At 37.0% G+C, this 230,686-nt stretch carries 222 protein-coding genes, 7 tRNA genes and 1 rRNA gene (1 of these 230 cut by a window edge); 119 read left to right on the forward strand and 111 right to left on the reverse strand.

The genetic code is table 11. The annotated features are described in order from the left end of the window. Window positions 1-11 precede the first annotated feature (11 nt). From rrf to LB450_RS04345, 5 genes are all read left to right on the forward strand, one after another. Window positions 12-120 (forward strand): 5S ribosomal RNA (gene rrf, locus LB450_RS04325). Between the two features lie 708 nt (window positions 121-828). Continuing rightward, a complete protein-coding gene (gene mutS, locus LB450_RS04330; protein WP_224486637.1) occupies window positions 829-3,411 on the forward strand; it encodes a DNA mismatch repair protein MutS in 2,583 nt (860 codons plus the stop codon). A gap of 148 nt (window positions 3,412-3,559) precedes the next feature. Continuing rightward, window positions 3,560-3,631 (forward strand) — tRNA-Gly (locus LB450_RS04335). Window positions 3,632-3,637: 6 nt separating this feature from the next. Further along, window positions 3,638-3,722: transfer RNA gene (locus LB450_RS04340), tRNA-Leu, on the forward strand. 44 nt (window positions 3,723-3,766) lie between these two features. Further along, a complete protein-coding gene (locus LB450_RS04345; protein ID WP_224486638.1) occupies window positions 3,767-4,306 on the forward strand; it encodes an RNA methyltransferase in 540 nt (179 codons plus the stop codon). On the opposite strand, the gene uvrB is transcribed toward LB450_RS04345, so the two are convergent. From uvrB to LB450_RS04370, 5 genes are all read right to left on the reverse strand, one after another. Continuing rightward, the gene (gene uvrB / locus LB450_RS04350) at window positions 4,303-6,309 is read right to left on the reverse strand and encodes an excinuclease ABC subunit UvrB (protein WP_224486639.1); all 2,007 of its coding nucleotides are present in this window, start codon (window positions 6,307-6,309) and stop codon (window positions 4,303-4,305) included. The two genes, LB450_RS04345 and uvrB, sit on opposite strands and share 4 nt — an antisense overlap. Before the next feature lie 113 nt (window positions 6,310-6,422). Beyond that, complete coding sequence (locus LB450_RS04355) at window positions 6,423-7,121, reverse strand: SIMPL domain-containing protein (RefSeq protein ID WP_224486640.1); 699 nt, start codon at window positions 7,119-7,121, stop codon at window positions 6,423-6,425. A gap of 23 nt (window positions 7,122-7,144) precedes the next feature. Beyond that, window positions 7,145-9,733 carry a T9SS type B sorting domain-containing protein gene (locus tag LB450_RS04360; protein ID WP_224486641.1) on the reverse strand — a complete coding sequence of 863 codons (2,589 nt, stop codon included), beginning with the start codon at window positions 9,731-9,733 and terminating at the stop codon, window positions 7,145-7,147. A gap of 26 nt (window positions 9,734-9,759) precedes the next feature. Further along, window positions 9,760-10,584: an ABC transporter permease gene (locus LB450_RS04365; RefSeq protein ID WP_224486642.1), complete on the reverse strand. Its 825-nt coding sequence runs from the start codon at window positions 10,582-10,584 to the stop codon at window positions 9,760-9,762. 9 nt (window positions 10,585-10,593) lie between these two features. Further along, window positions 10,594-11,493 (reverse strand): ABC transporter ATP-binding protein, encoded by a 900-nt coding sequence (locus tag LB450_RS04370; protein ID WP_224487047.1) that lies wholly within the window; start codon window positions 11,491-11,493, stop codon window positions 10,594-10,596. Window positions 11,494-11,582: 89 nt separating this feature from the next. On the opposite strand from LB450_RS04370, the gene LB450_RS04375 reads away from it, so the two are divergent. Continuing rightward, window positions 11,583-12,629: a hypothetical protein gene (locus tag LB450_RS04375; protein ID WP_224486643.1), complete on the forward strand. Its 1,047-nt coding sequence runs from the start codon at window positions 11,583-11,585 to the stop codon at window positions 12,627-12,629. 69 nt (window positions 12,630-12,698) lie between these two features. Continuing rightward, entirely contained in the window at window positions 12,699-14,639 is a 1,941-nt protein-coding gene (locus LB450_RS04380) for a M1 family metallopeptidase (RefSeq protein ID WP_224486644.1), read from the forward strand. A 73-nt stretch (window positions 14,640-14,712) separates the two neighbouring features. On the opposite strand, the gene fabD is transcribed toward LB450_RS04380, so the two are convergent. Beyond that, window positions 14,713-15,597: an ACP S-malonyltransferase gene (gene fabD, locus LB450_RS04385; protein WP_224486645.1), complete on the reverse strand. Its 885-nt coding sequence runs from the start codon at window positions 15,595-15,597 to the stop codon at window positions 14,713-14,715. Window positions 15,598-16,183: 586 nt separating this feature from the next. Here fabD and LB450_RS04390 point away from each other — a divergent pair. From LB450_RS04390 to lysS, 8 genes are all read left to right on the forward strand, one after another. Next, window positions 16,184-17,566 carry an anthranilate synthase component I family protein gene (locus tag LB450_RS04390; RefSeq protein ID WP_224486646.1) on the forward strand — a complete coding sequence of 461 codons (1,383 nt, stop codon included), beginning with the start codon at window positions 16,184-16,186 and terminating at the stop codon, window positions 17,564-17,566. A gap of 9 nt (window positions 17,567-17,575) precedes the next feature. Next, window positions 17,576-18,142 (forward strand): anthranilate synthase component II, encoded by a 567-nt coding sequence (locus LB450_RS04395; protein WP_224486647.1) that lies wholly within the window; start codon window positions 17,576-17,578, stop codon window positions 18,140-18,142. A gap of 25 nt (window positions 18,143-18,167) precedes the next feature. Continuing rightward, window positions 18,168-19,163, forward strand: coding sequence for an anthranilate phosphoribosyltransferase (gene trpD / locus LB450_RS04400; protein ID WP_224486648.1), 996 nt, complete (start codon window positions 18,168-18,170; stop codon window positions 19,161-19,163). Beyond that, window positions 19,160-19,930, forward strand: a complete 771-nt coding sequence (trpC, locus tag LB450_RS04405; RefSeq protein ID WP_224486649.1) for an indole-3-glycerol phosphate synthase TrpC — start codon at window positions 19,160-19,162, stop codon at window positions 19,928-19,930. Before trpD ends, trpC begins: the two co-directional genes overlap by 4 nt. Beyond that, entirely contained in the window at window positions 19,927-20,562 is a 636-nt protein-coding gene (locus LB450_RS04410) for a phosphoribosylanthranilate isomerase (RefSeq protein ID WP_224486650.1), read from the forward strand. The genes trpC and LB450_RS04410 overlap by 4 nt, the downstream gene beginning before the upstream one ends. Continuing rightward, window positions 20,555-21,739 (forward strand): tryptophan synthase subunit beta, encoded by a 1,185-nt coding sequence (gene trpB / locus LB450_RS04415; RefSeq protein ID WP_224486651.1) that lies wholly within the window; start codon window positions 20,555-20,557, stop codon window positions 21,737-21,739. The genes LB450_RS04410 and trpB overlap by 8 nt, the downstream gene beginning before the upstream one ends. A 408-nt stretch (window positions 21,740-22,147) precedes the next feature. Further along, entirely contained in the window at window positions 22,148-22,909 is a 762-nt protein-coding gene (trpA, locus tag LB450_RS04420) for a tryptophan synthase subunit alpha (RefSeq protein ID WP_224486652.1), read from the forward strand. Between the two features lie 932 nt (window positions 22,910-23,841). Beyond that, entirely contained in the window at window positions 23,842-25,533 is a 1,692-nt protein-coding gene (gene lysS, locus LB450_RS04425) for a lysine--tRNA ligase (protein WP_224486653.1), read from the forward strand. A gap of 82 nt (window positions 25,534-25,615) precedes the next feature. Here lysS and LB450_RS04430 read toward each other — a convergent pair whose 3' ends face one another. The 3 genes from LB450_RS04430 to LB450_RS04440 form a co-directional block, all read right to left on the reverse strand. Next, window positions 25,616-25,783 carry a hypothetical protein gene (locus LB450_RS04430; protein ID WP_224486654.1) on the reverse strand — a complete coding sequence of 56 codons (168 nt, stop codon included), beginning with the start codon at window positions 25,781-25,783 and terminating at the stop codon, window positions 25,616-25,618. A gap of 192 nt (window positions 25,784-25,975) precedes the next feature. Next, entirely contained in the window at window positions 25,976-26,593 is a 618-nt protein-coding gene (locus LB450_RS04435; protein ID WP_224486655.1) for a polysaccharide deacetylase family protein, read from the reverse strand. A gap of 6 nt (window positions 26,594-26,599) precedes the next feature. Further along, complete coding sequence (locus tag LB450_RS04440; protein WP_224486656.1) at window positions 26,600-29,920, reverse strand: glycosyltransferase family 117 protein; 3,321 nt, start codon at window positions 29,918-29,920, stop codon at window positions 26,600-26,602. Between the two features lie 177 nt (window positions 29,921-30,097). Between LB450_RS04440 and LB450_RS04445 the strand changes: the two genes are divergently transcribed. Beyond that, a tRNA-Gln gene (locus LB450_RS04445) sits at window positions 30,098-30,170 on the forward strand. A 497-nt stretch (window positions 30,171-30,667) separates the two neighbouring features. On the opposite strand, the gene LB450_RS04450 is transcribed toward LB450_RS04445, so the two are convergent. The 9 genes from LB450_RS04450 to LB450_RS04490 form a co-directional block, all read right to left on the reverse strand. Next, window positions 30,668-31,585, reverse strand: coding sequence for an endonuclease/exonuclease/phosphatase family protein (locus tag LB450_RS04450; RefSeq protein WP_224486657.1), 918 nt, complete (start codon window positions 31,583-31,585; stop codon window positions 30,668-30,670). Window positions 31,586-31,862: 277 nt separating this feature from the next. Then, a complete protein-coding gene (gene infB, locus LB450_RS04455; RefSeq protein ID WP_224486658.1) occupies window positions 31,863-34,643 on the reverse strand; it encodes a translation initiation factor IF-2 in 2,781 nt (926 codons plus the stop codon). Window positions 34,644-34,698: 55 nt separating this feature from the next. Beyond that, window positions 34,699-35,934 carry a transcription termination factor NusA gene (gene nusA, locus LB450_RS04460; RefSeq protein WP_224486659.1) on the reverse strand — a complete coding sequence of 412 codons (1,236 nt, stop codon included), beginning with the start codon at window positions 35,932-35,934 and terminating at the stop codon, window positions 34,699-34,701. A 7-nt stretch (window positions 35,935-35,941) separates the two neighbouring features. Continuing rightward, complete coding sequence (rimP, locus tag LB450_RS04465; protein ID WP_224486660.1) at window positions 35,942-36,415, reverse strand: ribosome assembly cofactor RimP; 474 nt, start codon at window positions 36,413-36,415, stop codon at window positions 35,942-35,944. A gap of 432 nt (window positions 36,416-36,847) precedes the next feature. Then, window positions 36,848-38,299 carry an AsmA family protein gene (locus tag LB450_RS04470; RefSeq protein ID WP_224486661.1) on the reverse strand — a complete coding sequence of 484 codons (1,452 nt, stop codon included), beginning with the start codon at window positions 38,297-38,299 and terminating at the stop codon, window positions 36,848-36,850. A gap of 56 nt (window positions 38,300-38,355) precedes the next feature. Continuing rightward, window positions 38,356-39,147, reverse strand: coding sequence for a universal stress protein (locus tag LB450_RS04475; protein WP_224486662.1), 792 nt, complete (start codon window positions 39,145-39,147; stop codon window positions 38,356-38,358). Window positions 39,148-39,240: 93 nt separating this feature from the next. Further along, entirely contained in the window at window positions 39,241-40,278 is a 1,038-nt protein-coding gene (locus LB450_RS04480; protein WP_224486663.1) for a response regulator, read from the reverse strand. Then, entirely contained in the window at window positions 40,271-41,527 is a 1,257-nt protein-coding gene (locus tag LB450_RS04485) for a PAS domain-containing sensor histidine kinase (protein ID WP_224486664.1), read from the reverse strand. The genes LB450_RS04480 and LB450_RS04485 overlap by 8 nt, the downstream gene beginning before the upstream one ends. Window positions 41,528-41,543: 16 nt before the next feature. Continuing rightward, the gene (locus tag LB450_RS04490) at window positions 41,544-42,071 is read right to left on the reverse strand and encodes a hypothetical protein (RefSeq protein WP_224486665.1); all 528 of its coding nucleotides are present in this window, start codon (window positions 42,069-42,071) and stop codon (window positions 41,544-41,546) included. A 59-nt stretch (window positions 42,072-42,130) separates the two neighbouring features. Here LB450_RS04490 and era point away from each other — a divergent pair, with 59 nt between their 5' ends. Then, window positions 42,131-43,063 carry a GTPase Era gene (era, locus tag LB450_RS04495; RefSeq protein ID WP_224486666.1) on the forward strand — a complete coding sequence of 311 codons (933 nt, stop codon included), beginning with the start codon at window positions 42,131-42,133 and terminating at the stop codon, window positions 43,061-43,063. Here the strand turns inward: era and LB450_RS04500 are convergent. After that, the gene (locus LB450_RS04500; protein ID WP_224486667.1) at window positions 43,060-43,569 is read right to left on the reverse strand and encodes a hypothetical protein; all 510 of its coding nucleotides are present in this window, start codon (window positions 43,567-43,569) and stop codon (window positions 43,060-43,062) included. The genes era and LB450_RS04500 overlap by 4 nt on opposite strands. A 291-nt stretch (window positions 43,570-43,860) precedes the next feature. Between LB450_RS04500 and der the strand changes: the two genes are divergently transcribed. After that, entirely contained in the window at window positions 43,861-45,165 is a 1,305-nt protein-coding gene (gene der, locus LB450_RS04505) for a ribosome biogenesis GTPase Der (protein ID WP_224486668.1), read from the forward strand. Window positions 45,166-45,252: 87 nt separating this feature from the next. Further along, complete coding sequence (locus tag LB450_RS04510) at window positions 45,253-48,015, forward strand: outer membrane beta-barrel protein (protein ID WP_224486669.1); 2,763 nt, start codon at window positions 45,253-45,255, stop codon at window positions 48,013-48,015. Window positions 48,016-48,158: 143 nt separating this feature from the next. Here the strand turns inward: LB450_RS04510 and LB450_RS04515 are convergent, their stop codons facing one another. Genes LB450_RS04515 through LB450_RS04535 form a run of 5 tightly spaced genes read right to left on the reverse strand, consistent with a single transcriptional unit; the run spans window position 48,159 to window position 51,329 of the window. Next, window positions 48,159-48,962: a TPM domain-containing protein gene (locus LB450_RS04515; protein ID WP_224486670.1), complete on the reverse strand. Its 804-nt coding sequence runs from the start codon at window positions 48,960-48,962 to the stop codon at window positions 48,159-48,161. Between the two features lie 3 nt (window positions 48,963-48,965). Continuing rightward, the gene (locus tag LB450_RS04520; RefSeq protein WP_224486671.1) at window positions 48,966-49,400 is read right to left on the reverse strand and encodes a TPM domain-containing protein; all 435 of its coding nucleotides are present in this window, start codon (window positions 49,398-49,400) and stop codon (window positions 48,966-48,968) included. A gap of 11 nt (window positions 49,401-49,411) precedes the next feature. Beyond that, window positions 49,412-50,011 (reverse strand): LemA family protein, encoded by a 600-nt coding sequence (locus LB450_RS04525; protein ID WP_224486672.1) that lies wholly within the window; start codon window positions 50,009-50,011, stop codon window positions 49,412-49,414. Window positions 50,012-50,025: 14 nt separating this feature from the next. Next, the gene (locus tag LB450_RS04530) at window positions 50,026-50,355 is read right to left on the reverse strand and encodes a MerR family transcriptional regulator (RefSeq protein ID WP_224486673.1); all 330 of its coding nucleotides are present in this window, start codon (window positions 50,353-50,355) and stop codon (window positions 50,026-50,028) included. After that, window positions 50,355-51,329 (reverse strand): M23 family metallopeptidase, encoded by a 975-nt coding sequence (locus LB450_RS04535; protein WP_224486674.1) that lies wholly within the window; start codon window positions 51,327-51,329, stop codon window positions 50,355-50,357. The genes LB450_RS04530 and LB450_RS04535 overlap by 1 nt, the downstream gene beginning before the upstream one ends. 110 nt (window positions 51,330-51,439) lie before the next feature. Between LB450_RS04535 and alaS the strand changes: the two genes are divergently transcribed. From alaS to paaZ, 22 genes are all read left to right on the forward strand, one after another. Beyond that, complete coding sequence (alaS, locus tag LB450_RS04540) at window positions 51,440-54,070, forward strand: alanine--tRNA ligase (protein ID WP_224486675.1); 2,631 nt, start codon at window positions 51,440-51,442, stop codon at window positions 54,068-54,070. A 1-nt stretch (window position 54,071) separates the two neighbouring features. Further along, window positions 54,072-55,022 carry a GSCFA domain-containing protein gene (locus LB450_RS04545; protein ID WP_224486676.1) on the forward strand — a complete coding sequence of 317 codons (951 nt, stop codon included), beginning with the start codon at window positions 54,072-54,074 and terminating at the stop codon, window positions 55,020-55,022. Between the two features lie 5 nt (window positions 55,023-55,027). Then, on the forward strand, window positions 55,028-55,603 hold the full coding sequence (locus LB450_RS04550; RefSeq protein WP_224486677.1) for a TetR/AcrR family transcriptional regulator: 576 nt from the start codon (window positions 55,028-55,030) through the stop codon (window positions 55,601-55,603). A 56-nt stretch (window positions 55,604-55,659) separates the two neighbouring features. Next, window positions 55,660-56,226: a sugar transferase gene (locus tag LB450_RS04555; protein WP_224486678.1), complete on the forward strand. Its 567-nt coding sequence runs from the start codon at window positions 55,660-55,662 to the stop codon at window positions 56,224-56,226. 9 nt (window positions 56,227-56,235) lie between these two features. Continuing rightward, entirely contained in the window at window positions 56,236-57,384 is a 1,149-nt protein-coding gene (locus LB450_RS04560) for a DegT/DnrJ/EryC1/StrS family aminotransferase (protein WP_224486679.1), read from the forward strand. A 3-nt stretch (window positions 57,385-57,387) separates the two neighbouring features. Further along, window positions 57,388-57,951, forward strand: coding sequence for a nitroreductase family protein (locus LB450_RS04565; protein WP_224486680.1), 564 nt, complete (start codon window positions 57,388-57,390; stop codon window positions 57,949-57,951). 172 nt (window positions 57,952-58,123) lie between these two features. Then, window positions 58,124-59,083: a Fic family protein gene (locus tag LB450_RS04570; protein WP_224487048.1), complete on the forward strand. Its 960-nt coding sequence runs from the start codon at window positions 58,124-58,126 to the stop codon at window positions 59,081-59,083. Between the two features lie 295 nt (window positions 59,084-59,378). Then, window positions 59,379-60,452 carry a 2Fe-2S iron-sulfur cluster-binding protein gene (locus LB450_RS04575; RefSeq protein ID WP_224486681.1) on the forward strand — a complete coding sequence of 358 codons (1,074 nt, stop codon included), beginning with the start codon at window positions 59,379-59,381 and terminating at the stop codon, window positions 60,450-60,452. Between the two features lie 131 nt (window positions 60,453-60,583). Next, complete coding sequence (gene paaA / locus LB450_RS04580; RefSeq protein WP_224487049.1) at window positions 60,584-61,549, forward strand: 1,2-phenylacetyl-CoA epoxidase subunit PaaA; 966 nt, start codon at window positions 60,584-60,586, stop codon at window positions 61,547-61,549. A gap of 43 nt (window positions 61,550-61,592) precedes the next feature. Continuing rightward, window positions 61,593-61,940 carry a four helix bundle protein gene (locus LB450_RS04585; RefSeq protein WP_224486682.1) on the forward strand — a complete coding sequence of 116 codons (348 nt, stop codon included), beginning with the start codon at window positions 61,593-61,595 and terminating at the stop codon, window positions 61,938-61,940. 42 nt (window positions 61,941-61,982) lie between these two features. Then, entirely contained in the window at window positions 61,983-62,324 is a 342-nt protein-coding gene (gene paaB, locus LB450_RS04590) for a 1,2-phenylacetyl-CoA epoxidase subunit PaaB (RefSeq protein WP_224486683.1), read from the forward strand. Window positions 62,325-62,363: 39 nt separating this feature from the next. Further along, window positions 62,364-63,119 (forward strand): 1,2-phenylacetyl-CoA epoxidase subunit PaaC, encoded by a 756-nt coding sequence (gene paaC, locus LB450_RS04595; protein WP_224486684.1) that lies wholly within the window; start codon window positions 62,364-62,366, stop codon window positions 63,117-63,119. Window positions 63,120-63,243: 124 nt separating this feature from the next. Continuing rightward, entirely contained in the window at window positions 63,244-63,744 is a 501-nt protein-coding gene (gene paaD / locus LB450_RS04600; RefSeq protein ID WP_224486685.1) for a 1,2-phenylacetyl-CoA epoxidase subunit PaaD, read from the forward strand. A gap of 257 nt (window positions 63,745-64,001) precedes the next feature. Next, window positions 64,002-64,784 (forward strand): enoyl-CoA hydratase-related protein, encoded by a 783-nt coding sequence (locus LB450_RS04605; protein WP_224486686.1) that lies wholly within the window; start codon window positions 64,002-64,004, stop codon window positions 64,782-64,784. Between the two features lie 51 nt (window positions 64,785-64,835). After that, entirely contained in the window at window positions 64,836-65,201 is a 366-nt protein-coding gene (locus LB450_RS04610) for a four helix bundle protein (protein WP_224486687.1), read from the forward strand. 65 nt (window positions 65,202-65,266) lie between these two features. Then, window positions 65,267-66,439: a 3-hydroxyacyl-CoA dehydrogenase NAD-binding domain-containing protein gene (locus LB450_RS04615; RefSeq protein WP_224486688.1), complete on the forward strand. Its 1,173-nt coding sequence runs from the start codon at window positions 65,267-65,269 to the stop codon at window positions 66,437-66,439. 66 nt (window positions 66,440-66,505) lie between these two features. Continuing rightward, a complete protein-coding gene (locus LB450_RS04620) occupies window positions 66,506-66,889 on the forward strand; it encodes a four helix bundle protein (RefSeq protein WP_224486689.1) in 384 nt (127 codons plus the stop codon). Between the two features lie 21 nt (window positions 66,890-66,910). Continuing rightward, the gene (locus LB450_RS04625) at window positions 66,911-67,327 is read left to right on the forward strand and encodes a PaaI family thioesterase (RefSeq protein WP_224486690.1); all 417 of its coding nucleotides are present in this window, start codon (window positions 66,911-66,913) and stop codon (window positions 67,325-67,327) included. A gap of 149 nt (window positions 67,328-67,476) precedes the next feature. Continuing rightward, the gene (gene pcaF / locus LB450_RS04630; RefSeq protein ID WP_224486691.1) at window positions 67,477-68,679 is read left to right on the forward strand and encodes a 3-oxoadipyl-CoA thiolase; all 1,203 of its coding nucleotides are present in this window, start codon (window positions 67,477-67,479) and stop codon (window positions 68,677-68,679) included. A 366-nt stretch (window positions 68,680-69,045) separates the two neighbouring features. Further along, window positions 69,046-69,306 carry a ribbon-helix-helix domain-containing protein gene (locus tag LB450_RS04635; RefSeq protein ID WP_224486692.1) on the forward strand — a complete coding sequence of 87 codons (261 nt, stop codon included), beginning with the start codon at window positions 69,046-69,048 and terminating at the stop codon, window positions 69,304-69,306. Continuing rightward, entirely contained in the window at window positions 69,293-69,649 is a 357-nt protein-coding gene (locus LB450_RS04640; RefSeq protein ID WP_224486693.1) for a type II toxin-antitoxin system PemK/MazF family toxin, read from the forward strand. Before LB450_RS04635 ends, LB450_RS04640 begins: the two co-directional genes overlap by 14 nt. 2 nt (window positions 69,650-69,651) lie before the next feature. Continuing rightward, complete coding sequence (gene paaZ, locus LB450_RS04645; RefSeq protein WP_224486694.1) at window positions 69,652-72,162, forward strand: phenylacetic acid degradation bifunctional protein PaaZ; 2,511 nt, start codon at window positions 69,652-69,654, stop codon at window positions 72,160-72,162. 13 nt (window positions 72,163-72,175) lie between these two features. Here the strand turns inward: paaZ and LB450_RS04650 are convergent, their stop codons facing one another. Then, window positions 72,176-72,670 (reverse strand): hypothetical protein, encoded by a 495-nt coding sequence (locus LB450_RS04650; RefSeq protein ID WP_224486695.1) that lies wholly within the window; start codon window positions 72,668-72,670, stop codon window positions 72,176-72,178. Between the two features lie 449 nt (window positions 72,671-73,119). On the opposite strand from LB450_RS04650, the gene LB450_RS04655 reads away from it, so the two are divergent. The 6 genes from LB450_RS04655 (at window position 73,120) to LB450_RS04680 (ending at window position 79,424) form a co-directional block, all read left to right on the forward strand. After that, on the forward strand, window positions 73,120-73,875 hold the full coding sequence (locus LB450_RS04655; protein WP_224486696.1) for an enoyl-CoA hydratase/isomerase family protein: 756 nt from the start codon (window positions 73,120-73,122) through the stop codon (window positions 73,873-73,875). 52 nt (window positions 73,876-73,927) lie between these two features. Continuing rightward, on the forward strand, window positions 73,928-74,242 hold the full coding sequence (locus tag LB450_RS04660; protein ID WP_224486697.1) for a four helix bundle protein: 315 nt from the start codon (window positions 73,928-73,930) through the stop codon (window positions 74,240-74,242). A gap of 97 nt (window positions 74,243-74,339) precedes the next feature. After that, window positions 74,340-74,942, forward strand: a complete 603-nt coding sequence (locus LB450_RS04665) for an acyltransferase (protein ID WP_224486698.1) — start codon at window positions 74,340-74,342, stop codon at window positions 74,940-74,942. A 321-nt stretch (window positions 74,943-75,263) separates the two neighbouring features. Next, window positions 75,264-76,688 carry a dihydrolipoamide acetyltransferase family protein gene (locus tag LB450_RS04670; RefSeq protein ID WP_407692571.1) on the forward strand — a complete coding sequence of 475 codons (1,425 nt, stop codon included), beginning with the start codon at window positions 75,264-75,266 and terminating at the stop codon, window positions 76,686-76,688. Window positions 76,689-76,841: 153 nt separating this feature from the next. Beyond that, the gene (locus LB450_RS04675; protein WP_224486700.1) at window positions 76,842-77,225 is read left to right on the forward strand and encodes a GxxExxY protein; all 384 of its coding nucleotides are present in this window, start codon (window positions 76,842-76,844) and stop codon (window positions 77,223-77,225) included. A 102-nt stretch (window positions 77,226-77,327) separates the two neighbouring features. Then, a complete protein-coding gene (locus LB450_RS04680; RefSeq protein WP_224486701.1) occupies window positions 77,328-79,424 on the forward strand; it encodes an alpha-ketoacid dehydrogenase subunit alpha/beta in 2,097 nt (698 codons plus the stop codon). Between the two features lie 130 nt (window positions 79,425-79,554). On the opposite strand, the gene LB450_RS04685 is transcribed toward LB450_RS04680, so the two are convergent. Continuing rightward, on the reverse strand, window positions 79,555-80,397 hold the full coding sequence (locus tag LB450_RS04685; RefSeq protein WP_224486702.1) for a sterol desaturase family protein: 843 nt from the start codon (window positions 80,395-80,397) through the stop codon (window positions 79,555-79,557). 106 nt (window positions 80,398-80,503) lie between these two features. Between LB450_RS04685 and LB450_RS04690 the strand changes: the two genes are divergently transcribed. Beyond that, the gene (locus tag LB450_RS04690) at window positions 80,504-80,941 is read left to right on the forward strand and encodes a hypothetical protein (RefSeq protein WP_224486703.1); all 438 of its coding nucleotides are present in this window, start codon (window positions 80,504-80,506) and stop codon (window positions 80,939-80,941) included. After that, the gene (locus LB450_RS04695) at window positions 80,928-81,335 is read left to right on the forward strand and encodes a hypothetical protein (RefSeq protein ID WP_224486704.1); all 408 of its coding nucleotides are present in this window, start codon (window positions 80,928-80,930) and stop codon (window positions 81,333-81,335) included. Before LB450_RS04690 ends, LB450_RS04695 begins: the two co-directional genes overlap by 14 nt. An 82-nt stretch (window positions 81,336-81,417) precedes the next feature. Here LB450_RS04695 and LB450_RS04700 read toward each other — a convergent pair whose 3' ends face one another. Next, on the reverse strand, window positions 81,418-82,080 hold the full coding sequence (locus LB450_RS04700; RefSeq protein ID WP_224486705.1) for a ferredoxin reductase domain-containing protein: 663 nt from the start codon (window positions 82,078-82,080) through the stop codon (window positions 81,418-81,420). A gap of 145 nt (window positions 82,081-82,225) precedes the next feature. Here LB450_RS04700 and LB450_RS04705 point away from each other — a divergent pair, with 145 nt between their 5' ends. After that, window positions 82,226-83,083: a mechanosensitive ion channel family protein gene (locus LB450_RS04705; protein WP_224486706.1), complete on the forward strand. Its 858-nt coding sequence runs from the start codon at window positions 82,226-82,228 to the stop codon at window positions 83,081-83,083. Between the two features lies 1 nt (window position 83,084). On the opposite strand, the gene LB450_RS04710 is transcribed toward LB450_RS04705, so the two are convergent. Both LB450_RS04710 and LB450_RS04715 read right to left on the reverse strand, forming a co-directional pair. After that, a complete protein-coding gene (locus LB450_RS04710) occupies window positions 83,085-84,269 on the reverse strand; it encodes a pyridoxal phosphate-dependent aminotransferase (RefSeq protein WP_224486707.1) in 1,185 nt (394 codons plus the stop codon). Window positions 84,270-84,279: 10 nt separating this feature from the next. After that, window positions 84,280-85,374 carry a fatty acid desaturase family protein gene (locus LB450_RS04715; protein ID WP_224486708.1) on the reverse strand — a complete coding sequence of 365 codons (1,095 nt, stop codon included), beginning with the start codon at window positions 85,372-85,374 and terminating at the stop codon, window positions 84,280-84,282. 189 nt (window positions 85,375-85,563) lie between these two features. Here LB450_RS04715 and rsmG point away from each other — a divergent pair, with 189 nt between their 5' ends. Continuing rightward, a complete protein-coding gene (rsmG, locus tag LB450_RS04720; protein WP_224486709.1) occupies window positions 85,564-86,193 on the forward strand; it encodes a 16S rRNA (guanine(527)-N(7))-methyltransferase RsmG in 630 nt (209 codons plus the stop codon). 89 nt (window positions 86,194-86,282) lie between these two features. On the opposite strand, the gene pruA is transcribed toward rsmG, so the two are convergent. Both pruA and LB450_RS04730 read right to left on the reverse strand, forming a co-directional pair. Next, window positions 86,283-87,908 (reverse strand): L-glutamate gamma-semialdehyde dehydrogenase, encoded by a 1,626-nt coding sequence (pruA, locus tag LB450_RS04725; protein ID WP_224486710.1) that lies wholly within the window; start codon window positions 87,906-87,908, stop codon window positions 86,283-86,285. Between the two features lie 111 nt (window positions 87,909-88,019). Beyond that, window positions 88,020-89,309: a type IX secretion system plug protein gene (locus LB450_RS04730; RefSeq protein WP_224486711.1), complete on the reverse strand. Its 1,290-nt coding sequence runs from the start codon at window positions 89,307-89,309 to the stop codon at window positions 88,020-88,022. A gap of 106 nt (window positions 89,310-89,415) precedes the next feature. Here LB450_RS04730 and LB450_RS04735 point away from each other — a divergent pair, with 106 nt between their 5' ends. From LB450_RS04735 to LB450_RS04770, 8 genes are all read left to right on the forward strand, one after another. Then, window positions 89,416-90,759 (forward strand): Na(+)-translocating NADH-quinone reductase subunit A, encoded by a 1,344-nt coding sequence (locus tag LB450_RS04735; protein ID WP_224486712.1) that lies wholly within the window; start codon window positions 89,416-89,418, stop codon window positions 90,757-90,759. 18 nt (window positions 90,760-90,777) lie between these two features. After that, a complete protein-coding gene (locus tag LB450_RS04740; protein WP_224486713.1) occupies window positions 90,778-91,950 on the forward strand; it encodes an NADH:ubiquinone reductase (Na(+)-transporting) subunit B in 1,173 nt (390 codons plus the stop codon). 2 nt (window positions 91,951-91,952) lie between these two features. Beyond that, window positions 91,953-92,678: an NADH:ubiquinone reductase (Na(+)-transporting) subunit C gene (gene nqrC, locus LB450_RS04745; protein WP_224486714.1), complete on the forward strand. Its 726-nt coding sequence runs from the start codon at window positions 91,953-91,955 to the stop codon at window positions 92,676-92,678. A 2-nt stretch (window positions 92,679-92,680) separates the two neighbouring features. After that, window positions 92,681-93,430 carry an NADH:ubiquinone reductase (Na(+)-transporting) subunit D gene (locus LB450_RS04750; protein WP_224486715.1) on the forward strand — a complete coding sequence of 250 codons (750 nt, stop codon included), beginning with the start codon at window positions 92,681-92,683 and terminating at the stop codon, window positions 93,428-93,430. 14 nt (window positions 93,431-93,444) lie between these two features. Then, window positions 93,445-94,059, forward strand: a complete 615-nt coding sequence (gene nqrE / locus LB450_RS04755; protein WP_224486716.1) for an NADH:ubiquinone reductase (Na(+)-transporting) subunit E — start codon at window positions 93,445-93,447, stop codon at window positions 94,057-94,059. Window positions 94,060-94,071: 12 nt separating this feature from the next. Then, complete coding sequence (nqrF, locus tag LB450_RS04760; RefSeq protein ID WP_224486717.1) at window positions 94,072-95,361, forward strand: NADH:ubiquinone reductase (Na(+)-transporting) subunit F; 1,290 nt, start codon at window positions 94,072-94,074, stop codon at window positions 95,359-95,361. Window positions 95,362-95,422: 61 nt separating this feature from the next. Continuing rightward, a complete protein-coding gene (locus LB450_RS04765; RefSeq protein WP_224486718.1) occupies window positions 95,423-95,782 on the forward strand; it encodes a Na(+)-translocating NADH-quinone reductase subunit F in 360 nt (119 codons plus the stop codon). Next, complete coding sequence (locus LB450_RS04770; protein WP_224486719.1) at window positions 95,779-96,780, forward strand: FAD:protein FMN transferase; 1,002 nt, start codon at window positions 95,779-95,781, stop codon at window positions 96,778-96,780. Before LB450_RS04765 ends, LB450_RS04770 begins: the two co-directional genes overlap by 4 nt. Here the strand turns inward: LB450_RS04770 and LB450_RS04775 are convergent. The 3 genes from LB450_RS04775 to LB450_RS04785 form a co-directional block, all read right to left on the reverse strand. Beyond that, the gene (locus LB450_RS04775; RefSeq protein ID WP_224486720.1) at window positions 96,777-97,547 is read right to left on the reverse strand and encodes a class I SAM-dependent methyltransferase; all 771 of its coding nucleotides are present in this window, start codon (window positions 97,545-97,547) and stop codon (window positions 96,777-96,779) included. The two genes, LB450_RS04770 and LB450_RS04775, sit on opposite strands and share 4 nt — an antisense overlap. Window positions 97,548-97,653: 106 nt before the next feature. Next, window positions 97,654-97,875: a PLD nuclease N-terminal domain-containing protein gene (locus LB450_RS04780; RefSeq protein ID WP_224486721.1), complete on the reverse strand. Its 222-nt coding sequence runs from the start codon at window positions 97,873-97,875 to the stop codon at window positions 97,654-97,656. 81 nt (window positions 97,876-97,956) lie between these two features. Continuing rightward, on the reverse strand, window positions 97,957-98,640 hold the full coding sequence (locus tag LB450_RS04785; protein WP_224486722.1) for an SDR family NAD(P)-dependent oxidoreductase: 684 nt from the start codon (window positions 98,638-98,640) through the stop codon (window positions 97,957-97,959). A 735-nt stretch (window positions 98,641-99,375) separates the two neighbouring features. Between LB450_RS04785 and LB450_RS04790 the strand changes: the two genes are divergently transcribed. Together LB450_RS04790 and LB450_RS04795 are read left to right on the forward strand one after the other, a co-directional pair. Then, complete coding sequence (locus LB450_RS04790; RefSeq protein ID WP_224486723.1) at window positions 99,376-100,182, forward strand: alpha/beta fold hydrolase; 807 nt, start codon at window positions 99,376-99,378, stop codon at window positions 100,180-100,182. Next, window positions 100,179-101,297: a sensor histidine kinase gene (locus tag LB450_RS04795; RefSeq protein WP_224486724.1), complete on the forward strand. Its 1,119-nt coding sequence runs from the start codon at window positions 100,179-100,181 to the stop codon at window positions 101,295-101,297. The genes LB450_RS04790 and LB450_RS04795 overlap by 4 nt, the downstream gene beginning before the upstream one ends. A gap of 199 nt (window positions 101,298-101,496) precedes the next feature. On the opposite strand, the gene LB450_RS04800 is transcribed toward LB450_RS04795, so the two are convergent. The 3 genes from LB450_RS04800 to LB450_RS04810 form a co-directional block, all read right to left on the reverse strand. Next, window positions 101,497-101,580: transfer RNA gene (locus LB450_RS04800), tRNA-Leu, on the reverse strand. 212 nt (window positions 101,581-101,792) lie between these two features. Continuing rightward, a tRNA-Lys gene (locus LB450_RS04805) sits at window positions 101,793-101,865 on the reverse strand. A gap of 59 nt (window positions 101,866-101,924) precedes the next feature. Next, a tRNA-Lys gene (locus LB450_RS04810) sits at window positions 101,925-101,997 on the reverse strand. Between the two features lie 104 nt (window positions 101,998-102,101). On the opposite strand from LB450_RS04810, the gene LB450_RS04815 reads away from it, so the two are divergent. Beyond that, entirely contained in the window at window positions 102,102-102,632 is a 531-nt protein-coding gene (locus LB450_RS04815) for a shikimate kinase (protein WP_224486725.1), read from the forward strand. Here the strand turns inward: LB450_RS04815 and LB450_RS04820 are convergent. Beyond that, a complete protein-coding gene (locus LB450_RS04820) occupies window positions 102,629-103,129 on the reverse strand; it encodes a phosphoribosyltransferase family protein (protein ID WP_224486726.1) in 501 nt (166 codons plus the stop codon). The genes LB450_RS04815 and LB450_RS04820 overlap by 4 nt on opposite strands. Window position 103,130: 1 nt before the next feature. Further along, window positions 103,131-103,517: an RNA-binding S4 domain-containing protein gene (locus LB450_RS04825; protein ID WP_224486727.1), complete on the reverse strand. Its 387-nt coding sequence runs from the start codon at window positions 103,515-103,517 to the stop codon at window positions 103,131-103,133. Between the two features lie 74 nt (window positions 103,518-103,591). Here LB450_RS04825 and LB450_RS04830 point away from each other — a divergent pair, with 74 nt between their 5' ends. Then, entirely contained in the window at window positions 103,592-104,497 is a 906-nt protein-coding gene (locus LB450_RS04830; RefSeq protein ID WP_224486728.1) for an FKBP-type peptidyl-prolyl cis-trans isomerase, read from the forward strand. A gap of 78 nt (window positions 104,498-104,575) precedes the next feature. Here LB450_RS04830 and LB450_RS04835 read toward each other — a convergent pair whose 3' ends face one another. The 3 genes from LB450_RS04835 to recR form a co-directional block, all read right to left on the reverse strand. After that, on the reverse strand, window positions 104,576-105,928 hold the full coding sequence (locus LB450_RS04835) for a dihydrolipoamide acetyltransferase family protein (RefSeq protein ID WP_224486729.1): 1,353 nt from the start codon (window positions 105,926-105,928) through the stop codon (window positions 104,576-104,578). Between the two features lie 84 nt (window positions 105,929-106,012). Next, complete coding sequence (locus LB450_RS04840; RefSeq protein WP_224486730.1) at window positions 106,013-107,128, reverse strand: glycosyltransferase family 2 protein; 1,116 nt, start codon at window positions 107,126-107,128, stop codon at window positions 106,013-106,015. 5 nt (window positions 107,129-107,133) lie between these two features. Continuing rightward, a complete protein-coding gene (gene recR, locus LB450_RS04845) occupies window positions 107,134-107,757 on the reverse strand; it encodes a recombination mediator RecR (RefSeq protein WP_224486731.1) in 624 nt (207 codons plus the stop codon). 83 nt (window positions 107,758-107,840) lie between these two features. On the opposite strand from recR, the gene LB450_RS04850 reads away from it, so the two are divergent. Next, window positions 107,841-109,295: a sodium:solute symporter gene (locus LB450_RS04850; protein ID WP_224486732.1), complete on the forward strand. Its 1,455-nt coding sequence runs from the start codon at window positions 107,841-107,843 to the stop codon at window positions 109,293-109,295. Here LB450_RS04850 and LB450_RS04855 read toward each other — a convergent pair. From LB450_RS04855 to LB450_RS04885, 7 genes are all read right to left on the reverse strand, one after another. Next, a complete protein-coding gene (locus tag LB450_RS04855; protein WP_224486733.1) occupies window positions 109,251-109,613 on the reverse strand; it encodes a CoA-binding protein in 363 nt (120 codons plus the stop codon). The two genes, LB450_RS04850 and LB450_RS04855, sit on opposite strands and share 45 nt — an antisense overlap. A 175-nt stretch (window positions 109,614-109,788) precedes the next feature. Beyond that, the gene (locus tag LB450_RS04860; RefSeq protein ID WP_224486734.1) at window positions 109,789-110,223 is read right to left on the reverse strand and encodes a DUF192 domain-containing protein; all 435 of its coding nucleotides are present in this window, start codon (window positions 110,221-110,223) and stop codon (window positions 109,789-109,791) included. Between the two features lie 34 nt (window positions 110,224-110,257). After that, on the reverse strand, window positions 110,258-111,088 hold the full coding sequence (gene lgt / locus LB450_RS04865) for a prolipoprotein diacylglyceryl transferase (RefSeq protein ID WP_224486735.1): 831 nt from the start codon (window positions 111,086-111,088) through the stop codon (window positions 110,258-110,260). Between the two features lie 42 nt (window positions 111,089-111,130). Next, the gene (gene yidD, locus LB450_RS13800; RefSeq protein WP_224487050.1) at window positions 111,131-111,382 is read right to left on the reverse strand and encodes a membrane protein insertion efficiency factor YidD; all 252 of its coding nucleotides are present in this window, start codon (window positions 111,380-111,382) and stop codon (window positions 111,131-111,133) included. Window positions 111,383-111,385: 3 nt separating this feature from the next. After that, window positions 111,386-112,879, reverse strand: a complete 1,494-nt coding sequence (gene cysS / locus LB450_RS04875; RefSeq protein ID WP_224486736.1) for a cysteine--tRNA ligase — start codon at window positions 112,877-112,879, stop codon at window positions 111,386-111,388. Window positions 112,880-112,882: 3 nt separating this feature from the next. After that, complete coding sequence (folE, locus tag LB450_RS04880) at window positions 112,883-113,560, reverse strand: GTP cyclohydrolase I FolE (protein WP_224486737.1); 678 nt, start codon at window positions 113,558-113,560, stop codon at window positions 112,883-112,885. A 127-nt stretch (window positions 113,561-113,687) separates the two neighbouring features. Next, window positions 113,688-114,200 (reverse strand): adenine phosphoribosyltransferase, encoded by a 513-nt coding sequence (locus tag LB450_RS04885; protein ID WP_224486738.1) that lies wholly within the window; start codon window positions 114,198-114,200, stop codon window positions 113,688-113,690. A gap of 535 nt (window positions 114,201-114,735) precedes the next feature. Here LB450_RS04885 and LB450_RS04890 point away from each other — a divergent pair. The 3 genes from LB450_RS04890 (at window position 114,736) to LB450_RS04900 (ending at window position 115,412) form a co-directional block, all read left to right on the forward strand. Then, window positions 114,736-114,993, forward strand: a complete 258-nt coding sequence (locus LB450_RS04890) for a GIY-YIG nuclease family protein (protein WP_224486739.1) — start codon at window positions 114,736-114,738, stop codon at window positions 114,991-114,993. 110 nt (window positions 114,994-115,103) lie between these two features. Beyond that, complete coding sequence (locus LB450_RS04895; protein WP_224486740.1) at window positions 115,104-115,361, forward strand: GIY-YIG nuclease family protein; 258 nt, start codon at window positions 115,104-115,106, stop codon at window positions 115,359-115,361. Further along, window positions 115,339-115,412, forward strand: a tRNA-Arg gene (locus LB450_RS04900). Before LB450_RS04895 ends, LB450_RS04900 begins: the two co-directional genes overlap by 23 nt. Window positions 115,413-115,533: 121 nt before the next feature. Here LB450_RS04900 and LB450_RS04905 read toward each other — a convergent pair. The 12 genes from LB450_RS04905 to LB450_RS04960 form a co-directional block, all read right to left on the reverse strand. Next, window positions 115,534-116,478 carry a DUF6371 domain-containing protein gene (locus tag LB450_RS04905; RefSeq protein WP_224486741.1) on the reverse strand — a complete coding sequence of 315 codons (945 nt, stop codon included), beginning with the start codon at window positions 116,476-116,478 and terminating at the stop codon, window positions 115,534-115,536. A 79-nt stretch (window positions 116,479-116,557) separates the two neighbouring features. After that, window positions 116,558-118,009: a DNA primase family protein gene (locus tag LB450_RS04910; RefSeq protein ID WP_224486742.1), complete on the reverse strand. Its 1,452-nt coding sequence runs from the start codon at window positions 118,007-118,009 to the stop codon at window positions 116,558-116,560. Between the two features lie 5 nt (window positions 118,010-118,014). Further along, window positions 118,015-118,284 carry a helix-turn-helix domain-containing protein gene (locus LB450_RS04915; RefSeq protein WP_224486743.1) on the reverse strand — a complete coding sequence of 90 codons (270 nt, stop codon included), beginning with the start codon at window positions 118,282-118,284 and terminating at the stop codon, window positions 118,015-118,017. A gap of 72 nt (window positions 118,285-118,356) precedes the next feature. Beyond that, the gene (locus LB450_RS04920) at window positions 118,357-119,370 is read right to left on the reverse strand and encodes a hypothetical protein (protein ID WP_224486744.1); all 1,014 of its coding nucleotides are present in this window, start codon (window positions 119,368-119,370) and stop codon (window positions 118,357-118,359) included. Then, entirely contained in the window at window positions 119,354-120,292 is a 939-nt protein-coding gene (locus LB450_RS04925) for a hypothetical protein (protein WP_224486745.1), read from the reverse strand. The genes LB450_RS04920 and LB450_RS04925 overlap by 17 nt, the downstream gene beginning before the upstream one ends. Window positions 120,293-120,352: 60 nt before the next feature. Beyond that, entirely contained in the window at window positions 120,353-121,486 is a 1,134-nt protein-coding gene (locus LB450_RS04930; protein WP_224486746.1) for a hypothetical protein, read from the reverse strand. A 24-nt stretch (window positions 121,487-121,510) separates the two neighbouring features. Further along, the gene (locus tag LB450_RS04935; RefSeq protein WP_224486747.1) at window positions 121,511-124,363 is read right to left on the reverse strand and encodes a type I restriction endonuclease subunit R; all 2,853 of its coding nucleotides are present in this window, start codon (window positions 124,361-124,363) and stop codon (window positions 121,511-121,513) included. A 254-nt stretch (window positions 124,364-124,617) separates the two neighbouring features. Next, window positions 124,618-124,959 carry a helix-turn-helix transcriptional regulator gene (locus LB450_RS04940; protein WP_224486748.1) on the reverse strand — a complete coding sequence of 114 codons (342 nt, stop codon included), beginning with the start codon at window positions 124,957-124,959 and terminating at the stop codon, window positions 124,618-124,620. Continuing rightward, complete coding sequence (locus LB450_RS04945) at window positions 124,949-125,503, reverse strand: hypothetical protein (protein WP_224486749.1); 555 nt, start codon at window positions 125,501-125,503, stop codon at window positions 124,949-124,951. The genes LB450_RS04940 and LB450_RS04945 overlap by 11 nt, the downstream gene beginning before the upstream one ends. Before the next feature lie 61 nt (window positions 125,504-125,564). Further along, the gene (locus LB450_RS04950; protein WP_224486750.1) at window positions 125,565-126,731 is read right to left on the reverse strand and encodes a hypothetical protein; all 1,167 of its coding nucleotides are present in this window, start codon (window positions 126,729-126,731) and stop codon (window positions 125,565-125,567) included. A 10-nt stretch (window positions 126,732-126,741) separates the two neighbouring features. Then, window positions 126,742-127,905 (reverse strand): restriction endonuclease subunit S, encoded by a 1,164-nt coding sequence (locus tag LB450_RS04955; RefSeq protein ID WP_224486751.1) that lies wholly within the window; start codon window positions 127,903-127,905, stop codon window positions 126,742-126,744. Window position 127,906: 1 nt separating this feature from the next. Next, complete coding sequence (locus tag LB450_RS04960) at window positions 127,907-129,526, reverse strand: type I restriction-modification system subunit M (protein ID WP_224486752.1); 1,620 nt, start codon at window positions 129,524-129,526, stop codon at window positions 127,907-127,909. Window positions 129,527-129,995: 469 nt separating this feature from the next. Between LB450_RS04960 and LB450_RS04965 the strand changes: the two genes are divergently transcribed. The 6 genes from LB450_RS04965 to LB450_RS13965 all read left to right on the forward strand — a co-directional run bounded on the left by LB450_RS04965 (window position 129,996) and on the right by LB450_RS13965 (window position 133,764). Next, window positions 129,996-130,202, forward strand: a complete 207-nt coding sequence (locus LB450_RS04965) for a hypothetical protein (protein WP_224486753.1) — start codon at window positions 129,996-129,998, stop codon at window positions 130,200-130,202. 113 nt (window positions 130,203-130,315) lie between these two features. After that, window positions 130,316-131,053: an SOS response-associated peptidase gene (locus LB450_RS04970; protein WP_224486754.1), complete on the forward strand. Its 738-nt coding sequence runs from the start codon at window positions 130,316-130,318 to the stop codon at window positions 131,051-131,053. A gap of 643 nt (window positions 131,054-131,696) precedes the next feature. Further along, window positions 131,697-132,575: an ATP-binding protein gene (locus LB450_RS04975; RefSeq protein WP_224486755.1), complete on the forward strand. Its 879-nt coding sequence runs from the start codon at window positions 131,697-131,699 to the stop codon at window positions 132,573-132,575. A 68-nt stretch (window positions 132,576-132,643) separates the two neighbouring features. Beyond that, window positions 132,644-132,934 carry an STAS-like domain-containing protein gene (locus LB450_RS04980; protein WP_224486756.1) on the forward strand — a complete coding sequence of 97 codons (291 nt, stop codon included), beginning with the start codon at window positions 132,644-132,646 and terminating at the stop codon, window positions 132,932-132,934. Between the two features lie 228 nt (window positions 132,935-133,162). Further along, complete coding sequence (locus tag LB450_RS13750) at window positions 133,163-133,456, forward strand: hypothetical protein (protein ID WP_322962747.1); 294 nt, start codon at window positions 133,163-133,165, stop codon at window positions 133,454-133,456. Window positions 133,457-133,494: 38 nt separating this feature from the next. Further along, window positions 133,495-133,764 carry a hypothetical protein gene (locus tag LB450_RS13965; protein ID WP_456095402.1) on the forward strand — a complete coding sequence of 90 codons (270 nt, stop codon included), beginning with the start codon at window positions 133,495-133,497 and terminating at the stop codon, window positions 133,762-133,764. Window positions 133,765-134,411: 647 nt separating this feature from the next. Here the strand turns inward: LB450_RS13965 and LB450_RS04995 are convergent. Beyond that, window positions 134,412-135,029 carry a hypothetical protein gene (locus LB450_RS04995; protein WP_224486758.1) on the reverse strand — a complete coding sequence of 206 codons (618 nt, stop codon included), beginning with the start codon at window positions 135,027-135,029 and terminating at the stop codon, window positions 134,412-134,414. After that, window positions 135,030-137,030 carry a DEAD/DEAH box helicase gene (locus tag LB450_RS05000; protein ID WP_224486759.1) on the reverse strand — a complete coding sequence of 667 codons (2,001 nt, stop codon included), beginning with the start codon at window positions 137,028-137,030 and terminating at the stop codon, window positions 135,030-135,032. It abuts the gene before it with no gap. Between the two features lie 443 nt (window positions 137,031-137,473). Between LB450_RS05000 and LB450_RS05005 the strand changes: the two genes are divergently transcribed. Then, window positions 137,474-137,641 carry a hypothetical protein gene (locus LB450_RS05005; protein WP_224486760.1) on the forward strand — a complete coding sequence of 56 codons (168 nt, stop codon included), beginning with the start codon at window positions 137,474-137,476 and terminating at the stop codon, window positions 137,639-137,641. 215 nt (window positions 137,642-137,856) lie between these two features. Here LB450_RS05005 and LB450_RS05010 read toward each other — a convergent pair whose 3' ends face one another. From LB450_RS05010 to LB450_RS05040, 8 genes are all read right to left on the reverse strand, one after another. After that, window positions 137,857-138,963, reverse strand: a complete 1,107-nt coding sequence (locus tag LB450_RS05010) for a TIGR02391 family protein (protein ID WP_224486761.1) — start codon at window positions 138,961-138,963, stop codon at window positions 137,857-137,859. 135 nt (window positions 138,964-139,098) lie between these two features. Further along, complete coding sequence (locus LB450_RS05015; protein WP_224486762.1) at window positions 139,099-140,445, reverse strand: tyrosine-type recombinase/integrase; 1,347 nt, start codon at window positions 140,443-140,445, stop codon at window positions 139,099-139,101. A gap of 408 nt (window positions 140,446-140,853) precedes the next feature. Further along, on the reverse strand, window positions 140,854-141,921 hold the full coding sequence (locus tag LB450_RS05020; protein ID WP_224486763.1) for a tetratricopeptide repeat protein: 1,068 nt from the start codon (window positions 141,919-141,921) through the stop codon (window positions 140,854-140,856). Beyond that, complete coding sequence (locus LB450_RS05025) at window positions 141,908-142,141, reverse strand: hypothetical protein (protein WP_224486764.1); 234 nt, start codon at window positions 142,139-142,141, stop codon at window positions 141,908-141,910. Before LB450_RS05025 ends, LB450_RS05020 begins: the two co-directional genes overlap by 14 nt. Window positions 142,142-142,202: 61 nt before the next feature. Further along, window positions 142,203-142,799, reverse strand: a complete 597-nt coding sequence (locus LB450_RS13695) for a DUF4331 family protein (RefSeq protein ID WP_322962743.1) — start codon at window positions 142,797-142,799, stop codon at window positions 142,203-142,205. A 110-nt stretch (window positions 142,800-142,909) separates the two neighbouring features. Next, window positions 142,910-143,587, reverse strand: a complete 678-nt coding sequence (locus tag LB450_RS13700) for a DUF4331 domain-containing protein (protein WP_262902901.1) — start codon at window positions 143,585-143,587, stop codon at window positions 142,910-142,912. A 773-nt stretch (window positions 143,588-144,360) separates the two neighbouring features. After that, window positions 144,361-147,393 carry a TonB-dependent receptor gene (locus LB450_RS05035; RefSeq protein ID WP_224486765.1) on the reverse strand — a complete coding sequence of 1,011 codons (3,033 nt, stop codon included), beginning with the start codon at window positions 147,391-147,393 and terminating at the stop codon, window positions 144,361-144,363. A 54-nt stretch (window positions 147,394-147,447) separates the two neighbouring features. After that, window positions 147,448-148,614, reverse strand: a complete 1,167-nt coding sequence (locus tag LB450_RS05040) for a FecR family protein (RefSeq protein ID WP_224486766.1) — start codon at window positions 148,612-148,614, stop codon at window positions 147,448-147,450. Between the two features lie 107 nt (window positions 148,615-148,721). Here LB450_RS05040 and LB450_RS05045 point away from each other — a divergent pair, with 107 nt between their 5' ends. The 4 genes from LB450_RS05045 to LB450_RS05060 all read left to right on the forward strand — a co-directional run bounded on the left by LB450_RS05045 (window position 148,722) and on the right by LB450_RS05060 (window position 154,472). Continuing rightward, window positions 148,722-149,258, forward strand: a complete 537-nt coding sequence (locus LB450_RS05045) for an RNA polymerase sigma factor (RefSeq protein ID WP_224486767.1) — start codon at window positions 148,722-148,724, stop codon at window positions 149,256-149,258. A gap of 611 nt (window positions 149,259-149,869) precedes the next feature. Further along, window positions 149,870-151,516 carry an amidase family protein gene (locus LB450_RS05050; RefSeq protein WP_224486768.1) on the forward strand — a complete coding sequence of 549 codons (1,647 nt, stop codon included), beginning with the start codon at window positions 149,870-149,872 and terminating at the stop codon, window positions 151,514-151,516. 10 nt (window positions 151,517-151,526) lie between these two features. Next, on the forward strand, window positions 151,527-153,566 hold the full coding sequence (locus LB450_RS05055; protein WP_224486769.1) for a S9 family peptidase: 2,040 nt from the start codon (window positions 151,527-151,529) through the stop codon (window positions 153,564-153,566). Window positions 153,567-153,788: 222 nt separating this feature from the next. Continuing rightward, window positions 153,789-154,472 (forward strand): DUF3291 domain-containing protein, encoded by a 684-nt coding sequence (locus LB450_RS05060; RefSeq protein ID WP_224486770.1) that lies wholly within the window; start codon window positions 153,789-153,791, stop codon window positions 154,470-154,472. On the opposite strand, the gene LB450_RS05065 is transcribed toward LB450_RS05060, so the two are convergent. From LB450_RS05065 to msrB (LB450_RS05145), 17 genes are all read right to left on the reverse strand, one after another. Next, window positions 154,473-155,633, reverse strand: coding sequence for a lycopene cyclase family protein (locus tag LB450_RS05065; protein WP_224486771.1), 1,161 nt, complete (start codon window positions 155,631-155,633; stop codon window positions 154,473-154,475). After that, complete coding sequence (locus LB450_RS05070; RefSeq protein WP_224486772.1) at window positions 155,620-156,264, reverse strand: carotenoid biosynthesis protein; 645 nt, start codon at window positions 156,262-156,264, stop codon at window positions 155,620-155,622. Before LB450_RS05070 ends, LB450_RS05065 begins: the two co-directional genes overlap by 14 nt. A gap of 9 nt (window positions 156,265-156,273) precedes the next feature. Further along, on the reverse strand, window positions 156,274-157,743 hold the full coding sequence (crtD, locus tag LB450_RS05075) for a 1-hydroxycarotenoid 3,4-desaturase CrtD (RefSeq protein WP_224486773.1): 1,470 nt from the start codon (window positions 157,741-157,743) through the stop codon (window positions 156,274-156,276). Then, complete coding sequence (locus LB450_RS05080; protein WP_224486774.1) at window positions 157,744-158,190, reverse strand: sterol desaturase family protein; 447 nt, start codon at window positions 158,188-158,190, stop codon at window positions 157,744-157,746. It abuts the gene before it with no gap. A gap of 4 nt (window positions 158,191-158,194) precedes the next feature. Next, the gene (locus tag LB450_RS05085; protein ID WP_224486775.1) at window positions 158,195-159,034 is read right to left on the reverse strand and encodes a phytoene/squalene synthase family protein; all 840 of its coding nucleotides are present in this window, start codon (window positions 159,032-159,034) and stop codon (window positions 158,195-158,197) included. 4 nt (window positions 159,035-159,038) lie between these two features. Continuing rightward, window positions 159,039-160,496 carry a phytoene desaturase family protein gene (locus LB450_RS05090; protein ID WP_224486776.1) on the reverse strand — a complete coding sequence of 486 codons (1,458 nt, stop codon included), beginning with the start codon at window positions 160,494-160,496 and terminating at the stop codon, window positions 159,039-159,041. A 1-nt stretch (window position 160,497) separates the two neighbouring features. Then, window positions 160,498-161,397, reverse strand: coding sequence for a MerR family transcriptional regulator (locus LB450_RS05095; protein WP_224486777.1), 900 nt, complete (start codon window positions 161,395-161,397; stop codon window positions 160,498-160,500). 273 nt (window positions 161,398-161,670) lie between these two features. Then, complete coding sequence (map, locus tag LB450_RS05100) at window positions 161,671-162,489, reverse strand: type I methionyl aminopeptidase (protein WP_224486778.1); 819 nt, start codon at window positions 162,487-162,489, stop codon at window positions 161,671-161,673. Beyond that, window positions 162,490-162,912, reverse strand: a complete 423-nt coding sequence (locus LB450_RS05105) for a BT0820 family HAD-type phosphatase (RefSeq protein WP_224486779.1) — start codon at window positions 162,910-162,912, stop codon at window positions 162,490-162,492. It abuts the gene before it with no gap. Between the two features lie 8 nt (window positions 162,913-162,920). After that, on the reverse strand, window positions 162,921-163,484 hold the full coding sequence (locus tag LB450_RS05110) for a TlpA family protein disulfide reductase (protein ID WP_224486780.1): 564 nt from the start codon (window positions 163,482-163,484) through the stop codon (window positions 162,921-162,923). After that, window positions 163,481-165,001 carry a 2,3-bisphosphoglycerate-independent phosphoglycerate mutase gene (gene gpmI, locus LB450_RS05115; protein WP_224486781.1) on the reverse strand — a complete coding sequence of 507 codons (1,521 nt, stop codon included), beginning with the start codon at window positions 164,999-165,001 and terminating at the stop codon, window positions 163,481-163,483. Before gpmI ends, LB450_RS05110 begins: the two co-directional genes overlap by 4 nt. Before the next feature lie 51 nt (window positions 165,002-165,052). Further along, complete coding sequence (locus LB450_RS05120) at window positions 165,053-165,799, reverse strand: M15 family metallopeptidase (RefSeq protein WP_224486782.1); 747 nt, start codon at window positions 165,797-165,799, stop codon at window positions 165,053-165,055. Window positions 165,800-165,801: 2 nt separating this feature from the next. Beyond that, window positions 165,802-166,245, reverse strand: coding sequence for a GNAT family N-acetyltransferase (locus tag LB450_RS05125; RefSeq protein ID WP_224486783.1), 444 nt, complete (start codon window positions 166,243-166,245; stop codon window positions 165,802-165,804). Between the two features lie 2 nt (window positions 166,246-166,247). Then, window positions 166,248-166,796: a ClpP family protease gene (locus LB450_RS05130; RefSeq protein WP_224486784.1), complete on the reverse strand. Its 549-nt coding sequence runs from the start codon at window positions 166,794-166,796 to the stop codon at window positions 166,248-166,250. A 144-nt stretch (window positions 166,797-166,940) separates the two neighbouring features. After that, window positions 166,941-167,483: a hypothetical protein gene (locus tag LB450_RS05135; protein WP_224486785.1), complete on the reverse strand. Its 543-nt coding sequence runs from the start codon at window positions 167,481-167,483 to the stop codon at window positions 166,941-166,943. Beyond that, the gene (msrB, locus tag LB450_RS05140; RefSeq protein WP_224486786.1) at window positions 167,480-167,878 is read right to left on the reverse strand and encodes a peptide-methionine (R)-S-oxide reductase MsrB; all 399 of its coding nucleotides are present in this window, start codon (window positions 167,876-167,878) and stop codon (window positions 167,480-167,482) included. Before msrB (LB450_RS05140) ends, LB450_RS05135 begins: the two co-directional genes overlap by 4 nt. Window position 167,879: 1 nt before the next feature. Beyond that, the gene (gene msrB / locus LB450_RS05145) at window positions 167,880-168,362 is read right to left on the reverse strand and encodes a peptide-methionine (R)-S-oxide reductase MsrB (protein ID WP_224486787.1); all 483 of its coding nucleotides are present in this window, start codon (window positions 168,360-168,362) and stop codon (window positions 167,880-167,882) included. A 117-nt stretch (window positions 168,363-168,479) separates the two neighbouring features. Here msrB (LB450_RS05145) and LB450_RS05150 point away from each other — a divergent pair, with 117 nt between their 5' ends. Genes LB450_RS05150 through LB450_RS05165 form a run of 4 tightly spaced genes read left to right on the forward strand, consistent with a single transcriptional unit; the run spans window position 168,480 to window position 172,441 of the window. Then, window positions 168,480-169,301: a M48 family metallopeptidase gene (locus LB450_RS05150; protein WP_224486788.1), complete on the forward strand. Its 822-nt coding sequence runs from the start codon at window positions 168,480-168,482 to the stop codon at window positions 169,299-169,301. A gap of 3 nt (window positions 169,302-169,304) precedes the next feature. Next, the gene (locus tag LB450_RS05155) at window positions 169,305-170,636 is read left to right on the forward strand and encodes an MFS transporter (protein ID WP_224486789.1); all 1,332 of its coding nucleotides are present in this window, start codon (window positions 169,305-169,307) and stop codon (window positions 170,634-170,636) included. A 3-nt stretch (window positions 170,637-170,639) separates the two neighbouring features. Beyond that, the gene (locus tag LB450_RS05160; protein ID WP_224486790.1) at window positions 170,640-171,572 is read left to right on the forward strand and encodes a phosphatase domain-containing protein; all 933 of its coding nucleotides are present in this window, start codon (window positions 170,640-170,642) and stop codon (window positions 171,570-171,572) included. Beyond that, window positions 171,572-172,441, forward strand: coding sequence for a diacylglycerol/lipid kinase family protein (locus tag LB450_RS05165; protein ID WP_224486791.1), 870 nt, complete (start codon window positions 171,572-171,574; stop codon window positions 172,439-172,441). The genes LB450_RS05160 and LB450_RS05165 overlap by 1 nt, the downstream gene beginning before the upstream one ends. Window positions 172,442-173,187: 746 nt before the next feature. Here LB450_RS05165 and LB450_RS05170 read toward each other — a convergent pair. From LB450_RS05170 to LB450_RS05185, 4 genes are read right to left on the reverse strand one after another with little or no spacing between them, the layout of a single operon-like run. Then, window positions 173,188-175,512: a M1 family metallopeptidase gene (locus tag LB450_RS05170; RefSeq protein WP_224486792.1), complete on the reverse strand. Its 2,325-nt coding sequence runs from the start codon at window positions 175,510-175,512 to the stop codon at window positions 173,188-173,190. A gap of 12 nt (window positions 175,513-175,524) precedes the next feature. Continuing rightward, window positions 175,525-176,037 (reverse strand): DUF6702 family protein, encoded by a 513-nt coding sequence (locus tag LB450_RS05175; protein ID WP_224486793.1) that lies wholly within the window; start codon window positions 176,035-176,037, stop codon window positions 175,525-175,527. Between the two features lie 23 nt (window positions 176,038-176,060). Continuing rightward, complete coding sequence (locus LB450_RS05180) at window positions 176,061-176,747, reverse strand: hypothetical protein (protein ID WP_224486794.1); 687 nt, start codon at window positions 176,745-176,747, stop codon at window positions 176,061-176,063. A gap of 43 nt (window positions 176,748-176,790) precedes the next feature. After that, window positions 176,791-177,570 (reverse strand): carboxypeptidase-like regulatory domain-containing protein, encoded by a 780-nt coding sequence (locus LB450_RS05185; RefSeq protein WP_224486795.1) that lies wholly within the window; start codon window positions 177,568-177,570, stop codon window positions 176,791-176,793. A gap of 103 nt (window positions 177,571-177,673) precedes the next feature. On the opposite strand from LB450_RS05185, the gene pepE reads away from it, so the two are divergent. From pepE to LB450_RS05205, 4 genes are all read left to right on the forward strand, one after another. Next, a complete protein-coding gene (gene pepE, locus LB450_RS05190) occupies window positions 177,674-178,372 on the forward strand; it encodes a dipeptidase PepE (RefSeq protein ID WP_224486796.1) in 699 nt (232 codons plus the stop codon). Between the two features lie 3 nt (window positions 178,373-178,375). Beyond that, window positions 178,376-179,290 carry a glutaminase gene (locus LB450_RS05195; RefSeq protein WP_224486797.1) on the forward strand — a complete coding sequence of 305 codons (915 nt, stop codon included), beginning with the start codon at window positions 178,376-178,378 and terminating at the stop codon, window positions 179,288-179,290. 66 nt (window positions 179,291-179,356) lie between these two features. Beyond that, on the forward strand, window positions 179,357-179,659 hold the full coding sequence (locus tag LB450_RS05200) for a Sec-independent protein translocase subunit TatA/TatB (protein ID WP_224486798.1): 303 nt from the start codon (window positions 179,357-179,359) through the stop codon (window positions 179,657-179,659). Next, window positions 179,659-180,249, forward strand: a complete 591-nt coding sequence (locus LB450_RS05205; protein WP_224486799.1) for a phosphatase PAP2 family protein — start codon at window positions 179,659-179,661, stop codon at window positions 180,247-180,249. Before LB450_RS05200 ends, LB450_RS05205 begins: the two co-directional genes overlap by 1 nt. A 167-nt stretch (window positions 180,250-180,416) precedes the next feature. On the opposite strand, the gene LB450_RS05210 is transcribed toward LB450_RS05205, so the two are convergent. The 3 genes from LB450_RS05210 to ribD are packed head-to-tail and all read right to left on the reverse strand — an operon-like array spanning window position 180,417 to window position 182,933. Further along, window positions 180,417-181,292, reverse strand: coding sequence for an EamA family transporter (locus LB450_RS05210; RefSeq protein WP_224486800.1), 876 nt, complete (start codon window positions 181,290-181,292; stop codon window positions 180,417-180,419). Further along, a complete protein-coding gene (locus LB450_RS05215; protein ID WP_224486801.1) occupies window positions 181,289-181,897 on the reverse strand; it encodes an HAD family hydrolase in 609 nt (202 codons plus the stop codon). The genes LB450_RS05210 and LB450_RS05215 overlap by 4 nt, the downstream gene beginning before the upstream one ends. Next, complete coding sequence (gene ribD, locus LB450_RS05220) at window positions 181,890-182,933, reverse strand: bifunctional diaminohydroxyphosphoribosylaminopyrimidine deaminase/5-amino-6-(5-phosphoribosylamino)uracil reductase RibD (RefSeq protein WP_224486802.1); 1,044 nt, start codon at window positions 182,931-182,933, stop codon at window positions 181,890-181,892. The genes LB450_RS05215 and ribD overlap by 8 nt, the downstream gene beginning before the upstream one ends. A gap of 222 nt (window positions 182,934-183,155) precedes the next feature. Between ribD and LB450_RS05225 the strand changes: the two genes are divergently transcribed. Both LB450_RS05225 and LB450_RS05230 read left to right on the forward strand, forming a co-directional pair. Further along, complete coding sequence (locus LB450_RS05225; RefSeq protein WP_224486803.1) at window positions 183,156-183,647, forward strand: GNAT family N-acetyltransferase; 492 nt, start codon at window positions 183,156-183,158, stop codon at window positions 183,645-183,647. A gap of 5 nt (window positions 183,648-183,652) precedes the next feature. Then, a complete protein-coding gene (locus LB450_RS05230; protein WP_224486804.1) occupies window positions 183,653-184,015 on the forward strand; it encodes a methylglyoxal synthase in 363 nt (120 codons plus the stop codon). 3 nt (window positions 184,016-184,018) lie between these two features. Here the strand turns inward: LB450_RS05230 and LB450_RS05235 are convergent, their stop codons facing one another. Then, on the reverse strand, window positions 184,019-184,459 hold the full coding sequence (locus LB450_RS05235) for an acyl-CoA thioesterase (RefSeq protein ID WP_224486805.1): 441 nt from the start codon (window positions 184,457-184,459) through the stop codon (window positions 184,019-184,021). 161 nt (window positions 184,460-184,620) lie between these two features. On the opposite strand from LB450_RS05235, the gene dnaA reads away from it, so the two are divergent. The 6 genes from dnaA (at window position 184,621) to ligA (ending at window position 190,866) form a co-directional block, all read left to right on the forward strand. After that, window positions 184,621-186,051 carry a chromosomal replication initiator protein DnaA gene (gene dnaA / locus LB450_RS05240; RefSeq protein WP_224486806.1) on the forward strand — a complete coding sequence of 477 codons (1,431 nt, stop codon included), beginning with the start codon at window positions 184,621-184,623 and terminating at the stop codon, window positions 186,049-186,051. Continuing rightward, window positions 186,048-186,506 carry a low molecular weight protein-tyrosine-phosphatase gene (locus LB450_RS05245; RefSeq protein ID WP_224486807.1) on the forward strand — a complete coding sequence of 153 codons (459 nt, stop codon included), beginning with the start codon at window positions 186,048-186,050 and terminating at the stop codon, window positions 186,504-186,506. Before dnaA ends, LB450_RS05245 begins: the two co-directional genes overlap by 4 nt. Before the next feature lie 27 nt (window positions 186,507-186,533). Then, on the forward strand, window positions 186,534-187,253 hold the full coding sequence (locus LB450_RS05250) for an SAM-dependent methyltransferase (RefSeq protein WP_224486808.1): 720 nt from the start codon (window positions 186,534-186,536) through the stop codon (window positions 187,251-187,253). Window positions 187,254-187,285: 32 nt separating this feature from the next. Beyond that, entirely contained in the window at window positions 187,286-187,909 is a 624-nt protein-coding gene (locus tag LB450_RS05255; RefSeq protein ID WP_224486809.1) for an IMPACT family protein, read from the forward strand. Further along, window positions 187,906-188,775, forward strand: a complete 870-nt coding sequence (gene prmC, locus LB450_RS05260) for a peptide chain release factor N(5)-glutamine methyltransferase (protein WP_224486810.1) — start codon at window positions 187,906-187,908, stop codon at window positions 188,773-188,775. The genes LB450_RS05255 and prmC overlap by 4 nt, the downstream gene beginning before the upstream one ends. Window positions 188,776-188,865: 90 nt before the next feature. After that, a complete protein-coding gene (gene ligA / locus LB450_RS05265; RefSeq protein WP_224486811.1) occupies window positions 188,866-190,866 on the forward strand; it encodes an NAD-dependent DNA ligase LigA in 2,001 nt (666 codons plus the stop codon). A 147-nt stretch (window positions 190,867-191,013) separates the two neighbouring features. Here the strand turns inward: ligA and LB450_RS05270 are convergent, their stop codons facing one another. Beyond that, entirely contained in the window at window positions 191,014-191,928 is a 915-nt protein-coding gene (locus LB450_RS05270; RefSeq protein ID WP_224486812.1) for a bifunctional metallophosphatase/5'-nucleotidase, read from the reverse strand. A gap of 4 nt (window positions 191,929-191,932) precedes the next feature. After that, entirely contained in the window at window positions 191,933-192,712 is a 780-nt protein-coding gene (locus LB450_RS05275) for a 5'-nucleotidase C-terminal domain-containing protein (protein ID WP_224486813.1), read from the reverse strand. A gap of 166 nt (window positions 192,713-192,878) precedes the next feature. Here LB450_RS05275 and LB450_RS05280 point away from each other — a divergent pair, with 166 nt between their 5' ends. The 15 genes from LB450_RS05280 (at window position 192,879) to LB450_RS05350 (ending at window position 209,139) form a co-directional block, all read left to right on the forward strand. Then, on the forward strand, window positions 192,879-194,882 hold the full coding sequence (locus tag LB450_RS05280) for a cation:proton antiporter domain-containing protein (protein ID WP_224486814.1): 2,004 nt from the start codon (window positions 192,879-192,881) through the stop codon (window positions 194,880-194,882). 101 nt (window positions 194,883-194,983) lie between these two features. Beyond that, window positions 194,984-196,843 (forward strand): M61 family metallopeptidase, encoded by a 1,860-nt coding sequence (locus tag LB450_RS05285; RefSeq protein ID WP_224486815.1) that lies wholly within the window; start codon window positions 194,984-194,986, stop codon window positions 196,841-196,843. A 54-nt stretch (window positions 196,844-196,897) separates the two neighbouring features. After that, a complete protein-coding gene (locus LB450_RS05290; RefSeq protein ID WP_407692570.1) occupies window positions 196,898-197,392 on the forward strand; it encodes a DUF6913 domain-containing protein in 495 nt (164 codons plus the stop codon). Window positions 197,393-197,399: 7 nt separating this feature from the next. Continuing rightward, entirely contained in the window at window positions 197,400-198,278 is an 879-nt protein-coding gene (dapA, locus tag LB450_RS05295) for a 4-hydroxy-tetrahydrodipicolinate synthase (protein WP_224486817.1), read from the forward strand. 64 nt (window positions 198,279-198,342) lie between these two features. After that, a complete protein-coding gene (locus LB450_RS05300; RefSeq protein ID WP_224486818.1) occupies window positions 198,343-199,167 on the forward strand; it encodes an outer membrane protein assembly factor BamD in 825 nt (274 codons plus the stop codon). Further along, the gene (locus tag LB450_RS05305) at window positions 199,164-199,499 is read left to right on the forward strand and encodes a DNA-directed RNA polymerase subunit omega (protein WP_224486819.1); all 336 of its coding nucleotides are present in this window, start codon (window positions 199,164-199,166) and stop codon (window positions 199,497-199,499) included. The genes LB450_RS05300 and LB450_RS05305 overlap by 4 nt, the downstream gene beginning before the upstream one ends. A 12-nt stretch (window positions 199,500-199,511) precedes the next feature. Continuing rightward, window positions 199,512-200,708 carry a bifunctional phosphopantothenoylcysteine decarboxylase/phosphopantothenate--cysteine ligase CoaBC gene (gene coaBC, locus LB450_RS05310; protein WP_224486820.1) on the forward strand — a complete coding sequence of 399 codons (1,197 nt, stop codon included), beginning with the start codon at window positions 199,512-199,514 and terminating at the stop codon, window positions 200,706-200,708. Beyond that, complete coding sequence (porD, locus tag LB450_RS05315; protein WP_224486821.1) at window positions 200,708-201,595, forward strand: type IX secretion system protein PorD; 888 nt, start codon at window positions 200,708-200,710, stop codon at window positions 201,593-201,595. The genes coaBC and porD overlap by 1 nt, the downstream gene beginning before the upstream one ends. A 65-nt stretch (window positions 201,596-201,660) precedes the next feature. After that, window positions 201,661-203,313 (forward strand): DNA repair protein RecN, encoded by a 1,653-nt coding sequence (gene recN, locus LB450_RS05320; RefSeq protein ID WP_224486822.1) that lies wholly within the window; start codon window positions 201,661-201,663, stop codon window positions 203,311-203,313. 33 nt (window positions 203,314-203,346) lie between these two features. Further along, window positions 203,347-204,159: an enoyl-ACP reductase FabI gene (locus tag LB450_RS05325; protein ID WP_224486823.1), complete on the forward strand. Its 813-nt coding sequence runs from the start codon at window positions 203,347-203,349 to the stop codon at window positions 204,157-204,159. 79 nt (window positions 204,160-204,238) lie between these two features. Beyond that, on the forward strand, window positions 204,239-205,246 hold the full coding sequence (locus tag LB450_RS05330) for a glycosyltransferase (RefSeq protein WP_224486824.1): 1,008 nt from the start codon (window positions 204,239-204,241) through the stop codon (window positions 205,244-205,246). After that, entirely contained in the window at window positions 205,243-206,193 is a 951-nt protein-coding gene (locus LB450_RS05335; RefSeq protein ID WP_224486825.1) for a YbbR-like domain-containing protein, read from the forward strand. The genes LB450_RS05330 and LB450_RS05335 overlap by 4 nt, the downstream gene beginning before the upstream one ends. Further along, window positions 206,190-206,777 carry a dephospho-CoA kinase gene (gene coaE, locus LB450_RS05340; RefSeq protein ID WP_224486826.1) on the forward strand — a complete coding sequence of 196 codons (588 nt, stop codon included), beginning with the start codon at window positions 206,190-206,192 and terminating at the stop codon, window positions 206,775-206,777. The genes LB450_RS05335 and coaE overlap by 4 nt, the downstream gene beginning before the upstream one ends. A 69-nt stretch (window positions 206,778-206,846) precedes the next feature. Continuing rightward, a complete protein-coding gene (locus LB450_RS05345; protein ID WP_224486827.1) occupies window positions 206,847-208,412 on the forward strand; it encodes a sensor histidine kinase in 1,566 nt (521 codons plus the stop codon). Between the two features lie 4 nt (window positions 208,413-208,416). After that, window positions 208,417-209,139 carry a response regulator transcription factor gene (locus tag LB450_RS05350; protein WP_224486828.1) on the forward strand — a complete coding sequence of 241 codons (723 nt, stop codon included), beginning with the start codon at window positions 208,417-208,419 and terminating at the stop codon, window positions 209,137-209,139. A gap of 64 nt (window positions 209,140-209,203) precedes the next feature. On the opposite strand, the gene miaA is transcribed toward LB450_RS05350, so the two are convergent. Genes miaA through LB450_RS05375 form a run of 5 tightly spaced genes read right to left on the reverse strand, consistent with a single transcriptional unit; the run spans window position 209,204 to window position 214,790 of the window. Then, entirely contained in the window at window positions 209,204-210,109 is a 906-nt protein-coding gene (gene miaA / locus LB450_RS05355) for a tRNA (adenosine(37)-N6)-dimethylallyltransferase MiaA (RefSeq protein WP_224486829.1), read from the reverse strand. Next, window positions 210,106-210,936, reverse strand: a complete 831-nt coding sequence (locus LB450_RS05360; protein ID WP_224487052.1) for an ion transporter — start codon at window positions 210,934-210,936, stop codon at window positions 210,106-210,108. Before LB450_RS05360 ends, miaA begins: the two co-directional genes overlap by 4 nt. Window positions 210,937-210,962: 26 nt before the next feature. Then, entirely contained in the window at window positions 210,963-211,685 is a 723-nt protein-coding gene (locus LB450_RS05365; protein WP_224486830.1) for a potassium channel family protein, read from the reverse strand. Window positions 211,686-211,687: 2 nt separating this feature from the next. Further along, complete coding sequence (locus LB450_RS05370) at window positions 211,688-213,424, reverse strand: TrkH family potassium uptake protein (RefSeq protein ID WP_224486831.1); 1,737 nt, start codon at window positions 213,422-213,424, stop codon at window positions 211,688-211,690. A gap of 1 nt (window position 213,425) precedes the next feature. Further along, entirely contained in the window at window positions 213,426-214,790 is a 1,365-nt protein-coding gene (locus LB450_RS05375) for an exonuclease domain-containing protein (RefSeq protein WP_224486832.1), read from the reverse strand. A 329-nt stretch (window positions 214,791-215,119) separates the two neighbouring features. Between LB450_RS05375 and LB450_RS05380 the strand changes: the two genes are divergently transcribed. Beyond that, entirely contained in the window at window positions 215,120-215,548 is a 429-nt protein-coding gene (locus LB450_RS05380) for an Hsp20/alpha crystallin family protein (RefSeq protein WP_224486833.1), read from the forward strand. A gap of 210 nt (window positions 215,549-215,758) precedes the next feature. Here LB450_RS05380 and LB450_RS05385 read toward each other — a convergent pair whose 3' ends face one another. The 4 genes from LB450_RS05385 to LB450_RS05400 are packed head-to-tail and all read right to left on the reverse strand — an operon-like array spanning window position 215,759 to window position 219,548. After that, window positions 215,759-216,418, reverse strand: coding sequence for a YggS family pyridoxal phosphate-dependent enzyme (locus tag LB450_RS05385; protein ID WP_224486834.1), 660 nt, complete (start codon window positions 216,416-216,418; stop codon window positions 215,759-215,761). Window positions 216,419-216,429: 11 nt separating this feature from the next. After that, window positions 216,430-217,668, reverse strand: coding sequence for a DUF1015 domain-containing protein (locus tag LB450_RS05390; RefSeq protein WP_224486835.1), 1,239 nt, complete (start codon window positions 217,666-217,668; stop codon window positions 216,430-216,432). Window positions 217,669-217,670: 2 nt separating this feature from the next. Then, on the reverse strand, window positions 217,671-218,561 hold the full coding sequence (locus LB450_RS05395; protein ID WP_224486836.1) for a 3-hydroxybutyryl-CoA dehydrogenase: 891 nt from the start codon (window positions 218,559-218,561) through the stop codon (window positions 217,671-217,673). Between the two features lie 21 nt (window positions 218,562-218,582). Then, on the reverse strand, window positions 218,583-219,548 hold the full coding sequence (locus LB450_RS05400) for a Gfo/Idh/MocA family protein (protein ID WP_224486837.1): 966 nt from the start codon (window positions 219,546-219,548) through the stop codon (window positions 218,583-218,585). Between the two features lie 433 nt (window positions 219,549-219,981). On the opposite strand from LB450_RS05400, the gene tnpA reads away from it, so the two are divergent. The 8 genes from tnpA to LB450_RS05440 all read left to right on the forward strand — a co-directional run bounded on the left by tnpA (window position 219,982) and on the right by LB450_RS05440 (window position 225,896). Beyond that, on the forward strand, window positions 219,982-220,482 hold the full coding sequence (gene tnpA / locus LB450_RS05405) for an IS200/IS605 family transposase (protein WP_456095403.1): 501 nt from the start codon (window positions 219,982-219,984) through the stop codon (window positions 220,480-220,482). 954 nt (window positions 220,483-221,436) lie between these two features. Next, window positions 221,437-221,802, forward strand: a complete 366-nt coding sequence (locus LB450_RS05410; RefSeq protein ID WP_224486839.1) for a cupin domain-containing protein — start codon at window positions 221,437-221,439, stop codon at window positions 221,800-221,802. A gap of 167 nt (window positions 221,803-221,969) precedes the next feature. Continuing rightward, window positions 221,970-222,200 (forward strand): hypothetical protein, encoded by a 231-nt coding sequence (locus LB450_RS05415; RefSeq protein WP_224486840.1) that lies wholly within the window; start codon window positions 221,970-221,972, stop codon window positions 222,198-222,200. A 193-nt stretch (window positions 222,201-222,393) separates the two neighbouring features. Then, window positions 222,394-222,726 (forward strand): antibiotic biosynthesis monooxygenase, encoded by a 333-nt coding sequence (locus LB450_RS05420; protein WP_224486841.1) that lies wholly within the window; start codon window positions 222,394-222,396, stop codon window positions 222,724-222,726. Between the two features lie 355 nt (window positions 222,727-223,081). Beyond that, entirely contained in the window at window positions 223,082-223,471 is a 390-nt protein-coding gene (locus LB450_RS05425; RefSeq protein WP_224486842.1) for a DUF302 domain-containing protein, read from the forward strand. Window positions 223,472-223,480: 9 nt separating this feature from the next. Beyond that, window positions 223,481-224,275, forward strand: coding sequence for a cation transporter (locus tag LB450_RS05430; protein WP_224486843.1), 795 nt, complete (start codon window positions 223,481-223,483; stop codon window positions 224,273-224,275). A gap of 1 nt (window position 224,276) precedes the next feature. Further along, window positions 224,277-225,164 (forward strand): cation diffusion facilitator family transporter, encoded by an 888-nt coding sequence (locus LB450_RS05435; protein ID WP_224486844.1) that lies wholly within the window; start codon window positions 224,277-224,279, stop codon window positions 225,162-225,164. Between the two features lie 90 nt (window positions 225,165-225,254). After that, window positions 225,255-225,896: a protein-L-isoaspartate(D-aspartate) O-methyltransferase gene (locus tag LB450_RS05440; protein ID WP_224486845.1), complete on the forward strand. Its 642-nt coding sequence runs from the start codon at window positions 225,255-225,257 to the stop codon at window positions 225,894-225,896. A gap of 6 nt (window positions 225,897-225,902) precedes the next feature. Here LB450_RS05440 and LB450_RS05445 read toward each other — a convergent pair whose 3' ends face one another. Further along, complete coding sequence (locus LB450_RS05445) at window positions 225,903-228,377, reverse strand: DUF5686 and carboxypeptidase regulatory-like domain-containing protein (RefSeq protein ID WP_224486846.1); 2,475 nt, start codon at window positions 228,375-228,377, stop codon at window positions 225,903-225,905. A gap of 18 nt (window positions 228,378-228,395) precedes the next feature. After that, entirely contained in the window at window positions 228,396-228,860 is a 465-nt protein-coding gene (gene smpB / locus LB450_RS05450; RefSeq protein WP_224486847.1) for an SsrA-binding protein SmpB, read from the reverse strand. Between the two features lie 85 nt (window positions 228,861-228,945). On the opposite strand from smpB, the gene LB450_RS05455 reads away from it, so the two are divergent. Next, the gene (locus LB450_RS05455; protein ID WP_224486848.1) at window positions 228,946-229,695 is read left to right on the forward strand and encodes a DUF6503 family protein; all 750 of its coding nucleotides are present in this window, start codon (window positions 228,946-228,948) and stop codon (window positions 229,693-229,695) included. On the opposite strand, the gene LB450_RS05460 is transcribed toward LB450_RS05455, so the two are convergent. Both LB450_RS05460 and LB450_RS05465 read right to left on the reverse strand, forming a co-directional pair. Continuing rightward, a complete protein-coding gene (locus tag LB450_RS05460) occupies window positions 229,682-230,260 on the reverse strand; it encodes a SixA phosphatase family protein (protein WP_224486849.1) in 579 nt (192 codons plus the stop codon). The two genes, LB450_RS05455 and LB450_RS05460, sit on opposite strands and share 14 nt — an antisense overlap. Continuing rightward, window positions 230,261-230,686, reverse strand: partial view of an esterase-like activity of phytase family protein gene (locus LB450_RS05465; RefSeq protein ID WP_224486850.1) — the 3' end only. The gene runs 606 nt beyond the window's last position; only the last 426 of its 1,032 coding nucleotides appear in the window; the start codon falls outside the window, past its right edge; it ends in the stop codon at window positions 230,261-230,263.

A 230,686-nucleotide genomic window follows, 5' to 3' on the forward strand; every position in this document is an offset into this window, starting at 1 on the left:
GCACTAAGATTTAAGGTGGTTATAGCAACGGGGCTCACCTCTTCCCATTCCGAACAGAGCAGTTAAGCCCGTTAGCGCCGATGGTACTACATACCGTGGAAGAGTAGGTCGCCGCCTTCTTTATAGAGAAAACCCTGACTTTTTAGTCAGGGTTTTTTTTTGTTTAAAAAAAATGCCCTTGGCTTAGTGAATGAGCTAAGATGACCCTCATATAAACGATCATCAGCGTGGAAGAGCCTGCCCGAACGCCAGCCTGTTTCAATTCTGTCAGGTTACCTTCAGCTGCGGGCGTGTAGGTCGCCGCCTTCTTTATAGAGAAAACCCTGACTTTTTAGTCGGGGTTTTTTTTGTTTAAAAAATGTTCTTGGCTTAGTGAATGAGCTAAGATGATCTCTCTATAAACTATCATCAGCGTGGAAGAGCCTGCCCGAACGCCGACCTGTTTCAATTTTGTCAGGTCACCTTCAGCTGCGGGCGGGTAGGTCGCCGCCTTCTTTATAGAAAAACCCTGACTTTTTAGTCAGGGTTTTTTTTGTTTAAAAAAATGCCCTTGGCTTAGTAAATGAGCCAAGATGACTCTCATATAAACGATCATCAGCGTGGAAGAGCCTGCCCGAACGCCGACCTGTTTCAATTCTGTCAGGTCACCTTCAGCTGCGGGCGGTTTGGTCGCCGCCTTCTTTATAGAAAAACCCTTCATTACACATGTAATGAAGGGTTTTTTATTTTTACTGCATTTTGACTTTCTTATCTGATTTCCTTCTACAATTTAGTATTTTAGCTTAAAAAATTGTGGCCAAATCTAAGTCTCCTAAGTCAACCCCTTTAATGAAACAGTACAATACTATCAAGGATAAATATCCTGATGCGATGTTGTTATTTAGAGTCGGGGATTTCTACGAAACCTTTGGAGAAGATGCCGTTGCCGCCTCCCGCATACTCAATATTGTACTTACCAATCGGAATAATGGCGGAGAGCGTTCAGAACTTGCCGGTTTTCCTCATCATTCCCTTAATACCTATCTTCCGAAACTGGTAAAAGCAGGGCTGAGAGTGGCTATCTGTGATCAGCTCGAAGATCCAAAGCAAACCAAAACCATCGTTAAACGCGGTGTTACCGAATTAATTACGCCCGGCGTATCCTTTAATGACGATGTCTTGTCACGAAATGACAATAATTTTCTGTGTTCCATTGTCCTCGGCCCAAAAGATAACTATGGAATATCCTTTCTTGATGTTTCCACAGGTGAGTTTTTAGTATCTGAAGGCAGTCTTGAAGATGTAAATAAACTCATTCAGAATTTTTCACCAAGCGAGATTTTGATTTCAAAAAAACAAAAGACTTTACTGGCCGAACAGCTGGGAAGCCAGCAACCTTATTTCTACCTCGAAGACTGGGTGTTCAAATTTGATTTTTCCAATAACCTTATCAATTCCCATTTCAAAACCACATCAGTTAAAGGTTTTGGAATACAGGATTATAATGAAGGTCTGATTGCTTCCGGAGCTATTCTTCATTATTTGTCTGAAACCAATCACGCACAGCTTCAGCATATCAATAACTTATCCCGAATTCCTAAAGAAGACTATGTCTGGATGGATAAGTTCACCATTCGAAATCTCGAATTATACCAGTCCACGACTTCAGAAGGCGTTTCGCTTATCGACATCATAGATAAGACGATTTCGGCCATGGGCAGCCGACTCTTAAAACGCTGGCTTGCCTTTCCGCTCAAGAATCAGTATAAAATTAATCAACGCCTTGAAACGGTTAGCTTTTTAAAAAAGAATCAAAGCCTTCAACATGAAATCAGATCTTATTTAAAAGAGATCAATGACCTGGAACGCCTGGTATCCAAGGTGTCGACTCAAAAAATTAACCCGCGTGAGCTTTTACAGTTAAAAAATTCCCTGGATATTATCGCTTCATGTCAGAAGACTTTAGAAAAATCCGGACATGAGTCTTTGGTGACCATCGCCGATCATCTCAATCCCTGCGATGTGTTAAGATCCAAAATTGAGTCGTCGATTTCAGAAGAGCCTCCAGTCAATATTCTAAAAGGAAATGCGATTAAATCAGGTTACTCTGATGAGCTGGACGAATACCGAAAAATCGCTTTTTCCGGGCACGACTACCTCGATGAAATGCTTGACGCCGAATCCAAAAATACTGGGATTCCAAGTTTAAAGATTGGCAGTAATAATGTTTATGGCTATTATTTCGAAGTCAGACATGCCCATAAAGATAAAGTGCCGACCGACTGGACGAGAAAACAAACCTTGGTCAATGCCGAACGCTACATAACCGAAGAATTAAAAGTTTACGAGGAGAAAATTTTATCTGCGGAAGAGAAAATTTCAGGTTTGGAGCAAAAATTATTTCAGGAGCTTGTCATTTGGACTCAGGATTATATGAAAGTGATTCAGCAAAATGCCTTTCAGATCGCACAGCTGGATTGCCTTTCCGGATTTGCTCAGCTTGCTCTTGAACACAATTATGCCAAACCCCTTATTGATGAAGGCTTCGAATTATCTATTAAAGAGGGAAGACATCCAGTCATTGAAATGCAGCTCAAAGCTGAGGAAGAGTACATCAGTAATGACCTTTTCCTGGATCAGGAAAGCAACCAGATCATCATGATCACCGGACCGAACATGAGTGGTAAGTCGGCTCTGTTAAGGCAAACCGCTCTTATTGTTTTACTGGCACAAATGGGAAGTTTTGTACCGGCTACTTCCGCAGAAATCGGTCTGGTAGATAAGATATTTACTCGCGTTGGCGCCAGTGATAATATTTCGATGGGCGAATCTACATTCATGGTAGAGATGAACGAATCGGCGAGTATATTGAATAACTTGTCTAGCAGAAGTCTTGTTCTTTTGGATGAAATCGGACGCGGAACCAGTACTTACGACGGGATTTCGATTGCCTGGGCCATAGCTGAGTTTCTGCATGAACATCCCAGTAAGGCTAAAACATTATTTGCAACGCATTACCACGAGCTTAATGAAATGTCCAAGCAATTTGACAGGATCAAAAATTTCAACGTTTCTGTCAAGGAATTAAAGGATAAAGTTTTGTTTCTGAGAAAGCTCGTTCCTGGAGGAAGCGAGCATAGTTTTGGGATTCATGTGGCTAAAATGGCGGGTATGCCACAGTATGTGATTCAAAAAGCAAATACTATTTTAAAGAAACTGGAATCCCTTAGGGATACCAATGACGACTCTTCCTCTCTAAAACAAGCCGTTCAGCCTGAGCCACAATTGAGTTTTTATAATATGGATGATCCTCTGCTTGAGCAGATTAAGGATGAGATTTTGAGACTTGATATCGATACACTGACTCCGGTTGAAGCCTTAATGAAACTTAATGAAATCAAACGCTTGATAACGCCAAAAGCCAGGAAGTAATTTTATTATATTTTAGCGAAAAGGTTTTGACAAATCAATTAAAATATTAAATTTGCACTCGCAATAATTACTGTGAAAGTAGCTCATAGTTGGAGCATCATGCGCCCGAGGCATATGAGTGTCGCTTTTGAGATTGAAATATAGTAATGCGAAAGTAGCTCAGGGGTAGAGCATCACCTTGCCAAGGTGAGGGTCGCGGGTTCAAATCCCGTCTTTCGCTCTTTCCGCTCGGATGGTGGAATTGGTAGACACGTTGGACTTAAAATCCAATGACCATTGCGGTCGTGCGGGTTCAAGTCCCGCTCCGAGTACAAACCCTTTGAGAAATCAAAGGGTTTTTTTATTAAAACAAGTTATGCCTAGAAAATTAAAAAATAGCGAACTCGTCCGTAAAACCGATGATGAGTTTAAAGCCTCGTCTAAGACACCTTTGATTTTAATTTTGGACAACATCAGAAGTCTTAATAATATTGGTTCTGTGTTTCGAACCGCCGATGCGTTTTTGATAGAGAAGATTTATTTGTGTGGTATTACGGCATCACCACCTCATAAAGATATTCAAAAAACAGCTTTGGGAGCCACTCAAACAGTAGACTGGTCTCATAGAGAAAGTACGCTGGCACTCATTCAGGAATTAAAAGAAAGCGGTGTTCAGGTCATGTCCGTTGAACAAGCTGAAGATTCAGTTTCTCTGGAGGAATTTCAACCAGACCAAAATTTAACCTATGCTTTTGTTTTCGGAAATGAAGTGAAAGGTGTGCAGCAAGCTGTTGTTGATGCGTCTGATGCCGTTCTGGAAATCCCTCAGCTTGGCACCAAACATTCTTTGAATATTTCAGTTACTGCAGGGGTGTGCGTATGGGACTTCATGTCGAAAACTCAGTTTAAGCCCTAAGCTTTCTCCTTTTCAAGCTTTTCCTGAAGCATTTTCAACTCGTCTCTGAACCTTGCAGCTTCCATAAAATCCAAGTCTTTTGCAGCTTTTTCCATAGACTTTCTCACCAGCGTCATTCTCTTTTTCAAGTCTGTTGCATTGTAATTTTCTGCAGCTTCTTCAGCAGCTTGTAAAGTTGGAGTTTCAATGACTTCATAAGGCTTTTCTTTTTTGCCACTTAAAGCTGAATTGTGCGCTTTTTTAAGAGCCTGAGGCGTAATGTCATGTTTCGTATTGTGCTCGATTTGTTTGGATCTTCTGTATTCGGTTTGATCTATGGTTTTTTGCATGCTGTCTGTGATTTTATCAGCGTAAAGAATCGCCTTTCCCTCAAGATGACGAGCAGCACGACCTATAGTCTGGGTCAAAGTTCTATTACTTCTCAAAAAGCCTTCTTTATCAGCATCTAAAATAGCTACTAATGATACTTCTGGTAAGTCCAAACCTTCCCTCAATAAATTCACTCCTACCAACACATCAAAAACACCTTTTCGTAAATCAGACATGATCTCCACACGTTCTAGTGTGTCTATATCACTATGTATGTAGCGTGTTCTGATTTTCACCCTTGTCAGGTATTTGGTGAGTTCTTCAGCCATTCGTTTGGTCAAAGTGGTTACCATTATCCGCTGGTCTTTCTCGACTCTTTTATTGATTTCTTCAATTAAATCATCAATCTGATTTTGACTTGGTTTCACTTCAATGACCGGATCCAGTAAGCCTGTTGGTCGTATGACTTGCTCGACATACACGCCATCGCATTTTTGGAGTTCATAATCTGCAGGAGTGGCACTCACATAGACTACCTGGTTTTGCAAAGCCTCGTATTCTTCAAGTCTCAAAGGCCGATTATCCATGGCTGCTGGTAATCTGAATCCGTAATCGACAAGATTTTCTTTTCTGGATCGATCCCCTCCGTACATCGCTCCAACTTGCGGAACGGTCACATGACTTTCATCTACAATCATCAGATAATCATCTGGAAAGTAATCCAATAAACAGAAGGGTCTTGTGCCAGGCTGTCTTCCATCGAGATATCTGGAGTAATTTTCGATACCCGAACAGTAGCCTAATTCTTTAATCATTTCCAAATCAAAATTGGTTCGCTCTTCAATACGTTTGGCTTCTAGGGGCTTGCCTAAGTCTTTGAAATATTCTATTTGCTTACCCAGATCAATCGCGATTTGGTCTATGGCTGAGTTCAATACATCGGGCGAAGTAACGAATATATTGGCAGGATAAATATTCAGCTTATCATACTTTGCGATGATTTCGTTGGATTCTACGTTAAACGCCTCAATTTCTTCGATTTCATCTCCAAAAAAGTGAATGCGATAGGCATGGTCGGCATAACCAGGAAAAATATCCAGGGTGTCTCCTTTTATTCTGAAATTGCCACGGTTAAACTGAACTTCAGTTCTGGAATATAAACTTTGAACCAAACGCTGAAGCAATTTTGTTCTTGGAATTTGCTGATCCACTTCAACTGAAATCACATTTTTCTGAAATTCAACCGGGTTTCCAATACCGTAAAGACAACTCACAGATGCCACCACCAGAACATCTCGGCGTCCTGAAAGCAAGGAAGATGTAGTACTTAACCTGAGTTTTTCGATTTCATCATTGATCGACAAATCTTTTTCAATATAGGTTCCACTCGAAGGAATAAAGGCTTCAGGTTGATAATAGTCGTAGTAAGATACAAAATATTCAATAGCGTTTTCCGGAAAAAAAGCCTTGAACTCTGAATATAACTGAGCGGCAAGCGTCTTATTATGAGCCAGGACCAAAGTAGGCTTCTGGACACTTTCAACAACATTGGCCATCGTAAACGTTTTTCCAGAACCTGTGACTCCAAGCAAAGTCTGATAGCGTTCATCACTGTTGAGCCCTTTGATCAACTTATCAATGGCCTGAGGCTGATCTCCGGTAGGTTTAAAGTCTGACTTTAAATTGAATTTCATTCAAATTTATTTTTGCTAAGATACCTCGCTTCTAAATCAACACAAAGTCAAAGCACTTCCTTTGGCATTAATTTCACATGTATGAAATTCAGAAAAGAACTCAAAAAAGCATCTTATTTTAAAACAAATCTCACCAGGACTTCGCTGCTGATTTTAAACTGATCGAAAGAAAGATTAGTTGTTGCTTCTTCTTGGTTACCGGTCGTATTACTTCTTACCTGCATGCCTTCAGCCTGACCCTGCATAGCATAAAAGTAGGAATTGGTTTCTGAAATAAAAAGGGCCTTACCGAGCTCCTGACTGATTGCCCCTGCCATTGCCTGAGCATTTTTCATAGCATTCGCCACGGCTTTAGCCTTCATCGATGTTTGAAATTCTTTGATTTTGGAATGTTCCGTTTTATTCACATTGACGTTGGCGATGCCTATGTTTTGCAGGCTTCTTAAAGCATTTCCTAGGGTAGATGCCTGATAAACCAAAAGGGTGTAGTGTTTGGTTTTTATAACTTTTTGGCCAGCAAAAAAGTAAGATTTAAAATCGCTGCTCGCATTGGCTACGAAAAGCTGTTTATCAATATCTATAGCGAGTTTTTTAAATTCTGAGATCATCTGTTGTTCCAGTTCTTCAAGGCTTGAATTACCGCTTATTTCTTCTTCAGAAATAAGGATATCAAGATAAATTCGGTCTGGAGTCACTAAGGTATCTGCCGTTCCTTTTACCTCAATAAAAGGCTGATCGATAAAGTTTTTTTGCTGAGAATAGAAGCTAGAGAACGCAAGTATAACAAGAAAAAGGCTTAAAAAGAGTCTCATACGATTGGGTTTTGTTTATAAAGTTAGCGTTTTAAGGTGAAACTCCCCGTTTTTATAATTCCTTCGGTTAAACGAACGCGATACCAATAATCATCACTAGGCATATTCCTGCCATTATAGGTCCCATTCCAGCCCTTGTCTTTATTTGTAAAAGAGGTCATAAGTTTCCCGTATCTATCATAAACCTGCAGCAGGATATCTTCTTCTTTATTTTCAAGCTGGCCGTTCATTTGCCAAAAGTCGTTGATGCCATCTCCGTTAGGGGTGAAAAACTCCATGATGCCAAGAACCCCAATGGTTTTTTCTGATATTCCACATCCGAATTTATCTCGTACAAAAACATCATAAATTCCCGGGTTTAGATTTTCAAATGTATTGGACTCTTGAAAATTAGCAGGTTCCTCAATAGCATATTCATAATCCCCCAGACTTGAAGGGTCAACATTTATCTGAATGGACTTGTAGTTGGTTTTGTCTTCGACTTCAACAGAAAATGAAGCTATTTCAGACTCATTGATTATGAAGGTTTTTCTCAGACTACAATTAATACCTTTAATATTTACATCAACACTATATTGTCCTGCTGCATTAACTGATATTTGAGAGGAAGTATCCCCTGTAGACCATAAATAGTCATACACTAGAGGGTCGTCCCCTGAATTTAAAGGACTGATTTCGATGGTATTAGGAAACTCTTCAAGACAATAGATAAGCGTTTCATCACCCGTATTTATGTCAGGTAAAGCTTTTGCGATAAGTTCGAATTCTATAAGATTATGACAGACTCCAAAAGTAGAGACATCGACAAATAGAGAGGTGAGGTTTTGATTATTCACAAAGTTGGACGTAACTTGAATAGGATTGGTTTCTGATGCGGCATCAGCCATAGACCTGTAAAGCTTCACATCAATTTCATCTGTATTTATCTGAACCTGCTTACTCAGTTTTTCACGAATTTTGGTTAAATCAAAAACAGCGTCGCTCCCCTCTTCTTTACAGGTGAATAGTTCATCGTCTTCAAAAGCTGGGCTTTGGTTAAAGGTCACTGTGGCAATACCAAATGAAGGGCAATCCCCAGTGTTTAAGTCAACTTCCAGACGGTAATTTTGCTCAACTGGAAAATCGGCAGTCGGGTTTTGACTGATATTTAAAATGTGACCGGTTTCGCCTGGCAGAACTATTCCATCTTTAGACCATGTATAAGTCGCTCCGGGTATATCCTCGTAGCTTAGTTGATAACTATAGGTGTCGCAAAGGGAGACCTGCTCAATGACTTCTTCATTATCGGCTTCAACGATGGGAATTCTTTTGCTGAAAAGTGACTGGATAAAAGGCGGTAAGCCAAATGTTGCTATTCTTCCATTTAAAGCTATAGCGCCTTCAGATATATTTTGTGTGTAATTTGTGGCTGCTCCTATTTTATTTGGATTATTAATCACACCTAATTTAAAAGAACCAATAAGTGAATGATAAATTTTACCATCTGGACCTAGTTGCAAGGCTGTGTTGTATTGACCTGTATTTGCAATTGTCTCAATCGAATTAGGGATGTCACTGGAATCTATATTCCATTGATAAATTTTAGCTGCTGTATCGCTAACTGTAGCGTAAGCTTTGGTTCCATCCTGAGAAAACTCAGCCCCATAGGCATTGACATCATCTATTAATTGAATTGGATTAGACACTTGTCCGGTCAGATTATCGAAATCATATAAATAAACATTCCCTTCTCCAAAATCCTGATTACCATTTATAGGGTTATAATTGGTTGTATTATGAGCAATCAATAACTTATCTCCCTGTGGTGAAGCTTTTAAATAGCCTAATGCAGCTCTTCTGTAGTTGGTAATTTCTATTAAGGGTTGTACTGTTGATTCTACAGGAGTTTTATCGATACCAAATTGATCTATCAGAAACGCATAAAATTTATTTCTAAATTGAGTAATCACCCAAACAGAATTGCAGTCACGCCCTCTTACGGCTGTGATTTTCTCGGAAGCTTTGTATTTTATTTCTTCGGAATCTGTAAGATCGTAGGTAATAAGTTCATTATTTCTTTCACCAGGAATAACATCGCCCAGGTCCGCATTTAGAGACATATCAACAATGGAATAGTTTAAGCCATTATTATAACCATCATCATCTTGAGGTACGCTGTGCGATGTGACATCTGTATAAAAAGGGATGGAATTTCCATTTGCATCCGCAGGGCCTTGATTAGGGTAAGCATTAGCATTTTCGTGATGAGGCTCGTCGACCGTAAATACAAAATAAAGATTGGGATTTGTAGGGTGGGGAACGATTAAGCCACTGGAAGTACTCGAGGGATCGCCGTTTAATCCCGTGCCCCCAAAGTAGTTAGCATTTGGCATGATCTGGTGATTTCTGTTCCAAATCGTCCTGCCATCGGTGTACATTAGCAGATTGCCATTAACGTCTGAAATAGAGGAACAACCTTCGTTAGTGCTCAATTGTCCATTGATTAGTGCAGAGGGAGGATTCGTGTTGAAAGTTATACCTGCATTATTTCCAAAATACCAGTTATCAGCTTGTCCCTGAGCGTAAAGAGAAACACTAAATATGCAAATTAAAAACGCCAGGATTTTATTCAAGGGTAAAATGTTTCTTCAAATATAATTTAAAGATCTCTTTTTTGTAAGAGTTTCCAGGAGGAATAAATGAAGATAAAACTCCAGGCCAAGACAATGAGTAAGGTCGACCATTCCACATCGTAGGATTTTGTAAATTCTGAATTTAGTTGCGTTGCTGCCGATTTTACAATACCTAATCTGGTGAAAGGTTCTATGATTAAATTGCTCATCGATTGCAGGGGTAAAACGTTCAGGATAAAGTCTAAAGATTCCGCTTGAAATTTGATAAATAATTGAACAATCCCTTCAAAAATCCATAGCAGGAAAAGAAATCCTAAAGCAAAGGCTGAACGCTTTAGTAATATTCCAAAAAACAAACACATGGAGAAGAATCCCACTAACTTTAAAAAATAGGCAAAGATGTATTCAAGATCAGAAAAAATGATACTGAATTCATCATAATCAGAAAAAATCAATCCTAAAACCAAACTGACGATAAACAGCAGTAAAGTAGAAGCTATGGCAAAGCCTAGAACGCCATAAAACTTCGATAAGATGAATTCTTTTTTACTCAAACCGTCAATCAGGTTTTGCTTTAAAGTTCGGTTGGTGTATTCACTGGAAACCATGGATACGATGACTACGGCAAGGAATAATTTTAAAAAGGCGACAAAGTAGGCGTTGAAATGCCAGATGAAAGGGAAATTGAAAATTCCCTGATCTGCTAATCTGAAATCGATGGATCCAAAGTTGAACTTGATAGAGGCAAACAAGGCGATGGCGCTGAAAAGGATAAAATAAATAAGGCTGAGAATTTTTGCAGCTCTGTTATTCCTGAGTTTGTGAAATTCTATGAGAAAAAGTCTTTTCATTGTTTAGGCTTATTGATTCTTGGTTAATTTTAAAAACTGCTCTTCCAAAGTTTCTTTACGTTTGACAAGATGTGTGAGTAAAATTCCTTTGTCGAAGCATTCCTTATTGAGAAATTTTGCTTCGTAAGGCTGGGCTAAGATCGCTTTGATTAAGCCGCTGTCTTCTTCATCATAACGTTCGATAGCTGAGTGCGTGTCGAGGAATGATTTTAATTCGTCTTTATGTTCGCTTTTTAATTCAAAAAAACCATGTGTAGCATTCAATTCGTCTACAGGTCCGGCATATAATTTCACTCCCTTACGAATGACAACGACGTGGGAACACACTTTTTCAACTTCATCGAGTAGGTGAGAAGCCAGTAAAATCGTCATGCCGTCAGCAGCAATTTTCTTAATGATTTCTCGAATCTGATGAATGCCCTGAGGATCCAATCCGTTGGTAGGTTCATCCAAAATAAGAATTTCGGGATCATTTAGCAAGGCTGAAGCGATAGCCAGCCGTTGTTTCATCCCCAATGAATAACTTTTGAAGTGATCTTTCTTTCTGTCGTGAAGATTTACAATTTCCAAAACATCATCAATTCTGGAATAGTCAACTCCTTTAATTTTACAAACCAATTTGAGATTATCTTCAGCACTCATGCTTGGATAAAAGTTGGGGCTTTCAATTATGGCGCCTACTTTTTTCAATGCTTCATGTGTATTCATCTCCCCTCCAAACCATTCAAATGAACCAGAGGAAGGGTTAACTACATTGAGGACCATGCCCAAAGTAGTAGATTTTCCACTGCCGTTTGGACCCAGTATCCCATAAACATTTCCTTTTTGAATATTGAAAGTCAAAGCATCTACTGCTGTGAGACTCCCGAATTTTTTAGTAAGCTCTTTTAATTTTAAAATAGTTTTCAAGGCTAAGTGGTTTCCTGTAAGACGAAAAGCTCTGGCCAATGTTACATTTTAAGCTAGCAAATTTGCTACCTTTGAGGAAAAAGCAGTTTATGGAAAAGAAACTCATGTCTAAAAAAAAGCCCACGTTTGCTATAAATGAGAATCTCAATAAATACCTGCAGACTTACAATAGAAACACCAAAATTCCAGTTTCTTATGATGATTTATTGAGGTTTTCGGGTTCCATAGTCGTTTATGATAGACATGATGAAGACACCTTGTGGGTGAGGTGTTATTATTCTGATTTTGATCGCGAAGAAATCGATAATAGCCTAAAGCGGGTCTATCTCATTCTCCATTCAGACGGACGAAGCGAACACATGGATTTTCTCAATGTGGATGCGATAGATTACTGCACTTTTGGGAATTCCAAACCTTTCAGAATAAAAATAAGAAATGTTCTGAATGATAACTTCACCTACTTCTATGTGAAAAAGGCAGATGCCTCCAGAATTTATGGGTTAGACTTTGAGCATATTCTGTCTCCGAACCGTATCAATTTTTTAGTGTATAAAGATACTTTGATAGAAGAGCATATTGCAGGAATTCCGGGGGATGTTTTTATTAAAGAACATCTGCCAGAATGCACCGAAAGGGCAAGGAATGAAATTGCCAAGCAGTTTGTGAAGTTCGATGAGCGATGTACGCTAAGACTTCTAGGCGATATGCGTTCTTATAATTATGTGGTTATTCCAACTCATGATTTCGATCATGTGGATTATAAAATCAGAGCTATAGATTTTGACCAACAAAATTATGAAGGGAATCTGAAAGTTTACCAGCCTCATTTTTTCAAAGAAAACCGACCCTTGGTAAACATGGTCTCAGAATTACTGCAGGATACTTCAGTGGAGCAATACCGAAAAGAAGAGCGTTCTCAAGTGGCGAAACGCCTTATCACTTCAGAAAAAAGATTTAGAATGTTGATACGCTGCATGATCAAAGACAGAGTATCCACAGATGAAAATGTAAAAATGCTCAAAAAACAGCTGGTAGATTATACCAGAGACATTCGATTCAAACGCTGCAGAACCATGGGGCATATTTTAAAAACAGCTTTGGATTTTGTGAAGAGAAATTACCTGGAGATAGAATAATTCAAACTCTCAGCATCGCTTATATTCTTGTTTTTTCTATTTTAGAGACCGAATTCAAAACATATAATTATGAATAAAATAAATTTTCTATTTCTAGCTTTTGGTTTAAGCATTTTTACTCTGCCTTCGGCTTTTGCTCAGTTAGACAATAATCAATCTGAATTTAATGAATTTATGGATAGGTCTGGAAATGTCTATAGGTCAGCCTCAGGAAAACCAGGTCCAGAATACTTTCAAAATGAAGCAGACTATACCATAAAAGCTAATTTGGATCCTGAAACACACACCATTACAGGGCGAATCATCATGGAATACACCAATAACAGTCCGGAAGATTTGGACTACATCTGGATGTATTTGGAACAAAATAGATTTACCCAGGATTCCAGAGGAACTTTAACGACTCCAGTACAAGGCAATCGTTACAATGGAGATCCTTTAGATGGTGTCAAAATTTCAAACCTTCAAGCTAAAGTTAAGCGTTCTACTTCTACCAAACATCTCATCACAGATACGAGAATGCAGGTGTTTTTTGATGAGCCTTTAAAAGGCAGTGGTGGAAAAGCTGAGGTTTCTATGAATTTCGAATTTGAAATTCCCGTTAATGGAATGGATAGAATGGGTCGTCTTAGTACTCAAAATGGAGAAATCTATGCTATCGCTCAGTGGTTTCCACAGGTTGCCGTTTTTGACGATATTGAAGGATGGAATGTGGAGCCTTACTTAGGTGCAGGTGAATTTTATTACGATTATGGCGATTTTGATGTTGAAATCACTGTTCCTCATAATTACTTAGTTGTGGCATCAGGAGAGCTTCAAAATCCAAAAGATGTCTTGTCATCTAAAGTTTATGATCGCTATGAAAAAGCACTGGAAAGCCAGGAAACGGTCACCTTAATTTCTTCTGACGAAATTGGGGATTCCTCTATGTTTGCGAATCAAACCGGTACTCAAACCTGGCATTATGAAATTGAAAACTCAAGAGATTTTGCCTTTGCCGCTTCCAAAGCTTTTATCTGGGATGGTGCCCAATTCAATTTGCCTAGTGGTAAAACTGGTTTAGCACATTCTGCATATCCTGTAGAAAGCAACGGGGAAAATGCCTGGTCCAGATCTACAGAATACAGCAAAGCATCCATAGAATACTATTCCAAAAAATGGTACGAATATCCTTATCCTTCAGCGGTCAATGTAGCCGCAGATATCGGAGGAATGGAATACCCGGGACTTAACTTTTGCAGCTGGAAAAGCACAGGTGGAAGTTTATGGGGAGTGACCGACCACGAATTTGGTCACAACTGGTTTCCTATGATTGTAGGGAGTAATGAAAGACGTTATGCATGGATGGATGAAGGGTTTAATACCTTTATCAACTACTATTCTACTCAAGCTTTTAACGATGGGGAATACCCTACACGACTGAATCAGCCAAGAACACTTACAGGTTGGTTTTTAAGCGAAGAGCGAGAAGGGATCAATACCTATCCGGATGTAGCTAATTTGAGAAACCTTGGCATGATTGCCTATTACAAGCCTGCATTAGGCCTGGTCACTTTAAGAGAATACATTCTTGGAGAAGAGCGCTTTGACTATGCCTTTAAATCCTATATCGAGACCTGGGCATTTAAGCATCCCCAGCCCAAAGATTTCTTTAATCACATGGAAAATGCCGCAGGTGAAAATCTATCCTGGTTTTTTGATGCCTGGTTTTACGGTACAGGAAATATTGACTTAGCCATAGACTCCTTAATAGAGCGGGATGGGGCTTATTTCTTGACAGTTTCAAACAATGGAGATATTCCGATGCCGGTCCACATGCAAATCACTTTTGAAGATGGAACGACAGAAAAGAAAAGTCTTCCTGTGGAAATCTGGCAGAGAGGGGATACCTGGACCCATAAATTTGAAACCAAAAAAGAAATAAAATCTATTGAAATCGATCCTGAAAAAATCCTGATGGACGTCAATTTTTCTAATGACTCATGGCCAGTGAATCTTTACAAGGACTAATGTATAATCTTAAACCAAAAAGCCTCGCTTCAATTCGATGAAGCGAGGCTTTTTTAGTTTAAACAAATATAGGTTATAACCCAGAAATGCTGTCTGCATTTATTTGTCTGTCCACTTTTCTCAATAAGCCCTGAAGAACTTTTCCAGGACCCACTTCGGTAAAGTCAGTGGCACCGTCGGCAAGCATTTGCTTCATGGTTTGTGTCCATTTGACGGGGGCTGTCAATTGCTTCATCAAATTGGTCTTGATTTCTTTAGGATCTGAAACCGCTGTCGTGGTCACATTTTGATAGATTGGACATTCTGGCGTGCTGAACTTGGTAGATTCAATTGCTTTTGCCAATTCTTCTCTTGCGGGTTCCATCAGCGGTGAGTGAAAGGCTCCTCCTACAGGGAGTAATAAGGCGCGTTTTGCTCCCTTTTCTTTCAATGCTTCGCAAGCCTTTTCTACAGCCTCATGAGATCCTGAAATCACTAACTGGCCGGGACAGTTGTAATTGGCGGGAACCACAACACCGTCGATGCTTTTACAAACCTCTTCCACCACGTCATCCTCAAGGCCCAAAACTGCAGCCATGGTAGATGGGTTGATTTCGCAGGCTTCCTGCATTGCCAAGGCGCGTTTATGAACCAGCCTTAAGCCATCTTCAAACTCCAGAGTGCCATTGGCTACCAGGGCAGAAAATTCACCTAAAGAATGCCCGGCTACCATATCAGGCTGAAAAGAATCGCCCAGGACTTTGCTTAAAATCACAGAATGTAAAAAGATAGCGGGTTGAGTGACTTTGGTTTCCTTCAGGTCTTCCGCAGTGCCTTCAAACATGACTTTGGCAATATTAAACCCAAGGATATCATTGGCCTGATGAAACAGAGTTCTTGCTTCTTCCGAAGAATTGTACAAATCCTGACCCATTCCTATGAACTGAGCCCCTTGTCCGGGAAATATGTATGCTTTCATAAGTGTTTATTTAATTTAGATGCCAAAGATACCATTTTGAAGAATTTTAAAAGCAAAGGGTGGAGTTCTCGATGTAGTTTATCCTGAGCGATACTCGAAGGGCTCGAACATAAAACATAAAAGAGATGCATGAATATAAACAAGTAGTGTTGTTATTGAAACCTGTTTTGGGCTAACACATTAAGTTCCAACATAAATTTAATTTCAAACAAACACCTTAGAGGAAAATTGGAATGAAGTTTTTATATTTAGAATTGATAAACGATATCCATCTTTACTATTTTGATTTAAGTGTAGTTATTTTGTCTAGGTCCAAGTCTGAGCGTTTTTGTTTAGGTTCGAGCTGCCTGTGCTGAGCGAAGACGAAGTAGAGTCGAGAACAAACAAAATTTTAACATCTGTGGATTTAGAAATAAAAGAATATTATTCCTATGTTTGTAACATGTTTAATAACAAAAACAATTCTTGGTGGTGGTCTTTATTACGTCAAACGTCGTGATGTAGATCCTGCTATGTATATATTTCATAAAGGCTTGTCTATCACGACAGGCCTTTTTTAATTTTTAAAAACGTTGAGTCTTAAACTATGAGTTATTCTTTAAAAACCACCTATCAGAAGTTACTTGCAGATACGTTTACCCCGGTAAGTGCTTATCTTAAAATCAGAGATAAATATCCGAATTCTTTACTACTGGAAAGTAGTGATTACCATGCCAATGACAACAGTTTCAGTTATATCTGCTGCAATCCCATCGCTCATTTTAAAGTAGAACAGGAGGAAATCGAATTTAAATACCCTGACGGCACTTTCAAGAACATCGATATTGATAAAAGCATTAATGTAGCTAATGAATTAAAAAAGTACCTGGCCGAATTTGAAGTGGAAGATCATAACTTTAAATTTCTAACTCAGGGGCTTTTTGGATTTACCACTTACGATGCGGTTCGGTATTTTGAAAACCTGACCATCGATAAAAGCAAGTCCAAATTAGGTTTGCCCGACATGCTGTACAACGTGTTTCAAAATGTGATTGTCATCAATCACTTTAATGATGAAGCTTATGTCTTTAATCATGCTTATGATGGAACAGATCGTATCCCTGAACTGAAATCCCTTTTGAAAAACCAGAATTATACCGAGTATGATTTTGAATTGGATGGAAAGGAAGAATCGCCGATCACCGATGAAGAATTTATGGAATACGTAACCAAGGCAAAAGCGCACTGTCAGCGTGGAGATGTCTTTCAGATGGTAATGTCCAGACGATTCTCTCAGGGTTTTAAGGGTGATGAATTCAATGTGTATCGAAAATTGAGAAGCATCAATCCGAGTCCGTATTTATTTTACTTCGATTTTGGAAATTATAAAATATTTGGAAGTTCACCAGAAGCGCATTTAGTGGTTCAGGATGGTAAAGCTGAAATTCATCCGATTGCCGGCACCTTCAAGCGAACCGGAAACGATCAGGAAGATGCGGCAATGGCTTTAAAATTATCGGAAGATATCAAGGAGAATTCAGAGCACGTGATGCTGGTAGATTTAGCCAGGAATGACCTGAGCCGCCACGGCAAAAACGTAAACGTGGAGACCTACAAAGAAGTTCAGTACTTCTCGCATGTCATTCACTTGGTGAGTAAAGTCACTGCCGTAGTCCAGCCCGAAGACAGTTTGAAGTTGCTGGGAGATACCTTTCCGGCAGGAACTTTAAGCGGCGCCCCAAAACATATGGCGATGTCTTTGATAGAAAAGTATGAAAACATCAGTCGGGAGGCCTATGGCGGTGCGATAGGTGTTATCGATTTCAAAGGAAATATGAACCAGGCCATTATCATCAGGAGTTTTGTAAGTAAAGATTTAAAATTGCACTTTCAGGCGGGTGCAGGGGTGGTCAGCGACAGTACCGAAGAAAACGAACTGCAGGAAGTCATCAATAAACTTGGAGCTTTACGTAAAGCTTTAGATCAATAAAACGAAATCATGAAGAAAATATTAGTCATAGATAATTACGATTCCTTTGTGTACAATCTGGTGCATTATCTGGAAGAATTTGATGCCGAAGTCACGGTTAAAAGAAACGATGAGGTCGATCTCGATGAGGTGGCCCAGTACGATAAGATATTGCTTTCGCCGGGACCTGGTATTCCCGACGAAGCGGGACAGCTAAAAGCCATTATTAAAGCTTTTGCTCACGAAAAACCAATGCTTGGGGTGTGTCTCGGTCAACAGGCCATCATGGAAGTTTTTGGCGGCGAACTGTTGAATTTGGACAAGGTTCACCACGGTGTAGCAACAGAAATAAAAACGCTGGTAGACGATGAACTCCTGTACAAAGATTTACCCACTACCATGATGGTTGGGCGTTACCATTCATGGGTAGTGAAGCAGGAATTACCAGATTGTTTGGTAGCCACCTCCGTCGATGAACAAGGTCAAATCATGTCCCTTCGCCACAGAGAATACGATGTAAGAGGAGTTCAGTTTCATCCGGAATCAGTGTTGACACCTGAAGGCAAACAAATGATTAAAAACTGGATAGAAAGTTAACTAACCTCTCAAACGCAATTTTACTATGAAAGATATACTTAATCGCCTTATACAGCAGGAACAACTTTCCAAGGAAGAAGCCAGGGGGGTGTTGCTTCAAATCTCAAATGGGGAGTTTAGTGACCTTCAAATCGCCTCTTTTTTGACCGTGTTTATGATGCGTAGCATCAGCGTAGAAGAGCTGGAAGGCTTTCGGGATGCGCTTTTAGAGCTTTGCATTCCTGTTGATTTCAAAGGTGAAACCGTTATGGATTTATGCGGAACAGGCGGTGATGGTCAGAACACGTTCAACGTCTCCACGGCGGCTTCTTTTGTAGTGGCAGCTATGGGTGTAAAAGTCGCCAAGCACGGGAACTACGGCGTGTCTTCTGTGAGTGGAAGTTCTAATGTCTTGGAAGCGATGGGTGTTAAATTCTCGAGTGAACAAGGCTTTTTAGATCGTTGTCTCGATCAGGCTAATATTGCAATTTTACACGCACCATTATTTCATCCGGCGATGAAAAATGTAGCACCCATTCGGAAGTCTTTAGCTTTAAAAACCTTTTTCAATATGCTCGGGCCTATGGTCAATCCAGCTAAACCCGACTTACAACTGGTAGGTGTTTACGATCTGGAGCTCTTGAGAAAATACCATTATTTGTATCAGAAAACCGATAAGACTTACTGCATTCTGCATGACCTCAATCGGTATGATGAGGTTTCTCTGACTGCCAAAACCAAGTGCGTGACCAAATCAAAAGAAATGTTTTTGTCTGCACGAGATTTCGGCGTTTTGCCAGTTACCAAAGAAGAGATTTATGGAGGTAACACCGTAGAAAGTGCCGCCGATATTTTTTATCAAATTTTAAGAGGTAAAGGAACTGAAGCCCAAAACAATGTGGTGTGTGCCAATGCGGCCACGGCTTTTTCCACAGCAAAATCTATTGGGGTAGAAGAGGCTTTCAAGGAAGCAAAAAGTATTTTGAAAGGCGGAAAAGCCTTAGAAGTATTAAATCAACTAAAAACCATAAGTCAGTCATGAAAAGGATTTTAGAAGAAATTATAGGTTACCAACAATTGGTCGTCAACCTCAAAAAACAGAAAATGCCAGTCGAGGTCTTGACGTCTTTTCCTGAGTTTTCAAGCCCAACACGCAGCTTAAAGCAGGCAGTGGCAAAATCAGAACAAGGAATTATCGCTGAATTCAAAAGACGTTCGCCCAGTAAAGAAACGATAAACCTGAGGGCTGATGTGATGGAAATCGCGCAAAGCTATGAACAAATGGGGGCAGCCGGAATGTCGGTGTTGACCAATCAGCGCTATTTTGGAGGAAGCTTGGAGGATCTGCAACTGGCTAAGTCGGTGTGTAACTTACCTATACTTCGTAAAGACTTTACGGTGGATGCCTATCAAATTTATGAAGCCAAAGCTTATGGTGCAGATGCGATTTTGCTCATCGCTAACGCTTTACCTTCAGAAAAACTGGAGGAGCTGTCAGTTTTAGCGCATGACTTAGGTTTGGAAATTCTGTTTGAAATTCACGAAGCTGAAGAAATTGAAAAACTAGCTCCAAAGCATATCGATCTCATCGGGGTCAATAACCGGAACTTAAGAACTTTTGAAGTGGATATTCAGCAGGGACTGGATATGTTGCCACATCTGCCTTCAGAATTGTTGAAAATCTCAGAGAGCGGGATTCAGGACACGGCAACGATCGAGAAATTGATTCAGCAGGGCTTTAACGGCGTTCTGGTAGGAGAGTTTTTTATGAAACAAAACGCCTCAGAACACAATACAAATAATTTATGAAAGTAAAAGTCTGTGGGATGAAGCATCCCGAAAATATTAAGGCGCTTGCCGAGTCGGACATCGATTATATGGGTTTTATTTTCTATAAAAAGTCTCCGCGTTTTGCAGAAACTCCTGAAGAGCTTCCCGGCCGAATTCAGAAAGTAGGGGTGTTTGTGAATGAGGACATTGCTCTCATTGTGGAGAAGGTAAATCAATTCGGATTACAGGTGATTCAGTTACACGGGGATGAAACCCCCGATTTTTGTCTGGAGCTCAAAACGGCACTAGAAAATACAGGGCAGGCTGAGATTGATTTATGGAAGGTGTTTTCGATAAAATCTGCTTCAGATTTTAAAGGCGTTGAAGCCTATTGCTCTGCTGTTGACGGCTATTTGCTGGATACCAAAGGTCAGTATCGCGGAGGCACAGGTCAGAAATTTGACTGGCAGTTGCTGAAGCAGCAGAATTTTTCAAAACCCGTGATGCTCAGCGGGGGCATTGGGCCGGTAGATGCGGAACAAGTGAGTCAGTTATATAAAGACGGCCTGATTGCGGGCGTTGATGTCAATTCAGGGTTTGAAGATGAACCCGGTCTTAAAAATACAAATTTAATACACGAATTTTTACAAAACCTTAGAACCTATGAGTAAGTATAGTGTGAGTGAAAAGGGATTTTATGGAGATTTTGGCGGGGCCTATATCCCGGAACTACTGTATCCCAATGTCGAAGAATTAAGACAAAACTATAAGCAAATTATAGGGACGGATGATTTTCAGAAGCAGTTCAAAAGCCTTTTGAAGGACTATGTTGGCCGACCTACGCCACTATATCTGGCTGAAAATTTGAGCGAAAAGTATAAGACTAAAATCTATCTGAAGCGAGAAGACTTGTGTCACACGGGTGCTCACAAAATCAACAATACGGTAGGCCAAATTCTTCTGGCCAAAGCGCTAGGAAAGCACCGCATCATCGCCGAAACAGGTGCAGGACAGCATGGCGTTGCGACAGCAACGGTTTGTGCACTGATGGGTCTGGAATGTATTGTGTACATGGGGGCCGTCGATATCGAGCGCCAGGCGCCAAACGTAGCCCGCATGAAAATGCTGGGTGCCAAAGTAGTTCCAGCTGAATCTGGAAGTAAAACGCTAAAGGATGCGACGAATGAAGCGATTCGCGACTGGATCAACCATCCGAAGGACACGCATTACATCATCGGTTCTGTGGTAGGCCCGCATCCTTATCCGGATATGGTCACGGAGTTGCAGAGTGTGATTTCCAAAGAAGTCAAAGCTCAGATGCTGGAAAAAGAAGGTCGTGAACTGCCAGATTATGTGATCGCCTGTGTAGGTGGTGGGAGTAATGCCGCTGGTCTTTTTGCAGATTTCATGGATCACGAAGAAGTAGGCATCATCGGTGTGGAAGCTTCAGGTAAAGGAGTTGAAACAAATGAATCTGCCGCCACTACAATTTTGGGACGCGAAGGGATTATTCATGGCAGTAAAACGCTGCTGATGCAAAACACCGACGGGCAAATCACCGAGCCGTATTCCATTTCCGCAGGATTGGATTATCCGGGTATTGGACCTTTGCATGCGCACTTATTCAAAACAGGTCGTGGTAAATTTGTATCGATCACCGATGCCGAAGCTATGGCAGCTGGTCTGGAACTGAGCCGAATGGAAGGTATTATTCCGGCTATAGAAACGGCTCACGCCTTTGCGATTTTCAAATATCTGGATTTCAAGGAAGACGATGTGCTGGTGTTTAACTGCTCGGGACGTGGAGATAAAGATCTGGAGACGTATAGGAAGTATTTTGGGTATTAAGGTTTTGTCTATGTTACCTGATAGTGATAAAAATAGAACAAAGACTATAGAACAAAGAGTAAAGAACATAGAAAAAAGATAGCTTAAACCTTAGTGTTCTCCGTGACCCTGTGATAAGAAAAGAACACAGAACATGGAGCAAAGAACAAGATGTCAGTTCGAGTAATCCCGACCGTTTTGTTGGGATTGTATCGAGAACTAGAGATGATTTCAAATACAATAGTTGTTGATCTGTAAAAAGTCAAGAGCAAGAAACAAAGAACAAAGAAAAAAGATAAGATAGTTTAAACCTTAGTGTCCTCCGTGACTCCGTGGTAAGAATACACTTTAAAAGGTGACAAAAAAACGATAATTAATAAGTGATTTTTACTTCTAATATAATTACCTAGCGATACAAAACTAAAACCTATGAACAGAATAAATAAAGCCTTAGCTCAAGATAAAAAACTGATTTCCATTTACTTCACGGCGGGTTACCCGCAGCTGGAAGACACCACTGAAGTCATTAAACGCCTTGCAGAGGCAGGAACCGATGTGATCGAAATCGGTTTGCCTTACAGCGATCCCTTGGCGGATGGGCCTGTGATTCAAAAAAGCTCAGAACAGGCTTTGCGAAACGGCATGAGTACTCAGAAATTATTTAAGCAGTTACAGGGTATTCGCGATGAGGTAGATATTCCTTTGATTGTGATGGGCTATTTCAATGCCATGCTACAATTTGGGGTGGAGGACTTTTGTAAGGAATGTGAAGCTATCGGTGTTGATGGCATCATCATGCCCGATTTGCCTATCGATATTTTTGAAAGAGATTACAAAGCCCTTTTTGAGACCCACGGACTCAAATTTGTGCCGCTTATCACTCCAGAAACTACAGTAGAGCGCATCAAAACCATCGACGATTTGGGCGATAGTTTTGTGTATATGGTCAGTTCTTCCAGTACCACAGGGGGTGAGCAGGGGTTTGGCGAAGAGGCCATGTCTTATTTCAAACGTATCTCCGACATGAATCTGAACAACAACTTAATGGTTGGTTTTGGCATTAAAGATGCGTTTAGCTTTGAGCAGGCCAGCCGACATACCAGCGGTTGCATCATCGGCTCTGAGTTTATCCGCCGACTGACTAATGAAGGGATGGAGGGCATAGCTCCTTTTATTAAGTCGCTGAAATAAGAAGTTTTCCTGCTTTAAAAGGCCGGATTGTGTTTTTTATTTTTTTTGAATTTGCTTTCGTTTGCTGTACAGCTTAGCGATATCCAGCTTCTAGGTTTTGAGAAGGCCTATACCTCCGTCCGTTGAGCGTGAAGACTGGAGTTTAAATATGATAATTGATGATGAGAGCAAGACTGAAGGTTTTGATGAAAAAGTAATAAGAAGACTAAAAGGAAATCCTCTTGCAATTATTTTATTCGATGACTGACTTTACTGTTGGTATACAGATAGTTTTAGCTTTTTTAGTGAAAAGTATAATTCATTTCTTGAAAAGGGGCGTAGCTCTGGTATCTCCATGGAAAATGGGCATCATAAAATTCGAAGGGCGTAGCCCTGACATTTTGTTTATGGGCAGATATGAGATTCCAGAGTGCTGCCCCTTCATTTATTCCCATGTATTGAGTTATAAAGAGGAGTGGGCGCTGCCTCAAAATCTTCTTGCTTTAATTCTCTTTGAGGCTTTTGTGTTTTAATTTTCAAAACATTTTTCAAATAGGAGCGTTAGTCCTGATATCTTCATAGAAAACAGGCATTACAGAATTCGAAGAGCGTAGCCCTGACATTCTGTTTTTGGACAGATTGAGATTTTCAGGGCACCGCCACCAAAATCAATTAAATAGAAAATAAATCTAATGATTGATTTCAATTAATCTCTTAAGCCACTTCAAATCCTTCAGACCAATCTCCTCACCAAGTACGTTTCATTAAAGTGTGCTGAAAACATAGAGCTGGAGATCTAAAAGCGTCAAGTTGACGTTCATCAAATTCAGAAGAAATAAAAAAAATAGAAAACTAAGAACATTTCTTAAAATCTTAGGGGTTTAATCTTAGGATTATAAAAGATATTGTTGGATTGTCGCTATCTTTGCGGCTTTAGAAAAAATTACAGACTCATGCAATTATCAGAACAAGAACGCGTAAGGCGAGATAAACTGGCTACTCTTAGGGAAATGGGCATCGATCCTTATCCCGCAGCTCAATTTGATTATTCCCACACATCTAAACAGATAAGGGAAAAGTTTGAAGATGGCGAAAAGGTGGTGGTTGCTGGTCGTTTGGTCTCGCGAAGAATCCAGGGAAAAGCCTCTTTTGCTGAGTTGCAGGATGGGGAAGGTCGCATTCAGGTGTACTTTAACCGCGATGAGATTTGTACGGGGGAAGACAAAACTCTGTACAATGAGGTCTATAAAAAATTGCTGGATATCGGTGATTTTATTGGGATAGAAGGAGAGTTGTTTACAACTCAGGTCGGTGAGAAAACCATAAAAGTGTTGGATTTTCAACTGTTGAGTAAAGCTTTAAAACCGCTACCGCTTCCTAAAAAAGATAGAGAAGGCAACGAATATGATGGGTTTCATGATGCTGAGCAGCGCTATAGACAGCGTTATGCCGATTTGGCTGTGAATCCTGATGTAAAAGAAATTTTCAAAAAACGATCGGCTTTGTTTACAGCGATGCGGAATTTCTTTAATGCTGAAGGTTATATGGAGGTGGAAACGCCAATTCTGCAGTCCATTCCTGGTGGTGCAGCGGCCCGTCCGTTTATCACCCATCACAATGCTCTGGATATTCCGTTGTATTTGAGAATCGCGAATGAACTATATCTAAAACGCTTGATCGTCGGTGGCTTTGACGGGGTGTATGAGTTTTCTAAAAACTTCAGAAATGAAGGCATGGACAGAACGCACAATCCCGAGTTTACAGCGATGGAAATTTATGTGTCTTACAAGGATTATAACTGGATGATGAAGTTTACCGAGAATTTGCTGGAGCATTGTGCACTGCAGGTGAATGGAACAACCAAAGCCAAGTTTAAAGAGCATCACGTGGACTTTAAAGCACCTTACAAACGTGTGACCATGACCGATGCCATTATAGAATATACAGGGTTTGATATTACCGGCAAGTCTGAAGCTGAGCTAAGAACAGCAGCTTTGGACATGGGCTTGGAAGTGGATGAAACCATGGGAAAAGGGAAGTTAATCGATGAGATTTTTGGTGAGAAATGTGAGGGTAATTTTATAGAACCAACGTTTATCATCGACTATCCCAAGGAAATGAGTCCGTTGTGTAAAGAACACAGAAATAATCCAGACTTGACCGAGCGATTTGAACTGATGGTCTGTGGTAAGGAAATCGCCAATGCCTATTCAGAGTTAAATGATCCTATTGACCAGCGTGAACGTTTTGAAGATCAGTTGAAGCTGGCTAAAAAAGGCGACGACGAAGCCACTGAGTTTATCGATTATGATTTCTTAAGAGCTTTGGAATACGGAATGCCGCCAACCTCTGGTTTAGGTATTGGTATGGACAGATTGATCATGTTCCTGACGGATAATCCGTCTATTCAGGAAGTCTTGTTCTTCCCGCAAATGCGACCAGAGAAGAAAAAAGTTGAGCTCACCGAGGAGGAAAAAGTAGTTTTGGAATTACTAAAACAGGAATCGCCACAAGAATTGGAGAGTCTAAAATCCAAATCTGAGTTGAGTAACAAAAAATGGGATAAAGCTGTAAAAGGCCTTAGAAGTAAAGATCAGGCTACCGTTGATAAAACAGACGAAGGTTTGTTTGTTAGATTGTTGTAAAAATTGCTTGAAAACTTAATGTTTGGTTCGAGCGAGACGCCTGCCTTTGCTAGCAACGCAAGCAGGCTCGCACCAGAGGTGTTTACCAGTTTGCAGAAATTTTTTCTAATTCTTTTTGACTTTTAAATTTACCGTTTTTAAAATTTAATTCTGACTGTTCTATTCGGTTTACTAATTCTTCAATTGTAAATGGGTTTAATTCAGGTTGACGTTTTTCTTGAATTTCTGTTATGTAGCTTTTTAAATCCATGGCTTATTTTTTTGTATTAAATATATAATATACCGAAGCTAGCGCGAGCGTCTCGCTCGTGAACTATAGCTTGTTGGTCTATATAATACATACTAAATTGATTTAAAGATAGATTTAATTTTAAGATTTTGTGAATGGTGTTTGGTACGAGCGAGAAGCTCGCACCAGTACAAAGAGTTTAATTAAAATTTTTTAAAGTTCAATCGTTTTAAACTTATAATCACTAAACGTCTCCAGGGTTTTCTCTAAAGCGTATTTCATGTTGGTTTCCGCTTTTAAACTGTCGTGAAAGACAATGATGCTGCCCGGTTTTACTCGATTTTGGATTCGACTAAAACAGTGTTCTTTGGAGACTTTTTCAGAATAATCTTTGCTGATGATATCCCACATGACGATGTGCTGATGATCTTTTAAAATGCCCCGGGCCTGCGAAGAGGTGCACTTGCCGTAAGGTGGCCGAAAGAGGTTGGATTGAGCTGAATTTGATCGCATTTCATCCTGACACAACTTTATATCTTTTAAATACTCCATAGCCGAGGTCTTCCAACCGTTGCTATGATAAAAGGTGTGATTACCTACAGCATGGCCTTCAGAAAGGATTTGTTTGAATAGTTCAGGATGTTTTCTAATGTTATCTCCAATGCAAAAGAAGGTGGCTTTTGCCTTATATTTTTTTAAGGTTTCTAAAACCCAGGGCGTAATTTCGGGGATGGGCCCATCATCAAACGTGAGGAACATCTCTTTTTCCTGAGTAGAGATGCTCCAAACGCGTTTTGGAAATAGTGGTTTCAGAAAGTCAGTGGAGTTCACATCTATCTATTCATTTGGAATTTGATCTGGTGATAATAAACTAGTGCTATCGCTTTCCTTTTTAACCTGTTCCATATCTTTCTGATTGAGTTCATCTAATAAGTCCTGGTCTACATCTTCAGACTCTGAATCCTGATAAAAATGACTGAATTTTTCTAAGTAGGAGTTAAATTCAGCTGCTTTTTCTTTCACCATTTCAGTGTCTTGCTGAATGATTAGGATATCGACTAAGCTTCTATATTTCTCGATTTCAGTAAAAATCTCATCTGCATTGGCAATTTGATTTTCATAAGTCATGCCTGCGTAATAGTCAAGCCATTCCTGGTAATTGGTTGCGACTTGCTTCCACACTTCCCTGGCTTTTTCAGGTTTATTAATTTGATAATACCCTGTGATAAATGGTTCAACCAATTGGTAATATTGGTAGTATTTGACAGGAATGTGTTTCATGCCCAAGTCAAGAATATCTTCTGCCTTGTCATACTTGTTTTCTTTAATCAGTTTTTCTACCAAACGAGCGAGATTGCTTCTATAGGTAATGGCATTTTTACGGGTTTCCGGATCGTGATAAATGTCACCGCTACCGCTATTTCCCCATTCCCAATCCATAACGATATCGTACATTTTATCTTCGTCGATACGCCCCATGTCAAAAGGGTTGTTAGGGTTAACAGGAGTTTTGATAGGGACGAGCTTATACGTCACTCCTTCCAGTTGAAGGTAATCCTTCATCCAGAGGTAATCTTCATCTCTAAAACTTCCTCCTGTGAAGTAAATAGGTCTTTCCCAATCGTTATTGGCAAGTAAATCCAGCATCATCAGGTTGGGCTTGTAGATCAAATTATCCTCAAGATTGATATCGATATAAGGGACAATCAAATCAGCATTTTCCGGTTTTACAATTCCATTTTGTAATATTTTCTGTTTATCAACAGGAACTCTGATGTTTTTGGTTGGAAAGGTGTTGATGACCTGTCCGCTTTGCAGTTCGGCTTTAGTGGTTTCGTTATCACTTTTGATATACTGAATGAATTTATCTATCACCAGTGTATCACTTATCCGTGGGTCTGCTTGATACCAAACCGCATCGTTGGTTCCGTATTTATAGTCATCGTGTTTTAAAGTAGTTTCAATGGGTTCGCTTTCATAAGCTTTTTTTCTCATCTGGTCAATATACCAATCGGTTGCAAAAAGACTGGTGTTAATCGTTCTGACGTCGGTTCTATAGCCTTCAATTTCCTGAGCATACCATAACGCAAAGGTATCGTTATCACCAATGGTGAAGAGAATGGCATCTTCATCTACAGAATCCAGATACTTTTTGGCCATAGATAAAGTCGTGTATTTTCCTGAACGGTCATGATCATCCCAGTTTTCGGAAGCCATCAAAACAGGAACGCAAAGTAGACATACCAATCCTACGAGCGGTGCTACTAATTTTGGAGTGATGTACCTTTTTAGATAATGGAAAATGGCATAAACGCCCAATCCAATCCAAATCGCAAATACATAGAATGAGCCTACAAGGGCATAATCTCTTTCCCTGGGTTCAAAGGGGCGTTCGTTGAGGTAAATCTTCAGTGCTATTCCTGTGAATAAGAAAAAGACGGTAAGCACCCAAAAGCGTTTTACATCTTTGGACGCATGAAAGAACAGACCTATCAATCCTAAGATTAATGGTAAGAAATAATAGGTATTTCGTGCTTTATTCTCAGCTAAATCAGAAGGAAGGTTTTCCTGACTACCCAATCTGTTTTCGTCAATAAAATCAATTCCACTCAGCCAATTTCCATCAAAATTGGTGTACTTTCCTTGATTATCGTTTTGTCTTCCTGCAAAATTCCACATGAAATACCTCCAATACATATACCCCATTTGAAACTCTAAGAGGTAATTGAAATTGGAAGCAGTCGACGGTTTTTGAATATCTAAGTATTGGTTGAACTGCTTTAAAAAGCTGATATAACCATCTGAAGACACCTCACCTTTTCTGAAATCTTCTCTAAACGTATTGACTATGGAATTCAATTCCTGTTCTCCTCGGTACTCTGGTTTTATTGAAAACTCCAAAGGCCCTGTAAACATCATATAATTGGACGCATGTTGCGTACTCCACATTCTTGGTAAAAACGTTTTATGCTTAGCGTCGGAGTTTTGCTTTGCATTTTTAAAATCGTTGATGATCACATATTCGCCTTTCGCTTCATCCTTTTCATAGATAGCATCGTCGTCCAGATAAGGATTGTCTGGATCTAAACCAGCAAAAATTTCAGTAAACTGAGGTCCGTAGAATAAGTGTGTTTCTGGATATTGGTCACGATTATAGTAGGCTAGAAGTTGCTGAGCACTACTGGGATCGTTTTCATTGATGACTGTTCCTGCATTGGCGCGGATAGGAAGCATGATCCAGCTCGAAAAGCCTATAAACACAAACAAAATGCAAAGCAAAACTGTATTGATATGGATATAATTTTTTCGCCTTGTGTATTTCAAACCAAAATAGAATCCAGCGATAACGATTAATCCAGCGATGATGGTTCCAGAGTTGAAGGGCAGTCCAATGCTATTGACAAAAAACACCTCCATCTTGGCGAAAAAGGTGAGTGAATAGGGCAGGAGGAGTTTAAAGATAAACAGTAAAATACCTATCACAACCAAGTTGGCAATTACAAAGTTCTTGACAGTGATTGTTTTATAATTCTTGAAGTAATATAAAAAACCGATGGCCGGAATGGTAAGTAGCCCCATAAAATGCACGCCAAAAGACAAGCCGATAATCAGGCAAATTAAAATCAACCAGCGATTTCCTCTGGGCTTATGCATGTCTCTTTCCCATAGCAATCCGACGTAGAACATCGCGGCCATAAGACAAGCGGCCATGGCATAAACTTCTGCTTCTACAGCGCTAAACCAAAAACTATCTGTAAAGGTGAAAGTAAGAGCGCCAACTAAACTGCTGGCTAAGATGGCCATATCTGAAGCCTGAGATCTGACTTCAATGGTTTTTGTCAGTTTTTTTAGTAATAAAGTGATGGACCAAAACATGAACAGTATTGCAAAAGCACTTGCTACACCAGACATGAGATTGACCATAAAGGCAATCTGACTTTCATCTGAAGCAAACATGGAAAAGAAAGCGCCGAAAATTTGATAAAAAGGAGCGCCCGGAGGGTGTCCTACCTGTAGTTTTGCAGAGGTGGATATATACTCACCTGCATCCCAAAAGCTAGCGGTAGGTTCTGCAGTAAGATAATATGTAATGAAGGCTACTAAAAAGGCAAACCAACCTAATAGTTTGTTCCAAAGTGAGAAGGCGTGCTTTGTCATTGAACTAAAAATTTTGGACGAAAATAAACAATTATGAAATCTTACAAACGCCTGGTTTTGATTATTATTTGCTAAGTCAAATAAGGCTTTAGATTAAACTTACTTTTTTCATGAATAATTTTTAAAAAGGGCTTGGTCATATAAAAGTAAGTTTTATATTTGCACTCCAATAATTATTGGCCTATGGTGTAACTGGCAACACATCTGGTTTTGGTCCAGAAGAGTCTAGGTTCGAGCCCTAGTAGGCCAACACAAAACAAACCGATTTCTTAATTGAGGTCGGTTTTTTTGTTTTTGAATGAAAAGTTTTAAGGGCGATTCCTGAAGTTTCGAGATGTCCCAAGCTTAGTCGAGTGGAGCCCTACCTGTCAGACCAATTTTATGGGCTGGGTAGGCCAACACAAAACAAACCGATTTCTTAATTGAGGTCGGTTTTTTTGTTTTTGAATGAAAAGTTTTAAGGGCGATTCCTGAAGTTTCGAGATGTCCCAAGCTTAGTCGAGTGGAGCCCTACCTGTCAGACCAATTTTATGGGCTTGGGTAGGCCAACACAAAACAAACCGATTTCTTAATTGAGGTCGGTCTTTTTTGTTTTTGATATTATGGTTATAAACTTATAAGTTTGAGGATTTGATTACTCCATTTAGATAAATATACAAACCTCTTAAAACTAGTTTTAAGAGGTTTGTAATTTGCTGTTATGCCTACCAGAAGATGATCAAAAATTAATGCTGAATCCTAATTTGATTATTGATCCTCTTTTTGAAATTCAATGACCAGTGGTAGATGATCGCTTAGTGTTCTCATTTTTTCATCATCTAACAGTTCTGGTATGCCAGCCGAACCTTTTAAGTATTCCTGTTGCATATTGCCATTAAATAAGACGTAATCTAATCTTCGAGAATGATTATCTGATGGATGCGTAAGAACATCTTCAGGCAAGGGATCGTAGAATTTTTTGGCTTCAGTTTCTCCTCGTTTTAAAGCTTCAATTTCCTTACTTCCTAAAGTAGAGTTTAAGTCTCCTGCAATTAATAGGTTTTGAGATGCATTCATTTTGATGAAACGCGAAAATTGGTTTTTTAAGAAATTAATTTGCCCCAACCTCATGGATTCGTTTCGATCTCCACGTCCGGCTTTTAGATGAAGACCGGTTAAGATAAAGTTGTAATCTCCTGAAGGGTAAACCTCTAAAGACCACATTCTCGTGTTCAGATTATTTTGTGTTTCAGAAAGCCCTTCTTCGTTGGTATAGTCAACTACTGGTGTAGTGACATTCCCATAAGCATAAAGAACACCTAAAGGAACCTTACTCATCAACACAACATTCATATACCAGCCATCACTGGGAGCGCTTGCGAAAAATTTATATCCCATTCCCTTCAAGTGCTCTTCAGCTATTTCTCGCAAAAACTTCGTGCTTTCAAACTCCTGTAGCACTACAATATCAGCATCAGTTTTTTTTAGTGCTTCAACCAAATAAGCGACTTTATTGTCCATTTGTGGGTAAGGGTTGTTTTCTCTAAAAGAATCAATATAAGGATCGTCATACCCGTCCACAAAATGCTCTACATTCCAGGACAAGATCTTAAATGTCCCTTTGTCTGAATACTCATAATCTGCCGGGATAACCCGAGAATCTTCGGAAGAGTCAATCCTGCTCATATTTTGAGAAGACTGACAGCTTTGCAGCAGAGCTATTAAACAAATAGTTATTAGAAGTTTAAACTTTGAAGTATTAGTTTTAACTAACTTCATATTGTTGAGATTTGAATTCATCAATGATTCAGTTTATTTTTTGGTGAAGCGAATATAGATAAGTAAAACCAGAAATAAATTCATTTTTATTTTCTCATTGGTAACTTAACCTTAATTTAAATTATTAAAATCGAAAAAGCTCTACAATTTTAATTGTAGAGCTTTTTAATATAAGTGATATAATCTATTTAAGTTTTTTCTTAACTTCCACTTCCTGGTATGCCTCAAGAATATCTCCTTCCTGAATGTCGTTGTAGTTTTTCAACTGCATACCACAATCGTATCCTTTGGAAACCTCCTTCACATCGTCTTTGAAACGTTTTAGAGAAGTCAGTGTTCCTGTGTGAATGACGATACCGTCACGGATGAGTCGAATTCCAGAGTTTCTGTAAATTTTACCTGTCAATACCATACAACCAGCGATTGTTCCAATTTTAGAAATCTTGAAAGTTTCTCTGATTTCTGCTGTACCCGTAATTTCTTCTTTCAGTTCTGGAGACAGCATGCCTTCCATCGCATCTTTGATGTCGTTGATAGCATCATAGATGATAGAATACATTCTGATGTCGATTTCTTCATTATCGGCAAGTGTTCTTGCATTTCCTGCAGGCCTTACGTTAAATCCGATTATGACTGCTTCAGAAGCTGAGGCGAGAAGGACATCACTTTCAGTAATGGCTCCTACACCTCTGTGGATAATATTCACCTGAATTTCTTCAGTAGAAAGTTTTTGTAAACTGTCGGTTAAGGCTTCTACAGAACCATCCACATCTGCTTTCAGGATTATGTTCAATTCTTTAAAGTCTCCAAGAGCGATACGTCTACCAATCTCATCAAGCGTAATATGCTTTTGAGTTCGTACACTTTGTTCTCTTTGAAGTTGATTTCGCTTAGACGCTATATCTTTTGCTTCACGTTCGTCCTGCATGACCTGGAAGGTATCACCAGCTTGTGGTGCACCGTCAAGTCCAAGTATGGAGACAGGAGTAGAAGGGCCTGCTTCTTTCACTTTATTACCTCTCTCATCCTGCATGGCTTTTATCTTACCACTGGTAGTTCCGGCTAAGACGTAATCACCAATCTTTAAAGTACCCGCCTGTACCAAAATTGTGGACACATAGCCCCTACCTTTATCTAAGAACGCTTCCACCACACTACCTTTTGCAAGACGGTCTGGGTTTGCCTTCAGATCTAGTAATTCAGCTTCTAGCAATACTTTTTCCAATAATTCTGGAATTCCAGTACCTTCTTTTGCTGAAATCTCTTGGGATTGAATTTTACCACCCCAATCTTCCACTAGAAGATTCATGCTGGCTAAAGATTGTTTAACCCTTTCAACATTAGCAGTAGGTAAATCTACTTTATTAATTGCAAATACAATTGGCACTCCTGCCGCTTGTGCGTGAGAAATAGCTTCTTTTGTTTGAGGCATCACATCATCATCTGCAGCAATCACAATAATTGCAATATCGGTGACTTGTGCACCCCTTGCTCTCATCGCTGTAAACGCTTCGTGTCCAGGTGTGTCAAGGAACGAAATAGTTTCTCCGGTTGCAATTTGAACACCGTAGGCACCGATGTGTTGAGTTATGCCACCCGACTCACCTGCAATCACATTTTCTTGTCTTATGTAATCCAATAAAGACGTTTTACCATGGTCAACGTGTCCCATCACTGTTACGATAGGGGCGCGTGGTTTAAGGTCTTCCGGATTTTCTTCGATAACTTCTGTATTGTCTTCAACTTCTGCACTTACGAATTCAACATCAAAACCAAATTCTTCTGCAACTACACTTAAGGTTTCTGCATCCAAACGTTGGTTCATAGTCACCATCATGCCCAAAGACATACAGGCCGATATAATTTTAGTCACAGGTACATCCATCATGGTGGCAATTTCATTGACACTTACAAATTCTGTAACCTTTAAGACTTTACTTTCTTTTTCTTGTTGATCGAGATCATCTTGAGAACGTTGTTTGTGTTGATCTCTTTTGTCTCGTCTATATTTTGCTCCTTTTTTACCAGAAGATCTGCCTTGAAGTTTTTCTAAGGTTTCTCTTACTTGTTTTTGGACTTCTTCGGGAGTAGGGTCTTCTTTTGGAGCTGCTTTAGCACCTCTTCTGGAAGAAGGTTTTGCACCACCTTTTTTGAAGTTAGGTTTATTTGCGCCAGGAGAAGTGTTAGTTTTAGAAATGCGTCTGCGTTTTCTTCGCTTGGACGCTGCTTCTTTTTCTTTTTCCTTCTCTTTTTCTTTTTTGGTTGGTGTTTTCTTGAATTGATTTAAATCAATTTTTTCACCGGTAAAGTTTGGTCCAGAAAGTTTGGTGTACTGAGTTTGGTGCTTAACTTCTTCTGGAGTTTTTTCTTCTTCTGTTTTCTTCGTTTCAGGTTTTTCTTCAACCTTTTTTGGAGTTTCTTTTGAAGTTGGCTTAGCAGGTTTTGAAGACTTTTCAGGTTTATCTGATGATTTTTTGCTATCGGATTTGTTTTTCCTATCATCTTGAAGTTCAATTTTTCCCACTTGTTTCAAACCGGAAATCTTGGACTTAGACCTAATAGTTTCTTCTTGTTGCTGCTTTGCTTTCTTGGATTCTTCAGCTTTAGACTTTTCCTCTTCTTCCTTGGCTTTTGCAGCTTCTTGAGCCTTCTTTTTATTTTCTTCTGCTTCTCGCTCTCTTCTGGCTTCGTCTTCTTTTTTCTTTTCAAGTTCCTGTTCTCTGGCAAGACGCAACTCCTCCTTCTCTTTTTTGCGCTCTTCGCTCACTTCTTTGGAAGCTACTTTCTTGCTTTTATCAGTTTCAAATTTGTCTGATAAAACCCCATAAACTTCCGAAGAAATTTTAGTGGTAGGTCTTGCTTCAATTTCGTAACCTTGAGTATTCAAATATTCCACAGCACGATCCAGTGAAATATTAAATTCTCTCAGTACTTTATTTAATCTTGTTTGTTTTGATTCAGCCATAAATTGCCTCTAATATTACCTCTTATATAATGTTACAAAGATGAGTTTAAATAATCTATTCTTCAAACTCTTCTTTTAAAATTTTGATCACGTTCTGAACCGTTTCTTCTTCCAAATCAGTTCTTCTTACGAGATCGCTTACTTCTAATTCTAAGATACTTTTGGCAGTATCCAAACCTATTCTGCTAAATTCTTTGATGACCCAGTCTTCGATTTCATCTTTGAATTCTGTTAATTCGACATCTTCTTCCTCAATACCATCTCTAAAGACTTCAATGTTGAAACCAGTTAACTGACCGGCGAGTCTGATGTTATGTCCTCCTCGGCCAATAGCCTTGGATACTTCTTCAGGTTTTAAAGTGACTTCAGCATATTTCTTTTCTTCGTCAAGTTTTATGTTGACAATTTTGGCTGGACTTAAAGCTCGCTGAATGTAAAGTTGTGGGTTGTTGGTATAGTTGATGACATCTATGTTTTCATTCCCCAATTCTCTTACGATACTATGAATACGAGATCCTTTCATCCCAACACAGGCGCCTACAGGATCTATCCTGTCATCATAGGTGTCTACTGCTACCTTAGCCTTTTCTCCAGGAATTCTCACAGCATTTTTAACCGTAATCAATCCATCAAAAACCTCTGGGATTTCTTGTTCAAACAGTTTCTCCAGAAAAATTGGTGATGTTCTAGATAGTATGATAACAGGCTTATTGCCTTTTAGCTCTACCTTATCGATAACACCTCTCACGCTATCTCCTTTTCTGTAGAAGTCTGCAGGGATTTGATGTTCTTTAGGGATGATAAGCTCATTACCATCATCGTCAAGCAAGATCACTACATTGTGTCTTACGTGATGAACTTCTGCGGTATATATTTCTCCTATTAAATCTTGAAAGTATTTAAAGGTATTGGTACTATCATGTTCATGGATTTTAGAAATCAGATTTTGTCTTAAAGCTAAAATCGCTCTTCGACCCAATTGAAAAAGTTTTACTTCTTCAGATACGTCTTCTCCAACTTCAAAATCGGGTTCAATCTTCCTAGCATCAGCAAGTGAGATTTCTTTATTTTCATCTTCTACTTCACCATCATTTACAACAATTCTGTTCCTCCAGATTTCTAAATCACCTTTATCCGGGTTGATGATAATATCAAAATTGTCATCTTGTCCAAATTTCTTTTTTAAGGCATTTCTGAAGACGTCTTCAAGGATTGCCATTAAAGTTACCCGATCAATTAATTTGTCATCCTTAAATTCCGAAAATGAGTTGATCAAATCGATATTTTCCATAATATCTTTATTTGTTAAAATTTATTATAACTTGAGCTTTCTCGATATCTTCGAAAGCTATTTTTGTCTCTTTTTGTACTTTATGCTTGCCTTTGCCAACTGGCTTTGGCTCTTTCGCAGTCCATTTCAGGTGTATTTTGCCTTCTTCAACCCCAACTAAATCTGCCTCAATCTTTTCTTCTTTAGTGACTACAGCTAATTTCCTCCCTACATTTTTCTGATATTGTCTAGGGTAGATTAAAGGTTCCGTAGCCCCACACGATGCAACTTCCAATGAGAAATCTTCAATTTCTCTATCCAGATTGTGTTCGATAGCTCTGCTTATATTCACACAATCTGAAATGGATAAATCTCTGTCACCATCAATTATTACTTTGATATTATTACCGCCAGAAATTTGTAAATCGATAAGAAATAGACTTTTATCTTCTTCCAGACCTTCTCTTACCAAGGTCAAAATTTGCTCTTTCTCTAAAGCCATCCTATACTTATAAAAAGAGGGGACTAATTTGTCCCCTCATATTCAAAACTTTGCAAATGTAATAATAATTTATCAGTTATAAAAGAGCCTGTTTTTTTATAATACCAAGTTATCTAGTTAAAGTTTAAATTTATAACCATGAAAAGGATGCTTGTTTCATTATTTTTTTCTCAACGAGCGGGTGACTCTCATTAAATTACTGCTCAAACTACCATGACATTCGACAGTAAAATTTACTGTTGACCTGCTCAAACCTCACTCTCAACTTATAAATCACTAAAATATGGGAATAAGCGGTGATCATCCTCAAGGCTTGGTTAATCATGAAGATATTTCACTGAAAAATTTCCAAAATATTTAATAAAATGCCTGTTTCTATAGAAGGTAGAACTGTTTATAAAACTTTAGAGTATGAAAAAGCTTTTGCAGAAACTATAGCAAAGACTTTTTAAGTCCTTGTAAGTGAAATGTCCAAAGGTAATTCCAAAATGATTTTGTAGTATCTCTTTCAATATTTTCTAATTGGTATGTTTCATCAACATCATTATTCTTCAGTAAGGCATTGCTAAGTAAGCTTGCAAAATTATTTTTTGAACCATCTCTTTTAAGAATGTTCAATTTTAATTTTTCATAGGCAATGCTAAAGTCTCCATTCATTTCAGTATTGTTGCCATAAACAGAGGTTTTTATTTCGTCGATTTTTCCATCCATTTCCATTCTCATTGCTGCTGCAAAAAAGCCATTAATAGATTTATCCTCAACTTGTTTTAAGCGGGTTGACAGGTAAAATTGTTCATGATCTGGAACGAAATTTAACTTGAAGACAATTTCAGAAGCTTTAGAAAACTCTGCTTTAGCTGAAACTTTTATATCTGATTGTTTAGCATCAAGCGAGTTGTGAATGTTTAAAACCTCCCCATGTATAGCGTTAAATTTGATTTCTGCAGGTTCTCTGTTTTGTTTTATTAATTCCTGGTAAGTGATGTCAAGTTCTGAAATCAGTAAAGAATCTACTGCAAGCTGCAAACTAAGTTCTCTCAAGGCTTGGCTATATAGTGGTTTGTAGGTGTTGTCATCTGCAACTGTTTTATCCCTGTAAATAGAAAAATCTGTAGAGTCAATTTCAATTTTATTTGATGAAACATGAAGTAAACTATCCTTCTTTTGAAGTTTAAATCTGGAAATTTTGATGGATTTAGATTTTAAATCCACCAAATCTTTTTCAGTTTGAATGTGGTTTACGTAGCTGTTTCTTGTGAATTTTGGTTCAATAGAAAAATTTGTAAATGACAACGACTGGTTTGTAAAGGCAAAAGATTCAGATGTTAAATCATGTAAGGTATCCATAGTATACCTCAAATCTTTTGCATCGATCTGCAGAGTCTCATTGCCTAGCCATTCATAATTTTCATCCAGTGGCCAATTGACATTTTCGGCCTTTAGATTTAACTTAGATGCTTTAAAAATAGTTTTATTTTCATCTACAAAACTTATACTTGCATCGTTAAGGTTAATTTTTTCGATAGCTGAAATTTCAAAAGACATTCGTTCATTCGTTTTTGGTTCTGAAGACAGCATCAGTTTTATTTCCAGTTCTTTAGCGTCAAAATCTCCGACTTTTATTTCCTTATTAAGTAGGTAATGAATCAGGTCAATGGTAAGGTAGATTTCTTTGATCTTGACTTCTTTATCTGCATCCTTAAACTTGATTTGCTCAAAATCAAAGCTCCCTGTCAATAGATTCAAATTGAGATTTGAGTAGGATAGGGAAGGTTCTTCCGCTAAGAGAGTTTTAATTTTTTCTGAAACAAAGAAATTGGCAACAAAAAAACCAATTATTACTAATAAAAGAATTGTAAAAATGTATCGAAAGAAAGTTTTCATTCCAGAGTGATTAGAAAATTGAAATTACATAAAATAGTCTAAACTAATCCTAAATTTTAAAGCTTCTTTGAGTCATGCAAAAAGAGAACAGGTGCTTCTAAGCTATTCAAAAAGGGGCGAGAGGTGCTGAATAAATCTTGAAAAATGCTCAGGTTTTTAGCCATGACCATGATTATGTCAAATTCTTTGATACCAATGACTTTAGACCCGTAATTAATCTCTTCTATGTTTTTAAACTCTAAAGAGTTGATGGCTCTGTAAATCAAATCTTTAGACTGCTTTCTGTTGGGGCCTAGTGTTTTGTTGTGGCCTGTTGATAGAAGGGAAAGATTTGTTTGCTTTACGAAAGGTAAAAGATTTAAAATATTGAAAATACTATATTCAGAAGTGATTGAAAAATCTGTAGGTAATAAGGCGGTCTTTGGTAGTTCCAGATGAGCCTGTTCAGGAACCAAGACTACAGAGCATTTCACCTTAGTAATAATTTCCAAGGTTTTTTTATCAAAAAACAATCCTGTACTGAAGATTTCTTTGCTAGAATTACCAAGCATGATCAGGCTTATTTGCTCCTTAATGATAACGTGCCGAATGCTTTCTATATATGGCCCCACTATCAATTTTGTCTGAATATTTTTCTTATCAAAACCCTTTGATTCAAGAAACTTTCGATCTTTTTTTAGCTTCTGATTAAAAATAATACTGTGATTTTTATTCAAGCTCTCTTTTTGGCAGGACGACTCTAAGTGTAAAATTGTGAAGTTAACGTCTTGATTTTTGAATAGCATCGCAGCATAATCCAACATATGCGTGGATAATGATGAAAAATCAGATAGCAATACTACATTCATAGATAAAGTCCTATGACTGCAAAAGTATATGCAGAATCAAATTTAAAATATGATAAAAATCAGATTCTCTTTTATTGTATTTATTACTTAAATTTAAACGATTCGCTCTAGAGCTTCAAAATCATTTATCTTGATGTTTCTGCCCTCCACATCGATAATTCCCTCTTTTTTGAAGGTCGAAAGTGTTCTGATTAAACTTTCAGAAGCAATGCCAGCGACAGCAGCAAGATCTGCTCTGGAAATACGGATTTGACTGAGTTTATTTTTTTTCAAACGTTCAGAGAATAACAAAATGCTCTGGGCTGTTTTTTTTCTTACAGAACTGTATGCCATGTCCATGAGTTGAGATTTGCTCTCGCTCAAGTGTTCTCCAAGCTGGTCTATAAATTCAAACATCACCTGTGGATGCTCATTAAAGAGAGCTTTTACTCTGTCAATAGAAACTTCATAGAGAGAAGTATCTTCAAGGGCTGATGCAAATTCTGAATTACTAGATTGCTTTGTGAAGCTCACGTCACCAAAAATGTCATCTACTTTGTGTATCGCTGTGATTAATTCTTTACCATTCTCCTCCAGCTTATAAGTCTTGACTACACCTTTATCGATAAGGTAAATTGAATTTGAAGCTTGACCGCTTTTAAAAATATGTTCACCAGCTTCAAAGGTTTTCAACATTTCTTTTCTAAAAACATCTTTCAAAGCTTTAAAAGATTGAAGTCTGGATATTGGTTTTTGATTGTTTTCGCTGGAACTTAAAATATCTGATTTTGCCAATCTGCTTTCTATGGCATCTATCAATTCATCTTCTTCGAAAGGTTTGGTGAGATAATCATCAGCCCCAAGATTCATCCCTTTTCTTACATCTTTATGATCGGTTTTTGCAGATAAAAAAATGAAAGGAATTTTTTTTAGAGTTTCATTTTTAGACAATCTATCTAAAACTTCATAGCCATCCATTTCTGGCATCATAATATCACAAACAATGACATCCGGAAAAAAGACCGGAGCTTTTTTCACCCCAATTTTACCGTTAGAAGCTGTTTCTACCTGATAATTTGACAATTCAAGAAGTTCAGCCGTATTTTCTCTTACAGTTTTATCATCTTCAATTAATAAAATCTTTTTACTCATGGACTTTTGGTATTTCTATATAAAACGTTGTGCCTTTTCCTTCTATCGACTCAAAACAAATATAGCCATTTAAGTTTTCAAGATGAACTTTAGCGATGTTCAATCCAATACCAGTTCCTTGATTATTCAAAGCATTTTCTGCTCTAAAATACCTTTCAAAAATATGCTTTTGATCTTCTTTTGGAATGCCTATGCCTTCATCTTTTATTCTGAATTTAATCAAGTTGGCTTCAGAGGAATCCACTTCAAAATAAATAGAGGTGTCTTCTGATGAATATTTGATGGCATTATTCAATAAATTGGATAAAATCAATTCTAAAACATGCTTGTCTTGTCTTAAGCTGATGTCTTGAAGGTTTTGCGGGTAAACGATTTCCTGTCCATCTTTTAAAGTAACATTGGCGTTGTAAATGACTTCGTTTACAAGAGTAATCAGGCTGAATTGTTCGTATTTATAAGTGACTTTACCAGACTCTAAACGCTCGATAGATAGAAAATCATTTAGAATTCCAGTGAGGTAATGCACTTTATTTTTTATGGTGTTTAGGTGTTTCTCTCTTTTGTCTTGCTGATCAGTTTCTGTGTACTTTTTGGCCAAAGTAGAGGAGGTCAATATGCCGCTTAGAGGGGTTTTAAACTCATGTGATACCAAGGATAAAAACTTGGTCTTAAGTTCGTTGAGTTCAATTTCTTTCTGTAATGCTTTTTTGGTTTTGGTTTCTGCTTGTTTTCTTTTATGCACTTCACTCTCCAGCTTAGAATTGAGATTTTGTAATTTTTGGATGGTTGTTTTTAATTCTTCGGTACGCTGTTCAATTTTGCGTTCCAGGTCTTTATTGAGTTCTTCTATCTGACGTTTTTGAGTTTCCCTTTGTGAGATATTACTTATCAAAGACATAACGTATCGCCTGCCTTCATATTGAAAAGGATTTAGCCCTGCTTCCACAGGAAAAATCTCACCGCTCTTCTTTAGACCGTGGAGATTTCTGCCATGACCCATCTGGCGTTTTTCTGAATTTTCTATAAACTTATCCACGTGATGCTGGTGGTTAGGTCTGTAGTTTTTTGGAATCAAGACATCAAGGTGTTGCTGTATAAGCTCACCTTTTTCATACCCAAACATAGCTTCTGTAGCAGAATTCACTTCAACAATATGTTGGGTTTCGTCTACTACTATTATTCCTTCTGAAATTCCTTCAAAAAGAAGATTAAAGATTTTAGAATTTTTTTGAAAATCGGTTTGGCTCAAGTTTTATCAGTTTAAATTAAAATCTGTATCCGACGTTTAGACCAGCTCTCAAAACGAAATCAAAATCACGTTCAGAATTATATTCGCTAAACAAGTTTCGTCCACCACCAAGAAATACTTCTAAAACAACACCGCCGTCAGAAACTAATTTATAGCCACCGCTTAATCCCAAAGCAAGATCAGTGATGTCTTCATCTCTGCTTCCACCATCCAGTTCAATCGTGTCTTGTACACTATTGAGGTTGGCAAAAACTTCACCAAAAAATCCATCGGCGTAATGCTCTCCGAAGTAAAATCTATAGTAACCAGTAAGATTATAGTTGATGTTCCAGTCTATATAATCATCAAAAGGGACCATGAGATTAACGCCAATACCAGATTCTTCGCTAAGCAGATGTTCGTAAGTCACGTCAAAGTTTCCTAATATAAGGTATCCAAGGTTAAGTTTCGGCTCGTGAAATTTTGTGTAAGAGAATGAAGATTCAGTTTGAGAATATGCATTTATAGAACAAAATAGCACTATGGCAATACATAGCTTTTTCATAGTTTCTGGTTTTAAGCAAATATAAGATTTCAAGCTAAGTTTGGAGACCTTTGGTTGAAATGAATTTCTTATTTTTGTATAAATTTAAATCAATAACTATCGAAACTAAAACACATAAAGCAGGATTTGTTAATATTATAGGGAATCCAAACGTTGGTAAATCTACGCTGATGAATTCTTTTGTTGGAGAAAAACTTTCCATTATAACCAACAAAGCGCAGACCACTCGCCATAGAATACTTGGCATTGTAAATGGTGAAGATTTTCAAATGGTATTTAGCGACACTCCCGGAATATTAAAACCTGCTTATGAATTACAGAATTCTATGATGGATTTTGTAAAATCTGCTTTTCAGGATGCAGATGTTCTTCTTTATCTGGTAGAACTTGGAGAAAAGGCATTGAAAGATGAAGCTTTTTTTCAAAAACTTCAACATGCAGAAATGCCTGTCTTATTACTTCTGAATAAAATAGACAAAGGAAACGAAGATTTGCTTTTAGAACAACAAAAACACTGGGAGGAACAACTTCCGGATGCTGAAATTTTCGCAATCTCAGCATTAGAAAACTTTGGAGTAGCAGAGGTTTTTAATCGTATTTTGGAGCTTCTGCCAGAATCGCCTCCCTTTTATCCGAAGGATCAACTCACCGATAAGCCTGAGCGATTTTTCGTCAATGAAAAAATCAGAGAAAAAATACTGATGCACTACAAGAAGGAAATTCCTTACAGTGTTGAGGTGGAAACCGAAAGCTTTGAAGAATCCGATTCAATTATTCATATAAGAAGTGTAATTATGGTAGAACGCGAATCTCAAAAAGCCATTATTTTAGGTCATAAAGGATCAGCGATAAAACGCGTTGGAACCGAAGCCAGGAAAGATCTTGAGAAGTTTTTTGACAAGAAAATTCACCTGGAAACTTTCGTAAAAGTAAATAAAAACTGGCGTAGCAATCCAAATCAGCTTAAGCGGTTTGGTTATGATAATAGCTAACGAATCAGTTTGGAAAAAGCTTTGAGTAACTGTTTGGATTGTGGAGCTGCTTTTTGCCGGTTTTGTCGAGCGAAAATATAAAGGAATATCCAGGATAAAGCAATTAGAGACATTAAAATGTAAACGATAGTATTGGTGTTATCTAATGTTATATTTGTATAAAGCCACACGAGTAATGCCATAAAAGACAACCCTAAAAAGAAGTGAACAAACATAAACATAGTCCACAAATTCGGGTCTGGACCAAAGGTGCAATGTAAAATGCAAACCTTTTCTTTTTGTTCAATTTCGATATGCAAACGTGGCGAATAATACGTTCTGTCAGCTTTTATAATAGACAACCAAATGTGATCATCTAAACGTTTGATTTCTACTTTCTGAAATAAATCACCTTCTAGTGGTACAGATAGACGGTTATGAATATTGATATCAGCAACTTCAACTTTAAATCTTGGTTTGAGCTGAAGTTGCTCGTTTAATTCCTCAATATTTATCAGTTCAGCCATATCTTTAAAAAAGTCAAAATTTACATAAAATTTTCAAATTGAATTTGAATGCACCTTCAAAAGTTGTGTCACCATATAAACATTTGTAAATACTAACTGCTAAATGATTTATTGAGCTTTTATTTTTAAATAGACTTCACAGGTTTTAAAAACCTGTGAAGTCTAAGGCATAAAATTAGTTGACAGCATCAAGCTAACTTTTATCAAATTCAGAAGAAACAGCAAATCTAAATTGTTTATATTCCAGCATTATTATTTAATGTACCTTTGCAAATTATTTAAAATACAGAAATGAATAGCATTGTAGCCGTTGTAGGTCGACCAAACGTAGGAAAATCCACCCTTTTTAATAGAATGATAAAGCGTAGAGAAGCTATCGTTGATTCGGTAAGTGGTGTTACGCGTGACAGGCACTACGGGAAATCAGATTGGAACGGTCGTGAATTTACACTTATTGATACTGGTGGTTATATAGTTGGTAGTGATGATGTGTTTGAAAAAGAGATCGATAAGCAGGTAGAATTGGCTATTGACGAGGCAGATGTGATTGTTTTTGTGGTAGATGTTATTTCAGGTATCACGCCAATGGACGAAGATGTGGCAAAATTGCTTCGCCGAGTGAACAAACCTGTTGTGCTTTGCGTCAACAAAGTAGATTCTAATAAAAATAGAACCGATGCTCTTGAGTTTTACAATCTTGGACTTGGTGAGTATCATAGTATTTCTGCAACAAGTGGTGGTGGTACTGGGGAATTACTGGATGCTATTGTAGAAAAGCTTCCAGAACGTGAGATTGAGGTTGATGAAGACTTACCAAAATTTGCTATCGTTGGACGTCCTAACGCAGGAAAATCTTCATTTATAAATGCCTTGTTGGGTGAGGAGCGTTACATTGTAACCGATATTGCTGGAACAACCCGAGATTCTATAGATACGCGGTATACAAGATTCGGGTTCGATTTTAAACTCGTCGATACGGCAGGAATCAGGAGAAAAGCTAAAGTAAAAGAAGATCTAGAGTTTTACTCTGTGATGCGAAGTGTTAGAGCTATTGAAAATGCTGATGTTTGCATGATTGTCCTGGATGCTTCACGAGGTTTTGAAGGTCAGGACCAAAGTATTTTTTGGCTGGCAGAAAAAAACAGAAAAGGCGTGGTTATTTTGGTTAATAAATGGGATTTGATAGAAAAAGACACCAGCACCATGAAAGAATTCGAAGCCAAAATCCGAAGCGAAATTTCACCATTTGTAGATGTTCCCATTGTTTTTATTTCTGTATTGAATAAGCAGAGAATCTATAAGGCCATCGAAACGGCTGTTGAGGTTTACAAAAACCGAAGTAAAAAAATAAAAACGCGTTCACTCAACGATATCATGCTTCCTATTATTGCTGATAATCCACCGCCAGCTTTAAAAGGCAAGTATGTGAAGATTAAGTTTATCACTCAATTACCAACACCACAACCTCAGTTTGCTTTTTTCTGTAACCTTCCACAATACGTGAAAGAGCCTTATAAGCGTTTTCTTGAAAATAAAATGAGACAAGAATTTGATTTTAAGGGTGTACCGATTTCTATTTATATGAGAAAGAAGTAGAGGCATGGAATAGTTGTCTTTTTTAAAAATCAGATTAAACACCGAGAGTTTAATTCAGTCTTAGGTTTGTTAATCGACAAACCTATTATGAAAAAAATCTTACTGGCTTCTGTTTTTTCTTTAACTGTTTTTTCTTCTTTTGCACAAGAGTACCTTCTTAAAGGTCAGGTGCTAAGTAGTGTATCTAATACTAAATTAAGCTCAGCGACCATCTTTGTTGAGACTTTAAATGATTCAACTTTATTGAACTATACCATAACTGACAGCTCTGGTAATTTTGAACTTTTGGTTAAAACAAAAGAAGATAAAGCCAGATTGAATGTGAGTTTTACAGGCATGCAGCCTTTTGTGAAAACAATTCCACTTTCTGATTCGACGACAAATCTTGGAATAGTAAAGCTTCAGGAGTTAACAAATGACCTGGATGAAGTTTTAATTAATGTCAACCGCTCTCCAATCACTATTAAAAAGGACACTTTAGAATTTAATGCAGCATCTTTTAAGACGAGGCCTGATGCCAATTTGGAAGAAACATTGAAGCAATTGCCAGGTGTTGAGGTGGATGCTGCGGGAAATATAACGGTAAATGGTAAGCCTGTACAAAGAATACTTGTGAATGGAAAAGAGTTTTTTGGCAACGACCCTAAGATTGCAACCAAAAATTTACCTAAAGAAATTATCAATAAAATCCAGGTTGTAGATACAAAAACCCAATCTCAGGAATTTACTGGGGAGGAAGGTGATTCAGAAAACAAAACCATCAATATTACCATTGATGAAGATAAAAACCGAGGTTATTTCTCGAGAGCTACAATTGGTGGTGGAACAGATGACAGATATGAAATAAGCGGTATTTCAAATTATTTTCAGGATGATTTACGACTCAGCGTGCTAGCAAGTTCCAACAATATCAATAGTAGTGGATTTACTTTTGATGAAGTTTTTGATGCCATGGGCAGACGAGCCAGAACCATTACCAGGAGTGGAGGCAGTTTTGGTATTAACGGACTTAATTTTGGCAATAATACTGGGATCACAAAATCTGAAACCGCTGGAATGAGTTTTGTAAATGAATGGAAGGAGATATATGATTTGTCCGCAGATTACTTCTTTGGAAGCAATAAAACAGATACTAGAAATTCAGCAAGACGTGAAAATATATTGCCAGATCGTACTTTCTTTTCTAATTCTGAAAGCAACGCCACTAGAGATAATAATTCTCACAGAGGAAACGTAAATTTTTCAATTAAACCAGATACCTTGACTAGAATTTCGATCCGCCCTTCTATAAATATCAGTCAAGGAACGACGCAAAGTTCCAATCTTTCTGAGTCTTTAGATGAAAACGGGAATCTCATCAACACTTCCGAGTCTGAAAATAGAAATGATAACCTGAGTATGAACTTCAGCAATAGATTTTCTGTCACAAGAAAATTCGGTAGTCGAGGCGCTTTTTTAAGTTTTACCTTTGATAACGAAAATAACAAAAGCGAAAGCGACAACTTTTTCTTTTCGGGTCGAGAGACTTTTGGAGACAATCCAAATACTCAGATTCAAGACCAATTGATCTCTGAAGAAAATAATGAGGATACTTACGAAGTTCAATCGCGTTACCGGGCTGTAATGACAGATGATTTGTTTCTGGATGTGAGGTACTCTTACGAAATAGAATCCAGTAAGAACGAAAGGAGTGTTTTCGATTTTGATGAAAATACCAGCTTATACTCAAATTTTAACGCAGAGTTGAGTAATGAATTTAAAGTGAAAGGTGAAACTCATATCCCAAGTGTTGGGCTGCGTTACGAAGGGGATAAATTGAGAACCGGTTTCAATCTTGGTTTATTGAATACCCAGTTAAGAACTGAAAATCTCATACAGAATATAGAATTTAATAATGATTTCAATAATTTATTCGCAAGTGCCAACTTGAGGTATGAATTTGAAAGGTCTAAACGAATAGGTGTTTATTATCGAAACAGTAATAATATCCCGTCGATCCAGCAATTACAGCCTGTAAGTATTCAGACAGACCCTTTAAATATCATAAGAGGTAATCCCGATTTGAAACCTTCTTTCAATCAGGATATAAATATCAATTTCAATAATTTCGATTTTAAGACACGATCTGGATATGGTTTTTACATGTCTTATAGTTATGTCACAGATCAAGTGGTTTCTGTTTCGGTTACAGATGAAGATTTAATACGAAGAACAACTTACGATAACGTGAGCGGTGCCCAAAATGCAAACCTCAATTTTTATTACAGCAAGCAGCTGAAATCAGAAAATGAGGACACATATCGGCTGCGAGGTAATATTTCAGGTCAATATACTAAAAATTTAGGGTTTACAAACGGCCAGCAATTTGAAAGTGAAAATTATGTGGTCTCCCCTTATTTGGGGGTTACCTACGAAAAAGAACAAGTTATAACTTTAAACCCCGGTTTTGGATTGGATTATAACCTTAGGAATTTCAATTTAAACTCCAACAGAGATGAAGAATTTACAAATCTCAATTTTTCACTGGAGGCGACAACCTACTGGCCTAAAAATGTAGTTTTTGGTAATGATATCACTTATTTCAAATACGGAAATGTAGCCGCAGATTTCAGGTCAACTTCCTTGCAATGGAATATGAGTTTAGGTTATCAGTTTGCAGATGATGATGCCACTTTGAAATTTAAAGTTTTCGATCTATTAGACGAAAATATTGGCACGCGAAGACAAACTGGAGATGACTTTGTTCAGGACACCGATCAGTTGATACTAGAACGCTATTTTATGCTAAGTTTTACTTATAAGTTCAGCAAGTTTGGCGGAAAAGATCCAAATTCCAGGCGTAGATTTTGAGCCTAGTCCAGTGTTCATAACTGTTGGTCTCGAAAAGCTCACTATGATTTAACCGTAGAAATCCTGTATTCCTCAGGAGAATGATTGTTTGCAGGTAAAAAGAAAAGGCTTGTTAAGCCGTTTTTTAGCTGCTGTAGCTTGTATTACCAGCTACCGCCAGCACCGCCTCCTCCAAAGCCACCTCCGCCGAAGCCACCGCTAAAGCCGCCTCCGCCACCGAAGCCACCAGAAGATCCGCCGCTAAAACCGCCGCCCATGCTTCTTCCCATACTGCCAAGGATAAGGAAGTCCAGTAAGTCCGGACCTCGTCTATTGCTGCCATTACCAGGGCCGTCACCTTTATTTCTTCTTCTTACGAGAATAAAAATGACTATAAATATAAGTATCGGAAAAATGGCAAATGGCCAGGTGCTTTCATCTGATTTATCCTGAATAGCGGAAGCATCAAACCTTCCGGCTAGAACTTCAAAAACAGCTGTTGTTCCCTGATTCACGCCTTCGTAATAATCTCCTTTTCTGAATTCGGGTAGGATGATATTTTCAATGATGGTATTGGATGTTGCATCGGTAAGGTAAGGCTCTAATCCGTAGCCTGTTGAGAACCAGATTTTAGCATCCGTTTTGGCAATCAGAATAAGCAACCCATTGTCTTCTCCTTTCTGTCCAATACCCCAGGCATCCCCCCAATCTGCGGCATACGTCCCAATGTACTCTCCGTTAAGCGAATTGATGGTAGCGACTACTATTTGTGTGGAAGTTGTATCTGCGTAGGTTTCCAGTTTTTGTCTTAGCTGTTGTTCTTCGTTGTCCTTAAAAATATCGGCGCCGTCATAAACAGCCATTTCTTTAGAGGGCTTTTCTGGAATTGCAATCTGAGTAAAACCATCAAAGCTAAAGCATAAAAGTGCTATGGCAGAATATATAATGACCTGGTGTAGTGATTTCATAAATTATCCTTTAGAAATTTCGTTATCCAATTCGTTGGTATCATCAGATTGATAAGGGAAATGCTGTTTGAGTTGTTTTCCAGCTTCTAAAATTCCATTGATTAAACCTTGCTTGTAGTTGTGAGCTTTAAATTGACTTATAATCTCATCTCTTGTGCTTTCCCAAAAGCCCTTTTCAACGACATCATTGATGCCTTTATCGCCCAAAATTACGAGTTGGTGGTCGTCTATAGACACGTAAATCAAAACACCATTAGAAAGTTCTGTTTTGTGCATTTCAAGCTTTTCAAAGATTTCTAAAGCATGATCAAACCTGTCTCCGGTACATTTATGTTCTATGTGAACTCGTATTTCTCCAGAGGTGTTCAACTCCGCTTCTTTGATGGCTTTTACAATTTCTTTTTCGTCGTCTGGACTTATAAATTCAGATACTTTCATGAGAGGTGTGTTTAATTAAAATCAAATTCGACTTCTTTTGCATTTTCTGAACCTTCATCTGCAGAATATCGTGACATTTCTTCAAAGCCAAACCAGCCCGCAAAAATGGAATTGGGAAAAACTTTAATGTGTGTATTGTATTCTCCAACAGTAGAATTGTAGCGATTTCTCTCGACATTGATTCTGTTTTCGGTGCCTTCCAGCTGAGTCTGAAGATTCATGAAGTTTTGGTTGGATTTCAAATCCGGATAGCGTTCCACGCTTACTAATAATCTGGATAAAGCCGAATTTAATCCGCCCTGAGCCTGCTCGAATTGTTGAATGTTTTCCTGTGTAAGATTATCAGCATTGATGTTTACAGAGGTAGCTTTAGCTCTGGCTTCGATAACCTCTGTCAACGTATTTCTTTCAAAATCCGCCGCACCTTGAACCGTCTTTACCAGATTTCCAATAAGGTCATTTCTACGTTGGTAAGCACTTTCTACATTGCTCCATGCTGTTTTTGCTTCTTCTTGTAAAGTTATAGCAGTGTTGTTGAATCCTTTAGTCCAGCTATACAGGCCGAAGACTACAACAACAATTACAACTACCGGGATTAACCACTTTTTCATTTCTTTTGATTTTATTAGAGTTGATTTTTGATTGAGATAAGCTCAGATTTAATGGCTTTCAATTTGCTTATCAATTCAAATTTCGAAAGCGTTTCTTTTTTGTCTTCGCGTAAATGTGTTTTTGCACCTTCTAAAGTAAATCCGCGTTCTTTTACCAAATGGTATATTAATTCTATAGTTTTTAGATCGCTTTGCGTAAACTTTCTATTTCCCTTTGCGTTTTTCTTTGGGTGAATTTCATCAAATTCTTTTTCCCAAAACCTAATGAGAGAAGAATTAACATCAAAGGCTTTGGCAACCTCCCCGATAGAATAGTAAAGTTTCTCTCCAAGCGGGTGTCTCATCAGTCTAAAGATTGATTTTCAAGAGCAGATTGATTTAACATGATATCATATTCTTCTGCTGTTAAATCCCCATGATAGAAGTTAATAGGATTGACCACCTTGCCATTTTTGTGAACTTCATAGTGCAAATGCGGCGCTGTGGAAAGCCCTGAATTTCCTACATATCCTATGATTTCTCCACGCTTCACCTTTTGCCCTGGTCTTACATTGAACTCATTCAAGTGTGCATAGTAAGTTTCGTATCCAAAGCCATGATCGAGAACAATCAAGTTCCCAAAACCGCTTGTTCGTCTCGCTTTTTTTACGACTGCATTTCCTGTGGCAAAGACTTCAGTATTCGTAGTAGCAGAAAAATCCATTCCGTTGTGCATTTTCCTGTATTTTAAAATGGGATGCATTCGTATTCCAAATCCTGACGCCATTTTCCTTAAGTCATCATTTTTTACGGGCTGTATGGCAGGAATAGAAGCTAAAAGCGCTTCTTTATTTCTAGCCAATTCTGCAATTTCATCTAAGGATTTGGATTGAATAACTAATCGTTTAGATAACTTATCAAGATTTTTTGTGGCTTCAATAATGATATCAGAATTTCCGTAGCCTTCTAGGTTTTTATATCGATTAATACCTCCAAATCCAGATTTGCGCTGTTCTTCAGAAACAGGGTTGGCTTCAAAGTAAACCCTGTAAATGTTGTTATCACGCTCCTCCACATTTTCTAAAACATCCACAACGTTTTCCATTCGTTTATTCAAAAGTTCATATTGAAACTTCATGTTTTCAATTTCTCTCTTGTAAGCTCTTTCTTTTGGAGTTTCCAGGTTCGGAATATTGAGGTAAACTAAAACTAAAACAAAACTCATAGCAATTATGCCCAATATGAATAAGGTGGCTAGCGCAAAGCTTTTTCCTTTTTTCGGTTCGATTTTCCGATAGGATAAAGTTTCGCTGTCGTAGTAATATTTTACTTTACTCATTCTTTAATTTTATAGTATTTTTGCACCTACAAGGTTGCAAATAACCATTTTGTAACTTACAAATATAGCTCAAAATTGAAACACCTTAAAATAAATTCAGAACAGACTTTATGAAATCTATACTTCTTCGTCGTCAATTTTTAGAATTTTTTCAAAGCAAATCTCACGCCAAAGTAGATTCAGCGCCAATAGTTCTTAAAGATGACCCTACGCTAATGTTCACCAATGCGGGTATGAATCAATTTAAATCCTATTTTTTGGGTAATTCTGAGCCTCAATCAACACGGGTTACCAATTCTCAAAAATGTTTGCGGGTAAGTGGAAAGCATAACGACCTGGAAGAAGTGGGTAAAGATACCTATCACCATACCATGTTTGAGATGCTGGGTAACTGGAGTTTTGGGGATTATTTCAAAAAAGAAGCGATAGAATGGGCCTGGGAGTTTTTAACTGAAGTGCTTGAAATTTCTAAGGATAATTTATACGTGACCATTTTTGAAGGTGATAAAGCTGACGGACTTGTAAAGGATTCTGAAGCTTATGAATTTTGGAAAGCACTGGTAGATGAAGATAAAATCTTACTGGGAAACAAGAAAGATAATTTCTGGGAAATGGGGGATCAGGGACCCTGCGGTCCTGCTTCAGAAATTCATGTGGATATCAGAACTGAGGAGGAAAAGGCGAAGGTGCCAGGGAAAGATCTGGTCAATCAAGACCATCCTCAGGTGGTAGAAATCTGGAATTTAGTTTTTATTCAATATAATCGAAAAGCAAACGGGAGTTTAGAAACCCTTCCTTCCAGGCATGTTGACACGGGAATGGGTTTTGAGCGTTTATGTATGGTGATGCAGGATAAAACCTCCAATTACGACACCGATGTATTTACGCCTATCATTCAAAGCATTGAAAACATCACAGGCAAAACCTACGGCAAATCCGAAGAAACCGATATTGCGATAAGGGTGATTGCAGACCATGTAAGAGCTGTTGCTTTTGCCATTGCCGACGGGCAGCTACCAAGCAGTACCGGAGCTGGCTATGTGATACGGCGAATTCTGAGAAGAGCAATCCGTTATGGATTTACCTTTTTGGATGTCAAGACCCCATTTATATTTCAACTCGTGAGTGTATTGGCAAAGCAGATGGGTGAAGCTTTCCCTGAGATTTTATCTCAGGCTGAGCTTTGTAAAAATGTAATACGAGAGGAAGAGAAATCATTTCTAAGAACCCTGGAGCAGGGTCTTGGAATGTTGGATAGTTTAATGGAAGCCTCTTCTTCCAAAACCATAAGTGGTCAAAAGGCTTTTGAACTTTACGATACCTTTGGCTTCCCTATCGATTTAACGAGTCTTATTTTGAGTGAGCAGGGCTACAAACTGGATTTTGAAGCGTTTCAAAAAGAACTCGCTAAGCAGAAAAAGAGATCTAAGGACGCTGCACAAACCAGTTCAAGCGACTGGACAGAAGTCGGCTCCAGTGGAACAGAAGAATTTGTAGGTTACGATCAGACCGAAATCCAAACCCAACTTGTAAAGTATAGAAAAGTTACTTCTAAAAAAGAGGGTGAGCAGTACCAGTTTGTACTGAATAAAACCCCATTTTATCCGGAAGGCGGTGGTCAGGTTGGCGACAGGGGAGTTCTGGAATTTAAGGATGGCAGCAAGGTTTATATTCTGGATACCAAAAAAGAAAACCATCAAATCATTCATTTTTCTAAGACTTTGCCAGAAGCTTTAGACGAAGAATTTACTGCTAAGGTAGATGTTAGTCGTCGACAGAAAACAGCTGCAAATCATACAGCAACACACCTGTTACACCAGGCCTTACGTCAGGTTTTGGGAACACATGTAGAGCAAAAAGGCTCTATGGTTCAGGCGGATTATTTAAGATTTGACTTTTCTCATTTTTCAAAATTGACTGCTAAAGAACTTCAGGCAGTTGAAGATTTTGTAAATTCCAGAATTGAAGAGGCGTTGTCTTTTGAAGAAGAACGGCAAATCGCTTATGATGCTGCCATCGAAAAAGGAGCTATCGCCCTTTTTGGAGAAAAATATGGTGATAAGGTAAGGTTGGTGAAATTCGGTAATTCCATGGAATTGTGTGGAGGAACGCATGTGAAAAACACCTCCAAACTCTGGCATTTTATCATTAAGAACGAATCTTCGGTAGCTTCCGGAATAAGAAGAATCGAAGCCATCACATCCGAAGCGGCCAAAGCATTTTTAACCAAAGAATCTCAGGTTTTGGATTCGGTTAAATCCATTCTGAATCAGCCACAGGATGTTTTGAAGTCTGTGGAATCCCTTCAGGAAGAGAATTTGAATTTGAAGAAAGAAGTTGAACAGCTGAATCAACTGAAACTGAAGCAAATTAAAACTGAATTACAGTCTGAATTACAGGAAATTGGAGGTGTGAATTTAGTTTCACAGCAGGTGGATCTCGATGCCGGGGCCATGAAAGATCTAGCATTTCAAATTGGAGGGGAACAGGAAAACGTCTTTATTGTTCTCGGCTCTAAAGCTCAGGGAAAAGCCTTGTTGGCCTGTTATATTTCTAAATCCTTAGTGGAATCGGAAGGCTGGAATGCAGGGAAAATCATCAAATCTCTGGGGAAACACATTCAGGGCGGTGGAGGAGGTCAGGCTTTTTTTGCCACTGCCGGCGGAAAGAATCCTGGGGGAATACCCAAAGCTTTGGAAGAAGCAAAATCCCTCGTAGAGCAAAAATCAACCGAAGGCTAGCATGAAACTCTCCACTGAAGTAGCTCTGAAAAAAACATCTTATCCCATAGACTATGATTCTAAGGTAGTGTGTTTGGGGTCCTGTTTTGCAGAGCACATCAGCAGGAAATTAGAGGACTTTAAATTTAGAGTTACCAGTAATCCTTTCGGGATTTTATTTCATCCCGAGGCTATTTTGAATGTGGTTAAAAAAGCAGTGAATAACGAAGAGTTTATGGCTGATGATGTGTTTCATTTTAATGAAAAATGGCATTCTTTTTTCTCTCATTCAAGGTTAAGCCGGAATTCGTCGGTAGAAATTTTAGTAGCCTTAAATTCAGCAAAAAGAGAGCTGACAGAATCGGTTGAAAACGCCAGTCATGTTATAATTACACTCGGCACTTCTTTTATCTACAGGCATATAGCGACTGGACAAGGTGTTGCGAACTGTCATAAACGCCCTCAGGATCAGTTTGAAAAGCAATTGACATCTCCTGTTGAATTACAGGAAATTTTAAGGGCACTCATCTCCAGTTTTGAACAATTACAACCCGGCGTAAAACTGATTTTTACGATCTCTCCGGTAAGACATGTCAAAGATGGAATTGTAGAAAATCAACGGAGTAAAGCACATTTGATAGCTGCTTTGCACAGTGTTTTGGACGATAACTCAGCGATGCATGCCTACTTTCCTTCCTATGAACTGATGATGGATGAGTTGCGCGACTACCGCTATTACGATCGGGACCTGATTCATCCCAGTGCCCTGGCTGTGGATGTCATCTGGAAAAAATTCAAGATGAATTTTATTTCTGAGGCTGTGTTTGAGGATATGGTCAAGGTCGAAAAACTTCAGAAATCTCTGGCTCACCGGTCAACGGAAACCAAAGGCGAGGCTTATGACAAACTGAAAGCCTACCAGTTTAAATTTAAAGAGGAACTGGTTAAAAAATATCCTTTCATGAGCTTTTAAGACTGATGACGAGACGAGAAGAAATTATAAAGGTTGCCAAAACTTTGTTTAGAGAACAGGGCTATAAGTCTGTGAGTATGCGGGATCTCGCCAAAGCCATGGATTTGAAGGCGGCGAGTTTGTACAACCACATCAGTTCCAAGGAGGAGATTTTAGCTGAAATTGTTCTGGGTGTTGCTTATTTTTTTACCAAAGAAATGGAACTGGTAAAAAGCTTAAAAGCCGATTCCAAAACGCTTTTGGAAGCTGTAATCAATCATCATATTGAACTTACTTTGAATAATCCTGAAGCCATCGCTATTGTAAATAACGACTGGATACATTTGGAAAGCTCTCATTTTGAAGAATTCCTGGAGCTCAGGAATGCCTACGAGCAGGATTTAAGGGATATGATTGGCCGGGGAGTTGAAGCCGGGGAAATTATGCCGAATAATACTGAGGTCATGCTTTTTTCTATGCTGTCTACGCTGAGGACCTTGCATTCCTGGTACAGAAGACGTAGTGGTATAGATGGTGAAGCCCTTAAAAACGATATCACCGAAATCCTGCTTCACGGAATCGTGGCTAAACCTTCAAAATAAAATTTACCCGCATTAAAAATTATGTAATTATTTAAACCTTTGCTTATTTTAGACGAATGTATTTGAAGTTTGGTAAGCCTTTGTTTGATTGGATCATCAGTCTTTTTGGACTACTGCTTTTGAGTCCGTTTTTGATACTTATATCGATTTCCCTCTTTTTTATTCATAAGTCCAGCCCTTTTTTTCTTCAAACCCGAGTTGGGCAGTATGGGAATTTGTTTACAGTTTATAAATTCAAAACATTATTGGAGACTGGACAACCTCATTGGCTTCTGAAGTTTTTGCGTAAAGCTAAAATAGATGAGCTGCCTCAACTCATCAATGTCCTGAAGGGGGAAATGAGTCTGGTTGGCCCGCGACCGGATATCCCCGGCTATTACGATCGGCTTGAAGGCGAACAGCGTTTGATTTTAAAACTCAGGCCTGGCATTACCGGATTTGCTTCTATTGTATTTGCCAACGAAGAACAGGTCCTGAGTGAGCAGCAAAATCCCCTACATTATAACGATGAGGTTATTTTTCCGGAAAAGGTGAAATTAAATTTAGACTATTATCGTCATGTTTCTTTCGGCTTAGATTTAAAAATTCTTTTTAAAACGATACTTTTACCATTCAATCTATAATTTATGTCAATGCCTTCAGAATTATCAAAAATCTGGTTATCCTCTCCACATATGGGTGGTCAAGAAGAAGAATTTGTAGCCAAAGCTTTTCAGGAAAACTGGATTGCCCCCTTAGGTCCGAATGTAAATGGTTTTGAAGCCGATCTAGAAGATTATTTAGGAAATACTAAAAACATAGTTGTCCTAAGCACCGGAACGGCAGCTATTCATCTGGCATTAGTGCAACTGGGGGTTGGAGAAGGTGATGAGGTGATTTGCCAGAGCTTTACGTTTTGTGGTTCTGCCAATCCCATCATGTATCAGGGAGCAACCCCTGTTTTTGTGGATAGTGAAGCCTCGACGTGGAACCTGTGTCCCAGGGCTCTTGAAACAGCGATTTTAGATAGGATTTCCAAAGGCAAGACTCCTAAAGCTATCATCCCCGTGCATTTGTACGGTATGCCTTATTTAGTTGAAGAAGTTGCTGCTGTGGCCAAAAAGTACAACATTCCCATCATTGAAGATGCCGCTGAATCTCTCGGATCGACATTTAAATCTCAGAACTGCGGAACTTTTGGTGAGTTTGCAGCCTTGTCTTTTAACGGGAATAAGATCATCACCACTTCGGGTGGAGGGGCTTTGGTATGTCCCTCAAAACAGGCTAAAGATAAAATAGTGTTTTATTCCACTCAGGCCAGGGATAATGCGCCACATTACCAGCACTCAGAGGTCGGATTTAATTATAGAATGAGTAATATTTCCGCAGGAATAGGTCGCGGACAAATGCTGGTTCTGGATGAGCATGTGGCTTTACGACGAGAAATGCATAAGTTTTATAAAGAAATTTTCAAGGATATTGAAGGAATTGAAGTGTTTACAGAGCCTTCAGAAGATTACTTCAGTAATCACTGGTTGTCTGCAATTCTTGTAGATCCCGAGAAAACCAGGGGTATTGACAGGGAACAGATGCGCCTTCATCTGGAAACCTTTAATATTGAAAGCAGGCCGCTCTGGAAACCAATGCATATGCAGCCGGTCTTTGCAAATATGCCGTATTACGGCGGGAAAGTTGCAGAACATTTGTTTGAAAATGGTCTTTGTTTGCCTTCAGGTTCAAACCTGAGCGATGAAGACAGGGAGAGAATTAAAGCAGCTATTTTAGAACTTTTCAAAAACTAAGTCATGGATATATTTGAACTCATTGAAAAAAGGCGTTCGGTTTTTCCTGAACAATACAATGAAGAGCCTATTCTTAAGGAAGAGCTTGACAAAATTCTGGCGACAGCCAACTGGGCTCCAAATCACAGGCACACAGAACCCTGGCGCTTCAAAGTAGTACAGGGTGAGATTAAGCTGAAATTAGCTGAATTTATCCTCGAAAAAAATGCAGAATGGGAAGGAAATCCTTCATCTTTCAAAAGAAAAAAGATTATATCCAAGTTCGAGCAATCCCACACGGTTATTGCCATTTGTGTACAGAAAAGTCCAACAGGCAAACCGCCAGAATGGGAAGAGGTTTCTGCAGTGGCGATGGCAGTTCAAAATATGTGGCTGGCCTGCACTGCCTTGAACATTGGGTCCTACTGGAGTTCCCCCTCCTTCATAAATCTTGTTGATGACTTTTTTAAGCTTAAAGAAGGAGAGTCCTGTCTCGGTTTTTTCTATATGGGAAAGTTTGATGGTGAACTTGAGGAAGGTAAGCGTAAGTCATCTATTCATTCAAAGGTTGAATACTTCACAGATTAAATTAAATCCCTCTTTAACTAGTTGACAGATTTATCTGTCGTAAAAAGTGTCTTCTGTGGTTATCGATTTAACTTGAAATCCCACAGGACCTCATCAATGGGTTTTGAAATGATTTTTAATATCGGATGTGTTAAAAATATGATATACCCGATAATAAGGAGTATATTTGGGTGTGTGGGAAATAGATTTAACATATCGAGAAAAATTACAACCAAGCTTTGATCGGCTCTACGAAAAAAAGGCATTGTTGCATGAAGCCAGGCCGCTTCCACAAATCGCTTTGCGAAAAATTCAGGACGCATTATCTGTAGAATGGACCTATAATTCTAACAGCATTGAAGGCAATACACTTACTTTGCAAGAGACTCAATTGGTTTTACAGGAAGGGATCACCATTAAGGGCAAGTCACTTCGTGAGCATTTTGAAGCCAAGAATCACGAACTGGCTTTAAAGCATTTATATACTTTAAGCAAGCGGGATTACCAGCTTAATGCCTGTGATATTTTAGACTTGCACAGGTATGTGCTTAGAAGTATTGAAGAAGATTATGCAGGAAGGTTGCGTACAGGAGGTGTTCGCATTTCTGGTGCGAATTTTATTCCTCACAATGCACGTAAAGTCCCAGATTTACTGGATGAGCTTATTCAGTTTGTTGTAGAAAATCCTTTACAGCTCAACGCTATTGAACTGGCAACCGTTTTCCATCATAAGTTTGTTTGGATACATCCTTTTTTTGACGGGAATGGCCGTACAGTCAGGTTAGTCATGAATTTGCTTTTGCTTAAAGTGGGGTTTACGCCTGCTATTGTTTTAAGCACAGATCGCCAAAAATATTATACTGCCTTAAATGCAGCCAATAAGGGAAATTATTTTAAACTTAGTTTGCTAATGGCACAGGCCCTGGAGCGCACCATGAACATTTATATTGGTTCTCTTCCAGACAATGACATGGGCTTTATGGAAATTTCCAGTTTGGTGGAAGAAGAAAGTTTACCATACGGTCAGGAATACATTAGTTTATTGGCAAGAAAAGGAAAAATAGATGCATACAAAGAAGGTAGAAACTGGCTCACCACCAAAGCAGCTGTTTTTGAGTATATCAAGAATCGCGAGCGAAAACGTGTATTGTAGATGATTTAGTTTTATCTTGAGTTGAAGTCTTAATTTTTAAACTCGCATCGCATGAGCTAAAACTAGCCCCGATAGAAATGAAAAGCCCGTAAAGCCTGAGCTTAGCAAAATACAAACCACAAAGCGACCGGCAGGAAGCTTTTGTGGTGAAGTCATTTTTGCTTAGTGAAGGGAGCGGACTTGAAATGCATAGCGGGATAAGCTGCTTAAAATCTCTTAAATGACGTTAAATTTAACATCGATTTTTTTAAACTAAAACTAACAATCGTTAGTTTTGTTGCTAAATCACTAATTCATGCCGAGTTTTTTTCCGATTAAGGTCAAGGATGTTTATAAAGAAACAGAGGATTGTTCTGTCATTACTTTACATATCCCCGAAGATTTAAAGTCTGATTTCCAGTATCATCAGGGTCAGCATTTGACTTTGAAAAAAGACATCAACGGCGAAGACGTGAGAAGGTCGTATTCGCTGTGTTCCAGCCCGGTAGATGATGAATGGAAAGTGGCGGTCAAGCAAATATATGAGGGTAAATTTTCAACCTTTGTGAATCGGGAACTGAAAGCCAATGATATTTTGGAAGTGATGCCACCAAGTGGAGATTTCGGAGTAGATGTACAGCAGGATACAGATCAAACCTACTTGTTTTTTGCTGCAGGAAGCGGAATCACGCCCATCTTATCCATGATAAAAACCCATCTGGCCAAGGAGCCTTATTCAAATTGTAAGCTCTTTTACTTGAATAAGAACGCTAAATCAATTATCTTCAAGGAGGAAATAGAGCAGATTAGAAATCGATACTTTGGAAGATTCGAGATTTTCTATTTTTTAACCAGAGAGCAACGCGATATTGAATTGTTGAATGGAAGGTTTACTTCTAAAAAAATTCAGGCTCTGTCCAACTCGGTTTTTGACATTGATGACGTCAGCGATGTCTTTGTTTGCGGACCCGAGCAGATGATTTTTATGATTCGTGATGAGTTGACGCGTCTTGGTCTTGAAGCGGATAGAATCCATTTTGAGCTGTTTGTTTCCGGACTTTCAGAAGAAGATAAAAAGCGAACTGACGCAGCCTTGGCCAAACGAAAAGACGGGACTCAAATCACTATTTTGGACGGAGGTAAGGAGTTTCATTTTGCGATGACCAAAGCCTATGATAATATACTGGATGCAGCCTTAGCTGCCGGTGCAGATTTGCCATTCGCCTGTAAAGGCGGGGTTTGCAGTACCTGCAAGTGTCGAGTGATGGAAGGGCATGTAGAAATGAAAGTGAACTACGCTTTAGAAAAAAATGAAGTTGCGCAAAACTTGGTATTGAGCTGTCAGGCTGTGCCTACCACAGATAAGGTGACCGTAGATTTTGACGTATAAAGGAGTACCCAGTAGTGAGTACTAAGTAGATAGTATATAGAAAAAAGAGAAAGGAGAAAGGAGAAAAGAAAATAGAGAATAGAAAATAGAGAACAGAGAATAGAGAATTTTGAAAAAAATAAAAGGCTATGATGGATAAAGAACAGATGAAAAGCTTAGAGGATATTTTTGAAGCTAAAATCGCTCGTGATGAAAAAATCGAGCCTAAAGACTGGATGCCAGAAAAATACAGGAAGACACATATCCGACAAATTTCTCAGCATGCGCATTCCGAAATTGTAGGTATGCTGCCCGAAGGAAACTGGATTAGCAGAGCGCCTTCTTTGCGACGAAAGGTAGCGCTACTGGCGAAAGTTCAAGACGAGGCCGGACACGGTTTATATCTTTACTCTGCCTGTGAAACCTTGGGGATTTCAAGAGAGGAACTTTACGACCAGCTGCATTCCGGAAAAGCTAAATATTCGAGTATTTTCAATTATCCTACCTTAACCTGGGCAGATATAGGAGCTATAGGCTGGCTAGTGGATGGTGCAGCAATTATCAATCAGGTGCCCTTGTGCAGCACTTCTTTTGGCCCGTATGCCAGAGCCATGGTAAGGGTGTGTAAGGAAGAAAGTTTCCACCAAAGACAGGGTTATGAAATCATGATGACGCTTTGCAACGGCACCCAGGAACAAAAAGATATGGCACAGGATGCGTTAAACCGTTGGTGGTGGCCCTCTTTAATGATGCTTGGTCCCACAGATGACGAGTCCACGCATACAGAACAGTCCATGAAATGGAAATTAAAGCGCAAAACCAACGATGAGTTACGTCAGCAGTTTATAGATCAGACCGTGCCTCAGGCCGATATTCTTGGACTTAAGGTACCGGATGACGACTTGAAATACAATACTGAAACCGGTCATTATGACTTTGGAGAAATCGACTGGGAGGAGTTCTGGCAGGTTGTGAAAGGACACGGGATGTGTAATAAGGAACGTATTTCAGCCAGGAAAAATGCCTGGGATGAAGGCGAATGGGTAAGAGATGCGGCCCTTGCCTATGCCGATAAGCAGGAGGAAAAGCAGGATGTGAAGGAAGCGGTTTGCTATTGAAGTTGAAGTTGAAATCGAAGTTGAAGTCGAAATTACTAATGCTATGAATTATGATTTAAGTGATAGATTAGAAAGTTTTGCTGCTAATGTCATTTTAGTTTATGACAAAAAGCCTTTGACATACGCTGGCGATTATTTAGCAAAGCAACTTATAAGATCATCTTGTTCGTCTGCATTAAACTACGGTGAAGCGCTTGGGACTCTAACTGATAAGGATAAATTATTTAAGTTGAGTTTATGTTTAAAAGAATTAAGAGAGTGTTTACGGAATTTAAATATTCAAACAAAAGCTGGTTTATTACCAACTGAAGGTTTAAAATTATTAAAAGATGAGAATGACCAATTAATTAGAATAATGGTAACTCGCATAAAAAATATCAAAGGTTTATAATTTAGTTTCATTTTCAGCTTCAATTTCAATTTCAAAAAAAATATGGAAGATAATCAAACAGACAAAAAAAATAAATCGACCATTTCTGCGGAAAGGAAAAACAAAAAGTCATGGCCACTTTGGGAAGTTTTCGTAAGAAGTAAAAATGGATTAGAGCACCGCCACTTCGGGAGCTTACATGCTCCGGATGCCGATATGGCTCTTAAAAATGCACGGGATGTTTACACCAGACGCAGTGAAGGTGTGAGTATCTGGGTGGTGGAATCCAAAAATATAAAAGCATCCAATCCGGATGATAATGGAGAGATGTTTGAGCCCGCAGCAGACAAAGCTTATCGCCATCCAACCTTTTACGAGTTACCTGATGATATCGAACATATGTAGTGGATGAACAGGCTGTTCTAATTTTAAAGATTTAAGTACATGACAAACGAAAATTTAATTCAGTATATCTACGGCATAGCCGATAATTCCCTGATTTTAGGTCAGCGAATTTCAGAACTCTGTGGTCACGGACCCACCCTGGAGACCGATATTGCCATGACCAATATGGCTCTGGATTTACTTGGTCAGACCCGAAGTTACTACCAGTACGTAGCCGAACTTTCTCCGAAAGCTATAACCGAAGATGATGTTGCTTTTTTAAGAACCGAGCGCGAATACAAAAATGTGCTTTTGGTCGAACAGCCCAACACAGACTTTGCGTATATCATCGTGAGACAGTACTTTTTTGATGTTTTCCATTTCATGTTTTTGAAAGCTTTGGAAAACTCCAAAAACGTGAATTTTCAGGCTATTGCTAAAAAGAGCTTGAAGGAAGTGTCTTATCACAAACGTTTTTCCGGAGACTGGCTAAAAAGGCTGGGTGATGGAACGGAAGAAAGCAAGCAAAAAGCTCAGCAAGCGGTTAATGATTTGTGGGTATATACCGACGAGATGTTCCATATGACCGAAAATGATAAAGTCGTTGCCAAAGCCGGATATGGTGTGGACACCACAAGTTTCAAAGACGAGTATTACGCTGTCATCACCGCGCTGCTCCAGGAATCGACGCTCGATATTCCTGAAACAAAGTATTTCCAAAAGGGTGGTAAACATGGAATTCATACAGAACATATGGGCTTTATTTTATCTGACATGCAGTATATGCAACGGACTTACCCGGATATGAAGTGGTAGTGTAGAGGTGAGAAATTAGATATAAGATATTAGAAGTTCGATATTTCATACCAAAGAAATAGCCCTGGAATAATTGAGTTGTCAATAACAAACAACAAAAAAACTAACAACCAATACCTAACTTATGACGCAGGACGTAGACATAGATGTAGAGTTACATGAGATTCTGAAATCGGTTCCCGATCCTGAGATTCCTGTGTTGTCTATTATCGATTTAGGCGTTGTCCGTTCTGCAAAAGTATTGCCCAATAAAGAGGTGAAAGTGGAAATCACCCCTACTTACAGCGGCTGTCCAGCCATGGATGTCATCGGTGACGATATCAAAACCGAGCTCACAAAACACGGCTATATCCCGCATGTTAAACTTATTTTGTCTCCTGCCTGGACGACAGACTGGATGACCGATGAAGGCAAAAAAGCACTCAAAGACTATGGCATTGCTCCGCCCATGGATGCGACGTCAGACAAAGACGCCCTGCTAGGTAACAAACGCGTCATTCCTTGCCCGCAATGCGAATCCAAAAACACAAGACTCGTAAGTCAGTTTGCTTCCACGGCCTGCAAGGCGATGTTTAAATGCGAGGACTGCGAAGAAACCTTCGATTATTTTAAATGTCTTATCTAAGCTCATTTTGGCGGTTACCCCTCAAGGAACGCAGGCAGGCCTTTGGCAGTCGCTTTCTTCCGCATGCTATGGCTGCGGAAGAAGAGCTTCATCACATGCCTCAATCCCTAACCGGGGCTTACTCCAGGTTTTTGCTTTTTAAAATTTTAGGCAATGATGATTTCAGTGGATCAAAGCTGAGTCAATCTCATTTCAAAAAGGTTTTACAACCTAATTTCGTAACTTTTCAACTTAAAAATCACTAAAAACATAAGCCTATGGATTCCAGTATATTACTCACTGTTCAAAATCAGGTCGCTTACATCAGGTTTAACAGACCCAATAAATTCAACAGTTTTAACCGAGAAATGGCATTTGCTTTGCAGAAAACGCTTGACGATTGCATCCGAAACGAAGAGGTAAGAGCCATCGTTTTAACTGGTGAAGGGAAAGCTTTTTGTGCAGGTCAGGATATTCAGGAAATTACAGATCCGGAGCAACATCCGGGCTTTAAGCAAATCTTAGAGGATCATTACAATCCCATCATCACCAGAATTAGAAATATCGAAAAACCGGTCATCGCCGCTGTCAATGGTGTTGCCGCAGGTGCAGGAGCCAACATCGCCCTGTCTTGCGATATCGTTGTTGCCAGCGAACAGGCCAGTTTTATTCAGGCCTTTTCCAAAATCGGACTGATACCCGATTCGGCCGGAACTTTTTTCCTGCCCAGACTTATCGGTTTTCAGAGAGCCTCTGCTTTAGCCATGCTTGGGGATAAAGTGGATGCCGTGGAAGCAGAACGCATGGGGATGATTTATAAATATTTTTCAGCAGAAACCTACCAGGCTGAAGTAGAACAGTTAGCTGAAAAACTAGCCAAAATGCCAACCAAAGCTTTGGCTTATACCAAAAAAGCACTGAACAAGTCTTTCAACAATTCACTCGAAGAACAACTCGCTCTGGAATCTGAATACCAAATCGCTGCCGCCAATACAGAAGATTATGAAGAAGGGGTCGCTGCGTTTATGGAGAAGAGGGAGGCGAAGTTTAAAGGACATTAATTTCAAAATTTAAATTTTGGATTTTTTATTTCAAATTTGCAGTATCAACTCATGACATCCTTAGAATTAGAAAACAGATTGATAGATTTTGCTGCAGATTGTATCAAAACAGGGAGTAAAGCAAAGAAGTCATTTGCTTCAGACCATATGAGCAGTCAGTTGATAAGGTCATCTACAAGTGTAGCACTGAACTATTCGGAAGCACTAGCAGGCTCCTCTTTCAAAGATTATATATACAAAATGCAAATTTGTTTGAAGGAATTAAAAGAATCTAAAACTAATTTGCTTATTCAACAGAAATCTGAATTATATCAGGAAACTGAATCAATTAAAACTCTAATAGAAGAAGCTGAAGAACTAATTAAGATTTTCTCAAAAAGCATTGCTACTTCTAAAAAGAAAAATGGATTAAAATAAAAATCAATTTTAAGTAGCTTAAAAATTTGAAATAACAATTTTGAAATAATAAATATAAAATATTAATGAAAGTAGCAATTATAGGAAGCGGAACCATGGGAAGCGGCATTGCGCAAGTTGCCGCAACCGCGGGTTGCCAGGTCCAACTTTACGATACCAAACGAGAAGCTTTAGATAAATCCAGACAGGCTCTGGAAAAAGTTCTCAACCGGCTGATTGAAAAAGGACGCATGGATGAAGCTGAAAAAACCAGAATTCAGTCCAACATTTCTTATGAGGATAATTTGAAATCCCTAGCCAAAGCTGACTTAACCATCGAAGCGATTATTGAACATCTGGAAATCAAGCAAAAGGTGTTTAAGGAGCTCGAAAGTTACCAAAGCAAAGAGGCTATCATAGCCAGTAATACGTCGTCCTTATCCATTGCTTCTATCGCCTCGGTCCTGGAACATCCCGAGCGCTGTATTGGCGTTCACTTTTTTAACCCGGCTCCACTGATGCCTTTGGTAGAAATCGTACCTGCGGTGCAAACGTCTCAGGAGGTTTTTGATAAAGTATTCTCAAAGATTCAGGACTGGAAAAAAGTTCCTGTAAAAGCTCAGGATACACCAGGATTTATCGTGAATCGCGTCGCCAGACCGTTTTATGGAGAAGCGCTTAGAATTTACGAAGAGCGCTATGCCGGGGTGACCGAAGGTGAAGCTGGCTTCGCCACGATTGACTGGGCGATTAAGGAATTTGGCGGATTTAAAATGGGGCCTTTTCAATTGATGGATTTTATTGGAAACGATGTCAATTATACCGTGACCGAAACCGTTTTTAAAGCTTTTTACTACGACCCAAGATATAAGCCGTCTTTTACTCAGAAACGCTTTGCGGAAGCGGGTTATTTAGGTCGAAAGTCCGGAAGGGGATTCTACAATTATAGCGAAGAGGCTCAAAAAGCAGCTCCAGTAAAAGACCGGGAAATGGGTCAGAAGATTTTTGACCGTGTATTGGTTATGCTCATCAATGAAGCTGCAGATGCTTTGTTTTTAAATATTGCTACAGCCAAAGACATTGATCTGGCGATGGCCAAAGGGGTGAATTATCCTAAGGGACTTTTGAACTGGGCTAATGAGAAAGGAATCGACTGGTGCGTTGAACACATGGACCATCTTTACGATACGTACAGAGAAGACAGGTACCGTTGTAGTCCTTTGTTGAGGAAGATGAAAGAAATAGGTGATAGGTTTTAGGTAGTAGGGTTTAGGTGGGAGGTTGTAGGAGATGGGTGTTAGATAGTAGGAAAAAATAGCTAAGAAATGAAGAATTCCAAGTATCATTTTAAATTTGAGGATTTGAAAATCTATCAAAAAGCAATGGAGTTTGGTGAAGTTGTTCATAAGCAAACAAAATGTTTTCCAAAAGAAGAGCAATTTGGATTGACTTCACAATTAAGAAGAGCTAGCGATTCTATCGCCTTAAATATTGCAGAAGGCTCAGCTGGAACAGATAAACAGTTTCATAATTATCTTGGAAATGCTTATCATAGCTTACATGAATGTGTGTCTTGCAGTACAAAAGCTTTCCAAAGAAACTACATTAGTCAAGAGATAAATGAAGCAAATCGAGAATACTTAGTTGAGTTGGCTAAAATGATTAGCAGCTTACGTGCTTCAATTTCTAAAAGAATAAGAAACAAATAAATGACCTAAAACCTACAACCTATGTCCTACAACCTAATACCTAAAAAGATGCTCTCCCAAGATCCCTTCAGTACCTGGCTGGGAATTGAAATTCTGGAGGTGAGTTTAGGGAAATGCAAAGTGGGCTTGAAGATACGCCCGGAGATGCTCAATTCAATGCAAAAAGCGCATGGCGGCATTAGCTATGCTTTGGCAGACACCGCTTTTGGCTTTGCGGCTAATACCTATGGAAAATATGCGGTTTCGATAGAAACCTCCATCAATCATATCGAAGCCTTACATGTTGATGATTACATTACCGCAGAATCTAAGGTTGAGGTCACCAAAAACAGACTTGGCTTTCATTATGTAGAAGTAAAAAAAGAAGAAGAAATTGTTGCCCTTTTTAAGGGCGTAGTGTTTAGGACTTCCAAAGAGTGGGAATTAAATGATAATTAAATTTTATAAATTGAAAACGAATTTGCGTTAAGGACCTGCCTGCCGGCAGGCAGGTTGTAGTGGAAAGCCCGCAGTCCCCAACCATTTGGGGAAGAGGACTTGAAACAAAAAGCCTGTAAACGCCCAAGATAAATAACAAAAAACGACATATGGATGCCTATATAATTGACGGGATACGAACACCGATTGGTAACTACAAAGGTACGCTTTCGCCTGTCCGAGCAGATGATTTGGGAGCTCTGGTCATCAAAGAGATACTGAACAGAAATCCTTCCATACCCAAAGAAGCCTTTGACGATGTGATCCTGGGCTGCGCCAATCAGGCCGGGGAAGACAACCGAAACGTAGCCAGAATGTGCTCGCTTTTGGCAGGAATGCCCCATTCGGTGCCTGGTGAAACCGTGAATCGATTATGCAGCAGCGGACTTTCTGCCATCATTCACGCCAACCGAGCGATAAAGGCAGGGGACGGCGATTTGTTCATCGCTGGTGGAGTCGAGCACATGACTCGTGGACCTTATGCGATTGCAAAACCCTCCTCAGCTTACGGGAATGATGCCAAAATGTACGATACGAGTTTCGGATGGCGATTTGTCAATCCCAAAATGGATGAGATGTTCGGCACCGATGGCATGGGAGTGACGGCAGAAAACCTGGTCGACATTCATAAAATTTCGCGGGAAGACCAGGATGCATTCGCCTATCACTCGCAAATGAAAGCCAGTAAGGCTCAGGGAAATGGTCGTTTGGCGGAAGAAATTATTGCTGTACATATTCCAAGACGCAAGCAGGAGGATCTGATTTTTGCCCAGGATGAGTTTGTAAAACCTCAAACCAAACTGGATGTCTTAGGTAAACTGAGACCAGCCTTTAGGAAAGAGGGGAGTGTAACTGCCGGAAATTCCTCAGGGCTAAACGATGGCGCAGCCGCTACCATTGTAGCCTCGCAAAAGGCTATTGATACTTATAATTTGAAGCCCATGGCGAGGATTTTAAGTTCTGCTGTTGTGGGTGTAGAGCCAAGAATTATGGGCATCGGTCCCGTGGAGGCTTCCAATAAAGCTTTGGCAAAAGCAGGTTTGAAAATGGAAGATATGGATATCATCGAGTTGAATGAAGCTTTTGCAGCTCAATCTTTAGCCTGTATCAGGGCCTGGGGGTTGAAAGATGATGACCCGCGAATCAACCCGAATGGCGGTGCAATTGCGATTGGTCATCCGCTGGGTGTGACCGGAACCCGATTAGCCCATACGGCAGCACTTCAGCTTCAGCTAACTGATAAAAAATATGCTTTAATTACAATGTGTGTTGGTGTTGGCCAAGGTTATGCAGCTGTGATAGAAAGAGTTTAATATGCTGAGTAAACGAAGTCCCGAGAGCATTTGCGATTCGGGATGCGTTGGTGTTGGCCAAGGTTATGCAGCTGTAATAGAAAGAGTTTAATATGCTGAGTAAACGAAGTCCCGAGAGCATTTGCGATTCGGGATGTGTTGGAGTAGGACAGGGTTACGCTGCTATTATTGAAAGAGTTTAGCCATGCTGAGTGCCGAGAATGTAATGATTCGATAAAGTCCCGAGTGCAACGCGATTCGGGATGCGTTGGCGTTGGACAGGGCTATGCTGCTGTGATTGAGAATGTGAGTTAAATTAGTTTTTTTGTATTTATGTTTTATAAATATGATCCGTAAATAATTATTATATTTGGTAAAACTTTGATTATGACGACATTTACATCTTCACTTCCAGACAAATTGCTTCAAGATTTAGACAAAACGTCTAAAGAGTTGAAACTTCCGAAAAACAAGTTGATAGAGAAGGCGCTTGAACTTTTTTTGGACGAAATCCAAAAAGCCAAGTATGCAAAATCATTCAAGCGTGCTGCAAAAGACAAGGATATCATGGCTATGGCGGAAGAAGGGATGGCAGATTATTATAAAATGTTACAAGATTTTGACAAAGAAATTGATGGAAAAAACTAGTCAGGTTTCAATTTTACAGGGAGAAATTTGGCAAGTTTATCTGGACCCTATCAAGGGTAGCGAACAGGGCGGGAACCGTCCTCTTGTCGTAATTAGTGGAAATACTTTAAATACAAATCTTGGCGTTGTAATAGGTTGTCCACTTTCAAGTTCAATTCATAATTTTGAAGGTAATTTAGTTTTGAACCCCACTCAAATTAATGGATTGAAAACAACATCAGAAGTCATGGTTTTTCATATTCGTTCACTGGCTAAAGAACGCTTCAAAAAGAAACTCGGTAACATTAGCTCTTCACAACTCGATCATCTAAAAAAGACATTAAACGACATTTTAAAATACTAAATATGCAAACCACACAAAGTTATATACAAGGCCAATGGACTCAGGGAAAAGGTGAAGATCAGCCGATTTATGATTCCATTACCGGAGAACATTTCACTTCTATAAATGTAGACGGGTTCAATATTCCTGAAGTCCTTGCCTATGGTCGTGAAAAGGGAGATACACTCCGGAAAATGACTTTCCAGGAACGCGGTAATATGCTGAAATCCTTAGCCTTCTACCTTCAAAAGAAAAAAAGAGCCTTCTACGAATTAAGTTACCGCACGGGAGCTACCAAGCGGGATTCCTGGTTTGATATCGACGGGGGTTTTGGAAATTTATTTGCCAATGCCTCGTTGAGAAAATTGTTTCCCAATCAGCCTTTTGATGTGGAAGGAGATCCTATCGATTTGTCGCACGGCGGACGCTTTATGGCCCATCATATTCTGGTGCCTAAAGAAGGGGTGGCGGTGCATATCAATGCCTTTAACTTCCCGGTGTGGGGTATGCTGGAGAAATGTGCGGTGAACTGGATGGCAGGTGTTCCTGCGGTGGTTCTGCCGGCGCCGCAGTCGGCTTACTTAACCGAAGCGGTGGTCAAAGAAATCATCGCATCCGGAATTTTACCGGAAGGAGCTTTGCAACTGATTTCAGGAACCGAGAAAACTATTCTAGACCATGTTGAATCTCAGGACATAGTAACCTTTACGGGTTCAGCAACTACAGGGCGACTATTGAAAAGCCACCCGAGACTGCTTGAGGAATCCGTTCCGTTCACCATGGAAGCGGACTCGTTGAATGCTTCAATTCTGGGAGAGGACGCCGTGCACGGAACAGCAGAATTTGATTTGTTCATTCGTGAGGTGCGAAATGAAATGACGGTAAAATGCGGTCAGAAGTGTACGGCAATTCGTCGTGCTATCGTTCCGGCATCTTTAATTGAAGATGTTCAGATTGCGCTGGGTAAGGCTTTGGATAAAATTACACTAGGCGACCCAAGACTGAAGGAGGTTCGCATGGGAAGTCTGATCGATAGAAAACAGGTGGAAGCTGTTAAAAAAGCAGTTGGTGAAATTTCAAAAACAGCTGAACTAGTCTATGGCGATTTTAATAATGCAGAAACCCTCAATGCTGACTTCGAAAAAGGAGCTTTTATCAAACCGATTTTGATGCGCGAACACGAGCCTTTCAAAAATGAAGCGGCTCATGTGACTGAAGCTTTTGGTCCTGTAAGTACACTGATGCCATATACAACCTTAGAAGAAGCGATTCAGCTTTCCAAAAAAGGGAAGGGGTCTCTGGTGAGTTCCATATTCACCAATGACGATGCTATAGCGCGTGATTATACCCTCAAAGCAGCATCTCATCACGGAAGAATTATGTGCATCAACCGGGAATCTGCCAAACAAAGCACGGGGCATGGTTCGCCATTGCCAAATCTGGTCCATGGTGGTCCAGGAAGAGCAGGTGGTGGAGAAGAAATGGGAGGAAAACGCGGTATCAAACACTTTATGCAGCGTTGTGCCATCCAGGGAAGCCCGACGACCCTGACTGAAATCACAGGAATTTATCAGCCCAAAGCCGATTATAAAGAAACCGAGACGCATCCGTTTGCTTATCACTGGGAAGACATACAGCCGGGAATGTCCTTAAAAACCCATAACCGAACCTTGACCGATACCGATATCATCAATTTTGGAAACCTCACCTGGGACCATTTTTATGCGCACACTGATATTACGTCCTTAGAAGGCAGTATTTTTGAGCAGCGAACCGCTCACGGTTATTTTATTATTTCGGCAGCTGCGGGATTGTTTGTTTACCCGAACAAAGGTCCGGTTGCAGCCAATTATGGCCTGGAAGAGATTCGGTTTTTGAGACCGCTGTATCACAACGATACGATTCATGTGCGACTGACTTGTAAAGAAAAGGTGGACAGAGATCAAAAAGGAAAGGAGCTCCCGAGCGGCATTGTGAAATGGTACGTGGAGGTCTTCGATACGGAAGCCATCGAAGAAGACGATAAACTGGTCGCTATCGCTACCATTCTGACGATGGTCCAAAAGAAGCAGACCACGTTTCATGACATAGACAGAGGTTTTATTGAAAGCAAGCTAAAAGCACTTTCAGAGGAACGTCAGCCTCAATGGGGAATGATGACTCCACAACATATGCTGGAGCATTTGGAAATGACTTTAAAAATAGCCACTGGTGAAATCTCCAATTTTGAAGTGGCTACACCGGAGGAGTATCTCGAAAAGGTACAGGAAACCTTGTACAATTACGAGAAAATGCCACAAGGCTACAAGATGCCTTTGATGAAAAAAGAAGGGCTGGAGGATTTCAAGCATGAGAATCTCGAAGAAGCTAAAAAAGCCCTGCTGGAAGCCTATGAAGCTTTTGTAGTGTTCTTTAGAGAGCATCCCGACGTCACTACTAAAAATGCTGTCTTTGGAGAGCTTACGGCTTTTGAATGGAAACTATTAAATCGAAAACATTTCAATCATCATTTTGAACAGTTTGGATTGATTTAGAAAAGAAAAGTGACTAATTTTTCATGTAGAACACATAAAACATCATTTCACCTGCATAAGCTACATCGTCTTTTCTAGGGCTTAAAAATTCGGATTCTTGAAAAACTTTAGCGATATTTTCTTCAAAAATGGTATTTAATTTTTCATTACTGGAAAGAGATGTGATTTTAGTCAACTCATCGTTTTGATTATAATCAATTTTAATTTCAAATAAGTTCATTCCTGGTTTCAAAAGTGAATCAATCTGATTCGGATCAATAGTATTGAAAAGGAAGTTCAGTAAATAGTCGCTGGAACGTTTAAAATCTTTTTTACCCTCTTCATAAATACAGCCTATGACAATTCTGGGAAAGATTTTTTCGTTGCCTGGATAATCATTTTTGTCTGTTATCTGACTCATCTTATGGTAAGCATAGACTCCAGTTGTTTTTGTGCCAATGGTGATTGGTATATGGAGTGCCACTGAAATGGCCTCACCTTTCTGCATCGCAGGCTCCAAGATTTTCATTTTATTAAGCGTTCTCTCAAATTCTTTTTTTAGTGAAGGATTGAGGGAGTTCAAGTGAGTCAACTTGATAGTTTTATCATACTGAACTTCAAAAGTCAGATTGAATTTGTTTATTCCTGGATTTAGTTCACTGATTAACCTTTTATTTTTACTGCGATTAAATAAATTGGATACTTGTTTTGAAAAACAATTCATTAATTCCGTGTTTCCCCCAACATTTCTGCATCCTCTAGCAATTATATAAGTTTCGTCATATTCTTGGGAGTAAAGGGAAGCCGTTAAAAGAAAAAATAAGGTAAATAGGACAGGGATGATTTTCATTTTAAAAAATTAAGCTGATTAGTTATTTATTCCAAAACTACTAAATTTAAACTATTGTAATTGCTTATCATACTAACAATCATTAGTTTTGAAGAACATTCGAAATCGATTGAGAAATACACTAAATTATGACAAAACCCTACGTTAAAAAAGATATTCAGGACAGGATAGCAACGATAGAATTCTTTCATCCGGCGCATAATTCACTGCCCAGTGATATATTAGCTAAGTTAGCTGGTACTATCACTCAAGTCGGTCAGGATGATGAAGTTTTAGTGATTATTTTAAAGTCTGGCGGAGACCGCACGTTTTGTGCCGGTGCCAGCTTTAAGGAATTGATTTCTATTGAAGACGAAAAAACCGGAGAGCAATTCTTCAGTGGTTTTGCGAATGTCATCAACGCCATGCGTAAATGTCCTAAATTCATTATTGGTCGTGTGCAGGGAAAAACCGTTGGCGGTGGCGTAGGCCTCGCGTCTTCAATGGATTATTGCTTGGCCACCAAATTCGCCTCCATCAAGCTGAGTGAGCTCAATTTAGGCATAGGCCCGTTTGTAGTGGGTCCGGCTGTGGAGCGAAAGCTGGGTGTGAGCGGTATGTCACAGATTGCTATAGACGCCAACACCTTTTATCCGGCTGAATGGGCCAGGGATAAAGGCTTGTTTGCAAACGTTTATGAGACTACTGAAGCCCTGGATATTGCGGTTTCAGAATTCGCTAAAAATCTATGTGAATATAACCCCGAAGCGGTAAAGCATATGAAACAGATGTTTTGGAGAGGAACCGAAGACTGGGATGAGTTATTGATAGAACGCGCAAAAATCAGCGGTAAGCTGGTGCTGAGCTCGTTTACGAAAGAGAAGCTGAAGAGGTTTAAGGATTAATACAAAGAAGAAGTAGATATGACTAATTGAAGAAAGGACAAAAAGATAAATGATGGCATTAAAGCATAATTTTAGGAAATTGACGATTTGGCAAGAGGCTAGAAGTTTAGTAAGTGAAACATATAGTATTACAGAGAAATTCCCTAAAACTGAAGTTTATGGTCTATCAAACCAATTACGACGATGTTCAGTTTCAATTGCTTCAAATATTGCAGAAGGCTCTGCAAGAGATTCAAATAAACATTTTGTTCAGTATTTAGAAACAGCCTTGGGATCTTCATTTGAATGGGAAACACAATTAATTTGCGCATTCGACTTAAATTATATTAGTGAAACAACATTCAATCAATACGTAGAAAAAATCTAAAAAATACAAGCAATGATTTCAAATTTTAAAAATACCTTGAATTAATCAATTATGTCTTTTCGTCTGATACCATTTTTACTTATTAATTTTCCTCAATATGATCTACAAATTCAAAAACCACATCCCCGTCGTTCACGAATCCAGTTTCGTGCACCCACAGGCAGCGGTCACCGGAAATGTGATTATTGGTAAAGACTGTTATATAGGGCCGGGGGCAGCCATCCGGGGAGACTGGGGTGAGATTATACTGGAAGACGGTGTGAATGTTCAGGAGAATTGTACCGTTCATATGTTCCCCGGGAAGTCGATCGTATTGAAAACAGGGGCTCACGTAGGACATGGAGCTATCATTCATGGGGCCAACTTAGGTAAGAATTGTCTGATCGGAATGAATTCAGTAATCATGGACGATGCTGAAATTGGTGATGAATGTATTGTGGGTGCGATGACTTTCGTCAAAGCAGAAGCCATAATCCCCAGGCGAAGTTTGGTGGTAGGTAACCCCGCTAAAATCATAAAAGAGGTGTCCGATGAGATGATCGCCTGGAAAACTGCCGGAACTCGATTATATCAGCAGTTGCCTGCCGATTGTCATGACAGTTTGGAAGCCGTGGAGCCGCTTCGGGAACGTCCTGAACATAGACCAGAACAGGAAGATTTTTACAAGACATTGAATGAGTTTAAGCATGGTAATGAATAGAGGGTAGTAAGGAGAGGTTAGTGTGTAGTGATGAGAAGTTAGACAATAGAGAAAAGACAATAGAACATACTGTAAGAACTTTGTGTCAGATCAATACTATTTAGATGAGCTGAGATGTGAGTTATTAGAATACAGAAAAATTAGCGACTTGGCGTGAAATTAGAAAAGAGAAGAACCTGAAACCTCAGTATTCTTTACGATTTTGGGGTAGATAGCGAGAAAATATAAAATATGAATAACAATAATAACACCTCAGAAACATTAGAATTCAAGCTGCCCAAAATGGGAGAAAGCATTACAGAAGGCACTATTTTGAACTGGATGATCCATGAAGGGGATAGTTTTCAGGAAGGCGATATCCTCGTTGAGGTAGGAACAGATAAGGTCGATAACGAAGTGCCTGCGCCATGTTCGGGACGGCTTATTGAAATCAGGTTTGAAGCTAAGGAAATAGTTAAAATTGGCGAAGTTATTGCGATTCTGGAATCCTCACCCCCAACCTCTCTCCAAAGGAAAGGGGAGCAAAAAACCACTGCTCAAACTCCTCAACAAAAGAGAGAGAAAGGGGAAGTTTCTCCCCTTGAGGGAGACAGAAGAGGGGAATCCTCACCCCCAGCCCCTCTCCAAAGGAAAGGGGAGCAAAAAGCTACTGCTCAAACTCCTCTACAAAAGAGAGGGAAACAGAAAGTTTCTCCCCTTGGGGGAGACGGAAGAGGGGAATCCTCACCCCCAACCCCTCTCCAAAGGAAAGGGGAGCAAAAAACCACTGCTCAAACTCCTCAACAAAAGAGAGAGAAAGGAGAAGTTTCTCCCCTTGGGGGAGACGGAAGAGGGGCTCATTCGTCTTTTTATTCTCCTTTGGTTGAAAAAATTGCCAGAGATTACCACATCAGCTACGAAGAACTGGCCAGGATTCCGGCTTCCGGAGCCGATGACCGATTGAAAAAATCTGATATCTATAAATACTTAGAAGACGGAAGACCGGCTCAGTTTGTTCAGACAGAGCCTGAGTCGTCCTCAGGTTTTCAGGTGCCTGATTTACAATTTGACAAAGGAAAAGGCAAGATTGTGGAGATGGACAGGATGCGACAGATGATTGCCGATCATATGGTGTTTTCCAAACACACTTCGCCGCATGTCACGGCTTATGTAGAAGCAGATATGACCAAACTGGTCAACTGGAGAAACGAAAACAAGACTAAATTTCAGGAAGAAACCGGTGAGAAATTAACTTACACTCCACTTTTCATTCAGGCAGTCACAAAGGCCATTCAGGATTTTCCGATGATTAATTCCTCACTGGACGGAAATAACATCATTGTAAAGGAGGATATCAACATCGGAATGGCAACCGCCTTGCCAAGTGGAAATCTGATTGTCCCTGTGGTTAAGAATTCCGATCAAAAAGATTTGAAAACCTTAGCCAAAGAGGTTAATGCTCTCGTGGCAAAAGCCAGGGATAACAAACTCACCAGTGATGATACGCGGGGAAGTACGTTTACCATCTCCAATGTGGGGACTTTCGGGAGTTTGATGGGAACACCCATTATCAACCAGCCGGAGGCAGCCATATTAGCTACGGGAATTATAAAGAAAAGAGCTGAGGTTATAGAATACGAAGACGGAGATCAAATAGAAATCAGGCAGATGATGTATTTATCCTTGTCCTTTGATCATCGTATTGTCGACGGTTATTTGGCGGGAAGTTTTTTAAGAAGAATTGCGGATTATTTGGAGTACTCTTAAAACCTCACGCAAAGTCGTTAAGACGCAAAATAGAGTGAACAGTGAATGGAATGAGATTCAATTATCAAAAATTAAGGATTGCAGATTATTTGGAGGATTCTAAAATTACACGCAAAGTCGCTAAGCCGCAGAAAACAATAAAAGGGGTGCAACATGGATGAGAACCAATTATCGAAAATTATTGTGAATACAGCTTATCAAATTCACACTCAGTTGGGTCCAGGTCTTTTAGAATCTGTTTATGAAGAAATCATGTATTTTGAACTGAGAAAACTAAACTTAAATGTCGATCGCCAGAAACCTATTCCAGTTATATGGGATGACTTAAAAATGCAATTGGGTTTTCGAGCAGATTTAATTGTAAATAATAAAGTTATTATTGAATTAAAATCAGTCGAAAGCATCGCTCCTGTTCATCCAAAACAAGTTTTGACCTATTTAAAATTGACTAACTTAAAGCTAGGCTTACTAATCAATTTTAATGAATCGCTTATTAAAAATGGAATCACACGAATCGTCAATAATCTAAAGATATAGTAAGCTTAGCACCTTTGCGACTTTGAGAGAGATAAAAAGACATATGCGTATAAATTTGAAAGATTCAAAACGTCGTGATTCCTGATTCTAAAAAAAAGAACAATGAACAAAAACATATTCAAAAAAGCCTTTAAAAATTTAGTCACTGCCAAAGCGATGACAGAACTCTTTGAGGATAATTTTAAGGTGGTTTCCAAATACGTACACGCCACCTCTCGCGGGCATGAAGTCATACAAACCGCGGTAGGCATGCAGCTTTTGCCTCAGGATTATGCGTATCCCTATTATAGAGATGATTCGATTTTGCTGGCTATTGGCATGCAGCCCAAAGATTTGATGCTTCAGCTTCTGGCTAAAAAGGACGATCCCTTTTCCGCAGGTCGAACCTATTATTCACACCCCAGCCTTAAAGATGATGACAAACCCAAAATTCCGCACCAAAGTTCTGCCACAGGGATGCAGGCCATTCCTGCCACGGGGGCGGCATTAGGGATGAAGTACAAAGAAGAGGGTCTATCCCATTCAGAAGCGTCGGGACTTTCCAAAGGAAAGGACTTAAACTTTGAGGTTCCCCCTTTGGGGGCTAGGGGGATTGTGCTATGCTCGCTTGGTGATGCTTCCGTCACCGAAGGCGAAATTGCAGAAGCTTTCCAAATGGCTGCCTTGAAGCAGTTGCCAATTATTTATGTAGTACAGGACAATGGCTGGGATATTTCAGCCAATGCCAAAGAAACCCGGGCGCAGAACGCCTTCGACTATGCTAAAGGTTTTCACGGTCTGGAAGCTATAAGCATTGACGGGACCGATTTTGAAGAATCGTATACAGCATTTGAAAAGGTTCTGGAGACAGTGAGGAAAGAAAGACGACCATTTTTGGTACATGCCCGGTGTCCGTTGCTCAATCACCATACCTCCGGCGTTCGAATGGAATTTTACAGAGACGATCTCGAAGAATCCAAAACCAGAGATCCGTACCCCAAATTAAAACAGCAGCTTCTGGATAACGGATTTACTGTAGATGAGCTTCAGGCCATCGAAAAAGCTGCTCAGGCAGTGGTAGAAAAAGGATACCGGGAAGCTTTGCAGGCTGAAGACCCCAGGCCAGAGGATTTATTCACCCATGATTTTGCTCCCACACCCATTACCGAGGAGCAGGGCGAACGCTCTCCAGAAGGAGCCGAAAAGGTGGTGATGGTGGATTGTGCTCTATTTGCCATCGAAGAGTTGATGGCGAAACACAAGGAATGCCTGCTTTATGGACAGGATGTAGGAGGCAGGCTGGGAGGTGTGTTTCGAGAAGCCGCAACCCTGGCTCAGAAATTTGGTGACCATCGGGTGTTCAATACACCTATACAGGAAGCCTTTATCGTAGGGTCTACGGTGGGCATGTCTGCCGTGGGTCTCAGGCCTATCGTGGAGGTCCAGTTTGCAGATTACATCTGGCCCGGACTCAATCAACTGTTCACCGAAGTGAGTCGAAGCTGCTATTTATCCAATGGAAAATGGCCGGTCTCCATGGTTTTACGCGTGCCTATTGGGGCTTATGGAAGTGGAGGTCCATACCATTCGTCCTCTGTTGAAAGTGTGGTTGCCAATATTCGCGGACTCAAAATCGTGTATCCGAGTAATGGGGCAGACCTCAAAGGGCTTATGAAAGCGGCATATTATGATCCCAATCCGGTAGTAATTTTTGAGCACAAAGGTTTGTATTGGAGCAAGGTACCCGGAACCAAAGGCGCAACCAGCGTAGAGCCGGCAGAGGATTACGTGCTTCCCCTGGGAAAAGCCTGGGTTTTACAGGAGATATGGCCGCAGGATAACGAGGAAACCCTGAGTATCATCACTTACGGAATGGGTGTGCACTGGGCGATGAATGCCTCTCAGGAACTTGGATTGCAGGACCGAATTGAAATTGTAGACCTGAGAACGCTTCATCCCCTGGACGAAGAAACCATCATGAAATCGGTTAAAAAATGCAAAAAATGTTTAGTGGTCACCGAGGAACCTTCAGACAATACCTTTGCCAGAGCACTCAGTGGCAAAATTCAAGAGCAGTGTTTCCAGTACCTGGATGCTCCTGTAATGACCATCGGATCCGAAAATATGCCTGCTATTCCGCTGAATTCCATTTTGGAAGAAACCATGATTCCAAGTACCGAAAAAGTAAAAGTGAAAATTCAGGACTTACTGGATTATTAATAACTAGGGCGTGCCCCTCCCCAAATCCGATGGCTTTGGGTAGGGTCGGTCTGCCCGTTTCAATTCCTCCCCCAAAGCTTTGGGGGCTGCGGGATTTCCACTCGCATACCTCACGCGAGGGGGCGAAGAATCATTCCGGGTTTGAATAGAATCCTGTTCCAGGATTTTGTTTGCCACTTCTGTTAAAAGGAATCTTTAGCTGGTAGAAAACATCTTCATCCCTGACTTCATCTGCGATATCTAAACCATATTTGATCTTGGTATGATCAGCATATACGAAGGTGCCAAAGAGTCTGTCCCAGATAGAAAGCATGTTTCCAAAGTTGGTATCTGTCCAGGGCATTTCGTGGTGATGGTGAAATTTATGCATTTTAGGAGTCACAACTACATAACTTAGGGCCTTGTCTAAGCGTCCTAAATCAATATTGGCATGTGTAAAATAGGTAAAGAATACACTTACTATTCTATAGAATAAGTAATAAGCAATCGGCATTCCCATAAGCATTACAGTCATCAGGGCAACTGTTTCCCTGATGGTGAAATCCAGGGGATGATGTCTTGTTCCTGTGGTTACATCTACTTTGGTATCACTGTGGTGAACGATGTGCAGGCGCCACATCCACTTGACTTTATGGAGGAAATAATGAACCCCATATTGAGCGATAAGATCTAAGGTCAAAATCGCTAAGAGCAGTTCTGCAACAGGAGGTAAGTCGATGAGGTGCAAAAGCCCAAACTGATTGGATTCGATCCAAAAAAACACACCTAAGGTAAGCGCTCCAAACCCCACATTGATCAGCATGGTAAAGAATAAGAAAATGAAATTAACCCCTGCATGTTGTACTTTTTTATAGGTCATTACAGTCAATCTGTAATAACCTTCCAGTATCCAGAAAAGGGCCAAAACACCAATTACCCAAGCCAGTTTCATCCAAATTGGCATTTCTTCAAAAAAGGCGAGAAAATCAATCAAAGTCTACATATTTATGCTCCTAAAATTACAAAATCTTACTAAAAAATTCAGATTTGTTTTTTATAGCTGTAAGTCATAAATTTATTTAAAGTTAAAGTTAGTAAAAATGAAAGACATACATTTTGGTAATTTATATGCCAGGAGGTATTTTATGCCAGTTTTGCTGGGCTTAACGATATTTCTTATTTTATATTTAATATTTGAAGATACTGGACATGCAAAGTTTTTTAATCTAATATTAAATTTTGTTGCTTTGATTTTGTTATCTCGTATGTTTTGGTACAAAGCACATGTTCAATACAATACAAGCAGGATTTCGATAAAAATAATTAGCAGATCTCATATCAATATAAAGTATGATGATATCACCCATATTGATTATGCAGAAACAAAGCTAATCATTAAAGAAAATACAAAGACCCATACTATTAACTTAGAAGGTGTCAATCCTAAAGATATTCAGCGGTTGGTTAGTTTAATGGTTGAGCGTTCTGACGCCTTCTATACAGATTCATCAAAACTAAACTGTTATGAAAAGAATTAAATTTATCTATGAAACCAGGTCAAAACGTATTTTTATGTCAGTTCTGTCAGCTTGCATTTTGATTTTTTCAGCTATAGGTCTTCTAGTTGATAAGGATAGTAGTGGTTTTTTCTTTGGAGTTGCTTTTGGTGGGGTATTGTATGATTTGTTAGAATTTATAGGCTTATTCCTTTATAAACACTTTGTGTTCTTGGGGAATGAATACGCGTTAATAAGAATCAATTCCTTTTTCTTCAAAAGAGTGCTTTTAGATCAACTTGATTATGTAGAAATTATTGAAAACACTCTTCGAATTCATCTGTCTCATAAAGCTATAGATATCAATATCAAAGGAATCAGTCCAAAAGATGTCAACCGACTCCAAATGTTCATGTCTACATCTGCAAAAGCCTAACATCATTTTTTATTAAAATAGTTTTGAGCAAAAAATGCCTTGCAAATTTCAAGGCATTTTGCTTTTCTTTGAAGTCTTTTAATTATTCTTCAAGGATAATATTATCATCGTCTACACCTATATCTTTTAGATCTTTGACAACGTTTTCTATCATGGGTGGTGGACCGCAGACGTAAAATTTCTGATCTAACTTGAGGATATGATCTTTTAAAAAATCTTTATCGATATGACCATGTGGGTAGTCATCTGTATTCTCTTCAGAAAGAATATTCACAAACTGATCGCCCAGCATGTTTTCGAGTTCCTCTTTCAAAATGATATCTCCTTTGGTTTTATTGGAAAAGATGAGTTTGTTGTCTTCATTTTCTCCATGCTTGTCCCGGTCTCTTAAGATGGCAATAAGTGGCGTTAATCCGGCACCTCCGGCGATGAATGTTCCTTTCCCTCTAAAGTAAATGTTACCGAAAACTTCATTCTGAAGCAGCTCATCTCCTTCATTAAGGTCCAATAACTGTTCAGTAACGCCATTGTGATCCGGATAGGTTTTGATGACAAATTCAAGGTCTTTGTCTTCAGGGAGACTTGTGAAGGTGAAAGGTCTGCCTTCTTCCTTCCAGCCTTCTTTATTGATAAAAAGTTCAGTGGCTTGCCCAGGCTTAAACTCTAGGTTTGAAGGCTTATTGGTTTTGACTTGTAAAACGTCATGGGTTATTTTTTCAATGGACTTAATCTTTAAAGTATTCATTTTTTGTTTTGAAATTAAAAAAGTTATAGGTTTTATCTATTAAAATTAAGAAATAAGACGGTTTTTTTTAACAATCTGAAACTATTCAGTAAAACCTTCAGAATATGAGTTTTAATAATTACCTTATTCCAAAATAAATTTTGATATGGACACTTCATTTCTTGACACACTTAAAAATTATTTACAAGAAATTCTTGTCTCTATCGGACCAGAACTGATTTATTCAATAGTAGCATTTGTATTTGGAATCCTCATTATCAAGATAGTAATGAGGATGTTGAAAGCGGCTTTAAAGAAATCGAAAGTAGAATTATCCTTAAGAACCTTTGTAGAAAGCTTATCAATATTTGTTTTATATGGTTTGCTGTTTACTCTTATTGGATCTATTTTAGGCATAAAAGCGACCTCTTTCTTAGCCATTTTTGGGGCTGCCGGTATTGCCATTGGTTTAGCTTTACAAGGAAGTTTAGCCAATTTTGCGGGGGGAGTTTTGATTTTGGTGTTCAAGCCCTTTAAAGTTGGAGATTTAATAAGCGTGAATTCCAGCACAGGTTTTGTCACTAATATTGATATTCTTTACACAAGAATTGAAACCTTCGACGGCAGGATTATCACCATGCCCAACGGGAATGTAGCCAACAGTGATGTGGATAACAGGACCATGAATCCGTTACGAAGGGTAGATTTGAGTCTGAAATTTGCGTTTGACATCAAAATGGAAACGATTCGGCCTATAATTCTTGAGGCTATGAAAGCGCATCCCATTATAGAAAAAGAGCCTGAACCCGATGTCTGGCTGGAAGAAATTGGTGAGTCAGAAATTCGTGTGACGGCAAGAAGCTGGGTAGAATCTGTTCATTACTGGCCTACTTTCTGGGAACAACTGGAAGCTGTCAAAAAAGCATTAGATGCCCATGGTATTGAAACCCCTATTCCAAGAAGAATCGTTTATCAAGGTGGAGAGTATAAGTCTTCAGAGTCTCTGCCTGAACGAAAAGATTAGACTAGCTTAATGATTTTTTAATTCTTTCCATAGCTTCTTCAATGTTGGCTTCGCTGGCAGCATAAGAAATCCTGACGCAGTTGGGGTTTCCGAAAGCTTCACCTGTCACTGTGGCCACATTTGCCACTTCTAATAAAAACATGGAAAAATCGGTAGCATTTTCAATTTTCTTACCGCCGTAGGTGCTTCCGAAGAAGGAGGAAACGTTTGGAAAAACATAAAAGGCTCCTTTTGGCTCGTTACACTCAAACCCAGGGATGGTTTCAATTAAATCTAAAATCAATTTTCTTCTCGATTTAAATTTATCGACCATAAACTGTATTTTGTCTACAGGTGCTTCAAGAGCAGTAATAACAGCCCTTTGAGCAATACAATTTGCACCACTGGTCACCTGACCCTGTAATTTTTTGCAGGCATTAGCTATTTTTTCTGGACCGCCTATATAACCTATTCTCCAGCCTGTCATTGCAAAAGCTTTTGAAACACCGTTCACCGTGACAGTTCTATCATACATATCAGGTATTTCTGCCATAGAAAATCGCCCTACACCAAAATTGATGTGCTCATAAATTTCATCACTTACGACAATGATATCTGGGTAATCTTCCAGGACTTCAGCTAAGGCTTTTAATTCTTCTTTAGTATAAACAGAACCGCTTGGATTGCAGGGAGAACTGTACCAAAGCATTTTTGTTTTTGGTGTTATAGCAGATTTTAATTGCTCTGGTGTCATTTTAAAATCCTGTTCAATATCAGTTTGAACCTCTACCGGAACACCGCCATTTAATTTTACAATATCACTGTAACTCACCCAGTATGGACAGGGAAGGATCACTTCATCACCAGGATTCAACACAACAGAGGCTATGTTATAAAGGGATTGTTTTGCTCCTGTGGAAACTACAATCTGATTTAAATTGTACGAAAGATTATTATCTCTTTTGAATTTGTGCTGAACAGCTTTTTTTAGGTCTTCATATCCGTCTACAGGCGTATATGAATTGTAATTATCATTTATAGCCTGTATAGCAGCCTCTTTGATGAAATCAGGCGTATTGAAGTCAGGCTCCCCCAAGCTAAGGCCTATTATATCTTTTCCTTCAGCTTTAAGTTCTCTTGCCTTAGCAGCCATAGCTAATGTGGCTGAGGTTTCTAGCTTTTGGATTTTATCAGAAAGTTGAATCATAGTGATTGGATTAAGATAATTGTGGTTCGCTTCCTAGAGTACGTAAATGTCTGAAATGAGATTTTACAGCATCTTTAGTAGATTCATATTCATTATAAGGAAGATTAAATTCTAAAGCAGTTTCTTTTACAATCTCACTTATTTTATCGTAATGGATATGGCTTATATTTGGAAATATGTGGTGTTCCACCTGGTGGTTTAGTCCTCCGCTAAACCAATTCATAAGCTTGCTGTTGGTTGCAAAATTCGCAGTTGTAAACAATTGATGTATAGCCCAGGTATTTTTCATTTCACCAACTTCATTGGGCATAGGCATGTCATTGTCCTCTACCATATGTGCCAATTGAAAAATAACACTCAAAATTAATCCTGCTGTATAGTGCATAACAAAAAATCCTAGAAGAACTTTCCACCATACAATTCCAATCAAGATAGGTATAACAATCCAAATGGAAAGGTATAAAACTTTTGTTATCGCAAGCATGCTCCATTGTTTCCACTGACTTGGCATTTTACCATAAGAAAGCTGGCGTTTTAAGTAGCGTTTGGTTTGCTTAAAATCAGAGGTTAACGCCCAGTTGAAGGTTAATAAACCATATAAAAAAACAGAATATATATGTTGAAATTTATGAAAACGTTTCCATTTAGCATGTTTAGAAAATCTAATAATCCCACCAGCATCTATATCTTCATCATGCCCGTGTATGTTGGTATAAGTGTGGTGAAGGACATTATGTTGTACCTGCCAGTTGTAAACATTACCAGCCAAAATATAAATTGAGCTTCCCATAAATTTATTCACCCATTTCTTTTTTGAATAGGTTCCATGATTTCCATCATGCATCACATTCATTCCTACACCAGCCATGCCAATTCCCATCAGAACGGTGAATAACAATTTCCACCAGCCTGAAATATCTAGAAATAGTATCAGAAAATAAGGGCTTAAAAACAAGCCAAACATGACAATTGTTTTTAAGTGCAATTTCCAGTTACCTGTTTTTTTGATATTATTTTCGTTAAAGTATTCGTTAACCCTCTTATTTAGGGTTCTAAAAAACTTCTGCGGGTCTTTTCTAGAAAATTTGATTGTTGGATTCGTCATTACTCATGTATATGAGACAAATATAAAAATTAATCTATCACATGGCTTTGAACAAATAACAATTGTGCTCGATTTATAAGTGTTTTATAAGTAAATAATGATCTACTTGAAATATGGCTTCTTAATCAATCTAAATTTAAAGCATATATCATCCTAAGAACTGCTATTTTTGCTAAAAAACTAAATAATTTGAAATTAATAAAGCAGTATTTTCCAGATCTAGATGAAGTTCAAATAAGACAATTTGAAGCTATTGCCGATGTTTATAAAGATTGGAACCAGAAAATAAATGTGGTTTCTAGAAAGGATATTGATGAAATCTATATCCGCCATGTTTTACACAGTTTGGGAATTGCTAAAGTTCAAGAATTCCTGCCAGGCTCAAAAGTACTGGACGTAGGCACAGGTGGAGGTTTTCCTGGTATACCTTTGGCCATTTTATTTCCACATACGCAATTTACCTTAGTAGATAGCATTGGCAAAAAAATAAAAGTAGTTGAGGAGGTTGTTGATGCGCTTGGACTCAAAAATGTGAAGGCTGTAAATGATAGAGTGGAGAATATCTCTGGGGAATTTGATTTTATTGTGAGCAGGGCAGTTGCTGTGATGCCTAGTTTTGTTCATTGGGTGAAAGGCAAAATTGCTAAAGAATCTAGACACGATAGAAAAAATGGAATTCTTTACCTTAAGGGAGGTGACTTATCCGAAGAATTAAAACCTTACCGAACGGTTGAAATTTTTGAACTTTCAGAACTCTTTAAAGAAGACTTTTTCGACACCAAAAAAGTGGTTTATCTTCCGATGAAATATAAGGGCTAATTTTATCTCGGGAGAGATAATAAATAGTGTAAAAAACCCCCTCAAAATTCAATTTTGAGGGGGTTTTTACTTTTTAAATGGATTGCTGATTATCCCATATGTGGATACGTATAATCAGTTGCTGGAACAAAAGTTTCTTTGATTAATCTTGGAGAAGACCATCTTAATAAGTTAAACTTAGATCCTGCTTTATCGTTAGTACCACTGTTTCTGGCACCACCAAATGGCTGGCGACCTACAACAGCACCTGTACACTTGTCATTGATATAGAAATTACCAGCAGAATTTTGCAGGATATCAGTAGCTACTGAAGCTGCATAACGATCTGTAGCAATGATAGAACCTGTTAATCCATACTGACTTGTGTTATCTACAACATGTAAAGTTTCTTCATATTTATCATCATCATAAACATAAAGGGTCAAAACTGGTCCAAATAATTCTTCGACCATCGTTTCATATTTTGGGTTAGTAGTCACAATTACCGTTGGTTCTACAAAATAACCTTTAGATTTATCGCAATTACCACCTACTATAATTTCAGCTTCGTTACTTTTCTTAGCTCTTTCAATGTATTCAGATAATTTATCGAAAGACTGCTCATGAATGACGGCCCCAATGAAATTGCTTAAATCTCCAGTTGGTCCCATTTTGATAGACTTTACATCCTTAACGAGTTTTTCTTTGACACTAGGCCACAGACTACTTGAAACGTAAGATCTTGATGCTGCACTACATTTTTGTCCTTGAAATTCGAAAGCGCCTCTCAATAATGCTGTAGCAACTACCTGTGCGTCAGCAGATTTGTGAGCTACGATGAAATCTTTACCGCCAGTCTCACCAACTATTCTAGGGTAAGTATTGTAATTGTGAATGTTTTCACCAATTTTAGACCAGATGCCTTTGAACACATTGGTACTTCCAGTAAAGTGAATACCAGCAAACTCTTTTCTGGCTAAAATTCTATCTGTTATCATTACTGGGTCACCAATAATCATATTGATTACTCCATCTGGTAAACCAGCTTCCTTAAATACTTCCATAATTACTTGAGCAGAAAGCATTTGGCTATCACTTGGCTTCCAAACGGCTACGTTACCCATAAGAGCTGCACTTGAAGGCAGGTTACCGGCAATGGCAGTAAAGTTGAAAGGAGTAATAGCATACACAAAACCTTCTAGTGGTCTGTGCTCTATTCTGTTCCACTCATTATCTGCAGATTCTGGTTGTTCTCTGTAGATTTCCGTCATATATTCCACATTAAATCTTAAGAAATCACAGATTTCGCATGCGGAATCAATTTCAGCTTGAAAAACAGTTTTTGACTGACCAATCATAGTCGTTGCATTCATTTTATCTCTGTAAGGTCCTGCAATTAAATCAGCTGCCTTCAAAAACACAGCCGCTCTTTGTTCCCAAGGAAGTTTAGCCCATTTTTTTCTAGCTTCAAGAGCAGTATCAATTGCATCGTCAACGTGTTTTTCTTCAGCATTGTGATAAACACCTACTTCATGTTGATGATCATGTGGAGGTCTTATGCTTTTAGTATGGCCAGTTTTAATTTCTTTATCTCCAATATATAAAGGAACTTCAGCCTTTTCGTTGTATATCTTTTTATACATCTTTTCTATAGAATCCCTCTCTGGTGAGCCGGGTGCATAGGTTTTGATTGGTTCATTTATTGCGGTTGGCACTTGAAAATATCCTTTTCCCATAATTTTATTGATTTTTATTATTTTACTTTAATCATTTTCACAAATATAGCTTATAAAGATTATTTTGGAAATTATAGATGATAAGCTTTTATTAATACCTGTTAATAAGCCTTAATTGATAATAGTTTCACCATTACCAAATCCAGTTCCAACAACTCTATCGTATCTGGCTCCTATATCTCTATAATAAACAATTACCTGGTACTCGTTTTCAGTAATTTCATGATTGCCACTTATAAACCCCTCTATGAAATCACCGTTTTTGTTTAAATACACATATTTAAAATTGTAAAACCCCTGTTTCAAAATCAATTCATTAGTGAATATGTTTTTCTTAGTTTCATCTTGTGTCATCATGGTGCTGTCATCCAGCACGTAATTATTAAACCTTCCGTAAAGATGTATTTCCCCTCCTTCTAAATCTTTGTAGTTTTGAAGTGTAAAGTGTACTCTGGCGTACTCTGATTCAGTATTGATATCATCCCCTTGTATGGTGTTAATTCTAAATGCTCCATTTAAATCTGGATAAAAAGTATAGGGTCTTCCATCCCTAACGAAATTGGGGAATAAGTATGAGTTATATAAGTCATGAAGTTCAACTTTTTGAATTCTTAACGTCCCTTGTCTGATATCTTTATTATCAAAATTTAAGTACTCATTGCCTCCCCAGAACGAAGATTTTTTATCATATCTGTAAATCAGTCTGTTACCCTGGGTAAATTGAGGTTTGAGATCGGAAATAGCTGTAGTGAAGTCGTTGTTTTTAACAACAACGGTTTTGACGGTCTGATCTGGATTTCGAAAAAAGAAATCCTCTCTGCCTATTTCGAAATTTACGACCTGTTTTTTATCAATAAACTCTAGTTCTCTGGACCTTTTGATGGTTATGTCTACATCAACTAAATTTTCATAAACAATAAATTTTCTCGAAAAAATAATTTGTTTGTCAGCATTGAATATTTTGAGCATGTAATTGCCACTTACTTTTAAACGACGGGTATTTTGATTTGGTAATTTTAATTGATAGTGTGTATAGGGCTGTAAAGTTGTAAAGGAATTTTTATAATCAAATAACCGGATATTATCAAAACCTTCTAAAAATTCATTTTTTGAAAGTTTAGAGGGAGTCCAGTCAAAATTATAATGTTCGATTTCGTAGTAATAATCATTTTCAGCTGCTGTTAAATCGTCAAACTTGAGCGAAACAGACCCATTCAAAGGTATGACGGGAGTTCCGCTGAATTCGCTATTTGATCCATAAAACTCAATTGTTTTAATAAAATCCGGAGGCAAAGTCTCGTAAACTTGTTGTGCTTTTAAGGAGGAACTAACAAAAGTTAATAAAATAGCAGAAATTAATTTTATAAAAAAAGGTTTAAGTCTTGATTTTATTGAAGTCATTCCGTTGTTTAGATTTAATATAAATAATAGAACTATAAGATTTGTTTGCTTAGAGATTGTAAGTTAAATTATTAAATTTGCAATCCAAATAAAATTTTATTTACAGATGCCCATAGACATAAAAATTAAAAAGGGTTTAACGCTAAAGCTAAAAGGTGAAGCAGAAAATTCTATTGAGCAAGCTCAGAAATCGAAAACTGTTGCTTTAAGACCTTCAAATTTTCATTCTTTGGTACCAAAAATGGTCGTAAAGGAAGGCGCTAAATTAAAAGCTGGGGACGAAGTATTTTTCTCAAAATATTCTGACAAGACAAAAATTGTATCACCTGTAAGTGGTACGCTTAAGGAGATTAAGCGTGGTGCTAAAAGAAAAATTCTGGACGTCATTATAGAGGCAGATGATGAAGTAAATTACAAGGATTTTGGGGCCATGGATCCTTTTAAATCAGATTCATCTGAAGTAAAGGATAGAATATTTTCTACTGGATTAGGTATTTTTTTAAATCAAAGACCTTACAACATTCCAGCTAATGCTGAAGTGACGCCAAAAGCGATTTACATTTCTGCATATGATACCGCTCCTTTATCAGCTTCATTTGAAGTAATTTTGAAAGATAAAGTTGAATTTTTTCAAAATGGAATTAATGCCTTAACCAAATTGACGGGTGGCAAGGTTTACTTAGGAGTTGATAAGCAATCTGCAAGTTTCCTTAAAGATATTGAAAATGTCGAGTTAATTACAATTTCTGGTCCGCATCCCGCGGGTAATGTAGGTACATTGATTCATGAAACAGAGCCGATGAATAGAGGCGAGCATGTGTGGACAATCAATCCAGAGGATGTCGCTATAATTGGTGAGCAATTCAAAACTGGTAAATTTAATGCAGAACGTACTGTTGTTGTAACAGGTACAGCTGCAAAACATAGAAAATATTTCAAAACCATTATTGGTGCTGAAGTTTCTTCAATTTTGAAAGATCACGAAGATAATTCAAGAATAATTAGCGGTAATGTTCTGACTGGAGAGAAAATTGAAGAGGAGGGATATATCAATTTCTTTGCAAACACCTTAACCGTCATTCCTGAGGGAAATGAATATAGAATGTTTGGATGGTTGCCTTTTAAAGATAATGACATTCATTCAGCTTCCAAAACTTCTTTATCCTGGTTGTTTCCAAACAAAAAATACGAAGTCAACACCAATTTGAATGGTGAAGAAAGAGCTTTGGTAGTTACAGGTGAAATGGAAGAAGTCATGCCTTTAAATATTTTGCCAATGCAACTTCTTAAGGCCTGTATGGCTGGAGATATCGAGAAAATGGAAAATTTAGGAATATATGAAGTGGTTCCGGAAGATTTCGCACTAGTAGAATACACAAATACCTCTAAAATCGAAGCGCAAGAAATTATTCGCAATGGTTTAGATATAATGATAACTGAAGTAGGATAAATTTATTTAACTATAAATATGAATTGGATTAGACAGAAAATTGACCAAATTAAAGAGCCTTTCGAGCCTGGTAATAAGCTTGAAAAGTATCGCCCAGCAGTTAATGCACTAGACACTTTCTTATTTGTGCCAGACCATACTACCAAAAAAGGCGCACACATAAGAGATGCAGTTGATTTGAAGAGGACAATGATAACCGTTGTGTTAGCCTTGATACCTGCTTTAATTTTTGGAATGTGGAATGCTGGATACCAGCATTATACTCAGCTCGGAGAGAATCCTGCATTCCTTGAAGCATTTCTTCATGGAGCATACAAAATAGTCCCTATGATAGTGGTGTCTTATGCAGTAGGACTTGGATTGGAATTTGCCTTTGCTATCATGAGAGGACATGAAGTAAACGAAGGTTACCTTGTAACAGGTTTACTTATTCCTATGATTATGCCAGTTGATATTCCTTTATGGATGGTTGCATTGTCAGTAATATTTGCCGTATTAATTGGTAAAGAGGCTTTCGGAGGTACTGGGATGAATATTCTTAACCCTGCACTTACTGCAAGAGCTTTTGCGTTTTTTGCATACCCTACTTATATGTCTGGTAACAAGATTTGGGTTAGTGAAGCTTCAAACGTAGACTCCATTTCAGGTGAAACTATCTTAGGTTCTCTGGCAGCCAACAAAGAAGTTGGTTATAATGCTGCTGAAATGTTTACAGGAATTATTCCGGGGTCTATCGCAGAAACTTCAACATTATGTATTGTTGCTGGTGCCTTAATTTTAATCTTGACTAAAGTTGGGAGCTGGAGAATTATACTGAGTGGTATTCTCGGTGCTGCAGCTATGGGATTATTATTAAATGCTCTACCGTCTATGGGAGTAGAAGGAAACGGATTGACAAATTTCCCATGGTATAATCACCTGATAGTTGGTGGCTTTGCTTTTGGTATTGTGTTCATGGCTACAGATCCTGTAAGTGCTGCTCAGACAATGAAAGGGAAATGGATTTATGGAGCTCTCATTGGTTTAACAGCCATTTTAATCCGTACTTTGAATCCGGCCTACCCTGAAGGTATTATGCTGTCTATATTACTCTTGAACGTTTTTGCTCCAACTATAGATCATTATGTGATAGAAGGTAATATTAAGAAAAGGAAAAAACGTTTAGAAACCAAAACTGTAAAAACAGCTTAATCATGAATAAAAACAGTAACGCATATACATTTATTTTTGCTATAATAATGGTCATTGTAGTAGCAGTAACGCTTTCTTTTACTGCAACCTCCTTAGGTCCATTGCAAAAAGAAAATGTTCGTAAAGAAAAAATGCAAAATATTTTGTTGACTATTGGTATTGAAACTGATAGAGAAAATGCTGAAGAATTATTCGATAAGTACATTTCTCAACAACTATCTCTGAATTCTCAAGGAGAAAAAAAAGAGGGAGTAAATGCTTTTGAAGTCGATTTAGCTAAAGAATTATCAAAGCCTGATGAAGAACAGACTTACCCTATATATATTGCAAATTATGAAGGCTCAGAATATTACATTGCCCCTTTAAGAGGTAGTGGGTTGTGGGATGCGATCTGGGGTTACATTGCTTTAGAAGATGATGCAAACACCGTTAAAGGCGTTGTTTTTGACCACAAAGGTGAAACTGCTGGTCTTGGAGCAGAGATTACCACAGATTGGTTTCAGCAACGTTTCGTAGATGAGAAAATCTTCAATGACAAAGGAGAGCTCGTTGGTGTGAATGTTGTGAAAGGCTACAGTGGTGGAAATGATAAGGATGATAATAAAGTTGATTCTATTTCGGGTGCAACAATCACAAGTGATGGTGTATCTGAAATGATTGAAAAACGATTGAAAAACTATTTACCATTTTTCAAAAAGCGTCAAGATATTAAAGTTGTAACAAGATAAATATGAGCTTAGAAACAAATCAAAAGCCTCAAACTGAAGAAGAAAAGAAGAAAAGCGAAATGCTTCTCTTTTTATCAAGTTCTGATGAGAAAGAACATTTTCTTTCGAAGGCTAATCGAAAAATTTTAAAAGATCCTTTAGATGACAACAATCCTATTACAGTTCAGGTTTTAGGAATATGTTCCGCTTTAGCGATTACGGTCCAACTGAAACCCGCAATTGTGATGTCACTTGCCGTTGTTTTTGTTATGGCATTTAGTAACGTGATCATCTCAATTTTAAGAAATTCAATCCCAAGTAGAATCAGGATTATTGTGCAACTTGTAGTTGTTGCTTCCTTGGTAATACTCGTTGACCAGATTTTAAAAGCTTATGCTTTTGATGTGAGTAAACAACTTTCCATCTTTATCGGTTTGATTATAACCAACTGTATCATCATGGGGCGTCTTGAAGCTTTTGCCTTAGGCAATGGTGTATACAAGTCTTTTCTTGACGGAATTGGTAATGCTGCTGGATACGGACTTATACTCATAATTGTTGCCTTTTTCAGAGAGCTATTCGGCTCGGGGAAACTGCTTGGATATGAAATATTAGGTCATAAAGGTGTGACTTTGGCAGAATCTACTGGATTGTATGCTTTGGGTTATGAAGACAATGGATTTTTCCTTTTGTCTCCAATGGCTCTTATCGTCGTCGGTGTCCTCATTTGGGTACAGCGAGCTAGAAACAGAAAATTAATTGAAGAAAATTAAATAAAACCTCATAGATGGATTTAATAAACTTATTTGTAAAAAGTATTTTCATAGAAAACATGATTTTCGCCTATTTTTTGGGCATGTGTTCTTATTTGGCAGTATCTAAAACAGTGAAAACCGCTGTTGGTCTTGGGCTTGCAGTCATATTTGTACTTTTAATAACAGTGCCTGTCAATTACCTTTTGGATAATTACCTGCTTCAAGCTGGAGCACTTAGCTGGTTAGGATCAGAATTTGCTAGTGTAGATTTGAGTTTTCTCAGCTTTATCATGTTTATAGCAGTTATTGCTTCAATGGTTCAATTAGTGGAAATGGTTGTTGAAAAATTTGCTCCTGCACTTTACGGTTCACTTGGTATCTTTTTACCGCTTATCGCTGTAAACTGTGCTATTTTAGGGGGGTCTTTATTTATGCAGCAAAAAGATTTCAGCGGCATCGAAGGAGCAGCTGTGTATGGTCTTGGTAGTGGAATAGGCTGGTTTTTAGCCATACTTGCTATTGCAGCAATTAGAGAGAAAATAGCTTATTCAAATGTCCCAGCTCCGCTCAAAGGGCTTGGTATTACCTTTATTATTACAGGATTGATGGCTATCGGATTTATGAGTTTCATGGGAATTAAATTATAAACAGAGAAGATTATGACAGTTATATTAGCGAGTGTTGCAGTATTCTTAACTCTTATTTTGTTGTTGGTTATCATATTATTATCAGCCAAAGCAAAATTGTCGCCTTCGGGGCCAGTTAAGATCAATGTGAATGGTGAAGAAGATTTAGAAGTAGATTCAGGTTCTACTTTGTTAACAACCCTGAGTGATAACAAATTGTTTTTACCATCTGCTTGTGGAGGTGGTGGTACATGTGTACAGTGTAAATGTATCGTTAAAGATGGTGGTGGAGCTATTCTGCCAACAGAAGAACCTCACTTTACAAGAAAAGAAATTGCTGAAGGCTGGAGATTGGGTTGCCAGGTAAAAGTGAAACAAGACATGAAAATTGAGATTCCTGAAGAAGTTTTTGGAATCAAAAAATGGCAGGCTACTGTTGTTTCAAATTATAACGTGGCTTCTTTTATCAAGGAATTTATTGTTGAAATTCCTGAAGATATGGACTACAAGGCAGGGGGGTATATTCAGATTGAGGTTCCTCCATGTGAAGTGAAATTTGAAGATATGGATATCACTGCTCACCCAGAAGAACATCCAGGTGAGAAAGATAAATTTCAAACCGAATGGGATAACTTTAAGTTATGGCCGCTGGTTATGAAAAATAATGAGTCCGTAGAAAGAGCTTATTCTATGGCTTCTTACCCAGCAGAAGGTAAACGAGTGATGTTGAATGTGCGTATTGCAACGCCTCCTTTCGACAGAGCTAAAGGGGACTGGATGGATGTGAACCCTGGTGTTGCTTCGTCTTATATTTTTGGATGTAAAGCAGGTGATAAAGTCACAATTTCCGGACCTTATGGTGAATTCTTTATCAACGAAAGTGAAGCTGAAATGCTTTATGTTGGTGGTGGTGCCGGTATGGCTCCAATGCGTTCTCACTTATATCATTTATTCAGAACTTTGAAAACTGGAAGAAAAGTGACCTTCTGGTATGGAGGACGTTCTAAACGCGAGCTGTTTTATACAGAACACTTTAGAGCTCTTGAAAGAGATTTTCCAAACTTTAAATTCTATTTAGCTTTATCTGAACCTCAGGAAGAAGACAATTGGAAAGAAAAAGATGGAATTGATGGTGAAGGAGATGGCTTTGTAGGATTTATCCACCAGTGTGTGATAGATAATTATCTAAATCATCATGAAGAACCAGAAGATATCGAACTGTATTTTTGTGGACCACCTTTGATGAACCAAGCTGTTCAGAAAATGGGTGAAGACTTTGGAATCCCCGATGAAAACATCAGATTTGATGACTTTGGCGGATAAAATTAAATAAATAATTAAAACCCAAACAAAATTTTGTTTGGGTTTTTTTAGCTCTAATTTCATGAGTTTACTTACAGAACAACAACTACATAACCTTGCCATGAATCTTGTAGGCAAAGATTTGGAAGAAATGGGTTACGAGTTTTTGGCCATCAACAGCAAAAAGTCCAAAAACCCACAGTTTGTTGCTACAAAGGATAAAAAATTAATTTTTGTAGTGGTTAGAGCAGTGAAGTATCCCGAAAATCCTGTTCTATATGATGAGCAACTTATGCAAAAAATCGCCAAACATGCCGTTACTTTTGAAGCTAAAACTTTTTATGCTGGTGTTGGTATCGCAAATTCAGTGAATTATGACCTTCCGGTGGATTCAGAGGAAGATTATGTTTTAAATTATTCAGGTTTAATCGAAATCAAATGAAATATTTATTGGTATTATTTGGTCTACTCATCATCTCCTGTGAAGAGTCAACTTCAGTAAGAACCTTGCAGGGGAATGCGCTGGGCACCACCTATTCTTTGCAATATTTTTCAGAAGATGTTGACATACAGTCTTCCAAAATTGATTCACTCTTAAAGGTGATCAATACATCTATGAGCACATATATAGATGATTCGGATATATCTAAAATCAATTCTGGCAACGCATCCATTAGTGTTGATTCTCACTTCCAAAAAGTATTTAAAGACTCTAAACGGATTTTTAAAGATACAGATGCTTATTTCGATCCAAGTGTCGGCTTTCTAGTGAATGCCTATGGTTTTGGTCCAGGTGGCTATTCTGAATCTGTTACAGAGCATGATATTGATTCACTCTATCAGTATGTAGGTTTCGATAAAATTCAACTGACTGAAGAAAATACAATCACATCAACAACATCTCATTTGTATCTTGATTTCAATGCCATTGCCAAAGGATACACGGTGGATGTGTTTGGTGATTATTTGGAATCTAAAGGACTTGAAAATTATTTAGTTGAAATTGGAGGGGAAGTTAAAGTTTCAGGGAAAAACCTGGACAATACTAAGCCCTGGAAAATTGGAATTGAAATGCCATTGGAAGATGGTTCCAGAGAATTGAAATATGGTGTCAATTTGTATGACGAGTCCTTAGCTACTTCCGGGAATTACAGAAAATTTAGAATCGATGAGGAGACTGGTCAAAAATATGTACACACTATAAATCCGAAAACAGGAAAATCGCAAAAAACAGATATTCTTTCTGCTTCTGTTATCGCCCAAACCTGTGCAGATGCAGATGCGTATGCTACCGCCTTTATGGCGATGGGATTTGAAAAATCAATGAATTTTTTATATTCAAATGAGAGTCTGAAGGTCGTTTTTATCTATAGCGATAAAGAAGGAAACCAAAAAACGTATATATCTGATGAGCTTAAAGATTCTATTGAAAAATTCTAAGCAGGTTTAAAGCACACAGGAATGATTTCTCCCTTGGCCAGGCGGTAATAATCGATTTCAGAATCCCTCAGTTCTGAAGTTAAATCGACTTCTTCTACATCAAAACCAATGGATCTTAATTTGTCAAAAAAGTCTCGGCCATAAATTCTTAGGTGGTCGTACTGCCCAAATATTTTAGCTCTCTCTTTTTGATCCACTATAGAATCATCTTCAAACGTTGCTGCTCTGCTAAGATCCTGAGGGATTTGAAGGATAGCCATCCCGCCAGGCTTAAGTATCCTGTATAGCTCTTTCATGGCTTTTTCATCGTCCTCAATGTGTTCCAGGACGTGATTACAAATGATGCTGTCGAAACTATTAGTTTCGAAGGGCAAATCACATATATCTGCTTTTACATCGGCAATAGGAGAATTGAGATCCGTAGTTGTGTAATCGAGGTGTTTTAAGCTTTTGAACCGCTTGTAAAACGCCTGTTCTGGAGCAAAATGAAGTATTTTTTGGGGTTGAGTAAAGAAATTAGTTTTTTGCTTGAGATAAAGCCAAAGCAAGCGGTGTCTTTCCAGAGAAAGGGTAGAAGGACTTAATACATTAGGCCTTTGTTTTTCATAACCGTAGGGTAAAAACTTCGAAAAGGTCTTCCCGTCAATTGGATCTTTATATGTTTTGCCTTTGTAGGCAAAAACGAGCAATGGTCTTAAGAGCAAACTTATTTGAATCAAAAAAGGTCTTGGAAATAAGTTGAGTAGTACTTGAAAAGGGGATTTCAAAATAGTCTAGATATGAAATTTGTTGATTGAAATAAATTTTTAATCACCCGGTTTTAGCCTATTATCTTCAGCCTTCCAGGTGAAAAAGTATACAAAAGAAATAATTTTAATGTTTTATCTTCTGTTTTCTTCCGATAAAAAAATATAAAACCGCACCCAGGAAGTTGGTAAATAAAACGATTAACACCCAAACGACTTTGTTGTTTCCGGAAAATTCACTTCTTGCGATGTCTATCAAAGCCCATAAAGTGATTATTAAAACAATTATGAATGTTATGATTATAATGGCCTGCCATGTTCCTATCATTTTCTTATATTTTAATACCATGTTCGGTTATTTATGTCTGCAGATAACTTTTAATGTAAAAGCCAACTTATCGCTCTATCATTAAAATTACAGTTTATTTTCCTAAATCGCAGAAAAAGTTTCGCCATTTGGACCGTCATTTTCGATCAGGACAGGCTGGAGGGCTCCGGGCAAAACCTCTTCTACAGAGTGGTCTGCAAACTCACCCCCCAAATCTGTGGATATCCATTGCGGATCGAGAGAATTAATCCGAACCCCAGTACCATCTAATTTTACAGCAAGGTCTATAGTTATTTTAGACGCAGCCCATTTTGAAGTACTATAGGGTAACAATTCGGGTTGGTCTTTAATTCCAGAAACCAGATTAACCACTCTGCCAAAGCCATTGTCTATCATTGCAGGAATAAATGCGCTACTCAGCTTGTAAACGCTCAAAACATTGGTCTTCATGCTTTCCATCCATTCCTCCCAGCTGTGACTCCAAAAGTCTTCTTTATAACTCGTCATTATTGCAGCATTGTTATATAAGATATCTATGCTGATGTTTAAGTCTTTCACCTGCTTTATCACGGTAGTTATACTTTCTTCTTCAGACAATTCGCCGTGCACAGCATGGACTTTTACATCATAGGCTTTAAGAAGTTCCAGTGTGTTGTTGCAATTTTCCTGTTTTCTGCCATGTACGATAACATTGCAACCTTTGGCTGCTAGTCCAAGAACTATTTTCTGTCCTATACCTCGACTAGAGCCTGTAACTAGCGCGTTTTTATTTTTTATGTCAATCATGCTTTTAGGTTTTAAAAGAAATTAAAGTCAATTATGATAACCAACTTTTATGAAAGCAACTCAAATTATAATTGAATTTTGCTTTTAAATTTAGATACCTCTAAAGTAATAGTTTTAAAATGTAATATCCATTTATTGAGCGTAAAGTTATTCGACTTCGATCCTCTCTTGCTATTTATTTTTTATTTGTTTTAATGCTTGGTATTTAATACAACTAATCATTTATGATTATAAATCTCACATTATCAGAAAATCGCAGAGTTAATAAAAGGGATGATAATTACTAAAATAAGTTTTTAACTTGAACAGGTCACTATATGCTTCTTCATAAAGCAAACAGCGGTCTAAAATATTATTTTGACACTCCTTTTTATTAAGACGCTCTGTGTACTTATATCACGTCTACTTATTGCATATGAATTTGTATAAACCACCTTTTTATTTTAAAAGCAGCCATATAATTCAGAATAAGCAATTTTCCTAATTTTCATTAAACTTGTTTAATATTTATTTTTATTGTGGTAAATTTGTTTTAAGCAAAATTCTGTCTATTTTACTTTCAATATTGTCTAATTCTGCATTACTTTTTATAACCAAACTGGTTGAGTTGATTCACATCAAAGCTTAGAGAATCGCTTTCTACTTCAAGCTAAAATCCTATTTATGATTTGCGCCTCCCTAAGAAATACTGATAAATAATAATAAATAAAAAACTTAAAAATATACATGCTAAATATGAATAAAGAGATAATGCTTAGAAATAATATACATATTTCAGGTAAGGGATCTCAAGCCATTGTTTTTGCTCATGGCTTCGGTTGTGATCAGAATATGTGGCGATTTATCACTCCTGCTTTTGAAAAGGATCATCGGATTATTTTGTTTGACCATGTAGGTTCAGGGAAATCAGACCAAAGCGCCTATGATTTTGAAAAATATAACTCTCTGGAAGGCTACGCTGAGGATCTAATTAAAATTTGCGAAGAGCTAAATCTTGAGAATGTAATTTTTGTAGGCCATTCGGTAGGCAGTATAATAGGAGCTATAGCTTCTTTAGAAAGGCCCGATATTTTTAAAAAATTAATTATGATTGGTCCTTCCCCTTGTTACACCAATAAGAATGGATATTTTGGTGGATTTTCAAAGGAGGATATAGATGAGTTGATAGAAACTTTAGAAAGTAATTACCTTGGCTGGTCAAATTATATAACTCCTGTGATCATTGGGAATCCCGACAAACCAGAGTTTTCTGAAGAACTTAAAAACAGTTTTTGCAGTATGAACCCTAAAATTGCCAAACACTTCGCTAAAGTGACTTTCTTAAGCGATAATAGAGATGATTTATCCCGAGTTTTGACTCCCTCCTTAATCATTCAATGCCACCCGGATGTAATTGCTCCGCTAAAAGTTGGGGAGTTTGTTCATGAAAGCAAGCCGAAAAGCTGGTATAAACTTTTAGATACTTCGGGCCATTGCCCACATCTTACAGCTCCCGATCAGGTCATTACCGCTATGAAAAACTTCTTAAATACCGACTTATGAACACTCAGACTCAACCCGAAAGCGCAGAAGACCTATACCAAAATGCACCATTTGGGTATTTATCCATGCGGAATGACGGACTAATTGTAAATATAAATGCCACCTTGTTGAAGTGGTTAGGCTATGCTTCAGATGAAATCATCATGCAAAAATCATTTCATGAACTATTAACTGTAGGTGGAAAGATGTACTTTGAAACACACATGAGGCCCCTGCTGGAAATGCAGAGTGAGGTTTCAGAAATAAATATAGAGTTTAAAACAGCAACATTGACCAGGTTGCCCACTTTAGTCAATGCAAAACTTACTGCTACAGGCCTAGATTCAAAGCCAGTTTATCGTTTATCCGTGTTGGATATTACCCAGCGTAAGCAATATGAATTAGAGATGAAGATAGCCAGAGAAAAGGCAGAGCAATCTGTTCAACGTTTAAAACAGATTAATAAGGAGCTGGAGCAATTTGCTTATACGGCCTCTCATGATTTGCAGGCTCCATTAAACAACATAACTGGATTGATGAGTTTGTTGGAAAACAATACTCATGACTCAGCTGAAAGTGAAGAGCAAGAGTATTATTCATTGATTAGGAGCAATACTCAAAGTATGAAAATGATGATTAAAGACCTGCTTGACTATTCAAGGATTGATAGTACAGAAACAAATTTTGATAAGGTTTCTTTAAACGATGTCTGCGAATCTGCTAAAGAGCTTATTGGCGATGAAATAAACAGGAACAATGCTAGTTTTCAAATAGCTGATTTGCCAGAAGTATATGGGGATAGAATTAAATTGGTAAGGCTTTTTCTGAACATTTTCAGCAATGCTATTAAATATAGATCAGAGGATGACCCACTGATAAAGGTGGACATTGATGTGAAAGGAAATGAAGTAAAAATATTTGTTAAAGACAACGGGATGGGTTTTAAAATGGATAAGGCCGAGCAGATATTTGGATTTATGAAAAGGCTTCATGGTCATAGCAGTATACCTGGCACAGGAATTGGACTTTCAGCTTGCAAACGCATCGTAGAAATACACCGAGGAACAATTGGTGTACAATCAGAGCCTGGAAAGGGTAGCACCTTTTATTTTACACTAATGCAGAAGGAAGTTTAGAAAATATGTAATCCTTTTCTATATTTCTAGTCTCAGCTGGCTTGTAATCGATGTAAGAAATCCTTTCGTGTGGAGATTGATTTTTTTGAAGTGTTTGGATTTTTTTTAGCCTTTGAGCCAAAACAAGCGTTGCACTGTGACACAAAGGTGACACATAAAATAAAACTGATAAGTCGCTTACTTTCAGTATCTAATAGAGTGCCCAGAGCGGGAGTCGAACCCGCACGCCCTAATGGACACATGGCCCTCAACCATGCCTGTCTACCAGTTCCAGCACCTGGGCATTATGATTGCAAATATAAACTTTAATGGCTTATCTAGTGAAAAAGTGATAACTGAAAGTTTATAAATGCTTAGGAAGTAATTAAAAATGATCTGGCTGCCCGCCCGGATAACTCCGTTCGGACGGGGGGCTCACTGCGATTCCGACAACTATCAGGAATTAGTATGTCCCTATACTTTGAGACTCACCCAACTAGATTTTATTTTTATTAGTGATCTGGCTGGGGCTCGAACCCAGGACCCTCTCCTTAAAAGGGAGATGCTCTACCAACTGAGCTACCAGATCTTAGTATACTTAAGAACTTGACTTTAATAAGATTCCCGTGACAAGCACGGGAATTTGAGTGATCTGGCTGGGGCTCGAACCCAGGACCCTCTCCTTAAAAGGGAGATGCTCTACCAACTGAGCTACCAGATCTAATGCGTCTTTTTGCGGGTGCAAATATAATACCTTCCTTTGTTTTATCAAGTAAAAATAAATTAAATTTGAAACATTTTTAATTTGTTCAAAAGAGGAAGTGTATGAAGGTTGTTTTATTAGGATATATGGGGGTAGGAAAGTCAACTTTAGGTCGGCTTTTAGCCGAGACTTTTCAGCAGAGATTTATCGATCTCGATGCTTACATCGAAAGCAAAGAACAATTAAAAATTCCTGAACTGTTTCAACAAAAAGGTGAAATCTATTTCAGAAAAGCAGAATCACTTGCTTTGCAGGAGATTATTTCAAAAGAGGATGATTTTGTTTTGTCCCTGGGTGGTGGAACTCCTGTTTATGGGAGTAATATGAAGGACGTCATAGAAGCTTCAGGGATCACGTCTGTTTACCTTAAGCTTAATATAGAGGCTCTAGTGGATAGATTGTTTTTGGAGAGAGCCTCTAGACCAATGATCTCGCATTATACTGATAAAATTGAATTTGAAGAATTTGTTCGTAAACACCTTTTTGAAAGGCAGCAATTTTATTACATGGCAGACCATATTCTTGACGTTACAGGCAAGGAGGCTACTGAAAGCCTACAGGATTTGATAAAATTATTTAACCAAAATACTTAAACCAGTTCTGCTCTGGCGGGACTTTCAAAATTTACTTCAACTCTTTCATTGAGTGAAGTTGATAAAGAAATACCTTTAAAGTCAGCTTTTATAGGATAGTTTTTGTGATTTCTATCTACCAAAACAGCCGTTTTGAACTGCTTCAAAGGAACCTCAAGGAAATGCTTTGCTGCAAACATCAAGGTAGAACCGGTATTCAAAACATCGTCTATCAAAATTAAACTCTTATTCTCATAGGCAGAAGACTCCAGAGAAACTTCAATCGATTGTAAAGGGTTTTTTTTGTCGAGTTTAACCCTGACAGGAACAATAGTCTGGTCAGATAATTTTTTTATCTCTTCAGAAATCAATGTGGCCAGTGTAGCACCGTTTTTCTCTATTCCAGCTATGACTATGCTTTCATCTTCCAGACAAGTTTCCAGTATCTGTAAGGCGATGCGTTTGATTTTAATTTTGATATCCTCTTCAGATAAGATTAAAGTTGGTTCTGTTTTCATGCTATTCTTCTATATCGTCTTTCGTGTTTTCTTTAAGGTCATCAAGTTCTCTTCTGTCTTTTTTGGTAGGTCTGCCAGCTCCTTTTTTTCTATAATAATCTTGAGAATACTTGAGTAATTCAAGTTTTTCTAAGTTTTCTTTTGGAGTGATATCCACACAATAGATATTTACCAGTTTTGCTCCAACTCGTGACTTAGGCAGGTCTAGGACTTCAATTTGGTAATTGATTTGGTTTTTTCTGATTTCAATTTTATCTGTCGGATACACATTTCTTGAAGGCTTTATAGATTCCCCTCCTATTTTAATGTGACCTTTCTTGCACGCGTTGGTGGCAATGCTTCTTGTTTTGAAGTACCTCACCGCCCATAAATATTTATCAACTCTCATCAAAATCAAAATCAAAATTTAATACTCAACAAAAATATAAGAAAATCGTATCTTGCGGCAAAAATTACAGTTAAATGAAAATACAAAATCTAGTTTTAATTTTTACCCTATTCTTAATCGTTTCTTGTAGTTCTGATGATGAAGAAGCTCCGGAAGTAGTCTTAAGAGACGTCGAGGAAGTTAAAACTGAAAACATGCTACAAATTGAAAATTTTCTGCAAACCCATTATTATGAGCTTGTTGACAATCCTCAAAATTCAAATTTTCAAAACATAGTCTATAAAGAAATCGGTGAAAATGATACAGACAAAGAGCCAGTGATGGAGTCTGAGTTTTTGAAGTCAAAAACTGTAACTCAATTTGAAACAGAGTATACGCTCTATTATCTTCAATTAAGGGAAGGTGCAGAGTCTGTCAGAAAGCCAACGTTTGCAGATTCAGTTTTGGTTACCTATAGTGGGTTTTCGCTTACAGATCAGGACGTTTTCGATAGTTCACCTAATCCTACCTGGTTTGATTTAAGAAATAATATTGTAGGGTTTTATGAAGTTATGGATGAATTCAGAGGGTCTACAGGAGTTGTAGAAAATCCTGACGGTACTGTCACTTTTGATGATAATTTTGGGATAGGATCTGTTTTTATACCTTCCGGGATTGCTTATTTTTCTTCACCACCACAGGGATCTGGGATTTCTCCTTACGAGCCTATCGTTTTTAATATTCAACTCTATAAATCTTTAGAAACAGATCACGATGGTGACGGAGTTCCATCCTGGATGGAAGATGTGAATGATAATAGACGTCTCAACGATGATGATACAGATGAGGACAGAGTTCCAAATTTTGGAGATCCAGATGACGATGGCGACGGTGTTCCAACCCGGGAAGAAATAGAGTTTGACACTAATGGAAATCTAGTTCTTCCAGATTCCAACGGAAACGGTACTCCAGATTACTTAGATCCCACCTTTCCAGAATAAAGTATACTAGACTATCACAATCAAAAAAGCCCCTAAAACAAAGTTTTAAGGGCTTTTTTAGTTTAAACTTATGATGGATTAGATACTTCTCTCAGTATCGAAATCTTCTAAATATTCTTTCATTCGCTGTATGAACTGTCCTCCTAGAGCACCATTCACCACTCGGTGGTCATAACTGTGCGATAAAAACATCTTGTGGCGTATACCTATAAAATCACCTTCCGGAGTTTCTATAACCGCTGGTACTTTTCTAATAGCACCTAAAGCCAAAATACCGACTTGTGGTTGATTGATGATAGGTGTTCCCATGACACTGCCAAACGTACCTACGTTGGTTACTGTGTAAGTTCCTCCCTGGGTCTCATCGGGTTTCAATTTTCCATTTCTAGCTCGTCCGGCAAGGTCATTTACCTTCTTAGCCATACCCAATAAATTGAGTTGATCCGCATCTCTTATAACCGGCACAATCAAATTACCGTCGGGTAAAGCTGCTGCCATCCCTAAGTTGATGTGTTTTTTCATTATAATTCTGTCTCCATCAACTGAAATATTGATTTTTGGAAAATCTTTGATGGTTTTGGCAACTGCTTCCATGAAGATAGGAGTGAAGGTTAATTTTTCACCTTCTCTTTTTTGAAATGCATCCTTATGTTTGTTTCTCCAATTCCAAATATCTGTTACATCTACTTCAATGAAAGACTGAACATGCGCAGAAGTTTGAGTACTAGCAATCATGTGGCTAGAAATCAATTTGCCCATTCTGTTCATTTCTATAACTTCATCTTCAGCATTGACATTTACGGGTGTACTTACCTGTGGAGCAGGGGCAGCTTTTGCTTGAGGAGTAGGAGTCTTCTCTTTTGTAGATGTTTTAGGTTTGCTCTGCTTAGAGGTTACTTTACCTTCTTTTTTATCTTTGACGTAAGCAAGAATATCATCTTTAGTTACTCTTTCATCAAGACCTGTACCTTTTATGTTCTCCAGTTCGTCTAAAGTAACGTTTTCTTTACTTGCAATATTTTTGACTAGCGGGGAGTAGAACCTTGAAGAATCTGAGTAGTTGGAAGTGCTTTCAGCAGTTGTTTTTGCGTGTGTTAGACTTTGTTCAACTTCAGCAGCAGCTTCTTCAACTTCTTCGGTTTGAGCGCCTTCTTCTGATTCTGTCTCTTCAGTTGAGTCATCATCTTCACCATCTACCTCGATGATAGCGACCACTTCTCCAACTTTTACAACAGCATCTACTTCATGCAATTTTTCAACCAAAACTCCATCGTATTCACTAGGAACTTCAGAGTCTACCTTATCTGTAGCAATTTCTAGAACTGCTTCATCCGCCTCAATAGTGTCGCCGACTTCTTTTAACCAACTGGTAATGGTTGCTTCCGCAACACTCTCTCCCATTTTGGGTAATTTTAATTCTTTTTTTGCCATATATATAACCTAAAAGGTATTTTTCAATTTGAGATTGCAAATTTAATAAAATTAAGCCAATTATATTCCTGAATTGTCATCTTCTTAACTAAGGCCAATGACTTCACCTTTTATGTATTTGCTATCGCTTCCTATGATAAAATTGTAATTTCTGGGTTTGATTCTGAATACATTAGTTTTGGATTTCAGACCAGTGATAATTTCAATACAGTCTTTATATCGGATGTGATTGGCGTCCATAACAATTAACGCGTCCTTTAGTTCTGAATCTATTTTCGACATTAGATTGACATTAGAGTTTAACTTGGCTTTTAAGTGAGCTAACAAATCCGTGTCTTCTGAAATTAAATATACATCTTTAAACTCAGGACTCTGGATTTTAGCGGACTTGAGTTTTAATTTTTCTATAAATCTCCTGATATTAAGGCTTTGCCTGATAAGCCTAAAAGATGTCCCATAAGTTTTGAAATGCTTTTTATAAAAAATAGACATCGCATTAAAAAAATGTTGGAGATACACCTGGTCTTTGGTAGTGCTTTCTCCTTTAAAATGTAAAACTTGTGATTTGCCGAAATAGTAATTTTGAAAACCAGCCTTTATGATTCTAAAACTGAAATCAATATCTTCTCCATACATAAAATAGTCTTCATCAAATCCACCAATACTAAGGTATACATCGGTTTTTAAAAACATAAACGCACCTACAAGAATGGCTGTAGGTCCATTTTCATCTTTATTTAAATCAAAATTGTAATAGGAGGAAGGCTTGCCAAGTAGTTTTTTTAAAGCTACCCGAGGAGTTGGAACATTGCGTTTGCTTTCCTGTAAAAACTCACCCGAACCATCTATCAGTTGAACCCCAATGGCTCCGGTATTTTCGAGCTCCATATGATAATTCAATAATTCACTAAAACAATCTTCGGGTACAACTGTGTCTGGGTTCAAAATGCACAAATACTCCCCTTTTGCCTCTTCGGCCCCTTTATTATTTCCTTTAGAAAACCCAGAGTTTTCAGTGTTTTTAACCAGATTGACCTTTGGAAAGTTTTGCTTAACCAGGTCACAGCTTTCATCTTCAGAATTATTATCTACAACTATGATCTCAGCATCTATGTGTTCTATAGCTTTTGTCACACTGTCCAGGCATAACATTAAATGATGAGGAACTTTGTAGCTTAAAATGACAACAGAAAGTTTCAACGAGTTTAGTTTTTTAGTGAATTTTCAAAAGGCACACGCTGTATTATACTTCTTCCCAAAGTAATTTCATCTGCATATTCCAATTCGTCACCAATAGAAATCCCTCTTGCAATGGTAGAGGTTTTTAGGGCATGTTGAGAAGCTTGTATCTGTTTGTAAATATAGAAATTGGTGGTGTCACCTTCCATGGTGCTGCTAAGGGCAAAAATAATTTCGTTAACTTCACCGGCTTTTATTTTGGTCGCCAAACTCTCTATGTTGAGTTGTTGAGGGCCAACACCGTCCATCGGGCTTATTTTGCCACCCAAAACGTGGTAGATGCCTTTGTATTGCTCTGTGTTTTCAATAGCCATCACATCTCTTATGTCCTCAACCACACAGATAATGGAGTGGTCTCTGGACTGGTCTTTGCAAATACCACAGATGTCCTGGTCAGAAATGTTATGACAGCTCTTACATTGCTTGACTTTGGTTTTCAAATCTACCAATGCAGTGGCAAGGTCTGTGGTTTGCGATTGTGGTTGTTTTAATAAATGCAGGGCCAGGCGAAGCGCCGTTCGTTTGCCAATTCCTGGTAATAAGGCGATTTCTTCTATTGCCTTTTCAAGATATTTTGATGAAAATTCCATACCGGGCTAAAATACAATTTTGAGTTTTCTTTTTATTAAAATCTTAGGGAAACATTTGTATTTTCGCCAGCCAAACATCAACTATGCAAGCTTATCAAATTCTACTTCTGGTTCTGGCTTATTTTGTGGTTCTCATTCTTATTTCATTCCTGACCAACAAAAGTGGAAGTAATTCTGAATTCTTCCAGGCCAATAAGCAGTCTCCCTGGTATTTAGTAGCCTTTGGGATGATTGGCGCTTCGCTTAGCGGAGTCACTTTTATCTCCATTCCGGGAACAGTAGCCTTTAGCAGTTTTAGTTATTTCCAGGTTGTGCTTGGATACACTATTGGTTATGCGGTCATAAGCCTTGTCCTTATGCCACTCTACTATAGATTGAATTTGACTTCCATATACACCTATTTGGGTACGCGATTTGGTAACCGCGCCTATAAAACAGGAGCTTCCTATTTTATCCTTTCTAGAGTCGTTGGTGCTAGTTTTAGATTATTCTTAGTTGCCAATGTCCTTCAGCTGATTGTTTTTGATGCTTTAGGCATCCCTTATTATGCCACGGTGAGTATCACAATTTTACTGATTTGGCTTTACACCTTCAGAAGTGGGATCAAAACCATTGTGTGGACAGATACGCTGCAGACGCTGTTTATGCTCATCGCTTTGGGTATCTCGATTTATTTTATTTCAGATGCACTTCAGATAGACAGCCTGTGGAACTATCTTGGAAGTCATGATAATTTCCAGATTTTCTTTTTTGAAGATTATAAAAGTTCAGATTTCTTTTTCAAACAATTTATTTCAGGAATGTTTATCGCCATCGTGATGACGGGTCTCGATCAGGATATGATGCAGAAAAACCTGACCTGCAGGACGCTTGAAGACGCTCAAAAAAATATTTTTTGGTTTACCCTGGTGCTTACCGTTGTCAACTTTTTGTTTTTACTCTTAGGCCTGTTGTTAACCGATTATGCTGATCTAGTGGGAATAACAGAAACCAGAGACGATTTATTTCCTGCTGTAGCCACTTCCGGCGTTTTAGGAATAGCAGTAGCGGTAACTTTTATTTTGGGTTTAATTGCTGCAGCCTATTCGAGCGCAGACAGCGCGCTTACGTCACTCACCACGTCTATTAGCATCGATATTTTAAGTATTCAGGATCGGTATTCAGAAGCCTCTCAAACCAAAGTCAGAAAATACATCCACGTCCTTATTTCTCTTGTGCTTATCGCGGTAATGATGATTTTTAAATATGCTATTGCAGATAAGAGCGTCATCAATAAATTATTCGAGTTTGCCGGCTATACCTACGGTCCCCTTTTAGGGCTTTATGCCTTTGGTTTGTTTACGAAGTGGAAAGTAAAAGATTACTGGATACCACTGGTTGCGATCCTCTCTCCGGTCTTGTCCTACATTATAAGTACTTTAAGCTTAACTTATCTAAACTTTGAATTCGGTTTCTTTATTCTGATTTTAAACGGATTTTTAACCTTTCTAGGCTTAATATTGATCCGTAGCCAGAAGCACCAAAGTACAGGCGTTTAAGGTTTCTATTCTAGCCTTATCGAGCTGATGTTGAAGATCTGGGTTTTCAGTTCCCGGATTGAAAATGACTCGTCTGGGATTTAATTCAATCAAAAAAGTCGTGTAATGCTTTTGATGCTGAGGGTTGATGTATAGCGTCACTGTATCTACCTTAAGATTTGCAGAAACTTCAGTCTGAATCTCGACACTTTCAACCTGTCCCTTTTGTTTGCTAAGGCCAATTACCTCATGGCCTTTTTGCAATAATGCATGAATGGCTTTATTGGCATACCTGGCGGGATGTTCTGACGCACCAATAACTAAAGTTTTGTTTTTCATAATCGTATAGGTTTTTGTTGAAGTGAATTGATGATGTGATTATAAATACGTTAAAATATGTTAATAATCGTAACAAATAAGCTTTTCACTCGTTATTATATAAAGCATTCTTATTTGGATTAGCCTCTAACAAAATGGTTTTGATTAAAAAGGTAGTCAACTGGATTACCTTTTTTTAATTTAAAATAACCTGATCACCTTCGTTAAGCTTTAGCTGATTTACGCTAACGGCATTTACTTCCAAAACATAACGGGATAGAGCTTCAGATGGAATTAATTCTTCTGAAAAAGGAATAGTATTCAAATAGAAATCTACGATTTTCATATGTTTACCCAAATAAATCAAGTCTAAAGGAATATGCGTATTCTTCATATAAAATGAAGGCCGAGTAGCTTCAATATCGTATATGAAAAGCATGCCTTGATCTGGTTTCATTTCTTTTCTATGCATTAATCCAGTTTCTTTTTCGTAATCAGATTCAGCTAATTCTATTTCAAAACGAGTAGTTAAAGTGTCCTTATCCTGGATAAACCTCAGAAGCGTGTCATTTTTAAATTCAAAATCCTGGGTAAGGTCTCTATTTTGATTCTGTTTAGACTGACAAGACATTATAAAAAGTGTAAGGTTCAAGACCAAAACTAGTTTAAGCAGTTTCACTGGTTTTAGCTTTTTTGTTTGAAAAATAGATGATGCCAAGTCCTATCAAAATCATAGGTATACTTAGCAATTGCCCTGTATTGAAAAGCCAGTCAGCCCTTTCAGCCACCTGAGGTTCCTTTACATATTCAACGATAAAACGTATCGTCCAAAGCAAGGTGAAGAAAATTCCGAAGAGCACTCCTTTTTTCTGTTTCACACTTGTCTTCCAAAAAATAAGCGATAAAATTCCGAAGAGAATTAAATAGCAAACAGACTCATACAATTGAGCCGGGTGTCTTGGGAAGCTTTCTCCTAATTGGACAAAAACAACTCCAAAGTCTGAACTGGTAGCTTTACCAACAATTTCAGAGTTCAAAAAGTTTCCTATTCTTACAAAAACAGCACCGAAAGCCACTGGCATCGTTATGCGGTCCAGGATCCAAAAAATAGATTTTTTAGTCACCTTTTTGCTGTAGTAATACATTCCAATCGCGATACCTATAGCTGCGCCATGACTTGCCAAGCCTCTGAAGCCTGTAAACTCAATTTCTGGAACAAAGCTTACCGGTAAAAAAACCGAAAGGGGATCTTCTACAAATAATTCTGGCTGGTAGAAAATCACATGACCTAATCTTGCACCAATCAAGGTTGAAAGTATCGTATAAATGAGAAGTTTGTCTAGCTTTTCTAAAGAAACACCTTCGGATATGAAAATACGCTTAGTGATGTAAAAACCAGAACCAAAGGCGATTAGGAACATTAAACTATAGTACCTGAGTGTGAAGATTCCGAGATCGATTCCTAGTGAGGGATCCCATTGAATAGCTTGGAACATGCTTAAATTATTTGTTGGCTAATATACAGATTATTGAAACGATTAGTTCTCATCTGAATGTTTTTTAGGCTCAGGGACTGGATCGTATCCAGATTTTCCCCAGGGATGGCATTTTGATATTCGGACGATACTTAAATAAAACCCCTTGAGGACACCGTGAGTTTTGAATGCTTCTAAAGCGTAATGGGAACAGGTCGGCTGAAATCTACAACTTGGCCCGAGGAGTGGAGAAATGACCCATTGGTATACGTTGATGAGTATTACAAAGGGAAAAATCAATACTTTACGCCACATCACTTACGAATGAATCTGAAAAGTTGTGCCTTCTTTGCTGTCTTTTAGCTCAACCTTCATTTCTGAGAGTTTATCTCTTATTTTGTCACTGGTGTCAAAATCTTTATTAAGACGGGCATGATTTCTCATATCGATCAAAAACTGAATGAGCTCCTCAAAATCATTGGTATTGTCGTTAGATTTGGAATCATCTTCCACATCTTCAAGCCCCATGACTTCAAAAATGAAATCTTTCATAGTCGTATTCAGTAAATCAATACTTTTTTGACTTAATTGAAGTTTGTCAGCTTTAGCTAAATTGATCTGCTTCACAGCTTCAAATAAATGAGCAATGAGAATAGGGCTGTTGAAGTCATCATTCATCGCATCATAGCACTTATCTCTCCAGGCAGAAACATCAAAGTCAGAAGATTTTGATGCCCTGATAGTTTGAAGTGTAGCCAGACTGTCCATCAACTTATTAAATCCTTTTTCTGCAGCAGATAAGGCTTCATCAGAAAAGTCAAGAATACTTCTATAGTTGGCCTGGAGCATAAAAAACCTGACGACAGTAGCGGTATAGGATTTTGATAAATTTTCATTTTCGCCAGTAAAAAGTTCTCTAGGCAGAATATTGTTGCCAGTACTTTTGGACATTTTTTTGCCATTCAGCGTCAACATGTTGGCATGCATCCAATAATTGACGGGATCTTTACCATTTGAAGCATGGCCCTGAGCAATTTCGCATTCGTGGTGCGGGAACTTTAAATCCATTCCCCCGCCGTGAATATCGAATTGGTCCCCAAGGTATTTGGAACTCATCACCGTACATTCCAGATGCCATCCGGGGAAACCAACACCCCAGGGTGATGGCCAGCGCATGATGTGTTGAGGTTCAGCTTTTTTCCAAAGTGCGAAATCCTGAGGGTTTTTCTTGTCAGACTGCCCGGCAAGTTCTCTGGTATTGGAAATAAGGTCTTCAATTTTTCTTCCGCTCAGCTTTCCATAATGTTGAGATTCATTGTATTTCATGACATCAAAATACACATTACCATCAACTTCGTAAGCCAGGCCTTTGTCTAGGATGGTCTTTATAGTTTCAATCTGCTCAATGATATGACCAGTTGCCGTAGGCTCAATACTAGGCGGCAGGTTATTGAATTTTTCAAGGATTTGATGAAAATCTACACTGTATTTTTGAACCACTTCCATAGGTTCAATCTCCATCAGTTTAGCTTTTTTAGCTATTCTGTCTTCTCCCTCTTCGCCGTCGTTTTCTAAATGACCAGCATCTGTAATGTTTCTAACGTATCTAATTTTGTATCCCAAGTGCTTTAAATATCGAAATACCAAATCGAAAGAAATAAAAGTTCTACAATTTCCCAGATGTACATTGCTGTAGACTGTAGGCCCACAGACATACATACCAACATACCCCTCTGTAAGTGGCTGGAAGTTTTCTTTTTCTCCAGAAATAGAATTGTAAATCTTTAAGGATTGGTTTTCGTATAAAGGCATTGATTAAAATTTAGTATCCATATTTACATAGTTGAGAAGTTCTTTTCTCACATTTTCATCTTTAAATTTGCCACCAAATTCACTGGTTACCGTACTGCTTTCGATGTCATTGATGCCACGGCTATTCACGCAAAGGTGTTTGGCATCTATAATGCAGGCCACGTCTTCTGTATCCAGAGCATTTTGAAGCTCTTTTACGATTTGCATGGTGAGTCTTTCCTGAACCTGAGGTCGGTTTGCATAATAATTGACGATCCGGTTCATTTTGGAGAGTCCGACAACCCTGCCGCTGGAGATATAAGCTACATGAGCTCTCCCTACGATGGGCAACAGGTGGTGTTCGCAGGTAGAATAGACCGTAATGTTCTTTTCTACAAGCATCTCGCCATATTTATAGTTGTTTTCAAAAGTAGAAGCCTTTGGTTTTTTCTCATGATCGAGACCGCCAAAAATTTCGTTTACATACATCTTAGCAACGCGATTGGGAGTGCCCATCAGGCTATCGTCTGTCATATCCATACCTAACGTATGCAAGATTTCGTGAACGTGTCCTTTTATTTTCTCAATTTTTTCATCATTTGTCATATCAAAAGCGTCCTCTCTTACGGGATTTTCGTAAGATGTAGCAATATGATTATCACCGACTTCATCAATCAGCTTCTTTTGTTTTTGTTCGCACATTTCTTAAAAAATTAGTGGCAGCAAAGATAGCTTTTTTACGCTTTTTGCTACTGTAAGTTTGTTCTTTATCAATTTTTCACAGATAAATTAACGAAGCTTTTGTATTTATTTTGAAATTGAATTCGTTTTAGTAATGAAGCAGCGAATTTACCTTGTCTTTAGGAAGATGTTTTCGACCTTCAAGAACATCCAACTCGATGATAAAGTTAACCTGGGTGATTTCTCCACCCAATTTATCGATAAGTTGACAAGCTGCTGCTGCGGTACCTCCCGTTGCCAGCAAATCATCGTGGAGCAGGATGCGGTCTCCTTTTTGGACATCGTCTTCGTGAATCTCGATGGTATCGCTGCCATACTCAAGATCGTAGGATTGAGAAATTGTTTTTCCGGGAAGTTTTTTAGGTTTTCGAATAGGAATAAACCCCACTCCAAGAGCTTTGGCTAAAAGCATCCCAAACAGAAATCCGCGGGATTCTATACCGACTACTTTGTCGACAGGTTTATTATCGAGTCCTTTAATAAATTCTGAAACAGCAAATTCGCAAGCCTCAGGGTTTAAAAGTAGGGGAGTGATGTCTTTGTAGGAGATGCCTTGCTTAGGAAAATCGGGGATGGTTCTGATATAATCTGTAAGTTGCATGATATTTGTGATTTTATATTTGGTAAAAGTATAAAAAGAAATATATTTGCACTCCCAAAAAGGCCTCGTGGCCTGCCCGCCTGAAATTTCAGGCGGGCGCAACTGAATACCCGCCCGAGCCGAACGGAAGTTAGTCTCGTTCGGGCGGGGCGCATAGAATTTTTAGACATGTTTTATGTTTACGTTCTTTATAGTTTTAAATTTGACAGATACTATGTTGGAATGACAGTACGCCTAAAATAAAGATTGTCTGAACATAATCAGGGAAACACAAAATCGACTAAAGCTTTTGTTCCCAGGATCATAGTTCATCAAGAAGTTTTTGAAACACGCCTTTTAGCTAGGTCGAGAGAAAAATTTCTCAAATCAGCTGCTGGAAGGAGATGGATAAAAAACACATACGGCCTTGTGGCTTGCCCGAATGAATGTTCAAGCGGGCTTGCCCGAATGAATGTTCAGGCGGGCGCAACTGAATACCCGCCCGAGCCGAACGGAAGTTAGTCTCGTTCGGGCAGGGCGCATAGAATTTTTAGACATGTTTTATGTTTACGTTCTTTATAGTTTTAAATTTGACAGGTACTATGTTGGAATGACAGAACGCCTAAAAGAAAGATTGTCTGAACATAATCAGGGAAACACAAAATCGACTAAAGCTTTTGTTCCCTGGATCATAGTTCATCAAGAAGTTTTTGAAACACGCCTTTTAGCTAGGTCGAGAGAAAAATATCTCAAATCAGCTGCTGGAAGGAGATGGAGAAAAAAACACATACGGCCTCCTGGCTTGCCCGAATGAATGTTCAGGCGGGCTTGCCCGAATGAATGTTCAGGCGGGCGCAACTGAATACCCGCCCGAGCCGAACGGAAGTTAGTCTCTTTCGGGCAGGGCGCATAGAATTTTTAGACATGTTTTATGTTTACGTTCTTTATAGTTTTAAATTTGACAGGTACTATGTTGGAATGACAGAACGCCTAAAAGAAAGATTGTCAGAACATAATCAAGGAAACACAAAATCGACTAAAGCTTTTGTTCCCTGGATCATAGTTCATCAAGAAGTTTTTGAAACACGCCTTTTAGCTAGGTCGAGAGAAAAATATCTCAAATCAGCTGCTGGAAGGAGATGGAGAAAAAAACACATACGGCCTCGTGGCGCAACTGAATAGCGCATCTGATTACGGCTCAGAAGGTTGCAGGTTTGAATCCTGCCGAGGTCACAAAATTACTACTTAAACCCCTGTAAACCAGGGGTTTTTTATTTAGAGGCGTGCCTTGAGGCGTGCCCGATTTGGATATTTGCTCTTAGAACCAAATAAAATAAACAACAATAAAATTCCTTCAAACCTCCTTTAAATACATCGAAAGGCAGTAGTCAGCAATATCAAAATCCCTTTCTTTTTCTTCTTTTGTCGATTTTAAGTGAAGCAAATCCGAAATTTCATAAAAATTTGAAGTAGGCAGATTCTGAATTTTTGACCTCCATAATTCATATTTACCCGCATCTGGAAACAGGATAATGTCTCTGTTTTTAATCTCAGAAAGCATTTTGTAAGTCAAATTTTGGCAACTACCGATAGCTAGCCATAAGAAATCAGGCATAAACGTAGACATTAAACAGGCTGTTTTCTCGCTTTCAACTATTGCAATTTTTTTGGATCTGTAATCTCTCAATAGATGCAGCCCGAAGGGGACTTGTTTTAAGTTGAAATTATCTTTATTGTTAATTGAGTGATACCAATTTTGCATTTTAGGTAACCTTTTCCCCGTCTTTTGATCATATTTCATGATCTTACCTGTTCTCACTCTTAGGTTCTGATCTACTTGCCAAAAGATGGTGCTACCTTTTAAGTATCCTTTATTATAGGTTCCCAGATTATATAGTTCTATCCACTTATTTACTTCATTACGGCCAAGGAGCTTACTAAAGAAGATTAGAAATTTGTTGTCGTAAAAATTGGTCTTATATTTTGTGATTAGGTCTGTATGGTAATGACTTATCTTATCTTCTTGATTTTTGACTTGCTTTAAATCAATATCAGGCTGTTTAGGTTCTTGTCTTTTACCTTGTGTGGTTTGTCTGATATTATCTCTAAAATACTCTCTTGGAGGGTAGTGGTAACCACATTTATTTGTGTTGTTACATATTCCAACATTTTCAGCAATATGACGCTGGGTATGTAAATCTACATATCTTGTAAATTCATTTTTTTTTTTACATCCTGGACATCTGTATCTTGTATTATCACCCTTATAAGGCTCTAATGTATATCTGTAATTATTCATTTTAAAAAGTTTTGTTTTTAACTACATTATCTACACGGTCGACCTAAATAATGTAGGATATGTAGTTTATATTAAACTTTTATTTTTTTTGGATATAAAAGGACATGCCAGCTGATTGCCGTATGTTTTCATACCCAAGTCCTTTCAATCTTTTTGATAATGTGATCTTAGAACATACCTTATAGCCATTGGATAGACAGTAATTTTTAAAATTTAAAAATATATCCATAAGGCTCATAAGGTCAACTGACTTTTCATATTGACATTCCTGTAAAAACATCTTTACCGAATCACTATCCAATTCAAATTCATCAGAAGCTTTTTGAGATTTTTCACTGTAAGTAAATTCCTTATTCGCATAAAGTCTTAGCATCCCATTAATAATCCAGTTCAAAACACCTGACAATTCATTATTTATTATCTTTTGAGCCAATCTCTTATCCTGATCTTTCTTTGCAATTGTCTTTTCAAATGGGATGATTAGATAACGTCTGAAATAACCATTCGTATATTCGTTTTTTTTGGGTAAATCATTACAGTTGAACATTAATTTCGCATAATTTTTTATCTCATATACGTCTTTATAAAGTAATCGAGAGTCCACTGGCTCCCTAGATACAAGCTTTTTGAAAATATCAAAAGAGCCTATTTCTCCTGCTTCACTTGAAAAATTTAGGAGTTTGTCCTTAATTTTAGCTCTTGTATTAGGGTTTGTAGTTAAATCCTGAACTGGATAGCTCGAGAAATTAATAGACCCTAGCAAGGCTTGTATGACTTCAAAAATGACACTTTTTCCATTGGATCCTCCTCCATACAAGAACAAGGCCTTCTCAAATTTTATATCGTTTGAATTGATAAAAATACTTCCCAAGTATTCACTGATGATTTTTTGAAGTGTTTGATCTGGAAGAACTTCATCCAAAAATTCCTGGAAAATTGGCGAGTCCGCTTCAGGCGCAAAATCAAAGTCCAATTGGTATAATAAAAAATCTTCTTTATCAAAAGCTCTTAATTTTAAATCTTTATTATCTATCTCTAATGTCCCATTTCTCAAGTTGATTAAGTTTTTCTTCGTTTCTGTACTTGAAACTGAAATAGTTCTAGTCTTAAATTGTTTTAAAAGGTCTTCGGAGAATTTAAAGTATTGAGATTTAGTTTTTTTAATACCAGTTATTTTAGCACCTTCAGTCAAAAAAATCATTAATTCGTCAATACATAGTTCAGACCAGTAACATCTGTTGAATACGTAAAGCTTATCCTGAAAATTTCTAAAGTCAAATTCTAGATCTTTTGATTTCTTGAGAATCGTATTTACAACTATAACCTTGTACTCATATTGTTTTATATATTTCTCTTCCGAAACAGCTGCCTCAGTCACAAAACTTATCGGATCAAGATTATCTAGAATTTTATCAAGGATTTGAGAATTTGTTTTCGATTGTCCTGAAAATTTCACTTCTTCTGAAACTAAACTATCTAAATCAACTTTGGAGTTTTCTGGCAAAATATTCTTTTTGTTTTCTCTATCCATAGCCTCTATTTATAAAAAGATTGAACATCCGCTAATTTGTATCTTACGACTCCACCCTGTTTGTGTGCCATTAACTTACCTGACACATTCCAGTTGTGAAGCGTTTGCTTAGTGACACCCAGCCTTTCAGAGGCTTCATCTCTTGTTAACCAAACGGTTTGAGGCTTTGGCTTGATTTTTTTAACTAAGTTGGCGAGCTCTTGTTTGATCTCTTGAAGTAGCTCATGCTTCAACTCTTCGATGGTTGCATCAATGATGCGTTTTGGTTCTGACATAATTAATTTGTTTAAAATTATCTGATGCCAAAACTATTTAGAATGTGAGCCTTTATGAAGTGCTAGATCGTGCTACTTCTGAAACTGGCGTTTCATTAATTTGATATTTAGAGACTTATGATTAATTAATTTCTTGAAATCTTCTAAGTCTGATTCAAATTCTTTGGTAATATAAACTTCTGAAGTATACTTATATTCACTACCAGTGAACTTACTTACAATATTTTTAAAGATAGATGTCGATGCTTTATTTTTTTTCATCAAGACTTCATTTTTGTATGTTGAATATCTTAGAATTATTCTTAGCCTACTAAAAAATGAATTGATATAATCATCTTCCAAAGAGACTTTTAAAATATGATTATATATTAAGTCAGGAATTTCATTTTGGTTATTAAATATCTTGGAGAAATCAGAATCAGGTTCAAACAATGTAAAATCACCTATTCTGTTCTTTTTAGCTTCCTTACTTTCATAAATAGATATTGCTTGTTCAATACCTAAAAGATTATAGCGGTTGTGAAGAAGTTTTATAAACTTTTCGTAGGCTTCAGGAAACGCACCGAGCAAGTCAAAAAAATGTTTAGGTACTAGCTTGCCTTCAACGTAGTCAGCTTTATTTGACTCTACTTCTATAAAGTATTTAAATTTTTCAAATCTAAAATTCTCAATGGAGTCGATGAAAACATTAATTAAAATTATAAAATCTAATGATTTGTTATTCCTATTAAATGAAAATCTTTCAATGCCAGGAAAACTCATGTCTTTAATAATCTTCTTTTCGAAATTATTTTTCAATTCATCTCTAAAATCATAAATACTCTTTTCATTATTTGTGTTGATAAACCCAGTAAGAACCTCATTAAACTTATTTCCATGACTATAGTCAATTTCAAATTCTAAATGAATTAATTGAAAAATGTTATGTGCTAAAATTTGATAATACAGCGGCTTTTTATTAAGCTGTTCTTGTATCTGAGGCTTAAGAATTAGTCCTTTATCACTATCCAAAATACTATCTAAAGACTCATAGAGCTTATCTCTGACAGCTTCTAAAATATCATCAAATCTAAAAATACTTTTCATAATAACATTTATAACACAATGTTTGATCTGTTATGTGCAATTTTTGTTTCATATTTTCAAAATCTGCTGGCCAACCACAGATTTCACACGTCCAGGAATATTTAGTTTTCTTTGCGCTAGTAGATATCATCATGATTTCTGGATATATATTATCTAAATAATCATAATTATTTTTATAAAAATATTTCCATTTCTCAAGATGCTTCTGAGTGTATTCATCATCTGATCTTGTTGTATTAAGCCTGCTATTTTTTAAACTATAATAGTTCTTGAAACTACCATACATCTTAATTTTAAAATCAAATCCAGCAATTATTTGTTTCCAATTCGCATCATTTATCCGTTTGCCTCTGACTACCATCAGTGGTGGAATAGGTAAGGTGTTATATTCTTTAAAAAAGGAAATAATGTATTTAAGTAAAGACTCTTTCTGCATACCTGAATTGACAGAAACATCTTTTATTAAACTCTTGTAAAATTTTAAGTTTTCAATTTTTTCCAAATTGATTTTCAGAAGATTTTCGTACTTATCGTAGACAAGTTCAAGAAGTACAGGGTGAATATCTTTAAACCTTTCCTCAGTTGAAGCAAACAGGCTTAGATAAGCTTTATAATAGACTATCTGATCTATAATTTCTTCAAAGGAATTTGACTTTAACCAATCATATAAAACCTTTGGTATTTCGTAAATAAAAACCCTATAATAATCTACTTCAAGTTCTGAAGTATGGATAAAACGCCAAAGCTTTCTTAGTTCATCAAATTCACTTCTTGTAGCAATAAAAAATGTAAGATTATGATTTACGACTTGTAATCTCTTAATGTTATCTAGGTAATCAATCACCTCTTGTCTACTCGGTTGATCTTCCAGTACGTTCTCTACATGCTTATTAATCAAGAGTACAGTTTCTGTTTCTTTCATAAATCATTTTTCATATTGTACAAGTTAATTAATTAGGTATAATTTACACAGGCCTATATACTACCAATAACTTTTCTTTATAGGCTTCAAGGTATCTCTATCAATGTCATTTAGCAGCTCGACCTCTTTTTCAATAAATGGGTCATACCAATCTGCTTTTTCTTTAGCCCATTGGATCCATTTTTCTTTCTTAGCATCTAATGTGTTTGTATTTTTGGTGTATTGTTCAAATTCTTTGATATAATTTCTAAGGTATTGAGACTTGTGCCAGCGTGAAGCATCATTCAAAATAGTATTGAATTTCTCTAACTCTTCATCTTTCAATTTTTGTAATGCTTCTTCTTTTTTGCGTATTTCTTCTCTCTCCTTCCTTCTAATTTCACGTTGTATTTCAGCTTCATAATCTTCCTTCGATCTTAATTCTAACCAAGCTATTATGTTTATAAGCTTTTCTTCAATGGGCTTAGTCTTGGTATCATTCCATTCCTTCTTGGGATAACCAGAATCCATCTTTAGGCATAAAAATCCAGTTGGCTCAAGATCATATTCTGGCCAAGAATATTTGCTTTCCTTTTTGATACGCTTATTTTTTTCGATAAGTCTTAGTGAGTAATCTTGGTTTAATTTGGAGATTTTAGTCTCTCTTTCAGCACTAATCTCAAAGCCTCTTTTTTCTAAAACTTTAATTAATGTATCCATGAACCTTATCCCTCTATTGAAAATAGTGTCAGAAACATTTATGCTTATAGAATTTTTAGAGTCTAAATTTCTAGTATAATCTCGAGTACGTTTACGTCTTTTTAGTTCTCTGTGATACTCTATTGTAGCTTTAATAAATTTGTGCGGTTTGGTTAGTTTATCTGGAACTACTAATTCTGATTCCTGGTTTTCGTAAATGTCTTTTTTGAAAAAAGCCAGCTCGGTTAAGGTTTCATTCCCCCCTTGAATTAGAGGGTTAGTTTTTTCCAGTGAAATTTTAGGATTATCATCTTGTTTAGGTAGTTTTTCCTTCACAACCTTTTTTTTGAACTTCAATTTAGACCAGTACCCATTTTTAGGTAAGGGAATATTATGCTTTTTGCAGATTTTACGGATGCCATTATCGGAAAATCCATAGTCTTTTGCAATATGAACCACTGGCTTAGTCCAGACTAAGTCGTACAATTCTTTCCTCGTTATAGATTTATTTGCCATGAGATTGAATGACTTTATGATTGTTTATATCTCCACCCCATTTATAAAAGTTTCCACAAAATTGACGACCTTTTTGTTTAATCGATCACCTATTTCTTTTCGTTTTAAAACAGACGGTTGCTTACCGTTGATCAACGCCAGAAGTTCATCTCTTAGCGGTTCTCTTTCAGCAAAAAGATAATTTTCAATTAGCCTTTTGGTTTTATCTTTGTCTAAGTTCTCTTTTTCTACAAGTTGATCAAATGCTTTTCGCTGCTCTTCACTCCAAAACTTCTCAAATTCCTGGGGAATAGTTTCTGTTTCGATAACTAAGGGCAGGTTTTCTTCAATGAACTTTTCAATGAGTAGTCGTTTACTTCTCAGGTTAGCCTCTCCAGCTATTAAATCAACGACTTCTTTCTTTTTCTTCTGTTTTTCAGATTCACTTGTATCTTTAATCTCAGCCAGTAATTTCAGAATATAGGTGACATTTATTTCGTCTCGGTGAATTAATTCCAGTTCAAAATCAACATCCTCCAGAATAGAAACTTTTTGTTTTCCATGATCCTCTTTGACTTTGTCATGAAGATCAAGGTATTTACTTCTGTAATCATTAAAAATTTGTTCTTCTATCATTAAATCTTCCCAGTCAAAATCGGCGAAGGACCCCATTGTGTTTTTGAGTCGCATCACTTCTCTGAAAGCTTTTATAAATTCCAATTCATCTTCCTCACTTACCAGATCATTGACACTGTCAACCGTTGGTGCTACCTCCAGTAATTTTTTAAACGCATCGTTAGACTTAGCTACATAATCTTCATAAGGCTCCATGATGATCACCTCAATAGCATCTTTATTACTAAACAAGGTTATAGCTTCATCGGTTGCTTTTTTGAGGTTACGAAACACCACGATTTCACCTTGCGACTTTTGTTCGTTTAATATCCTATTTGTTCGCGAATATGCTTGAATCAAGCCATGAAACCTAAGATTTTTATCAACATACAAGGTATTAAGCGGTGGACTATCAAATCCAGTTAAAAACATATTGACCACCAAAAGAATATCTATTTTTTTCTCTTTTACTTTTTTGGATATGTCATTGTAGTAGTTATAAAATGACTGACTGTCTTTTGTTGAAAAGTTAGTACCATACATTTTATTGTAGTCACCAATATAGCTCTCTAGTTTATCTCGCTTATGTTGGTGCAAACCATATAAAGCTGGCGACTCTTCAACTACAGAAACTTCTTCTGGAATAAATCCAGTGGCATCGGCATCCTCTTCGTTGGCTACATAACTAAATATAGTTGCTACTTTGAGATTATGTTCGCCATTATCCTTTTTTCTTTTGAAACTATCATAATACTTCACCAGCATGTCTGTACTGCTGACGCAAAACATGGCTGTAAATTCTCTGCTGTGTGTTTTCCTGTTGTGGTTGGCAATAATATAATCTACTATTTTTTCAACTCTATCAGTAGATTCCATCAACTCCTTACGGTCTATATCTTCAACTTCAATATCGATTTCCGTTGCAGTGTCCTTACGTTTGAAATTACCAACGTATTCAACCGCAAATTTTAATACATTTTCATCTTTGATGGCATCAGTAATGACGTATTTGTGCAAACATTCTCCGAACAAGTCTTTAGTGGTTCGTTTTCCTAAATCATTTTTTGCAGCATTGTCAGCGAAAATTGGCGTCCCCGTGAAACCAAACATTTGATGGTTGTCGAAAAAATCCTTTATTCTGTTATGTGTATCCCCAAACTGACTGCGGTGACATTCATCAAAAATGAAAACGATACGTTCGTTTTGTAAGGGCTTCATTTTTTCCAAATACCTTTTTTTGCTGATAGCTGTATTCAACTTCTGAATGGTGGTTACAATCAATTTCGTATCATCTTCAAATTGCTTAACCAGAGCTTTTGTGTTGTCAGTACCACCAATACTACCTTTAGAGAAACTATTAAATTCCTTGGTGGTTTGATAATCTAAGTCCTTACGATCTACTACAAATACCACTTTTTTTACTTGTGGCATCTGAGTAATAATCTGACTTGCTTTAAAAGAGGTAAGCGTTTTACCAGAACCAGTGGTGTGCCAGATGTAGCCGTTATGATTGCTATTTTTGACTTTATCAATCATTGCTTCCACAGCATAAAATTGATAGGGTCTGAGTACCATCAATATTTTATTGGTTTCGTTTAAAACGATGTATTTACAAATCATTTTGGAAACATGGCAAGGCTCTAAAAACTCACTTGTAAACCCATTTAAAATATTGGTTAGGCGATTATTGCTTTTATCTGACCAATAAAAAGTCTGTTTGAATGATTGATATCTGTTATTGGCGTAATATTTTGTATTGACACCGTTACTAATTACAAATATTTGAACATACTGGAATAGGGCAGAGTTGCTTCCAAAGGAATGTCTTTGATAACGGTTCACCTGGTTAAAGGCTTCCTTCATTTCTAAGCCACGCCTTTTCAATTCAATTTGCACCAAGGGTAAACCGTTGACGAGTAAGGTAACGTCATACCTGTTTTTATAACTTCCCTCTATGGTGACTTGCTGTGTAACTTGGTAAAGGTTCTGGCACCAATGCTCCGTATTTAAAAACTCAAAGTAAAGATTGTCGCCATTATCTCTTATAAGGTGTTGTTTTTCTCTGAGTGTTTTTGCTTTTTCAAATACAGATCCTTTACTTAGAATATTGATGACTTTTTTAAACTCATCTGCTGAAAAAGTAACACCGTTGTGTTTTTCTAGCTGAACTTTTAAGTTAGCTAATAAAGCTTCTTCATTTGGTACAGAAACCTTGGAATAGCCTAAAGATTGTAATTGCTGGACTAATTTATTTTCTAATATTTGTTCGGATTCAGTTGGCATTAGCTTAGTTACTTACTCATTACATTCAAAAGTACTTATTTTAAGGGAGTTTTGAGCTATTACTAATAGTAAGTCAATTATAATTTTTTACTTCGCTATAAAAAAGAAAACCTTCCCAGTGTGCATTGTAAAGAGGCAGGGAAGGTGTATTAATTCTTGTAATGTTTATTTGTAAAAGCAAAAGACACACCCTGGGACGCTGATCTAACGGGTAGCGTGATGTGTACTGTCATTTGCAAAAGTATGATTTTTAATCAATTGGTTTCTAAATCTAAAATAATTTCTTCTTCTGTGCTGTTTTGAATAGAAGAGGCTAAAATTGAAATACCTAAGGTTTTTTCTAATTTTACAATAGTCTCTAAGGTGAGGTTTTCTTTTCCACTCACTATTTTGGTGATTTGTTGAGCTGAAACTTCCATTTGCTTTGCTAAATCTTTTTGTTTCCAGCCTAAATCATCAAGCTTACCGAGTACTTTTAAAGCAATATCTTGAGAAGCTCTTAATCGATTTCTATTTTTGATACGAGCCTTGTTTTTAGCGGCAATGCCAGTATGCTGCTCAGTAACTAATTTTTTAAACTTATCTCTATTTTTCATTTTCCATGTCTATAAGAAGTTCGTAAAAAGAATCTTCATCTGCAATTCCTTCAGTTTGAAGATAGGATTTCACGTTTTCTATTTTTTTCATTTCTTCACGTGTATCAGGATGATCGTCGTTTTTTAAACTCATCTTGATAGCACCACCAGTGATTAAAAAACAATTGGTATCAATTTTAATGGCATATAGTCTGAGTCCATCTATTTTTGATGTTTTACCTTTTCTCAGTGAAAGTACCTTTACGCCTGTTTCATTATTATTGAGTTGATGAAAATAGCGGTCTAGTGGTTCTCCGTTCTCAAGTATCTCATCTATAAAATCTTCAATTTTTTCAGCATCTCTAAGTCGTTTCCTGACAAAATCATTTATGTGTTTGACATTGTTGTTTTTTGCATAATTTCTCAGGTATTCAACATTTGTCCATAAGTCTAATAACTTTTCATATTCAGAACTGCCATAATTTCCTTTTTCATTAGCATATACTACCGAAAACAACTGTTCACGATAATCTAATTCTTCTGCAAATATATCAACAAACTTCATAAAATCAACCTATAGGTTTATTTTTAACTTTTTAATATCAGAACTGTTCATAATTAGCTGCTTATTTATATTTCCTAAATGCTTGAATTAGTTGATAAATACCAAAACCAATAGAAATCTTAGCAAGGAAATAGACAATATAAAGTTCAGTCGAATCTACCTCTTCATAAAAACTAAAATCTGTTATGTTGATTAACTTAATAAGTTTTATAAAATCATCAAATTCATAGTTTTTTGAAATACTCAAAAAACTATGAGAAATAAACGCAACGCTCAAAGTGAAAATAAAAGCATAAAGCCAGCTTGTCTTGAAATTATTCGAATATTTATTCAATTTAAGCACAAAATAATCTGAAAGCAATATTTTAAAAGTTTTCAAAACATCATCTTCATATATGGCATCCAGATTTTTTTCTTCTAATAAAGTTTGCTTCTCCAACTTTCCATACTTCTCAGCTTCTATAATATTATTTTGTTGGAGTAGTTGATCTTTAATTATACGAAAGGTTTCTCGTTTATTCTGCATTGGGATAACATCGCCGTCATTAATCGTTTTGTCATAATTAGTAGAATCTGAATCTATTTTAAATGCTTTATAGTTTCCTAAAACAGTTTCAAAAAAAACAAGTTGACCATTGATGATAGTTTGAGACAAATCTAATGCAGTCGGTTTTTTATTTTCATCATGAAACTTAGCTCGGCTAAAAATTCCTAATTTCTCAAAACTTGAATAAGTAAATAAACAGTTACCATGAAAGTTTGATTTTGTAAAAACTACATTATCATCAAATGAGCATTTTATAATAATTGCCTTTTCAAAAAATCTACAGTTGTAAAATTCTAGATACTCTTTAAAAGTAGTATTATTCATATAAAACCTTTCAAAATCGCAAAGTTTGAACTTGATTTTATTTTCAAAGACTTTATCCCTAAAACTTGGACTAAAATTGAAGTAACATTTTATGAAATCTAATGTTGGCTTAAAAAATTCTTTATTAGTAAAAATGAATTTTTTTCTAAACAAAATATTTATAAATTCAATTTTATCAGTGGGCTTAATACCAAGGCCTTTAAATCGATTTTTAAATAGTTCCGATATGCTAAATTCAAATTCTATATTTAATTCATATTTAAAATCTCCAACACTTATAAAATTTCTTTCACCATCATTTTTAGAAAAAGTATTTATTTCTAATTCATCATAATTATGTATTTCTCTCTTTTCCAATTATATTATTTTACACAAACATCTGCTGTAACAAGCCTTTTTTATAGGTTTTGGTATATTCTATTTGTTGGGTAATGCCTTCTATTTGCTTGTCTATGGATGATAAAAAATTAGCGATTTTGGTTTGTTCTTTAACTGAAGGGAGATTAATTTTGATTTCCGACATTACACCATTCATTAACTTAGGATTGCCTACATAAGATACATATTTCTTAGTAATTGAATTAAGTTTTTCTGCAACAAAAAGATTTGCATAACCTTTATCATTTAATAAAACTCCGCAAACATTTGTACAATAAAATTTACCTTTACGGTAATTTACATCACCAGCGTTTGCTCCGTCGGTTGTCCATGTAATTGCATCTTCAAATAAATATTGATTATAATAGCCTGATAAGCCTTTTTTCATGGTTTTAGAAGAATAAACAGGATATTTATAATTTTCATCTATTCTTTGTTCTACCAATTTCATTGAAAGTACATCACCTCTAGTGATTTTGAATATTTCTCCAACTTTTCTCTTCTCCCAATCTGCAAACTCATTCCCATCATCATCTTTAAACCGTATTTCCTGTTTAAAAATCTTCTGGGTAACGCTTTTTTTATACAATTCTAAAGCTGCCTTCTTTTTTTCTAGGGTTTGGATGTGAGTATCTATGGAAGAAAGGAAATCGGCTATTTTTTGTTGTTCGGGCACTGGTGGGAAATTGACACGAATTTTAGAAAGATCAGTTGAGTTAATTGCTGGATAACTTGTACCAGTACATCTTAATAAGACTTTGTTTACGAAATAATCTGAGTGTAAGTATTGATATATAAAGCTTGATTTGTTGTGCTTTGACCTAATTTGTGCGTAGCCAGTTGATGCTACGTAATCATTTTTTGATTTATTAAAATAAAAATTATTTTTTTGATATGGTCTTACAGTTTGGTAAAGGATATCATCATTTGATAACAATCGTTGAGCCCTACTAGGTGCTTCATTTTTAGATATTTTATTTTCTTTAGATAAAACCCCATTATTGACACTTTCTAGATCTATATAAATAAAAGAGTTAGGCAACTCCGTTATTTTAGGATTAATAATAACAGTTTCACCAAATTTTTTTTTCTCCCACTTCCCATCAAACTCAGTAAACCGTAATTGTGGGACTAATTGTTTTTCCTTTTGCATCTTAAAACGGAGTTTTAATGTTTAATTCATTACAAAAAGAAGCGATAGTATTTTGGTTGTCAGCCAGAGTTTGGTTTAAACTTTCAATTTCAGTAGCAACGGCATCAATATCCACAGGTTCTTCTTCTTCAAAGGTATCGACATAACGAGGGATGTTGAGGTTGTAGTCGTTTTCTTCCACTTCGCTTAATGGAGCAACGGAGCTATATTTATCCTCAGTTTTACGTTCTCTAAACGTATCAATAATTTTATCTATGTTCTCCTGGGTAAGGATATTTTGAGTTTTTACTTTTTCGTAATGTTCGCTGGCATCGATAAATAAAATATCCTCTGGGTGTTCTCTACATTTCTTAAATACCAAAATACAGGTAGGGATGCTAGTGCCATAAAAGATATTGGCTGGTAAACCAATAACTGCATCTAAAAAGTTTTTTTCTTCAATTAAATATTTACGGATATGTTCTTCGGCACCACCACGAAATAAAGCACCGTGAGGCAACACCAAAGCCATGGAACCGTTCTCTGCGAGATGATGCACCATGTGTTGTACAAAGGCATAATCGGCTTTGCTTTTTGGAGCAAGTTTTCCGTATTGGCTAAACCTATCATCACTCATAAAGAGTTGGCTGGCACTCCAGTTGGCCGAAAAAGGAGGATTAGCCACAATAGCTTCAAAACGCTGGTCGATGTGTTGTGGATATTCTAAGGTATCTTCTTGTTTGATGTCAAACTTACGGTAGTGAACACCGTGAAGAATCATGTTCATCCTGGCTAGGTTGTAGGTTGTACGGTTCAATTCCTGTCCGTAAAAACTACTCACTTCTTTTACTTCTTTAGCGACTCGGAGTAGGAGGGATCCACTGCCACAGGTAGGATCATATACAGATCTCAGCTTGTTTTTACCAGTAGTAACCAGTTTGGCCAGAACCATACTCACCTCCTGTGGAGTATAAAATTCACCTGCTTTTTTTCCAGCTCCACTGGCAAATTTTCCAATCAGATATTCATAAGCATCACCCAACACATCTAGTTCGGTTTGCTCCAGTTTAAAGTCTATTTTGTTCAGGTGGCCCAGGACTTTAGCGATTATCTCGTTACGTGCTTCAGGAGTTTTGCCAAGTTTGGTAGAGTTAAGATCTAAATCTTCAAAGAGGTTATCAAAATCTTCTTCACTTTCCGTACCCATGGTAGAGTTTTGCACATTGTTGAGAATGGTCTGTAAATCTTCCAAAATGAAATTACTGACCGTTTGGTAACTTTCATCTGGATCCGCAGCTAGTGCCACTTCCTCAAGACTCACTTCCTTATGGTTTCCTCTTTTGGCTACAGAACTAAATAATTCTGAGGGTTTTAGGAAATACCCCAATTTTAGTAAAGCTTCTTCTTTAATCGCTTCGAGATAAGCTTTACCTTCTTCTGTTTCTTCATCTATATCGGTATATGAAATGCCATCAGGTTTCAGGATGGAGTCAGCATAAATTTCCATGCGCTCCGAAAGGTATTTATAAAAAATAAAGCCCAGGATATAATCTCTAAACTCATCAGCATTCATTTTTCCCCTAAGGGTGTTGGCTATATTCCAGAGCTGTTGCTCCAATTGTTTTTTATGATCTTCGGACATGTGTTTGTTTTATATTTCGTTGGTGTTATTTACCGTAAAAGTGTTTTGTGATAAAAGTTTTTCCGAATATAACAACAACTCATAAATTAGTGATACTTGGAGTAGGAATAAATGAGTAAAAATTGACCAATCAACGGTTCCAACGGTAAAACCAACAGTTATTGATGAAAGCCGTTGATTGAACCGTTGCTATTTTGCAACGGTGATTTTTATAGCCTTTGCTTGACCTATTCACCTTAGCCTTAAAACATCTTAATTAAGCTTTTGAAATAAAGTTAATAGTACTTTAAACAGCTATTTTAATGGGAAGCCTGCAATTTTTTCATCTGAAAAAACAATCTCAAAGTACACAGCAAAATAGAATTACAAAAGGTATCACAAATCTTTCCTAATAAAAAATAAAAGCAATTTTGATTTTAATATGATCTTATTATATTATGAATGAAAATAATTTTAAACAGTATTGATTATGGAATTTAACACTAAGATTAAAGAAGAATTAGAAGGAAGAATTAAAGGACTAGAGGATTTCATTGCAGAAAATGGTATAGGCTCGAAACAGCTGAGTAAAGCTAAAAAAGTACAGCGCGATGGAAATATAGCTTTATTTATAGGTGGCTTAATCACAGCTGCAGGAATTGCTATTTGGGCTATGAACCGAAACAGTGACGATTAATATAGGATAACAAGCAATCTGGTTACGAAAGTATCGTACTTTTCGCATTGCTTATTTCAAAGCTAATTAGCCCACTATTGAAATTTTATTTCTATACTTTTAAAATATAACTCATGTGCGCCCATACCTCTCAAATACAAAAGGTCGAAAAACTGGAAGAGCAGTATAAGGCCAAACTTAGTGATGAAAGTAAGAGAGACTTGTTTGATCAGCCAAGCTATCATATTATAGGTTTTACTCATTCTCAGATGTTGATCATCCCGCAGGAAAAGCCTCATGTTTTGGCTGCTGCTACCTGGGGCATAGCACCAGAAAGTAAGTCTGTCGACGAATTGAAAGACTATTATAAAGAAGCCAGAAAGTTTGGTGGGGGCATCAATGCGAGATCTGAAAAGGCCTTTGATCATTTTCTGTACAAACAATCCATTTATACAAAACGTTGTATCATACCAGTTTCCGCTTTTTTTGAACCACATGATCACAAGGGCAATAAATATCCCTTTGTATTCAAACCCAAAGACAAAGACTTTTTATCCCTTGCAGGAATATATACTCGGATAGAAAACAAAGTCACCTTTGCCATTCTCACCAAAGAAGCCTCTCCTTTATTCGCTAAAATCCACAACAAAAAGAACCGCCAGCCTGTGATGTTATCTTCAGATCAGGAAAAGGATTGGTTGAAAGATGATTTGGACCAGGAAGAAATCGAAGGAATTATAAAAAAAGATTACGATAAAAATCAGCTGGAGTATTATCCTGTGAGTCAGGATTTGTTTCATCCCAAAACAAACAGTGATGTCGAAGCTATTTTGGATAGAGTAGAGTATGAGGAGTTAGAGTTGGACTACTAATTTGAAAACAACGGCATTGTAACGGTATTGATAAGAGCCGTTGCTGGAACCGTTGCTAATCTTGCAACGGTAAATTAAAACCCGTTGCACAAGCCGTTGTCTTGCAATACTAAAACCGTAAAACCAACCGTGACGGTTTTGAGAGTTATACATGTTAAAACACTGAAAACAAATGATCTATAAAAATGTAATACAAAAATCAACTGTAAACGAATCGAGATTAAATTTTGAGACCAACCGTCAACCAATCAGAGAAAACCGCATTACAATTGCCTGGTAATTATAAGATAATTATCAAATCAAGCGATAGCTGCTAATTTAGCACGAGTTATTTTGGAAGCCGTTACTAGGGTCTTTACTTTTTGAAACATTAAATATTTAAGTTGTTGCTAATGTTTCTATCCATTCATTATAAATTAATCAAGAGAAGCAAAGATTATAGAAATTTAAAAAACTGATCATATAGTTCTCAAAGCATTTTTATCCCATAATTTATAATTAAAAAATTTCAATATCATTTTCATAATTTCTTAAGTTATAGCTTAAATTTGAAACTCATTCAGTTTAAAATAATTGAAGGTTTTGTTCAAAGAGCTCTAAACCAATTATAATTAGATAATCAAAGATTACTTAAAAATATTTTATGAGAGAATTTACCTTAAAAGTTCCTTCATCCCAAAAAGCAGATGATTGGTTCAATTTTGTCAAAGTAAGTTTAAAACATTCTGATAAAGTGGAATCTTTAATTGTTGACTTTAATACAGTCCGCTTTATGGAGACAGATGATTTTGTGATTTTAGCTTGTCTGATAGAAAGTTTTTACATAAATGGTTGTAGTGTGTCTTTTATTGGCGGAACCACCAACTTTAATAACCACCTTTTTAATATTAAGTTCAAAGAATATTGGAAAGAAGGTTTTGATAGAGCGAAATTTACTTTATCAAAAAATCGAACTACTTTATGTCTATGGAAAATATCTGAAAAAATGATATACTCCTATTCAAATTATGCTAAGGAATATTTTGAAAGATTTACTAAAAATAAAGACCTAATTCCAATGTCCTCTAACATGGATGAAGTTTTTAATAATATATTTGATCATTCTCAATCTGAAGTAACAGGTTATATAATTACTCAATACTACCCTAAAAATAATAAGATATCATTTTCGGTTTGTGACTTTGGTGTTGGAATTCCAAAATCAATTGAAAATGCTGATTTAGAAGGCAAGCAAAAGTATGAAGATTGGAAGGCAATAGTTAAGTCTTTAGAAAAAGGATTTTCAATAAAGTCTACTCCTAGAAATAGAGGTTTTGGACTTAATAATTTATTGGAACTGACTGAAAGTTCAAACGGTACTCTTCAGATAATTTCAAATGATGGATTTTTTTTGAAAAAAGCAGGAGAAATGTATAAAGTAGATAATGTAAATTTTGATTTTAAAGGTACTTTAATTAAAGTTGAAATTGACTTAGATACATTTGAAGAAAAAGATGAATCAGATGATATATTTGGGTTTTAAATAAATAGTAGTATATTTATATGTATTTTTGCAAAAAAAAAGTGACTCCACATTTAAATTTTTTTCTTATGAAAACTATGATTTTAAGAAACCTAGTTAGCAATGCTGGCTCTGTAGATGAGGGTGCTGTTTTGTTCAATCATTTAAAAGAAGCCTTTAGAAATGGTCAATATATTGTTTTAGAAATAGATTCTGACATGTCTTTGTCATCATCGTTCCTTAATTCTTCGGTTGGTCAGTTTTTAGATGAGTACGGTTTTTTAAGTTTTAAAAAAACGATAAAATTCAAAGGCTCTAAAACTCAATTTCAAAGGTTGAATAAATATATTCAAGACTATAAAAGTCTATACTTGGCTTAATTAAATATTATAGGTTTTTTAGATCTATATCTCCTTACTAATTAAACTTAAAATCAATTATATCCAAAGTGATTATTATTAAGTGTTTTTTAGTTATTTACGTAGAAAAAATTAAATCCAATATGTCAAAAGTTTAAGGAGTAGTGTAAAGTCAAACTTAGTGATGAGAGTAAGAGAGACTTGTTTGATCAGTCAAGCCATCATATCATAGGGTTTACTCATTCTCGGATGTTGATTATCCCGCAGGAAAAGCCTAGTGTTTTGGCTGCCGCCACCTGGGGAATAGCTACAGAAAGTAAGAAAGTAGGGGGGTTGAAGGATTATTACAAAGAAGCAGCGAAGTTTGGTGGTGGTATCAATGCCAGGTCAGAAAAGCTTTTGATCATTTTCTGTACAAACAATCTATCTATACAAAACGTTGTATCGTACCAGTTTCCGCTTTTTTTGAACCTCACGATCATAAAAGAACTAAGTTTCCATTTGTATTTAAACCAAAGAATAAAGGCTTTTAATCTCTTGTAGGAATATACACCCGTATAGAAAACAAAGTCTCCTTCGCCATTCTCGCCAAAGGAGCCTCACCTTTATTTGCTAAAATCCACAATAAAAAGAATCTCCAGCCTCTGATGTTATCTTTAGGTCAGGAAAAAGATTGGTTGAAAGATGATTTGGACCAGGACGAGATTGAAGGGATTATAAAAAAAGATTACGATGAAAATCAACAGGAGTATTATCCAGTCAGTCAGGATTTATTCCATCCCAAAAAGAACAGTGATGTCAAAGATATTTTGGATAAAGTGGAGTATAAGGAACTAGAGATTGACTACTAATTTGAAAAGCAAGGGCTTTTCAACGGTTATTTAAGAGAGCCGTTGCTGTAACCGTTGATGATTTTTAAGGGTGAATAAAATAACCGTTGATCCAGCGATTTTCTTATAATACTACAACCTTAAAACCAACCGTAGCGATTTTGAGTTATACATGTTAAAACACTGAAAACAAACGATCCGAAAAGATGTAATACAAAAATCAACGGTGAACTAAACCTAACGGTTTCAAGGGATACATTTGTTTAAATACTGAAAACAAAGGATTTATATAAGATGTATTAAAAAAAGAACCGCCAACGAATCGTATGATGAATCGTGGGGTGGAATTGTGAATCAATTGCCAGACCAACCGTAAACCAATCGGGAAAAACTGTTTTACAATTACTTGGTAACTGTAAGACAATTATCAAATCAAATAATAGCTGCTAATCCAGCACGGGTTATTTTGAAGGCTGTTGCTGATTTTGCAACGGTAAAATTAAAATATGTAGCCTAATTAAAAAATTATGGAGTAGTTCCAATTGGTGTGAAGAGCGATTGGAGAGATGGATTGTGAATTGCCATATACGAGACACGTAAATAAAGTGCTGTGAGAGGCGCACTCCGTCAGTTACTTGCGGAGCCGTCTACTCGATTGAAGGTAGTATTTATTTTAAAAAGGAACAATCTGTTTTTATATTTAAAAAATCATCAAAAGAAACTGTTTCGATTTCTTTTTCTAATCCAATTTTGTATGTGCCATACGATGAGTAATTAATGTCCAAATGATTTAAAGGATGTAATTTACCATTTTCATTTACTGGGTCATTGTCATATCTAATATAGGCTGGTTCGGATTGAAATATTTCTTCTAAAATCATTACTCCAACAGTTTCTGCTGTGTCAGATTCTATATAGTAGTCTGTCAATGATGGGTTTAACTTGAATTTAGAATCTTCAATTATGGATATCACACTTGAAATAGACTTACTATTGATTGATTTTCCTGTTAATGTGCTTATATCAGTTATTTCCTCTCCATCTGTTTGAACAGAGAATGGAAAGGATACACTAAAATATTTTTTCTCTTTATAAAAAAATATTCTACTCATTTTGTCAATACATAATTTCATTTTTGAGTTACAGTCTAAATCGTCCGTTGGGATATTTAGTAATAAGTACCTTGTTGCATAGATAATTATTTTAGCATAGTCAACTTTATCTCTTATTGGGTAAAAGAATTCATTTTCTTTGAAAGGGAAAATCTCACGCTCTATTAATTTCATCTATTTACCCTTAATGTATTTTAGATTATCTTTTACAAATTCTTTTAATGTGCTTTGGTCACTTTCTATCATATCCATTTGTTGAGTGGCTTGCATAAGAGTGTCTTGATACTTTTTATCGACTTTTAATTCTTTAAATATTTCCATCATCAAATCAAAGTGAGATAATTTTTTAAGACTATATTTAAATCTAGTTTGAATAGTTTCTTTTTCCTTTTTAGAAGGCTCTTGGATAACCATTTCTTTGTGAGAAACTATGTGCTTTAATCCCTCATACATATCCTCCGTTATACCTGATTTATGACTAGGTTGAGTGACAAAATAGGATTTAATAAATGACCTAGTAAGCATTGTATAAAGAGAGTTTCTATAACTCGGACTATCTGTTATTCTCTTAGTTACACATATCACAAAGGGAAATTCAAGTCCCTTAACATTATTTCTATTGCTTATTAATAAAGTGTCAGGTTGCTTTTCCTTTGTTTCATATGCTTTATTCACATTCCATCCAAATTCCTTTTGAATTTTCACTTCCACTATGTCAGCTAACTCATAAATATCACGTGTACTGTCCAAAAGTATAATACCAATATCTTCTGGTTTTACCGTTTCATTTTCTTTAACTATTTCTGTGATTGTTTGGATTACTGTATCTGAAAAATTTCTTTCTATTTCTACAATCCGAAGACTCTCAAAATTTTCATCTAAATCTTCAAATCGCTTTAGTGGTTCTCTACTTAAGTGGTATTTAGAATCCTTAATTTCTACATTATAGCCACAATCTTTCCATTCTTTTTCTTCTAACCATCTTAATTTGGTTTTTTCAAATAGTCCCATCCCAAGTCCGTGAGCAAACATTAAAGTCTTAGGGTCTGTTCGATAACATTTGCCAAGTAAGAAATCTGGTTCAATTGTACTTGAGATATTTTCATCAAATATGCTTTGGAATATGTCTCCTGCGATATAAATATTTTTTTCTGTTACTAAATCACATAATTCAAAGAAAGCATCATCAAAATCTTGGCTTTCATCAATAAACATATAAGTTAATGCGGGTGGGATCCCATCAGAATATTTTTCTTTAATGTCATTAATAGCTAGTTGACACGCTTTACTGAACGACATTTGATAAGAGTATTTATAAAAAGGTATTTTGTAAAAAGCACATAGAAAGCGATATGCTCCTGAATTAGGGTAGGAATTTGAACCCCAAGCATTGGTGCACCATAATCTACTATTCCATTCAATTTGTTGCTCAACTTTCATAAAGTTGAAAAAATCTGGAATTCGTTTCTGTAAATTATTGGCTAATATCTTATTATGGCAAGTAAGAAATATCTTTGATTTTGAGTCATTTATATATAAATCTTTTAGTTTGTGTAGAAGTAATTCGGTCTTTCCTGTTCCTGACAAACCTTGAATTCTAATTTTCTTTTTATCTGGATTTTGATATATAAATCGGGTTTGATCGCCGTCAAATAATTGTATTTTTTGTTTTACTTTATCAAGTGTTGTGGTAGGAACTTCTTCTTTTACACGGTCAATATTATTGATGCTACCAATAAAAAGTGAAATTAGTAAATCAAGTTTTTTATTGTCAGCTTCATCGCTTAATGATATACTGTCAAATAACTGGTTTATGTCACCAATTTCATTAATTGACAAATCAGTTTCTAATAATGATTTTCTCCAAATACGTGGTCTGCCTACAACATCCTTATATAAATATTTATCTGAAATGGAACCAATGTCTTCTATAATATCTTCAACAAAATCTTTGTATTTATTTTTATTATTTCCATAATCAATAATGGTGATTTTCTTTTTAGAAGAAAGGACTATTAAGGCATCAGAATATTTATAAGAATATTTTTGGTCAGTCAAAGGCCTGTCTAATACATACACCAAAGTTTGATTTGACTCTGAATAGTCTTTTAAAGCATCTATTAGACTTGCATTTTTTGCTTTTTTTTCTGCTTCTAGGAAAAAGTAACTACTCATATCTAATTATATCCTTATTGATTTGTAATATTTTAACTATTGCTAGTGTTACGTCTAACATTCTTTTATATGTGTTTGTGGCGTGCAAACAAGCTCAAATGATTTAGTTAGATTTTATTTTATAAACATACCATAATTTTCGATTATGTAAGACTTTTGGCCATAAAACATATACAGTGTGTGTACCCTGCATGAGCATCTTTAATTATATCGAAAATATATTATTAATCTGGAGGGTGCAAGTCCTTTATAGGTAGAGATGAAGCCTTGAACTATTAGTAAACTGCAAGGTTACCAATTGTGAAGTTTGGACTAAAGATTATTTGTGACTGAATAGGGAGCAAATACCGACTACAAACTTTTGTACTGACCAACAGGAATCGGGTATGAGTTTATAAGGTTGGATGAGCACATCATTTTGATGTCTAAAACATTTCTTTATAATGAAAACCGAAGTAGTAGATCTAACAAGCATCAGAGTAATGAAGATGTTATTGCCTGAGGAGGTTTACATAGCCAAAGGTGGGCTTGGCTTGGTGGTGAATTCAGAAGAGGTCAAAATAGCCGCCTTCCTGGTCAGCTGGCGAATAATAGAACGCAATTCTTTCTGAAATTTGATCAGGAGCATTGATTTAAATTATTGAGTGACAATTCGCAAGAAATTATGTAGCCTAATTAAAAAATTATGGAATAGTTCCAATTGGTGTGAAGAGCGATTGGGAAGATGAGTGCGAACCTACGTATACGAGAACTTTACGTACAGTGGAGTGAGAGGCGTACTCCTTCATTTACAGGCAGAGCTGGCTACTCGTTTGTGAATAGTTTTTTAAAATGGTAATTCGTCATCATCCCTATCAACAAAATTGTCAATTAAGTTTTTAAATTCCAATTGACCTTTTTCATCGTAATGAAGTGTTATAAAATTAAAAATTATTGAATTTCCATTTTTAAGTTCTTTTTTAAGGACATTATTAAATGAATCTTCAGTTAGAGATTTATCTAAATCTTCAAAATAAGAATGAAATACGTCTAAAACATAACGTTGTCTATCATCAACTCTTGAGTTTAAAGAATTATAAACGCTTTTTGCTATACTTGGTTTTAGAATCGTTGTATTTATAATGGGAATTATCCAAGCAGAAGCTTTTCCGAATTGGTTTATTCTACCAAATATATCTTTTTCCGAATATTCAATACTCTTTATTAACTTATTTTCAGCACGAAGTCTTGAATCAGTATCTAATTCTGTCCATTTATTCTTAAAAAGGGCTATGCATTTTGTTACTGTGTCCAACGAATCTGTATAACGTAACTCTTCAGATGCAATGTCTAATAATTCCTTTTTCTCTTCCTCTGATAAGCCTTTGTTTAAACTATCCCAAACAAGTTTAATATTATTGATTTTTCCATTATTTTTTTGTCTAAAGATTTCTATTGCAATTTCAAAAAACTTTTGTTCAGGAATTTCTTTTACTATAATATCTGAATATAATTGAGTCTGAACGAAATCTTCATCGAATACTCTTTCTAAGAATAATTCAGGTGTGAATTTACCTTTAGATTTATCTAACTGTTTTAATAAATGATTGATAAATATTATTATTTCAACAGCATTTTCTTCACTGTCTTCAGTTTTCGAATGACTACGAGGATTTCTATATGCAGAATAAATACCTCTTAAAATGCTTTCTGTGCCTTTTTGTATATTTTTTTCAGATTCGGTTTTAAGCTTATTCATCTTAATTTTTTGATTTACTCCACCAAAAGCACTTCCGATTAAAACTTGACCATCACTTTCTAATCCTGATTTATCTCTTATCAAATCACCCAAAAACTGTATTGAATCTAGAATCGCATTTGTATAATTCTCTGAGTTGTAATTTTTTTTGATAAAATTCCAAAGCCTTTCTTCAATATGCTCTTTTATGTTCATTTATTCTTGATGTTTGCGTTTTTTTTAAATTATGTCGAATCAATATATACTCAAATATATATAATTTTTACTTTCTCTTGGGAATATGAATAAAACCTGACTAAATGGCTTCAGTAAATCTGAGTTTAAGCTTATTTATTGAAAAAAAGCATGGCCTTTAATTTTACTAAAGCGTTCTCTGCTGGTGGATTTGATGTAGGTGAAAAATGATTTTTCCGTCGTGTGTCCAGATATAGTCATGATATCTGTGGGCTGCATTCCTGCGTTGTAGGCGTTGGTGCAAAAGCTTCGTCTTGCCGTATGGTTGGACACTCTATCGTATTTTTGAACAGAGGTGACCAAAGTTTTCCCACCTTCAGTTATTTTCATTTCAACGGGCTCATTCAGGCCTGCAGCTTTGCATATAGGTTTGATATAAAGATTAACCTTGGCGTCGGATACTTTTGAAGGGAAATTATTATCGTACTTTTTTAAGATGTCCTGGAGTTCCTTCTTTATTGGAATCTCAACTCTTTTCCCTGTTTTTTTATTTTTAATGGCTATTGCTGTCATGGTTTGTCCAGCCTCTTCAAAAGTCAAGATATTACTTTGATTAAGTTCAAGTAGGTCTGACACTCTTAAGCCAGTGTGACAGCCAATGAGAAAAAAGTCTATGCAGCGTTCCAGGTAGTCAAGGCTGGGTTTTTTAATATTCTTATCAAAATAAGCATTGTCCTTGTTTTTCATTACTTTATTTAAGTCGACTTCAGCAATTTTCTTTATTTCTTCTTCTGTGAGATAGACATTTTCAACTTCTTCAGTCGGTTTGGTAAAAGCTGATTTGGTGTAATCCAGGCTTCTATGGAAGTCTCTTTCGAAGGCGTCGTGCATGACCGCTTTTATATTTTTGATAATGGTGCCTTTATAGTTCATGCTATAGTCATTCTCACTCATATAGCTCAATAGTTTTTGGTGAAAACTGAGAGTGATATCATCAAACGTCAACCGCTTTTTATTTTTTTGAAAACGCTCCAGAAGCTCTTTGGTATTTCTTAGTGTTTTGAGTGTGCCTTTGTTGTATGGTTTTTTTGTTTTTGGTCGAGGATGCTGCCTGTAAAAATCCAGGTACCACTCAAAGTATTTAATAAAGTCCTGGTTCTTCTCTTTGGTTTTAATCTCATCAATATCTACCTCTCTTTCAGTGATGACGCTTTCCATTTTGGATTTTATCAATTCCTTAGTTAGCTCAACTCCTTCATTGATATGTTTTGAAATTAACTTGTCTGCTGCACTTTCCAGTAATTTAAGTTTATCATTTGTGGATGCAGCACCTTCTTCCTTGCCTACTTTAATCTTGTTATTACTTTTATCCCAATTTTTTACATCCAGTACTTTATAAGGGGTGTAGTATTCGATTTTTCTATGTTTTCCAAAATTGAAAATGAGCTTAATTGTGCCTGTCCCAGATTTATTTTTTTTGATGCTGAATCTTGAATTTGCCATATGATGAGTTTAAATAACTGTTTGATTAAAAACGATCAGAGGCGTGCTTAGAGGCGTGCCCTGAGGCGTGCCCAAATTTAATTTATATTTTCTGATTTGGATCTGATTTTCAAAATTACTTTATAACTAATTAAAATACAGTTAATTATGAATTAAATATTTTAATTATATTGTTTTATAAATAAAATGTGATACAAATAAACGAATCCTGCCGAGGTCACAAAATTACTACTTAAACCCCTGTAAACCAGGGGTTTTTTATTTAGAGGCGTGCCGGATTTGAATATTTGCTCTTAGAATCAAATAAAATCAACGACAATAAAATTCCTTCAAACCTCCTTTAAATACATCGAAAGGCAGTAGTCAGCAATATCAAAATCCTATCAAACACAAATCAACCACCTAAATCTAAAGGGTACGAATTTCTCTTAATTTGACAGGTCCCATCTCATAGCCAGCTTCTAATAACTCTTCTTTTAAATCTTCAACTTTATCGGGCATCCTATTCGCCTTATAAACTCTGGCCATAGTGAGAAGGGCAGTAGGTTCAAAGGTTTTATCAGCCACATGCGTGTTGATTATTTCCAAAGCTTTTTTGTTATGACCATTGACTAAATGAGCCAGAGCAAGTAAATGGTAAGTCTCTGGAGTTGCTCTGTTTTTCAATTCTTGTTCAGCCAAAGCCAAGGCTTCTTTTTGAGTGGCGGGATCTTCTGCCAGCACCTCAATCTTATAGGTGTTGTACATACTTCCATAAGCGGGAATGTTTGCTAAATTCCAGAACGAATCCATGGCCTCTTTTTTAGCTGTTTTATCATTTTCAAACTCTGCTATTTCAGCTTTCAGCAAATAATAATCTGGAGATTCGTGAGCTGTTAAGACAGAATCAAGTATTCGATTTGCTTCATCACTAGTCTTGTCATTGGAAAAGGCTATCCATGCCATTCCCTTCTTAGCATAGGCATTGGAGCTGTCTATTTCCAAGGTCTTTAAATAGTGTTCATAACTGTCTTGAATCCTTCCGTCATGACCATAATAATCTGCTAAGTTGGAATACACCCATAGAAGCTTTGATCTATTGTTACTGGCTTCTGCTTTTTCCTTTGCTTTTTCCATGTACATAAGAGTCATGTCCAGCTTTCCAACGTAATCATTCCATTTGGCAGCTCTGATTATGTAATCGAAATCCTCTGGATCTGCGAAACGCTTTTTAATGCTGTCTGCCTTGGTATAATTTCCCAATTCCATATGCACATCGAAGAGTAAATGCTGTGTTGCTGGAATGTTTCTAGATAAAACAGCAGCTGAATCGGCATACACTAAAGCCTCTTTAAATCTATGCTGAGAAATATAGTTTCTGGCTAAAGATCTATAATATTTTTCTTTGTCTATGTTGGCAATTTCTACAGCTTTTTCAAGGGATTGCTCTGCCTTTTTGAGGTATTCAATGTGACCAGTAGATTTAAAAAATAGCATATTGCCCTGCTACAGCAGAAAAACTTGGCAATTCAACACTGTCTGATGTTATTTTTGAATTCCAAAGCTCAAAATAAGGAGAGGTGGTGCGTGCTTTTTGAACAGCTAAATAGTTGTTATAATCTTCAGGGCTCGTTATCTGACTTTCTTGCTCAGAAGTTGATTCTTTACAACTTATGATCACTAAAAAGCTAAACACTAAAAGTAGATTCATTTTCATATTGATGAAATTTGAAACAAAAAAGCCCTTGAAACAGGGCTTTTTGTAAGATTAAAATAATTTATTCTGGAGCTCCAATATAAGGAAAGCTGGTAGAAATATCTGCAGTAAGATCAACTCCATCGGTAACTAATTGTGGAAAGCCGTCCTGACCATTAAATCTGGCTCCAGTTTCTCCACCAAACAGAAGAATAAGTGAAACATCTATCACATCATCCTGAAGTCTTCTTCCTGTAAATCCTATGGCTCCGTCAAATTCTGGAGCTCCACTTCCAGCATCAAAATATTTGGTTGGTGCGTTTGGTGCAACTTCCAATACATCGTTAGCTAATACAGTTGTTAAAACTGTAGCTGACACAGGATTAGGATTAGATTCTGATGTTGGTTCTGGACCATTAAGAATATCTCCCAAAATGTTTGGTTGATAATCTACATCTTCTGCGGTAAAGCCTAAGGCAACAGCATACGCATCGTGCAGGCCTTCTAATTGTGCTTCAAAATCTGCTTGAAAAGTTGATTGCATCCTAGAAGGAATAGTGACATTATGCGTGTTTTTAATATCTGCATCTGCGCTTAGAACTGTATTGATTCCCGGTCTGCCCATATGGTCAACCTGTTCATAAGTTCCGCTAAAATCTTCTGTTGGTTCAGGATTTATAACATTGTCATCGTCACTACATCAAACTAATACTAAGCTGGCAAACACTGCTGTAAATAAAAATTTTATAGTGTATAATTTCATAATTTATGTTTTTTGAATTCGATTTATTATTGTTTTCTGTTTGTAGTTACCCAGGTCTTATACACAGGTACTCCTAAGACATTTTGTGCACTTGGGCTTCCAAGTAAAGCGTTTGGCACTTCCAAGGCTATAGATAAGGTATTGGATCCATCAAAAGTATCAGATCCAGGAACATTAAAGCCAGAGTGATCTGAAGAAGATGGAGCCAGGACTTCATTAAATCTTACAAAGTCAAAGAAGAAAGCATCTTGTCTTGGACCTGCAAATAAGGAAACCCCATTATCTGTAGTGATTGTGATAGCGGTTGTACCAGAAATTTCCACAGAGCCTAAGGCATTTTCAAAGGCTACCTGACTAGAAAGACCTGTTGATGATGGGTTAAATGGCCCAAAGAAATACATAGTTCCATCTCTTGGAATAGCTTGTATAACCTGATCTTCTACCAAGTCACCATCTAGATCTATGATAATCTCTATCATCACATCCTCGTCAAATGCACCATAAGTTAAGTCTGGTAACACATTGGACTGAACATCTACGATAAAAACCGTGTTATCTGAATCTGTTGCGGGTTCAAACGCATAGAAATCGGCAATGTCTGCAGAAGATCCTGCTACGCCTGGTGCGTCAACGTGATCGGCAGCAATAAATAGTGGGGCTGCCAATACTAGTGCTAAAATCGCAAAAATTTTAATCTTTTTCATGGTTTATAATTTAATATTAAATGACCATTATCGGCCTCAGTTTATTTACGAAACAATTGAAGATGTGGTTCATTTTTAATTCAACTATTTTTCTAAAAACTGATAATCAGTGGTTAATTAGTAAATTATTGTAACTCATTAGTATCAAAAAGATATACAGCTATTAGATGTAAATAATACACTATCAGTATTTTGTATATATTTTCACGCTAAGTCCGCTAAGCTTTTCGCAAAGGACGCGAATTTATATAGTGATGATTATTATTAATAATTTGCTTGACTTTGAGTTTTTTTTTGCGCATCCTGTCTACTGAAGTTACACGAAGGCAGGTTGGCGTGAAGTAAAATTTTAATTTTAAATGCCCAAAATAGTTTGATTAGTTACAAACTATTTGGTTGGGAAGATCTTTAAGGTCATGGATTTGTTTAAAAAGAGAATTCAATGTGAACTGTATAGGCGATGAATTGTATTCGGCTATTAATCCAAGGTTAAAGGGTTGATAAGTTATAGATGGTTCAATTGGATAGAAACGCTGTCTATTTTAAGACTTAAACATTTAAAAGATTATCAAATAGACTAATCAGATCCAATAATTGAATTCCTTTTAGAAATGTATTCAATTATTGGATCTGATTAAAACGTTGATATAAATAATTAAGCTAATTACCTACAGGCATTTTACTTCATCTTATCAAATTCAGAAGATATAAAACCACAAAAAAAACCCCTGCCAGTGGAGGCAGAGGTGAATTAAATTGAATTTGATTTAACTCTAGAAGCTAATGTTTAGCTGAGAGAAAACGCGCGTGCCATCAATACCAAACTGAGTCGTTTGCCATGGGTACTTGAATCTTCCAACAAAGTCTAAGTTTCTGTCCTGTGGGTGTCCGCCTCTCCCAGCGTAAGCTTCGGCGAAGGTGTCAGGAAACACATCAAACAAATTATTTACGCCTAGAGTAAAATTAATTTTATCTGTAAACGCATAATTAAAACTTAGGTCAGTAAGAGTTTTACCACCATAAGTAGCATCATCTGCAGGATTACCTGGATGTCTGTATGTAACGTCACCATAATACATCAATGATAAGGTACTTGTAAATTTACCGATTTCATAATTGGCTGTAGCTACAATTTTTTCTCTCGGTCTCCAGGTCTCCACTCTGGACACATCTTCTCTAGAAAAGAGTGCATCTCCCAAGTTATTATTTTCTATAAAACTAGGGAAATTGGTGCTTTGTACTTCGGTTTTATTGAAATTGGCAGCTATACTACCACCAAGGAAACCTCTACCCAACTCAATATTATTGTAACTATATACAATATCTATCCCCTGTGTTCTTGTATTTATCGCATTCAGAAAGAATCCGGCAGAACCAACACCTACACTATTTAGGGTTTGGTCAATTGGACTATTAGGGTCTCCTGTAGCAGTGACCTGTCCGGAAAGCACGATTCTGTCATCAACGTCTATTTGATAAGCATCTATGGTGATTCCTGAATTTTGACTAATTCTATACGTCAAACCTGCACTTAAATTGAAAGAGGTTTCTGCATCCAGCTCAGGAATACCTAAAGCTCTTAAAGCAGGATTTCCATTATCTAAAATACCATTTTGCTGAACACCGTTTGTCGTCAGAGTAGTTGTTGTCGCTGTATAATAGACCTGGTGAAGAGATGGTGCCCTAAACCCACTACTTACAGATCCTCTAAACACAAGCTTATCGTCTAAAGTTTTATAACGAGACGCTAGCTTCCAGCTTACATTAGAACCAAAATCACTATAGTTTTCATACCTCAAAGCACCGCTTACAAGGAAATCTTCGGTAAAGTCGGCAGTGATATCTGTATAAAACCCAATATTTGATCTGTAATCGTCAGAGGCATTTTCGGGGCTAAAGCCACCAAAAGACTCAGATCCTGTTCTGCCCCCTTGTGCATTTGGAGATTCTCCATCTCCGTAAGAAGCAAACTCACCTTCTTCGGTTACGAAACGCTCTGTTCTGTGTTCTACACCAAAAGCAACAGATAAGGCTTCCAGCCCAGCATCGTAAAAGGTTCTGTTGACGTCCAAATTATTAACGACATGACTAAACTGGTGTGCACCATTATAAAAATCTGAAGGACTCGCTCCGGCAAAAGACTGGTTAAACGAATCTTCTATATAATAGTCAATTCTATTTTTACCTAAAGTAGAACTCAGGTCAAAATTCCATTCGTTGTGTGTAGTTCTTAATCCTAAAGAAAACGTATGGTCTCTAATCTGTGGAGCCATTTTAGCCAGGAAGAAATCCTGATCTGGATAAATCGCTTGAAATCCTGGGACCCAATATGGAACCCTAGCAAATTGAGGAGCAGAACCTTCTCTATCGGTTAAGGTACCAAAAGAATAAATTTCTGTACTTGTTTCCTCGTCCAGGGTAAAGCCAAGGTTGTAGGCGAAATTAGTAATGGTCATATTTGGCAGTCCTACCTGGAAACCTGCACCAGGATTTCTATCTAAAAAGCTGCTCAAATCATTTAAACTGTAATTGCTGTTAGGAATTCCCCAATAACCTGCTTCATCTTCCAGGCTTGTAATTTCTCCAGCACGTTGTGTGGCTTTAGAATCCATGTGACTTAAGGTGAAATTGGCATAACCATCCTGACCTATATCCACTCCGAAACCAGACTCCAGTTGATACTGCTCACCGTCACCTCGTGTGGTGGTACTAAAGCTGTTATTAATAAACGGGTCTACTTTTTCTTTCATCACCAGGTTAATCACACCAGCAATCGCATCAGAACCATACTGTGCAGCGGCACCATCTCTCAAAACTTCAACATTTTCCAATGCTGCAGAAGGGATGGCTTTCATATCTACACCAACTTCACCACGACCTGGGGTTACATAACTGTAAACTAGGGCACTGGCATTTTTACGTTTTCCGTTGACCAGAACTAGAGTTCTACTTGGAAACAAACCTCTTAAACCCGCGGGGCTAAAGTGGGCTGCAGCATCAGATACAGGTTGCTCTGTGGCTGTGTAGGAAGGAACGCGTAGCATCAATTGCTGATCCACCGTAGTTTTTCCTGTTTTTTGTAACTCTTTGGTCTTAAAGTTATCTACAGCTACCGGTGAGTCAAAGGAAGTTCTTGGTTTACCTCTTGTCCCTACAACCACAACAGCGTCCAACTGACCAGCGTCTGGAGTTAATTGAACTTCGACACTAGATTTTCCTTCAACGTTTACCTCAACATTTTTAAAACCAACATAAGAAACGACTAAGGTATTTTGATCTTCAGGGACCTGAATAGAAAACATACCATCAAAGTCAGTTTGAGCACCAGTGCTGGTGCCTTTCACTATAACATTGGCGCCGGGAAGCGGGTTGCCATCCTGGTCTACAACTGTACCCGTCACTTGTCTGTCCTGAATCACATCTTCGGTCACGACAACTGGACTCACGGCAGCTGTCAGAACAACCTGCTCGCCATTAAAAGCATAATCAAAATTAGCTTTTTTACCGATCTCTTTCAGGACCTCTTCAAAAGCAAGATTATCGGCTTTAACACTTATTTTTTTACCTTCTTCAATCTCATCTACGTTGTAAAAAAAATTGAATTTAGATTTGGTCTTCATGTCGTTGAGGACATCAAGAAGTGACGCATCTTTATAATCAACAGATAAGTTTTGCTGTAGTTTTGAATTTGCAAAACTTTGCATTGCCATAAAAACCGACAAGGCAAGTGTAAACATTGCATTTACCGTCGATCGATAGGAAGATGAATTTTTGTTCATTTCCTCATTTTTAGTGTAATCTTTCATCATAACGAGTTTTTAAATTAATACTAAATTTTAATTATTGGTTGCTGGTTTTTATCAGTTCTTTTTATCAAAAATTCTTACCTGCTTTCCTTTGATTTCAAAATCAAAATCAGAGCTTAAAGCAATAGTTTTTAGGGTTTCGGCAAGGGATTCATCTTCAAATTTTCCCCTGTAACGGTTGTTCAGTAAAGTCTCGATTTCACAAACAATCGTGACATTATACCGGCGTTCTAATTTCTTTTTCAATTCTAAAAAAGACAAACCATCTACAATCAGGATGTTGTCTATCCAGGAATTAAAGTCGCTTGCTAAAACTTTGTTTATTTTAAGGCTTTTCTCAGTTTTACTGAAAACGGCCTGTTGATTTGGCCTTAGTTTTAAAGGATTTTTTTCTTCAGAAGACTTATAAACATTTACTTCCCCTTCCATAAGCGTGGTTTCTGCTTTAGAATCATTGGGATAGGAAGTAATATTGAAGCGGGTCCCCAGAACCTTTATGTCAACACTGGGGCTATGGACTATAAAAGGCTTTTCTCTGTCTTTTGCAACTTCAAAATAAGCTTCACCTATAACTTCCACTGTTCTCGTTTTGGCCTTTAAACCAAAGGTTTGTGGAAACTTCAAGCTCGTTCCGGAATTCAGCCAAACCAAAGTGCCGTCAGATAATTTAAGTTTAAATTTTTCTCCGTAGGGAATGTCTATCCGGGTGATGGACGTGTCTGCAGAACCCCTTTTTGCATCGCCAAAGGTCAACACATTATCCGTTCTGTTTGCCACTACTTCGCCAATTTCGGTTGTAAGACTCATAGTGGATTTTTTATCAATCAATTGCTGGCTCCCATCTGGCAGAGTAATTTGTATGTGTTTTAGGCTTTCGTTAGCTTGTTTAGTGCTGCTTAGACTATTTTTCTTAGCTATTATAATTTCTGATTTTTGGTAGAGAAAGCCTAAAGCGATTAAGACAGTTAAACTTGCAGCAATTGAGATTATCCGGAATCTTCGCCTACGCTGGCGTTTTTTCAACTGAAGCTTAGTGTAGAATTTTTCAAAAGCTTTGTCAGAATCAAAATTCATAGGAATCACAAAGGAATGAGAGCGAACCCGCTTCTTAAAAATTTTAAGATGCTCTGGGTTCTTCATTACCCAATTTTCCAGACGTTTTCTTTCGTTTATGGAAAGATTGCCATTCAAATAGTTATCGATAAGTCCTTCGTATTGCATTTGTAAAAATGTAAACTCTTTACCTAATAGATGCGACTTTGTTAAAAAACCCCTATAAAGATTGATGAAATCTTATATAATTAGACATTATTGCTACTTTGCTTTTTATGAATGAGCTGGTTTTTATTAAAAAACTCAAGAATGGGGACGACGTCGCCTACAAAATCTTGTACGAGAATTATTATGAGTGGCTTTGTAATTATGTGTTTAAGCTATGTGAAAACAAAAAACTTTCAGAAGATATTGTACAGGATATGTTAATGAAGTTTTATGTAAAACGTCATAAAATCAATATCACCTCCTCTTTGAAAAATTACCTTTTCAGGTCTTGCCACAATCAATTTTTACAGCACCTGCGTAAAAAGAAAATTAAATATGACGATTTAGATGAAATCAAATGGGAAGTGATTGCAAGTTCTATGCATACCCAGGAACAGCCCAAAGAAGATAAACTAAAACGCTTGTATCAACTCATTGATGAACTGCCACCAAGATGCAAGGAAATTTTTGTGAAAAGCAAATTAGAAGAAACCAAATACAAAGACATAGCTGTAGAAATGGACATATCTGTAAAAACAGTAGAAAATCAAATGTCTAAAGCCCTGAAATACCTCAGGAAGCAAGCTAATGTAGTTATTTTCTAAACTTGACAATTCGTGAACATTATGCTTTTTATTAAGCAAGTCTCAAAAATAATTGTTTAAAAAAAATTTAACAATAGCTCTTTAAATGAAATTAAGCAACCTATTGGTAACTTCTTCTGAAAAAATCGCATTAAAATTCACAGTGATAAATAAGCTGTTCATGCGAAGAAAAATAGACTTGAGTTATCATTCATATTCATTAGTGAATCAAAAAGCGCAGCACTAATACGAGGACGAATCGGTCCTTAACCTTTAACATAAACGTATTCTAAATTATGTTGTATGGTGAATTTTGGCGCGAAGTCTACTATCTTTTTAAGATAAACGCCGTTCTAAACTTTAATAAAAGAGGTTAAAGCGAATCAGTTTGTATCTGTATCTGAAATTTTTAGCCGAGTTGATTTTATTCATAAAGGTGGCTTAAAACTTGTATATAGTTAAAGAAAAAATTAATAATTACACTTCAATTTTATAAAAATGCTATATTTTATACTATTTACAAATCTGTTTTTTTTTGTTTTAGTTTTTTAAAGTTTACACATATTAGTTATAATTACTAATAATTCGTAAATTCATCACATTATTTCAAACTCAAAAATCACTAAATTTACATGTCTACAACTAAGTTGATTTACCTCGTTTTTATTTCAGTTTTATGCTTTTCCTCTTGTAAAAAGGAAGATTATCCAGAATTCCAAACCTGGGTTCCCTACGATGAAACTGGATTAATCGAAGCCAATGCGGATAAGGAGTCTCAGCGCTTAAGGTACAAACTCATTCAGTCCAAAGTTTCAGATAGGAATGACATCTTAAATACCATCATTCCTCAACTCGAAGGCTTTTCAAAAGAAAGGTACTTAGAGCTTTCTCCGTTAATTATGGATCAAGATATCGAAACACTACAAAACCACATTTCTGAAGATCTGTTTTCTTATAAAGAATTGACGCAATGGTACTTATACAGGATTGCTCAGTTTGAAAGCAACAGGGACTTAGCTTTAAATGCTATAATTTCCATAAATCCTTTCGTTGCAGAGCAGGCAGAAAAGCTGGATGCAGAAACGCCTTCCAAAACACATCCTGTTTACGGGATGCCGATTATTTTAAAAGACAATATCAATACCAAAAACATGGCTACAACTGCTGGTGCGGTTGCTTTATTAAATAATGAAACAGAAAATGATGCCGAAATTGTAAAAAATCTTAAGTCTTTTGGAGGGCTTGTTTTAGGTAAGGCCAATTTGAGTGAATGGGCCAATTTTTTATGTGCTGGTTGTCCTAATGGCTATAGTGCCATAGGTGGCCAAACTTTAAATCCATACGGTCCAAGAGAGTTCGATACTGGTGGATCCAGTTCCGGAAGTGCAGTTGCTGTCGCTGCAAATTACGCTGTTGCTGCTGTAGGTTCTGAAACTTCGGGCTCAATACTTTCACCGTCTAGTCAGCAATCAGCGGTGGGATTAAAACCCACTATTGGGATTCTAAGTCAAGATGGAATCGTTCCTATATCTGGAACATTGGACACTCCTGGTCCCATCACAAAAAACTTACAAGACAATTCGATTGTTTTCTCTGCAATGGCTTCTGCTAAAAGTAAAATTTCACCTTCAAAAGTGCCCTGGGAAATTGAAATCATTAAAAACTTAAAAGGGGTTAGACTTGGTGCTTATAAAGCTTATTCACAAGATTCATTGTACCAAAACGCAATCGACGACCTGAAAACCCTTGGAGCCGAGATCATCGAAATTGATCCTGAGCCTATGGACTTTGAAGGGTTTACCGAATTGTTAAGCGGTGACATGAAAATAGATCTGGAAAAGTATTTAACATTATATGCTTCAGATGAGGTTGAAATAAAAACCGCTTATGACGTCATGAAATTCAATCTAAAAGATTCAACTGTCAGAATTCCATACGGTCAGGCTAGATTTGAAGGTATTGAGGACTTAGACTTAACAGAAGATGAGTTAGTTGATATAAGAACAAAACTCCTATTAGCTGGCATTGATTATTTCGAAAAGCCTATGCAGACCCACAATCTGGATGCTATTATATCCATTAATAATTACAATGCAGGTCAGGCTGCTGCTGCCAAATACCCAGCTTTAACGGTCCCTATGGGATATACAAGTGAAGGCGAACCCGAAGGTCTCACCTTTATCACCAAACCTTATCAGGAATCCGATGTTTACAGCTATGCTAAGCTTTATGAAGCAGCCTCCAAACAACGAAAATCTCCGGAATTATACCTTAACTAAATTTTTATCTATGAATTTTATACGCTTAAGTTTTTTTAGTTTACTACTGTTTTTGAGCACTCAGCTTCAGGCCCAGATTGCAGAAGAGCACTTTAGTTATATGGATCTTTTTGACCTGCAAATGGTTTCCAATCCTGAAATCTCGCCAGATGGTAAGACCATTATATACGAAAGACATCAATTTGATGTGATGACGGATAGAAGATTAGTCAATCTTTGGCAGATCTCTTTTGACGGAGAAAATCATTACCCCATTACTTCAGGAACTCAATACTATGGCAATGTGAGCTGGTCACCTCAGGGTGACAAATTTGCTTACACTTCAAATCACGAGGGTTCTAACCAATTGTATGTGTACTGGACAGCATCTCATACTTCTGCAGCGCTAACCAATTTCACAGAAAGTCCATCTAACATAAGCTGGTCTCCAGACGGTTCTCAACTTCTGTTTAGCAAGTTTGTCCCAGAATCTTCCAAGGCTGTAAAAGCGAATTTACCTAAGCCACCGCCTGGTGCAGAATGGGAACAAGGAGCCGATGTCATTGATAAGGCTGTTTACAGACGTGATGGAGGCGGGTATGTCCAGGACGGCTATCGCCACCTTTTTGTCATCTCTGCTGAAGGTGGAACGGCACGTCAATTAACGTCGGGATCACATCAATTTGGCTCACCTTCCTGGGCACCCGATGGAAAACACATCCTGTATACCGTAAATACCGCTGATGATGCGGAACTCGACCCCAACAATGAGCAAATTTATCAACAAAACATCAGGACTGGCAAGATTGAGCAACTTACAGATGAACGAGGACCTTTCTACTCTCCCAAAATTTCTCCAAACGGAGACTATATTGCTTACACAGGCTTTAAAGATGACTTTGTAGGCTATCAGTTGACGGAGCTTTACCTTATGAATAGAGAGGCTAAGGAGGTTCAGGTTTTATCTGAAGATTTTCCTCAGGATATATCTTCAATCACCTGGGCAAAGGATAGCAAGTCTATTTATTTTAGATACGATGAAGAAGGAAACAGCAAGGTTGGAAACATAGATTTGAATGGAAAAGTGACCAGCATAGCAAAAAACCTTGGTTCAGCCAGTATTGGAAGACCTTATGGTGGAGGAAGTTACTCCGTGTCTAATAAGGGGCGTATAGCATTTTCTCATGTGACCACTTCCACACCCTCAGAATTGGCAGTGGTTGAAGGCAAACTAAATTCAGAACCAAAACTTTTAACCCATTTAAATCAAAACCTCTTAACCTCAAAAAAGACAGGAAAAGTTGAAGAGTTCTGGGTGGATTCTTCAGTGGACGATTTTAAAATTCAGGGATGGATCATGACCCCTCCAGATTTTGATCCTTCAAAAACGTATCCCTTAATTCTTGAAATTCACGGGGGTCCCTATACCAATTACGGCTCTCGCTTTTCACCAGAATTACAATTTATGGCGAGTAAAGGCTATGTCGTGGTATACACCAATCCCAGAGGTAGTACAAGCTACGGAGAAGATTTTGCAGCTTACATCAACCACAATTATCCCAGTGAAGATTACAATGACTTGATGGACGCCACAGATTATGTCATTGATCAGGGTTATGTAGATACAGATAACGTATTCATCACTGGCGGAAGTGGAGGAGGAGTGCTTACTGCCTGGTCTATTGGAAAAACCGATCGTTTTCAGGCTGCTGTTGTGGCTAAACCAGTCATCAACTGGTATAGCTTTGTGCTTACCGCCGATAGTTCACCATTTTTCTCAAAATATTGGTTTAAAGATATGCCGTGGGAATCTCCGGAAGATTATTTGAAGTTTTCTCCCATTTCACTGGTGGGAAATGTAAAAACCCCTACCATGCTGTTAACGGGTCAACAGGATTACAGAACACCGATGAGTGAAACTGAACAGTATTACACAGCATTGAAATTGCAGGGAATAGATGCAGTAATGGTTCGTATTGCAGGTTCTGGTCATGGCATAGCGGGAAAGCCAAGTAATTTGTTTAGAAAAGTAGAGTACATAACCAACTGGTTCGATAAGTATAAGAACTGATTTAGTTTTTTATAATTCTAAACCTGCCTGCCCGTCCGAGTCACGCCTGCCCGTCCGAGTCACGCAGGCGGGCCTGCCCGTCCGAGTCACGCAGGCGGGTTTGAGTCGAATTAGATACAATGCTTACGATAACGAATCATTTTTTGTTTAATTAGTACTAAAATAAAGGTGAAGACTAGGTTGTAAGCCAATTAGTTTTCACCTTTAATCTTTTAATTTTATATGTCTCAAATCACCACACTTACGATTTTAACTTACCAGGGATTCACCGATAAATTCTGGGCTTTGTCTATGATGCAATTTGGTCATCGCTATATGAAATCAGTTCAAGGGCAAACCTTTTATAAACTGTTGGGAAGTGGAAAGGAGAATTTTAATCCTTTTCCAGATTGGAATGTGTATGCTGTTTTACAGGTTTGGGAAGATAAATCTTTTGCTGAAGATTTTTTCAAGACTCATAAGTTGAGTCAGCTTTATCAAAGACATGCCGATAAAATGGAAGTACTTTATTTGGAAAGTATTCAGGCCAGAGGTCTGTGGAACGGTAAAAATCCATTTCAGTCGTCGGTAAAACCTAAAGATATCAGGGAAGAGGATCAAATTGCTGTGATTACCAGAGCAAGCATTAAAACCAACATGCTTTTAAAATTCTGGAAATTTGTCCCGGAATCTCAAAGACCTTTAGAAAATGCGGAAGGCTTACTTTATACCAAAGGATTTGGTGAACTGCCTTTTGTAGAAATGGCGACTTTCAGCATTTGGAAAACTCTAGATCATCTTCAAACTTATGCTTATCAAAGTCATGAACACATCAAGGCTATTCAAAAAACCAGAAAATTGGATTGGTACAGCGAAGAACTTTTTTCGAGATTTCGATTGCAGGAAAAATTGATTTTAAAGGCTTAATTAAGTATTAAATCCACTTCTTAGATGCCTGATAAATCCCTTGATAAAAGGGGAGGAGCTCAAATTCATTATAATTTTTAAATCCTCCTGGAAAGTGGATTTTTCATCCAAAAATCTGAAAATGGTCTGGATAGAATTATTTTTATACATTTTATAAAATAACTCTTCACCAAAATGATTTTCTTTGGTAAGAACTTCCAGAAATATGTTGTCATAGTGCTTGTATTTACCAGGAGTAGAGTCTTTATAAAATTCTTGTTTAGACTTCAGAAATTTGATGAGGCTCTGGCTTTTTCGTTCACAATTTTTAAATGAATATCCAGACGAAGCTTTTACCCATCCGCCAGCAGTACCTATTTTAATGATGTGTTTTTGGCTGTAATCTTCAAAAGGAAAATTTGTCATCGGAATAATGCCCTTTTCAGTTTCAGCAATGCTGTAATTGTCAGTTCGGAGATGTTCTGAAATGTATTTTTTTAAGAAGTCATCGTAGGTGGATTCGCTGACCAAATCTGGACTGAAATAGGTAAATTCTACTAGAGCTTTAGTAGATGAAAAAGGCAGTATATAAGTAAAGCTTGTGCTTTCCCCGTCTTTCAAATCGAAGTCCATCATCGTGAATTTGGAATCATCAAACACAGGAGTTTCTGTTTCAATGACCCAGCCTTTAAAGTGCTGAGCGATATTTAAATAGCTGGTATCTTTCAATGAGTAACTTTCAGGAATTCTGGAGTCGAAAGCAAATTCAGCCTCATAATTTGCTTTATCTGTGGTTACAATAGCACCTTCGTCTGTTTGTGTAATGCTATGGACTTGCTCTGTTTTCCAGGTGATTCTGGGTTTCTGAAGTGTTTTTTTAGCATGCGTGTAAAAGTCAGCCGACCTCAGTGTTTTGTAATTGAATTCTTTCAAGTCAAGAATAATCGTTTCACCTTTGCCTTTTACAATGCCTTGATTCCATGTTTTGTATACCAGATCATCCCATTTTCCTTTTCCTTTCTCCCAAAAACTCCAGGTTCTATCGTTTTTGTTTTTTTGATCTTTATCCAGAATCAGAATGGTTTTATCTTCAAAAAAAGTATCTGCATTCATGGCTAAGGCTAGATTCAATCCAGCCGCTCCCGCACCTACTATAATGTAATCAAATTTAATAATAGACATAGAAATAGACAAAAAACACGAGTTGGACCAGATAGAGATGAAGTGAAATCAAAAAATCACCCTTGAGTTTAGCAAGGTGAAAAATGAGATTGAAAATGAAAGAAATACTCCCCCAGGCTATATAATTATCGATAGGAGCATAGCCTCCAGAAAATTCCCAGAAATCAAAAATTGGAGCAATTTTCTCCATAAATAAATCTAAAAATAACATCATAAAGGTTCCTAGTAAGGACTTAAGAAAAATATTATCAGACAGGTTATTGGCGATCGCTCCGCAGATGAAGGTTAACAAAGCCCAGTTAACTCCAATGAGGATAGGGACTTCAAAAATTTTGGGGCCAAAATTGTTTCCGTAGGCATAGTCCCCGAAAAACAAACCGAAGGTGACGCCAAGATATTCAGCAAAGATCCCAAGGCCTCCAAAAATTATAAACAGGCTCCATTTTTTAAAGGAATGTAAGGGGAAGAATATAATCAAGATAAGAAACATGATCATCAGGTTGAGGGAGGTTCTGCTCGCAAACCAATCCTGATAACCTAAGCTTATTCCAATGATTCCAGATACATGAAAAAGCCACACAATACCTATTGCTATTAAACTATATTTTTTGTCGTTAGTAAGGCTTTTCATCGATTGAGCTTAGGCTTTTGGAACTAAATCTGAAACAATTTTGGCAGAGAGCAAACACAAAGGAATACCGCCTCCGGGGTGAACGCTTCCACCGCAAAAGTATAGGTTTTTTATTTTAGAGCTGAAGTTTGGATGCCTTAAAAATGCAGCAAATTTGTTGTTGCTCGAGGTCCCATAAAGCGAACCTTGAAAAGAAGAGGTAGCAGATTCAATACTCTCTGGAGTTTCCACATGTTCTACCTCTATGTAGTTTTGAATTTTAGTACCCAGGCATTTATTGATTTTGGCAATCACTTTTTCTCGAATATAAGTGGTTTGTGCAGCCCAGTCCTGACCGCAGTTGGTAGGTGCGTTCACCATCACAAACCAATTTTCAGAACCCTCGGGAGCATCACCGTTGACTTCTTTAGACGTAATATTGATGTAAACGGTTGGGTCATCAGCAAAATACTTTTTATTGAAAAGATGATCGAATTCTTTCTCGTAGTTCTCAGTGAAAAGGATGTTGTGCAAATCCAATTCCTTATAAGTCTTATTGACTCCCCAATAAAAGATAAGCGCCGAACTCGAACGTTCCTGCTCTAAGGTCTTTTTGGGTGCTGTTGCTTTTTTCAGCAGAGAATTGTAAGCTGAATACACGTCCATATTACAAACCACCAAATCAAAGTTTTCTACTTTTTGATTTATTTTTAAGCCATTGACTTCTCCGTTGTCATAGATGATCTCATCTACCTTTTGATTAAGGTGAAATTTAATTCCAACATCTCTGGCCAGTTGTGTAAGGCTTTTGGAGATGTCGTGCATCCCGTGTTTTGGAATAAAAGCGCCATAGTTCATTTCCAAATGAGGAATCATGGACATGATTCCAGGTGTTTTGTAGGGAGATGAACCATTGTAAGTGGCAAATCTGTTGAATAGCTGAACAAGCTTAGGATGGTCAAAATATTTTTCATTAACTTCATTAAGGCTGCTATCCAGATGTAACTTGCTTAAATTGAAAATAGCTTTCACCGTATCTTTTGAAAGATAAGTGCCCAACTTATGAAGTGATTTTTCTAAAAATAAACTCGAAGTAAGTTCATACTTGTTTTGCGTGCTTTTTAAATAATCGCTGAGGTGTTGTTCAGACTCGTTAAAAGTTTTAGAAGCATCTTTTATGAACTCTTCTTTATCTGCTTTCACTTGAAATTGCTGACCATCTTCCCAGAAATAATTACAAATGCTATCTTTCTTTTTGTATTGAAAGTAAGATTTGGGATCAACCTCAAAAAGACCAAACAATTCATCCACAAGGTGTGGCATTGTAAATAGGGAAGGGCCGTAATCAAATCTGTAATCTCCTCTTTGGAAGCTGTGAAGTTTTCCTCCTGTATAGTCGTTTTGTTCAAAAACATCTACATCATAACCTTTGGCTTTTAGCCTCAATGCTGAAGCAATTCCAGCAATGCCAGAACCTACCACTGCAGATTTCATTTTCATTTATTTTCTGTTTTTTAGAAATTTCGCAGGGGGTATAAGCATGCCAAAACATTCACCATCTTCTTTTCCCAAATGTTTGTGATGAATTTTATGAGCACGCCTTATGCCTTTGGCATACCAGTGGTCAGCTTTTCTAAACAACTTAAACCGCTGATGAATAAAAATATCGTGTACGAGAAAATAGGCTAAGCCATAACCTGCAATTCCAGCACCTATGGCAACGGCAAACTGAAACTCAGCCACCATAAAAAAATACATACTCACTACGGCGTAAAATACAAAAAACAAATCGTTGCGCTCCCACCAGCTTTTGTGGTCTTTATGATGGTGATCTCTATGAAGCACCCATAAAAATCCGTGCATAACATACTTATGTGTAAACCATGCCATGAATTCCATTCCCAAAAATGTTGCTATAAACACAACAATCCAAATCAATATATTCATAATCTTAAACTAAATTAAATCTACAAGAAATGTAAGACTTCGCTAAGAGACTAGCTTTTTGATAATTAGGCACCCTTATTCTTTTATTTTTAATTTCAACTGATGGTGTATTTTTTAATTTTTCAAGCAGTTTGGAATAGTAAATATAAGCTGTATAAACTCCTAATTTCGCTTCTACCGGCAGATTACCAATACCTCTTAAACCGGCTTGAAAATCTGCATCAATTTCAAATATAATGGCTTTTTTGGTTTCTTCGTCTAGACGACTCAAATCTGCATCCGGAAAGTAAGATCGTTCCAGCTCTTCGCTGTCTGCCTTAAGGTCTCTTAAGAAATTTACCTTTTGAAAGGCAGACCCCAATCGCATGGCATCATCTTTTAAATTTTCGTAAGCTTCATGATTTCCCTTTACAAAAACTTTTAAGCACATCAGTCCCACTACATCAGCACTTCCATAAATGTAAGCTTCATATTCTTCCTGTGTCAAGTAATTGGATTTATGCAAATCTTTTTCCATACTATCCATAAAAGATTCATAGAGATGAGCATCAATATTATATTTATGAACGGTTTCCTGAAAACTGTTTAAAATAGGATTTAAACTTATTTTATCCTCAATGGCTTCATACATGTCAGTTTGAAAGCTTTTAAAGAGCTTTGCTTTATCGTAATCATGAAACGTGTCTACTATTTCATCTGCAAATCTCACGAAACCGTAAATATTATAGATATCCTGTCTTATAGAAGGAGCAAGCAGTTTTGTAGCTATAGAAAATGAAGTGCTGTAAGAATTGGTAACCAACTTACTGCAATCTCTAGAAACTGTATCGAATAATGATTTCATTGCGTTAATGTTTTTCAATTAATTCAGATACCAATTTACCTGAAATCAATGCTGGTGGAACCCCTGGACCTGGAACAGTAAGCTGACCAGTAAAATATAAATTTTTTACCTTTTTACTTTTTAGTTTTGGTCTTAAGAAAGCTGTTTGGAGTAAGGTATTTGCCATTCCATAAGCATTCCCTTTGTATGAATTATAATCTTTCACAAAGTCATTCACACAAAAGGACTTTTTAAATATAATATTTTTTTGAACATCCTGATTAGTAAGAGATTCAAATCTGGTCATGATTTTGTTAAAATAAGTTTCTCTAAGCTCTTCAGTGTCTTCTACACCCGGTGCAATGGGGATTAAAAAGAATCCGTTTTCATGACCCTCCGGTGCTGTAGTTGGGTCTGTTTTGGATGTGAAATTGGCATAAAATAAAGGTTCTTCAGGCCACCTGGGGGTGGTGTAAATATCTTTAGCATGCTCATTGAAATCAACATCGAAAAATAAATTATGATGCTTTATGTTCTTGAGTTTTTTATCAAAACCGATGTAAAATAATAAAGAAGAAGGGGCGAAGACTTTCTTATCCCAATACTCTTCTGAATATTGACGGTGTTGTTGATCTAATAAGGTCTCCGTATGATGATAATCGGCTCCCGAAAGAATGACATCAAATTTTTTAAACTCACCATTTATTTCTAAAGCTTTTGCAATCTTATTTTCAACATGGATTTTATCTATAGTTGCATTTGTATTTAGTTTGACTCCCAAAGATTCTGCCAGTTTTACCATGCCAGCTATGACCTCATGAAACCCACCTCTAGGGTGCCAGGTTCCTAATCCAAAGTCAGCATAATTCATGAAATTGTAGAAGGAAGGCGTTTCGCTTGGTTTAGCTCCCAGAAATAAAACAGGAAATTTTAAAATCTGTTTTAATTTATCACTTTTGAATTCCTTTTCAACATCTTTATCTACAGTGCTAAAAAATTCACCGAGTTTCGTTATGGTTTTTGGCGTGACCAGTTCTAAAGGAGAGACACCGGGCTTGTACACCAAATCTTTGATGGCAATATCATAATTCTTTCGAGCATTACCGATAAATTTCTTCAGCTTTTTAGCTCCGTTTTCTTCTTCACGATCAAATATTTTATAAATCTTTTCAAGGCTATCTCCAATTTCAATGGTTTCTCCACCTTCAAAAACAACCTGGTAGCCAGGATCTAATCTATCCAGCTCATAATAGTCAGATGGTTTTTTCCCAAAGTCTGCAAAAAAGCGTTCAAAAACATCTGGCATCCAATACCAGGATGGTCCCATATCGAAAGTAAAACCATTTTCTTTGAAGCGTCTTGCTCTGCCGCCAAGGCTATCATTTTTTTCAAATACTTCAACTGTATTGCCTTGTTTAGCTAAATAACATGCTGCTGCTAATGATGAAAAGCCGGAGCCAATTACTGCAATCGATTTACTCATTTTATAAATTTAATGTCAATTCTGAAATATCCCTAAATGCTCTAATTCCTTCTGGAAGTTTTGTGTTATTTTCTAATAATTCTTTAGATTTTTTGCCGAGTAACCAATATTCGCATCTTCCATCTGGGCATATATGCACCTTAAAGTCATCAAGGTATTGCTTCAAATTGTCAGGTTTTACAGTAAGATAACTCACGAAAATTGTATTATCATATAAAGTGGAAAGATAGGTCAAATCTTCCATAGGAAGACTTTGGCCAAGAAATATTACTTTATATCCATGTGATAAGATTTCATAATTAGCATAGAATAAACCTATGTCATGAATTTCTTCATCAGGAAGGAATAACACAAAGACTTTATCTGTTTTGGAAGCCTGTTCTTTTTGAAGACTTTCAATATTGATAAAGAGTTTTTGCTTAACCAGATTGGAAATAAACTGCTCGTGGGCAGGAGTAATAGTTCCAGCTTGCCATAGCATACCAATCTCAATCATAAGTGGAATAAAAACTTCCTCGTAAATTTCTGAAAAAGTTTTATTGGTAAGAAGGTTATCATAAGTTCTTAAAAATAAGGGCTGATCAAAATTCATCATAGCCACCTTCATAGATTTCAAAGCTCTGTTTGAATTACTCTTACTCGTGGTGATACTTTGAACAAGTTCAGAAATTTCTCCATCATCCAACTTGGAAATGCGTGAAATTTTATATCCATTCTCATTTAAAAACGCAATATTTAAAATTTTCTGAAGTCCGGTGACTCCGTAATTTCTAATATTGGTTTCGGTGCGTTCAGGTTGTAGAACACTGTACCGTTTCTCCCACATACGTATGGTATGTGCCTTAATACCGCTCAACGATTCTAAATCTTTAATGCTGAAATTTTGTTTAATGTTTCCCATGATTTTATATAACAATAGTCAAAAATAGACATAATAATGATACTTTGTTTAAAAAATCAAGTTAAAACTTAAACAAATAAACTTAAAAATGGGTGAAGCCAAATTCTGAAGTCTAAATTTTATTGGGAAATGTACAGAGTTTGCTGGTTTGCACAGGCTTTCTTAATCAGATAAAAAATCTGATTAAACAAACCAAACAGGGTTAAAGCTATTTCATTTTTTTATTTAACTCACTACCTGCCTTTGCCAAGGAACGCAGGCAGGCTCACTACTCTATAGCAAAGAAACATCAAGTCTATAAGGATCTTCTTCTTTGGTTTCTATACCTAAAGCTTCATGGACATAATCAAACGTGGAGAGCAGTCTGGGTTGACCGTCTATTAAAGCCACATCATGTTCAAAATGGATACTTGGCTTACCGTCTGAAGTTAGAATTGTCCATCCGTCTGGTAATTGTTTTATGCGTTTGGTTCCCAGGTTAATCATGGGCTCTATGGCAACCGTCATGCCTTCTGTAAACTTTTTGCCACGTCCTCTTTTGCCATAATTAGGCATTTGCGGATCTTCGTGCATTGTTTTGCCTAAGCCATGTCCCACGAGTTCCCTCACAACGCCATAACCATGTTGCTCGGTGTATTTCTGGATGGCATAACCAACATCTCCAACTCGGTTACCCGCTACAAACTGGGCAATCCCTTTATAAAGCGACTCTTTGGTGATGCGAATAAGTTGTTTTACATCTTCATCAACTTCGCCCACTTCAAAAGTGTAGGCATGGTCTCCGTAGTATTCATTTTTGATAGCTCCACAATCAACCGATAGGATATCCCCTTCCTCCAAAGCTTTGTTATTTGGGATCCCATGAACAACTTGTGCATTTGGGCTTACACACAAGGTATTTGGAAAATCATAAAGACCAAGAAATCCGGGAACAGCTCCATGATCTCTGATAAAGGCTTCAGCCAATTTATCGAGATGTAAGGTTGTAACTCCCGGCTTTATTTCTTTTGCAATCATGCCAAGGGTTTTGGATACAATCTGTGCACTTTCATGCATAAGTTTTATTTCTTCTCTTGTCTTTGTAATTATCATTTATAGCTGTTTAAAAATAGATTCAAAAAATCCTTTCTTTTTGTTTTTTAATTCTTCTAGCTCTTTATCCTTTCCTATTAATTCCCTGTAAATTTCTCCCCAGCCTGGAAATCCACCAATATTCCTGTCGTCTATGAAAATATCAGCATTTATTTTTCTACTGATATTGTCTGCATATTCTTCTTCAGGATAACTTTTATTGACCGCATAAAACTCAAGGCCGTGTTTTCGGCAAAATTCTACAGCTTCTTCCAGCCTTTCATCAGATCTATACGTCCAAAGAATGAGAATAAAACCCTTTTTTTGAAGCTTTTTTAGAGTTTCAAAGGCAAACAACATGGGTTTACCAATAGAAGGGTAATTATTTTCTACTATGGTTCCGTCAAAGTCAATAGCTAAAATCGGTCTTTCGGATGAAAACATAAGGTCTTTTAAAAATCGTAAACGTGTTTGTAATCTTCTTTTGAGAAAATTTTGAGAAGATCTTTTTCGAGAGTTTCTTGAGGAAATTCTACAAAACGATTGAGTTCATTCCCGTTAGTGTCATAGACTATTAGTGTAGGAACGTTGAAAACATTGAGCTTTTCCCTTTCTACTTCTGAGACATTGGGCACAATTTTATCTCTGTCCACACCAACAATTCTCAAGTTATCTAGATTAAAATCAGCCTGATTTAATATTTTGATTAAATGAGGAAATTCTCTCCGGCTATCTGGACACCAGGTTCCCATATACACTGAAATATGAAACTCACTGTTCTTTAATTCTGATTTGATTTGAACAATAACTTCAGCTTTTGGAGTATAACTTTCATATCCTGAGTTGAACCAGGTTTTGTTGACTGTGGACTTCAATTCTTCTAAATTGAAATCACCAAGCATAAGTTTATAATCTTGTAAATCTGTTTTACCCTCGGCAGCAAATTCAGAAGAAATGAAACTTGAAAATCCCAGGCTCAGACCGAGGATAATAAACAGGCTAACTAATTTGTTCATGATAATAATGAGTTTTGAGTCATAAGATCTGGTTTCTTAATATCCATCAAATCTAAAATGGTAGGAGCGATATCTCCCAGTATGCCATCTTTTATGGATTTGATGTCCTTGTCTACCAAAATGAAAGGAACTGGATTTGTCGTGTGAGCTGTATTTGGTGAGCCGTCTTCATTCACCATCGTTTCACTATTTCCATGATCTGCGATAACAATAACTGAATAGTCTTGTTTTTCAGCTTCAGTCACTACTTCTTTAAGGCATTCATCTACGGTTTCACAAGCCTTTACAGCAGCATCAAAATCTCCAGTATGTCCTACCATATCTGGATTAGCAAAGTTTAAGCAAATAAAATCCCCATTTTGTTCAGAAATTTCTTTTACAAGCTTGTCTTTTAACTCATAAGCACTCATTTCTGGCTGTAAATCGTATGTGGCTACTTTTGGAGAATTCACCATAATGCGCTTTTCATCTCTAAAAGGTTCTTCTCTGCCTCCAGAAAAGAAAAAAGTAACGTGCGGATATTTTTCAGTTTCTGCAGCGCGTATTTGAGATTTACCGGTGTATTCCAGTACCTCTCCTAGCGTTGCTTTGATGTTTTCTTTTTTATAGACAACATTGATGTTTTTGAAGGTGTCATCATATTTCGTCATGGTGACATAGTATAAAGGAATGGACTTCATGTCATTTTCTGGAAAATCTTCCTGACTTAGAGCCTGTGTAAGCTGTCTTCCACGGTCGGTTCTAAAATTGAAGAAAATCACGACATCACCTTCAGCTATTTTTGCAACGGGCTCTTCATTTGCAGTAACAGCAATTGGTTTTATAAATTCATCCGAAATACCATCATCATAGCTTTTCTGTAAAGTTTCCAGTGGGTTTTCTGTATAAGTTTCTGCTTCGCCCTTAACGATTAGATCGTAGGCTTTTTCTACTCTTTCCCAGCGCTTATCCCTGTCCATTGCATAGTATCTTCCAATGATACTTGCCAGTTGGGTGTCGGTTTTTTCAAAATGAGGCATAAGTTCTTCAATAAAGCCTTTGCCAGAATGTGGGTCAACATCTCTACCATCTGTAAAGGCATGAACATATTTTTTTGAAATTCCGTAGTCCTGGGCTGCAGTGACTAAACCTTTAAGGTGTTTGATATGAGAATGAACTCCACCATCGCTCACTAATCCTAGAAAATGTACAGCTTTATCGTTGTTCTTGGCATAATTAAAAGCTTGTTCTAAAACAGGCTCATCTTTAAGCGTGTTTTTTTCTACAGCTCTGTTGATTTTGACTAAATCCTGATATACGATTCTTCCTGCACCAAGATTCATGTGACCAACTTCAGAATTCCCCATTTGTCCCTCAGGTAAGCCAACGTTCAATCCGTCAGTTCTTAAAGTGGCATGTGGATATTTTTTATATAAGCTTTCCATGAAAGGAGTCTTTGCTTTGTCTACTGCAGAAATTTCTTTGGAAGGAGAAATGCCCCAGCCATCTAATATTGTTAATATGACTTTTTTGCCCATTGGATAATTTTTTTGCTAAAATAAGAATTATTGTCAGATACGTGGTTGTGTTTAAGAAGGCATTAGACTTGGGTTAATTCCTAGCCCATAGTTTCTAAAATAGGAATCCATAAAGGAATTTGACATATAGGATTTACCTTCAAATTCTAATTTATTCCAGGCTTTTCTATACTTGTTTCGAGATTGTAGTTCTAGATAGGTTTTAGCTTTTGGGGCGTAAGTGTAATGCCAGGGCTCATAATTAAACCCTGTTCGACGTTCATCTCGAGTATACACCAATTCAAATCCGAAATCACTGCTATGTGTCTTCATCCATGTTTTCATTTTTGAAAATGCAGCATCCCCATGATAATGTTCTCGTAGAAGTAAATCACCTCCCGGTGCTAAAACGGATTCATCAATTAAATCTATATCTGTGCCCCAGTGATGACGAGAAGTGCCAGGAATAGAGGAGTAAGTCATTATTTCTGAAATAGCTTCAGCTGGAGTTTTTGTTTCTACAAAGTGTTTAAATTTCCATTCCCAAATTTCTTTTTGGCGTTCAAAACTTCTATAACCCGATACAATCTTTAATGCGATGTCCTCTTTTAAAGCTTCAGCTTTCATCAAACAAAAAGCCTGATAGGTTTCTTCTTCAAGCAAAATGAATTCTGATTTAAGATGGGACTGACTTAAGCCCAGGAGATTTTCAACTGTGATATCTTTACTGTTAAAAAAATTAATGAATTCAGAACTCAATTGAAGTTGAGATCCTATGCCAGCTAAAACAGTCGTCTTTAAAAATCTTTTTCGATTCATTTTCAACTTAGTCTTTTATACATCACATAATGCGGACCTACATCTGGGATATGAAACTCATCCGAAATGACTTCAAAATCCAGTTTTTTGTAAAAATTCACTGCAATTTCTCTGGCGTTACACCAGATTACTTCCACATTTCTACTTCTTAGCTCATTTTCAGAAAAGCTGGCCAATTTTCTTCCAATGTTTTTTTTTCGATGCTCAGGATCCACTGCCATCCCTCTCAGCTGGTATTGAGATAGATTAGAGAGTTGATCTGTACTTGCAAGGAATAAACTTAAAACACCAACGCATTTAGAATCTATAAAAGCACCAATGTGTTTGGTGCTTTTTAGATGGTCTCCTTTCATGTGGCTGGAATTTCTTGGTCTTCCTTGCCTTAAAACAAGATGCCTTAAGTCTATGGTTTCACCGGAAGAAATATATTTGATTTCAACAGGCACGTTTAGGATAAAATGCCATCAACGATGCCATAGTCTAAAGACTCCTGAGCGCTCATCCAATAATCACGCTTAAAATCTTTCATCACTTTATCAAAGTCTTGTCCACAATTGTCTGCAAGAATTTGAGCACTCAATTCTTTGATTTTCAGGATTTCCTGAGCTTGGATTTCAATATTGGAAGCTTGTCCCTGAGCACCACCCATTGGTTGGTGGATCATGATCTTGGCATGAGGTTGTATAAAACGCTTTCCTTTTTCACCACCAGACATCAAAATAGATCCCATAGAGGCAGCCAACCCACTACAGATTGTTGATACCGAGCTTTTTAAAGATTTCATGGTGTCATAAATCGCAAAGCCATCAGTAACATAACCTCCTGGACTGTTGATGTAAAATTGAATTTCATCATTGCTTTCCATGTCCAAATACATCAGTCTGTCGATGATATGCTTTGCACTTTTACCGTCTACCTGACCGTTAAGGAAGACTTTCCTTTGTTCTAAAAATTTTCTATCTATCAGATCTTGAACTTTTCCTGACTTATCGCTCATAATATTTTTTTTGAAGTGTAAAAATAAAATTATATTCCTAAAGGAAACCTATTATTTGAAGAGTATTAACGAAACACTAGGTTGGTGAATCATAACATTAAAAAAGGCCTTCTGAAAAGGCCTTCTTAAAAAGTAATATGTTGCTTACTTTACTTTCAATACTTTTGCATCAGGCATAGCCTGCATAAGTGCTTCGTAACTGTTTAGATCTGGATTGTTTTCAGCATAGGCTGCGGGTATAATAGCTATTCTAAACACTTGATTAAACAAGTACGCATTTGCCTCTGCATCGGTAAAGCTTCTAAAATCAACATTCCCATCTAAAAAGATATTGACATCAAAGTAAGTATGGTTGTAGTTGTAAACCAATTGATTTCCTCCGTCAAAGAAAAAACTATTTGGTAAAGGTGTCCAAACATCTACTGATTCGCCATTATCTTGTATGACTTCTTCCAATAAATAAACCTGAACGACATCACTTTCAAAAACTTCAACCTCACTTGGAGGAAATTCGTATAAAAATGAGTAGCCATTTTCTGCTGTAAAATCTCCTTCAATTTCTAAAATGGTTCCTAATAAAGCGTCGCCTGTTTCACCCATAGGGCCGACGGGACCAACTGGTCCTCTTTCTCCTTCGCAACTTACCATAACAAAGATAAGGGCAAGTAATAAACTTATTTTTTTCATGAGTTTTGATTTTTAAAATTAATACTGAGGGAGTTGACGCAGTAGCGTTTCCCAGTTTCTGTAGGACCATCATCAAAAATGTGGCCAATATGTCCACCACAATTGGAGCATAAGATTTCAATGCGCGTCATCCCAAAAGTGGTGTCTTTCTTATATTCAATTGCACCTTCTACAGAGCTATCAAAACTTGGCCAACCACAATTACTATCAAATTTTGAGGCACTATCAAATAAGAGTTCTCCACATCCATTACAGTAATACTTTCCATCTTCAAAATGGGTGTTGTATTTCCCGGAATGCGGTGGTTCGGTTCCTTTTTCTCTAAGGACATGGTATTCATTTTCAGAAAGCTTTTCTTTCCACTCCTGCTCGGTTATTTTTTTTTGATCCGACATATTATGACTTCTCTTTAGGTTTAAAATCTAAGGCGACTCCGTTTATACAATGTCTCTTTCCTGTCGTTTCTTTAGGACCATCGTCAAAAACATGACCCAAATGACTGCCGCAATCTCCACAAAGCAGTTCCGAACGTTTGTACCCCAGCTTTCTGTCTGAACTGTAAGCTAAGCTATTTTCTATAGCTCTATCAAAACTTGGCCAGCCAGTGCCGCTTTTAAATTTATGTTTAGTTTCATAAAGCTCGTTGCCACATGCGGCACAGACAAAAACACCGGGTTCTTTAATATCATTGAGAGGACTGGAAAAAGGAGGTTCTGTTCCTGCTTTCCTAAGAATTTTGTATTCTTGATCTGAAAGTTCTGCTTTCCACTCACTTTCCGTTTTTTGGACTTTATAATCTTTGGATGTCTTTTCCTGTTGAGCTTCAGATTTGCAGGATACAAATAGAATCATCAAAAGAATAATCGGTAACTGTTTCATGGTATTTTTTTTTAAAATTAAAACTAAATCAAGTAGAATCACTTATTTTCACAAATCAATCACATCTAAAATTAAATATTCTATTTAATGATTAGTTTTGTTAAAAATTTATATGTTATGTACAAGTTCAAATTCTATACCAGCTTTTTATTGATGCTCTTTTTTTTTAGTTGTGGACAAAACCCCTTTACAGGTAAAAGCACATTAGCATTGGTTCCCAACTCTCAAATTTTACCAATGTCTTTTCAGCAATACAACAAAGTTCTTGAGGAAAGCAAGGTTATAAAAGAAGGTGATCAGGCTCAAATGATACAAAGGGTTGGGCTTAAAATAGCAAATGCTTCAGAACGTTGGTTAGCAGCCAATGGGTATCCTAACTACACAGATAATTACAAATGGGAATTCAGTCTTATAGAAGGTGATCAAGTTAATGCCTGGGCCATGCCTGGAGGTAAAGTCGCTTTTTATACCGGTATACTCCCTATTGCCAAGAACGAGGCTGGAGTAGCCGCTATTATGGGGCACGAGGTCGCTCATGCACTAGCCAATCACGGTCAACAGCGCATGAGTGCTGGACAGCTACAACAAGCTGCAGGAGCCGTAGGTATGCTGGCTATAGGTGACGATCAGCAAAGCCAGGAAATTTTTGCCACGGCTTATGGCATAGGCTCTCAAGTGGGGGTTATGCTGCCATTTAGCAGAAAACACGAAACAGAAGCAGATAAAATAGGTCTGAATTTAATGGCAATTGCCGGTTACGATCCAGACGAGGCAGCAGAACTTTGGATGCGCATGAAAGAAAATTCTGATGGTGCTGGTCCACCGCCGTTTCTAAGCACCCACCCATCTAATGACGAGCGTATACGAAACCTTCAAAATTGGTCAAGTCAGGCTAAGAAGGAAGCTGCAAAATTTGGTGTGAATTCTTTTCAAAATTAAGTTTTGAAGAGTCAGTTACTTCCCAAAGGGCATAAAAAACTTATACATGCCTGGGCTTTTTACGACTGGGCAAACTCTGTTTATCCCTTAGTCATTAGCTCAGCTATTTTCCCTCTTTATTATGGGGCATTAACGCTTGTCAAAAACGACCAGGGTATTGTAATAAATGATACTGTAAAATTTTTTGGTTTTAATTTTAATAATGATGCGCTCATAAGTTACGTTACGGGTATAGCTTTTATCGTTATTTCTATCATGAGCCCACTTTTAGGAGGTATGGCTGATTATATAGGAAATAAGAAAAATTTCATGAAATTTTTCAACTACCTGGGAGCTTCAGCCTGTATTGGTTTATTTTGGTTTGATCTTGACAACCTGGTATTTGGACTGATCTGCTACTTTTTGGGATTGATAGGATTTTGGGGAAGCATAGTGTTTTACAATTCCTATTTGCCCGACATAGCTTTTAGAAATCAGCAGGATCAGGCTTCAGCAAAAGGATTTTCGTTAGGGTATATAGGAAGTGTCATCCTTCTGGTGATTTGCCTTATTCTGATTATGTTTTATGACACCTTTGGATTCGAAAGTGAGTCACTTCCAACTAGAATTTCATTTATATTAACGGGAATCTGGTGGATTGCATTTAGTCAATACACTTATGCTTACTTGCCAAAAGGAAATCGTAAAGGAGATGCCAGAACCAAGGATTTAGTACTGAATGGTTTTCGAGAATTGAAAACCACTTATAAAAAAATCAAGTCTTCTGTTGGTTTTGAGCCTTACCTCAGGGCCTTTTTCGTTTATAGCATGGCGGTACAAACCATCATGCTGATTGCCACTTATTTTGGCGTAGGTGAAATTCAATGGGCAGAAGGAGAAGCAAATACTGGATTGATTATAAGTATTCTTTTAATTCAGCTTGTGGCTGTTGCAGGAGCCAATGCAGCTTCCAGACTTGCTGGCAAGTATGGAAACATCAATATTTTAATTGTTATCAATATCATTTGGATCGGCATTTGTACTTATGCATTTTTTATAACGCAACCCATTCAATTTTACATTACTGCATTTTTTGTAGGATTAGTCATGGGAGGTATTCAGTCTTTGTCAAGATCAACTTACTCCAAGTATATTCCTGAAAAAGAAAAAGATACAGCTTCTTTTTTCAGCTTTTATGAAGTCACAGAAAAAATAGGAATCGTCATAGGAATGTTTATGTATGGATTTATTGCACAAGTGACGGGCAGCATAAGGAATGCTATCTTATTTTTAATTCTTTTTTTTGCAGGGGGAATCTTCTTGCTTTTAAGACTGAAATTGAAAATCAAAAACTAAAACATGGCATTTCTTTGGCACTTTACAGCGGTCGAATTAAAAGATAAAGTCTTAGTGACAGGTACTGTCCTAAAGAATGAAACTTCAATTGATAAATCTCCGCGTTCCATACTGGCTAATGCATGGAATGTGCTAAGTTCTTATCGGAAAAAAACTTATAAGCGAAAATCGATTCGTATTGAAACTCAAAGTGAAACGTTTACTATCAAAACCGATAAAAAGGGGTATTTTTTTGAGATCCTACCGATTGGCGACCTTGATGATTTCAAGATATATGATAAGGAGCAAAACCTGCTTAGCATTGACCAGATTCATCCTTATCACTTTCAAAAGCATTCCACACCTATAGAAATTATATCGGATATAGATGATACAGTGATTCATTCTCATACCGCTTCAGCTTTAAAACGAATTTTCACGATTTTATTCAAAAGACCAAAGCGAAGGAATAAGGTGTTGTTTAGTAATGCTTTACTTGACTATTTTGACGAAAATAAATTTAGAATCGCCTATCTATCAAAAAGTGAAAGTAATTTGTTTGGTTTAATTACAGCGATATTTAGATTTAATGAAATTCCCATGGGACCTCTGTTTTTGACGCCCTATATTAGATTCAAATCTTTATTTAAACCCAAAAAGGGGAAGCATAAAATAGATTTTCTGCATCAGCTTATCACAAATTTACCTGACAAAAAATTTATTCTAATGGGTGACGATACTCAGAAAGATATGGATATCTACACCGCAATTGTTAACACTTATAAGTCTCAAATTATAAAGGTTTTCATTAGGCAAACCACTTTTACAGTAAATGAAATTCAAAAAGAAAAGTGGGATACTCTGAGCGATACCGGAGTGCCATGTATGTATTTTCAGGATGACGACGATATCAATAATGAGATTGTTCAATTGAGTGAATTATTAAATCAACAGTAATGGATATTCTTTTAGTAGTTAACCCAGTATCCGGCGATAAGGACAAAGCAGAGTTCATGGACTTTGCTAAAGGTTTTTTAGATAAATCTAAGTTAAGCTACCTTTTCTATAAAACTACAGGTGAAAACGATTGTGATGCACTCGAAGCGCTACTCCTTAAGTATTCGCCAGGAAAAGTAATTGTTGTTGGGGGTGATGGAACGTTGAATATGTTTTTAAAACCTTTGATCCAGCACGATATACAGGTTGGGTTTATACCTATGGGTTCTGCAAATGGAATGGCTGTCGAACTTGACCTAACGGATTCTTTAGAGGATTTACTTGAGAAATTTATAAAATCCAATGAAACCAAAAAACTAGATATTCTTTCTATAAATGATTCTCATCTATTACTACATCTTGGAGATATAGGTGCGAACGCCAATCTTGTGGCAAATTACGATAAAGATGAAAGTCGTGGTATGTTTACTTATGCCAAGCATTTTTGGTCTGAATTCCAAAACCTAAAAGGCTTTGAGTTTGAAATCAAAACTGATCAAATGGACTACGACAGAAAAGGCGTCATGCTTGCCATATGCAATGGCAGGAAATTTGGGACAGGAATTCCATTGAATACCATTGGGAAAATGAATGATGGTTGGTTTGAATTTGTTGTAGTGAAAGCCATGGACTTTTCAGACTTATTAAAAGGAGCCTTATCTAAATTTGATGAGGACTATAAAATTGAAAATTTGGAGACCATCCAGGCTAAAAAGGCTACAGTAAAGCTTAAAGAACCTAGATTACTACAAATCGACGGTGAGGTTATTGATAAATTTACTGAACTAAAGATAGAAGTTTTGCCAAAAGCTTTAAAGTTTATTATATAAAAGTCCCATAGTCTGCTTAGAAGGGAGTATTCTTCTCAACTCCTTTCGACTTAGGCGGAGTGTTTTTTCATTCCTAAAAAACTCAAGACTCACCACTCTCAAATTTTGAATCTGTCATTCTGCCTGCCCGCCTCTGGCGTGAAAGGTAGTGTAACGGAGTGCAGAATCTTCACCTATCGCAAAGCAAAATACACCCTGCCTTTGCCAAGGAAACGCAGGCAGGCAGGCTTGTCGAAGCAAATTCTAAAATCATATAGCTTACCTAACGGCACTCTGGAAAAGCGACGTACTCGTGTTTTTACCAATATATAGTCCCTAAGGGGACAAAACTCAAAAACTACTAAATACTGAATGTCGAATACGGAACACCGAATGTTGAATCTGTCATTCTGCCTGCCCGCCTCTGGCGTGAAAGGTAGAGTAACGGAGTGCAGAATCTTCACCTATCGCAAAGCAAAATACCCCCTGCCTTTGCCAAGGAAACGCAGGCAGGCCTGTCTTTGCCAAGGAAACGCGCTCTGTCTGAATATCAAGTTTAGCCTTTCAAATTTGAATTTTTTTACGACCACTCACACACTCACGACTTCGAAATTAGGGAAGACGGGAGATACTGCGATTTAGCCAACGTGGTTTTGGAGATGAGTGGAGGTAATATCTCTTATTAGGGTTAACTCAACTTGGAAATAGTCAATAAAAAACGCCAGCTCGATTAAAGCTGGCGTTTTGATAATAATTAAACCTGTGGTTTATTGACCTTCTTTAAAAGAATCAAATTCACTGACCTTTTCTTCCCTAGGCCAGGTATTGTTGGATGTGTCTACGTCTGCAGTTTCCTGCTGAGGATCTACAATCATTTTCACGATTTCTTTTTCAGAAAAAATTGCTTTTTTGACTTCAGCATCATTCTTCCTCCAAACCTGAACGGGATATTTTATGGTTTCTGATGTACCGTCAGCATATTGAAATTCTACAATAATAGGCATGACTAATCCGCCTGGTTTGTTGAAAGTGATTTCATATATATGCTTAGGTTGTTTCATCTCATTAATCTCTTGCTGAGTGAAATTGTCCATCAAATATTCTTGAAGTTTTGGCGCATTTTCTAAAGGATCGCCTTCTTTCATCGAAGCTTCAAAGCTTTCGCTATCTGCGGTTAGAAGATAAACAGCATCTTCTGTACGAGGGTCATTTGCCGGATCTTCAATACCATATCTTGCTAAAAGCGCTTTACCTTCTACAGTAGGATTGCTGGTGATGAAATAGTTTTTTACATCTTCAATACCGATGTCTACATAATCTGTAGTGTAAAACCAACCTCTCCAGTACCAATCTAATTCAACAGCAGAAGCATCCTCCATTGTTCTAAAGAAATCTTCAGGAGTTGGGTGTTTAAACTTCCATCTCTGAGCAAATGTTTTAAACGAGTAATCGAACAAGTCATGCCCCATTACAGTTTCTCTTAAAATATTTAAGGCTGTAGCTGGTTTTCCATAAGCGTTATTTCCAAGCTGATAAACTTGCTCAGGATTGGTCATGATAGGAGAAATATACTCTTGATTTCCCTTCATGTAATTCACGATTTTGGAAGGTTCTCCTCGTCTTGAAGGATACTTCTCGTAAGTTTGATTATTGCCTTTTAAGACTTCAGGATATTTCTCAGCAAATTCCTGTTCAGATAAATACTGCATAAAGGTGTTAAGTCCTTCGTCCATCCATCCCCATTGTCTTTCATCACTATTCACAATCATCGGAAAGAAATTATGTCCGATTTCATGAATAATAACGCTCATCATACCAAATTTGACACGATCTGAAATAAAACCTTCCTCATTTGGTCTCCCGTAATTCCAGCAAATCATTGGATATTCCATGCCCTGACTTTTAGCATGAACAGAAATTGCCTTGTGGTATGGATATTCAAAAGTAAAACTACTGTAAGTCTCAAGTGTGCTGGCTACAGCTCTTGTCGACCAATCTTCCCAAAGCGGATTTCCTTCTTTTGGGTAAAGTGATACAGCCATAACATCTTTATCGCCAACTTTTACAGCCATCATATCCCAGATGAATTTTCTTGAAGTGGCAAAGCCAAAATCCCTTACCATATCCGCTTTAAACTCCCAGGTTTTAGTTTTGGTAGCATTCATCTTTTCATTAGCAATAGCTTCTTCTTCAGTGACTATAACTACAGGCTCATCGTAGGATGATTTTGCTTTTTCGAAACGGTCCAGCATAACCTGGCTAAAGACTTCTTTTCTGTTTTGAAGTTTTCCTGTAGCGTCCAAAATATGATCTTCTGGAACAGTAATCTTAACATCGTAGCTTCCGAAAGGTAAAGACCATTCTCCGCTTCCCCAGAACTGATAATTCTGCCATCCTTCTTTATCATTGTAAACCGCCATTCTTGGAAAGAACTGAGCCATAACATAAGCTCTGTTATCGTCTTCTTCGAAATATTCATAACCTGAACGTCCACCGTTTACTGTATGGTTATTGATTAAATAATCCCACTCAATAGAAAATTCAAAAGAATCACCAGGCATTAGTGGCTCTGCCAAATCTACCCGCATCATTGTATAATTGATAGTATAAGGAAGTGGTTCACCGTCTTGATGAACTTTTTTGATATTGAAACCACCATCAAAGTCAGCTTTCATGTGAGAATTGACAAAACTACCTGCAGGAGTAACTGGAGCAAATTCGCTGCTGTTTCTCTCCTTGGCAGGACTGTCTTTTGCTCTCACATTTTGATCGAGCATCACCCATAAGTAATCCAGTTTATTTGGTGAATTATTATTATAGGTAATAGTTTCTTTACCATAAAGTCTAGTGTTTTCATCATCTAGGGTGATGTCCATTTCATAATCTGCTGTATTCTGATAATATTGATGCCCAGGTGCACCTGAAGCTGTTCTGTAAACATTTGGAGTTGCAAATTCGTCATAGAGTTGTCTAAATTTATTCTCATTGGTATGTCCAGTTTGCTTCTCTTCTGTTTGTTGTTCTTGTGCAAATCCGGATATGGATAGGACAAAAACAGATAATAAAAGACTTGTGTATTTAATCAAATTCATAGGGAGTAAGTATTATTGTTTAGTTTTATAGGTAATGCTTCGATTTGAAAAATCTTTTTCAAGGATAAAGCTTTTTTTAAAATTATCAGATTTAAAATGAATCATATTTTTTTGTTCTTCAAATAAATCGGTCAGTATCAAATTTTCGACGGTCAAAACCTCAAAAATTTCAAGGTTTTCAACTTCTAGAAATAAATAAACCATGTCATTTTCATATTTCCTTCCTAGATAATTGTAAGTTAACGGTCCATTGTTGGTTTCTAAAACAAATTTATCTCTAAGATATTTTTCTATGTAAATGTCTATCTCTTCGACTTCAAGATTTGGAATAAGTTTAAACTCCTTGTTGTATCTTTTATTGATCACATCTTCAAAATCATCTGTAAATACTCTTGAGATAATCTGAAGAGTTTCTTTTTCCTGGATATAATTTATGTCAGTAACACTAAGGTAAAATTCGTGACCGTTGGTATTAAATGCTGAGGTTAATGATAACCAAAGAATTAGGACTGTAAAAAATTTCATTCTGTAATTTCTTTTAATTTTAATTAAGCGATTGCTTTAAGTTTGAGTTCATCGATCAAGGCTAGAGGATCTTTTTGATTTACAATGAACATTGTGTGTGGATCCTCAGCGCAAAAATAGGCGAAATCCTCCAGATACATTTTTGGAACCCTTAAGTCTTTTGTGACAAGGTCTTTGGTGACATGTCGCAAGACTTTATTTTTATTGGACCGAACAGTGGCGGCTTCTTTTCTTATTTTAAGTCTCTTTGTTTCACCCGATATCCAGTTTAAAAGTGGAGTTAAAGGAATGCCTCCAGAACTTGTGTTAGCCGTATAAATTTCTCTATCGATTTTATCGAGCTGCCTTGGCACACCAAATCCGAACTGTCTCTGATCTACAAAATCAACTTGAACCTGATTAATATCTCTGCTCAAATTTCCTGACAAATCATAAGGATTGAGAGTAACCTCTGGTAATTCATTGACCTGTAATACCAGAAAGATGGACGTAGAGGTTTTTAAATTGCTTTCCTCTACTTTAAGCGTATAAGTTTTGTGTTGTAATGAGGTGAAAAAAATAGAGTCTCCTATGCTGGCTTTTATTTTATACTCACCTTTGGAGTTCGATACATTACCGATTTTTTTATTGATGTTGATGACATTCACTTGATATTCACTTATTGAATCAGCATATACCTGACCTTTGATAAATGTTTCTTGAGCTGCCAAAAAGCATGGTGAAATCAAGAATAATAACCAGATATTTTTCAAATTAATCCTGGGCTTTAAATTCTTCTGACTTTTTAACTAGAAATTCAATAAGATTTAACTCATTCCCTTTCTGAAGCATGGATTTGGTAAGACCTTTATCTTCTACAAAAAAGATAAATTGATTGATGTTTTCTTGTTCTATGTCTAGATTTTCCTTAAAAAAAGAATCTTTATACATTTTCCTCACCATAACATCGACGTCTTTTGGGAGTGTCTGATCCTCAGAAACTTCTTTAGACGATAGTATCTCGCGGAAAATATTAGCAATATTGAGTCCGTTTTTTATGAAGCGTTGTTCGGTGGTGTAATTCTCAGTTATGGTTTGCGACCTGACATAAGGCTGTTCACCCTCGTATTCATTTATAACTTCTTCTGATTCTGGAGCTGCATAAAATTCGGTTTTTACTTTTCTGGCATCTACCTCGATGTTTCCTTCAAGGTCGTAAGGTTTAACAATGACTTCATCCAGGGTATTTATTTCATCATTGATTTTGATGGTGAATTTTTTATTTTTAACGATATTTTCATCAATGATTACAGTGAAATTTTGATACTGAATAGCCTTGAATCTAAGCCTGTCTCCCTCCCTTACTGAAATTCCAAATTGACCGTACTGATTGGTAACCGTTCCTTCTTTTGAATTTTGATTGATGACCTCAATTTGTGAAGCTTCACCATCTAAGGGAACAATAACTTCCCCGGCCACGAAAACGCGATTGTCTATTTGAGCAGTGATGTTTTGAATTAAAAAAAGTAGTATAATGGTAGAGATAAGTCTCATATGTTATTTTTTGTACAATCTACTTAAAAATTCAGATACGCAATCCTAGTTTTGCTACTAAAGTTATGTTAACCCAGTTCAATTCAACTAAATATACTGTTCTATGCAAGCCATTATAGCAAGCACATCTACTCTTCATGGAAGTTCTTATTTGGAATATTTACAACCAGTTCTCAGAATGCATTTTGCTGATAATGAAGAGGTTCTGTTCATCCCCTTTGCCAGACCTGGAGGGATTTCCCATCAGGATTATACCGAAAAGGCAGCTGAAGGTTTAAAACCCTGTTCTCAAACTGTAGTAGGCTTACACGAGTTTTCAGACATGAAAAGAGCTGTTTCAGAAGCTAAAGCTATCTTTGTCGGTGGAGGAAATACCTTTTTGTTGGTAAAACAATTACATGAACTTGACTTGATGCATATGTTAAAGCAGAGTATTGAAAACGGAACAAAATATTTAGGCACTAGTGCTGGCAGCAATATATGTGGCTTATCGATGCAAACCACCAACGATATGCCGATTGTTTATCCACCTTCTTTTGAAACTTTAGGGATTCTTAATTTCAATATCAATCCTCATTATCTGGATCCTGACACGTCTTCAACTCATAAAGGAGAAACACGTGAAACCAGAATCAAAGAGTTTCAAACTTTGAATTCTGAAATTGTGGCTGGACTTAGAGAGGGAAGCTGGATAAGAATTAATGCTAATGAAATCACCTTAGAGGGAGATTTGCCAGCAATAATTTTTGAACCTGGAAAACAAGCCTACGAATTGAGTCCAAGTAGCCACTTTAAATTTTAATAAATGGATTATCAAGCGATTTTAAATGTCATTGAGAAAGAATTCTCCCCTACTGAGGACATGGGCAATGTGGCTGCATATATTCCTGAATTATCTAAAGTTAATCCTTTGAAATTTGGAGTCTACCTCTTTTGTCAGGATGGATCATCTTTTGAATTTGGTGACAGTCAGGAAAAATTTTCTATACAAAGTGTTTCCAAAGTATTCACGCTTACGATTGCTAAAGAATTACTGGGAAAAGATTTATGGAAGCGTGTAAATGTTGAGCCCTCCGGAACTCCTTTCAATTCCCTTACAGAATTGGAAAGAGAAAGTGGAATACCACGTAATCCTTTTATAAATGCAGGCTCTATAGTTGTTGCAGACGCTCTTTTGTCTGTTTTGGATAATCCAAAAAGAGATTTATTGAAGTTTGTGCGTAAACTTTGTGGAGATGATGATATTCACTATGATGAAGCAGTAGCCAGAAGTGAAAAAAAGAATGGATACCGCAACAAAGCTTTGGTCAATTATATGAAAGCACTTGGAAATATCGATAACGACACCGATGAGATCTTAGATTTTTATTTTTATCAATGCTCTATTGCTATGAATTGTGATCAGCTTTCCAAAGCTTTTATGCTTTATGCCAATGAAGGGAAACATTTCCAAACTCAGGAGAAAGTGATAGATCGGCAGAGTGTGAAACGTATTAATTCCATCATGCAGACCTGTGGGTTTTACGATGAAGCTGGAGAATTTAGTTTTAGAGTTGGTTTGCCAGGTAAAAGTGGAGTAGGCGGGGGTATTGTAGCAGTACATCCAGAGAAATACTCTGTAGCAGTATGGAGTCCAATGCTTAACGAAAAAGGAAATTCTGCCCTCGGGATGAAGGTGTTAGAAAGATTGACCACCCTTACTGGCTTTTCAATTTTCTAAAAAGTCTTGTGTAAGTTTTAGAATTTTATATTTCGCAGTTCAGAATCAGACCAGTATATTTGCAACATGATAAGTTTACCTCTTTTTATTAGCGGAACTGAAATAGCTTTTATCTTATTTATTTTGATAATGGTATTCGGCGCTGACAAAATTCCAGACATGGCACGGTTTTTCGGAAAAACTATGAAGTCCTTCCGTCATGCTACTGATGAAATAAAAACTGAAATAACCAAGCAAAAGGAAGAGCATAATTTAGACTTCGATATCAAAAAAGAAGTTGAAGATCAAACCAAAACCTTAGAATCTAAAACGTCAAAGTTGAAGGATGAGGTGGAAGATGCAATCGGTCCTATCAAAAGGAGATTTTAATGGAATTAAATCCTTCCCTTTGGGATTGGGAATTGATGGTTTACCTTAATAACTTAAGTCCTTCCGCTTTAGATTCGTTTTGGACTTTTGTAACTCATACAAAACATTGGATACCTTTCTATTTTGTTCTCATAGCGCTATTTTTTTATAAAGCTGATTATAAAAAAGGAATTCTTGGCGTTTCGTTCTTGCTGTTGAGTGTGGGAATTACTCATTTTCTTACAGAGTTTACTAAGTTTTTGGTTCAGCGGAAAAGACCAAATTTCACTGAAGAAATAATGGATCATCTGAAGATTCTTTATGAACCCACGAATTTCAGCTTCTTTTCAGGACATGCTTCAACTTCTTTTGCAGCAACAGTATTTGTTTACCTCTTACTAAACTCAAGATTTAAATACCTCGGGTTAATTTTTATTTGGCCCATTTTATTTTCTCTAAGTAGGATATTTGTCGGCGTGCATTTTCCAAGTGATATTATTGTTGGGGCTTTTGTAGGAAGTATGATCGCTATCGTTTGTTCTAAACTTTACTTTTTTTCTAAAAGGGAATTATTGAATCAGTCCTGTCCGACTAAGATGCAAGACCGCTAGGCTGACGGACTTAAGATATTAGACTGAATATGTAATTAATTCACTTATCATTGTTTACGTCAAATAAGCCTGGTCAACTATTGCCTTAAGAGTAAGTTTAGAATTGGTTTAAGAGCTGCAAAACAGCTCGTTCCAGGAGGTTTTAAATAGTTTATCGGACAGCAATATTATTGAATATAAGTTATTAAAATAATACTTAGAATCGCCATAACGATTCCAGCCCAATTTTTAGGAATCATTCTTTCTCTGAAAAACATAATCCCTAAAAGGGTTGATAGCAGAACGATACTTACATTGTTGATGATAAAAATGCTAGAACTCTGAAGCCCTTCTATTCTCAGCGCTAAAATGAAAAAATAGATAGAAAAGTAATTAGGAATGCCAAGCAATACGCCTCCTAAGACATCTTTTGCTTTAAAATCTGTTTTTGTCCTGAGTTTTCTAAGTCCAAAAAATACAATTCCAGTCACACAGGCAAAGAAAAAAGTATTGGCAGAAAAGAGTGAAATTTCATCGTCTGGTACATATGTATTTTCAAGAAATTTTATGCTGCTTTCTATAATTCCACTTCCAAGAAATACCAAAAGTGGAAAAATAAAATACTTCATATCTATACTCAAACCATCTCGTTTTCGAACCGATACCAAATAAACCGAAATTAAGGCCAATAGGATTCCTGCAATTTTTAAAAGACCAATCGATTCGTTGTAATAGAGAATAACAAAAATAACGGGTATAGCCACACTCATTTTGCTGGCTACAGAGACTACAGACATGCCTCCTTTTTGTGTTGTGATGACCATCAGAGAGAACACTAGTATAAACATTGCACCCAAAGCCATAGATCCGTAAAACCAGTCTTTCGAGGTGACAGACAAAATTCCTTCCAGTGAAAAATTACCTTGAAATATCAATCCTAACACAAAAGCTATAAAGTAATTGACAATTAAAGCGTTAAGCGTTGTGATGTTGTATTTCCCAAAAAGCTTAAAGACAATGTAAATCGCACTCGAGGACAAAATGCTTAGGACAAGAGCTATCAAAATAAATCAGCTTTTTCGGAAAACAGCTGTGTCACTTCTTCTTCTCCAGCTTTTAGATGCCAAGTGTGAATGCCTATTTTTTTTGCTGTAAGTATATGTTCCAAGGTGTCATCCACAAAAAGAGTTTCATGGGGCTTGAGATCATTCTCCTTCAAAACGAATTCAAAAATTGCAGCGTCAGGCTTTCTCAAATGAATTTCATGAGACAGATAAAACTCATCAAAACAATTTTGGAACTCTTCAAAAACCGGAATATTGTCCTTTACCCAGTCGATATGTAATTCGTTCGTATTGCTTAGCAAAATCAATTTATGAGAATTAGAAGCCTTCAATTCTTTTAAAAACTCAAGGCGTTGCTTAGGAAATTCGATTAAAATAGAGTTCCAGGCGTCTTTAAATTTTTCAGAAGGAAGCTTATCAAATCTCTTGGTGTAGTGTTGGATAAATTCATCTGTAGAGACTAAACCTTTTTCGTAAGCAGCATTGATTTTGATGAGCTCAGAATCAAATTCTTCAACCCCCTGTTGTTTTAAATGCTTAGTCGTAGCAGATTTATCCAAAGTGAGAAAAACATCTCCAAAATCAAAAATGATGGTTTTAATCATTGTAAAAGTATTTCAGTTGGTCATCCTCTATATTCATAGTTATAGAGGCCTGTTTTCTTATTTCAGGACCTTTAATTCCGTTTTTAATAGTGTTTTGCCCAATAAAAACACGTGCTTCATCCCATAATCCTGCATCTATGAAACTTTGTAGAGTTTTACTGCCACCCTCGATAATAACCGACTGAAGCTCTAATTCGTACAACTTATCCAAAACCTGAGGCAATAGGTCGCTGTCAAAATTCAAAGAGAAAAACTTCAAATTTGTCTTGCTTTCTGATGTTAAATTGCTGTGATGAAACACTACAGTAGGCTGTGAAGCATCCATCAAGTATAGATTTTTTGGGAGTCTTAGTGATTTATCTAATACTACACGGGTTGGGTTTTTTCCTTGCCAGTGCCTCACATTAAGCTTTGGATTATCTATACTGGCGGTTTGAGTTCCTACCAGAATACTTTGTTCTTCACTTCTCCATTTATGGACAAGCTGCTGAGAATAAGCATTGGTAATCCAGAAAATCTCATCCTTTTTTTGCCCTTCAGGAGCAATAAAGCCGTGCTTAGTTTCGGCCCATTTCAAAACAATGTAGGGTCTTTTTTTTCTATGAAATGTAAAAAAGCGCTTGTTCAATACCTCACATTCATCCTCACAAACCCCCACCACCACGTTCCTTCCTGCAGCCAGCAATTTTTTGATGCCCATGCCAGCCACTTTTGCAAAAGGATCTACAGTTCCAATGACAATGTTTGGTATTTTCTTATCGATAATAAGATCACTACAAGGCGGTGTTTTTCCATAATGGCTGCAGGGTTCCAGAGTTACGAACAGCTTAGATTTTTTCAACAAAGACTGGTCTTCTACAGCATTTATGGCTCGCACTTCGGCATGTGCATCGCCGGCTTTTATATGCCAGCCCTCGCCAATAATCTTGTCATCATGTACGATGACACAACCCACAAGCGGATTAGGATAGGTAGTGCCCAATCCATTCCTTGCTAACTCAAGGGCTCTTTTTATGTAGAATTCATTTGTATTCACGTTGTAAAAATAGAAAAAGACTTAAGCATACAACTCAGATTTCATTTGCTTTTTCAAATTTTATTTTAGCCTTTTTTTCTGATTTTAAAAACATAAAAACTCAAATTTTAAAGACAGATATACCTATAACTTTAAAATTCATTTAATTTAGCCAGTGGTTTTAGAGCTCACTTAAAACCTTAGAAAATTATTTAAATTCAAACGTTCAATTGAAGCTTAAAAATGACAGAAATTAAAATACGCCCAATCCAGCAAAGAGATAACAAAGAGGTTGCTAAAATGATTCGCCATGTGCTTATAGAGCAGGGGGCACCAAAAGTAGGAACTGCCTATGAGGACAAAGCTACCGATCAGCTTTTTGAAACATACCAGAAAGAAAGATCGGAGTATTTTGTGCTTCTGGAAGGTGATAGGATTTTAGGAAGTGCTGGCATTTCTCCATTAGATAATGGAGACCCGAAAGTTTGTGAACTCCAAAAAATGTATCTGGATCCAAGTGCCAGAGGTCGCGGTATGGGAAATCAGATGATGCAAAAGTGCTTAAGCTTTGCCAAAGCTCAAGGCTTTGAAGTTTGTTATATTGAAACACTACCCGGAATGAAAGCAGCTCAGAAACTGTATCAAAAAACCGGATTTGAATACATTTCAGAACGACTGGGCGATACAGGACACTATTCCTGTACCATTTTTATGAAGAAACAACTAAACCCATAAACGTGATGAAAAAAATTGCAATTATAGCTCACGATGGGAAAAAACCTGAAATGGTTAATTTTCTCAATAAAAATATCGATAAACTCAAGAAAGTAGAACTTATTGCCACCGGGACAACGGGAACGCATGTGGAAAATATGGGACTGCAAGTCGAAAAAAAACTATCCGGACCCATTGGTGGAGATGCTCAGATTGCTGGTTTGGCAGCAGAAAAAAAGCTGGCTATGATTTTGTTCTTTAGAGATCCGCTGGGTAAGCATCCGCATGAGCCGGATGTGCAGATGCTGATGAGAATTTGCGATGTTCACAATATTCCTATAGCCACTAATCCAGCCACAGCTCAGCTGCTTATCGATTCTTTTTTTTAAAGATTAATCTCTCGGAATAGCGTCTACAATCAAATTCATAATATCTCCCGGGCAACGTATCGGTTTTCTGGTAGATTGGTTGACAAATACCAAAACTGTTTGCCCCAGAGTGAGCAATTCGTCCTTTTGATTTCTGATTTCATAATCAAAAGTAATGGAAGCACCCGGTAACTGATAAAGGCCTGTCTTAACCCTTAATACATCACCAAATTTTGCCGGCCTTTTATAATCAACATTTAATTTATTTATAGGTAACATCACTCCATTATCTTCCATTTTTTGATAATGCATCCCCATAATTCTGAGCCAGTCTACTCTTGCTTGTTCAAAATAAATGGGATAAACTGAATGGTGTACAACACCCATTTGGTCTGTTTCGGCATACCTAACTTCGATTGTAGAAGTCGTAAAAATCGGTCTTATTTCTTTGTAATTTTTGCTCAAAATTTATGTTTTAACATCTCTTTAAGTATAGGCAGAAAAAACTAGAATTTCAACCCATATTTAATTTTTTTATTAAAAAGTTTGTTCACATATTTGTGGTTCGAACAAAGCGAGTTCAGCTTTGTTGAATTGATTTATAATACAAATATTCAAGCTTAACTATGTCAAAATCAGCAACTTCGGTTTGGGATAACTGTCTTATTTTTATTAAAGATAACATCTCAGATCAAGCTTACAAAACTTGGTTCCAGCCGATTAATGCTGTTAAACTCAATGACAATGCCTTGAGCATACAGGTGCCTTCAAAATTCTTTTACGAGTGGTTAGAAGAGCATTACGTTGACCTGCTGAAAGTTGCTCTTACCAAAGAACTCGGTAAAGGGGCTAAATTGGTTTATGTGATTCGTATGGAAAATGCAGAAGGCAACAATCAACCCTTCACAGAAAAAATTCCAAGTACGCAACGATCCAATGTTAATTCACAATCTGTAGATTTTCCTGCAAGGCAGAAAAATCCTGAATTGAGAAACCCTTTTGTAATTCCCGGAATCAGAAATTTAAAAATAGATTCTCAACTCAATTCGAATTATAGTTTTGATAACTTTTTAGAGGGGACCTCCAATAGGTTAGCCAGATCCGCAAGTCTTGCCGTAGCCAATAAGCCTGGTGGAACTTCTTTCAATCCATTACTCATTTTTGGAGGAGTTGGTTTGGGAAAAACTCACCTGGCTCACGCCATTGGTTTGCAAGTCAAGGATAAATTTCCAGATAAAACCGTGCTTTATATTTCTGCAGATAAATTTACACAGCAGCATATAGATGCCGTTTCAAAAAACAATAGAAACGATTTTATTCATTTTTACCAGATTATAGATGTTCTTATCGTTGATGACATTCAATTGATTTCGGGCAAAAAAGGTACTCAGGATGTCTTTTTCCACATTTTCAATCACCTGCATCAAAATGGAAAGCAAGTCATCTTGACGAGTGACAAAGCACCTGTGGATATGCAAGACATTCAACAGAGACTGTTATCCAGATTCAAATGGGGACTTTCTGCAGAGCTGGAGCAGCCAGATTACGAGACGCGTATTAAAATCATCAAAAATAAACTCTACAATGATGGAGTGGAAATGGCAGATGAAATCTTAGATTATGTAGCTTCCAGAATCACAAACAATATCCGTGAGTTGGAAGGAGCTATTATTTCATTGATTGCTCATTCATCGTTTAGTAAGACTGAAATTACCATAGATCTAGCTGAGCAAATTGTAAAAAATTACGTTAAGAACAATAAAAAACCAATCTCGCTAGACGATATCCAAAATGTGGTGAGTGATTATTTTCACATTGAGATTGATGAATTACAATCCAAAAGCAGAAAACGCAACGTAGTCCAAGCCCGACAAATCGCCATGTATTTTGCTAAAGAAATCACTAAAACATCGCTAACCAATATTGGAAAACACATTGGTCAAAGAGACCATTCCACGGTGTTACACTCCTGTAAAATTGTTTCCAATCTGCAGGATTCTGATAAGCAGTTTCGAAAATTTATTCAGGATCTTGAGATCAAATTCAAACAGTTATGACCAGAATTTTGATGGTATGTTTAGGAAATATTTGTCGTTCTCCATTGGCAGAAGGCATTTTAAAATCTAAATTAGATCATGCAAAATTTCTGGTTGATTCTGCGGGAACTGCAAGTCATCATGTAGGCTCTTCACCAGACCATCGTTCTGTAGAAATTGCTAAAAGAAATGGATTGGATATTACCTATCAAAGCGGTAGAGTTTTTGTAAAAGAAGATTTCAAAACTTTCGATTATATTTTTGTAATGGATACTTCCAATTATGAAGATGTTTTAAATTTAGCTGAAACGCAAAAACATAGGGATAAGGTGAGCCTGATTTTAAATAAAATTTTTCCAGACGAAGATATGAGTGTGCCAGACCCATACCATAACTCTATTGACGGCTTCAAACAAGTTTATGAAATGCTAGAAGAATCCTGTTCTGTCATAGCAAAAGAGTTGGAGAAATCTTAAATTGAGTTACTAACCTAATCAACAGAAATGGAAAACCTTAAGGAAAAAGGCCTACTTTATCTTATTCCAAATCGACTTGGAGATTCACCACCTTTAGAAGTACTTCCGCTTTCTATCAGAAAAGTCATAAACGAAATCGATCACTATATTGTTGAAAACGAAAAGGTGGCCAGGCATTTTATAAAAAAAATTGTGCCTTCCAAATCTCAGCCTGGTCTTGAATTCAGGCTTCTCAATAAATTCACTTCAGAATTAGAAATTCCTAATTTTTTGGATCCCTGCGAGCAGGGAATCAGCATGGGATTGCTTTCTGATGCAGGCTGTCCTGGTGTTGCAGATCCTGGAGCCCAGATAGTAGCTTTGGCTCATCAAAAAGATATTAAGGTGGTTCCCCTGGTAGGACCATCTTCTATTTTACTAGCTTTAATGTCCAGTGGACTTAATGGCCAAAGTTTTGTGTTTCACGGGTATTTACCTATCGATAATCAGGAGCGCAGGCAGTTTGTAAAGAAAATAGAAAAGGCTTCCATAACTAATAATCAGGCTCAGATTTTCATCGAAACGCCCTACAGAAATAACAAATTACTGATTAGCCTAGTTTCGACTTTACAGGCTTCTACCAGAATTTGTGTTGCTGTTGACCTTACACTTTCGACTGAATTTGTAAAAACACAAACTGCTGCGGAATGGAAGAAAACTTCCATAGATTTGCACAAAAGACCTGCGATATTCTTAATTCAAGGCTAGGAAGCTAATTCTCTGGTCAAACTCAATATTTATTGGAAAAAGACGCTTACAAAACGATTGATCGCCCTAGTTCTGAAATCCTTTTTAAGGAAAGAGCAAGTAAGTTCTTTGGCTATGCGTTTCCTGTAGTTTCCGAAGATGATGTAGAGTCTGCGCTTCTTGAGCTGAAATCTAAACACAATAAAGCAGGTCATTTCTGTTATGCCTGGCAAATAGGAAAAAATTACGAGCACTTCAGAGTCAACGATGATGGCGAGCCTTCTAATTCTGCAGGTATGCCAATTCTGGGTCAGTTGCAAAATTTTGAAGTCACCAACATTTTGATAGTTGTGGTTAGGTATTTCGGTGGAACTAAACTTGGTGTTGGAGGCTTGATTTCAGCTTATAAAACCGCTGCAAAGCTCGCCCTGGAAAACAGTAAACTTGTTTCTAAAACCATAAATCTCGATTTTGATGTCACTTGTGAATACGATAAAATGAACCTGGTGATGAGGTTGGTCAAGGAATACGATTTAGAGATTTTAGAGCAGGATCTGAAGTTGAATTGCCAATTTAAAATTGGGGTGAGAAAAAAAGAGTTCGAAATGATATACGATAAATTTGAAGCTGTCTTTGGCTTCGAAGTTTCAAGTAGTCATAAGACTGAGGAAGAATGACAAATTTAAAAGTTTTAAAGGAAAATTTTTTAGAAGACCTTTCATCTGTTTATGAAACGAATGAAGCTTCATCACTGTTTTCCTGGCTTGCAGAAGATATCCTGCATTTAAAAACTCACGATTTACTGCTTAAAACTGAAGTTAAGTTGGAGAAAACCCAACTTTTAAAATTTGAAGAAGCTAAAGCCAGGCTTATTAAGCAAGAGCCCATCCAGTATATATTAGGTTATTCAGAATTTTTTGGTTTGAAGCTTAAGGTTAATTCGCATGTATTGATTCCACGGCCAGAAACCGAAGAGCTTGTCCAATGGATTCTGGATGACTACCTGTCTTCCAACCTTAAGTTGTCCATAATAGATTTAGGCACCGGTAGTGGCTGCATTCCTATCGCACTAGCCAAGCATCTTCCTGAAGCTAAGATAAAAGCTTTAGATATTTCTGCAGAGGCATTAAGTCTTGCAGCGTCAAACCTGTCTGCGTGTCTTGGAGAGGCAGGCTCCGAAGAGAATACTACTCAAATTGAATTTATACAGGATAATTTACTGGAACTGGAAGAATTAGCAGAAGTAGATATCATTGTATCTAACCCGCCTTATGTTAAGTATAACGAACGACACGGTATAAAAAAGAATGTTTTGGACAATGAGCCTCATGTAGCTTTGTTCGTCGAAAACGAGGATCCCCTGGTGTTTTATAGAAAGATTGCTGAATTAGCTACCAAACAAACCAAAACACCTGTGGTTTATGTGGAAGTCAGTCAATATCTGGCAGAAGAAACTCGTCAGTTGTTTAAAGATTTTGGATTTGAGCGGGTTGAGCTAAGGAGAGATTTTCGGGGGAATGATAGAATGCTAAAAGCTTATTAAACTTATTTGAATGCTGGTTTTTAAGACTGATTTTCAAAGATTTTAGTTTAAATTTATACCCCAAGCTAACTTCATTAATTTTTTGATTTCATGGATATACAACAGAAGATAGAACAGCTTAGATCAGAGCTTCACGAGCATAATTATAAGTATTATGTTCTGGATAGTCCTGAGATTTCTGACTATGATTTTGACATGAAATTGAAAGAGTTACAGCAACTAGAACAGGCGCATCCAGAGTTTAAAGATTCCAATTCGCCTACGATGCGGGTTGGGGGTGAGGTGACCAAAAATTTCCAAACGGTTGTGCATGATTTTCCGATGTATTCCTTGTCAAATTCGTATTCCAAAGAGGATCTTGATGACTGGGAAACTCGAATTCAAAAAATAATAGAAGAGCCTGTTGAGTTCACTTGCGAATTGAAATATGATGGTGCTTCTATCAGCTTAACTTATGAAAACGGCGAGTTTTTAAGAGCGGTCACTCGCGGTGACGGAACTCAAGGCGATGAGATTACTCAAAATGTAAAAACGATTAGATCTGTTCCGCTGAAACTGAAAGGCGACGATTTTCCAAATCGATTTGATATACGGGGAGAAATTGTTTTGCCTTATGAAGGCTTTGCAAAACTAAATGCGGAGAAAGTAGAGCAGGGAGAAGAACCCTATGCCAACCCAAGAAATACAGCCTCCGGAAGCTTGAAACTCCAAGATAGTGGTGAAGTAGCAAGGCGACCTTTATTGTGTTTGCTGTACAATCTGACAGGTGAAAATCTAGGTGTTGACACTCAAATGGAAAGCCTGAACAAAGCTAGGGAATGGGGCTTCAACGTTCCCAGAGAAGCTCAACTCGCTAAATCTATGGATGAGGTCTTTGCTTACATTAATTATTGGGATGAGCATAGACGGGATCTGCCTTACGAAACCGATGGCGTTGTGATAAAAGTGAACAGCTTACAACACCAGGAAGAGCTGGGTTATACGGCAAAATCCCCACGATGGGCGATGGCTTACAAATTTAAAGCCGAGCAAGTATCGACGACATTAAACGAAATCACTTACCAGGTTGGAAGAACAGGAGCTATAACGCCGGTAGCTAATTTAGACCCTGTACAGCTGGCAGGAACCACAGTAAAACGCGCTTCTTTGCATAACGCCGATCAAATCGAAAAGTTAGACATCAGAGAAGGGGATGTGGTTTTCGTAGAAAAAGGAGGGGAAATTATTCCAAAAATAATCGGTGTAGATTTTACACATCGCGATCCAGATTCTGAACCCACAGCGTATATCAATGAATGTCCTGTCTGTGAAACTCCTCTAGAACGAAAAGAAGGGGAAGCTCTCCATTTTTGCCCAAATACGGAAGGTTGTCCGCCTCAGATCATTGGACGTATTCAGCATTTTATTTCAAGAAAAGCCATGGATATTGAAGGGCTTGGTGGAGAAACAGTGGCTTTGCTGGTGAAAGAAAATCTAATCGAAGATTATGCAGATCTCTATACTTTGAAAAAAGAAGATGTTCTTCCTTTAGAGCGTATGGCTGAAAAATCTGCAGAAAATCTGATTCAAGGGATTGAAGCTTCCAAGGAAGTCCCTTTTGAACGTGTTCTTTTTGGTTTGGGAATTCGGTATGTAGGAGAAACCGTTGCTAAAAAACTGGTGAAATTTTATAAAAGCATAGATGTTTTGGCATCGGCAAGTTTAGAAAGCCTTGTAGCTGTAGATGAGATAGGTGAACGCATAGCACAGAGTGTAGTTGATTTCTTTAATGATGATGCCAATAAAGAACGCATCATCAGACTTCAAAAATATGGTCTAAATCTTGAAATTTCTGAAGATGAACTGGAAAATCAAAGTCAGAAGTTAGCAGATTTAACTTTAGTGATTTCAGGTGTTTTTGAAAAAGTATCCAGAAAAGAAATTCAAAAACTGATAGAGACCCACGGCGGAAAAAACACAAGTTCTATTTCTAAAAAGACAGATTACCTGGTTGCCGGAGATAATATGGGACCAAGCAAACGCACGAAAGCAGAGAATCTTGGAATCAAAATTATTACCGAAGATGAGTTTTTGGAGATGATAGAGGAGTAACAATCTGAAAAAAGAGCAAAGAAACAAGATTAAAGACTTGTTTAAGTTTTACAATTCCAAGGTTTTTTTTAAAACATTTAGACTCTGCCTTCATGGTTTCTTTGTAGTGTGTAAATTTTATCTAAAAATTTTATCTATCAAATAAATTTAAACCTCAATTACCAGGCTTTTATTCTCACTAGCTCCAGCTTCATCAAAATAAAAATCGATTCGGCCCACGTTTATTCCAGCCCATCCCACTTGATTCACGAGTACTTTTTTACCATCGAGATTGTCAACCACGCTCGGCTTTTCTAAAAACGTATGGGTATGTCCGCCAATGATAAGGTCAATACCCCTGGTTTGCGCTGCTAGTTTCAAGTCATCAATTTTGTCAGACTTATAGCTGTAGCCAAGGTGCGACAAGCAAATGACCAAATCGCATTCCAGATCTTTTTTTAAGATTTTCACCTGTTCTTGAGTAATTTCAACGGGATCCAGGTATTCCGTTTCTTTGTAAAGGTCTTTAGAAACTAAGCCATCCAGTTGAATTCCGAGTGCAAAGACCCCCACTTTAAGGTTATTAACTTCATAAACCTGGTAAGGTTTAACCAAGCTCCCCAGGCTCGTGTTGGAAAGGTCATAGTTAGAATTAAGCAAATCAAATTCGGCATGTTGCAGTTGCGCAGCAATATTATCAATGCCATTATCAAACTCATGATTTCCAATGGTCGAAGCGTGGTAGCCCATTTTGGTCATCAACTTATATTCGAGTTCACCGCCGTAAAAATTGAAGTAGGGCGTTCCCTGGAAAGCATCACCAGCATCTAGAATCAGCGTGTTTGGGTTTTCAGATTTTACATTCTGGATATAGCTATATCTTCTGGAAACTCCCCCAAGATTAGGGAAATTGCTATCGTTTGCAGGAAAGGGATCGATATGGCTATGCACATCGTTGGTGTGCAAAATGGTGAGGTGCTTTGAGAAAACCTTAGGTTTAAAAGCACTCCAAACGCCCATACCTCCTGCAGCCAAAAAACCAGTTGCCGCCCCAGCTGTTTTTACAAATTTCAATCGATTCATGCGTTTAGTTTTGAAGTTGAATAAAGCGTTGATCCCTTGCTGGAGCAATGGTGTCTTTCTTTTTGAAATAATCGATAAGCAAATTTCTCAATTTATAATCCAGCGTTTGTATGTCCTTTGCCTTCAAGAAAAAATCCATGCGATCACCGCCTTTTATTAAATAATCTGAAGTGGCTACGTAGAAGGATTTCTTTTGAACCTGCCCGTCCAAGAAACGCAGGCGGGTTTGCTCCCTGTTCACTTTAGCTTCATCCAGGTTGCCTTCAGCATCCAAAATCACCTGAAGCCCTGCGATGGGGTGAGCTACTTTGTTTTGAACAAGATAATCTATCAAAACTTGAAGTTCATCTGAAGCCAATTCAGCAACCACAACCTCATTTTCAAACGGCATAATGTTATAAGCAGTTCTTGTGGTCATATCTCCAGCGTTTATTCCAGACCGAATACCACCATAATTCAGAAGTACCAAATCTATATTCTTACCCGTTCTTTCATGAAAAATGGGATTCGCCATCTCCATAACTGCATCTGCCATCATGTTGCCGATGGGTGTGTTGAATTTGAAATCAGACTTGTTCATCGCTTCAGGAGTGAAGGCAAGAACTCCTTCCATTTCATCTTTTATTCTTTTCCGGTAAGGAGCTATATAGCCTTCTAATTCTTTATTCTTGGTAATAGAATCTGAAATTTGAACGTGTTTCCCTTCGATTTTTACAAGTTTTTGTGGTGTGTCTGAACAGGACCATAAACCTAAAATTAAAAGAAGTATGCTGACTTTATTCATCTAAATCATTTTTGGCGTAAATATAATTAAAACCCACAAAGGGATATGAGCTTATCAAAGCTAGCCTGAAATATAATTTATAGGAATTGTCCGTTTTTTATTTAGCGTTTGCAGATGACATTAAGAATTTTATTTTAGTATTTTTGCAAAACCCTTAAATTTAATTATGGAAATACCACTACTCAAGGAAATCGTTGTCGTTTTAGGCATTTCAATTGTCATTATTTTAGCTTTCCAGAAATTAAAAGTACCTTCAATTCTTGGATTTTTGTTTGCTGGTATTATTGTAGGACCTAGTGCTTTCAATCTTTTAAGCTCTTCTCACGAAGTAGAATTACTTTCAGAAATCGGGATTATTTTTCTGCTGTTTATAATTGGTATAGAGTTGTCCTTCAGTGGTTTGATGAAAATCAAAAAGACCGTTTTTGTTGGTGGTGGTTTACAGGTAGCAGGAACAATACTGATCACAGCTTTAGTTGCAATGGCTCTTGGTGTAGAGATCAATACGGCTGTTTTTCTGGGGTTTTTAATTTCTCTAAGTAGTACAGCTATCGTCTTAAAAATGCTGCAAGAAAAAGGTGAGATAAAATCACCTCACGGTAGGATAGCCTTAGGCATTCTTATTTTTCAAGATATTATCGTCGTACCGATGATGTTGCTGACACCGATTTTAGCGGGAAAAGCAGAAAATATAGGAGAGACTTTACTTATTCTTCTGGCTAAACTTATAGGTGTTGGAGTGGTGGTATTTGTGCTTCAAAAGTATGTTGTGCCTTTCGTTTTTAAATTGGTTGTTAAATCAAAAAACAGAGAGTTATTTATTCTAACCACCATCGTCTTTTGCTTTTCTGTGGCGTGGCTAACCTCTTCTGTTGGCTTGTCTCTAGCTTTAGGAGCATTTTTCGCAGGGTTAATTATTTCAGAATCGGAATATAGTCATCAGGCAACAGCCAACGTTTTGCCGTTTCGAGAGATATTTATAAGTTTCTTTTTTATATCCGTTGGCTCCCTCTTGGATATCAACTTTTTTATAAACAATGTTGTTTATATTTTACTTTTTGTCCTGGCTGTTTTGGTCATTAAAATGTTAATTGTAGGATTAGTAGCGCTGCTCCTCAAAAACCAGCCCAGGTCAGTGTTCATGTCAGCATTTAGTATTTTTCAAGTTGGGGAATTTTCTCTTTTGCTTTCAACTGTAGGTTTGCAAAATGACTTATTGCCTAACGAATTGTATCAATATTTTCTTGCCGTATCCATCATCACCATGGCTTTGACGCCTTTTGTATTGCAGAAATCTCACACTATGTCAGATTACCTTTTAAGAGCTGCTATTCCAAAACGTGTGAGAAAACGTATGAACAAACGAAAAATTGATAGTAGTAGTCAAGAAATTGATCAGGAGCAGGATTGGAAAGACCACGTTGTGATTGTGGGGTATGGAATCAATGGACAGAATATTTCCAGAGTTACGTCTCATATTGATATACCTTATGTGATTTTGGACATGGATTACGACGCCATTAAACTGGCAAAAGAGAAAAATCAGCCCATTGTTTTTGGAGATGCTTCAGATCCGGAAATCTTAAAGCATATCAATATCCAAAATGCGAGGGTAGTGGTAATTGCGATATCCGACCCTAATGCTACCAAAAAGATTATTTCATCCGTCCGATTGTTTTCACAAACGGTTTATATCATCGTGAGAACACGCTATGTGAAAGAAATTGAAGAAAACATGAAAGTAGGAGCAGATGAGGTCATACCCGAAGAATTTGAAACTTCTATTGAAATATTTACCCGAGTCCTCAGACAGTATATGGTGACTCAAGGTGACATAGAAAATATAGTAACCAACATTAGGTCATCCGACTACGAAATGTTGACAAGTATCAAACCTACATCTACCAATGCTGTTTTTCAGCAATTGAACATACCAGACAAGGAAGTGGTCACGCTTCATGTTCAACATGGGAATAATAATATTGCAGGGGCTACTATTGGTGAATCCGGAATTGGTAAAAATTATAATGTGACGGTTTTAGCTATCAAGCGCGGCAGGAAATATATCTCAGATATTCAACCCAGCACAAAAATAGAAATTGATGATTTGGTTTACATTTTTGGAGCTTCGAAGGATATAAATACATTAAATAAAGTCATAAAATTTTAAATGTCGTAACAAATTCGCCTGCGTGACTTGGACGGGCAGGCCCGCCTGCGAAACTTGGACGGGCAGGATCAGAATAGATAGTCTAATTAAAAATCAAGAGGATGAAAAAATTAATTTTAGTCTTAGGTGTTCTAGCAACTGTAATTAGTTGTAAATCGGTTTCCCAAAAGGAAAATGATCTTATAGTTGTGGATGTTTTTCTTCATGAAGTTGAAAATGACAGAGTAAAAGTGACGGTGAATCCAGGACCCATAGCTTCAGATTCGCTTAAATTTTATTTACCCAAAACAGTTCCTGGTACCTACGCCATCAACGATTACGGTCAGTTTTCCAGCGACCTTGTGGCTTTAGATTATGATGGAAATCCAATCGATGCCACCCGCCAGGATGATAATACGTGGGTGATTTCCAATTCATCCAGCTTCGATAAACTTACCTATTATGTAGATGACACTTTTGATAGTCAAGGTGAGGGGGGTGTGTTTTCTCCTGCAGGAACCAATTTTGAAGCTGGTGACAATTTCATGCTAAATTTGCATGCGATGGTAGGTTATTTCGAAAATACTAAGGAAACGCCCTACAAAATCAATGTTCACAGACCTTCCAATCTGGCAGCTTCAGCTTCTTTGCCAGTTATCAATCAAACCGATCAGGGATCTTACGTGACAGATGAATTTTTTACCGACAGGTATTTTGGAGTTATAGATCATCCCATTTTGTATACTGAACCTGACACTACAAGTTTTGATATCGATGGTATGAAAGTCTTGTTGAGTATCCACTCTCCAAATAGTGTGCATACTACTGAAGATCTGAAACCAGCATTAGAGAAAATGGTACAGGCTCAAAAATCTTTTTTAGGTGAAATTGACAATACCAATGTTTATGCGATTTTACTTTACTTATCTGACATGGAAAATCCCGATGCTCGTGGATTTGGTGCATTAGAACACCATACTTCTACAAGTGTGGTGTTGCCGGAAACCATGACTCTGGAGCAGCTTGAGGAAACGATGACCGACGTGGTTTCTCACGAATTTTTTCACATCATTACTCCTTTAAATATACACTCCAGGGAAGTGCATTATTTCGATTATAACGATCCTAAGATGTCCAAGCATTTATGGATGTATGAAGGTGTTACTGAATATTTTGCTAACTTATTTCAAATCAACCAGGGTTTGATTACTGAAGAGGAGTTTTACCAACGTATGAATGAGAAGATTGAAACTTCCATGGCATTTGACGATACTATGTCGTTTACAGAAATGAGTGAACATATTCTTGAAGATGAATACAAAGATTCTTATTACAATGTCTACCAGAAAGGAGCATTGATAGGTATGGCGTTGGATATTCGACTTAGAGAATTGAGTGATGGTGAGATGGGTATTTTGGATTTGATGAAAACTCTGATTTCTAAATACGGAAAAGACACACCTTTTAAAGATGATGATTTAATCGCTGAAATCGTTGCGTTAACCTATCCTGAAATTCAAATATTTTTTGATAAGCATGTGACAGGAAGTACGCCGATTCCTTATGAAGAGTATTTTGCCAAAGTGGGTGTGGAAAAAACCGAAAATTTATCTAAAACCGGTTATTTTTTGAATGGAAGGACACCGTTTATTGATGTTAACCAGGATGAAGGCACTGTCTTTTTCAGGGAAAGTTACCCTATGAATTCGTTTTTTAAAGATTTGGGAATACAAAAAGGCGATAGTATAAAGTCAATAAATGGGACTGAATATACATTACAAAACATCAGGAATCTGATCTCGACTTCTATGGCCTGGGAGGAAGGTGAAGATTTTAAAATCACTATCTTAAGAGATGGTAAGGAAATGACTTTTGAAGGCAAAACGGCTCAGCCTTACATCAAAAAAACAAGCTTAGAGTCAGCTGAAATAGATAGCGATAATCCTAAATTCAGATTAAGACAGGCATGGTTGAAAGGCTAGAATGTTTAAGTTCGCAACATTAAAAATGATCTATATCTAATTTAAAATTTAAAGGTGCTCAATTCGGTACAAACTTATTTTATCAAAAAAAACTTGAAGCCATCAAAGTCCCCTATGACGGGAGATAGAATGTCTATGGTGGGTGTACTATTCAACGCGGATGTTTCAGATAGAAATCAACTTCGGGAGCATATAGAGCATAATTTTGATGAAGACAGTTCAAAACTTATTTTTTTAGGATTCAGCAGGAAAAACTATGAAAAAGAAAAAAAGTCAAATTTTATTTTCACAAAAAAAGATTTTTCATTGCTCGGCCAACCTAGGTCTGAAGTGATTACTGAGTTCTTGAAACACAATTATAAATTGCTTTTCAATTTTTTCGGGGAAAATGAACATTATCTCGAGAATATAGCACAACTCGCACAGGCCAACTTAAAGGTGGGTTTATGTGAGTCCAATGAAAAAATAAATGATCTTTTACTAGATTTGGAGTCTAAAGATTTACGTTTTTTTGAAGAAAGTTCGAAATATATTAAACACATAATTTAAACAAAAAATGACACAGTTTTTGGGGACAGGAGTTGCATTGGCGACACCCTTTACTAGAGAGAATGAAATAGATGAAAATGCTTTGAGGCGTTTGGTTCAATTTCAGATTAAGAATGGAGTAGATTACATTGTAGTGATGGGGACTACTGCAGAAAGTCCAACCTTGACAAAAGTTGAAAAAGAGCTTGTAAAAACCATCATAAAAAAAGAAAACAATGGTAAGTTGCCTTTAATTTATGGAATTGGGAGTAATAATACTTCACAATTGGTAAAAGATTTAGCTAAGGAAAACCTTGATGGTTTTGATGCCATTCTTTCGGTTTCTCCGTTTTATAACAAGCCTACTCAAGAAGGAATTTACCAGCATTTTGCAGCTGTTTCTAAAGCCTCTCCACTTCCTGTCATACTTTATAATGTTCCCGGAAGAACAAGTTCCAATATGTTGCCGCTTACGGTGAACCGACTAGCCAATGATTTTGATAATATTATTGGCATAAAAGAAGCTTCGGGAGATATGGTACAAGCCATGCAAATGATACGAGATACTCCAGCAGACTTTCTAGTCATTTCTGGAGATGATATGATTACCTTGCCCATGATTCTTGCTGGTGGAGCAGGTGTGATTTCGGTAATGGCTCAAGGTTTTCCCTCTGAATTTACCAGGATGGTGAATTTAGGCTTACAGAGAGAAAATGACGAAGCTTACAAAATTCAATTTCAACTGATGAATGGTATGGATCTCATTTTCAAAGAAGGAAATCCATCTGGAATCAAATCGGTTTTAGAATTGAAAAAAATAATAAATGGGTCTGTAAGATTACCATTAGTTGAAGCAACTCCAGAATTAAAATCAGCTCTGAGTATTTTTATTAATCAGTTGAAATAGCCTGGGTTTTATTGCATTTTTATTATCGAAGATTTATCCCTAATTTTGCACGATATTTAAGTTTATGAAGCGATTATTAGTTCTCTTGATTATTATAGCCGGATTCTCCTCTTGTAGCGAGTATCAGAAAGTCTTAAAAGAGAAAGAGATTTCTCCAAAGTACAAAATGGCTAAGCAGTTTTACGGTCAAGGAGTCGAAACAGGTAAGAATAAGTATTTCCGTAAGGCAATTCGTTTATTCGATCAAATCTTACCACAATATAAAGGGAAGCCTTCCGGGGAGACGGTAACTTATATGAATGCAAATGCGCATTACCTGGTAGGAGATTATTTTATGTCGGGGTATATGTTCGAACGTTTTACTAAATCCTATCCCAATAGCGAAAAAGTAGAAGAGGCTTTCTATAAGAGTGCAAAAAGTTATTACGAAGTCTCTCCAATTTATAGTAAAGATCAGGAAGACACCTATAAAGCTATAAGTAAACTTCAATTCTATCTCAATACCTATCCCGATGGAGAATTTTTCTCATCCGCGAATGATATTATTCAGGAGCTAAGCGTAAAGATTGAAAAGAAATTTTACGAAATATCAAAACAATACCATCATACAGAGCGTTACAAAGCAGCGATACAGTCATTTGACAATTTTATTCTCAAGTTTCCAGGATCTAAATTTAGAGAGCAAGCCTATTTTTACAAGTTTGAATCTGCTTATATTTTAGCCATTAACAGTGTGACCTATTTAATTCCAGAACGCTTGGCTGAAGCTTTGCTTTACTATGAAGATTTTATCAAATATTATGGTGACTCCGAAAGTGAACTTTTGGATCAAGCCAAAACATACGCACAAGACATAGAACAACGTACTAATACCCAAATAGAATTATGAATTCAAATATCAAACACACCAGCGCTCCGTTAAGCACTACTACAATCAACAAGAATAAAGTTGATGCTGCTACCGGTAACATTTATGAAGCGATTTCAATTGTTTCTAAACGTGCCAATCAGATCAATGTTGAGATGAAGAAAGAGCTTTTAGAGAAATTAGATGAATTTGCTACTTATAATGAAAATCTTGATGAGGTTTTTGAAAATAAAGAGCAAATAGAGGTGTCTAAATACTACGAAAGATTACCAAAGCCACATTCTATTGCTATGGATGAGTGGTTAGACGATAAAATATACTACAGAAATACCAAGGAAAATACAGAAGAGTAACACGTATTGCACATGAGTATTTTAAGCGGCAAGCATATCCTATTAGGAATTACGGGTGGCATTGCCGCTTATAAATCTGCATTTTTGGTAAGGCTCCTTAAAAAAGCTGGAGCCAATGTAAAAGTGGTCATGACTCCAGAGTCTGAACACTTTGTTACTCCACTTACACTCTCAACACTTTCAGAAAATCCGGTAGTTTCCTCATTTACCGATGAAGAAAAAAACTGGAATAACCACGTCGAACTTGGATTGTGGGCCGATCTCATGTTGATTGCTCCGGCAACAGCCAACACGCTTTCTAAGATGGCTGCTGGTAATGCCAATAATCTTTTAATTACCACTTATCTATCAGCCAAATGTCCTGTTTACTTTGCTCCTGCAATGGACCTCGACATGTACAAACACGCTTCTTCCAAAGCCAGTATTGATGAATTAATCAGTTTTGGGAATAAATTCATTCAACCAGAGTCGGGTCCTCTTGCCAGTGGACTCAGTGGAGAAGGAAGAATGGCTGAGCCGGAAAATATTGTTAACTTCATAGAACAGGATATACTTTCGGGGCTTCCGCTTTCAGGAAAAACGATTACAATTACAGCCGGCCCTACTTATGAGGCCATTGATCCCGTTCGGTTTATAGGTAACCATTCTAGCGGGCAAATGGGTTTTGAACTGGCAGCACAAGCCCTAAAACTCGGGGCGGCGGTAAATTTAATAACAGGGCCAACTCACTTTAAACTCCAGGATAGCCTATTAAAAAGAATTGACGTGATGAGCGCTCAGGACATGTTTGAATCTGCCATATCACATTTTGAAAATTCTGATATTGTAATTGCAGCAGCAGCGGTTTCAGATTATAAGCCTTTGAAACAATTCGATCAAAAACTGAAGAAAAGTGAAGATGCTTTGCGCATAGATTTAGAACCTACACCAGATATCCTTAAGCATCTTGGAACTTTGAAAACACATCAAACTTTAGTTGGGTTTGCACTTGAAACCACTAATGAAGAAGAGAATGCAAAATCTAAATTAAAAAAGAAAAATTTAGATTTTATAGTGTTGAATTCTCTTAATGATAAAGATGCGGGATTCAAGAAAGAAACCAATAAAATCAAAATCATAACAAATTCAGAAGTCATTCGTTTTGATACTAAATCCAAAGCCGACGTTGCTGAGGATATTTTGAATCATATTTTGAAAATCATGAAATAATGAATCTTAAGTATATTTTATTGGTTTTATGGTTTCCTTTAGCAGCTTCGCCTCAGGCTATTGAGGCAGAGGTGGTGTTGGATGCTCAACAGACCGGAAGAAGTCAGCTTTCTATTTTTAACACCCTGGAGAAGGATGTCACTGAATTCATCAATAACACACGCTGGACAGATGCCAACTACCAGCCTCATCAACGTATTAAGTGCAGTTTTAATATTTTGGTGCAGAGTTATGATGCAGACAGTTTTCAGGCGACACTTCAAGTTCAGTCTTCTCGGCCCATTTTTGGTTCAAGTATGAATTCGATTTTATTGAATATAAAAGACGATAATTTCAATTTTATTTATAAGGAATTTGAGCCTTTGAATTACAATCCTAATGTATTCAGTAGTAATCTTATTTCTACACTTAGTTTTTATGTGTACACCATTCTTGGATATGATGCAGATACATTTGAGGAAGGCGCAGGTGATGAGTTTTATGAAGAAGCTAGAAAAATTGTTAATGCAGCCGGGCAAAGAGGCGGCATAGGCTGGAGAGACGCGGGAATTTCCCAAAGCAGGTTTGGAATTAACAGAGATTTGCTTTCCGGGAATTTTTCAAATTTCAGAAAAGCCATATATATTTATCATAGAGAGGGTCTTGATGTCATGCATAAAGATGTTTTTAAAGGAAAAGAAAATATTCTCACAGCAATCGATTTGATTTCGCAAAATTCAAAAAGCAGGCCTAATGCTGTCTTATTTAGACTATTTTTTGATGCAAAGTCAGATGAACTTATGCAGATTTTAAGTGGTGGTCCAGAACTGGATATCAAATCTACCATGAGCACTTTAAATCAGGTTGCTCCTGTACATAACAGGAAATGGAGAATGATTGGCAGGTAATAGTAGTGCAGATCGGTCAATATTTAGTAGATTAGCTTTCGTATTAATGTCTTAAATTTTAATCTGTGCTTAGAGTTCTTGGGATCAAAAATTTTGCTCTTATCGAAGACATCAGTCTCGAATTCACCGATAATTTCTCAATTATCACTGGTGAAACCGGAGCAGGTAAATCCATTATTCTTGGAGCACTTTCTCTGTTATTAGGAAAACGAGCCGATCTTAATTCTATAAGAAATTCAGAACAAAAATGCGTTATCGAAGGCCAGTTTTCTGTTGGTGCTTTCGGTTTGAAATCTCTATTTGAAAATTTAGATTTGGATTATGAGGAAGAGACTATCATCAGACGGGAAATATTACCTTCAGGAAAATCCAGAGCTTTTGTAAACGACACTCCAGTGAGGCTCTCAAATTTGAGCGAGCTTGGTGTTCATCTCATAGACATTCATAGTCAGCATGAAACCTTATCGATTGGAAATCAAGATTACCAATACGATGTTTTAGATACAGTAGCTCAAAATTCAGAATTGAAGTCAGACTATCTGAAGAATTATAAATTACTGAATAAATTCAGAAAAGAATTTGATGAGCTAAAATCTAAACAGGTAAAAGCTGTTGAAGCTTACGATTATAATGTGTTTTTACTTTCAGAATTAACGGAAGCTAACCTCAAACCCGGACTTCAGGAAGAGTTGGAGTCAACACAAAGCAAGTTGAGTCATGTCGAAGAACTTCAGGAAAAATTGGGTCAATCTTTTCAGCAGTTGGATGAAGAATCGATTGGTGTGGTTGCTCAGCTGAGGCAAATCAATTTGCAATTAAGAAAGGCTTCCCAGCTAGACCCCAGTCTCGGCGAGCTTCATCAACGGATAGAAAGTATTTTGATAGAAGCTGAAGACATCAGTTCTGAAACTCAAAGCCAGCTGGAATCTTTGGATGCAGATCCTAAAGCCCTGGAAGAGGTAAACGAAAAGCTTCAACTGATTTATACGCTGCAAAAGAAGCATCACGTTCCAGATATTGACGGTCTCCTAACAGTTAAGGAAGCCCTCGAGCAACAGGTTTCTGTAAAAGAAAATGCTGAAAAAGAACTTCAAAAAGCTGAGCTTCAAATCTCAAAACAACAAGAGCAATTATCCAAACTAGCCAAAAAACTTTTTGAAAGCAGATTGAAAACTACGGCAACTATTTCAAAAGTTGTTGAAGACATGTTAGGTGAATTGGGTATTCTAGATGCTAAGCTTAAGATTGAAGGTGCTTTTAATTCAACGTTCAGCTCGAGAGGAGCAGACGATTTTGAATGGTTGTTTTCTGCTAATAAGGGAAGTAAACCTCAGGACATCAAAAAAGTGGCTTCCGGAGGGGAATTGTCGAGAATAACTTTAGCTATAAAAAGTTTGTTGGCTCAATATGAAAACTTGCCGAGCATCATTTTTGATGAAATAGACACTGGAGTTTCCGGAGATGTAGCGACAAAAATGGGAGTGATTATGAAAAAAATGTCAGCTTCCTTACAGGTGATTTCTATTACTCACTTACCGCAAATAGCGGGGATGGGCCAACAGCATTTTAAAGTATATAAAACCACTAAAAACGAAAAAACACAATCCAATATAAAAGTTCTTAAAAACCAGGATCGTGTTGTTGAGCTTGCCGAAATGCTGGGAGGTGATAAAACCTCTGAATCTGCTCTGGCTCATGCTCAATCTTTGTTAAAATGATTAACTTTACAGCATTCAAAAAAAAATTAAACTATGTCATATAACTTACTGAAAGGAAAACGCGGAATTATTTTTGGGGCTTTAGATGAAAATTCTATCGCATGGAAAACCGCTGAAAGAGCACATGAGGAAGGCGCTAAATTTGTTCTTACCAACGCTCCTGTAGCTTTGAGAATGGGAACTATCAAATCTCTTGCTGAAAAAACCAATTCCGAAGTGATTGCTGCAGATGCTACTAAAATTGAAGACCTGGAAAATCTGATCGAAAAATCTGAAGAAATTCTTGGAGGAAAATTGGATTTTGTCTTGCATTCTATCGGGATGTCCATCAATGTAAGAAAGGGAAAACACTATACCGATCAGAATTACGATTGGACGCATAAAGGGCTTGATGTTTCAGCTATGTCTTTTCATAAATTGATGCAAACGCTTTACAAAAAGGATGCTATGAATGAATGGGGAAGCATTGTAGCGCTTACTTATATGGCAGCTCAGCGAGTATTCCCAGATTATAACGATATGGCAGATAACAAAGCCTATTTAGAATCTGTTGCCAGGAGCTTTGGATACTTTTTTGGAAAAGATAAAAAAGTAAGAGTAAATACTATTTCACAATCTCCAACGCCAACTTCTGCTGGACAGGGTGTAAAAGGATTTACAGGCTTTATGAATTATGCAGAAAAAATGTCACCGCTTGGTAATGCAACAGCTTTGGAATGTGCAGATTATACCTTGACACTATTTTCAGATTTGACTAAAAAAGTGACCTTACAAAACTTATTTCATGATGGTGGATTCTCCAATATGGGAGTGAGCCAGGAGATCATGGAAGCGATGGAAGACTAGTTACTTGCATTTAGAAATTTTACATGAATGATTCCCGAACCTCTGGTTCGGGATTTTTTATTTGTAATATCTTTACAGCATGGTAGAGCTTTACTTTTCCTTTATAATCCCCGTTTATAACCGGCCCCATGAGATCAAAGAACTTTTAGAAAGTCTTAGTCTGGTTACGGGTTCTTTTGAAGTAGTGATAGTCGAAGATGGCTCGAAAGACACTTGTGAAGAAGTGATAAATGATTTCAAAGAAATACTAAACATTTCTTATTACTTCAAAAATAATACGGGTCCTGGCGATTCCAGAAACTACGGAATGCAAAAGGCAACAGGAAACTATTTTATCATTTTAGATAGCGATGTTATTGTTCCAGCGAATTATGTGAAAATTGTAAGAGCAGCTTTATCTGAAAGATATCTGGATTGTTATGGCGGTGGAGATAAAGCCTTGGATTCATTTACGCCTATTCAGAAGTCAATTGATCATGCGATGACTTCACTTCTAACTACAGGAGGCATTAGAGGCAGCGTACAATCTAAAGCCTCTCAATCCTATGAACCTAGAAGTTTCAATATGGGAATTTCTAAAGCAGCCTTTCTGGAGTCTGAGGGTTTTAGCAGCATACATCCGGGAGAAGACCCCGATTTATCTATTCGTCTCAAAAAACAAAAATTTAAAGTGGGCTATATTGATGGAGCGCACGTTTATCACAAGCGAAGAACAGATTTTAAAAAATTTTCTATGCAGGTGTTTAAATTTGGTTTAGTGAGACCTATTTTACTATCCCGCTATCCCGCTACTTCGAAACTTACCTATTGGTTTCCCTTTTTATATACTTTGATGCTTGTTTTAGGCATGGTTTCACTTCTATTCAAAATCCATTATATACTTTATTTTTATGTCATTTACAATCTTTTAGTTTATATAGATGCAATTATAGATCATAAAAATTTTAAAATAGCTATATTAAGCGTATTTGCTACCAATATTCAATTTGTAAGCTATGGAACTGGTTTTATCTGGAGCTATTATAAAATTCATATATTGAGACAAATACCTGAAAAAACATTTCCAAAATTATTCTTTAGTAAATGAGTAGATACAAACAGTTTGATAACATCAAGACCAGCATCAAAAAAAGAAATTACAAGGCTTTTTTCTTTTTCTTAGCCTTTACTCTTCTTATATGGTCATTTGTACAACTTTCAAAAACTTATGAGCATGATGTGGAGTTAACTTTTGAGTTTGGAGAAATTCCACAGCATATTGTTTTAGACAATAAGACCAAAAAAGTATCTGCTCAAGTAAAGCAAACTGGTTTTAAAATCCTGTACATAAAGCTTTTTAATTCAACTATTGAATTGAATTTCAATCAACTCGATTCATTGAGCGATCATTATAGTTATAGTCTGATAAATAACAAATCTCATATTGCTAAGTCCTTAAATTTGTCGAAAGGGGAAATAGAAATTGGAAAGGATTCTTTTCAATTTAACCATTACAAGTTATCGACTAAGAAATTGAAAATTAAACCAAACATTCATTTAGATTTCAGTAAAGGGTATGACTCTATTACAGATTTTGTTTTTGAACCAAGGTTTATAGAAGTTTCTGGTAATGACTCTATTTTGAAAACTTTGGAATATGTAACAACGAAAGAAAAGATCTTAAAAGAAGTTTCGGATACAGTTAGCGGGCATATTCAAATCCAAAAAATTGAAGATATTTCAATTAATTACCTGGTAGAGACTGTGAGTTACACATTGCCTGTTGTGAAATTTACAGAAGGCACCTTTGAGATTCCGATACGTCTAGAAAACAAGGCTCTAGAGAATAAACTTGTTATTTTTCCTAAAACAGTAAAAGTAAATTTTACGACAAGTCTTTCAAACTACGAAAGAATAGATGAGTCTGGTTTTAAGGTGGTCGCGAAATATAAGCCAAGTGAAGACTTTATGTTTCTAGAACTGGTGGAACAGCCAAGACTTGTAAAAAGTGTTTCTTTAGAAAATTATAAGGTTGATTATTTGATTAAAAAATGATAAAAATTGGGCTTACAGGAGGAATAGGAAGTGGTAAAACTACCGTTGCCAATATGTTTAGAGAGCAACATGTGCCTGTCTTTATTGCGGATATAGAAGCCAAAAAAATACTTGATAATTCTAAAGTTGCTACCGAAGTGGCGCAAACTTTTGACCTAAATCTGACGTCTGAAGGTTTAATTCATAAGCCAGATTTGGCTTCCATCGTGTTCAAAGACGCGCAAGCTCTTCAAACTTTAAATTCAATAATACATCCAAAAGTTCACCAGAGTTTTAAAAACTGGCTTAGTAAACAAAACTCTCCTTACATTATTTATGAAGCGGCGATTATATTCGAAAAAAAAAGAGCTTCAGATTTTGATTATACTGTATTGGTTACAGCACCTGAAGAGGTAAGAATAAACCGCGTCATGCAAAGAGATAATGTGAGTTATAAAGATGTGAAATCCAGAATGAAGGCTCAGTGGCCTGAATCTAAAAAGGTGAAATTAGCTGACTTCATTATTGAAAATATTAATTTAAAAGAAACTCAGCAACAGGTTAAGGAACTTCATAAGATATTTTCAAATTTTTCATATAAATAGGCGTATTCTCTTGTTAACTTTCGGTTAAACACTGATAAAGCATTTTGTTAAAATTGTAATTTTGACAAAATGAATAAACGCATATTTACATTCATAATTGTATTGATGAGTGTTTCCTTAATTGGAATCATTTTCGTGCAAGGCTATTGGATAAAAAATACTGTGGAAAGCAATGAAGAGCAGTTCTCTATGGGTGCTAAGCAGATTCTCATCAATGTTGTTCAGCAGCTAGAAAAGGAAGAAATAGATAAGTATTATTTTAAATTTGCTTCCATAGCAGATTCAGAAACTCCAATCAGAACACAACTCAGTGAAATATTTCAATTGCCGGATAATGGCATCTCTACGGAATATTTCATGTATTCTAACTCTTTGTTCCAGGAAGATTACAAAGTGGCGTCCCCGTTTCTAGCTGAAAATCAAGACTCCATAGAATTTAAAAAGTTAATCAACCGAAAGGTTACAGCGGTAATGAGAAGGGATGATTTCGATGGCAGTAACCTCAATGCTATGGAGCGCTTCGAAAGAATCAGTAATTTAGAAGACGAACAGAAATACCTATGGCTAGATGCTATCAAAGAAATGGCTTCAAAAATTCCTATTCACAAACGCGTAGACACTTTAGAAATCAAAAAATTGATTGATGAGCAGATGCAGAAAAGGAATTTAGACTCTGATTATGATTTCGGAATTTATAGCAATGCCTTATCAACCAAAGTCAGAACGTCTAGTTTTGAATTGAATTCTCCATCAACTTATGGAATTCCCGTTTACAGCTACAATGATGAATTTTCAGATTATCAGTTGTTTGTCAATTTTAAAGATAAAAACAAGCAAATTTTATCTTCTATTGCTTTGATGGGCGGACTTTCGGTCATGTTTACCTTAATTATTGTTCTTGCTTTTTCTTCTGCAATAGGTCAATTGATTAGGCAAAGACAGATTTCTCAGATAAAAACTGACTTCATCAATAACATGACGCATGAGTTCAAAACTCCTATAGCAACTATCAATCTTGCTTTAGATTCGGTGAAAAATCCTGTGATTTCTAAAAATCCTGAAGCTGTGGACAGGTATATGAACATGATTCGCGAGGAAAATAAAAGGATGCATGCACAGGTAGAAAATGTATTAAGAATTTCTAAGCTTGAAAAAAACGAGCTTGATATTGAAAAAGAAAAATTAAATCTTCATGAGATTATTGAAGACTCTATAAGCCACATTAGTTTAATTGTGGAAGACAGAAATGGAAGCATTGAAACTGATTTAAAAGCAAAACGAGATACCATTTTAGCTAACGATTCTCATTTTTCTAATGTGATTGTGAATATTTTGGATAACTCGGTAAAATATTCTACAGACGAACCTAAAATAAAACTAACGACTGAAAATGTGAATAACTTTATCGTTCTGATTATTTCTGACAAGGGTAGCGGAATGTCTAAACAGGTTCAGAAAAAAATATTCGATAAGTTTTACAGAGAACATACCGGCGATGTTCACAATGTAAAAGGGCACGGTCTTGGTTTGGCTTATGTCAAAAGAATTGTTGACGATCATCACGGCGAAATCTCTGTAAAAAGTGAAAAAGGAAAAGGAAGTTCATTTATAATTAAATTACCATTAATATCATAAATATATGGAAACTGAAAACAAGAAGATTTTATTAGTAGAGGACGATCCCAATTTTGGAATCGTATTAAAGGACTATTTGTCCATGAACAATTACGATGTTACTCATGCCAAAAATGGGATGGAAGGCTTTGAGAAATTTAAAAAAGGAAATTATGACTTATGTATTTTGGATGTCATGATGCCATACAAGGATGGTTTTACTTTAGCTAAGGAAATAAGAGCTAAAAATGAAGATGTTCCCATCATATTCCTTACCGCCAAAGCGATGAAGGATGACGTATTGAAAGGATACAAGGTTGGGGCAGATGATTACCTGAATAAACCGTTTGACAGTGAAGTCCTTTTGATGAAAATAAAAGCCATCATGCAGCGTAAGAATTCAGATACACTTGCAGATAGTAAGCAATTTGAATTTACGATTGGAAATTTTCACCTCAATTCTAAGTTGAGATTTTTAACTTACAAAGAGGAGGAGCCGATTAAACTTTCACCAAAAGAAAACGAATTGTTGCGTTTACTTGCGTTGTATGAAAACGATTTAATGCCAAGAGAGCTTGCATTAACTAAAATTTGGAGAGATGATAATTACTTCACTTCAAGAAGTATGGATGTTTACATCGCCAAATTGAGAAAATATCTGAAAAAAGATGATACTGTGGAAATATTAAACATCCATGGTGAAGGTTTCCGTCTGGTCGTAAAAGGCTCTGATGGGAAAGGTGCTTAATAAGCCACTTTTTTCAGTTCCAGAATGATCATAAAAGACTAATCGTTAAAGCACGATTAGTCTTTTATGTTTTAATGTGAGTTATGATTTCTTCTGATGGGGTTTCAAAATGAAACCATTGGATATCGGGGTCTTTTTTGAACCAAGTCAATTGGCGTTTAGCGAATCTTCTCGTATTTTTTTTTATTTCTGAAATAGCTTGATCTAAATTCAGTTCTCCATCAAAATAAGCGAATAATTCTTTGTAGCCCACTGTTTGTAAAGCATTGAAATGTCTAAAAGGATAGAGTCTTTTGGCTTCTTTTACCAGGCCCTGCCCAATCATAAGATCCACACGTTGTTCTATTCTGTTGTAAATCACTTCGCGTGGTGCATCCAAACCAATTTTGACGACTTCGAACTGGCGTTTTTTTTTGTTTTGATTTTGAAAATGAGAAAAAGACTTTCCTGAGACTTCAAGTACTTCCAGTGCTCTAGTGAGTCGTCTGGGATTTGAAATTTCAATAGTCCTGTAGGTTTCTGGATCTTTTTTCAGAAGTAAGCCCTGTAATCTTTCAATGCCTTCTGTATCTAATATATCGTTGTATTTTTTCCTTATTCCTGAAGGAATCTCAGGAAAGGAAACCAAACCTTCGGTCACTGCTTTATGATAAAGTCCGCTTCCGCCAACGAGAATGGCTTTGGAATTCGACTCAAAGATGTCACCTAAAACTGCAATGGCATCGTTTTCAAATTTGCCAACATTATAGTTATCCTGAATTGAGATGTGTTGGATAAAGTGATGTTTTGCCTGTGAAAGCTCCTCCTCCGCAGGAACTGCAGTTCCAATCTTCATTTCTTTAAAAAATTGCCTGGAGTCTGCAGAAACTATTTCAGTTGTAAAATGGGAAGCGAGTTTTATGCTTAAGGCTGTTTTTCCAATAGCTGTTGGACCAACAATGCAAACTAAGAATGGCTGATCTCTTTTCATTCTTTAATCTCTTTTTTTTCTTTTTTACCCTTGTTGAGATTATAGCCGCAGTTGTGACAGAATTCTGCTTCATCCTTATGTTCGTTTTCTCCACAATTATAACAGACCTGGGTATTCGATTTTATATGTTCTTTTGTCATTTCAGCGGTAACAATCCCGGTAGGAACCGCTATAATGCCATAACCTAGCAACATGATGATAGTGGCAACAAATTGACCTAAAGGCGTGACAGGGTGTATATCTCCAAATCCAACTGTAGTGAGCGTCACAATGGTCCAATAAATGCCTACCGGAATAGATGTGTAGCCATTTTCAGGTCCTTCAACTAAGTACATGATTGTGCCAGCAATAAAGGATATGACGACAACGCTATATAAAAATATAAGAATTTTTGGCAAACTCTTTTTTAGTGAAACTGCTACTCTGGAACCTGCACCAGTATATCTTACCAATTTGAATATACGAAAAACTCGAAGTAATCTTAATGCTCTTAGAGATAATAAAGCCCCAGAGCCTGCAAAAATCAATGAAATATAAAGTGGGATGGTGGAAAGAAAGTCGACTATTCCATAAAAACTAAAGATGTACTTTTTTGGTTTATTTATGCAAATGATTCTGAGAATATATTCAATGGTAAAAAAAATGGTAATGATCCATTCTAAAGTTAAGAATAAGGTATGATACTCTAAGTTTAAATGATTTACAGAGTCTAGAACAACAAGGGCAAGACTCACTAAAATCATAATTAGTAAGGCGACATCAAAGACTTTGCCCGCAGTGGTATCTGCTTCGTAAATGACTTCATGAACTTTTTCTTTCCAGGTCATGTTTATGGATGAATTAGTTTGGTTTCTCAAGACTCTGAGTCTTGTTTCTGGCTGTCTTCAGAAGAATTTGTATCTATAAAAGCATCAATATCGCTATTTTTTCCAAATATGACCAAAATGTCTTCTTCTTTCAGTTTTACATTTGGATCTGCTATGCCTTCAATTTTATCGACCTCTTCTTTCTCACCTATTTCTGTAGTCTTTTCTTTCCGTTGAACTATCGTTAAGATAAGAAGGTTATGTTCTTCTCTTACTTTTAGCTCTTTAATGGTTTTTCCCACGTATTCTTTTGGAACTTGAGCTTCGATGATGCTGAAGTCTTGATTGAGCTCAAACGAATCAATCACATTTTTCAAGTGAAGTTTATTGGACCAGCGCTCGGCTGTTTCTGCTTCAGGGTGAACAATTTCGTCTACACCTATAGCTTCAAGGACTTTTTTGTGTAAGGGATTAATAGCTCTGCTAATTAATCTTTTGACTCCAAAATTTTTAAAAAGGGCAGTTGCCATAAGATTGGAACCTTGTTCTTCGCCAATTGTGATGAGAACAATGTCGGTTTCATCTAAAGGTAAATCAGAAACGGCAAGCTCATCGGTGGCATCCATTCGTATGGTATGGGTGATTTTCTCCTTGAAATAATCGACCTTCTCCATATCACTATCAATAGCAATAACTTCGTTGCCCAGGGATGTTAATTTCTGAGCTATGGATGAACCAAAATTTCCTAATCCTACAATGATATACTTCATACTTAGTTGATTGTTATTTCTTCAGTCGGGTAATTATAATTCTTTTGTTTTATTTTCTTAAAAATAGCAATTACAACCGTAAGCATACTCACTCTTCCAACAAACATGGTGAAAATAATTACCGCTTTTCCCAAATCGCTCAATTTTTCTGTAATTCCAAGGCTTAAGCCTACAGTCGAATATGCTGATATGGTTTCGAAAACTAAATCAAAAAGACTTAGATTTTTGTCACTTATACTTAACACTAATGTAGATGATCCGATAACTATTAGCGATAAAGCAATGATAGCGTAAGATCTTCTGATGGAAATATTTGATATTTCTCTTTTGAAAACCTCAATTCTGGATTTCCCCTTAGCTAAACTTAGGATATTCAAAGTAGAAATGGCCAAGGTGCTGGTTTTAATCCCCCCGCCAGTTGAAGATGGCGAAGCTCCAATCCACATCAGAAGAAAAATCAATAATAAAGTAGGCGTAGTTAATAATGATAGATCTACCGTATTAAATCCAGCTGTTCGGGGCGTAGCTGCTGTAAACAAGGCTGTAACTACTTTGCCAAAACCACTGTGTTCTGCCAGGGTATTTTGATATTCTAAAATATAAATAACAATTACAGCTATTCCTGTTACTATAAAGGTAGTGATTAAGGTAATTCTACTATTTATGTTTAAAACCCAGGGTCTTGCATCTCTTCCCCGACCAAAAATCCTTTTAATAGAATATTTAACATACTTGTCTATATTTTCAACGATAGGAAATCCAAGACCGCCTATGATGAAAGATATAATAATAACAAGTTGCAATCCATAATTAAACCTGAACCCTTCTTCATAAAAACTTGAAGACAAGGTCGAAAATCCAGCATTGCAGAATGCAGAAATTGCATGAAAAACGGAGAAAAATGCCTGATCTAAAAAGCCCGTAAAATCTTTGTTATCCAATGAAGTATAAATAAGTATAGCCGAAACAAGTTCAATTCCAAAGGTGATCACAATAATATACTTCAAAGTATTGAAAACAGTATTCAATGATTTAGAACTCGTAATGCTGTTTAAGGTGAGCTGATTCTCATAAGTGGAACCACCTTTAAAAAAATAGCTAAAAAAACTGGTAAACGTCAAAATACCCAACCCGCCAATCTGTATCAAACAAAGAATTATGCTTTGTCCTAAACTTGTAAAAAAAAAACCTGTGTCAACGACAATAAGCCCAGTGACGCATACGGCACTGGTAGAAGTAAATAAGGCATCGATATAACTAATACCAGAGTGAGTAGCATTCGGTAACATCAGTAGTAAGCTGCCAATGAAAATGATAGTTAAAAAACTTAATATAAAAAGTTGAGCAGGGTTAAGTATCGTTCGATCGACAGAAATTTGAATATCAGAAGATTCTCTTATGAATGTAAGTAGAATCGCAAATTTCAGCCAATTGTCATTTACTAAAAAACTTTCCAGTAATTGAACATCTAAGAATATAAAATGCCTGCCCAGAACAAATACTGAAAATAAAATCGACACCACGTCAAAAATAATAACTCCCATGCTAGGCAGACTCTTGTTTTTATAATACCTGATAGACGTGGAAGCAACACCTAGAACTAAAACGACAACATAAAAGATGTTGTAAATTGTAATTAAGTTTTGAGACTGATCAAAACCGAGATCAAAAATTAAAAGGACTAAACCAACAAGACTTAGCAAAAATGAAATTCTATGAATGAATGAGTTTTTCCCCATTTTAGAACTTATGAATCTTCAAATGATGATTTCGTTTTCTCAGGTAACTCTGTATGATATGCTGCGCATCCCTGTCATTTTGCATGGGATTAATGATGTTTTTTAAAATTGACATGTTTTCAACTTGAAAATTTAACTCCGTATAACCAGTACCTGCTAGCTCTCCATTTTCAATCAATACCACACTTTTTTCAGCGGCATGTCTGCCTCTGTCCTGTATGATCATATTTTTATTTTGATAATCATAAAAATCGATAAGCTGTTTTACTCTTTCGTTATAACTTTCTTTCGATTCTTCATTTACGCAAGCCCCATGACATTGCTTGATGGTATAATTAAAACACGCTCCTTTTGTTTTGTGTAGTCCTGTCAGTTTTTGGCAAAGTTCATAAGTTTCGACCGCTCGTTCCATGAAGGCTTTGCCCTGTTGATAATTGGTAAAGCTGGTGATGTACTTTTCGCTGGGTTTTAATTTTGAAACTGAAAGATTAATATAACCATTTTCATCTTCAAAAGCGTAAAGACCATGCGTAAATAAGCTTTTTTTAAGAGCCGAATTGAATTTAGGCTTAAGTTTTTTAATAGACTGATTTTCCTTCAATAAAGCCAAAAGCTCGTTGCCTGTTTTTTCAAAATCTATAGAAGCCACATGTTTCTGTATTTCTCTGGATTTAGGCGCATCGCTTGTGAAGTGCTGGTTAGCTCGTTTCTTAATGTCCTTACTTTTACCAATATAAATAATTTCGCCTTCACCATCAGAAAAATAATACACACCTACTGCATTTGGCAGCTGATCAATCAGGCGAATCAATTTTTGGTCGACACTGCTTATGGAATTAAGTTTTAAATTTGAACTTATAATTTCTTTGTCTGTATCTTTCTCCAGCAATAGCTTAAAAAGTTTTACAGTAGCCAAAGCATCACCGTTGGCTCGGTGTCTATCGGTAATGGGAATCCCTAATTTTTTGACCAGCTTACCCAAACTATAAGAGTCAAAGCCAGGCAAAAGTTTTTTGGATAACTTGACGGTACATAAGCTTTCGCGCTCATAAGAATAGCCTAGTCTGTCGAACTCTAAGCGCAACATTCTGTAATCAAACTTTGCATTATGAGCAACAATAATACAGCCTTCAGTAATTTCAATAATCCGTTTGGCCACTTCATAAAACTTAGGGGCCTGGTGAAGCATTTCATTGTTGATCCCCGTCAATCCAACCACAAAAGACTGTATTTTTCGTTCAGGATTCACCAAGGAGATGAATTGATCTACGACCTGATGTCCGTCGAATTTATAGATGGCAATTTCAGTGATCCCTTCTTCGTTATATTTTCCTCCTGTGGATTCTATGTCTAATATGGCGTACAATCTATTCTCTCAAATTATTTTGTGTAAGCGACAAAAATAAAGATATAATTCTGTTTCAAAGCTTTATAGCCAAAAGTTTAAGCTTTCTATAATGCACAAATTATCTTTTTTATTCTGATGTTGACTCAGTCAATTTTATTTAAAACAGACAAAATGACACTTAAAATTAGCTTCACAGTGCCATAATGGCATTTTGATTGCTTTAAATTTATGAGAATTCGATTTTTGAAATCAACTAAGCCTAAAATTTTCATTTATTTTGTCATTATTCAATTTGGTATCCATTTTGAAAATAAGTTTATAAAAATAACCTTTAAAACTTATAAATTATGATACCAACACGTTATGCAAATCAGGATGTGGGCCTTTTAGACAGGCTTTTTAACAACGACATGTTTCACAGAGATTTCTCTGAAACGAACACGACTTCACCTTCGGTAAACATCAAGGAAAACGAAGATCGATTTGGAGTAGAAATGGCAGTACCAGGATTCGAAAAAGATGATTTCAACATAGAGTTGAACCATAACAAATTGACGATTTCCTCGGAGAAAAAAGAAGAAAAGTCACACATAGAAGTTGAGCGTTACACAAGAAAGGAGTTCAGCTATCAGTCATTCAGAAGAACTTTTACGCTACCTAACACTGTAGATGGTGAAAAGATTTCAGCTGAATATAAAAACGGGGTATTGTGTGTTGAGATTCCAAAACTTGAAGAAGCTAAACCTAAACCAGCTAGACAAATTGAGATTAGGTAAGTGGTTTAATTTCATTTTTAAATAATCAAGATTTAATTTGTCACCCTGAACTTGTTTCAGGGTCTTTTTTTGATAAAGTCTTTGTCGGGTTGAGCTTACCTGACTGGCAAAGGCAGGTATCTTTTCTGAAAAGAAACGAAATGAGACAAAAAGATATACTTCGCTAAGCTTACCGTATTAAACACAGTACATGCAGCAGAACGACCGAACCTAATTCCTCGCCCCAAAAATAGAACTTCCAATTCTTACCATGTTGGTTCCGTGTTGCATCGCGATTTTATAATCACCACTCATACCCATGGATAGAATACTGAAATCAGATTGAGTTTTAGAAGTTTCTTCGTAGAGGTCTTGAAGGACTTGGAATTCTCTATGGACCTGGTCTTCATCATCGGTGAAGGTAGCCATACCCATCAGACCTTTTAGTTTAACGTTTTTCAATTCAGAAAGTTTTTCATCTTTCAGAAAAGACCTTAATTCGTCTGGAGACATGCCGAATTTAGAATCTTCTTCAGCAATTTTGACCTGCAATAAACAATTGATAACGCGGTCGTTTTCCTTTGCTCTCTTGTTGATCTCTTTAAGCAATTTCATTTTTTGAACTGCATGGATAAGATCAACATAAGGTGCCATGTACTTCACTTTGTTGGTTTGTACGTGACCTACCATATGCCATTGGATATCTTTTGGTAGCGCCTCCCACTTGTCGGTCATTTCCTGAACCTTATTTTCGCCAAAAATGCGTTGGCCGGCTTCGTAGGCTTCCATCAGGTCTTCGTTAGGCTTGGTTTTAGAAACGGCAACCAGATCCACATTTTCTCCAAGCTCTTCTTTATATGATTTTATATGTTCTTTTATAGATCCTTCCATGTCTTTTAGTTTTAAAATTCATAAATCGTAATACCGCTCCTCAATCTCGGTTCAATAAACGTAGTCTTTGGTGGCATTTTCATGCCCTCATCGGCAATGGTTTTCATTTCATCAATTTTAGCAGGATACATGCCGAAACCTACTTCAAACTCTCCATTGTCAATCATTCCTTTTACGTATGCCATGTCTTTTTGCCCTTGACTATATTCCAATCTGGAATTGTTTCTCAAATCATCAATACCAAGTATGGGCTTCAGAATGGTTTTGTATAAAATCTGAGCATCCAATTTTGACAAGGCATCATGAAAATCATAATTCCTGAATCTTAAGTTCAATTCGTAGAAATCCCCGTCCAGATACATGCTAAAATGATGAGGTTTTGATGGCTTATAATAATTTTGCTTCAGATTTTCAATTTTGAACTGCTCATCCAGCTTGATCAGAAATTCATCCTTGCTTAAGCCGTTCAGGTCCTTGACGAGTCTGTTGAATTCATGAATTCTCAAATGACTTTCAGGAATAAAGAAACCCATGAAATAATTGTAAGCTTCATGACCTGTATGCGCATCGTTTTCAGTCTGGAGTTTTTTCTTTAAGTCGATAGACGACAAACTTCTGTGATGACCATCAGCAATGTAAATATGCTGCATGCCTTTGAATTCAGCTTCAATTTGTTTCTGAAGTTGTTCATCTTCAATCACCCAAAAGTGATGGGTTTCTCTAGAGGTGGTTGTAAATTCATATTCAGGACGTTCCTGCATCAATTCCTGAGAAATACCCTCTAATACAGCATTATCTGGGTAGGTGAGGAGCACAGGATCGGCATTAAACCGCACTGTTTTTAAATATTCTGTAAAGATATCGACCTTTTCTTTCAGAGTGTCTTCATGCTTTCTTATAACGTTGCTTTCATAGCTTTCGGTGCTTGCTGCTCCTACAATACCTACAAATTGAATTTCATTTCTGTAAATAATTTTATGTAAATAGTAGCAAGGCTTTTCATCTTGCAGAAAACTTCCGTCTTCCTTGAATTCTTCAAATCTATTTTTAACAAGCCCAAATCGTTCCTTACCGGAGATTTCTTTGTTGTATTTGTATCCGGGATTCACAATATGTAAAAATGAAAACGGGTTGTTGTCCAGCCGTGCTTCTATCTGAGACTTGGTGTACGTATCGTAAGGTTTTGAAGCTATCAGGCCTACTTTATCTCGAGTAGGTCTGGTAGCTCTAAAGGGTTTGACAACTGGCATGATTAAGAAGCAAATTGTGAAGACACTTTTTCTGCCTTTTTGCTTTCGCTGTAATCGTAGAAACCTTCACCAGATTTCACACCTAGTTTACCAGCTCTTACCATATTGACCAATAATGGACAAGGGGCGTATTTGGGATTTTTGAAACCATCGTACATCACTTCAAGAATCGACAAACACACATCCAGGCCAATGAAATCTGCCAGTTGGAGTGGTCCCATAGGATGAGCCATTCCTAGCTTCATCACAGTGTCAATTTCTTCAACGCCAGCCACATTGTTGTATAAAGTTTCAACCGCTTCGTTGATCATCGGCATCAAAATACGATTGGCTACAAAGCCAGGATAATCATTCACTTCAGTTGGGACTTTGCCTAGTTTTTTAGACAGTTCCACAATAGCTTTGGTAATCTCGTCATTTGTGTTATAACCTCTTATAATTTCTACCAACTTCATTATTGGCACCGGATTCATAAAGTGCATTCCAATCACCTGCGTTGGTCTATTAGTAACAGCAGCGATTTTAGTAATAGGAATTGAACTTGTATTGGAAGCTAAAATAGCTTCAGAAGGACAGACCTTATCAAGTTCTCTGAAGATGTCCAGCTTGATTTTTTCATTTTCTGTTGCTGCTTCCACGACAAGGTCAGCGTTTTTAGCTCCATCAGCAATACTGGTGTGAGTGGAGATGTTTCCCAGCGTGCGTTTTTTGTCATCTTCGCTTATTTTTTCCTTGCTTACCATGCGGTCCAGGTTTCTGGTGATGGTAGCAATTCCTTTATCTAAATTGTCCTTGGTAACATCGATCAAACTGACTTTATAATCGAATTGCGCAAAGGTATGTGCAATACCGTTGCCCATGGTTCCTGCTCCAATAATTGAAATATTTTTCATAAACTGTATATTTTAAAGGTATTAATTATCAAATGCTTTTATGATTTGCATCGCGACTCTTAAAGCTTCGGTGCCTTGTTCTAAAGTCACTATAGGTGTGGTGTTGTTTTCTATGGCTGTGGCAAAGGTTTCCAATTCGTCCAATATGGCATTGTTGGTTTCTACATCCGGATTGTCGAAGTAAATCTGTTTTTTGACACCTTCCGCATTTTGAAGTATCATCGCAAAATCATCCGGCTCTTTTGGGGCGTCTTTCATCTTTACCACTTCAGTGACTTTCTCCAGAAAATCCACCGATACATACGCATCTCTTTGAAAAAAGCGTGATTTACGCATATTTTTTAAAGAAATTCTGCTGGCAGTGAGGTTGGCTACGCAGCCATTTTCAAATTGAATTCTGGCATTGGCGATGTCGGGAGTTTCAGAAATAATGGAAACACCGCTGGCCTTGATGTTTTTAACTTTGGATTTGACCACGCTCAAAATCGCATCGATATCGTGAATCATCAAGTCCAAAACAACAGGAACATCGGTGCCACGAGGATTAAATTCAGCCAGACGATGAGATTCGATAAACATCGGGTTGTCGATTTTATCGATCGCTGCTCTAAAGGCAGGGTTAAAACGTTCCACATGACCCACTTGCCCTTTAACTTTATAGTGTTTGGCTAAATCAATCAGGCTTTCTGCCTCTTTTACGGTTGAAGTAATAGGTTTTTCTATGAATACGTGAACACTTGCTTTTATAGCTTGTTCCGCCATAATGAAGTGGTTGGTGGTAGGTGTGACGATGTCGATCACATCTACTTCCTTAAGCAGGTCCTCGTAATTTTCAAAATACCGATAGCCAAATTCTTTTTCAATAGCTAAGGCATGTTCTTTATTTGTATCGTAAAATCCAACAAGTGAATATTTCTTGGATTCGTTGAGCAATCTCAGGTGAATTTTACCCAGATGTCCAGCTCCCAAAACACCGACTTTTAGCATAAATAGTATGATTTTACACAAAAGTAACATTTCTTTTTTAGTAATACCGACCTTAAGAAAGCTTATAGAAATTCTTTTAGAGTCTGTTACCTGACTAAGCTTTAATATCCTATTCTTAAACACCAAATTTTAAAGATTCATTTTTTAGTTGGCAATGGATTGTTGAACAAAAGAATCTGAAGGATTCAAATGTTTATAGAAAATGACATTGAATTTAATGCGACCCCTGTCGGGGTCGAACAAACCTGGCGTATAATTTCTATATATATTTAATCCCTTCAGGATTAAGAAAAACAAATAGTTAGCAGGAATGGGTTGTCTGCACGGATTGAACAAAAGAATCTGAAGGATTCAAATGTCATTAGCAAAATTCAAGATAAATCTTTAGCTTTAAGGTATTTAAGTAGGTGATTTTTTTAACAAAATGAAAAAAATGGCAGCTGGAACATTTACGCAAATTTATATACAGATTATTTTTGCTGTTCAAGGCAGAGTAAGTTTAATAAACCCTGATTGGGAAGGAGAACTTTATAAATATATGTCTGGTATTGTCAGAAATAAAGGTCAAAAAATGTTAGCTATCAATGGTATACCCGATCATATTCATTTACTGATTGGGATGAAACCCTCCTGTTGCTTATCAGGTTTGGTAAGAGAAGTGAAAAAATCATCCAATACATTTATCGCAGAAAAAAAATTTACAAAATATCCCTTTGCCTGGCAGTCAGGTTACGGGGCATTTTCATACAGTCATTCCTCACTTGGCAATGTTATTGCCTACATTAATAACCAAAAAGAACACCATAAAATGAAATTGTTCAAAGATGAATATAAATTGTTTTTGACTAAGTTTAATATCGAATACAAAGACGATTATTTGTTTGAATGGATTGAACAAAAGAATCTGAAGGATTCAAATGTTTATAGAAAATGACATTGAATTTAATGCGACCCCTGTCGGGGTCGAACAAACCTGGCGTATAATTTCTATATATATTTAATCCCTTCAGGATTGAAGAAACAAATAGTCAGCAGGAATAGGATTGTTTGCACGGATTGAACAAAAGAATCTGAAGGATTCAAATGTTTATAGGAAATGACATTGAATTTAATGCGACCCTGTCGGGGTCGAACAAACCTGGCGTATAATTTCTATATATATTTAATTCCTTCAGGATTAAAGAAACAAATAGTCAGCAGGAAGGGGATTGATTGTATGGATTGAACATAAGAATCTGAAGGATTCAAATGTTTATAGAAAATGACATTGAATTTAATGCAACCCTGTCGGGGTCGAACAAACCTGGCGTATAATTTCTATATATATTTAATCCCTTCAGGATTGAAGAAACAAATAGTTAGCAGGAATGGGATTGATTGTATGGATTGACCATAAGAATCTGAAGGGTTCAAATGTTTATAGAAAATGACATTGAATTTAATGCGACCCCTGTCGGGGTTGAACAAACCTGGCGTATAATTTCTATATATATTTAATTCCTTCAGGATTAAAGAAACAAATAGTCAGCAGGAATGGGATTGATTGTATGGATTGAACAAAAGAATCTGAAGGATTCAAATGTTTATAGAAAATGACATTGAATTTAATGCGACCCTGTAGGGGTCGAATAAACATAGCGTATAATTTCTATATATTTAATACCTTCAGGATTAAGAAAAACAAATAGTTAGCAGGAATGGGTTGTCTGCACGGATTGAACAAAAGAATCTGAAGGGTTCAAATGCATATACCAAGTGCATGATAAATGTAATACGACCCTGTTAGGGTCTAACCAATATATAATCTCCTGTGGATTGAACCATAGAACAGTTGATTAATGAAAGAATCTAAGAACAGCTGAATTTTTAACATTAAAAACACCAACTTATGACCACCGCAAATTTTAACGAGGACCAAATTTTTAGCAATAAAATAGTGACAAAAGTGATTTTAGAGTCAGAGTTCTCCAAAGAAATCCGGATTCTATTAGCTTCAGGGCAAGTGATGAAGGAGCATCAAAGTAAATTCCCGATTATGATTCACCTGCTGGATGGAGCGATAGATTTGGGTGTTGAACGAGTGTCACATAAACTTAAGAAGGGTGACATAATAGCGTTAAAAGCAAATGTTCCTCATGATTTATCTGCTACAAAAGATAGTGTCATCCGTCTTAGCTTATCAAAGTCAGATAGTGTTGAGCGTGTAACTACTGTTGCAGAAGATTCTGAGAAGAGAGAACACAAGAACATTTGAAAGCGGGGCATTTACCATCAGGCTATAATCCCGATTAATTTTTAGTAGATTTATATTTGCATGTCAGAATGGGAATAGCCATGATGGGTTAAACGCTGTACTTTTGACGACAATTCTACTAAGACTTAAACCCTAACACTTACGAAAAGGTCGATACCAAAAGGATTGTGACCAATCTACCCGATGACGGCTCATTGGCGGCGAATGTTATGTATGAAGAAAACTGGCTGAAGGCAGAATATCGCTTGAATCCAAAATTCAAAGGTTTACTAACTCTCATGACCAGTAGTGCTTATGATAACATCAAAACCGACAAAAACTACTTAAGAACAAGTTATGGCGTTATACCAACCGTTTATTACATTCCTTTTAAAGACATTGATGTTCAATTTTCTTAGCTTATATTGGCAGGTATTATGATTACTCTAAGTATTCAACTGATAATTTGAATGTGGCCAATTACTTTAAAAATGAAGTAAGAGTTGGCATTGGCATTAAGGCTTCTTTAGCATTGCTGTAAGATGAGGTCTGCATTCACTCTCTGCATTTTTTAAGTAATTTAACTAAGATATGGCTTTAAAAATACAAAAAATGAATAGCAGATCTAAAATTATACGAACCTGGAAAGGCTGGACCACTCCAGAAAATGCGCCGGTTTACGAAGACCTATTGGTCAATGAGGTTTTTCCAACAGTAAAAAAGAATGGGGTAGATGGACTGGAAAAAGTTAGTATTTCTAGCAAAAATGAAAGGGATGAAGTAGAATTCTTTTTAAGTCTTCAATTTGATTCTCTCGATTCTGTAAAGTCCTTTGCAGGTGAAAATTACGAAATAGCCTATATTCCTGAAAATGCGAAGCGCATTCTAAAGAGATATGATGCCAAGGCGGTACATTATGAATTAAAAAAGGAATTGATTTTATAAAGTTATAGTAGCGAATGTCATCGGTGCTAATCTTGTTAACTATCCAGTCATATTTCTTAAGGTGAAAGGAGATGGAATTCAATATGACCCTTTCATAATCCTTTTGTTGAAAAGAGTGAAGTATGAGAACTGTTCACAATGCCGGCATCGCAAGACAATTATTTGACCAAAAATATTGACGTTGTTTAAATTTTATGAACGATCAATAAAATCACCAATTTCGGTTTTAGAATCGCAGGTTTTATCGTAAATTAGGCATAATTGAATGTAAAAGCAGAATGTTAAGTAAATTCAATTCTTGACTTTATTTAAATCAGCTTTATTGAAAAAGAAATAATTTTTAAATTTATATAGCATGTCATATTACCATTCCACCGTATTAAAGGACAAATCTTTTGAAGAAGCAATTGATTTGGTCACTGAATCCCTTAAAGAAGAAGGGTTTGGGATACTCACAGAAATAGACATCAAAGAGACCATGAAGAAAAAGTTGGATGTAGATTTTCGTCCCTACAAAATTTTGGGAGCCTGTAATCCGCCTTTTGCTCACGAAGCACTTATGGCTGAGGATAAAATCGGTACCATGTTGCCCTGTAATGTCATCGTTCAGGAACTGGATGAAGGCATTGAAATAGCTGCCGTAGACCCCGTGGCTTCTATGCAGTCTGTAGGTAACGATAGTTTGACTAAAATCGCCACTGAAGTCAGAGACAGATTGAAAAAAGCTGTCGATAACTTAAACTAATCTACAGGTTTGAATAAAACGACCTTCCGCATTAGTCAGATGGATTGCTCTTCAGAAGAACAGATGATACGCATGAAGCTGGAGGGTTTTGATGAGGTTAAACAACTTATTTTTGATATTTCTAACCGAAAACTTGAAGTCTACCACACCACTGATGTGGAAGACATTCATCAAGCCATACATGAGCTTGGGCTTAAGGATGAATTGAAAGGAACAGAGGAAGCTGAGTTGCCTATTGCCAGCGATGACGAAGCTCAACAGCGAAAAATCCTTTGGTGGGTACTAGGTATTAATTTCACCTTCTTCGTTGTTGAAATGACGACGGGCTGGATTTCCAATTCCATGGGTCTGATAGCTGATTCTCTAGATATGCTGGCGGATTCTATTGTTTACGGTCTAAGTTTACTGGTAGTTGGGTCAACTGCAATTCGAAAGAAAAAAGTGGCAAAAGCCAGTGGTTATTTCCAAATGGCTTTAGCTTTAATCGGTTTTTCAGAAGTCCTGAGACGCTTTTTTAGTGACAGCGAAACGCCTTTGTTTCGGTTTATGATTATCGTTTCTGTTTTTGCCTTACTCGGTAATCTGGTCTCACTTTGGCTCATCAACAAAAATCAAAGCAAAGAAGCCCACATGCAGGCTAGTGCTATCTTCACTTCCAATGATATCATCGTTAATGGAGGAGTGATACTGGCGGGTAGCCTTGTTTATTTTTTAAATAGCAAATGGCCGGATTTAGTCATTGGCGGACTAGTTTTTGCCTTTGTAATACAAGGCGCCTTTAGGATTTTAAAATTGTCTAAATAAAATGGCACACAACCACGATCATTCTCAGGGAACTGGTAACTTGAAAGTTGCTTTTTTTCTGAATCTCGGATTTACCATTATTGAGATAATTGGAGGACTTTATACCAATAGTTTAGCCATTTTATCTGATGCCTTGCACGACTTGGGAGATAGTTTGAGTTTAGGGCTTTCGTGGTATTTTCAAAACCTCTCCAATAAAGGACGTACCCGAAATTATTCCTACGGTTATAAGCGATTTTCTCTATTGGGAGCGATTATCAATGCGGTAGTGCTTGCAGTTGGTTCTACATTTATTCTGACTCATGCGGTCCCGCAACTTTTCAATCCAGAAAAAACAAATGCTGAAGGCATGTTTTACTTAGCTATTCTTGGGGTAATTGTGAATGGCGCAGCAGTTTTAAAATTGAGAAAGGGTGAATCCATGAACGAAAAAGTGGTGTCTTTACATCTGCTAGAAGATGTACTTGGCTGGGCTGCGGTTTTAGTTGGAAGTATACTCATGATGTACTTTGATGCGCCCTTTGTCGATCCGCTTTTGTCTGTATTGATATCACTTTATGTGATTTACAACGTCTATAAAAACCTGAAGAAAAGCATGTTGGTGATTTTGCAGGCAACACCTTCCGAGATTTCATTGGAAGAGATTAAAAACCAGCTTTTAGACATTACTGAAATTATAGAAATTCATGATCTCCACGTCTGGTCTTTAGACGGAAACTATAATGTGATGTCGGTTCATGTGCGGTTAGAACAGGATTATAAACTTTCAGAATTGTCAGATTTAAAAGGAAAAATGCGATCCAGGCTCCACGATAAATCTATTGAACATGTCACGATTGAAATAGAAGGGAAAGAGGAAGACTGCAGTTATGGGAAGTCAAAAATTTAATTAGGGTCTAATTTTTTAAACTTCTTAATTCACTTCATTTGCCTGGATTTTTTTCTAATTTTACTTCAACAAAAGTCAAAACATAAAAGCTTGGAAGACAGTTACAGACAGCAGGGGAAACGTAAATTATTAGTCGAATTGATTCGGGAAAAAGGCATTAAAGATGAAAAAGTTCTCAAGGCCATGAATGCTATTCCCAGGCATTTATTTATGGACAGTAGTTTTGAAGACCATGCTTATCAAGACAAAGCATTTCCTATTGCTGCAGGACAAACGATATCTCAGCCTTTTACCGTTGCTTATCAAACGGAACTTCTTCAGGTTAAACCTGGAGATTTGGTTTTGGAAGTAGGAACGGGTAGTGGTTACCAGGCGGCTGTTTTATGCGAACTAGGAGCCAAAGTCTATACCATAGAACGTCAGCAAAAACTCTACAAAAAAACTAAAAACTTTCTTCAGCAATTGGGTTATAGACCCAAATTTATGAGTTTTGGAGACGGTTACAAAGGTCTGCCAGATTATGCTCCTTTCGATAAAATCATCGTGACCGCTGGAGCCCCCTTTATTCCAAAACCGCTGTTGTCCCAACTGAAAGTCGGAGGCAGACTAGTTATTCCTGTAGGCGAGGATCCACAGATCATGACTTTACTCAAGCGAACTTCGCTTACAAAATTTCAGAAAGAAACCTTTGGAGAATTTAGGTTTGTGCCACTTTTGGAAGATAAAAACTAATAAATTTTAGAACTGATCCAGTAATTTAATTCCGAAGATGACGGCGCCACTTTGCCAGCCATTCTGGTAAGGCTTCACGTAATCGAGTCTAAAGAATCTGAACTCTCCAAAACCTACATTATCTAAACCAACTGAGAATTCAGAATAAGGCTTATTGGCGTCCGTAAACAAACTTTTGCCACCTATCACCATACTGAAATTCAGTTGATTTATTAACGGAACCTTATTCAGAAGATAGCCTTTAAAGTTGTGTTCAGCATGAACATCTGCATAATTTGAATTGGTGGAGAGTTTGTAATACGGCAGAAGATTAAACTGGTTTAGGTAGTTGTCTTTAGTGCCTATTCTGGTTTGATTTCCATTAAAATGTTTGTAATCCAAAAATGAAATATGTTTAGCATTGAAAAACAAGCCGGCATTTAAGCTATAAGCTAATTCGCCAAACCTGGATAGTGTTTTAGTTTGTGTAAGTCTGGCTTTTATCAAATCGTAATTGAAGTTATTAACGTTTGAGGCAAAACCCTTTTCGTATAAAAAAGTCAAGACTGGAAATCTGTCACTATAGGTGTTATATTTTCCATTGGGAGTAAGGACATATTCCTGATCAAAATTGAGTTGTCCACCAAGTCTTAATTTTCCGATATTATGCGAAGGAAATAGCAGGGAACCAAAAGCCTGTGGGGCTAATGGATTGTTGGATGTAAATCCTCCATTTTTATTGCTGATGATGGGTGAATTTGTGGAATTCGTCAAGGCTTGCCTTCTTTCAAAACCTAAAGCTGCACTCATTCTCAATCCGTTGAAAACTTCTTGACTATAAGTGACTTCCCCAAATGTTTTCTCATAGAGTTTTAAGTAATTTCTTTCAAAAAATATCGAAGCTATCGAGGATAAGCGTTCATTGATAGGGTTTGTAGAATTGATTTCTTCTAATTTGGTTCCTCCAGAAAAGCTGACTATGGGTTTGGAAAAATTATTAAATTTTTTAGTTAACTTTCCGTAAACTCTGAGTTTTTCTTCAGAAAATCCATAATCAAAGAAAGATCGGAGTTCCCAGAATTTCCGGTAAGTTCCTGCGGTATCTTTTTGTCTGAAATACACCTCAGACTTAATGTTGAAGCCTTGAACTGTGTTGTAATTGACATCGGTAAGCCCTGTAAATCCAGCTTCTCTATGAGTGGTTGAATTTTGCCAGGAATAGCCGAATATAGGATCCGTAAGACTGAATTTATTTTTAGCCGTGTCTATAGAATCTTTGTAAGGCTGAGAATTTTTGAGCGTTTGAAGGCTATCTTTGAACGTGTAATCTTTTAGCTCCAAACTTGTTAAAGGTACAGGTCTGTTTTTCTCCCAAAACAAGCTGTCTTTTGTGTTGGCTTCTTTATCGAAAACAATAATGGCATTGTTGAAATCTTTGTTGGTCAGTTTAGGGTTGAAGTCATAGTTTTGATAAGAAGCTACAAAATCTCCATTTCCAGAAATCCCAAATATTCCCCAGCTGAAGGAAATATTCTGAGAGATCAAAGCCCAAAATTCATTCTCTTTGCTGTATTTAAAGGTTTGATTGATGTGGATTTCGTCCAGCACTTCAAGTTGTAAGGATTTCCCTGTCGTTTTTAATTCGATACCGTAAATTTCCCAGGTGTCTTCCAGAATATAGATGTGTCCACTAAACACAATATCATTGGGGCGTTTAGGGATTACTTTTATTTTATTGACAAGAAAGTTATCGCTGTCATAAAACGTTCCAATTAACTCATAATCGTAATAGGTCATGGCAAAATTGGCGATAGGGGATACCAGATTATTTCCTAGATCAATGGTGTTTTCATAAAATGAAAAATTGAAATCTTCAGCAGAATTAAAACTAAATCCTCTGTCGTTTCCACTTACTTTGGAAGCGATGATGCGCTCTTTAAATTGATTGGGAGCTTTGTAAGCAATTTTAGAAACGGTTTCACTTAGATAAACCACACCACTTCTGGTAGAATCCAGGCCACCACCAAGATCGCCCACTTCCTGGCCTAGTATTTTCTCTGGTGCATTTTTGATTTCCCAAATTCCTTTGGAATAAAATTCAGCTTTAAATTCTTTGATTTTTGCTAAATTCTCTTTCCGTTGAGCAATGGCATTCCTGATGATGGCATAAGCAGGATCTTTGCTATGAGTGATGACCACATCGTCCAGGCTAGTCACTTTTTCTGCCAGTTGAATTTCCAGATAAGATTCATTTTCTCTAATGGTTCTGTTTACCGTTTCAAAGCCGAGAAATTTAAAAATTAAAACTTGTGCTTTGGAGGAATCCCTATCTATCTTGAATTCACCGTTAGCATTGGTTGTTGTTCCTGTGAAAGTGCCTTCCACATAAACATTTACATTTTGAAGAGGTCGGTTCTCAGTATCCGTCACTTTTCCAGTAATCTGAGACTGAACGATACTCGAAAATAATATAAATGAAAGGAGGACAAGTTGATGTTTCATCTAGATGTGTAGCGAATACTAGGTGTTATAAGTTTTATTGATTCGGTTCAGCTTTCTTTTCGTGTCTCTATCTTTTATGGTTTCACGTTTATCATGAAGTTTTTTACCCTTACACAAAGCAATTTGTAATTTGGCAAAACCTCTGTCATTGAGAAATAATCTTAGCGGAATGATAGTTAAACCAGTGTTCTTGACTTCTTTATAAAGTTTTTTAAGCTCTTGTTTATTCAGTAAAAGCTTTCTGGCATTTTTGGGTTTATGGTTGAAGTGAGTGGCGTGAGAATATTCCTGAACGTCCATATTTATCACAAACAACTCGCCTTTATCATTAAACTCACAAAAACTTTCAGCTATGTTAGCTTTGCCTTCACGAATGGATTTGATTTCGGTGCCGGCTAATACAATTCCTGCTGTATATTTGTCCAGAATTTCATATTGAAATCTAGCTTTCTTATTCTTTATGTTGACTTTATTTTTTACCATAGAATTTTGAGTAATTCGTTCAAAAATAAGACTTTTGAAAGGATAGAGATGAGCAACGACTAATGTTTATATTTAAATTAATAGTATGATAAAATATTTTTTAGGCCTTTTAATGATTGCTTTAGTAAGCTGTCAAAATTCTGAAAAGAAATTATCTTCAGAAGAAATTGTAGATAAGGCTATTGCATATTCAGGGAAATCTAAGTTAAATAACACTATTCTTAAGTTTGATTTTAGAAAATATCATTACAAAGCAACACCCACTTGTGATGGTTTTAAGTTTGAAAGAATATCAAAAAGCAAACCCATCAGAGATGTTTTAGTGAACGACGAACTGACCCGTTATTCAAACGACTCTATCGTGAAGTTAGCAGACTCTACCGCTTTTTCTTATTACGAATCTGTCAATTCAGTGCATTATTTCACTCAGCTCCCCGTCAGACTTAAAGACGAGGCCGTAAACTTATCCGACCTTGGTAAAGAAAAGATTCAGGACAAAACCTATCATAAAATTGAAGTTAAATTTTCTGAAAATGGTGGAGGCGTGGATTTTGAAGATATTTATATCTATTGGTTTGATGTGGAAGATTTTTCTATGGACTACCTGGCGTATAGTTTTATAGTTAATGAAGGTGGTTTGCGTTTTAGAAAAGCCATCAACAGAAGAACGATAGAAGGAGTTGTCTTTCAGGATTATGAAAATTATAAACCAAGGATAAAATCTAAAGACCTTGAAGGTTTAGCTGAAATGTTTGAAAACAATGAACTCGAACTTTTATCTGTTATAGAAAATAAGAACATTGAATTAACTCCAGTTGAGCTTAATTGTAGGTGAAATCTTCAGGCACTTTTTTAGTGATCATCGAGTCTTTAACAGTTAGGTCTTTTTCAACTTCAACTTTGAAAAAGACATCGTAGTTACTTTCGTCTATATCCTGATATTTCTTTTCTGAAAGAATTTCATTGACAAATCCAGGATTGGTGTTGCTATGCCCCACCACCAAAACATTTTTGCCATAAGTCTCCTGCCAGAATTCTTTAGTGAATAAGCTGTCTTTTTTGGCTTCGTAAGTTTGGATAGTTCCTTTGAATTCGTGAACGATAGGAATGAGTGTTTGTATAGTTCTGCTATAATCTGTAGAATAAAATAAGTCTAAACCTTTATCGGCAAAATATGCCGCCATATAATTAGCTCTTCGAATTCCCTCCTCAGTGAGTTGTGGGTCTTCATCCTTAGGATTGGTGGTATCCTTTTCAGCATGCCTTATAAAATAATAGATTGTGTTTTGAGGTTCTTTTCCCTCAGGACTATCGTAAGGAAAAGAAGATGTATTGGATTTGTTGCAGGAAAGCATTAAAAGTGAAATTAAAATAAGGGTTAGTAAATAATTGCTCTTCATTTAATTGGATTTTAATTCTAAGATAATAAACTGATTCAGTTGAGGTCCGAAACTATTGAAATTATCATCCGAAGCAATAATTAAAGACCTATTTCCATTGGGCAGCATAGGGCCAAAACATAAGCCTTCAAGATTGTCTACTATCCTATCTGTTGTTTTCTTTTTAACTTTTTTAAAATCAAAAAGAAGACTTTTTTCAGCGTAACTTATGTTTTCTGAAGTGTCTTCAAGTTGCACAATGTCTTTGATGTCTGTAGCTTTACTTACATCTACCAAAAATAGTTTTACTCTGTTACCCCGACTTTTATGTCCTGCTGAATAGGCTCTTTCCAAAACTAGAAATTTGTCTTTTTCCAGTTGTAAAATTTCAGTTAAGCCGTTGATGGCAAAAGGCAGGAGAGGAATTTTTATTATTCTATCCAGATC

The organism is Psychroflexus curvus (assembly GCF_020164585.1).
Lineage (GTDB): Bacteria > Bacteroidota > Bacteroidia > Flavobacteriales > Flavobacteriaceae > Psychroflexus > Psychroflexus curvus.

Excerpts from the sequence above, each read along its gene's own strand:
- mutS (WP_224486637.1), top strand. The coding sequence starts at position 829 with ATGAAACAGTACAATACTATCAAGGATAAATATCCTGATGCGATGTTG.
- LB450_RS04345 (WP_224486638.1), top strand. The coding sequence starts at position 3,767 with ATGCCTAGAAAATTAAAAAATAGCGAACTCGTCCGTAAAACCGATGAT.
- uvrB (WP_224486639.1), bottom strand. The coding sequence starts at position 6,309 with ATGAAATTCAATTTAAAGTCAGACTTTAAACCTACCGGAGATCAGCCT.
- LB450_RS04355 (WP_224486640.1), bottom strand. The coding sequence starts at position 7,121 with ATGAGACTCTTTTTAAGCCTTTTTCTTGTTATACTTGCGTTCTCTAGC.
- LB450_RS04365 (WP_224486642.1), bottom strand. The coding sequence starts at position 10,584 with ATGAAAAGACTTTTTCTCATAGAATTTCACAAACTCAGGAATAACAGA.
- LB450_RS04375 (WP_224486643.1), top strand. The coding sequence starts at position 11,583 with ATGGAAAAGAAACTCATGTCTAAAAAAAAGCCCACGTTTGCTATAAAT.
- LB450_RS04380 (WP_224486644.1), top strand. The coding sequence starts at position 12,699 with ATGAATAAAATAAATTTTCTATTTCTAGCTTTTGGTTTAAGCATTTTT.
- fabD (WP_224486645.1), bottom strand. The coding sequence starts at position 15,597 with ATGAAAGCATACATATTTCCCGGACAAGGGGCTCAGTTCATAGGAATG.
- LB450_RS04390 (WP_224486646.1), top strand. The coding sequence starts at position 16,184 with ATGAGTTATTCTTTAAAAACCACCTATCAGAAGTTACTTGCAGATACG.
- LB450_RS04395 (WP_224486647.1), top strand. The coding sequence starts at position 17,576 with ATGAAGAAAATATTAGTCATAGATAATTACGATTCCTTTGTGTACAAT.
- trpD (WP_224486648.1), top strand. The coding sequence starts at position 18,168 with ATGAAAGATATACTTAATCGCCTTATACAGCAGGAACAACTTTCCAAG.
- trpC (WP_224486649.1), top strand. The coding sequence starts at position 19,160 with ATGAAAAGGATTTTAGAAGAAATTATAGGTTACCAACAATTGGTCGTC.
- LB450_RS04410 (WP_224486650.1), top strand. The coding sequence starts at position 19,927 with ATGAAAGTAAAAGTCTGTGGGATGAAGCATCCCGAAAATATTAAGGCG.
- trpB (WP_224486651.1), top strand. The coding sequence starts at position 20,555 with ATGAGTAAGTATAGTGTGAGTGAAAAGGGATTTTATGGAGATTTTGGC.
- trpA (WP_224486652.1), top strand. The coding sequence starts at position 22,148 with ATGAACAGAATAAATAAAGCCTTAGCTCAAGATAAAAAACTGATTTCC.
- lysS (WP_224486653.1), top strand. The coding sequence starts at position 23,842 with ATGCAATTATCAGAACAAGAACGCGTAAGGCGAGATAAACTGGCTACT.
- LB450_RS04430 (WP_224486654.1), bottom strand. The coding sequence starts at position 25,783 with ATGGATTTAAAAAGCTACATAACAGAAATTCAAGAAAAACGTCAACCT.
- LB450_RS04440 (WP_224486656.1), bottom strand. The coding sequence starts at position 29,920 with ATGACAAAGCACGCCTTCTCACTTTGGAACAAACTATTAGGTTGGTTT.
- LB450_RS04450 (WP_224486657.1), bottom strand. The coding sequence starts at position 31,585 with ATGAGCAGGATTGACTCTTCCGAAGATTCTCGGGTTATCCCGGCAGAT.
- infB (WP_224486658.1), bottom strand. The coding sequence starts at position 34,643 with ATGGCTGAATCAAAACAAACAAGATTAAATAAAGTACTGAGAGAATTT.
- nusA (WP_224486659.1), bottom strand. The coding sequence starts at position 35,934 with ATGGAAAATATCGATTTGATCAACTCATTTTCGGAATTTAAGGATGAC.
- rimP (WP_224486660.1), bottom strand. The coding sequence starts at position 36,415 with ATGGCTTTAGAGAAAGAGCAAATTTTGACCTTGGTAAGAGAAGGTCTG.
- LB450_RS04470 (WP_224486661.1), bottom strand. The coding sequence starts at position 38,299 with ATGAAAACTTTCTTTCGATACATTTTTACAATTCTTTTATTAGTAATA.
- LB450_RS04475 (WP_224486662.1), bottom strand. The coding sequence starts at position 39,147 with ATGAATGTAGTATTGCTATCTGATTTTTCATCATTATCCACGCATATG.
- LB450_RS04480 (WP_224486663.1), bottom strand. The coding sequence starts at position 40,278 with ATGAGTAAAAAGATTTTATTAATTGAAGATGATAAAACTGTAAGAGAA.
- LB450_RS04490 (WP_224486665.1), bottom strand. The coding sequence starts at position 42,071 with ATGAAAAAGCTATGTATTGCCATAGTGCTATTTTGTTCTATAAATGCA.
- era (WP_224486666.1), top strand. The coding sequence starts at position 42,131 with ATGAATTTCTTATTTTTGTATAAATTTAAATCAATAACTATCGAAACT.
- LB450_RS04500 (WP_224486667.1), bottom strand. The coding sequence starts at position 43,569 with ATGGCTGAACTGATAAATATTGAGGAATTAAACGAGCAACTTCAGCTC.
- der (WP_224486668.1), top strand. The coding sequence starts at position 43,861 with ATGAATAGCATTGTAGCCGTTGTAGGTCGACCAAACGTAGGAAAATCC.
- LB450_RS04510 (WP_224486669.1), top strand. The coding sequence starts at position 45,253 with ATGAAAAAAATCTTACTGGCTTCTGTTTTTTCTTTAACTGTTTTTTCT.
- LB450_RS04515 (WP_224486670.1), bottom strand. The coding sequence starts at position 48,962 with ATGAAATCACTACACCAGGTCATTATATATTCTGCCATAGCACTTTTA.
- LB450_RS04520 (WP_224486671.1), bottom strand. The coding sequence starts at position 49,400 with ATGAAAGTATCTGAATTTATAAGTCCAGACGACGAAAAAGAAATTGTA.
- LB450_RS04525 (WP_224486672.1), bottom strand. The coding sequence starts at position 50,011 with ATGAAAAAGTGGTTAATCCCGGTAGTTGTAATTGTTGTTGTAGTCTTC.
- LB450_RS04530 (WP_224486673.1), bottom strand. The coding sequence starts at position 50,355 with ATGAGACACCCGCTTGGAGAGAAACTTTACTATTCTATCGGGGAGGTT.
- LB450_RS04535 (WP_224486674.1), bottom strand. The coding sequence starts at position 51,329 with ATGAGTAAAGTAAAATATTACTACGACAGCGAAACTTTATCCTATCGG.
- alaS (WP_224486675.1), top strand. The coding sequence starts at position 51,440 with ATGAAATCTATACTTCTTCGTCGTCAATTTTTAGAATTTTTTCAAAGC.
- LB450_RS04545 (WP_224486676.1), top strand. The coding sequence starts at position 54,072 with ATGAAACTCTCCACTGAAGTAGCTCTGAAAAAAACATCTTATCCCATA.
- LB450_RS04550 (WP_224486677.1), top strand. The coding sequence starts at position 55,028 with ATGACGAGACGAGAAGAAATTATAAAGGTTGCCAAAACTTTGTTTAGA.
- LB450_RS04555 (WP_224486678.1), top strand. The coding sequence starts at position 55,660 with ATGTATTTGAAGTTTGGTAAGCCTTTGTTTGATTGGATCATCAGTCTT.
- LB450_RS04560 (WP_224486679.1), top strand. The coding sequence starts at position 56,236 with ATGCCTTCAGAATTATCAAAAATCTGGTTATCCTCTCCACATATGGGT.
- LB450_RS04565 (WP_224486680.1), top strand. The coding sequence starts at position 57,388 with ATGGATATATTTGAACTCATTGAAAAAAGGCGTTCGGTTTTTCCTGAA.
- LB450_RS04575 (WP_224486681.1), top strand. The coding sequence starts at position 59,379 with ATGCCGAGTTTTTTTCCGATTAAGGTCAAGGATGTTTATAAAGAAACA.
- paaA (WP_224487049.1), top strand. The coding sequence starts at position 60,584 with ATGGATAAAGAACAGATGAAAAGCTTAGAGGATATTTTTGAAGCTAAA.
- LB450_RS04585 (WP_224486682.1), top strand. The coding sequence starts at position 61,593 with ATGAATTATGATTTAAGTGATAGATTAGAAAGTTTTGCTGCTAATGTC.
- paaB (WP_224486683.1), top strand. The coding sequence starts at position 61,983 with ATGGAAGATAATCAAACAGACAAAAAAAATAAATCGACCATTTCTGCG.
- paaC (WP_224486684.1), top strand. The coding sequence starts at position 62,364 with ATGACAAACGAAAATTTAATTCAGTATATCTACGGCATAGCCGATAAT.
- paaD (WP_224486685.1), top strand. The coding sequence starts at position 63,244 with ATGACGCAGGACGTAGACATAGATGTAGAGTTACATGAGATTCTGAAA.
- LB450_RS04605 (WP_224486686.1), top strand. The coding sequence starts at position 64,002 with ATGGATTCCAGTATATTACTCACTGTTCAAAATCAGGTCGCTTACATC.
- LB450_RS04610 (WP_224486687.1), top strand. The coding sequence starts at position 64,836 with ATGACATCCTTAGAATTAGAAAACAGATTGATAGATTTTGCTGCAGAT.
- LB450_RS04615 (WP_224486688.1), top strand. The coding sequence starts at position 65,267 with ATGAAAGTAGCAATTATAGGAAGCGGAACCATGGGAAGCGGCATTGCG.
- LB450_RS04620 (WP_224486689.1), top strand. The coding sequence starts at position 66,506 with ATGAAGAATTCCAAGTATCATTTTAAATTTGAGGATTTGAAAATCTAT.
- LB450_RS04625 (WP_224486690.1), top strand. The coding sequence starts at position 66,911 with ATGTCCTACAACCTAATACCTAAAAAGATGCTCTCCCAAGATCCCTTC.
- pcaF (WP_224486691.1), top strand. The coding sequence starts at position 67,477 with ATGGATGCCTATATAATTGACGGGATACGAACACCGATTGGTAACTAC.
- LB450_RS04635 (WP_224486692.1), top strand. The coding sequence starts at position 69,046 with ATGACGACATTTACATCTTCACTTCCAGACAAATTGCTTCAAGATTTA.
- LB450_RS04640 (WP_224486693.1), top strand. The coding sequence starts at position 69,293 with ATGGAAAAAACTAGTCAGGTTTCAATTTTACAGGGAGAAATTTGGCAA.
- paaZ (WP_224486694.1), top strand. The coding sequence starts at position 69,652 with ATGCAAACCACACAAAGTTATATACAAGGCCAATGGACTCAGGGAAAA.
- LB450_RS04650 (WP_224486695.1), bottom strand. The coding sequence starts at position 72,670 with ATGAAAATCTTGGAGCCTGCGATGCAGAAAGGTGAGGCCATTTCAGTG.
- LB450_RS04655 (WP_224486696.1), top strand. The coding sequence starts at position 73,120 with ATGACAAAACCCTACGTTAAAAAAGATATTCAGGACAGGATAGCAACG.
- LB450_RS04660 (WP_224486697.1), top strand. The coding sequence starts at position 73,928 with ATGGCATTAAAGCATAATTTTAGGAAATTGACGATTTGGCAAGAGGCT.
- LB450_RS04665 (WP_224486698.1), top strand. The coding sequence starts at position 74,340 with ATGATCTACAAATTCAAAAACCACATCCCCGTCGTTCACGAATCCAGT.
- LB450_RS04670 (WP_407692571.1), top strand. The coding sequence starts at position 75,264 with ATGATCCATGAAGGGGATAGTTTTCAGGAAGGCGATATCCTCGTTGAG.
- LB450_RS04675 (WP_224486700.1), top strand. The coding sequence starts at position 76,842 with ATGGATGAGAACCAATTATCGAAAATTATTGTGAATACAGCTTATCAA.
- LB450_RS04680 (WP_224486701.1), top strand. The coding sequence starts at position 77,328 with ATGAACAAAAACATATTCAAAAAAGCCTTTAAAAATTTAGTCACTGCC.
- LB450_RS04690 (WP_224486703.1), top strand. The coding sequence starts at position 80,504 with ATGAAAGACATACATTTTGGTAATTTATATGCCAGGAGGTATTTTATG.
- LB450_RS04695 (WP_224486704.1), top strand. The coding sequence starts at position 80,928 with ATGAAAAGAATTAAATTTATCTATGAAACCAGGTCAAAACGTATTTTT.
- LB450_RS04700 (WP_224486705.1), bottom strand. The coding sequence starts at position 82,080 with ATGAATACTTTAAAGATTAAGTCCATTGAAAAAATAACCCATGACGTT.
- LB450_RS04705 (WP_224486706.1), top strand. The coding sequence starts at position 82,226 with ATGGACACTTCATTTCTTGACACACTTAAAAATTATTTACAAGAAATT.
- LB450_RS04710 (WP_224486707.1), bottom strand. The coding sequence starts at position 84,269 with ATGATTCAACTTTCTGATAAAATCCAAAAGCTAGAAACCTCAGCCACA.
- LB450_RS04715 (WP_224486708.1), bottom strand. The coding sequence starts at position 85,374 with ATGACGAATCCAACAATCAAATTTTCTAGAAAAGACCCGCAGAAGTTT.
- pruA (WP_224486710.1), bottom strand. The coding sequence starts at position 87,908 with ATGGGAAAAGGATATTTTCAAGTGCCAACCGCAATAAATGAACCAATC.
- LB450_RS04730 (WP_224486711.1), bottom strand. The coding sequence starts at position 89,309 with ATGACTTCAATAAAATCAAGACTTAAACCTTTTTTTATAAAATTAATT.
- LB450_RS04735 (WP_224486712.1), top strand. The coding sequence starts at position 89,416 with ATGCCCATAGACATAAAAATTAAAAAGGGTTTAACGCTAAAGCTAAAA.
- LB450_RS04740 (WP_224486713.1), top strand. The coding sequence starts at position 90,778 with ATGAATTGGATTAGACAGAAAATTGACCAAATTAAAGAGCCTTTCGAG.
- nqrC (WP_224486714.1), top strand. The coding sequence starts at position 91,953 with ATGAATAAAAACAGTAACGCATATACATTTATTTTTGCTATAATAATG.
- LB450_RS04750 (WP_224486715.1), top strand. The coding sequence starts at position 92,681 with ATGAGCTTAGAAACAAATCAAAAGCCTCAAACTGAAGAAGAAAAGAAG.
- nqrE (WP_224486716.1), top strand. The coding sequence starts at position 93,445 with ATGGATTTAATAAACTTATTTGTAAAAAGTATTTTCATAGAAAACATG.
- nqrF (WP_224486717.1), top strand. The coding sequence starts at position 94,072 with ATGACAGTTATATTAGCGAGTGTTGCAGTATTCTTAACTCTTATTTTG.
- LB450_RS04765 (WP_224486718.1), top strand. The coding sequence starts at position 95,423 with ATGAGTTTACTTACAGAACAACAACTACATAACCTTGCCATGAATCTT.
- LB450_RS04770 (WP_224486719.1), top strand. The coding sequence starts at position 95,779 with ATGAAATATTTATTGGTATTATTTGGTCTACTCATCATCTCCTGTGAA.
- LB450_RS04780 (WP_224486721.1), bottom strand. The coding sequence starts at position 97,875 with ATGGTATTAAAATATAAGAAAATGATAGGAACATGGCAGGCCATTATA.
- LB450_RS04785 (WP_224486722.1), bottom strand. The coding sequence starts at position 98,640 with ATGATTGACATAAAAAATAAAAACGCGCTAGTTACAGGCTCTAGTCGA.
- LB450_RS04790 (WP_224486723.1), top strand. The coding sequence starts at position 99,376 with ATGAATAAAGAGATAATGCTTAGAAATAATATACATATTTCAGGTAAG.
- LB450_RS04795 (WP_224486724.1), top strand. The coding sequence starts at position 100,179 with ATGAACACTCAGACTCAACCCGAAAGCGCAGAAGACCTATACCAAAAT.
- LB450_RS04815 (WP_224486725.1), top strand. The coding sequence starts at position 102,102 with ATGAAGGTTGTTTTATTAGGATATATGGGGGTAGGAAAGTCAACTTTA.
- LB450_RS04820 (WP_224486726.1), bottom strand. The coding sequence starts at position 103,129 with ATGAAAACAGAACCAACTTTAATCTTATCTGAAGAGGATATCAAAATT.
- LB450_RS04825 (WP_224486727.1), bottom strand. The coding sequence starts at position 103,517 with ATGAGAGTTGATAAATATTTATGGGCGGTGAGGTACTTCAAAACAAGA.
- LB450_RS04830 (WP_224486728.1), top strand. The coding sequence starts at position 103,592 with ATGAAAATACAAAATCTAGTTTTAATTTTTACCCTATTCTTAATCGTT.
- LB450_RS04835 (WP_224486729.1), bottom strand. The coding sequence starts at position 105,928 with ATGGCAAAAAAAGAATTAAAATTACCCAAAATGGGAGAGAGTGTTGCG.
- recR (WP_224486731.1), bottom strand. The coding sequence starts at position 107,757 with ATGGAATTTTCATCAAAATATCTTGAAAAGGCAATAGAAGAAATCGCC.
- LB450_RS04850 (WP_224486732.1), top strand. The coding sequence starts at position 107,841 with ATGCAAGCTTATCAAATTCTACTTCTGGTTCTGGCTTATTTTGTGGTT.
- LB450_RS04855 (WP_224486733.1), bottom strand. The coding sequence starts at position 109,613 with ATGAAAAACAAAACTTTAGTTATTGGTGCGTCAGAACATCCCGCCAGG.
- LB450_RS04860 (WP_224486734.1), bottom strand. The coding sequence starts at position 110,223 with ATGTCTTGTCAGTCTAAACAGAATCAAAATAGAGACCTTACCCAGGAT.
- lgt (WP_224486735.1), bottom strand. The coding sequence starts at position 111,088 with ATGTTCCAAGCTATTCAATGGGATCCCTCACTAGGAATCGATCTCGGA.
- yidD (WP_224487050.1), bottom strand. The coding sequence starts at position 111,382 with ATGTGGCGTAAAGTATTGATTTTTCCCTTTGTAATACTCATCAACGTA.
- cysS (WP_224486736.1), bottom strand. The coding sequence starts at position 112,879 with ATGCCTTTATACGAAAACCAATCCTTAAAGATTTACAATTCTATTTCT.
- folE (WP_224486737.1), bottom strand. The coding sequence starts at position 113,560 with ATGTGCGAACAAAAACAAAAGAAGCTGATTGATGAAGTCGGTGATAAT.
- LB450_RS04885 (WP_224486738.1), bottom strand. The coding sequence starts at position 114,200 with ATGCAACTTACAGATTATATCAGAACCATCCCCGATTTTCCTAAGCAA.
- LB450_RS04890 (WP_224486739.1), top strand. The coding sequence starts at position 114,736 with ATGTTTTATGTTTACGTTCTTTATAGTTTTAAATTTGACAGGTACTAT.
- LB450_RS04895 (WP_224486740.1), top strand. The coding sequence starts at position 115,104 with ATGTTTTATGTTTACGTTCTTTATAGTTTTAAATTTGACAGGTACTAT.
- LB450_RS04905 (WP_224486741.1), bottom strand. The coding sequence starts at position 116,478 with ATGAATAATTACAGATATACATTAGAGCCTTATAAGGGTGATAATACA.
- LB450_RS04910 (WP_224486742.1), bottom strand. The coding sequence starts at position 118,009 with ATGGATAGAGAAAACAAAAAGAATATTTTGCCAGAAAACTCCAAAGTT.
- LB450_RS04915 (WP_224486743.1), bottom strand. The coding sequence starts at position 118,284 with ATGTCAGAACCAAAACGCATCATTGATGCAACCATCGAAGAGTTGAAG.
- LB450_RS04920 (WP_224486744.1), bottom strand. The coding sequence starts at position 119,370 with ATGAAAAGTATTTTTAGATTTGATGATATTTTAGAAGCTGTCAGAGAT.
- LB450_RS04925 (WP_224486745.1), bottom strand. The coding sequence starts at position 120,292 with ATGAAAGAAACAGAAACTGTACTCTTGATTAATAAGCATGTAGAGAAC.
- LB450_RS04930 (WP_224486746.1), bottom strand. The coding sequence starts at position 121,486 with ATGGCAAATAAATCTATAACGAGGAAAGAATTGTACGACTTAGTCTGG.
- LB450_RS04935 (WP_224486747.1), bottom strand. The coding sequence starts at position 124,363 with ATGCCAACTGAATCCGAACAAATATTAGAAAATAAATTAGTCCAGCAA.
- LB450_RS04940 (WP_224486748.1), bottom strand. The coding sequence starts at position 124,959 with ATGAAAAATAGAGATAAGTTTAAAAAATTAGTTACTGAGCAGCATACT.
- LB450_RS04945 (WP_224486749.1), bottom strand. The coding sequence starts at position 125,503 with ATGAAGTTTGTTGATATATTTGCAGAAGAATTAGATTATCGTGAACAG.
- LB450_RS04955 (WP_224486751.1), bottom strand. The coding sequence starts at position 127,905 with ATGCAAAAGGAAAAACAATTAGTCCCACAATTACGGTTTACTGAGTTT.
- LB450_RS04960 (WP_224486752.1), bottom strand. The coding sequence starts at position 129,526 with ATGTCCGAAGATCATAAAAAACAATTGGAGCAACAGCTCTGGAATATA.
- LB450_RS04965 (WP_224486753.1), top strand. The coding sequence starts at position 129,996 with ATGGAATTTAACACTAAGATTAAAGAAGAATTAGAAGGAAGAATTAAA.
- LB450_RS04970 (WP_224486754.1), top strand. The coding sequence starts at position 130,316 with ATGTGCGCCCATACCTCTCAAATACAAAAGGTCGAAAAACTGGAAGAG.
- LB450_RS04975 (WP_224486755.1), top strand. The coding sequence starts at position 131,697 with ATGAGAGAATTTACCTTAAAAGTTCCTTCATCCCAAAAAGCAGATGAT.
- LB450_RS04980 (WP_224486756.1), top strand. The coding sequence starts at position 132,644 with ATGAAAACTATGATTTTAAGAAACCTAGTTAGCAATGCTGGCTCTGTA.
- LB450_RS13750 (WP_322962747.1), top strand. The coding sequence starts at position 133,163 with ATGTTGATTATCCCGCAGGAAAAGCCTAGTGTTTTGGCTGCCGCCACC.
- LB450_RS04995 (WP_224486758.1), bottom strand. The coding sequence starts at position 135,029 with ATGAAATTAATAGAGCGTGAGATTTTCCCTTTCAAAGAAAATGAATTC.
- LB450_RS05000 (WP_224486759.1), bottom strand. The coding sequence starts at position 137,030 with ATGAGTAGTTACTTTTTCCTAGAAGCAGAAAAAAAAGCAAAAAATGCA.
- LB450_RS05005 (WP_224486760.1), top strand. The coding sequence starts at position 137,474 with ATGAAAACCGAAGTAGTAGATCTAACAAGCATCAGAGTAATGAAGATG.
- LB450_RS05010 (WP_224486761.1), bottom strand. The coding sequence starts at position 138,963 with ATGAACATAAAAGAGCATATTGAAGAAAGGCTTTGGAATTTTATCAAA.
- LB450_RS05015 (WP_224486762.1), bottom strand. The coding sequence starts at position 140,445 with ATGGCAAATTCAAGATTCAGCATCAAAAAAAATAAATCTGGGACAGGC.
- LB450_RS05020 (WP_224486763.1), bottom strand. The coding sequence starts at position 141,921 with ATGCTATTTTTTAAATCTACTGGTCACATTGAATACCTCAAAAAGGCA.
- LB450_RS05025 (WP_224486764.1), bottom strand. The coding sequence starts at position 142,141 with ATGAAAATGAATCTACTTTTAGTGTTTAGCTTTTTAGTGATCATAAGT.
- LB450_RS13700 (WP_262902901.1), bottom strand. The coding sequence starts at position 143,587 with ATGAAAAAGATTAAAATTTTTGCGATTTTAGCACTAGTATTGGCAGCC.
- LB450_RS05035 (WP_224486765.1), bottom strand. The coding sequence starts at position 147,393 with ATGAAAGATTACACTAAAAATGAGGAAATGAACAAAAATTCATCTTCC.
- LB450_RS05040 (WP_224486766.1), bottom strand. The coding sequence starts at position 148,614 with ATGCAATACGAAGGACTTATCGATAACTATTTGAATGGCAATCTTTCC.
- LB450_RS05045 (WP_224486767.1), top strand. The coding sequence starts at position 148,722 with ATGAATGAGCTGGTTTTTATTAAAAAACTCAAGAATGGGGACGACGTC.
- LB450_RS05050 (WP_224486768.1), top strand. The coding sequence starts at position 149,870 with ATGTCTACAACTAAGTTGATTTACCTCGTTTTTATTTCAGTTTTATGC.
- LB450_RS05055 (WP_224486769.1), top strand. The coding sequence starts at position 151,527 with ATGAATTTTATACGCTTAAGTTTTTTTAGTTTACTACTGTTTTTGAGC.
- LB450_RS05060 (WP_224486770.1), top strand. The coding sequence starts at position 153,789 with ATGTCTCAAATCACCACACTTACGATTTTAACTTACCAGGGATTCACC.
- LB450_RS05065 (WP_224486771.1), bottom strand. The coding sequence starts at position 155,633 with ATGTCTATTATTAAATTTGATTACATTATAGTAGGTGCGGGAGCGGCT.
- LB450_RS05070 (WP_224486772.1), bottom strand. The coding sequence starts at position 156,264 with ATGAAAAGCCTTACTAACGACAAAAAATATAGTTTAATAGCAATAGGT.
- crtD (WP_224486773.1), bottom strand. The coding sequence starts at position 157,743 with ATGAAAATGAAATCTGCAGTGGTAGGTTCTGGCATTGCTGGAATTGCT.
- LB450_RS05080 (WP_224486774.1), bottom strand. The coding sequence starts at position 158,190 with ATGAATATATTGATTTGGATTGTTGTGTTTATAGCAACATTTTTGGGA.
- LB450_RS05085 (WP_224486775.1), bottom strand. The coding sequence starts at position 159,034 with ATGAAATCATTATTCGATACAGTTTCTAGAGATTGCAGTAAGTTGGTT.
- LB450_RS05090 (WP_224486776.1), bottom strand. The coding sequence starts at position 160,496 with ATGAGTAAATCGATTGCAGTAATTGGCTCCGGCTTTTCATCATTAGCA.
- LB450_RS05095 (WP_224486777.1), bottom strand. The coding sequence starts at position 161,397 with ATGGGAAACATTAAACAAAATTTCAGCATTAAAGATTTAGAATCGTTG.
- map (WP_224486778.1), bottom strand. The coding sequence starts at position 162,489 with ATGATAATTACAAAGACAAGAGAAGAAATAAAACTTATGCATGAAAGT.
- LB450_RS05105 (WP_224486779.1), bottom strand. The coding sequence starts at position 162,912 with ATGTTTTCATCCGAAAGACCGATTTTAGCTATTGACTTTGACGGAACC.
- LB450_RS05110 (WP_224486780.1), bottom strand. The coding sequence starts at position 163,484 with ATGAACAAATTAGTTAGCCTGTTTATTATCCTCGGTCTGAGCCTGGGA.
- gpmI (WP_224486781.1), bottom strand. The coding sequence starts at position 165,001 with ATGGGCAAAAAAGTCATATTAACAATATTAGATGGCTGGGGCATTTCT.
- LB450_RS05120 (WP_224486782.1), bottom strand. The coding sequence starts at position 165,799 with ATGAATCGAAAAAGATTTTTAAAGACGACTGTTTTAGCTGGCATAGGA.
- LB450_RS05130 (WP_224486784.1), bottom strand. The coding sequence starts at position 166,796 with ATGAGCGATAAGTCAGGAAAAGTTCAAGATCTGATAGATAGAAAATTT.
- LB450_RS05135 (WP_224486785.1), bottom strand. The coding sequence starts at position 167,483 with ATGAAAAAAATAAGTTTATTACTTGCCCTTATCTTTGTTATGGTAAGT.
- msrB (WP_224486786.1), bottom strand. The coding sequence starts at position 167,878 with ATGTCGGATCAAAAAAAAATAACCGAGCAGGAGTGGAAAGAAAAGCTT.
- msrB (WP_224486787.1), bottom strand. The coding sequence starts at position 168,362 with ATGAAACAGTTACCGATTATTCTTTTGATGATTCTATTTGTATCCTGC.
- LB450_RS05150 (WP_224486788.1), top strand. The coding sequence starts at position 168,480 with ATGTACAAGTTCAAATTCTATACCAGCTTTTTATTGATGCTCTTTTTT.
- LB450_RS05160 (WP_224486790.1), top strand. The coding sequence starts at position 170,640 with ATGGCATTTCTTTGGCACTTTACAGCGGTCGAATTAAAAGATAAAGTC.
- LB450_RS05165 (WP_224486791.1), top strand. The coding sequence starts at position 171,572 with ATGGATATTCTTTTAGTAGTTAACCCAGTATCCGGCGATAAGGACAAA.
- LB450_RS05170 (WP_224486792.1), bottom strand. The coding sequence starts at position 175,512 with ATGAATTTGATTAAATACACAAGTCTTTTATTATCTGTTTTTGTCCTA.
- LB450_RS05175 (WP_224486793.1), bottom strand. The coding sequence starts at position 176,037 with ATGAAATTTTTTACAGTCCTAATTCTTTGGTTATCATTAACCTCAGCA.
- LB450_RS05185 (WP_224486795.1), bottom strand. The coding sequence starts at position 177,570 with ATGAGACTTATCTCTACCATTATACTACTTTTTTTAATTCAAAACATC.
- pepE (WP_224486796.1), top strand. The coding sequence starts at position 177,674 with ATGCAAGCCATTATAGCAAGCACATCTACTCTTCATGGAAGTTCTTAT.
- LB450_RS05195 (WP_224486797.1), top strand. The coding sequence starts at position 178,376 with ATGGATTATCAAGCGATTTTAAATGTCATTGAGAAAGAATTCTCCCCT.
- LB450_RS05200 (WP_224486798.1), top strand. The coding sequence starts at position 179,357 with ATGATAAGTTTACCTCTTTTTATTAGCGGAACTGAAATAGCTTTTATC.
- LB450_RS05205 (WP_224486799.1), top strand. The coding sequence starts at position 179,659 with ATGGAATTAAATCCTTCCCTTTGGGATTGGGAATTGATGGTTTACCTT.
- LB450_RS05215 (WP_224486801.1), bottom strand. The coding sequence starts at position 181,897 with ATGATTAAAACCATCATTTTTGATTTTGGAGATGTTTTTCTCACTTTG.
- LB450_RS05225 (WP_224486803.1), top strand. The coding sequence starts at position 183,156 with ATGACAGAAATTAAAATACGCCCAATCCAGCAAAGAGATAACAAAGAG.
- LB450_RS05230 (WP_224486804.1), top strand. The coding sequence starts at position 183,653 with ATGAAAAAAATTGCAATTATAGCTCACGATGGGAAAAAACCTGAAATG.
- dnaA (WP_224486806.1), top strand. The coding sequence starts at position 184,621 with ATGTCAAAATCAGCAACTTCGGTTTGGGATAACTGTCTTATTTTTATT.
- LB450_RS05245 (WP_224486807.1), top strand. The coding sequence starts at position 186,048 with ATGACCAGAATTTTGATGGTATGTTTAGGAAATATTTGTCGTTCTCCA.
- LB450_RS05250 (WP_224486808.1), top strand. The coding sequence starts at position 186,534 with ATGGAAAACCTTAAGGAAAAAGGCCTACTTTATCTTATTCCAAATCGA.
- prmC (WP_224486810.1), top strand. The coding sequence starts at position 187,906 with ATGACAAATTTAAAAGTTTTAAAGGAAAATTTTTTAGAAGACCTTTCA.
- ligA (WP_224486811.1), top strand. The coding sequence starts at position 188,866 with ATGGATATACAACAGAAGATAGAACAGCTTAGATCAGAGCTTCACGAG.
- LB450_RS05270 (WP_224486812.1), bottom strand. The coding sequence starts at position 191,928 with ATGAATCGATTGAAATTTGTAAAAACAGCTGGGGCGGCAACTGGTTTT.
- LB450_RS05275 (WP_224486813.1), bottom strand. The coding sequence starts at position 192,712 with ATGAATAAAGTCAGCATACTTCTTTTAATTTTAGGTTTATGGTCCTGT.
- LB450_RS05280 (WP_224486814.1), top strand. The coding sequence starts at position 192,879 with ATGGAAATACCACTACTCAAGGAAATCGTTGTCGTTTTAGGCATTTCA.
- LB450_RS05285 (WP_224486815.1), top strand. The coding sequence starts at position 194,984 with ATGAAAAAATTAATTTTAGTCTTAGGTGTTCTAGCAACTGTAATTAGT.
- dapA (WP_224486817.1), top strand. The coding sequence starts at position 197,400 with ATGACACAGTTTTTGGGGACAGGAGTTGCATTGGCGACACCCTTTACT.
- LB450_RS05300 (WP_224486818.1), top strand. The coding sequence starts at position 198,343 with ATGAAGCGATTATTAGTTCTCTTGATTATTATAGCCGGATTCTCCTCT.
- LB450_RS05305 (WP_224486819.1), top strand. The coding sequence starts at position 199,164 with ATGAATTCAAATATCAAACACACCAGCGCTCCGTTAAGCACTACTACA.
- coaBC (WP_224486820.1), top strand. The coding sequence starts at position 199,512 with ATGAGTATTTTAAGCGGCAAGCATATCCTATTAGGAATTACGGGTGGC.
- porD (WP_224486821.1), top strand. The coding sequence starts at position 200,708 with ATGAATCTTAAGTATATTTTATTGGTTTTATGGTTTCCTTTAGCAGCT.
- LB450_RS05325 (WP_224486823.1), top strand. The coding sequence starts at position 203,347 with ATGTCATATAACTTACTGAAAGGAAAACGCGGAATTATTTTTGGGGCT.
- LB450_RS05330 (WP_224486824.1), top strand. The coding sequence starts at position 204,239 with ATGGTAGAGCTTTACTTTTCCTTTATAATCCCCGTTTATAACCGGCCC.
- LB450_RS05335 (WP_224486825.1), top strand. The coding sequence starts at position 205,243 with ATGAGTAGATACAAACAGTTTGATAACATCAAGACCAGCATCAAAAAA.
- coaE (WP_224486826.1), top strand. The coding sequence starts at position 206,190 with ATGATAAAAATTGGGCTTACAGGAGGAATAGGAAGTGGTAAAACTACC.
- LB450_RS05345 (WP_224486827.1), top strand. The coding sequence starts at position 206,847 with ATGAATAAACGCATATTTACATTCATAATTGTATTGATGAGTGTTTCC.
- LB450_RS05350 (WP_224486828.1), top strand. The coding sequence starts at position 208,417 with ATGGAAACTGAAAACAAGAAGATTTTATTAGTAGAGGACGATCCCAAT.
- miaA (WP_224486829.1), bottom strand. The coding sequence starts at position 210,109 with ATGAAAAGAGATCAGCCATTCTTAGTTTGCATTGTTGGTCCAACAGCT.
- LB450_RS05360 (WP_224487052.1), bottom strand. The coding sequence starts at position 210,936 with ATGACCTGGAAAGAAAAAGTTCATGAAGTCATTTACGAAGCAGATACC.
- LB450_RS05365 (WP_224486830.1), bottom strand. The coding sequence starts at position 211,685 with ATGAAGTATATCATTGTAGGATTAGGAAATTTTGGTTCATCCATAGCT.
- LB450_RS05370 (WP_224486831.1), bottom strand. The coding sequence starts at position 213,424 with ATGGGGAAAAACTCATTCATTCATAGAATTTCATTTTTGCTAAGTCTT.
- LB450_RS05380 (WP_224486833.1), top strand. The coding sequence starts at position 215,120 with ATGATACCAACACGTTATGCAAATCAGGATGTGGGCCTTTTAGACAGG.
- LB450_RS05385 (WP_224486834.1), bottom strand. The coding sequence starts at position 216,418 with ATGGAAGGATCTATAAAAGAACATATAAAATCATATAAAGAAGAGCTT.
- LB450_RS05390 (WP_224486835.1), bottom strand. The coding sequence starts at position 217,668 with ATGCCAGTTGTCAAACCCTTTAGAGCTACCAGACCTACTCGAGATAAA.
- LB450_RS05395 (WP_224486836.1), bottom strand. The coding sequence starts at position 218,561 with ATGAAAAATATTTCAATTATTGGAGCAGGAACCATGGGCAACGGTATT.
- LB450_RS05400 (WP_224486837.1), bottom strand. The coding sequence starts at position 219,548 with ATGCTAAAAGTCGGTGTTTTGGGAGCTGGACATCTGGGTAAAATTCAC.
- tnpA (WP_456095403.1), top strand. The coding sequence starts at position 219,982 with ATGGCAGCTGGAACATTTACGCAAATTTATATACAGATTATTTTTGCT.
- LB450_RS05410 (WP_224486839.1), top strand. The coding sequence starts at position 221,437 with ATGACCACCGCAAATTTTAACGAGGACCAAATTTTTAGCAATAAAATA.
- LB450_RS05420 (WP_224486841.1), top strand. The coding sequence starts at position 222,394 with ATGAATAGCAGATCTAAAATTATACGAACCTGGAAAGGCTGGACCACT.
- LB450_RS05425 (WP_224486842.1), top strand. The coding sequence starts at position 223,082 with ATGTCATATTACCATTCCACCGTATTAAAGGACAAATCTTTTGAAGAA.
- LB450_RS05435 (WP_224486844.1), top strand. The coding sequence starts at position 224,277 with ATGGCACACAACCACGATCATTCTCAGGGAACTGGTAACTTGAAAGTT.
- LB450_RS05445 (WP_224486846.1), bottom strand. The coding sequence starts at position 228,377 with ATGAAACATCAACTTGTCCTCCTTTCATTTATATTATTTTCGAGTATC.
- smpB (WP_224486847.1), bottom strand. The coding sequence starts at position 228,860 with ATGGTAAAAAATAAAGTCAACATAAAGAATAAGAAAGCTAGATTTCAA.
- LB450_RS05455 (WP_224486848.1), top strand. The coding sequence starts at position 228,946 with ATGATAAAATATTTTTTAGGCCTTTTAATGATTGCTTTAGTAAGCTGT.
- LB450_RS05460 (WP_224486849.1), bottom strand. The coding sequence starts at position 230,260 with ATGAAGAGCAATTATTTACTAACCCTTATTTTAATTTCACTTTTAATG.